This window comes from Streptomyces sp. NPDC101234 (genome assembly GCF_044767525.1).
GTDB lineage: Bacteria > Actinomycetota > Actinomycetes > Streptomycetales > Streptomycetaceae > Streptomyces > Streptomyces sasae.
Genome location: NZ_JBIWOA010000002.1, coordinates 498,714 through 704,190, shown reverse-complemented (window position 1 = coordinate 704,190; position 205,477 = coordinate 498,714). Strand labels below are relative to the sequence as shown.

At 70.3% G+C, this 205,477-nt stretch carries 174 protein-coding genes, 2 tRNA genes and 2 pseudogenes (1 of these 178 running past the window's edge); 84 read left to right on the top strand and 94 right to left on the bottom strand.

The genetic code is table 11. The annotated features are described in order from the left end of the window. Positions 1–152 precede the first annotated feature (152 nt). From ACIRR9_RS06445 to bldG, 12 genes are all read right to left on the bottom strand, one after another. The gene (locus ACIRR9_RS06445; RefSeq protein ID WP_403748150.1) at positions 153–4,472 is read right to left on the bottom strand and encodes a LamG-like jellyroll fold domain-containing protein; all 4,320 of its coding nucleotides are present in this window, start codon (positions 4,470–4,472) and stop codon (positions 153–155) included. Between the two features lie 369 nt (positions 4,473–4,841). Continuing rightward, a tRNA-Thr gene (locus ACIRR9_RS06440) sits at positions 4,842–4,915 on the bottom strand. 106 nt (positions 4,916–5,021) lie between these two features. Next, entirely contained in the window at positions 5,022–6,635 is a 1,614-nt protein-coding gene (locus tag ACIRR9_RS06435; RefSeq protein WP_403748148.1) for an alpha/beta hydrolase, read from the bottom strand. Positions 6,636–6,764: 129 nt separating this feature from the next. After that, entirely contained in the window at positions 6,765–7,970 is a 1,206-nt protein-coding gene (locus ACIRR9_RS06430; protein WP_403748145.1) for a DNA polymerase III subunit delta', read from the bottom strand. A gap of 239 nt (positions 7,971–8,209) precedes the next feature. After that, the gene (gene tmk / locus ACIRR9_RS06425) at positions 8,210–11,482 is read right to left on the bottom strand and encodes a dTMP kinase (RefSeq protein ID WP_403748143.1); all 3,273 of its coding nucleotides are present in this window, start codon (positions 11,480–11,482) and stop codon (positions 8,210–8,212) included. A 222-nt stretch (positions 11,483–11,704) separates the two neighbouring features. Beyond that, on the bottom strand, positions 11,705–14,536 hold the full coding sequence (gene topA, locus ACIRR9_RS06420) for a type I DNA topoisomerase (protein ID WP_403748140.1): 2,832 nt from the start codon (positions 14,534–14,536) through the stop codon (positions 11,705–11,707). Between the two features lie 255 nt (positions 14,537–14,791). After that, the gene (locus tag ACIRR9_RS06415) at positions 14,792–14,989 is read right to left on the bottom strand and encodes a hypothetical protein (protein WP_403252932.1); all 198 of its coding nucleotides are present in this window, start codon (positions 14,987–14,989) and stop codon (positions 14,792–14,794) included. A 226-nt stretch (positions 14,990–15,215) separates the two neighbouring features. Further along, entirely contained in the window at positions 15,216–16,745 is a 1,530-nt protein-coding gene (locus tag ACIRR9_RS06410) for a methyltransferase (protein WP_403748137.1), read from the bottom strand. Positions 16,746–17,017: 272 nt separating this feature from the next. Further along, positions 17,018–17,629 (bottom strand): small secreted protein, encoded by a 612-nt coding sequence (locus ACIRR9_RS06405; RefSeq protein ID WP_384556778.1) that lies wholly within the window; start codon positions 17,627–17,629, stop codon positions 17,018–17,020. A gap of 321 nt (positions 17,630–17,950) precedes the next feature. Continuing rightward, entirely contained in the window at positions 17,951–20,359 is a 2,409-nt protein-coding gene (locus ACIRR9_RS06400) for a sodium-translocating pyrophosphatase (protein ID WP_403748136.1), read from the bottom strand. Between the two features lie 324 nt (positions 20,360–20,683). Then, positions 20,684–21,118, bottom strand: a complete 435-nt coding sequence (locus ACIRR9_RS06395; RefSeq protein WP_403748134.1) for an ATP-binding protein — start codon at positions 21,116–21,118, stop codon at positions 20,684–20,686. Positions 21,119–21,357: 239 nt separating this feature from the next. Continuing rightward, on the bottom strand, positions 21,358–21,699 hold the full coding sequence (bldG, locus tag ACIRR9_RS06390) for an anti-sigma factor antagonist BldG (RefSeq protein WP_010986038.1): 342 nt from the start codon (positions 21,697–21,699) through the stop codon (positions 21,358–21,360). A gap of 81 nt (positions 21,700–21,780) precedes the next feature. Between bldG and ACIRR9_RS06385 the strand changes: the two genes are divergently transcribed. Further along, positions 21,781–24,243: a DEAD/DEAH box helicase gene (locus tag ACIRR9_RS06385; RefSeq protein ID WP_403748132.1), complete on the top strand. Its 2,463-nt coding sequence runs from the start codon at positions 21,781–21,783 to the stop codon at positions 24,241–24,243. Here ACIRR9_RS06385 and ACIRR9_RS06380 read toward each other — a convergent pair. From ACIRR9_RS06380 to ssd, 7 genes are all read right to left on the bottom strand, one after another. Further along, entirely contained in the window at positions 24,200–24,583 is a 384-nt protein-coding gene (locus tag ACIRR9_RS06380; RefSeq protein ID WP_403748192.1) for an Rv3654c family TadE-like protein, read from the bottom strand. The genes ACIRR9_RS06385 and ACIRR9_RS06380 overlap by 44 nt on opposite strands. Positions 24,584–24,720: 137 nt before the next feature. After that, a complete protein-coding gene (locus ACIRR9_RS06375; protein WP_403748129.1) occupies positions 24,721–25,050 on the bottom strand; it encodes a TadE family type IV pilus minor pilin in 330 nt (109 codons plus the stop codon). 28 nt (positions 25,051–25,078) lie between these two features. Next, positions 25,079–25,267, bottom strand: a complete 189-nt coding sequence (locus ACIRR9_RS06370; protein ID WP_316771153.1) for a DUF4244 domain-containing protein — start codon at positions 25,265–25,267, stop codon at positions 25,079–25,081. 59 nt (positions 25,268–25,326) lie between these two features. After that, positions 25,327–26,106, bottom strand: a complete 780-nt coding sequence (locus ACIRR9_RS06365) for a type II secretion system F family protein (protein ID WP_403748126.1) — start codon at positions 26,104–26,106, stop codon at positions 25,327–25,329. Further along, a complete protein-coding gene (locus ACIRR9_RS06360; RefSeq protein WP_403748124.1) occupies positions 26,103–26,963 on the bottom strand; it encodes a type II secretion system F family protein in 861 nt (286 codons plus the stop codon). The genes ACIRR9_RS06365 and ACIRR9_RS06360 overlap by 4 nt, the downstream gene beginning before the upstream one ends. Positions 26,964–27,029: 66 nt before the next feature. Beyond that, positions 27,030–28,211, bottom strand: a complete 1,182-nt coding sequence (locus ACIRR9_RS06355) for a TadA family conjugal transfer-associated ATPase (RefSeq protein ID WP_403748121.1) — start codon at positions 28,209–28,211, stop codon at positions 27,030–27,032. Continuing rightward, positions 28,208–29,305, bottom strand: a complete 1,098-nt coding sequence (gene ssd / locus ACIRR9_RS06350; RefSeq protein ID WP_403748119.1) for a septum site-determining protein Ssd — start codon at positions 29,303–29,305, stop codon at positions 28,208–28,210. Before ssd ends, ACIRR9_RS06355 begins: the two co-directional genes overlap by 4 nt. A 570-nt stretch (positions 29,306–29,875) precedes the next feature. On the opposite strand from ssd, the gene ACIRR9_RS06345 reads away from it, so the two are divergent. Continuing rightward, entirely contained in the window at positions 29,876–30,712 is an 837-nt protein-coding gene (locus ACIRR9_RS06345; RefSeq protein WP_316771147.1) for an HAD family hydrolase, read from the top strand. 380 nt (positions 30,713–31,092) lie between these two features. On the opposite strand, the gene ACIRR9_RS06340 is transcribed toward ACIRR9_RS06345, so the two are convergent. Next, a complete protein-coding gene (locus tag ACIRR9_RS06340) occupies positions 31,093–31,917 on the bottom strand; it encodes an oxidoreductase (RefSeq protein WP_403748116.1) in 825 nt (274 codons plus the stop codon). Positions 31,918–31,993: 76 nt separating this feature from the next. Here ACIRR9_RS06340 and ACIRR9_RS06335 point away from each other — a divergent pair, with 76 nt between their 5' ends. Continuing rightward, on the top strand, positions 31,994–32,998 hold the full coding sequence (locus tag ACIRR9_RS06335; protein WP_403748113.1) for an ATP-binding protein: 1,005 nt from the start codon (positions 31,994–31,996) through the stop codon (positions 32,996–32,998). A 26-nt stretch (positions 32,999–33,024) separates the two neighbouring features. On the opposite strand, the gene ACIRR9_RS06330 is transcribed toward ACIRR9_RS06335, so the two are convergent. Then, the gene (locus ACIRR9_RS06330; protein ID WP_403748110.1) at positions 33,025–34,287 is read right to left on the bottom strand and encodes a hypothetical protein; all 1,263 of its coding nucleotides are present in this window, start codon (positions 34,285–34,287) and stop codon (positions 33,025–33,027) included. A 340-nt stretch (positions 34,288–34,627) separates the two neighbouring features. Between ACIRR9_RS06330 and ACIRR9_RS06325 the strand changes: the two genes are divergently transcribed. The 6 genes and pseudogenes from ACIRR9_RS06325 to ACIRR9_RS06300 all read left to right on the top strand — a co-directional run bounded on the left by ACIRR9_RS06325 (position 34,628) and on the right by ACIRR9_RS06300 (position 42,618). Beyond that, complete coding sequence (locus ACIRR9_RS06325) at positions 34,628–37,039, top strand: SulP family inorganic anion transporter (protein WP_403748108.1); 2,412 nt, start codon at positions 34,628–34,630, stop codon at positions 37,037–37,039. A 201-nt stretch (positions 37,040–37,240) separates the two neighbouring features. After that, positions 37,241–39,199, top strand: a complete 1,959-nt coding sequence (gene acs, locus ACIRR9_RS06320; protein ID WP_403748107.1) for an acetate--CoA ligase — start codon at positions 37,241–37,243, stop codon at positions 39,197–39,199. A 194-nt stretch (positions 39,200–39,393) separates the two neighbouring features. Then, positions 39,394–40,857, top strand: a pseudogene (nhaA, locus tag ACIRR9_RS06315) (Na+/H+ antiporter NhaA). A gap of 51 nt (positions 40,858–40,908) precedes the next feature. After that, positions 40,909–41,394, top strand: a complete 486-nt coding sequence (locus ACIRR9_RS06310) for a phage holin family protein (protein WP_123975309.1) — start codon at positions 40,909–40,911, stop codon at positions 41,392–41,394. Next, positions 41,391–42,311, top strand: a complete 921-nt coding sequence (locus ACIRR9_RS06305; RefSeq protein WP_403748105.1) for an alpha/beta fold hydrolase — start codon at positions 41,391–41,393, stop codon at positions 42,309–42,311. Before ACIRR9_RS06310 ends, ACIRR9_RS06305 begins: the two co-directional genes overlap by 4 nt. 127 nt (positions 42,312–42,438) lie before the next feature. Next, the gene (locus ACIRR9_RS06300; protein ID WP_365338735.1) at positions 42,439–42,618 is read left to right on the top strand and encodes a hypothetical protein; all 180 of its coding nucleotides are present in this window, start codon (positions 42,439–42,441) and stop codon (positions 42,616–42,618) included. Between the two features lie 24 nt (positions 42,619–42,642). On the opposite strand, the gene ACIRR9_RS06295 is transcribed toward ACIRR9_RS06300, so the two are convergent. The 3 genes from ACIRR9_RS06295 to nth all read right to left on the bottom strand — a co-directional run bounded on the left by ACIRR9_RS06295 (position 42,643) and on the right by nth (position 45,761). After that, the gene (locus ACIRR9_RS06295; protein WP_403748103.1) at positions 42,643–43,842 is read right to left on the bottom strand and encodes a MarP family serine protease; all 1,200 of its coding nucleotides are present in this window, start codon (positions 43,840–43,842) and stop codon (positions 42,643–42,645) included. Between the two features lie 13 nt (positions 43,843–43,855). Then, entirely contained in the window at positions 43,856–44,563 is a 708-nt protein-coding gene (locus tag ACIRR9_RS06290; RefSeq protein WP_403748101.1) for an NUDIX hydrolase, read from the bottom strand. An 82-nt stretch (positions 44,564–44,645) separates the two neighbouring features. After that, a complete protein-coding gene (gene nth, locus ACIRR9_RS06285; RefSeq protein WP_403748100.1) occupies positions 44,646–45,761 on the bottom strand; it encodes an endonuclease III in 1,116 nt (371 codons plus the stop codon). Between the two features lie 215 nt (positions 45,762–45,976). Here nth and ACIRR9_RS06280 point away from each other — a divergent pair, with 215 nt between their 5' ends. Both ACIRR9_RS06280 and ACIRR9_RS06275 read left to right on the top strand, forming a co-directional pair. After that, the gene (locus ACIRR9_RS06280) at positions 45,977–46,651 is read left to right on the top strand and encodes a Crp/Fnr family transcriptional regulator (RefSeq protein ID WP_123975315.1); all 675 of its coding nucleotides are present in this window, start codon (positions 45,977–45,979) and stop codon (positions 46,649–46,651) included. Positions 46,652–46,781: 130 nt separating this feature from the next. After that, positions 46,782–47,615, top strand: coding sequence for a nucleotidyltransferase domain-containing protein (locus tag ACIRR9_RS06275; protein ID WP_403748099.1), 834 nt, complete (start codon positions 46,782–46,784; stop codon positions 47,613–47,615). 19 nt (positions 47,616–47,634) lie between these two features. Here the strand turns inward: ACIRR9_RS06275 and ACIRR9_RS06270 are convergent, their stop codons facing one another. The 4 genes from ACIRR9_RS06270 to ACIRR9_RS06255 form a co-directional block, all read right to left on the bottom strand. Then, complete coding sequence (locus ACIRR9_RS06270; RefSeq protein WP_403748097.1) at positions 47,635–48,465, bottom strand: MBL fold metallo-hydrolase; 831 nt, start codon at positions 48,463–48,465, stop codon at positions 47,635–47,637. A gap of 184 nt (positions 48,466–48,649) precedes the next feature. Continuing rightward, complete coding sequence (locus ACIRR9_RS06265; RefSeq protein WP_365338747.1) at positions 48,650–49,525, bottom strand: NUDIX hydrolase; 876 nt, start codon at positions 49,523–49,525, stop codon at positions 48,650–48,652. Between the two features lie 51 nt (positions 49,526–49,576). Continuing rightward, positions 49,577–50,041, bottom strand: coding sequence for a RidA family protein (locus tag ACIRR9_RS06260; protein WP_123975320.1), 465 nt, complete (start codon positions 50,039–50,041; stop codon positions 49,577–49,579). Beyond that, positions 50,041–50,196 carry a DUF4177 domain-containing protein gene (locus ACIRR9_RS06255; RefSeq protein ID WP_123975321.1) on the bottom strand — a complete coding sequence of 52 codons (156 nt, stop codon included), beginning with the start codon at positions 50,194–50,196 and terminating at the stop codon, positions 50,041–50,043. Before ACIRR9_RS06255 ends, ACIRR9_RS06260 begins: the two co-directional genes overlap by 1 nt. A 107-nt stretch (positions 50,197–50,303) precedes the next feature. On the opposite strand from ACIRR9_RS06255, the gene ACIRR9_RS06250 reads away from it, so the two are divergent. Both ACIRR9_RS06250 and ACIRR9_RS06245 read left to right on the top strand, forming a co-directional pair. Then, positions 50,304–51,281 (top strand): ArsA family ATPase, encoded by a 978-nt coding sequence (locus ACIRR9_RS06250; protein ID WP_403748094.1) that lies wholly within the window; start codon positions 50,304–50,306, stop codon positions 51,279–51,281. After that, positions 51,278–52,687 (top strand): ArsA family ATPase, encoded by a 1,410-nt coding sequence (locus ACIRR9_RS06245; protein WP_403748091.1) that lies wholly within the window; start codon positions 51,278–51,280, stop codon positions 52,685–52,687. Before ACIRR9_RS06250 ends, ACIRR9_RS06245 begins: the two co-directional genes overlap by 4 nt. 21 nt (positions 52,688–52,708) lie before the next feature. Here the strand turns inward: ACIRR9_RS06245 and wblA are convergent, their stop codons facing one another. Beyond that, the gene (wblA, locus tag ACIRR9_RS06240) at positions 52,709–53,047 is read right to left on the bottom strand and encodes a transcriptional regulator WblA (RefSeq protein WP_132856581.1); all 339 of its coding nucleotides are present in this window, start codon (positions 53,045–53,047) and stop codon (positions 52,709–52,711) included. 548 nt (positions 53,048–53,595) lie between these two features. Here wblA and ACIRR9_RS06235 point away from each other — a divergent pair. Then, positions 53,596–55,872: a transglycosylase domain-containing protein gene (locus ACIRR9_RS06235; protein WP_403748088.1), complete on the top strand. Its 2,277-nt coding sequence runs from the start codon at positions 53,596–53,598 to the stop codon at positions 55,870–55,872. 98 nt (positions 55,873–55,970) lie between these two features. Here ACIRR9_RS06235 and ACIRR9_RS06230 read toward each other — a convergent pair whose 3' ends face one another. Then, a complete protein-coding gene (locus tag ACIRR9_RS06230; RefSeq protein ID WP_365338755.1) occupies positions 55,971–56,438 on the bottom strand; it encodes a GatB/YqeY domain-containing protein in 468 nt (155 codons plus the stop codon). A gap of 139 nt (positions 56,439–56,577) precedes the next feature. On the opposite strand from ACIRR9_RS06230, the gene ACIRR9_RS06225 reads away from it, so the two are divergent. The 4 genes from ACIRR9_RS06225 (at position 56,578) to ACIRR9_RS06210 (ending at position 60,354) form a co-directional block, all read left to right on the top strand. Further along, entirely contained in the window at positions 56,578–57,504 is a 927-nt protein-coding gene (locus tag ACIRR9_RS06225) for a metallophosphoesterase (RefSeq protein ID WP_403748086.1), read from the top strand. A gap of 98 nt (positions 57,505–57,602) precedes the next feature. Then, complete coding sequence (locus tag ACIRR9_RS06220; RefSeq protein ID WP_403748085.1) at positions 57,603–58,361, top strand: Pr6Pr family membrane protein; 759 nt, start codon at positions 57,603–57,605, stop codon at positions 58,359–58,361. 74 nt (positions 58,362–58,435) lie between these two features. After that, positions 58,436–58,509 (top strand) — tRNA-Pro (locus ACIRR9_RS06215). 207 nt (positions 58,510–58,716) lie between these two features. Then, positions 58,717–60,354 (top strand): PE-PGRS family protein, encoded by a 1,638-nt coding sequence (locus tag ACIRR9_RS06210; protein ID WP_403748083.1) that lies wholly within the window; start codon positions 58,717–58,719, stop codon positions 60,352–60,354. Here the strand turns inward: ACIRR9_RS06210 and ACIRR9_RS06205 are convergent. Continuing rightward, complete coding sequence (locus ACIRR9_RS06205; RefSeq protein ID WP_403748081.1) at positions 60,284–61,126, bottom strand: PE-PGRS family protein; 843 nt, start codon at positions 61,124–61,126, stop codon at positions 60,284–60,286. The genes ACIRR9_RS06210 and ACIRR9_RS06205 overlap by 71 nt on opposite strands. 699 nt (positions 61,127–61,825) lie before the next feature. Here ACIRR9_RS06205 and ACIRR9_RS06200 point away from each other — a divergent pair. Both ACIRR9_RS06200 and ACIRR9_RS06195 read left to right on the top strand, forming a co-directional pair. Continuing rightward, positions 61,826–63,202: a DUF4041 domain-containing protein gene (locus tag ACIRR9_RS06200; protein ID WP_403748080.1), complete on the top strand. Its 1,377-nt coding sequence runs from the start codon at positions 61,826–61,828 to the stop codon at positions 63,200–63,202. 31 nt (positions 63,203–63,233) lie between these two features. Further along, positions 63,234–64,127 (top strand): phosphorothioated DNA-binding restriction endonuclease, encoded by an 894-nt coding sequence (locus ACIRR9_RS06195; protein WP_403748079.1) that lies wholly within the window; start codon positions 63,234–63,236, stop codon positions 64,125–64,127. Between the two features lie 118 nt (positions 64,128–64,245). Here ACIRR9_RS06195 and ACIRR9_RS06190 read toward each other — a convergent pair whose 3' ends face one another. The 3 genes from ACIRR9_RS06190 to ACIRR9_RS06180 all read right to left on the bottom strand — a co-directional run bounded on the left by ACIRR9_RS06190 (position 64,246) and on the right by ACIRR9_RS06180 (position 66,528). Next, complete coding sequence (locus ACIRR9_RS06190; RefSeq protein ID WP_403748077.1) at positions 64,246–65,763, bottom strand: LacI family DNA-binding transcriptional regulator; 1,518 nt, start codon at positions 65,761–65,763, stop codon at positions 64,246–64,248. A gap of 47 nt (positions 65,764–65,810) precedes the next feature. Beyond that, positions 65,811–66,176: a helix-turn-helix domain-containing protein gene (locus ACIRR9_RS06185; protein ID WP_390047819.1), complete on the bottom strand. Its 366-nt coding sequence runs from the start codon at positions 66,174–66,176 to the stop codon at positions 65,811–65,813. Between the two features lie 94 nt (positions 66,177–66,270). Next, positions 66,271–66,528 carry a helix-turn-helix domain-containing protein gene (locus ACIRR9_RS06180; RefSeq protein ID WP_403748075.1) on the bottom strand — a complete coding sequence of 86 codons (258 nt, stop codon included), beginning with the start codon at positions 66,526–66,528 and terminating at the stop codon, positions 66,271–66,273. Positions 66,529–67,023: 495 nt separating this feature from the next. Here ACIRR9_RS06180 and ACIRR9_RS06175 point away from each other — a divergent pair, with 495 nt between their 5' ends. The 11 genes from ACIRR9_RS06175 (at position 67,024) to ACIRR9_RS06125 (ending at position 80,086) form a co-directional block, all read left to right on the top strand. Further along, complete coding sequence (locus ACIRR9_RS06175) at positions 67,024–67,947, top strand: hypothetical protein (RefSeq protein ID WP_403748073.1); 924 nt, start codon at positions 67,024–67,026, stop codon at positions 67,945–67,947. Continuing rightward, positions 67,944–68,639: an ATP-binding protein gene (locus ACIRR9_RS06170; protein ID WP_403748190.1), complete on the top strand. Its 696-nt coding sequence runs from the start codon at positions 67,944–67,946 to the stop codon at positions 68,637–68,639. Before ACIRR9_RS06175 ends, ACIRR9_RS06170 begins: the two co-directional genes overlap by 4 nt. A gap of 90 nt (positions 68,640–68,729) precedes the next feature. Then, positions 68,730–70,067 (top strand): hypothetical protein, encoded by a 1,338-nt coding sequence (locus ACIRR9_RS06165; RefSeq protein ID WP_403748071.1) that lies wholly within the window; start codon positions 68,730–68,732, stop codon positions 70,065–70,067. Positions 70,068–70,099: 32 nt separating this feature from the next. Beyond that, positions 70,100–70,762, top strand: coding sequence for a MobC family plasmid mobilization relaxosome protein (locus tag ACIRR9_RS06160; RefSeq protein WP_403748070.1), 663 nt, complete (start codon positions 70,100–70,102; stop codon positions 70,760–70,762). Continuing rightward, positions 70,759–72,471 carry a relaxase/mobilization nuclease domain-containing protein gene (locus ACIRR9_RS06155; protein WP_403748068.1) on the top strand — a complete coding sequence of 571 codons (1,713 nt, stop codon included), beginning with the start codon at positions 70,759–70,761 and terminating at the stop codon, positions 72,469–72,471. The genes ACIRR9_RS06160 and ACIRR9_RS06155 overlap by 4 nt, the downstream gene beginning before the upstream one ends. Before the next feature lie 310 nt (positions 72,472–72,781). Then, the gene (locus ACIRR9_RS06150) at positions 72,782–74,551 is read left to right on the top strand and encodes a hypothetical protein (RefSeq protein ID WP_403748066.1); all 1,770 of its coding nucleotides are present in this window, start codon (positions 72,782–72,784) and stop codon (positions 74,549–74,551) included. 306 nt (positions 74,552–74,857) lie between these two features. Further along, the gene (gene haaT / locus ACIRR9_RS06145) at positions 74,858–77,626 is read left to right on the top strand and encodes a cyclophane-containing RiPP biosynthesis TPR protein HaaT (RefSeq protein ID WP_403748064.1); all 2,769 of its coding nucleotides are present in this window, start codon (positions 74,858–74,860) and stop codon (positions 77,624–77,626) included. 127 nt (positions 77,627–77,753) lie between these two features. Further along, entirely contained in the window at positions 77,754–77,957 is a 204-nt protein-coding gene (gene haaA / locus ACIRR9_RS06140) for a HaaA family cyclophane-containing RiPP peptide (protein WP_403748061.1), read from the top strand. A 13-nt stretch (positions 77,958–77,970) separates the two neighbouring features. Then, positions 77,971–79,131 carry an FxsB family cyclophane-forming radical SAM/SPASM peptide maturase gene (locus ACIRR9_RS06135; protein ID WP_403748058.1) on the top strand — a complete coding sequence of 387 codons (1,161 nt, stop codon included), beginning with the start codon at positions 77,971–77,973 and terminating at the stop codon, positions 79,129–79,131. Positions 79,132–79,223: 92 nt separating this feature from the next. After that, entirely contained in the window at positions 79,224–79,703 is a 480-nt protein-coding gene (gene haaN / locus ACIRR9_RS06130) for a cyclophane-containing RiPP N-acetyltransferase HaaN (protein WP_403748055.1), read from the top strand. A 212-nt stretch (positions 79,704–79,915) separates the two neighbouring features. After that, the gene (locus ACIRR9_RS06125; RefSeq protein ID WP_365800286.1) at positions 79,916–80,086 is read left to right on the top strand and encodes a hypothetical protein; all 171 of its coding nucleotides are present in this window, start codon (positions 79,916–79,918) and stop codon (positions 80,084–80,086) included. A gap of 91 nt (positions 80,087–80,177) precedes the next feature. Here ACIRR9_RS06125 and fxlM read toward each other — a convergent pair whose 3' ends face one another. From fxlM to ACIRR9_RS06095, 6 genes are all read right to left on the bottom strand, one after another. After that, on the bottom strand, positions 80,178–81,401 hold the full coding sequence (gene fxlM, locus ACIRR9_RS06120) for a methyltransferase, FxLD system (protein ID WP_403748051.1): 1,224 nt from the start codon (positions 81,399–81,401) through the stop codon (positions 80,178–80,180). 87 nt (positions 81,402–81,488) lie between these two features. Further along, positions 81,489–82,664 carry a lanthionine synthetase C family protein gene (locus ACIRR9_RS06115; RefSeq protein WP_403748048.1) on the bottom strand — a complete coding sequence of 392 codons (1,176 nt, stop codon included), beginning with the start codon at positions 82,662–82,664 and terminating at the stop codon, positions 81,489–81,491. Beyond that, positions 82,661–85,723 (bottom strand): lantibiotic dehydratase, encoded by a 3,063-nt coding sequence (locus ACIRR9_RS06110; RefSeq protein ID WP_403748046.1) that lies wholly within the window; start codon positions 85,721–85,723, stop codon positions 82,661–82,663. Before ACIRR9_RS06110 ends, ACIRR9_RS06115 begins: the two co-directional genes overlap by 4 nt. Positions 85,724–85,802: 79 nt before the next feature. Continuing rightward, positions 85,803–86,021 carry an FxLD family lanthipeptide gene (locus ACIRR9_RS06105; protein ID WP_403748044.1) on the bottom strand — a complete coding sequence of 73 codons (219 nt, stop codon included), beginning with the start codon at positions 86,019–86,021 and terminating at the stop codon, positions 85,803–85,805. Between the two features lie 196 nt (positions 86,022–86,217). Further along, positions 86,218–86,397, bottom strand: a complete 180-nt coding sequence (locus ACIRR9_RS06100) for a hypothetical protein (protein WP_362327353.1) — start codon at positions 86,395–86,397, stop codon at positions 86,218–86,220. Then, positions 86,394–86,801 carry a hypothetical protein gene (locus ACIRR9_RS06095; protein WP_403748042.1) on the bottom strand — a complete coding sequence of 136 codons (408 nt, stop codon included), beginning with the start codon at positions 86,799–86,801 and terminating at the stop codon, positions 86,394–86,396. Before ACIRR9_RS06095 ends, ACIRR9_RS06100 begins: the two co-directional genes overlap by 4 nt. Before the next feature lie 212 nt (positions 86,802–87,013). Between ACIRR9_RS06095 and ACIRR9_RS06090 the strand changes: the two genes are divergently transcribed. Then, positions 87,014–87,574 (top strand): ATP-binding protein, encoded by a 561-nt coding sequence (locus ACIRR9_RS06090; protein ID WP_403748040.1) that lies wholly within the window; start codon positions 87,014–87,016, stop codon positions 87,572–87,574. Here ACIRR9_RS06090 and ACIRR9_RS06085 read toward each other — a convergent pair. Continuing rightward, on the bottom strand, positions 87,455–88,159 hold the full coding sequence (locus ACIRR9_RS06085; protein WP_403748038.1) for a 2'-5' RNA ligase family protein: 705 nt from the start codon (positions 88,157–88,159) through the stop codon (positions 87,455–87,457). The two genes, ACIRR9_RS06090 and ACIRR9_RS06085, sit on opposite strands and share 120 nt — an antisense overlap. Positions 88,160–88,214: 55 nt before the next feature. Further along, on the bottom strand, positions 88,215–89,549 hold the full coding sequence (locus ACIRR9_RS06080; protein WP_403748035.1) for a hypothetical protein: 1,335 nt from the start codon (positions 89,547–89,549) through the stop codon (positions 88,215–88,217). A 224-nt stretch (positions 89,550–89,773) separates the two neighbouring features. Here ACIRR9_RS06080 and ACIRR9_RS06075 point away from each other — a divergent pair, with 224 nt between their 5' ends. The 8 genes from ACIRR9_RS06075 (at position 89,774) to ACIRR9_RS06040 (ending at position 99,811) form a co-directional block, all read left to right on the top strand. Continuing rightward, positions 89,774–90,655, top strand: a complete 882-nt coding sequence (locus ACIRR9_RS06075) for a helix-turn-helix domain-containing protein (protein ID WP_403748034.1) — start codon at positions 89,774–89,776, stop codon at positions 90,653–90,655. Continuing rightward, positions 90,652–90,909 carry a DUF397 domain-containing protein gene (locus ACIRR9_RS06070; protein WP_403748033.1) on the top strand — a complete coding sequence of 86 codons (258 nt, stop codon included), beginning with the start codon at positions 90,652–90,654 and terminating at the stop codon, positions 90,907–90,909. Before ACIRR9_RS06075 ends, ACIRR9_RS06070 begins: the two co-directional genes overlap by 4 nt. Positions 90,910–91,602: 693 nt before the next feature. Next, positions 91,603–92,862, top strand: coding sequence for a DNA cytosine methyltransferase (locus tag ACIRR9_RS06065; RefSeq protein WP_403748032.1), 1,260 nt, complete (start codon positions 91,603–91,605; stop codon positions 92,860–92,862). After that, positions 92,840–93,643, top strand: a complete 804-nt coding sequence (locus ACIRR9_RS06060) for a very short patch repair endonuclease (protein ID WP_403748030.1) — start codon at positions 92,840–92,842, stop codon at positions 93,641–93,643. Before ACIRR9_RS06065 ends, ACIRR9_RS06060 begins: the two co-directional genes overlap by 23 nt. Before the next feature lie 223 nt (positions 93,644–93,866). After that, the gene (locus ACIRR9_RS06055) at positions 93,867–96,215 is read left to right on the top strand and encodes an ATP-binding protein (RefSeq protein WP_403748028.1); all 2,349 of its coding nucleotides are present in this window, start codon (positions 93,867–93,869) and stop codon (positions 96,213–96,215) included. Continuing rightward, on the top strand, positions 96,212–97,885 hold the full coding sequence (locus tag ACIRR9_RS06050; protein WP_403748026.1) for a DEAD/DEAH box helicase: 1,674 nt from the start codon (positions 96,212–96,214) through the stop codon (positions 97,883–97,885). The genes ACIRR9_RS06055 and ACIRR9_RS06050 overlap by 4 nt, the downstream gene beginning before the upstream one ends. Then, a complete protein-coding gene (locus ACIRR9_RS06045; protein ID WP_403748025.1) occupies positions 97,885–98,475 on the top strand; it encodes a hypothetical protein in 591 nt (196 codons plus the stop codon). Before ACIRR9_RS06050 ends, ACIRR9_RS06045 begins: the two co-directional genes overlap by 1 nt. 220 nt (positions 98,476–98,695) lie before the next feature. After that, entirely contained in the window at positions 98,696–99,811 is a 1,116-nt protein-coding gene (locus ACIRR9_RS06040) for an RNA polymerase subunit sigma-70 (protein WP_403748023.1), read from the top strand. 24 nt (positions 99,812–99,835) lie between these two features. On the opposite strand, the gene ACIRR9_RS06035 is transcribed toward ACIRR9_RS06040, so the two are convergent. Both ACIRR9_RS06035 and ACIRR9_RS06030 read right to left on the bottom strand, forming a co-directional pair. Continuing rightward, a complete protein-coding gene (locus tag ACIRR9_RS06035) occupies positions 99,836–100,555 on the bottom strand; it encodes a hypothetical protein (protein WP_403748021.1) in 720 nt (239 codons plus the stop codon). Between the two features lie 233 nt (positions 100,556–100,788). After that, positions 100,789–100,935 (bottom strand): annotated as a pseudogene (locus ACIRR9_RS06030) (IS5/IS1182 family transposase); the annotation flags it as partial. A 190-nt stretch (positions 100,936–101,125) separates the two neighbouring features. On the opposite strand from ACIRR9_RS06030, the gene ACIRR9_RS06025 reads away from it, so the two are divergent. Together ACIRR9_RS06025 and ACIRR9_RS06020 are read left to right on the top strand one after the other, a co-directional pair. After that, the gene (locus tag ACIRR9_RS06025) at positions 101,126–103,390 is read left to right on the top strand and encodes a restriction endonuclease (protein ID WP_403748019.1); all 2,265 of its coding nucleotides are present in this window, start codon (positions 101,126–101,128) and stop codon (positions 103,388–103,390) included. 865 nt (positions 103,391–104,255) lie between these two features. Continuing rightward, positions 104,256–106,121 (top strand): hypothetical protein, encoded by a 1,866-nt coding sequence (locus tag ACIRR9_RS06020; protein WP_403748016.1) that lies wholly within the window; start codon positions 104,256–104,258, stop codon positions 106,119–106,121. 95 nt (positions 106,122–106,216) lie between these two features. Here ACIRR9_RS06020 and ACIRR9_RS06015 read toward each other — a convergent pair whose 3' ends face one another. The 5 genes from ACIRR9_RS06015 to ACIRR9_RS05995 all read right to left on the bottom strand — a co-directional run bounded on the left by ACIRR9_RS06015 (position 106,217) and on the right by ACIRR9_RS05995 (position 112,236). Continuing rightward, complete coding sequence (locus ACIRR9_RS06015) at positions 106,217–107,692, bottom strand: neuraminidase (sialidase) (protein WP_403748013.1); 1,476 nt, start codon at positions 107,690–107,692, stop codon at positions 106,217–106,219. Between the two features lie 346 nt (positions 107,693–108,038). Next, the gene (locus ACIRR9_RS06010) at positions 108,039–108,314 is read right to left on the bottom strand and encodes a hypothetical protein (RefSeq protein ID WP_403748010.1); all 276 of its coding nucleotides are present in this window, start codon (positions 108,312–108,314) and stop codon (positions 108,039–108,041) included. Between the two features lie 662 nt (positions 108,315–108,976). Then, positions 108,977–109,324, bottom strand: coding sequence for a DUF1036 domain-containing protein (locus ACIRR9_RS06005; protein WP_123975354.1), 348 nt, complete (start codon positions 109,322–109,324; stop codon positions 108,977–108,979). 551 nt (positions 109,325–109,875) lie between these two features. Beyond that, entirely contained in the window at positions 109,876–110,943 is a 1,068-nt protein-coding gene (locus ACIRR9_RS06000; protein ID WP_403748189.1) for a sensor histidine kinase, read from the bottom strand. Positions 110,944–111,492: 549 nt separating this feature from the next. Further along, on the bottom strand, positions 111,493–112,236 hold the full coding sequence (locus ACIRR9_RS05995; protein ID WP_403748188.1) for a response regulator transcription factor: 744 nt from the start codon (positions 112,234–112,236) through the stop codon (positions 111,493–111,495). A 414-nt stretch (positions 112,237–112,650) separates the two neighbouring features. On the opposite strand from ACIRR9_RS05995, the gene ACIRR9_RS05990 reads away from it, so the two are divergent. From ACIRR9_RS05990 to ACIRR9_RS05980, 3 genes are all read left to right on the top strand, one after another. Further along, entirely contained in the window at positions 112,651–113,229 is a 579-nt protein-coding gene (locus ACIRR9_RS05990) for a hypothetical protein (RefSeq protein WP_403748007.1), read from the top strand. A gap of 101 nt (positions 113,230–113,330) precedes the next feature. Next, the gene (locus ACIRR9_RS05985; RefSeq protein ID WP_403748004.1) at positions 113,331–113,459 is read left to right on the top strand and encodes a hypothetical protein; all 129 of its coding nucleotides are present in this window, start codon (positions 113,331–113,333) and stop codon (positions 113,457–113,459) included. A gap of 662 nt (positions 113,460–114,121) precedes the next feature. Further along, positions 114,122–114,781, top strand: coding sequence for a zinc ribbon domain-containing protein (locus ACIRR9_RS05980; RefSeq protein WP_365341779.1), 660 nt, complete (start codon positions 114,122–114,124; stop codon positions 114,779–114,781). Positions 114,782–114,805: 24 nt separating this feature from the next. Here the strand turns inward: ACIRR9_RS05980 and ACIRR9_RS05975 are convergent, their stop codons facing one another. After that, positions 114,806–115,858 (bottom strand): ion transporter, encoded by a 1,053-nt coding sequence (locus ACIRR9_RS05975; protein ID WP_403748002.1) that lies wholly within the window; start codon positions 115,856–115,858, stop codon positions 114,806–114,808. Positions 115,859–116,010: 152 nt separating this feature from the next. Between ACIRR9_RS05975 and ACIRR9_RS05970 the strand changes: the two genes are divergently transcribed. The 3 genes from ACIRR9_RS05970 to ACIRR9_RS05960 all read left to right on the top strand — a co-directional run bounded on the left by ACIRR9_RS05970 (position 116,011) and on the right by ACIRR9_RS05960 (position 121,899). Beyond that, positions 116,011–116,844 (top strand): class I SAM-dependent methyltransferase, encoded by an 834-nt coding sequence (locus ACIRR9_RS05970; RefSeq protein WP_403747999.1) that lies wholly within the window; start codon positions 116,011–116,013, stop codon positions 116,842–116,844. 249 nt (positions 116,845–117,093) lie between these two features. Next, positions 117,094–118,701, top strand: coding sequence for an adenosine deaminase (locus ACIRR9_RS05965; protein WP_403748186.1), 1,608 nt, complete (start codon positions 117,094–117,096; stop codon positions 118,699–118,701). A 9-nt stretch (positions 118,702–118,710) separates the two neighbouring features. Further along, a complete protein-coding gene (locus ACIRR9_RS05960; protein WP_403747997.1) occupies positions 118,711–121,899 on the top strand; it encodes an ATP-binding protein in 3,189 nt (1,062 codons plus the stop codon). Positions 121,900–121,906: 7 nt separating this feature from the next. Here ACIRR9_RS05960 and ACIRR9_RS05955 read toward each other — a convergent pair whose 3' ends face one another. Together ACIRR9_RS05955 and ACIRR9_RS05950 are read right to left on the bottom strand one after the other, a co-directional pair. Then, on the bottom strand, positions 121,907–122,701 hold the full coding sequence (locus ACIRR9_RS05955; RefSeq protein ID WP_403747994.1) for an ABC transporter permease: 795 nt from the start codon (positions 122,699–122,701) through the stop codon (positions 121,907–121,909). Continuing rightward, positions 122,698–123,699: an ATP-binding cassette domain-containing protein gene (locus ACIRR9_RS05950; protein ID WP_403747992.1), complete on the bottom strand. Its 1,002-nt coding sequence runs from the start codon at positions 123,697–123,699 to the stop codon at positions 122,698–122,700. Before ACIRR9_RS05950 ends, ACIRR9_RS05955 begins: the two co-directional genes overlap by 4 nt. Positions 123,700–123,842: 143 nt before the next feature. Between ACIRR9_RS05950 and ACIRR9_RS05945 the strand changes: the two genes are divergently transcribed. From ACIRR9_RS05945 to ACIRR9_RS05915, 7 genes are all read left to right on the top strand, one after another. Beyond that, the gene (locus ACIRR9_RS05945) at positions 123,843–124,778 is read left to right on the top strand and encodes a sulfite exporter TauE/SafE family protein (protein WP_403747990.1); all 936 of its coding nucleotides are present in this window, start codon (positions 123,843–123,845) and stop codon (positions 124,776–124,778) included. 148 nt (positions 124,779–124,926) lie between these two features. Further along, on the top strand, positions 124,927–126,291 hold the full coding sequence (locus ACIRR9_RS05940) for an alkaline phosphatase (RefSeq protein ID WP_403747988.1): 1,365 nt from the start codon (positions 124,927–124,929) through the stop codon (positions 126,289–126,291). Positions 126,292–126,659: 368 nt separating this feature from the next. Further along, complete coding sequence (locus ACIRR9_RS05935; RefSeq protein WP_403252885.1) at positions 126,660–127,115, top strand: cation:proton antiporter regulatory subunit; 456 nt, start codon at positions 126,660–126,662, stop codon at positions 127,113–127,115. 4 nt (positions 127,116–127,119) lie between these two features. Further along, entirely contained in the window at positions 127,120–128,391 is a 1,272-nt protein-coding gene (locus tag ACIRR9_RS05930) for a cation:proton antiporter (RefSeq protein WP_403747986.1), read from the top strand. 200 nt (positions 128,392–128,591) lie between these two features. Further along, on the top strand, positions 128,592–129,818 hold the full coding sequence (locus ACIRR9_RS05925; protein ID WP_403747985.1) for a GNAT family N-acetyltransferase: 1,227 nt from the start codon (positions 128,592–128,594) through the stop codon (positions 129,816–129,818). Between the two features lie 135 nt (positions 129,819–129,953). Further along, the gene (locus ACIRR9_RS05920) at positions 129,954–130,520 is read left to right on the top strand and encodes a hypothetical protein (RefSeq protein WP_403747984.1); all 567 of its coding nucleotides are present in this window, start codon (positions 129,954–129,956) and stop codon (positions 130,518–130,520) included. Positions 130,521–130,628: 108 nt separating this feature from the next. Continuing rightward, a complete protein-coding gene (locus ACIRR9_RS05915; RefSeq protein WP_403747982.1) occupies positions 130,629–130,850 on the top strand; it encodes a DUF397 domain-containing protein in 222 nt (73 codons plus the stop codon). Positions 130,851–131,693: 843 nt separating this feature from the next. On the opposite strand, the gene ACIRR9_RS05910 is transcribed toward ACIRR9_RS05915, so the two are convergent. Both ACIRR9_RS05910 and ACIRR9_RS05905 read right to left on the bottom strand, forming a co-directional pair. Then, entirely contained in the window at positions 131,694–132,407 is a 714-nt protein-coding gene (locus ACIRR9_RS05910; protein WP_403747981.1) for a TIGR03943 family putative permease subunit, read from the bottom strand. Next, positions 132,404–133,438: a permease gene (locus ACIRR9_RS05905; protein ID WP_403747979.1), complete on the bottom strand. Its 1,035-nt coding sequence runs from the start codon at positions 133,436–133,438 to the stop codon at positions 132,404–132,406. Before ACIRR9_RS05905 ends, ACIRR9_RS05910 begins: the two co-directional genes overlap by 4 nt. Before the next feature lie 171 nt (positions 133,439–133,609). On the opposite strand from ACIRR9_RS05905, the gene ACIRR9_RS05900 reads away from it, so the two are divergent. Next, positions 133,610–135,487 carry an NAD-binding protein gene (locus tag ACIRR9_RS05900; protein ID WP_403748184.1) on the top strand — a complete coding sequence of 626 codons (1,878 nt, stop codon included), beginning with the start codon at positions 133,610–133,612 and terminating at the stop codon, positions 135,485–135,487. A 296-nt stretch (positions 135,488–135,783) separates the two neighbouring features. On the opposite strand, the gene ACIRR9_RS05895 is transcribed toward ACIRR9_RS05900, so the two are convergent. Next, complete coding sequence (locus ACIRR9_RS05895) at positions 135,784–137,592, bottom strand: prolyl oligopeptidase family serine peptidase (RefSeq protein ID WP_403747977.1); 1,809 nt, start codon at positions 137,590–137,592, stop codon at positions 135,784–135,786. A gap of 146 nt (positions 137,593–137,738) precedes the next feature. Between ACIRR9_RS05895 and ACIRR9_RS05890 the strand changes: the two genes are divergently transcribed. Further along, on the top strand, positions 137,739–138,524 hold the full coding sequence (locus ACIRR9_RS05890; protein ID WP_403747975.1) for an SURF1 family protein: 786 nt from the start codon (positions 137,739–137,741) through the stop codon (positions 138,522–138,524). 129 nt (positions 138,525–138,653) lie between these two features. Here the strand turns inward: ACIRR9_RS05890 and ACIRR9_RS05885 are convergent, their stop codons facing one another. The 4 genes from ACIRR9_RS05885 to ACIRR9_RS05870 form a co-directional block, all read right to left on the bottom strand. Continuing rightward, positions 138,654–139,730, bottom strand: coding sequence for a hypothetical protein (locus ACIRR9_RS05885; RefSeq protein WP_403747973.1), 1,077 nt, complete (start codon positions 139,728–139,730; stop codon positions 138,654–138,656). A 185-nt stretch (positions 139,731–139,915) separates the two neighbouring features. Continuing rightward, positions 139,916–140,590 (bottom strand): SigE family RNA polymerase sigma factor, encoded by a 675-nt coding sequence (locus ACIRR9_RS05880; protein ID WP_403747972.1) that lies wholly within the window; start codon positions 140,588–140,590, stop codon positions 139,916–139,918. Positions 140,591–141,148: 558 nt separating this feature from the next. After that, a complete protein-coding gene (locus ACIRR9_RS05875) occupies positions 141,149–142,228 on the bottom strand; it encodes an aspartate-semialdehyde dehydrogenase (protein WP_403747970.1) in 1,080 nt (359 codons plus the stop codon). Next, entirely contained in the window at positions 142,225–143,496 is a 1,272-nt protein-coding gene (locus tag ACIRR9_RS05870) for an aspartate kinase (RefSeq protein WP_365341829.1), read from the bottom strand. The genes ACIRR9_RS05875 and ACIRR9_RS05870 overlap by 4 nt, the downstream gene beginning before the upstream one ends. A 228-nt stretch (positions 143,497–143,724) precedes the next feature. Here ACIRR9_RS05870 and ACIRR9_RS05865 point away from each other — a divergent pair, with 228 nt between their 5' ends. Together ACIRR9_RS05865 and ACIRR9_RS05860 are read left to right on the top strand one after the other, a co-directional pair. Further along, entirely contained in the window at positions 143,725–144,405 is a 681-nt protein-coding gene (locus ACIRR9_RS05865; protein WP_403747968.1) for a response regulator transcription factor, read from the top strand. Between the two features lie 25 nt (positions 144,406–144,430). Continuing rightward, positions 144,431–145,783 carry a sensor histidine kinase gene (locus ACIRR9_RS05860; protein WP_403747967.1) on the top strand — a complete coding sequence of 451 codons (1,353 nt, stop codon included), beginning with the start codon at positions 144,431–144,433 and terminating at the stop codon, positions 145,781–145,783. Here the strand turns inward: ACIRR9_RS05860 and ACIRR9_RS05855 are convergent. Together ACIRR9_RS05855 and ACIRR9_RS05850 are read right to left on the bottom strand one after the other, a co-directional pair. Further along, positions 145,749–146,261 (bottom strand): SgcJ/EcaC family oxidoreductase, encoded by a 513-nt coding sequence (locus tag ACIRR9_RS05855; RefSeq protein WP_403747966.1) that lies wholly within the window; start codon positions 146,259–146,261, stop codon positions 145,749–145,751. The two genes, ACIRR9_RS05860 and ACIRR9_RS05855, sit on opposite strands and share 35 nt — an antisense overlap. Before the next feature lie 83 nt (positions 146,262–146,344). Continuing rightward, on the bottom strand, positions 146,345–146,512 hold the full coding sequence (locus tag ACIRR9_RS05850; protein WP_365341835.1) for a hypothetical protein: 168 nt from the start codon (positions 146,510–146,512) through the stop codon (positions 146,345–146,347). Positions 146,513–146,628: 116 nt separating this feature from the next. Here ACIRR9_RS05850 and ACIRR9_RS05845 point away from each other — a divergent pair, with 116 nt between their 5' ends. Next, positions 146,629–147,351: a sulfite exporter TauE/SafE family protein gene (locus ACIRR9_RS05845; protein WP_403747964.1), complete on the top strand. Its 723-nt coding sequence runs from the start codon at positions 146,629–146,631 to the stop codon at positions 147,349–147,351. Here ACIRR9_RS05845 and ACIRR9_RS05840 read toward each other — a convergent pair whose 3' ends face one another. From ACIRR9_RS05840 to ACIRR9_RS05825, 4 genes are all read right to left on the bottom strand, one after another. Continuing rightward, positions 147,352–147,885 carry a VOC family protein gene (locus tag ACIRR9_RS05840; protein WP_403747963.1) on the bottom strand — a complete coding sequence of 178 codons (534 nt, stop codon included), beginning with the start codon at positions 147,883–147,885 and terminating at the stop codon, positions 147,352–147,354. 68 nt (positions 147,886–147,953) lie between these two features. Then, complete coding sequence (locus ACIRR9_RS05835; protein WP_403747961.1) at positions 147,954–148,619, bottom strand: DUF5063 domain-containing protein; 666 nt, start codon at positions 148,617–148,619, stop codon at positions 147,954–147,956. Next, the gene (gene recR / locus ACIRR9_RS05830) at positions 148,612–149,211 is read right to left on the bottom strand and encodes a recombination mediator RecR (protein ID WP_362574698.1); all 600 of its coding nucleotides are present in this window, start codon (positions 149,209–149,211) and stop codon (positions 148,612–148,614) included. The genes ACIRR9_RS05835 and recR overlap by 8 nt, the downstream gene beginning before the upstream one ends. Before the next feature lie 93 nt (positions 149,212–149,304). Continuing rightward, the gene (locus tag ACIRR9_RS05825; protein WP_063777090.1) at positions 149,305–149,649 is read right to left on the bottom strand and encodes a YbaB/EbfC family nucleoid-associated protein; all 345 of its coding nucleotides are present in this window, start codon (positions 149,647–149,649) and stop codon (positions 149,305–149,307) included. A 271-nt stretch (positions 149,650–149,920) separates the two neighbouring features. Between ACIRR9_RS05825 and ACIRR9_RS05820 the strand changes: the two genes are divergently transcribed. Beyond that, a complete protein-coding gene (locus ACIRR9_RS05820) occupies positions 149,921–150,673 on the top strand; it encodes an SLATT domain-containing protein (RefSeq protein WP_403747958.1) in 753 nt (250 codons plus the stop codon). Between the two features lie 184 nt (positions 150,674–150,857). Here the strand turns inward: ACIRR9_RS05820 and ACIRR9_RS05815 are convergent, their stop codons facing one another. After that, entirely contained in the window at positions 150,858–151,859 is a 1,002-nt protein-coding gene (locus ACIRR9_RS05815) for a LacI family DNA-binding transcriptional regulator (RefSeq protein ID WP_403747956.1), read from the bottom strand. 121 nt (positions 151,860–151,980) lie between these two features. Between ACIRR9_RS05815 and ACIRR9_RS05810 the strand changes: the two genes are divergently transcribed. The 4 genes from ACIRR9_RS05810 to ACIRR9_RS05795 all read left to right on the top strand — a co-directional run bounded on the left by ACIRR9_RS05810 (position 151,981) and on the right by ACIRR9_RS05795 (position 156,571). Next, positions 151,981–153,135 (top strand): Gfo/Idh/MocA family protein, encoded by a 1,155-nt coding sequence (locus ACIRR9_RS05810; protein WP_403748182.1) that lies wholly within the window; start codon positions 151,981–151,983, stop codon positions 153,133–153,135. Then, positions 153,132–154,121 (top strand): Gfo/Idh/MocA family oxidoreductase, encoded by a 990-nt coding sequence (locus tag ACIRR9_RS05805; RefSeq protein ID WP_403747953.1) that lies wholly within the window; start codon positions 153,132–153,134, stop codon positions 154,119–154,121. The genes ACIRR9_RS05810 and ACIRR9_RS05805 overlap by 4 nt, the downstream gene beginning before the upstream one ends. A gap of 1 nt (position 154,122) precedes the next feature. After that, positions 154,123–155,205: a Gfo/Idh/MocA family protein gene (locus tag ACIRR9_RS05800; protein ID WP_403747951.1), complete on the top strand. Its 1,083-nt coding sequence runs from the start codon at positions 154,123–154,125 to the stop codon at positions 155,203–155,205. Between the two features lie 208 nt (positions 155,206–155,413). After that, a complete protein-coding gene (locus ACIRR9_RS05795) occupies positions 155,414–156,571 on the top strand; it encodes an RNA-guided endonuclease InsQ/TnpB family protein (RefSeq protein WP_403747950.1) in 1,158 nt (385 codons plus the stop codon). Positions 156,572–156,676: 105 nt separating this feature from the next. On the opposite strand, the gene ACIRR9_RS05790 is transcribed toward ACIRR9_RS05795, so the two are convergent. Next, positions 156,677–158,464, bottom strand: a complete 1,788-nt coding sequence (locus ACIRR9_RS05790) for a serine/threonine-protein kinase (RefSeq protein ID WP_403747947.1) — start codon at positions 158,462–158,464, stop codon at positions 156,677–156,679. A 223-nt stretch (positions 158,465–158,687) separates the two neighbouring features. On the opposite strand from ACIRR9_RS05790, the gene ACIRR9_RS05785 reads away from it, so the two are divergent. From ACIRR9_RS05785 to ACIRR9_RS05770, 4 genes are all read left to right on the top strand, one after another. Then, a complete protein-coding gene (locus ACIRR9_RS05785; protein WP_403747945.1) occupies positions 158,688–160,043 on the top strand; it encodes an aspartate aminotransferase family protein in 1,356 nt (451 codons plus the stop codon). A 184-nt stretch (positions 160,044–160,227) separates the two neighbouring features. Further along, complete coding sequence (locus tag ACIRR9_RS05780) at positions 160,228–160,926, top strand: GntR family transcriptional regulator (RefSeq protein ID WP_403748180.1); 699 nt, start codon at positions 160,228–160,230, stop codon at positions 160,924–160,926. Further along, the gene (locus tag ACIRR9_RS05775) at positions 160,923–163,376 is read left to right on the top strand and encodes a dolichyl-phosphate beta-glucosyltransferase (RefSeq protein WP_403747943.1); all 2,454 of its coding nucleotides are present in this window, start codon (positions 160,923–160,925) and stop codon (positions 163,374–163,376) included. The genes ACIRR9_RS05780 and ACIRR9_RS05775 overlap by 4 nt, the downstream gene beginning before the upstream one ends. Positions 163,377–163,454: 78 nt before the next feature. Beyond that, positions 163,455–164,105: a hypothetical protein gene (locus ACIRR9_RS05770; protein WP_403747941.1), complete on the top strand. Its 651-nt coding sequence runs from the start codon at positions 163,455–163,457 to the stop codon at positions 164,103–164,105. Positions 164,106–164,144: 39 nt separating this feature from the next. On the opposite strand, the gene ACIRR9_RS05765 is transcribed toward ACIRR9_RS05770, so the two are convergent. The 4 genes from ACIRR9_RS05765 to ACIRR9_RS05750 form a co-directional block, all read right to left on the bottom strand. Continuing rightward, the gene (locus tag ACIRR9_RS05765) at positions 164,145–164,558 is read right to left on the bottom strand and encodes a hypothetical protein (protein WP_403747938.1); all 414 of its coding nucleotides are present in this window, start codon (positions 164,556–164,558) and stop codon (positions 164,145–164,147) included. Continuing rightward, positions 164,555–164,818, bottom strand: a complete 264-nt coding sequence (locus ACIRR9_RS05760) for a hypothetical protein (protein ID WP_384556922.1) — start codon at positions 164,816–164,818, stop codon at positions 164,555–164,557. Before ACIRR9_RS05760 ends, ACIRR9_RS05765 begins: the two co-directional genes overlap by 4 nt. Before the next feature lie 75 nt (positions 164,819–164,893). Further along, complete coding sequence (locus ACIRR9_RS05755; RefSeq protein ID WP_403747935.1) at positions 164,894–165,133, bottom strand: hypothetical protein; 240 nt, start codon at positions 165,131–165,133, stop codon at positions 164,894–164,896. A 247-nt stretch (positions 165,134–165,380) separates the two neighbouring features. Further along, positions 165,381–165,788 carry a hypothetical protein gene (locus tag ACIRR9_RS05750; RefSeq protein WP_403747933.1) on the bottom strand — a complete coding sequence of 136 codons (408 nt, stop codon included), beginning with the start codon at positions 165,786–165,788 and terminating at the stop codon, positions 165,381–165,383. A gap of 124 nt (positions 165,789–165,912) precedes the next feature. Here ACIRR9_RS05750 and ACIRR9_RS05745 point away from each other — a divergent pair, with 124 nt between their 5' ends. Both ACIRR9_RS05745 and ACIRR9_RS05740 read left to right on the top strand, forming a co-directional pair. Next, positions 165,913–166,749 carry a helix-turn-helix transcriptional regulator gene (locus tag ACIRR9_RS05745; RefSeq protein WP_403747930.1) on the top strand — a complete coding sequence of 279 codons (837 nt, stop codon included), beginning with the start codon at positions 165,913–165,915 and terminating at the stop codon, positions 166,747–166,749. Then, on the top strand, positions 166,746–166,991 hold the full coding sequence (locus ACIRR9_RS05740) for a DUF397 domain-containing protein (RefSeq protein ID WP_403747928.1): 246 nt from the start codon (positions 166,746–166,748) through the stop codon (positions 166,989–166,991). The genes ACIRR9_RS05745 and ACIRR9_RS05740 overlap by 4 nt, the downstream gene beginning before the upstream one ends. Before the next feature lie 216 nt (positions 166,992–167,207). Here the strand turns inward: ACIRR9_RS05740 and ACIRR9_RS05735 are convergent, their stop codons facing one another. Together ACIRR9_RS05735 and ACIRR9_RS05730 are read right to left on the bottom strand one after the other, a co-directional pair. Next, positions 167,208–167,600 (bottom strand): hypothetical protein, encoded by a 393-nt coding sequence (locus ACIRR9_RS05735; RefSeq protein ID WP_403747926.1) that lies wholly within the window; start codon positions 167,598–167,600, stop codon positions 167,208–167,210. Positions 167,601–167,682: 82 nt separating this feature from the next. Continuing rightward, positions 167,683–168,408 (bottom strand): SDR family oxidoreductase, encoded by a 726-nt coding sequence (locus tag ACIRR9_RS05730; protein WP_403747923.1) that lies wholly within the window; start codon positions 168,406–168,408, stop codon positions 167,683–167,685. A gap of 104 nt (positions 168,409–168,512) precedes the next feature. Here ACIRR9_RS05730 and ACIRR9_RS05725 point away from each other — a divergent pair, with 104 nt between their 5' ends. Both ACIRR9_RS05725 and ACIRR9_RS05720 read left to right on the top strand, forming a co-directional pair. Next, positions 168,513–169,370, top strand: coding sequence for a LysR family transcriptional regulator (locus ACIRR9_RS05725; protein WP_403748178.1), 858 nt, complete (start codon positions 168,513–168,515; stop codon positions 169,368–169,370). Between the two features lie 73 nt (positions 169,371–169,443). Then, entirely contained in the window at positions 169,444–170,646 is a 1,203-nt protein-coding gene (locus ACIRR9_RS05720; RefSeq protein ID WP_403747921.1) for an NAD(P)/FAD-dependent oxidoreductase, read from the top strand. A gap of 85 nt (positions 170,647–170,731) precedes the next feature. On the opposite strand, the gene ACIRR9_RS05715 is transcribed toward ACIRR9_RS05720, so the two are convergent. After that, positions 170,732–172,534 carry a bifunctional metallophosphatase/5'-nucleotidase gene (locus ACIRR9_RS05715; protein WP_403747919.1) on the bottom strand — a complete coding sequence of 601 codons (1,803 nt, stop codon included), beginning with the start codon at positions 172,532–172,534 and terminating at the stop codon, positions 170,732–170,734. A gap of 161 nt (positions 172,535–172,695) precedes the next feature. Continuing rightward, positions 172,696–173,979 (bottom strand): adenylosuccinate synthase, encoded by a 1,284-nt coding sequence (locus ACIRR9_RS05710; protein WP_403747918.1) that lies wholly within the window; start codon positions 173,977–173,979, stop codon positions 172,696–172,698. A 197-nt stretch (positions 173,980–174,176) separates the two neighbouring features. Between ACIRR9_RS05710 and ACIRR9_RS05705 the strand changes: the two genes are divergently transcribed. Further along, complete coding sequence (locus tag ACIRR9_RS05705) at positions 174,177–175,016, top strand: diacylglycerol kinase (protein WP_403747915.1); 840 nt, start codon at positions 174,177–174,179, stop codon at positions 175,014–175,016. On the opposite strand, the gene eutC is transcribed toward ACIRR9_RS05705, so the two are convergent. Both eutC and ACIRR9_RS05695 read right to left on the bottom strand, forming a co-directional pair. Then, positions 174,994–175,758 carry an ethanolamine ammonia-lyase subunit EutC gene (gene eutC, locus ACIRR9_RS05700; protein WP_403747912.1) on the bottom strand — a complete coding sequence of 255 codons (765 nt, stop codon included), beginning with the start codon at positions 175,756–175,758 and terminating at the stop codon, positions 174,994–174,996. The genes ACIRR9_RS05705 and eutC overlap by 23 nt on opposite strands. Further along, the gene (locus ACIRR9_RS05695) at positions 175,755–177,146 is read right to left on the bottom strand and encodes an ethanolamine ammonia-lyase subunit EutB (RefSeq protein WP_403747911.1); all 1,392 of its coding nucleotides are present in this window, start codon (positions 177,144–177,146) and stop codon (positions 175,755–175,757) included. Before ACIRR9_RS05695 ends, eutC begins: the two co-directional genes overlap by 4 nt. Positions 177,147–177,296: 150 nt before the next feature. Here ACIRR9_RS05695 and ACIRR9_RS05690 point away from each other — a divergent pair, with 150 nt between their 5' ends. The 3 genes from ACIRR9_RS05690 (at position 177,297) to ACIRR9_RS05680 (ending at position 182,535) form a co-directional block, all read left to right on the top strand. After that, positions 177,297–178,808, top strand: coding sequence for an APC family permease (locus ACIRR9_RS05690; RefSeq protein WP_384556950.1), 1,512 nt, complete (start codon positions 177,297–177,299; stop codon positions 178,806–178,808). A 111-nt stretch (positions 178,809–178,919) separates the two neighbouring features. Further along, positions 178,920–180,032, top strand: a complete 1,113-nt coding sequence (locus tag ACIRR9_RS05685; protein ID WP_403747908.1) for a DUF6801 domain-containing protein — start codon at positions 178,920–178,922, stop codon at positions 180,030–180,032. After that, entirely contained in the window at positions 180,025–182,535 is a 2,511-nt protein-coding gene (locus ACIRR9_RS05680) for an NACHT domain-containing protein (RefSeq protein WP_403747906.1), read from the top strand. Before ACIRR9_RS05685 ends, ACIRR9_RS05680 begins: the two co-directional genes overlap by 8 nt. Positions 182,536–182,565: 30 nt before the next feature. On the opposite strand, the gene ACIRR9_RS05675 is transcribed toward ACIRR9_RS05680, so the two are convergent. Continuing rightward, entirely contained in the window at positions 182,566–183,060 is a 495-nt protein-coding gene (locus ACIRR9_RS05675) for a GbsR/MarR family transcriptional regulator (protein WP_403747903.1), read from the bottom strand. A 74-nt stretch (positions 183,061–183,134) separates the two neighbouring features. On the opposite strand from ACIRR9_RS05675, the gene ACIRR9_RS05670 reads away from it, so the two are divergent. Next, complete coding sequence (locus ACIRR9_RS05670) at positions 183,135–184,040, top strand: ATP-binding cassette domain-containing protein (RefSeq protein ID WP_403747901.1); 906 nt, start codon at positions 183,135–183,137, stop codon at positions 184,038–184,040. Next, positions 184,037–185,602, top strand: coding sequence for an ABC transporter permease (locus tag ACIRR9_RS05665; protein WP_403747899.1), 1,566 nt, complete (start codon positions 184,037–184,039; stop codon positions 185,600–185,602). The genes ACIRR9_RS05670 and ACIRR9_RS05665 overlap by 4 nt, the downstream gene beginning before the upstream one ends. A 3-nt stretch (positions 185,603–185,605) precedes the next feature. On the opposite strand, the gene ACIRR9_RS05660 is transcribed toward ACIRR9_RS05665, so the two are convergent. Next, the gene (locus tag ACIRR9_RS05660) at positions 185,606–186,808 is read right to left on the bottom strand and encodes a cytochrome P450 (protein ID WP_403747896.1); all 1,203 of its coding nucleotides are present in this window, start codon (positions 186,806–186,808) and stop codon (positions 185,606–185,608) included. Positions 186,809–186,954: 146 nt separating this feature from the next. Between ACIRR9_RS05660 and ACIRR9_RS05655 the strand changes: the two genes are divergently transcribed. Both ACIRR9_RS05655 and ACIRR9_RS05650 read left to right on the top strand, forming a co-directional pair. After that, positions 186,955–187,695: a GntR family transcriptional regulator gene (locus tag ACIRR9_RS05655; protein ID WP_403747895.1), complete on the top strand. Its 741-nt coding sequence runs from the start codon at positions 186,955–186,957 to the stop codon at positions 187,693–187,695. Between the two features lie 3 nt (positions 187,696–187,698). Next, positions 187,699–188,937: an MFS transporter gene (locus ACIRR9_RS05650; protein ID WP_403747892.1), complete on the top strand. Its 1,239-nt coding sequence runs from the start codon at positions 187,699–187,701 to the stop codon at positions 188,935–188,937. Positions 188,938–188,983: 46 nt separating this feature from the next. Here the strand turns inward: ACIRR9_RS05650 and ACIRR9_RS05645 are convergent, their stop codons facing one another. The 11 genes from ACIRR9_RS05645 to ACIRR9_RS05595 all read right to left on the bottom strand — a co-directional run bounded on the left by ACIRR9_RS05645 (position 188,984) and on the right by ACIRR9_RS05595 (position 201,435). Then, a complete protein-coding gene (locus ACIRR9_RS05645; protein WP_403747889.1) occupies positions 188,984–189,784 on the bottom strand; it encodes an MHYT domain-containing protein in 801 nt (266 codons plus the stop codon). Between the two features lie 239 nt (positions 189,785–190,023). Then, entirely contained in the window at positions 190,024–190,689 is a 666-nt protein-coding gene (locus tag ACIRR9_RS05640) for a response regulator transcription factor (RefSeq protein WP_316770986.1), read from the bottom strand. Beyond that, a complete protein-coding gene (locus ACIRR9_RS05635; protein ID WP_403747887.1) occupies positions 190,686–192,053 on the bottom strand; it encodes a sensor histidine kinase in 1,368 nt (455 codons plus the stop codon). Before ACIRR9_RS05635 ends, ACIRR9_RS05640 begins: the two co-directional genes overlap by 4 nt. Before the next feature lie 130 nt (positions 192,054–192,183). Next, positions 192,184–192,891 (bottom strand): response regulator, encoded by a 708-nt coding sequence (locus tag ACIRR9_RS05630; RefSeq protein ID WP_403747885.1) that lies wholly within the window; start codon positions 192,889–192,891, stop codon positions 192,184–192,186. Beyond that, positions 192,872–194,335 (bottom strand): sensor histidine kinase, encoded by a 1,464-nt coding sequence (locus tag ACIRR9_RS05625; protein ID WP_403747884.1) that lies wholly within the window; start codon positions 194,333–194,335, stop codon positions 192,872–192,874. The genes ACIRR9_RS05630 and ACIRR9_RS05625 overlap by 20 nt, the downstream gene beginning before the upstream one ends. After that, entirely contained in the window at positions 194,328–195,533 is a 1,206-nt protein-coding gene (locus tag ACIRR9_RS05620; RefSeq protein WP_403748177.1) for an acyltransferase, read from the bottom strand. The genes ACIRR9_RS05625 and ACIRR9_RS05620 overlap by 8 nt, the downstream gene beginning before the upstream one ends. A 91-nt stretch (positions 195,534–195,624) precedes the next feature. Continuing rightward, positions 195,625–196,581, bottom strand: coding sequence for an alpha/beta hydrolase (locus ACIRR9_RS05615; RefSeq protein WP_403747881.1), 957 nt, complete (start codon positions 196,579–196,581; stop codon positions 195,625–195,627). A gap of 357 nt (positions 196,582–196,938) precedes the next feature. Continuing rightward, positions 196,939–197,814, bottom strand: coding sequence for an alpha/beta hydrolase (locus ACIRR9_RS05610; RefSeq protein ID WP_365341919.1), 876 nt, complete (start codon positions 197,812–197,814; stop codon positions 196,939–196,941). Between the two features lie 228 nt (positions 197,815–198,042). Then, on the bottom strand, positions 198,043–199,239 hold the full coding sequence (kynU, locus tag ACIRR9_RS05605; protein WP_403747878.1) for a kynureninase: 1,197 nt from the start codon (positions 199,237–199,239) through the stop codon (positions 198,043–198,045). Next, positions 199,232–200,077, bottom strand: a complete 846-nt coding sequence (locus tag ACIRR9_RS05600) for a tryptophan 2,3-dioxygenase family protein (RefSeq protein ID WP_403747876.1) — start codon at positions 200,075–200,077, stop codon at positions 199,232–199,234. Before ACIRR9_RS05600 ends, kynU begins: the two co-directional genes overlap by 8 nt. Positions 200,078–200,253: 176 nt before the next feature. Beyond that, on the bottom strand, positions 200,254–201,435 hold the full coding sequence (locus ACIRR9_RS05595) for a M23 family metallopeptidase (protein WP_403747874.1): 1,182 nt from the start codon (positions 201,433–201,435) through the stop codon (positions 200,254–200,256). A 91-nt stretch (positions 201,436–201,526) separates the two neighbouring features. Between ACIRR9_RS05595 and ACIRR9_RS05590 the strand changes: the two genes are divergently transcribed. Then, positions 201,527–201,946 (top strand): DUF3151 domain-containing protein, encoded by a 420-nt coding sequence (locus ACIRR9_RS05590; RefSeq protein ID WP_403747872.1) that lies wholly within the window; start codon positions 201,527–201,529, stop codon positions 201,944–201,946. 45 nt (positions 201,947–201,991) lie between these two features. On the opposite strand, the gene ACIRR9_RS05585 is transcribed toward ACIRR9_RS05590, so the two are convergent. From ACIRR9_RS05585 to ACIRR9_RS05570, 4 genes are all read right to left on the bottom strand, one after another. Next, positions 201,992–202,417: a hypothetical protein gene (locus ACIRR9_RS05585; RefSeq protein WP_403747870.1), complete on the bottom strand. Its 426-nt coding sequence runs from the start codon at positions 202,415–202,417 to the stop codon at positions 201,992–201,994. Between the two features lie 229 nt (positions 202,418–202,646). Beyond that, the gene (locus ACIRR9_RS05580) at positions 202,647–203,075 is read right to left on the bottom strand and encodes an ATP-binding protein (protein ID WP_123975417.1); all 429 of its coding nucleotides are present in this window, start codon (positions 203,073–203,075) and stop codon (positions 202,647–202,649) included. A gap of 241 nt (positions 203,076–203,316) precedes the next feature. Next, positions 203,317–204,105 (bottom strand): zf-HC2 domain-containing protein, encoded by a 789-nt coding sequence (locus ACIRR9_RS05575; protein WP_403747868.1) that lies wholly within the window; start codon positions 204,103–204,105, stop codon positions 203,317–203,319. Between the two features lie 25 nt (positions 204,106–204,130). Further along, the gene (locus ACIRR9_RS05570; protein ID WP_123975419.1) at positions 204,131–204,733 is read right to left on the bottom strand and encodes a sigma-70 family RNA polymerase sigma factor; all 603 of its coding nucleotides are present in this window, start codon (positions 204,731–204,733) and stop codon (positions 204,131–204,133) included. A gap of 184 nt (positions 204,734–204,917) precedes the next feature. Here ACIRR9_RS05570 and ACIRR9_RS05565 point away from each other — a divergent pair, with 184 nt between their 5' ends. Together ACIRR9_RS05565 and ACIRR9_RS05560 are read left to right on the top strand one after the other, a co-directional pair. After that, positions 204,918–205,382 (top strand): plastocyanin/azurin family copper-binding protein, encoded by a 465-nt coding sequence (locus ACIRR9_RS05565; protein ID WP_403747866.1) that lies wholly within the window; start codon positions 204,918–204,920, stop codon positions 205,380–205,382. Continuing rightward, on the top strand, positions 205,379–205,477 hold the 5' end (the start) of the coding sequence (locus ACIRR9_RS05560; protein WP_403747865.1) for a metallophosphoesterase family protein. The gene runs 930 nt beyond the window's last position; only the first 99 of its 1,029 coding nucleotides appear in the window; its start codon is at positions 205,379–205,381; its stop codon lies beyond the right edge, outside the window. Before ACIRR9_RS05565 ends, ACIRR9_RS05560 begins: the two co-directional genes overlap by 4 nt.

Below are 205,477 nucleotides of genomic sequence, written 5' to 3'. Positions count from 1 at the left end.
TGTTGGTGTGTTTGTGGGGGGGGGGGGGGGGGGCGTGGGGGGGGGGGGGGGGGGGGGGGGGGCCCCCCGGGGGGGGGGGGGGGGGGGGGGGGGGGGGGGGCCCCCCCCGGGGGGGGGGGGGGCGGGCCCCCCACTTCCGGTGGCTGAGCCGATCAGTCGCCGCTGGGGACGGCGGTCTCCACGCCCGGCATACCGACGGCGAGGTGATCGATCTGGGTCTCGGTCAGCGCACCCTGGAAGACCCAGACGTCGGAGAGCGAACCGGGGAAGTACCCGCCGGACGTGCTCCCGGCGGTGTCGCGGCCGAGCTGCAGGGTCTTAGCCGCCTTGTAGGTCAGCACGTCGTCGGCCCACGAGACGGTGTCGGCACAGCTCGCGTCGTCCTGCACCCCGTCGTCGTCGGCGTCGGCGCAGGCGGTCTCCTGGAGTTCGCCGTTGACGTAGAGGCGGACCTCCTTGGAGAAGCCGTCGTAGACGAGTGCCACGTGGTTCCAGTCGGTGGGGCTGTAGAACATGCCGTTGCCGATGTCGGAGACGGTGGCGGAGTCGCTGTCGGAGTCGGCGGTGGCGATCCGCCAGCGGCCCGGATCGGTGGCCGGGGTGGTGCTGGGTTCGTAGCGCACCGCGAACGCGCTCTTCTTGGTACCGGGAGCGCTCATGACGGTGACCGGACTCGTCGGAGTGGCGGCCGCCTGGACGAAGGCGCTCACGGTGAAGCTGGCGCTGGTGTCGACCGGCACCACGGTGGCCGCGGCGTAGTCGTCCGTGCCGTCGAGGGCGACGGCGCCGTCGACCCAGCCCGAGCCCGTCTGGGCGCCGTTGTAGAGCGTCATGGCGTTACCGGAGGACAAGGCGTCGGGCGAGGTCAGCGGGGTGCCGGTGGCCGTCTCGAACTTCCAGCGGCCCTTGACCAGAGCGCGCTGCTTGAACAGCTGCTGCACCTCGCCGGCGGACACCGGCCGGTCGAACAGCCGCACGTCGTCGATCTGGCCCGGGAAGAACGAGGTGGCCGCGCCCGCGAACGCACTGGCGCCGATCTGCACCGCGCCCCCGGCATACCAGGTCGAGGGCAGGGCCGTGGTGCCGGCCAGGGTCCCGTTGACGTACAGCGAGAGCTTGTCGGCCTCGGTGTCCTGCACTCCGACCAGATGCGTCCACTCGCCGCCGTAGGCGGTGGTGCCGTCGGGCTGCATGGCCCGCACCACCGTGGAGTCGGCGGTGTCGGCGCTGTGCTGGTTGAACACCCAGCGGTCGTAGGAGCTGGAGTAGTACAGCTCCGGCCCGGTCACCGTGGTGCCGATCTGCGTGGCGACGGTCGCGGCGTGGGTCGGCTTGGTCTTCGCCAGCTTCACCCAGGCCGACACGGCGAAGCTGTACGAGGTGTTGATGTGCGGGCCGGCGGTGGTGGCGTAGTCGTCGGTCCCGTCCAGGGTGAGCGCGTTGCCGTCCGCTCCGGTCGCACCAGTGGTGGCGCCGCCCTTGAGGACCGCGGGGTTCACATCGGCCCGGCCGCTCAGCGCGGTCACGCCGGCGGCGTCGTCCATGTGGAAGACCGCGCGGGCCGGACGGCCGTCGCCGATCGCGTTCGTGCTGTACAGGCTCGACACCTCGGTCCCCGACAGCGGCTTCTCGAAGGTCTTCACCTCGTCGATGGCACCCGGGAAGGGCGCCGTCGGCGTGCCGTTGAGGAAGCTGCCGCCGATCACCATGCCGCGCCGTGCGTTCCAGGCCGTGGAGTAGGCCGTGGACCCGGCGAGCGCACCGTTGACGTACAGCTTCAGCAGCTTCTCGCCGGCGGCGTAGATACCGACCAGATGCGTCCACTCGCCGGCCTTGACCCCGCCCGCGGCGGCCTGCATGGCCCGTACGGGGGTGCCGTCGGCGGTGTCGGCGCTGTACTGGTTGAACACCCAGCGGTCGTACCCCTTGGAGTAGTACAGCTCGAAGCCCGGCGCGTTGTTGCCGCGCTGGGAGGCCACCACCGCCGCGCCGGACGGCATGGCGGACAGCTTCACCCAGGCCGACACCGAGAAGCTGACGTCGGTGTTGATGGTGGCGATGTCCGTGGCGGCGTAGTCGTCGACGCCGTCGAACTGCACGGCCTTGCCGAACCTGCCCTCCACGTTCGGCGTCGGACCGTTGTACAGGGTCGCGGTCTGTTCCGGTGCGCTGCCCGCCACCTGGGTGGCGCCGGCCGTCTCGTCCATGGCCCAGCCGGCGCGTTCGCGCTGCCCCGACTTGACCCGGAACTGGTAGGTGCGGATCTCGGAGCCGTTGCCCGCGGAGTCGAAGGACCGCGCCGTGAAGGTGTTGAGGCCCGGCCTGACCGGCAGCACGGGCACGGTTTTGGCCGCTCCGCCCGAGGTGGTGACCGTGTTGGCCGAGACCGGGTCGCCGTTGAGGCCGAACCAGTACTTCGTCACGTCGGAGACGGCGCCGGTGATCACGAAGTCGCCGTACTGGCCGACTCCGTCGTACCAGGGGTCGTCGGGGTCCTCGGGGTCGGAGGCCGGGTAGATGGCCGAGGAGATGGCGGGTGCCTTGGGCACGCTCGTGTCGTACACGAAGTAACAGGCGGTCGGGTCGCCGGTGTACGACCACGGCGAGTACTGGGCCCCGTCGTAGGAGTGGACGTACCAGTTGACCGTCTTGTTCGCGGGGATGGAGGACGGCAGCGTGATCGCGAAGTCCGAGCCGGACTTCTTCGCCGTCGTCGGACCGGACTTCCAGCGGGTGACGACGCCCTTGCCGTCACCGGTGTCCCAGCTCGCCCGGAACTCCACGGAGACGGAATCGCCGTCGGGGTCGGTGACGTCGTTGGCGTAGATCTTGCCGAGCGTGCGTACCCGCGCGGCACTGGCGGGGCTCTTGCAGGAGCCGCCGTACTCCATGGTCAGCTGCGACATCTTGATCTGCGGCGGCGGGCGGTTGTACTGGACACGCAGATAGGCGTCGTCCGAGAACCGCTTCCAGGCGTAGCCGTCGGTCTCGCTCGCCGCCTTCATGCCGAAGGTCATCGTCGACCACTTCTTGTCGGCGGCCTGCTGCACCGCGGACTTCACGTCGAACTCCGCGTCCTTCGCCGCGCAGCCGGTGTACCCGTAGGCGAAGGACTCCGTCCTGAGGCGATCGATCCAGAAGGCGTCGTTGTCCTGCGAGTTCCAGGTCGTCGAGGAGGAGATGTCCTTGGTGCGCCACAGCTCCACGCTCCGGTCCGAGCAGGACGCCGACCAGGTGTTGCGGACCACGAACTCCGCCTGCAGCACGGTCCGGCCCGCGAACTTCGAGGTCGGGATCCGGTAGAAGAGCCGCTTGGTGTCGTACGGCGCGCAGTACGACCAGTTGCAGTACCCCAGGCCGGCGTCCGAGTCGCCGTTGAACTTCCACTGCGGCGACGACGCCCAGTACTTGGAGGCCATCGTCCAGGCCGAGGCCTTCGGGGAGTACCACTGGGGGTCGATGAAAACGGGGTACACCGTGCCCTTGCCCCTGAGCACGCCGGTGTCCGGCGTCAGGACCAGGGCGTTCTGCGCGGCGGGAATCTCCACGCCGACCGGGGCCACATTGCCGGACTCCGCTGCACCGGCCTCGGAGGCGGTGGGGCCGGTGGTGGCGGTGGCCACAGAGTTCCGTGCGGCGCTGGACGACGTCGTTCGGGCGGGTCCGGCGGTGGACCCGGACCGGGTCGAGGAGGCGGGCGCCTCGGTACTGGAATCCCACATCAGGGGGCGGGGAGCCTCGAAGACGGCGCTACCGGCTCCCTGGTCGACCGCCGCCAGGCCGCCGTCGGCGGTCTCCTTGACCTGCATGCCGTCGGCGTCCAGCTTCAGCCGCAGTTCGCTCAGTTCGGCGCTGGCCGCGGCCTCGGCCGACTTGATGACCAGGAGCTGGGTGAAGCTGTCCTGCTGCGCCGTCATCCGCAGATCGACACCGGGCAGTACGTCCGGATAGGTGGCGGTGTTCCCGCTCAGCTCGGGGGAGGGCAGGTCCTTCGGCCAGGAGAGCGCCAGTTCACGGCCGTTCTTCGTCATCCGCACCAGCGGCGACGAACCTCCGCCGGAGAACGTCAGACCGACGGTCGTCGCCCTGGGCGCCACCGTTCCGTTCGCGCCGCGGGTCAGCGTGGTGTCGATGTCCCGCCACGCGCCGTCCACCCGGGTCCGCACCGGCCGCAGATGCTCCCGGGCTTCCAGGTGTCCCTCCGGGGTGGCGTACACCTCGCTGCTCTCACCGCGTAACGAGACGATCTCCACCGGCTTGCCCGTACGCGCGGCCTCGGCCAGCGCCTTCGCATCCTCGCCCGTACCGTCACCGTCACCGGCGGCGGCCTTGGCGGCGCCGTCGGCCGAGATGACGGCGTTCTCGTCGGCGACCGCCATGGCGCCGTTGGCTGCGCTCGCCGCCAGCACCAAGGCCGCGGAGAGCACGACGCCGACTGTGCGCAGCCGGCGTCTCCCCCTGTGCGTATTCATATGAACTGCTCCCCCACAGAGCCCTGTTGGGCTACGACTGGCCGTCTTCGATCAGACGACCGGCCCGCAACATATGAGCACTTACAGTTCGTTAACCAGGCCCTTACGAAGGGACAAAGCGCACAAGATCTACTAATCAAGCGAAGTCAGGTCGTGAAATACTTCACGTTTGCCCCCTGAATTCGCCACGATCCAACACCGATGACCCAATTGGGGGTCGCGCCTCCGGCCCGCACACCGCCGCCGCGATGAAGGCCGCCCTCAACAAGCACCTCGGCCTCGCACCACAGGGCACCCGGGGCATGCGTACAGACCCCTCGGAACAACAAAAAGGCCAGGTCACGTGTTACGTGACCTGGCCTTTCCCGGAGCCGCTTTCGGGATTCGAACCCGAGACCTACGCATTACGAGTGCGTTGCTCTGGCCATCTGAGCTAAAGCGGCGTGTCGTCCGCACTATGGTGCGATCAGCGACGTCGGTAAGTCTACACAGTTTCCGGGGTGCTCCGTACACGCCCCGGAGCGAGTGGCTCCGGGGCGGGTGGCAGGGCTATGAGCAGCGCTTTCCGTTCGCCGGCGGGGTGCCGTGGAGGAGGTATGTGTCGATCGCCGAGTCGATGCAGGCGCTGCCTCGGCCGTACGCGGTGTGACCGTCGCCGACGTAGGTGAGGAGGCGGCCCGAGGAGAGCTGGCTCGCCAGGGACCGGGCCCAGGGGTAGGGGGTCGCCGGGTCGCGGGTGGTGCCGACCACGACGATCGGGGCGGCGCCCTTCGCCGTGATGCGGTGCGGTTCGCCCGTCGCCTTCACCGGCCAGTACCCGCAGTTCAGCGAGGCCCACGCCATGTTCGGGCCGAACACCGGGGACGCCTTCTCGAACGCGGGCAGCGCCTTCTCCACCTGCTCCGGGCTGGTGAAGGCGGGCGGCAGGTCCAGGCAGTTCACCGCGGCGTTGGCGGACATCAGGTTCGAGTAGCGCCCGTCGGGGTCGCGCTCGTAGTAGCTGTCGGAGAGGGCGAGCAGTCCCGCGCCGTCGTTCTCCGTCATCGCCGCGTGCAGCGCGTCGCGCAGCTGCTCCCACTCCGCCTGGTCGTACATCGCCGCGATCACACCGGTCGTACCGAGGGACTCGGTGAGCTTGCGGCCGTCCGCGTCACCGGTGGGGAGGGGGTGCGCGTCGAGTTTCAGGAAGAACGTCCTGAGGTTGTCGGCGATCTCCGCCGGTGGGCTGCCCTTCGCGCCGAGCGGGCAGTCGGTGCGCTTCGCGCAGTCCTTCGCGAAGGACTGGAACGCCGTCTCGAACCCGGCCGTCTGCTCCAGGTTCAGCTGACGCGCGGAGAGGGAGGGGTCCATCGCGCCGTCCAGGACCATCCGGCCCACCCGGTCCGGGAACAGGCCCGCGTAGGTCGCGCCCAGGAACGTGCCGTACGACGCCCCCACGTAGTTCAGCTTCTGGTCGCCGAGGACCGCCCTGGCGATGTCCATGTCCCGCGCCGAGTCGGCCGTGGACACATGGTGCAGCAGCTGCGCCGAGTGCGTCCCGCAGGCCTCCGCGAACTTCTTGTACGCCCCGACCAGCGCGTCCGTCTCCCTCTGGTCGTCGGGCGTCACATCGGTCTCGGTGTACGCGTCCATCTGCCGGCCGTTCAGGCACTCGACGGGCTCGCTGCGGGCGACGCCGCGCGGATCCACCGCGACCATGTCGTAGCGCGCCCGCACCTCGGCGGGGTAGCCGATGCCGGCGTACTGCTGCAGGTAGTCCACCGCCGAGCCGCCCGGGCCGCCCGGGTTGACCAGCAGCGACCCGAGCGGCTTCGCCTTGCCGGTCGCCTTCTTCCGGGCGACCGCCAGCCGGACGTCACCCGCGCCGGGATTGGCGTAGTCGAGCGGGGCCTTCATCGTCGCGCACTGGAAGCCGGGGGCACCGCAGCTGCGCCAGGTGAGCTTCTGGTCGTAGTACGGCGCCAGCGAGGACGGTGTCGAGTGGGGCAGCGCGGCCAACTGGGCGGTTTCGGCCGAGGCCGCCGCCGTCGTCGCCGACGGGCTCCCCGAGGAGCATGCGGACACGAGCAGGGCGGCGGCCGAGAGCAGGGCGGCAGCCGCCACGGTCCGGGTGCGGGTCCGGGGCCGAGTCGGGGTCCGGCGGGCGATTCGCCTGATATGCATCAATCGAGCGTAACGCCGAGAGATGATCTTTGTGCTGTGCCAGTTGACTGTGGCTCGTACGGGTGACCCCGTCAACGTGGGGCCCCGCCCATGTCCGGGCGGCGACTCAGCCCGCTCCGAGCACCGTCGTCAGCCCGCTCTGAGCGCCATCGTCATCGCCTCCACCGCCAGCAGCGGCGCCACATTGCGGTCCAGGGCCTCCCGGCACGCGGCGATCGCCTCGATCCGGCGCAGTGTGGACTCGGGCGAGCCGGCGCGGGCCAGCCGTTCCAGGGCGTCCTCGGCGTCCGCGTTGGCGATCGCCGTGCGGGAGCCGAGCTGGAGGGCGAGGACGTCGCGGTAGAAGCCGGTGAGATCGGTGAGGGCGACGTCGAGGCTGTCGCGCTGGGTCCTGGTCCGGCGGCGCTTCTGCATGTCCTCCAGGTCCTTCATCACACCCGCCGTGCCACGCGGCATCCGCCCGCCCTGGGCCGCGCCGAGCGCCACCTTCAGCTCCTCGGTCTCCTTGCCGTCCATCTCCTCGGCGAGCTGCTTGGCGTCCTCCGCGGCCGCGTCCACCAGCTCCTGGGCGGCCTTCAGACACGCGCCGACCTCGTCCAGCCGCAGCGGCAGCTTCAGCACGGCCGCGCGGCGCTCGCGGGCGGCCGGGTCGGTGGCCAGCCGGCGGGCCCGGTCGACATGCCCCTGGGTGGCCCGGGCGGCGTTCGCGGCGGCCTCGGGCTCGATGCCCTCGCGCCGTACGAGCATGTCGGCGACCGCCTCCACCGAGGGCGTGCGCAGGTTCAGGTGGCGGCAGCGGGAGCGGATCGTGGGCAGCACGTCCTCCAGCGAGGGCGCGCAGAGCAGCCAGACCGTACGGGGGGCGGGCTCCTCCACGGCCTTGAGGACGGCGTTGGCCGACTTCTCGTTCAGCCGCTCGGCGTCCTCGACGAGGATGATCTGCCAGCGGCCGGTCGCCGGGGACGTGTACGACTTGCGGACCGTGTCACGCATGTCCTTGACCAGGATCTCGGCGCCGACGGCGGCGACCGTGGTGACATCCGCGTGGGTGCCGATCAGCGCGGTGTGGCAGCCGTCGCAGAAGCCGCAGCCGGGAGCTCCGCCGAGAGCGCGGTCAGGGCTCACACACTGGAGGGCGGCGGCGAAGGCCCGCGCCGTCTGGTTGCGGCCGGCGCCGGGCGGGCCGGTGAACAGCCAGGCATGCGTCATCTTCGACGTCTCCGGCAGGGGCTGGTCGGCCGCGGCGGCGGTGACCAGGGCGTCGGCGTCCCGGGCGGCGGCGGTCAGCACCTCGCTCACCCGCTCCTGCCCGACGAGGTCGTCCCATACGGTCATGGGTCACGCCGCCCTTTCGTCTGCGTCCAACGTCCTGATCGAATCGATCCGCGCCCCGATCGACCCGTCTTCCATCGACCCGTGTACCGATCGATCCGCGTCCCGATCGACCCGCGTTCCATCGATCCGCGTTCCATTGTGCGGGCGCCCACTGACAACGCGGTCCACATCGCACGTGACGACGCGACGAGGGGCGGCACCGGCCGGAACCCCGGCCCGCACCGCCCGCGCGCACACCCTCAGCCGCGCCGCCCGCGACCCCGGCGGCCCTGCTCGTCGTCGTGCTCCTCCTCGTACGACCCCAGCAGCTCGTCCGCCAGCGACGGCAGGTCGTCCAGCGGCGTCTCCTCGGCCCAGTCGGGCCGGGGGCGCTGCCGCCGGGCCGTCGCACCCTCCGCGTCGACCTGCGGCATCTCACGCGTACGGTCCTCGGAACCGTCGGGGTTCCCGCCGGGGCGCTCGTCCCGGAAGAAGCCGCGCGGCATCCGGTCCGCCGGGGCATCGGCGGGAGCCTGGGCGTCGTCGCGCACGGGAGGCAGTACGGCGGTCTCGTCGGCCGCACCGGACGGCACCGGGGGCAGTACGGCCGTCTCGTCGGCCGCGCCCACGGGAGGCAGCACCGCGGTCTCATCGGCCGCCCCCGCCTCCGGGACCGGCGGCTGCGGCAGCTTCGCCGTCACCTCGGACTCGGACTCCCGGGCCGCGGGCGCCCGGTCCTCACGCACCGGACGCAGCACCGTCGTCTCGTCCACCGCGCGCTGCGCCGCCGAGGATCCGCCCGTGCCCGAAGCGGCCTGAGGCCTGTCGTCCGGCTTCACCACCGGCGTCGGCACGGTCACCGCCTCCGGTGTGACACCGGGCGCCGTCGGCTGCGGCGCGGACGACTCCCGGGCGGCCACGTCGGCCGCTGCCGCCGCCTCCGCCGCCGCGCGACGCGCCTGCTCGGCCTTGACCAGGGCCTCCTCGGCCTTGCGCTGCTTCTCCAGGCGCAGTTCCTCGGCCTCGGCGCGCAGCCGGGCCTCCTCCGCGGCCTGCTTGCGGCGCTGCTCCTCCTCGGCCTTGCGGCGGGCCTCGGCCTCCGCACGGGCCTTCTCCTCGGCGAGCAGCCTGGCCTGCTCCTCCTCGGCCCGCTTACGCGCTTCCTCGGCCCGCTGCCGGGCCTCCTCCGCCTGCCGTTCGGCCTCGCGGCGCTGCGCCTCCTCCAGCTCGCGGCGCTTGCGCTCCTCCTCCTCGGCGCGCAGCTTGGCGAGCTGCTCCTGGCGCTCGCGCTCCAGGCGCTCCTCCTCGGCCTTGCGCGCGGCCTCTTCCTCGGCCTTGCGGCGGGCCTCCTCCTCGGCCTTCTTCCGCGCCTCCTCGGCGGCCTTGATCTCGGCCTCGGAGAGCGGCAGCACGGTGTCGAGGCGGGCCCTGATGACGGTCGTGACCGCCTCGGGCTCCTGGCCGGCGTCCACCACCAGGTAGCGGCCGGGGTCGGCGGCGGCCAGCGTCAGGAATCCGGCCCGCACGCGCGCGTGGAACTCGGCGGGCTCCGACTCCAGCCGGTCGGGGGCCTCGGTGAACCGCTCGCGGGCGATCTCCGGCACCACGTCCAGCAGGACGGTCAGATGCGGGACCAGCCCGTCGGTGGCCCAGCGGTTGATGCGGGCGACCTCGGTCGGGGACAGGTCGCGACCCGCGCCCTGGTAGGCGACCGAGGAGTCGATGTAGCGGTCGGAGATGACGACCGCGCCGCGCTCCAGGGCGGGCCGGACGACGGTGTCGACGTGCTCCGCGCGGTCGGCGGCGTACAGCAGCGCCTCCGCGCGGTGGGACAGACCGGCCGACGAGACGTCCAGGAGGATCGAGCGCAGCCGCTTGCCGACCGGCGTGGCGCCCGGCTCGCGCGTGAGCACGACTTCGTGGCCCTTGGCGCGGATCCATTCGGCGAGGGCCTCGGCCTGGGTGGACTTGCCGGCGCCGTCGCCGCCCTCCAGGGCGATGAAGAAACCGTTGGTCGCGGGCGTCTCGGCCGGGTCGTCGCCGCCGAGCAGCGCGTCCCGCAGGTCGTGGCGGAGCGGTACGCCCGCGCGGTCGTCGACCTTGGCCAGCACCAGCGCGGCCACCGGCAGCAGCAGCGCGCCGACCAGCATCAGCGTGAACGCGGCGCCGCCGTGGGCGAACACGAACTTGCCGTTCTCCAGCCGGTGCGGCCCGATCAGCGCGGCGACCAGGGGCGCGATCAGCGCGCCGAGCGCTATGGCGACCCGGACCACCGCGTGCAGGTGCTCGGTGGTGCGCGCCCGGCGGAAGTCCTCGGTCTCCTGGTCGAGCAGGGTGTGCCCGGTGTTGGCGGCGACGCCCGCGCCGATGCCGGCCAGCGCGGCGATCAGCAGCACGCTGGTGACGTCCGGGACCAGACCGGCGGCCAGGAGCGCGACGCCGGTGAAGGCGATCGCCAGCGACAGGAGCCGGCGGCGCGAGAGCGTCGGCAGCAGCGAGGGCGCCGTACGGATGCCGACGGCGACCCCGCCGGTCAGGGCGAGCACCAGCAGGCCGTAGAGGACCGGGCCGCCGTGCAGGTCCCTGGCGTGCAGCACGGAGACGGAGACGGAGACGGAGATCGCCCCGGCGACGGCCGCGCAGGCCAGCACCAGCAGCGGGATGGCGCCGGTACGGCCCGCGTCGGCGCCGGTACCGGTCCTGGGGCGGCGCAGGCCCTCCAGCGGCGACCGCGCCCGCGGGGTGCGCGTGCCGGGCACCTCCAGGTACACCAGCACCGAGAGGGAGGCGGCGAACAGGCCCGCCGCCACGTACGACCCGAGGGCCACCTGGTGCTGGGCGAACCATGCGATGCCGGTGCCCAGCAGGTTGTTGACCAGCGACGCGACGACGAGCGCGGCGGCCGCGAGGGGGATCGCCAGGAACGTCGTCCGCAGCGACAGCCGGCGCAGCGCGTCCAGGTGGTCGGGCAGCGGTCGTACCGTCGCGCCCTCCGGAGGCGGAGCGGGCAGCAGCGCGGGGGCCGCGCTCTCCCGGCACACCGTCCACAGACGCTCGGCGACCCCGATCACGAAGACGGTCACCAGCAGCAGGGCCGGCGCGTTCTGCGGGGTCCAGTCGATCCACAGGGGCGCGATGAGCAGCAGGACGGTACGCAGACCGTCGGCGCCGACCATGGTCCAGCGGCGGTCCAGCGGCCCGTCCTGCGCGGTCAGCGTGGTGAGCGGGCCCAGCAGGACCGCGCCGAAGAGCAGGGTGGCCAGAATGCGCACCCCGAAGACGATCGCCACCGCGAACGCCACGCCCCGGTACCCGCCGCCGAACGAACCCTCGGCGACAGCCGCCTGGAGGGTCAGCACGACCAGTACCAATAGGGCCAGGGTGTCGCCCACACCACTCACCAGCTGGGCGCTCCACAAGCGCCTCAACTCGGGTCGGCGCAGCAGCGAGCGGACGGCGCGCTCGCGGGAATCCGCTACCAGCGCGTCGTCCGGGTCTGTCTGGGGGGCCGTTGGCTGCTCGGCTCGCGTCATGCTTTCAGCCTATCGGCAGCCACCGACGGCCCGGTGCGGCCGTCCACAGGTACGCACGCCCCGACACCAAGTTGATGCCGGGGCGTTTGCTTTGCGAAGCCGATGTGACCAATACGTGGACCGGTTCGACCGATGCGCGGACCGGCGCAAGCCGTCCCGGCCCGTGCGAACCGGTCCGACCGGCACCGACCGGCCCGGCCGGTGCGCGTGCCCGGGACCAGGTCAGTCCTCCGCAGCCGCCTTGGTGGCCGTCGCCTTCTTGGCGACCGTCTTCTTCGCGGTGGCCGTCTTCTTGGCGGCCGTCGTCGTCTTCTTGGCCGCGGTCTTCTTGGCCGCGGCCGTCTTCTTCGCCGGAGCGGCCTTCTTCGCGACGGCCTTCTTGGCCGTCGTCTTCTTGGCCGGCGCCTTCGCCCGCTTCTCGGCGAGCAGCTCGTAGCCGCGCTCCGGGGTGATCGTCTCGACGCTGTCGCCGGAGCGCAGGGTCGCGTTGGTCTCCCCGTCGGTGACATACGGCCCGAAGCGGCCGTCCTTGACCACGACCGGCTTCTCGCTGACCGGGTCGGTGCCCAGCTCCTTCAGCGGCGGCTTGGCGGCGGCCCGGCCGCGCTGCTTGGGCTGGGAGTAGATCTGCAGCGCTTCTTCGAGGGTGATCGTGAAGAGCTGGTCCTCGGAGGTGAGCGAACGCGAGTCCGTGCCCTTCTTCAGGTACGGCCCGTAGCGCCCGTTCTGCGCGGTGATCTCCTGGCCCTCGGCGTCGGCGCCGACGACACGCGGCAGCGACATCAGCTTGAGGGCGTCCGCCAGGGTGACCGTGTCCAGGGACATGGTCTTGAAGAGCGAAGCGGTGCGCGGCTTGACCGCGTTCTTGCCGGTCTTCGGGGTGCCCTCGGGGAGCACCTCGGTGACGTACGGGCCGTAGCGGCCGGCCCGGGCGATGATCTGGTGGCCCGACTCGGGGTCGGCGCCCAGCTCGAAGTCGCCGCTCGGCTTGGCGAGCAGTTCCTCCGCGAGTTCCACGGACAGCTCGTCGGGGGCCAGGTCCTCCGGCACGTCCGCGCGCTGGTGGCCCTCGGAGTCCTTCTCGCCGCGCTCGATGTACGGGCCGTAGCGGCCGACCCGGAGCACGATGTCGTTGCCCACCGGGAACGACGACACCTCGCGCGCGTCGATCGCGCCCAGGTCGGTCACCAGCTCCTTGAGGCCGCCGAGGTGGTCCCCGTCGCCGTTGCCCGCGTCGGCCGCGCCGCCCGTGGCAGTGCCCTCACCGAAGTAGAAGCGCTTCAGCCACGGCACGGCCTTGGCCTGACCTGCGGCGATGCGGTCGAGGTCGTCCTCCATCCGGGCGGTGAAGTCGTAGTCGACCAGTCGGCCGAAGTGCTTCTCCAGGAGGTTGACCACGGCGAAGCTCAGGAAGGAGGGCACCAGGGCCGTCCCCTTCTTGAACACATAGCCGCGGTCGAGGATCGTGCCGATGATCGACGCGTACGTCGACGGGCGGCCGATCTCGCGCTCTTCGAGCTCCTTGACCAGCGAGGCCTCGGTGTAGCGGGCCGGGGGCTTGGTGGAGTGCCCGTCGACCGTGATCTCCTCGGCGGACAGCGGGTCGCCCTCGCCGACCTGGGGCAGCCGGCGCTCGCGGTCGTCCAGCTCGGCGTTCGGGTCGTCGGCGCCCTCGACGTAGGCCTTCAGGAAGCCGTGGAAGGTGATCGTCTTGCCGGAGGCGCTGAACTCGACGTCCCGGCCGTCGGCGGCGGTGCCGGCGATCTTCACGGTGACGCTGTTGCCGGTCGCGTCCTTCATCTGGGAGGCGACGGTGCGCTTCCAGATCAGCTCGTAGAGCCTGAACTGGTCACCGGTCAGACCGGTCTCCGCCGGGGTGCGGAAACGATCACCCGAGGGGCGGATCGCCTCGTGCGCCTCCTGGGCGTTCTTGACCTTGGCGGCGTACGTACGCGGGGCCGAGGGCAGGTAGTCGGCACCGTACAGCTGCGTGACCTGGGCGCGGGCGGCCGCGATCGCGGTGTCGCTCAGCGTCGTCGAGTCCGTACGCATATAGGTGATGTAGCCGTTCTCGTACAGCTTCTGCGCGACCTGCATGGTGGCCTTCGCGCCGAAGCCGAGCTTGCGCGAGGCCTCCTGCTGGAGGGTCGTCGTACGGAACGGGGCGTACGGCGAGCGGCGGTACGGCTTGGACTCGACCGAGCGGACCGAGAACCGGGTGTTCTCCAGGGCCGCGGCCAGAGCGCGGGCGTTCGCCTCGTCGAGGTGGAGGGTGTTCGCGGTCTTGAGCTGCCCGACCGAGTCGAAGTCACGGCCCTGGGCGACGCGCCTGCCGTCGACGGCCTGCAGCCGGGCGACCAGGGACGACGGGTCGCTCGGGTCACCGGCCCGGCCGGTCCCGAAGGTGCCCGTCAGGTCCCAGTAGTCGGCGGAACGGAACGCGATGCGCTCGCGTTCCCGCTCGACCACGAGCCGGGTCGCGACCGACTGGACACGGCCGGCCGACAGGCGCGGCATGACCTTCTTCCACAGGACCGGCGAGACCTCGTAGCCGTAGAGGCGGTCGAGGATGCGGCGGGTCTCCTGGGCGTCGACGAGCTTCTGGTTGAGGTCGCGCGGGTTGGCGACGGCCTCGCGGATCGCGTCCTTGGTGATCTCGTGGAAGACCATCCGCTTGACGGGGATCTTCGGCTTGAGGACCTCCTGGAGGTGCCAGGCGATCGCCTCGCCCTCCCGGTCCTCATCGGTGGCCAGGAAGAGCTCGTCGGATTCCTTCAGCAGGTCCTTGAGCTTCTTGACCTGCGCCCTTTTGTCGGCGTTGATCACATAGATGGGCTGGAAGTCGTGTTCGACGTCCACACCGAGGCGCCGGACCTCGCCGGTGTACTGCTCGGGCACCTCCGCGGCGCCGTTGGGAAGGTCACGGATGTGCCCGACGCTCGCTTCGACGACGTATCCGGGGCCCAGATAGCCCTTGATCGTCTTCGCCTTGGCGGGCGACTCGACGATGACGAGTCGGCGGCCGCCCTGTGCGGTCTCGCTGGTCGGGGACAACTTCGCTCTTCTCTCCGGTCGACGCTGGGGCCTCCCCAGGTCTTGCTCCCGGGGTCGCGGCACGGGCACGGACGCCCGTTCACTTGGTGACGCTGCGGAGTGTGACGGTACATCCCGCCCCCGTGTCAAACGGGAAAAGCCCACAACGGCCACTCGAACGGTAACCCGACTACCGCCATTCCTGCCGCCCGGAGTCCTCGGTCACTCTCTCGGCCCTGTCCGGAGCGTGACGCTCCCATTACCGGAGCGGTCCCCTCAGAGGCGGGTCAGGCAGTAGGCCCCGAGGCCCAGCGAGACCACCGCGGCGAGGCTCGCGAGGGTCACCGACGCGGCCTGGCTCACCCCCTGGGCGACGGGTTCACCGCGCCGGACCCGGGTGCCGGTCCACACCAGCAGCACGCCTCCGAACAGGGCGAACACCGCCCCTGCGAAGATCGCCGGTCCGCTCTCCATGACCCGCGCGCCCCTTCCCTGCCGTCCACGAGTGCCCAGCGCCCGGAGAGTGACACGCACGGACGGCGGGCGGGAGGCCGCCGGACGAACGCGAAGTGAACGAGACACCCCGAGATTCTCGAACATTCGATCGACGGACCACGGGACGAACGTTCCGGCCACATTTTTCCGGCCTTTTTCTTTTTCCGGCGTGTCCCGCAGGTCCACAAGCCCCCTGGACGCCCCGTCAGCCCGCCGGCTCGAGGAACCCCTGCTCCACCAGCAGCCGGATCTGCGCAGGCGTGCGGTCACGCAGCAACACCGGGTCCTCGCCCATCAGTTGGGCGATGGCGTCGAGAATCCGCCCCGCACTCAGCGTGCCGTCGCACACCCCTGCGAACCCGGCGCCGACCGTGTCCACCTTGGTCGCACGGCGCATTCCACGGTGCTGACGCAGCACCACATGCTCCGGATCCTCGGCGCCGGGCAGTCCCACCTGCTCCTGAACCACCTCGACGGCAAGCTTGAAGTGGCCTTCGAGGAGATCCGCGTCGTCGTGCTCACGGAGGTAGTCGAGCCGGTCGAAGTGCGCCCGGATCGTGTCACCGAGCGGCTGTTCGATCGAATGCGGCCACTCCTCCACGGTGACCGAGGGCACGGCGGCCGCCGTCTTCCGCAGCGTGATCCAGCCGAACCCCACCCCCTTCACCTTGCGCGCCTCGAACTCGTCGAGCCATGCGTCGTAGCGCGCCCGGTACTCCACCGGGTCGCCGCGGTGGTCGCCGGAGTCCCTGAGCCACAACTCGGCGTACTGGTTGACGTCCTGCACCTCGCGCTGCACGATCCACGCGTCGCACCCGCGCGGCACCCATGACCTGACCCTGTCCTGCCAGTCCTCCCCTGCCACGTGCTGCCAGTTGGCGAGGAACTGCGCGAACCCGCCCTCGTTCAGCCGTTCCCCGGCCTGTTGAACGAGCGAGCGGCACAGATCGTCCCCGCTCATCCCGCCGTCCCTGTAGGTGAGTCGGGCCCCCGGCGAGATGACGAACGGCGGGTTGGACACGATCAGGTCGTACGTCTCCTCTTCCTTCACCGGCTCGAACAGCGAGCCCTCGCGCAGGTCTGCCGCCGGGGCGCCGGAGAGCGCGAGCGTGAGCGCCGTGATGTGCAGCGCGCGCGGATTGAGGTCGGTCGCCGTCACGCGTGTGGCGTGCTGGGCGGCGTGCAGCGCCTGGATCCCGGAGCCGGTGCCGAGGTCGAGGGCGGCGGCGACGGGCGTACGGACGGTGATGCCGGCGAGGGTCGTGGACGCGCCTCCGACGCCCAGGACGACGCCCTCGTGGCGCTGGCCGATGCCACCGGCGCCGCCGACCGCGCAGCCGAGGTCGGACACGATGAACCAGTCCTCGCCGTCCGGCCCGCCGTACGGCCGTACGTCCACGGTGGCCGCGACCTCGTCGCCGCCCGCGCGGGTCAGCCAGCCGCTCTCCAGGAGGTCGTCCACGGGCAGGAAGTCCGCCACGCGCGCGTGCGGCACGGGCTGCTGGAGCAGGAGCAGCCGGACGAGCGTCTCCAGCGGTGCGTCCCCGCGGGTCGCCCGGAGCGCGGGCACCGTCTCGCTGCGGGCGAGCGCCGCGTACGCGGGCGCACCGAGCAGTTCCAGGAGCCCGTCGGCGGTGAAGGAGGCCCCCAGCAGGGCGGTACGCAGCCGGGCGGCGACGTCGGGGCGGTCGGAGGCGGGCAGGATGGCGAGGCCGGAGTCAGTCACGTCCTCCATTGTGGCCCGCGGCCACCTCCGGACGCGGGCTCAGCACACCAGGCGCCATCCGGCTCGGCACACTCCCCCAGCACACGGGACCGGCACGGGCGACCCGGAACGCACACGGGACCGGCACACGGCGCCGGCACCGACCCCTACCTCAACGCGGGCCCCCAGCACGCACGGACCCCACGACACGGCCCAGCGCAGCGGTCCCGGCGCACTGTTTCGGCTTCGGCCCCGGTCTCCTGCTTCGACTCGCGGTGCTCGGCGTGCCGCCGTCAGCCCCGTCAGCCCGCGGTCGACGAGCCCGATGCCGCGGACGTCGCCGTCGTGGCGACCTTCTTGCAGCTGGCCTGATCGGCGATCGCGTCCTTGACCTCGCCCTGCTCCAGAGCCTGCAGAGCCGCGGTGCCGCTCTTGTTCTGCGTCTCCAGGTTCGCCATCTGCGAGGCGACGTCGTGCAGACCGGAGGCGAACTTCGCCTGGTCCTTGGTGTCCAGCGCGTCGACCTTCTTCTTCAGGTCGGCATAGGACGCGGAGAGGCTGTCGAGGTTCTTGACGACGTCCTGCTGGCGCTTGGCGCCGTCGTCGACCCCGGGAGGCGCGCCGGCGCCGCTGATGGCGGCGGCGAGCGCCTTGTAGCCGTCGGACATGTCCTGGAAGGCCTGGGAGTCGGTCTTCTGGATGGTCGCGGGCGAACTCGTGGTGTCCGAGGCGGTCTGCGCGATCGCCGCGTTGGCGGCCTTGATCTTCGCGTCCTGCGTCGGCACCGCGTCACACACGGTCTTGGCCCAGGCGATCAGCTTCGGGTCGGTGCCCTTGCTGCCGCTGCTGCACCCGGTCAGTGCCACTACCAGTACCGCACCGCCGGACAGTGCGGCCGCGAGCTTCTTGTTCACCGGATCGGTCCCTTCCACGGCTCTCGGCCCCCGGAATCTACACGGCAGACGGACAGCACCCCCATGACCTGCACCCGATAAGTACGTTTTTATGCAGTTTGCCCCTAGGAGAGAAGGCTCACGACGAAACGGCGCACACAGGAGGCTTACGGCATGAAACGGACGCCAGCGTGTGCATGACGAGGTGGGCACCGACGCATGTGCGACGAGGCCGCGCGGGCGCAGGGACGCGAAACGGGCGGACGGCGCGTCAACACACGCCATCCGCCCGCTCGTTGGCCGGCCCCCTCGCGAGGGCCATGGTGGCCGTCGTAAGACCGCCTACGAAACCACCGCAGGATCGGCCGACTTGGCCACGCGTTCGGAGCTGTCCTCGTCGTCGCCGACGGCGATGCCGCGCCGCTTGGAGACGTACACCGCCCCGACGATCACGATCAGTGCGAGGACCGCGATCACGATCCGGACGCCGATGCTCTTGTCATGGCCGTAGGAGAACTTGATCACCGCGGGCGCGATGAGCAGTGAGACCAGGTTCATGACCTTGAGCAGCGGGTTGATCGCGGGACCCGCGGTGTCCTTGAAGGGGTCGCCGACCGTGTCGCCGATGACCGTGGCGGCGTGGGCCTCGCTGCCCTTGCCGCCGTGGTGGCCGTCCTCGACGAGTTTCTTGGCGTTGTCCCAGGCGCCACCGGAGTTGGCCAGGAACACCGCCATCAGGGTGCCCGTCCCGATCGCACCCGCGAGGTAGGAACCGAGGGCTCCGACGCCGAGGGTGAAACCGATGAAGATGGGCGCCATCACGGCGAGCAGTCCCGGCGTGGTCAGCTCGCGCAGGGCGTCCTTGGTGCAGATGTCGACGACCTTGCCGTACTCGGGCGTCTCCGTGTAGTCCATGATCCCGGGCTTCTCGCGGAACTGCCGCCGCACCTCGTAGACCACCGCGCCCGCCGAACGCGACACGGCGTTGATGGCGAGTCCGGAGAAGAGGAAGACGACCGCCGCGCCGGCGATGAGGCCGACGAGGTTGTTGGGCTGCGAGATGTCCATGGACAGGGTCAACGGGGAGCCCGCACCGGTCAGTTTGGCGCCCACGTCCTGCACGTTCGTGGTGATGGCGTCCCGGTACGACCCGAAGAGCGCCGACGCCGCGAGGACGGCGGTGGCGATCGCGATGCCCTTGGTAATGGCCTTGGTCGTGTTGCCGACCGCGTCCAGGTTGGTGAGCACCTGCGCGCCCGCGCCCTCGACGTCGCCGGACATCTCGGCGATGCCCTGGGCGTTGTCGGAGACCGGCCCGAAGGTGTCCATGGCGACGATCACGCCGACCGTGGTGAGCAGGCCGGTGCCGGCCAGCGCGACCGCGAACAGCGCGAGCATGATGGACGTACCGCCCAGCAGGAACGCGCCGTAGACGCTCAGGCCGATCAACAGGGCGGTGTAGACGGCCGATTCGAGGCCGACCGAGATTCCGGCGAGGACCACGGTGGCCGGGCCGGTCAGCGAGGTCTTGCCGATGTCCATGACCGGACGCCGGTTGGTCTCGGTGAAGTAGCCGGTCAGCTGCTGGATGACGGCCGCCAGCAGGATGCCGATGGCCACCGCGACGAGCGCGAGGATGCGCGGGTCGCCGTCCTTGCCCCTGATGGCCGCGTCCGTGATGCCGGCGAGGTCGGAGTACTTCCCGGGCAGATAGACGAAGACCGCGATCGCAACCAGCACCAGCGAGATCACCGCGGAGATGAAGAAGCCGCGGTTGATGGCGCTCATGCCGCTGCGGTCGCTGCGGCGCGGGGCGACCGCGAAGATGCCGACCATCGCGGTGAGCACGCCGATCGCCGGCACCAGGAGCGGGAAGGCGAGACCGGAGTCGCCGAAGGCGGCCTTGCCGAGGATCAGCGCGGCGACCAGGGTCACGGCGTACGACTCGAAGAGGTCGGCCGCCATGCCCGCGCAGTCGCCGACGTTGTCGCCCACGTTGTCGGCGATGGTCGCGGCATTGCGCGGGTCGTCCTCCGGAATGCCCTGCTCGACCTTGCCGACCAGGTCGGCGCCGACGTCGGCGGCCTTGGTGAAGATGCCGCCGCCGACACGCATGAACATGGCGATGAGGGCGGCTCCGAGGCCGAAGCCTTCGAGCACCTTCGGCGCGTCGGCCGCGTAGACCAGCACCACACAGGAGGCGCCGAGCAGGCCGAGCCCCACCGTGAACATGCCGACCACGCCGCCCGTGCGGAAAGCGATCTTCATGGCTTTGTGCGCGACAGCGGTGAGATCCTTTTCCGGTTCTCCTTCCGCCGGAGTTGCTTCGCGGGCCGCCGCGGCGACCCGCACATTGCTGCGTACGGCGAGCCACATGCCGATATAGCCGGTGGTCGCCGAGAAGGCCGCGCCGATCAGGAAGAAGATCGATCGGCCGGCGCGCTGATTCCAGTCGTCCGCGGGCAGCAGCAGGAGCAGGAAGAACACCACGACGGCGAATACGCCGAGGGTGCGCAACTGCCGGGCCAGATAGGCGTTCGCGCCTTCCTGGACCGCCGCCGCGATCTTCTTCATGCTGTCGGTGCCTTCGCCCGCGGCGAGCACCTGACGCACCAGGATCCAGGCGACCACGAGCGCGGCCAGCGCCACAGCGGCGATCACCGCCACCAGGACCCGGTTGCCGTCGGTCAGGACCGCGGCCGCGAGGGTTGAGGGGTGGCCCAACTGTTGAGGGGTAGAAAGCCCCGCCATTCGTCCTCCTTGACGCTTGGGCTGAGCTCAAGATGTGGACGGATTCTAGGTACCCCGGAGTGATCTCAACAGGGGACGGTAAACGGAATTGGCCTTCTCGTGCTCTTCAGCAAATGATCGAGGTCATGCCATCGAACCCGAAAGTGGTAACGCCCTAAAAGCATTGACGATCACAACTGGAGCAATCGACGCTTGATCAAATTATCGGGCGATCTACCGGGCATTGATCGTGAATTCCTTCACGAATTCGGCGACCGGATGACATCCGACGGAAAATAACAAGAAGGGCCCTGCTCAGCAGGGCCCTGCTTGTTCAGGTGACTCTCAGGCGAGCGCGATCCCCGGCGAGGCGGTCGGCCAGGTCATGCGGATCAGCCCGCCGTTCTCACCGGCGGTGACCTCCACGTCGTCGACGAGGCCGCTGATGACCGCGAGGCCCATCTCGTCCTCCTCGGCCTCCGCGTCCACGTCCGCCGCGCCACCGGGCGCCCGGTCACCCGGAGCGGAACGGGGTGCCTCGTCGCCGACCTCGATGGAGAACTGTTTCTCCTCCTCGATCAGCGCCACCCGCACCGGCTCGATGATGCCGGCGCTCTGGTGCAGACCTACGGCGCGGGAACAGGCCTCGCCGACGGCCAGCCGGACTTCGTCCAGAACGGCCTCGTCCACTCCGGCCCTGCGTGCCACCGCCGCCGCCACCAGTCGGGCGGTGCGGACGTGCTCGGGCAGCGCGCTGAAGCGGAGTTCAACGGTGGCCATACGTCCCCCTCGGAACTACGGGCGTGCGATGGGGGGCCGGGCCGCCGAGAACCCGGACCCCCGATGAATTGCGTCCGCCATAGGGCCTGTGACCCGTGAACGGCTGTTGGCACGGGCACGCGGGCCCGAGCGGGCGGGGGCGACACGGGCGGGCGCACAGCTCTGTACGGGCTCGTGTCGGAGGCCGGCCGGAGCGGCGCGGACCGATGGCGGTCCGGGTGCCGTCGGCCGGCCCGGGGTCAGTCGGTGGCCGCCACCGCTTCCTCGACCGAGGTGTGGATCGGGAACACCTTGGTGAGGCCGGTGATGCGGAAGATCTTCAGAATGCGCTCCTGGTTGCAGACCAGGCGCAGCGAACCCTCATGGGCACGCACCCGCTTAAGGCCGCCCACCAGCACGCCGAGCCCGGTGGAGTCGAGGAAGTCCACGCCCTCCATGTCGACGACGAGGTGGAAATTCCCGTCGTTCACCAGCTCGACCAGCTGCTCGCGCAACTTGGGCGCGGTATATACGTCGATTTCGCCACCGACCTCGACGACCGTACGATCGCCGACGGTACGGGTCGACAGGGACAGGTCCACGGATCCTCCAGCACCTTGCTATCGAGCGGTCGCCCCTTGGGGCACTTCGGCTTGCGGCCCCTGGGACGTTCGCCAGCCGCGATGGCATTCAATCACTTACCGGCAGGCGTGCACGACGCCTTGGCCCCATTGTCCGTCACTCCAGTGACACACTCGGTCCCGATGGCCATAAATCACCGATCCGATCGACCCTCGGTTCCGACCGCGTCCGGGTTCTCTCCGGGCACGGTCCTGGACCGGCTCGCCTCCGGGCCGAGCCGGGCTTCGCGCATCACTCATACGGAGCACTTGCCCCCGCGCGCCGGTCGGCATGCCGTCTGGCCTGACCGGATTCGTGCGGAGGTCGTCGCGGCCGTACAGGAGTGCGGCATCGAGCATCCCTGGGAGCACCAGGCCCTGGCCGCCGAGCACGCCCTGGACGGCGACTCGGTGGTGGTCGCCACCGGCACCGCCTCGGGCAAGTCCCTGGCGTACCTCGTGCCCGTCCTCTCCACCCTCCTGGAAGGCTCCGAGGCCCCCAACGGCCGGGGCGCCACCGCCCTCTACCTCGCGCCCACCAAGGCCCTCGCGGCGGATCAGTGCCGATCGGTGAAGGAACTTTCACAACCGCTCGGCAACGCCGTACGCCCGGCCGTGTACGACGGCGACACGCCGTACGAGGAACGCGAGTGGGTCCGCCAGTACGCCAACTACGTGCTCACCAACCCGGACATGCTGCACCGCGGGATACTTCCCGGGCACCCGCGCTGGTCCTCCTTCCTGAAGTCGCTGAAGTACGTCGTCGTCGACGAATGCCACACCTACCGGGGCGTCTTCGGCTCGCACGTCGCCCAGGTGCTGCGCCGGCTGCGCCGCCTGTGCGCCCGCTACGGCGCGTCCCCGGTCTTCCTGCTGGCCTCCGCCACCGCCGCCGAACCGGCCGTCGCCGCCCGCCGCCTCACCGGCCTGCCGGTCGTGGAGATCGCCGACGACGCCTCCCCGCGCGGCGAGCTGGTCTTCGCCCTCTGGGAGCCGCCGCTGACCGAGCTGCACGGCGAGAAGGGCGCCCCCGTCCGCCGTACCGCCACCGCCGAGACCGCCGACCTGCTGACCGACCTCACCGTGCAGGGCGTGCGGTCGGTCGCCTTCGTGCGCTCCCGGCGCGGCGCGGAGCTGATCTCCGTCATCACCCAGGAACGGCTGGCCGAGGTCGACCGTTCCCTCTCCCGGCGTGTCGCGGCCTACCGCGGCGGCTACCTCCCCGAGGAGCGGCGCGCCCTGGAACGCGCGCTGCACTCCGGGGAACTCCTCGGGCTTGCCGCCACAACGGCCCTGGAACTGGGCGTGGACGTCTCCGGGCTCGACGCCGTACTGATCGCCGGGTACCCGGGTACGAGGGCCTCTGTGTGGCAGCAGGCGGGCCGCGCGGGCCGCTCCGGCCAGGGCGCCCTCGCCGTCCTGGTCGCGCGCGACGACCCACTGGACACCTTCCTCGTCCACCATCCCGAGGCGTTGTTCGACCAACCGGTGGAATCGACGGTCCTCGACCCCGACAACCCGTACGTCCTCGCCCCGCACCTGTGCGCGGCCGCGGCCGAGATCCCGCTCACCGACGAGGACCTCGACCTGTTCGGGCCCGCCTGCGAGGAACTGCTGCCGCAGCTGGAGGCCGCGAAGCTGCTGCGCCGTCGCACCAAGGCCTGGCACTGGACCCGCCGGGAGCGGGCCGCCGAGCTGACCGACATCCGCGGCGAGGGCGGCCGCCCGGTGCAGGTGGTCGAGGAAGGCACCGGACGTCTGCTCGGCACGGTGGACGCCGGCGCCGCGCACTCCACCGTCCACGAGGGCGCGGTCCACCTCCACCAGGGCCGCACCTACCTCGTACGCCACCTCGACCTGGAGGACTCGGTGGCCCTGGTCGAACAGGCCGAGCCGCCGTACTCCACGGTCGCCCGCGACACGACCGCGATCTCCGTGCTGGAGACCGACGTCGAGATCCCCTGGGGTGACGGCCGCCTCTGCTACGGCTCCGTCGAAGTCACCAACCAGGTGGTCTCCTTCCTCCGCCGCCGGCTCATCACCGGCGAGGTCCTGGGCGAGACGAAACTCGACCTCCCTCCCCGTACGCTGCGCACCCGCGCGGTGTGGTGGACGGTCACCGAGGACCAGCTCGACGAGGCCCGGATCAACCCGGAGATCCTCGGCGGCGCCCTGCACGCCGCCGAGCACGCCTCCATCGGCCTGCTCCCGCTCTTCGCGACCTGCGACCGCTGGGACATCGGCGGCGTGTCGATCCCGCTGCACCCCGACACGCTGCTCCCGACGGTCTTCGTCTACGACGGCCACCCGGGCGGCGCGGGCTTCGCGGAACGCGCGTTCCACACGGCCCGCACCTGGCTCTCGGCCACACGTGACGCCATCGCCGCGTGTGAGTGCGACGCGGGGTGCCCTTCCTGCATCCAGTCGCCCAAGTGCGGGAACGGCAACGATCCTTTGCACAAGCGGGGAGCGGTGCGGCTGCTCACGGTCCTGCTGAAGGGGGCACCGGAGCAGGTGGTTGCGTGAGTGCGGCTGCGTGGGGGCCGGTCACGCAGGTCCCCACGCCCCTACGGGGCGCGCTGCAGGCGTCGCCCGTGGAATCGGTCGCCGGGCCCGCTCTGGCCCTGACCTCCGCCGCGAACGGTCCCGCTCCCGACGCCGCCGTCACGTCCGAGACGTCACCCACGACCACGCACCGCGTGAGCCGGGTGCCCTGCGCCCGCGCCACGCCGTCGGCCCTGGCGCAGGCCGCCGTAGCCCCCTCGGCCCAATGGTCCGCCGCCGCGAGCGCGGCCATGTCGGCACCACCGGCGGCACGGTGCCGCGTGACCACGGCCTGCCCCAGACCGAGCACGATGCCGAACACAACACACAGAGCGGCGATCGCACCGACGCTCCACACGGTGGCAGAGCCTCGATCAAGCGCCCCGTAGGGGCGCGGGGAACTGCGCGACCAGCCCCCACCGGCCCGCAGCCACCCGACCACCGCCCCAAACCGGCCCTTCACGGCGCCGCCCCCGTCGGTCCCTCCGCCAACGCCACCGCCGACTCCCGCACCTCGAACGGCAGCGCATGCAGCACCGGCGGCCTCGCCACCACCGTCACCCGAACCTGATCACCCTCCCTGCCGATCGTGACCGTCGCCCCGTCCGGCGCCGCCTCCTTCGTCACCGCGACCACCGCGTCCTCGGCGTCCTGCCGCGCAGCGGCCCGCGCCCCGGTGCGGGCGGCATCCACGCACTGGATCTGGGCGGCCACCACCAGCAGCCCCCACACCAGCGCCATCGTGAACGCCACCAGCACCGGCAGCACCACGGCCGCCTCCGCCGTCACGAACCCGCGGTCCGCGGCACGCCCCCGCTCACATCCGCGCACTGAGCGCTCGTTTCACGATGTCCTGGAGTTCCGCACTGACCTCACCGCTCGTCACGACGGCGTAGAGAACCGCCGCGAACCCGACGGCGGCGATGATCCCCATCGCGTACTCGGACGTGACCATGCCCTCGTCCCGGCGAAGCACATTCCGCATCCTCTGGATCTTCTGGTACATCTCGACTCCTTCGACTCTCCTGAAATCACTTCCTGTTGTCGGCCCTGCTGTCGCCGCTCTCATCCACCACCCCCTCGCATCACCCCGCCCGCCAGCCCGATCACCACGGGCAGCACCCCGACCGCGATGAACGCGGGCAGAAAGCACAGCCCCACCGGCGCGGAGATCAGCACCGCCGCCCGGCGCGCCCGCGCGGTCGCGCTCCGGGCCCACTCCGCGCGGGCGTCCGAGGCGAGCCGGGCGACCGGGGCGGCCGCCGGCAGCCCGGACTCGTCCGCGCGCTCCAGCAGCCGGGCCAGGGCGTCCGCACCCGGCAGTGCCGCCAACCGCCGCCAGGCGTCCGCGGGTTCGCCGCCCAGCCGTACCTCCGCCGCGCCCCGCGCCAGCCCTTCCCCGACGGGTCCGCCGAGGGCCTCGCCGACGGCCTGGGCGGCGACCACCGGACCGGCCCCGGCGGCGATGCAGGCGGCCAGGAGGTCCGAGGCCAGGGGGAGTTGGCGAGCGGCCTCGGCCGTCTCCGCCTCAGTCGCCCGCTCCCCGTCCCCGTCCCGGCGCCGCCACCGCCACAGCCCCGCGGCGGCGCCCAGCCCCAGCAACGCGCCGACGACCCCGCCGACCAGCACCCAGCCGCCGCACACCACACCGACGACCGGCAACCACCTGCGGACGGCGCCTGTGACGTCGGAGTGCTTCTCCGTCCGCTCCAGGGCCAGCAGTTCGGCGACCCTGTGCCTGGCCCAGCGCCTGCGCCGGGCCGACTCCAGTCGCCACACCGCCCAGCCCAGGGCCGACAGCACCGCGACCGTCACCCCCAGCCTGTGGACAGCCTCCGCGCTCATGCCGCCTCAGCTCCCCGTACGATCCGGGCCGCCCACCACATCCCGGCGCCCTCGAACATCGCGCCGACGGCCAGGCAGCCCAGCCCGGCCCCGGTGTGCAGCAGTACGCGCAGCGGATCGGCGCCCATGGCGGAACCGAGCAGAAGGCCGAGGGCGGGCAGGGCGGCGAGCATCACGGCGGTGGCGCGGGCGCCCGACAACTGGGCGCGCAGGTCGGCACGTTGGTCCCGCTCGTTGCGCAGGGCCGCGTCCAGGCGGTCGAGGCCGGCGGCAAGTCCCGCGCCCTGGTCGACGGCCACCCGCCAGCAGGCCGCGAGACCCAGCAGACCGTCGGCGCCCGGCCGGCGCGCCGCCACCGCGAGCGCGCCGGGCACATCCCCGCCGAACCGCGCGGCCGCGACCACGGCCGCCTGCGCCTCGCCGAGCCCGCCGGAGTCCCTTGCGGCCCGCAGCAGCGCCTCACCGGGCTGCCGTCCCACGCGCACCTCGCCGGCGAGCGCTCCGCACAGCGCGATCACCGCGTCGGCCTGCGCCTCCCGGACCCGCCGCGCCTGACGTGCCAGCCGTACCCGGCGCAGGACCGGCACCCCGGCCGCTCCCGCGAGGACCGGAATCACCGAGGCGGCAAGGAGAGCCAGCGCGACACCGACGGCCAACGCCCACCACTCATCCCGCCACCGGCCGCACAGCCGCCGGAGTTCCCCGACCGTCCGCTCCCAGGAGGGCGGCCCGTTGGCCACCACCCCGCCACCGGTGAGCAGCAGCCGTGTCCGCCGCACCTCGCGCTGCCGCTCGGCCAGGAGCCACGCCATGACCCCACCGCACACCACGACCGCGCCGAACGTCGTCTCACCCATCACCCACGCCCTTTCCACTCATGCAACTCAGGCCACTTCGGTTCGGAGCACTCGACCGCCTCGGACTCACGGATCGCCGCCATCACTGCGCAGCAGTTCCCGCAGCCGCTCCCACCCGCGCTCCCGTGCGAACGCCTCCGCGCCCCAGCGCAGCGCCGGTACCGTCCGCACCAGCCCCGAGGGATCCCGCTCCAGCACATGCACCTCGGCGATCCGCCGACGGCCCGCGCGGTCCCGCACGAGGTGCAGCACCACCGACAGCGCGGCCGCCAACTGGCTGTGCAGGGCGGCCCGGTCCAGACCGGCGGCCGTGCCGAGGGCCTCCAGGCGGGCCGGTACGTCCGCGGCCGCGTTGGCATGCACCGTGCCGCACCCGCCCTCGTGTCCGGTGTTCAGCGCGGCCAGCAGGTGCACCACCTCGGGCCCGCGCACCTCGCCGACGACGAGCCGGTCGGGCCGCATCCGCAGCGCCTGCCGGACCAGGTCCTCCAGGGTGACCAGACCGGCACCCTCCTGGTTGGCGGGTCTGGTCTCCAGCCGTACGACATGCGGATGTTCGGGCCGGAGCTCGGCGGAGTCCTCGGCGAGCACGATCCGCTCCCCCGCTCCGACCAGGCCGAGCAAGGCGCTCAGCAGGGTCGTCTTGCCGGTACCGGTGCCGCCGCTGACGAGGAAGGAGAGCCGGGCCGCCATGAGCGCGCGCAGGATCCGGTCGCCGCCCGGTGGCACGGTCCCGGCCGCCACCAGTTCGCCGAGCGTGAAGGCCCGGGGGCGCACGACCCGCAGCGACAGGCAGGTGCAGCCGATCGCCACCGGGGGCAGCACCGCGTGCAGCCGGGTGCCGTCGGGCAGCCGGGCGTCCGCCCAGGGCCGTGCGTCGTCCAGGCGCCGCCCGGCCACCGCGGCCAGCCGCTGTGCGAGGCGTCGTACGGCCGCCGCGTCCGGGAAGGCGACCGGGGTCAGTTCCAGGCCGCCGCCGCGGTCCACCCAGACCCGGTCCGGGGCCGACACCAGGACGTCGGTGACCGTGGGGTCGGCGAGCAGGGGTTCCAGCGGGCCGCTGCCGACGAGTTCGGAGCGCAGTTGCTCGGCCGCGCCGAGGACCTCGGCGTCGCCGAGCACGCGCCCCTGTTCGCGCAGCGCCTGTGCCACGCGTGCGGGGGTCGGTTCGGCGCCGCTCTCGGCGAGCCAGCGCCGTACGCCGTCGAGGAGAGCCGGGCCGTCCGCGCCCGCGGTGCCGGGTTTCATACGCCACCCGCCTCGACCAGCGTCCGCTCCCAGAAGTCCTTGCAGAAGCGGGCCAGTGGTCCGCGGGCGGCGGAACCGGGTGGTTTGCGGTGGGGGCGGGACAGGCCCGGTTCGACGGGGACTTCGCCGGCCAGCGGCAGTCCGAGCAGCCGGGCCACCTCGTGGTCGTCCAGCCCGGGCGCGTACGGCCCGCGTACCGCCGCCCGCAGATCGCGCACGACCATGCCGACGGTGGCCGCCACCCGGCCGGCGGCCGCGACCGCGCGGAGTTCGGCGGGGACCACCAGGACGCAGAGGTCGAGCTGCGCAAGGACCTCCCTGACCTCGTCGTCCAGCCGGCGGGGCAGGTCGACGACGACGGTGCCGCCGCGCCGTCGGGCGGCCGCCAGCACCGCGCGGACGGCGGGCGGCGGGATCGCCACGCTGTCGCCGCGATCCCAGCTGAGGATCCGCAGCGAGTGCAGTTCGGGCAGCGACTCCTCCAGGGCGCCGCTGCCGAGCCGGCCGCGCGAGGCGGCGAAGGCGGGCCAGCGCAGACCCTCGGCCGTCTCGCCGCCGAGGAGTACATCGAGTCCGCCGCCCAGCGGATCCGCGTCCACGAGCAGGGTGCGCAGTCCCTCCCGCGCGGAGGTGACGGCGAGCGCGCAGGCCAGCGTGGAGGCACCGGCCCCGCCCCGGCCGCCGATCACCCCGACGGTGAGGGCCGGGCGGCCGACCCCCTCGACGACGTCGGCGATCCGGTCCACCAGCCACTGCTCGCCGTCGGGCAGCATCAGGACGTGATCGGCGCCGATCTCCACGGCCCGTTTCCACACATCGGGGTCGTCCTGGTCGAGGCCGACCAGGACCACTCCCCGGCGGCGCACGGCCCCGCGCAGCCGCCGCGCGGCGTCGTCGCCGACCAGGACGAGCGGGGCGGACTCCCAGCCGCCGCCGCGTTCGGGTACGCCGTGATGGACCTCGGGTTTGGCGCCGGCCGCGGCGCACAGACGCAACAGGTCGTCGAGGAGTTCGGCGTCCTCGGTGACGATCATCGGACGTCCGGGCCGTCCCGAGGCGGCGTACGGCGGTTCGTGGGTGACAGTTCCGGCCACGTGAGCTTCCCCCTTGGCTGCGTTCTTGCGCGCGGCCACTGCGGCCACGCGATTCCCAAACGTGTGAAGAACCGGCAAGCGGCCTCCATATGCACGGCCGACAGAAACCGGCCAATGGCGCCCGGCAATCGGAACCGGCCATGAACTCGCCGCTGCCGGAGCGCGCTGGAATCACGGTGCAGCGAACCGGGAAATCGTGTGGATCTTGGTCCAAAACTGTGGACAACTCGGCGGTTGTGAATATCGCTGTCACCCATACCGGTGAGGCCCGTCCTGCGCCCTGCGCGACTTCCACAGAGCAGCGCCACGACTACCCAGGGTGACGGATCATGGGCATAGAAGAAGGGCGACCGCGGCCGCCCGATCAAGGCCGTATGGCCCGCGAGAGAGACGAAAAACCCACCCGGACATGCGACGACCCCCACCGGGGGGGAGAGTGGGGGTCGTCTCCACGGCCGACTCGGGGGGGGAGGAGCCGGACCGGGTTAGCACGGTCGCGAACGATCCGTGACTTCCATGGTGTACCCGAGAGACCTCTCAGGCAAACCCACACGCCCCACCTTACGCCGAATGGTGGGCGCCTATGCTCGGGTCGTGGAAAACCACTCCTTGCCCCGCACAGCGGCCTTCTTTGACCTGGACAAGACGGTCATTGCGAAGTCGAGCACGCTCACGTTCAGCAAGTCGTTCTACCAAGGCGGTCTGATCAACCGCAGGGCGGCGCTGCGCTCCGCGTACTCCCAGTTCGTCTTCATGGTCGGCGGTATGGACCATGACCAGATGGAGCGCACCCGCGCATACCTGTCCGGTCTCGTCCGTGGCTGGAATGTCCAGCAGGTCAAGGAGATCGTCGCCGAGACCCTGCACGACCTGATCGACCCGATCATCTACGACGAGGCCGCCTCCCTCATCGAGGAGCACCACCGGGCCGGCCGGGACGTCGTCATCGTGTCCACCTCGGGCGCCGAGGTGGTCGAGCCGATCGGCGAACTCCTGGGCGCCGACCGGGTGGTGGCCACCCGCATGGTCGTCGGCGACGACGGCTGCTACACCGGCGAGGTCGAGTACTACGCGTACGGCCCGACGAAGGCGGAGGCCATCCGCGAACTGGCCGCCTCCGAGGGGTACGACCTCGACCGCTGCTACGCCTACAGCGACTCGGCGACCGACGTGCCGATGCTCCAGGCAGTCGGGCATCCGCACGCCGTGAACCCGGACCGCGCGCTGCGCCGCGAGGCACTCGCGCGCGGCTGGCCGATTCTGGACTTCCACCGTCCGGTACGGCTCAAGCAGCGGATCTCCGCACCGCCGCGCCCCGCCCTGGTCGCCGCTGCCGCCATAGGGGCGGCGGCCGCCACCGCGGGCCTGGTCTGGTACGCGAGCCGGCGCCGGAGCACGGTCGCCTGACCCAGCCCTCTCCCCCTTTTTTCACCCGTTCGGCCCATCCGCATCCCTTTAGTACGTCTTTGAACCTAAAAGTAAAGAACTGTAGGCAGGGCTTCCGCTTGCTCCAGGCTTGCAGTACAAAGGGGTTAGCGGCCCGCGAGACCAAAGGACATCCGAGAGGATCACCTTTAAAACGCATTTGGCCCCACGGACCCCGCATGAACACCGAGCACCCACGCGACGTCGACCCGTCGATTACGGGCCAGCCGCACCAGGTGACGGGCAAAGCACCGACCTGATGGGCGACATATCGAGGACGCTTGGTAACCCGGTGAACATGCCAGCGGCGGTACGAGGACTCGTACCGCCGCAACCCTTTTCGGCCGCCTACCGGGACACCTTCACGCCGCTCCGCGCTGCAGCGCCTCGCACACCGCCGTCGACTCGCGCACACCCAGCTCGACCGCGCGCCCGCAGTGCGCGATCCAGGCCGCCATGCCCTCCGGAGTGCCGGAGACATAGCCGTCCAGGGCCGCCAGATAGGAGGCGCGGCCCAGTTCGGCGTGGCCGACCTCGGCCGGGCAGATCGCCTTGGGGTCGAGACCGCTGCCGATCAGCACGATCCGCTCGGCCGTGCGGGCGACCAGCCCGTTGTACGACGTGAAGGGCCGCAGCGCGAGCAGTTCGCCGTGCACCACGGCGGCCGTCACCAGCGCGGGCGCCTGCGTCCCCGCGATGATCATCTCGGAGAGCCCGTCCAGGCGCCCGGACACCTCGTCGGCGTCCGGCAGCGGCAGCTCCACCAGCGGCTCGTCGGCCGCTTCCCCGGCCCGGCGCGGCCGGCCGACCTCGTCACCGCCCGTCGCGGCCGCCACCAGGTGCAGCCGGGCCAGCACCCGCAACGGCGACTGCCGCCAGATGGACAGCAGTTGGCCCGCCTCGGCGGTCAGCCGCAGGGCCGCGCCCACCACGCGCGCGTCGTCGTCGACACCGAAGTCGGAGCGCCGCCGCACCTCCTCCAGCGCCCAGTCGGCACCGGACAGTGCGGCACTGCCCCGGGCACCGCGCAGCGCGGCCTCGGAGGTGACGGCGTGGCTGCGGCGGCGCATGACCCGGTGCCCGTAGACCCGGTCCACGGCCTTGCGCACGGACTCCACGGACTCGGCCACACCGGGCAGCGAGCCCAGCACCGCGAGCGGATCGGCGCTCGCACCTGTCGTACTCATGAGTACGACAGTACGCACCCCTCCCTTCCGCTCCACGAAGGAGTGGTCTTCTTCACTCCACTCGACACATACAGCTATGTGCCGACTACCGTTCGTGAACATGAAAATTGCTTTCGTCGGGAAGGGCGGCAGCGGCAAGACCACGCTCTCCTCCCTGTTCATCCGCCACCTGGCGGCCGCCGGCGCGCCGGTCGTCGCCGTCGACGCCGACATCAACCAGCACCTGGGTCCCGCGCTCGGCCTCGACGACGCGGAGTCGGCGGCACTGCCCGCGATGGGTGAGCGGCTCTCCCTGATCAAGGACTACCTGCGCGGCAACAACCCGCGCATCACCTCCGCCGCAACGATGATCAAGACCACCCCGCCCGGCGAAGGCTCACGGCTGGTCCGGGTGCGGGAGCCCAACCCGGTGTACGACGCGTGTGCGCGGCCGGTGGAACTCGACGGCGGCGCCGTCCGTTTGATGGTCACCGGGCCCTTCACGGACGCCGACCTGGGGGTCTCCTGCTACCACTCCAAGACGGGTGCGGTGGAGCTGTTCCTGAACCACCTCGCCGACGGCCCCGACGAGTACGTCGTGGTCGACATGACCGCGGGTTCGGACTCCTTCGCCTCCGGCATGTTCACCCGCTTCGACATCACGTTCCTCGTCGCCGAGCCGACCCGGAAGGGGGTCTCCGTCTATCGCCAGTACAAGGAGTACGCCCGGGACTTCGGCGTCGTGCTGAAGGTCGTCGGCAACAAGGTGCAGGGACAGGACGACATCGACTTCCTCCGCGCGGAGGTCGGGGGCGACCTGCTGGTCACGGTCGGGCACTCGGACTGGGTGCGCGCCATGGAGAAGGGCCGTCCGCCCCGGTTCGAGCTCCTGGAGGACGCCAACTCCCGCGCCCTGCACACCCTCAAGGTGGCCGCCGACGCGACGCACGAGCTGCGGGACTGGGAGCGCTACACCCGGCAGATGGTCCACTTCCATCTCAAGAACGCCCTCTCCTGGGGCAATGAGCGCACCGGGACCGACCTGGCGGCACAGATCGACCCCGGCTTCGTGCTCGGCGAGGGACTGGCGGCACCCGCCTGACGGTGCCGCCGGCCCCCGTCCGTCGCCTACTGCCTGACCGCCGGCGCCCCGGGCACCCCCTTCGGCGCCGGGGCGGGACGGCCGGACAGGAAGGACGCCCAGCCCTGCCGCGGGGCCTCGCCCACGTTCAGGGTGCGCAGGCTCGCCAGGACCTGCGGATCCTGGGCGTCCAGCCAGTCGGCGAGCTGACGGAAGGAGACACAGCGCACCTCGGGCTTGTTGCACACGTTCTCGACGACCGAGTCGATGGCGCGCATGTAGGTGCCGCCGTTCCAGGACTCGAAGTGGTTGCCGATGACGAGCGGCGCCCGGTTGCCGTTGTAGGCCCGGTTGAAGCCCTGGAGCAGCCCGTCACGCATCTGGTCGCCCCAGTAGTCGTACTTGTCGGGGTCGCCCTGGGTCGAGGTGCCGGACTGGTTGACCATGAAGTTGTAGTCCATGGTCAGCTGCTCGAAGGTGTGGCCGGGGAAGGGGACGAGCTGCATCGACAGATCCCACAGCCCCTCCTTCTTCTTGGGCCAGACCTGGTCGTTGACACCACTGGTGTCATAGCGGAAGCCCAACTCCCGGGCCGCCTGCGTGAAGTTCTTCTGCCCCTCCAGGCAGGGGGTGCGGGCGCCGATGAGCTCCTTGTCGTAGTCGAAGGGCAGCGGTGCGGCGTCCTTCATGCCCGTGTTGGTCTTCCAGGTCTTCACGAACTGCTTGGCCTGGGCGATCTCGCTCTTCCACTCCGGCACCGACCACTCGCCGACCCCACCGTCGGGGCCGCAGAAGTGCCCGTTGAAGTGGGTGCCGATCTCGTTGCCCTCCAGCCAGGCCAGCCGGAGCTGCTTGACCGTGTCGGCGATGCCCTGTTCGTCGTTGAAGCCGATCTCGGAGCGGCCGGGTGAGTGCTGCGGAGGCCGGTAGAGGTCCCTCTTCTCCTCGGGCAGCATGTAGACGCCGCTGAGGAAGTACGTCATGGTCGCGTTGTTCTCCCTGGCGACCTTGCGGAAGTGCGAGAACAGCTTCTGGCTGTCCTCACCCGAGCCGTCCCACGAGAACACCACGAACTGCGGGGGCTTCTCACCGGGCTTGAGTCGCTCGGGCACGGGCAGATGCGGCTGGGCCCCGGTGTACGCGGTGGAGCCGTCGCCGATCAGACGGACCACGCTCTGGGGCGCCGGTGCTCCCTTCTGCGGCCCGGATGCCCCTTCCTTGGAGTTGGTGCCGGTCGCGCAGCTGGCGAGCGACGCGGCACAGGCCGCGGCGGCCACGGCGCCGACGGCGATCCTCTGGGTGGCGGCCAATTCCGCCCACCTTCTTCCTTCTCTCGGCGAACGCCGGTGACGGCGTTTTATGGCGATGTGCCGGGTATGTGCCGACAGCGCCGCCAAGGTCGCATAGGACCGAGAGAGGGATTAATACGACAAGCCGATGAACTGCTCACTTCACCCAACGAGGCGAATCGATGCCCCATTTGCGCAGATAATCCATGCCTGACCTTTACTCTGCATTACGATTCGTTTACTGAGTGTTGATCCATCCCGCCACTGCACGCCGTGACCCACGGCCGCGTCCGAGCCCCCGCCCCCCGGGCGAGGGGACCCCCAGATCCGCGACCGCGCTGCCCCGGAGGAGACGGGAAACATGTCATCAGCCTGCGTACCCACCCACCCCGAGCCACTGAGCCCCGCCCGAGCCGGGGCCCCGACCCCCCGCAGCACCACCCGTGCCGACCGGCCGCCGCACCCGGCCACACCCCCGCGCCACGGCTTTCCCCCCGACGGCGCCGACCTCTCCGCGTCCGTCGCGGTGTTCCTGATCGCCCTGCCGCTGTCCCTCGGCATCGCCCTCGCCACCGGCGCCCCGCTCCAGGCCGGCCTCGTCGCGGCGGCCGTCGGCGGTCTGGTCGCCGGGCGGCTCGGCGGCTGCCCGCTCCAGGTCAGCGGCCCGGCCGCCGGGCTCACCGTGGTCACCGCCGACCTGATCCACCGCTACGGCTGGCGGGCCACCTGCGGCATCACCGTCCTGGCCGGACTCGCCCAACTGGGCCTGGGCTGCCTGCGCGTGGCCCGCACCGCACTCGCCGTCAGCCCCGCCGTGGTGCACGGCATGCTCGCCGGGATCGGCATCACCATCGCCGTCGCCCAGCTGCACATCGTCCTCGGCGGCAGTCCACAGAGCTCGGTCCTCGCCAACATCCGTGCGCTGCCGGCTCAGTTGGCGCACCTGCACCCGGCCGCCGTGTCGATGAGCGCACTCACCCTGGCCCTGCTCCTCGGCTGGCCCCGGATCCCCGGCAGACCGGGCGAGCTGCTGCGCAGGGTCCCGGCCGCCCTGGTCGCCGTCGCCGGTGCCACCGCGACCGCCTCGCTCACCGGGCTCGCCCTGCCCCGGGTCGACCTGCCGTCCTGGAGCAGCCATGCCCTGGCGGGACTGCCGGAGGGGCCGGTGCTCGGCATCGCCGCCGCCGTGCTCACCACCACCCTGGTGTGCAGCGTGCAGTCACTCCTCGGCGCGGTCGCCGTGGACAAGCTGGTGGCCGGCCGCCCCGGCCCCCAGTCCCGGATCTGCCGCTCCGATCTGGACCGGGAGCTGCTCGGTCAGGGCGCGGCCAACATCGTCTCCGGCGCGCTCGGCGGGCTGCCGGTCGCGGGGGTGGCGGTGCGGAGTTCGGCGAATGTGCGATCCGGTGCCGTCAGCCGGAACTCCACGATGCTGCACGGCGTTCTCGTAGTAGTCGCCGCGCTGCTGATGGTCCCGGTCCTGGATCTCATCCCGCTCGCCTCGCTCGCCGCCCTGGTGATGGCCGTCGGCATCCAGATGGTGTCCCTGCACCACATCCGCACGGTGACCCGCCACCGTGAAGTGCTGGTGTACGCCGTCACCACACTCGGGGTGGTTCTCCTCGGCGTCCTGGAGGGCGTGGTCCTCGGGGTCGCCGTGGCCGTCGGTCTGGCTCTGCACCGCCTCACCCGTACCCGCATCACCCATGAAGAGAAGGGAGGAGTCCATCACGTACATGTGACAGGACAGCTGACGTTCCTCGCGGTGCCCCGGCTCAGTAGAGCCCTGCATCTCGTACCCCAAGGCGCCGACGCCGTGGTGGAGCTGGACGGTTCGTTCATGGACCATGCGGCGTACGAGTCACTGCAGGACTGGCGGAAGGCCCACACCGCGCAGGGCGGCTCCGCCGAACTGACCGGCTGCCGCATGGGCGTCCGCTCGGCGGAGTACGGCCACCGCCCGGAGCACGACCGCGGGCCCGAGTACGGCCACCGGGCCGAGCCCGGGAGCCGCGCCGTGCACCGCCGTGGCCCGGAGCCCGGTATGGGCCGCGGTCCCGGACCCCGGCTCGGCGGATCGGCCGATGCCGGTCATGAACTCGCCCGTGGGATCAGCGCGTTCCAGCGTGACACCGCGCCCCTGGTGCGGGAGGAGCTGGCCCGGCTGGCGCGCGAGGGGCAGCGGCCGTCGCAGCTCTTCCTGACCTGCGCCGACTCCCGACTCGTCACCTCGATGATCACCTCCAGTGGTCCGGGTGACCTGTTCGTGGTCCGCAACGTCGGCAACCTGGTCCCCCTTCCGGGTGAGGAGAGCGGCGACGACTCGGTGGCGGCCGCGATCGAGTACGCGGTGGACGTACTGAAGGTGCGGTCCATCACGGTCTGCGGGCACTCCGGGTGCGGGGCGATGCAGGCCCTGCTGACCGCCGGGTCCGGGGCCGGCACGACCCCGCTCGGACGGTGGCTGCGGCACGGGCGGCCGAGCCTGGCGCGGCTGGCCGACGACGGCCGTCCCTGGGTCCGGCTGGCCGGGCGGGCACCGGCGGACAAGGGGGAACAGCTCTGTCTGACCAATGTGGTCCAGCAGTTGGAGCATCTGCGGGCGCACGACTCGGTGGCGCGTGCGCTGACGGCGGGCGAGCTGGAGCTGCACGGGATGTACTTCCACGTGGGCGAGGCGCAGGCGTATCTGCTGGGCCGGTCCGAAGGCGACGAAGAGGGGGAGGTGTTCGAGGGGGTGCCGGGCGCGGAGGAGTTGCACAGCCCGGCCTGAGGAAGGGACGGCGAGGCCCGTCGGCGCGGGGTCGGTGAGGGCCTGTCGGCGTCGTCCGGGCGCTCTGCGGCGAGGGCCCGTTGTGCCATGCCACACTCAACAGGTCTAAACCACTTTCCGACGGCCCTTGTCACCGGACCCCTGGGTCTGATGAGCTGTGTGGTCTGGGACACAACGGACACCCTTCGAAAGGGAGATGTCGTGAGCAACGAAAGCCTGGCCAACCTCTTGAGGGAGGAGCGACGCTTCGCGCCGCCCGCTGACCTGGCCGAGAACGCCAATGTCACGGCCGAGGCGTACGAACAGGCCAAGGCTGACAGGCTCGGCTTCTGGGCCGCGCAGGCCCGTCGGCTGGCCTGGGCCAAGGAGCCGACGGAGACGCTGGACTGGTCCAACCCGCCGTTCGCGAAGTGGTTCAAGGACGGCGAGCTCAACGTCGCGTACAACTGCGTGGACCGGCATGTGGAGGCCGGGAACGGCGACCGGGTCGCCATCCACTTCGAGGGCGAGCCCGGCGACAGCCGCGCGATCACCTACGCCGAGCTGAAGGACGAGGTCTCCAGGGCGGCGAACGCCCTGCTGGAGCTCGGAGTTCAGAAGGGCGACCGGGTCGCCGTCTACATGCCGATGATCCCGGAGACGGCGATCGCGATGCTCGCCTGCGCCCGGATCGGCGCCGCGCACTCGGTGGTCTTCGGCGGCTTCTCGGCGGACGCGCTCGCCACCCGTATCGCGGACGCGGACGCCAAGGTCGTCATCACCTCCGACGGCGGCTACCGGCGCGGCAAGCCGTCCGCGCTCAAGCCGGCCGTGGACGAGGCGATCGGCAAGGTGGACAACGTCGAGCATGTGCTGGTCGTGCAGCGCACCGGGCAGGAAGTGGCCTGGGACGACACGCGGGACGTGTGGTGGCACGAGATCGTCGGGCGGCAGTCGGCCGAACACACCCCGGAGGCCTTCGACGCCGAGCACCCGCTGTTCATCCTCTACACGTCCGGGACGACGGGTAAGCCGAAGGGCATCCTGCACACCTCGGGCGGCTACCTCACCCAGGCGTCGTACACGCACTGGGCGGTGTTCGACCTCAAGCCGGAGACGGACGTGTACTGGTGCACGGCCGACGTCGGCTGGGTGACCGGCCACTCGTACATCGTGTACGGGCCGCTGGCCAACGGCGCGACGCAGGTCATGTACGAGGGCACCCCGGACACCCCGCACCAGGGCCGGTTCTGGGAGATCGTGCAGAAGTACGGGGTGACGATCCTGTACACGGCGCCGACGGCGATCCGCACGTTCATGAAGTGGGGCGACGACATCCCCGCGAAGTTCGACCTCAGCAGCCTGCGGGTGCTGGGTTCGGTGGGCGAACCCATCAACCCCGAGGCCTGGATCTGGTACCGCAAGCACATCGGGGCCGACCGGACGCCGATCGTGGACACCTGGTGGCAGACCGAGACCGGCGCGATGATGATCTCGCCGCTGCCGGGCGTCACCGCGACCAAGCCCGGTTCCGCGCAGACCCCGCTGCCCGGCATCTCGGCCACGGTCGTCGACGACGAGGCGAACGAGGTGCCCGACGGCGGTGGCGGCTACCTGGTCCTGACCGAGCCGTGGCCGTCGATGCTGCGCACCATCTGGGGCGACGACCAGCGGTTCCTGGACACGTACTGGTCGCGGTTCGCGGGCAAGTACTTCGCCGGTGACGGTGCGAAGAAGGACGACGACGGCGACATCTGGCTGCTCGGCCGGGTGGACGACGTCATGCTCGTCTCCGGGCACAACATCTCGACGACCGAGGTGGAGTCGGCGCTGGTGTCCCACCCGTCGGTCGCCGAGGCGGCCGTGGTCGGAGCGGCGGACGAGACGACGGGGCAGGCGATCGTCGCCTTCGTGATCCTGCGCGGTACGGCCAACGCGGAGGACGAGGGGCTGGTCAACGACCTGCGCAACCATGTCGGCGCCACCCTCGGCCCGATCGCCAAGCCCAAGCGGGTCCTGCCGGTGGCGGAGCTGCCGAAGACCCGCTCCGGCAAGATCATGCGCCGGCTGCTCCGCGATGTCGCCGAGAACCGCCAGCTCGGTGATGTGACGACGCTGACGGACTCGACGGTCATGGACCTCATCCAGGCGAAGCTGCCGGCGGCGCCCAGCGAGGACTGACCCAGGACGCATGGTCCCGAGAGGGCGCCCGGAGCCGAACGCGCCGGGCGCCCTTTTTGCACCTACCGTGAGACACATCTGACAACCCCCGGCACACCTTAGGTAAACTAAGCAAAGTATCGTGATCCTCAAGGTGTGCCGGGAAGTCTGGTCGGCAAGTAGTTCCGTCCTGCCCACCGACCGGAGGTCTCCCCGTGTCCGCGCTCCGCACCGCCCCCGCCCGCAAGGTCCTCGGCCGGCTCTCGCTGCCCGAGCGGGCCTTCGTCGCGGACGCGCTGCGGACCGAGACCGTCGGCGGTGTGCTGCTGCTGATCGCCGCGATAACCGCACTGATCTGGGCGAACATACCGGCGCTGCACCACAGCTACGAGACCGTCAGCCACTTCCGCTTCGGCCCCGAGGCCCTCGGCCTGAACCTCTCCGTCGCCCACTGGGCCGCCGACGGCCTGCTGGCGGTCTTCTTCTTCGTCGCCGGCATCGAGCTCAAGCGCGAGCTGGTGGCCGGCGATCTGAAAGACCCCAGGACGGCCGTCCTGCCGGTCGTCGCCGCCCTGTGCGGGATGGCCGTACCGGCGCTCGTCTACACCCTCACCAACCTCACCGGCGGCGGCTCCACCCATGGCTGGGCGGTGCCCACCGCCACCGACATCGCCTTCGCGCTGGCCGTGCTGGCCGTCATCGGCACCTCGCTGCCCAGCGCCCTGCGCGCCTTCCTGCTCACCCTCGCGGTCGTCGACGACCTGTTCGCGATCCTGATCATCGCCGTCTTCTTCACCGAGCGGATCGACTTCGCCGCGCTCGGCGGCGCGGTCCTCGGCCTCGCCGTCTTCTGGCTGCTGCTGCGCAAGGGCGTGCGCGGCTGGTACGTGTACATCCCGCTCGCGGTGGTCGTCTGGGCGCTGATGTACAACAGCGGCGTGCACGCGACCATCGCCGGTGTCGCCATGGGCCTGATGCTGCGCTGCACCACCCGAACGGGTGAGGAGCACTCCCCCGGCGAGCACGTCGAGCATCTGGTGCGTCCGCTGTCGGCGGGGCTGGCCGTACCCCTGTTCGCGCTGTTCAGCGCCGGCGTGAAGGTGTCCGGAGGGGCGCTCGGGGACGTGTTCAGCAGGCCGGAGACGCTCGGGGTCGTCCTCGGGCTGGTCGTCGGAAAGACGGTCGGGATATTCGGCGGGACCTGGCTGACCGCCCGCTTCACCCGGGCCTCCCTCAGCGAGGACCTTGCCTGGGCCGACCTCTTCGCGGTCGCCTCGCTCGCCGGCATCGGCTTCACCGTGTCGCTGCTCATCGGTGAACTGGCCTTCGCGGGCGACGCCGTACTCACCGACGAGGTCAAGGCCGCCGTACTGACCGGATCGCTGATCGCGGCCGTGTGCGCCACCGTGCTGCTGAAGATGCGCAACACCCGCTACCGCAGACTGGTCGAGGCCGAGGAACGGGACGACGACCTCGACGGCATCCCGGACGTCTACGAGCAGGACGACCCGGCATACCACCTGCGGATGGCGGAGATCTACGACCGCAAAGCCGCCGAGCACCGCCGGATGGCCGCCGAGAAGGCCGCACGGTAGGGGCCCGGCGGGCGAACCCGTAGGCATGACTCGCTTGCCGAAGTACCGGGCGGGGCAGGCGAGCAGGGCGACCGTCCGGCATGATCTGACGAGACGGTACAAAAGACGATGACAAGTACGCAGAGGGAGACCGCGATGAGCGCACCCGACGGCAGCCCGGTCGGTGCCGAACGCAGCATCGGCCAGCTGTTCGCCTCGGCCACGGCCGAGATGTCGGCGCTGGTGCACGACGAGATCGCGCTGGCCAAGGCCCAGCTGAAGCAGGACGTCAAGCGGGGCGCGACGAGCGGCGGCGCGTTCTCGGCGGCCGGTGTGCTGCTGCTGTTCTCCCTGCCGATGCTCAACTTCGCGCTGGCGTACGGCATCCGGACCTGGAGCCACTGGAATCTGGCGATCTGCTTCCTGCTCTCCTTCGCGGCGAACGTCCTGGTGGCCGTCGTCCTCGTGCTGATCGGCGTGGTCTTCGCGAAGAAGGCCAAGAAGGGCCAGGGCCCGCAGAAGGTGGCCGCGTCGATGAAGGAGACGGCGGGCGTGCTGCAGAACGCCAAGCCGCATCCCCGTCCGGAGCTCCCCCGGGACGAGGTGCCGGCCATCGAGGCTGTGGGACGCTCGACCTCATGACGGATCCCGCTCCCTCGGCCGTACGGCCGGAGGGCCCCTGGACGCACCGGGACGTCGCCGCCAACGGCGCGCGCTTCCACATCGCCGAGCTCGGCGACGGACCCCTGGTCATGCTGGTGCACGGCTTCCCGCAGTTCTGGTGGGCCTGGCGGCACCAGCTGGTCGCGCTCGCCGACGCGGGCTTCCGGGCCGTCGCCATGGACCTGCGGGGCGTCGGCGGCAGCGACCGCACCCCGCGCGGCTACGACCCGGCCAACCTCGCGCTCGACATCACCGGTGTGATCCGCTCCCTGGGCGAGCCGGACGCCGCGCTGGTCGGCCACGACCTGGGCGGCTACCTGGCGTGGACGGCGGCCGCGATGCGCCCCAAGCTGGTACGACGGCTCGCGGTCGTGTCCATGCCGCACCCGCGGCGCTGGCGCTCGGCGATGCTCCGGGACCGCCGGCAGTCCGCCGCCGCCTCCTACATCTGGGGCTTCCAGCGGCCCTGGATCCCCGAGCGGCAGCTCACCGCCGACGACGGCGCCCTGGTGGGCCGGCTGATCCGGGACTGGTCCGGGCCGCGGCTGCCGGAGGACGAGGCGGTGGAGACCTACCAGCGGGCGATGTGCATCCCGTCCACGGCGCACTGCTCGATCGAGCCGTACCGTTGGCTGGTGCGCTCGCTGGCACGTCCTGACGGCATCCAGTTCAACCGGCGGATGAAGCGTCCCGTGCGCGTCCCCACGCTGCATCTGCACGGTTCCCTGGACCCGGTGACCCGCACCCGCAGCACGGCCGGCTCCGGCGAGTACGTCGAAGCGCCGTACCGCTGGCGGCTGTTCGACGGGCTCGGGCATTTTCCCCACGAGGAGGATCCCGTGGCCTTCTCCACCGAGCTGATCAACTGGCTGAAAGACCCCGAACCCGATCGGTGACCGCGCCGATGCGCCCGGTATTCGAACTCGCACATCTGTCCTACGAACAGCCACATGCCCGGCGCATAGGCCGATTGAGGGGCGCGGGGGAGGTTATCGACCTTGGGGCAGGGGCAGACGTCGGGGTATGGGCTGGACGCACGACTACAGTGACGCACCCCGCAACCGCCGTACGACAGGCGGTCTGAACTCCCACCGAGGAGGCGCCCCGCAGCTGCCGGGCACGGATCTCAGGGTGGGGATTCCGCGCATCCTGCGGCGCCGGGCCCGCTGGGTCTCGGTACGTCTGCGCCACACCCGCGGCTGACCCCCTCACGGGGCCCCGAGGCCTCTAGAGGGCGCAGCTGTCGGTGCCCACCTGCTGGTTCGCGGTACGGCCCCGGGCGATGTCGGCCTGGATCTCGTCGGCCGTGAGGGCGTACCCGGTGTCGGCGTCGTCCAGTGACTTCGCGAAGACGACCCCGTACACCCTGCCCTGCGGTGTGAGCAGCGGGCCGCCGGAGTTGCCCTGGCGGACGGTCGCGTACAGCGAGTAGACGTCACGGCGGACGGTGCCGCGGTGGTAGATGTCCGGGCCGTTGGCCGTGATACGGCCGCGCACCCGGGCGGCACGGACGTCGTACGACCCGTTCTCCGGGAACCCGGCGACGATCGCGCTGTCGCTGGTCGCGGCGTCCTTGGCCGAGAACTTCAGGGCCTTGGCCGGCAGGTTCGGCACGTCCAGTACGGCGATGTCGCGCTGCCAGTCGTAGAGGACGACCTTCGCGTCGTACTTGCGGCCCTCGCCGCCGATCTGGACGGTGGGCTCGTCGACGCCGCCGACCACGTGCGCGTTGGTCATGACGCGGCGGTCGGCGAAGACGAAACCGGTGCCCTCCAGGATCTTGCCGCAGCTCTGGGCGGTGCCCGTCACCTTCACGATGGACTGCTTCGCGGTGGTGGCGACCGCGCTGTTCACGAGGGCGGGGTCGGGCGGCTCGACGTCGGTGATCGGCTCGTTGGCGAAGGGGCTGAAGACCTGCGGGAAGCCGTTCTGCGCGAGGACCGAGGAGAAGTCCGCGAACCAGGTGTCGGCCTGGTTGGGCAGCGCTCTGGACACCCCGAGCAGCACCTTGGAGTTGCGGACCTCCTTGCCGAGCGTCGGCAGGGTGGTGCCCGCGAGGGCGGAGCCGATCAGCCAGGCGACCAGCAGCATCGCCACGACGTTGACGAGCGCGCCGCCGGTGGCGTCCAGGGCACGGGCCGGGGACCAGGTGATGTACCGGCGGAGCTTGTTGCCCAGGTGCGTGGTCAGGGCCTGGCCGACGGAGGCGCAGACGATGACGACGACCACGGCGACCACCGCGGCGGTCGTGCTCACCTCCGCGTTGTCGGTCACCGCGTCCCAGATGACGGGCAGGGTGTAGACGGCGACGAGTCCGCCGCCCAGGAAGCCGATCACCGACAGGATGCCGACGACGAATCCCTGGCGGTAGCCGACGATCGCGAACCACACGGCGGCGACCAGCAACAGGATGTCCAGCACATTCACGAACGACACCCTGTCATGACCGCCAGTCGAGCGGGACCAGCTTCTCGCGGTCCCAGGAGCGCTCCCATCCCGCGTAGTGCAGCAAGCGGTCGATCACCCCGGCCGTGAACCCCCACACCAAGGCCGATTCGACCAGGAATGCCGGACCTCGGTGGCCGCTGGGGTGCACGGTGGTGGCCCGGTTGGCCGGATTCGTGAGATCCGCCACGGGGACCGTGAAGACCCTCGCCGTCTCGTTCGGATCGACCACCCCCACCGGGCTCGGCTCGCGCCACCAGCCCAGCACCGGTGTGACCACGAACTTGCTCACCGGGATGTACAGCTTGGGCAGCACCCCGAACAGCTGGACCCCGGCCGGATCCAGCCCGGTCTCCTCCTCGGCCTCGCGCAGAGCGGCCCGCAGCGGCCCGTCGGCCTTCGGGTCGCCGTCCTCGGGGTCGAGGGCGCCACCGGGAAAGGAGGGCTGCCCGGCGTGCGAGCGCAGCGAACCGGCCCGCTCCATCAGCAGCAGCTCGGGACCGGTCTCGCCCTCCCCGAAGAGGATCAGCACGGCCGACTGCCGTCCCGCGCCGTTCTCCGGCGGCAGGAACCGGCTCAGCTGGAGCGGCTGGACCGTCTCGGCGGCCCGCACCACCGGGTCCAGCCAGTCCGGCAGGCCCTCCTTGCTGAGCACGGCGCTCGCGCGCGGCTCTCCGGTGTGCGCGTTGCCGGTGTGTGTCATGGCATCCCCCGTCGTCGTGCCCGGTCCAACGCCCGAAGCCCTCCTGTTCGTTCCGTCACCAGACCCCCACAAGACCCCTGGGTCACGTCCCTGACGCGGCGCCCAGCGGCGGAGCCGGCTTCCCGCCCGCGTCCAGATAGGCCTGCGGAGGGTTGAGCCGCTGCCCCGGGAAGCCGCCCTTCTCGTACTTGAGGAGCTTCTTCGCCTTCTCCGGATCGGTCTCGCCCTCGCCGTAGGCCGGGCAGAGCGGCGCGATGGGACAGACACCGCAGGCGGGCTTGCGGGCGTGGCACATCCGGCGGCCGTGCCAGATGACGTGGTGCGAGAGGTCGGTCCAGTCGCTCTTGGGGAACAGTGCGCCGACGGCCGCCTCGATCTTGTCGGGATCGGTCTCCCCGGTCCACTGCCAGCGGCGGACCAGACGCTGGAAGTGCGTGTCCACGGTGATGCCGGGGTGCCCGAAGGCGTTGCCCAGCACCACGAACGCGGTCTTGCGGCCGACGCCGGGCAGCTTGACGAGGTCCTCCAGCCGGCCCGGGACCTCGCCGCCGAACTGCTCCACCAGGCCCTTGGAGAGACCTATCACCGACTTGGTCTTGGCCCGGAAGAACCCGCAGGGCCGCAGGATCTCCTCGACCTCCTCCGGGTTGGCTGCGGCCAGGTCCTCCGGGGTGGGGTACTTGGCGAAGAGCGTCGGGGTGGTCTGGTTGACGCGCAGGTCGGTGGTCTGGGCGGACAGCACCGTGGCGACCAGGAGCTGGAAGGAGTTCACGAAGTCCAGCTCGGGGTGGGCGTACGGATACACCTCGCCGAGCTCTCGGTTGATCCGGCGGGCACGGCGGACGAGGGCGGTCTGCGACTCGGGCTTCCGGGCAGCGGCCTTCGCGGGGGCGGCGGCCTTCGGCGGCGCGGCCTTCTTCGCGGCAGTGGCGGCCTTCTCGGGCGCCGCTTTGCTCACCGGCGCCTTCTTGGCCGCCACCGGCTTGGCCGCGGCCTTCTTCACGGCGGCCTTCTTCACCGCCGCCTTCTTGGCCGTCGCAGCCGGGGTCTTCACAGCGGCAACCTTCTTCACTACTTCTGCCGCTTTTGTCGCCTTCTTCCGTTCACTCGGGCCAGTATCGGACCCTTGTTCGCCCACGGCGGAATCACGACGTACAACCACCCGCGCAGCCCCCTTGGCCTGTGCTCTCACCGGCATTTGGACACCCAGCCACCCTAAAGCCCGGCACCGACATCCGCCCCGGACCCGGAAGATCAGCCCCCGATTGGACCCCTGCCGCTTACCTCGGGACACCTGTGCGGCATCCTTGTGACAGATCACACTGTTTGGACCGTCCAGCAAAATGGGGAGCACGGTCCCCTGGTACCAAGGGGGAGCAAGATCCCCTGAGCAGGTCGACAAGGAGAGAACTCGTGGACGACCCTCTGCGGCGCAACCCGCTCTTCGCGGCTCTCGACGACGAGCAGGCCGCGGAGCTTCGCGCCTCCATGAGCGAGGTGACCCTGGCGCGCGGCGACTCCCTCTTCCACGAGGGCGACCCGGGCGACCGGCTCTACGTGGTCACCGAGGGCAAGGTCAAGCTGCACCGCACCTCCCCCGACGGGCGCGAGAACATGCTCGCCGTCGTCGGCCCCGGCGAGCTGATCGGCGAGCTGTCGCTGTTCGACCCGGGCCCGCGGACGGCGACCGCCACCGCACTGACCGAAGTCAAGCTGCTCGGCCTCGGCCACGGTGACCTGCAGCCCTGGCTGAACGCGCGCCCGGAGGTGGCCGGCGCCCTGCTGCGCGCCGTCGCCCGCCGGCTGCGCAAGACCAACGACCAGATGTCCGACCTGGTCTTCTCCGACGTGCCGGGCCGTGTCGCGCGCGCCCTGCTGGACCTCTCCCGCCGCTTCGGCGTGCAGTCCGAGGAGGGCATCCACGTCGTCCACGACCTCACGCAGGAGGAGCTGGCCCAGCTGGTCGGCGCGTCCCGCGAGACCGTGAACAAGGCGCTGGCGGACTTCGCGCAGCGCGGCTGGCTCCGTCTGGAGGCGCGGGCCGTGATCCTGCTGGACGTCGAGCGGCTGGCCAAGCGCTCGCGCTGACGCCGAACCCCGACCGCATGACATCAGGGTTCCGTCTCCTGCGAGACGGAACCCTGAGTCGTGATCGCCCCCTGAGGCGTGATCGGCCCATCGGCCCCTGAGCCGTGATCGAAGTTGGCACAGTTGCCCCATGGCTGAATCGGCTGCACCTTCCCGAGGTCTCGACCCCCTGGGCTTCATCGCGCGCGAGGGCTCCCTCGCGCGCGTGCCGCACGTTTTCCGTCCCGTGGTCGCCGCTGCCCGTGACCGAGTTCTGGACGTCTTCGGGGCCCGGCTGGACAGCGCCTACCTCTACGGGTCCGTCCCGCGCGGCACCGCGCGCGTGGGCCGCAGCGACCTGGATCTGGTGATCGTCCTCCGTGAGGAGCCGGCCGACGCCGACCGGGAGGCGGCACGCGCCCTCGGCGCGGGCGTCGACAAGGAGTTCCCGGAGATCGACGGGGTCGGAGCCCTGCTCTACTCACGCGCGCGGGTGCTCAGCGAGCTGGAGCGGTACGACATCGGCTGGTTCGTGGCCTGCCTGTGCACCCCGCTGCTCGGCGAGGACCTCGCCGAGTTCCTGCCCCGCTACCGCCCCGACTCCCTGCTCGCCCGGGAGACGAACGGCGACCTGGCCGAGCTCCTGCCGCGCCTGCGCAAGCGGATCGCTGCCGCCGAAGACAGCGAGGAGGCCCTGCGGCCCCTGGTGCGCTCCATGTCACGGCACCTGGTGCGCACCGGCTTCACGCTGGTCATGCCCCGCTGGAACGGCTGGACCAGCGATCTGCGGGAGATGGCCGAGGCGTTCGCCGGCTACTACCCGGAGCGGGCCGGACAGCTGCGCCGCGCGGCCGAGTCCGGGTACGAGCCCGTCGGCGACCTCGCCGTACTGCGGTCGTACGTCGACGACCTCGGGCCCTGGCTCGCGGACGAGTACGCGCGCGTGCACGGCACGAAGGCGCCCAGGCCCGAGGGCTGGAACTAGCGCCGCAGGGGTGGACCCCCTAGATCAGCCCGTGGTCGCTCAGATAGTCCAGTTGGGCCCGGACCGACAGTTCCGCCGCCGGCCACAGGGAGCGGTCCACGTCGGCGTAGACGTGGGCGACGACCTCGGCGGGGGCGCGATGGCCGTTCTCGACGGCCGTCTCGACCTGGGCGAGCCGGTGGGCGCGATGGGCCAGGTAGAACTCGACGGCGCCCTGAGCGTCCTCCAGGACGGGTCCGTGGCCCGGCAGGACCGTGTGCACGCCGTCGTCGACCGTCAGCGAGCGCAGCCGTCGTAGCGAGTCCAGGTAGTCGCCCAGGCGGCCGTCCGGGTGCGCCACGACCGTCGTACCGCGCCCCAGGATGGTGTCGCCGGTCAGGACCGCGCGGTCGGCCGGGAGGTGGAAGCAGAGCGAGTCGGCGGTGTGGCCGGGGGTCGGTACGACGCGCAGTTCCAGGCCACCGGTCGTGATCACGTCACCGGCCGCCAGGCCCTCGTCGCCCAGACGCAGTGCCGGGTCGAGGGCACGCACGCGCGTGCCGGTCAGTTCCGCGAACCGGACGGCGCCCTCGGCGTGGTCCGGGTGGCCGTGGGTGAGGAGGGTGAGCGCGACGCGCCGGCCGGCCTTCTCCGCCGTGTCGATGACCGCACGGAGGTGGTCGTCGTCCAGCGGCCCCGGATCGATCACCACGGCCAGGTCGGAGTCGGGCTCGGCGACTACCCAGGTGTTGGTGCCGTCCAGGGTCATCACGGAGGCGTTGGGCGCCAGCACGTTGACGGTCCGCGCGGTGGCGGGCCCGGAGAGGACTCCGCCGCGGGGCTGGCCGGGCAGGGCTGCGGCCTCGGTCATGCGAGGGCTCCTTCCGGCAGCGCCGTCGGTGCGCCGAGCCGTCGGTCCGAGGCCGGTACAGCGCTGCCCCGGCCGGAGGCCGGCACAGCGCCCCGCGGCCCGCGCACCGGTGGTGCGAAGTGCGCGCGGGGAACCGGAACTCCGCCGGGGAGCCCGTCGGGCAGGGCGGCTGCGTCCGTCATGGTCAGGCTCCACCGGTCGGGAGGTCGGTCGGTATGTGCTTGGTGAACTCGTCGTGGCCGGGCCAGGTCAGGACGATCTCGCCGTCCGCCAGGCGGGCACGTGCCAGCACCGGCGTCATGTCCCGCGCGGGCGCCGCCGCCAGCGTCTCGGCGGCCGAGGCGTACGGCAGGAGCTGGCGCAGGGTCGCGATGGTGGGCGGCATCATCAGCAGCTCGCCCTTGTCGTAGCCGGCGGCGGCCTGTGCCGGGCGGATCCACACCGTGCGGTCGGCCTCCGTGGAGGCGTTGCGGGTGCGCTGGCCGGCGGGGAGGGCGGCGACGAAGAACCAGGTGTCGTAGCGGCGGGTCTCGAACTCCGGGGTGATCCAGCGCGTCCAGGCGCCGAGGAGGTCCGAGCGCAGGACCAGGCCACGCCGGTCCAGGAACTCCGCGAAGGACAGGTCACGGGCGACCAGGGCGGCACGGTCGGCCTCCCAGTCGTCCCCGGTGGTGTCCCCGACCACGGCGTCGGCGGCCGGGCCCGCGAGGAGCACGCCGGCCTCCTCGTAGGTCTCGCGCACGGCCGCGCAGACGATCGCCTGGGCGCCCGCCTCGTCGACGCCGAGCCGCTCGGCCCACCACGCGCGCGTGGGGCCCGCCCAGCGCACCTGGTGGTCGTCGTCGCGCGGGTCGACACCGCCGCCCGGATACGCGTACGCGCCTCCGGCGAAGGCCATGGAGGCGCGTCTGCGCAGCATGTGGACGACGGGACCGTCCGGGGTGTCCTTCAGGAGCAGCACGGTGGCCGCGCGCTTCGGGGACACCGGCACGAGGGTGCCCTCCGCGTGCGCGCGGATCCGGTCCGGCCACTCGGGGGGATACCACTGTCCATCGGCCATTACCGGAGGCTATCCCGTGGGGAGCGAATGTTCGAGAGGGGCTTCGGCGGGCTACGGCAGCAGCTCGACCTGGACCTCGACCTCGACCGGCGCGTCCAGCGGCAGCACCGCGACGCCCACCGCGCTGCGCGCGTGCACGCCCTTGTCGCCGAGGACCTCGCCGAGCAGTTCGCTGGCGCCGTTGATCACGCCGGGCTGGCCGGTGAAGTCGCTCGCGGAGGCGACGAAACCGACGACCTTCACCACGCGCGCGATGCGGTCCAGGTCACCCGTGACGGACTTCACGGCGGCCAGGGCGTTCAGCGCGCAGGTGCGGGCCAGTTCCTTGGCCTCCTCCGCGGTGACCTCGGCGCCGACCTTGCCGGTGACCGGGAGCTTGCCGTCCACCATCGGCAGCTGGCCGGAGGTGTAGACGTACGCACCGGACCGCACGGCGGGCTGGTAGGCGGCCAGCGGCGGCACGACCGCGGGCAGCGAGAGACCGAGTTCGGCCAGCTTGGCCTCGACCGCGCTCACTACGCCTTCTCCCGCTTCATGTAGGCGACGAGCTGCTCCGGGTTGGGCCCGGGCACGACCTGGACGAGCTCCCAGCCGTCCTGGCCCCAGTTGTCCAGAATCTGCTTCGTCGCATGGACGAGCAGCGGTACGGTCACGTATTCCCACTTGGTCATGCGGCCGACTTTATCCGCTGTGACGCACGGGACAGTCGTACGACCGGGAGCACGGTTATCCACAGCCTCCCGCGTGAGTGTCCGGCCGACTGGTTAGTCTCGAAGACGTGAGCAGGCTCCAGGTCGTCAGCGGCAAGGGCGGGACCGGAAAGACGACGGTCGCCGCCGCACTCGCGCTGGCCCTCGCGACCGAGGGGAAGCGGACGCTTCTCGTGGAGGTCGAGGGCCGGCAGGGCATCGCCCAGCTCTTCGAGACGGAGGCGTTGCCGTACGAGGAGCGGAAGATCGCCGTAGCACAGGGAGGCGGTGAGGTCTACGCGCTGGCCATCGATCCCGAACTGGCCCTTCTGGACTACCTCCAGATGTTCTACAAGCTCGGCGGGGCGGGCCGGGCGCTGAAGAAGCTCGGGGCGATCGACTTCGCCACCACCGTCGCCCCCGGTCTGAGGGACGTGCTCCTCACCGGCAAGGCGTGCGAGGCGGTGCGCCGCAAGGACAAGGCGGGACGGTTCATCTACGACTACGTGGTGATGGACGCGCCCCCGACCGGCCGCATCACCCGCTTCCTGAATGTGAACGACGAGGTGGCCGGGCTGGCGAAGATCGGTCCGATACACAATCAGGCGCAGGCCGTGATGCGGGTGCTGAAGTCCGAGGAGACGGCTGTGCACCTGGTCACGCTGCTGGAGGAGATGCCGGTCCAGGAGACCGCCGACGGCATCGCCGAACTGCGCACCGCGCGGCTGCCGGTGGGCCGGGTCATCGTGAACATGGTCCGGCCGGAGATGCTGGACGCGGCCGACCTGGATCTCGTACGGACGGTGCCGCGCACCGCCGTGGCGCAGTCGCTGTCGGCCGCGGGCCTGGGCGGAGCGCGCCGCGGCGGGAAGGCCGAGCAGCTGGTGAACCCGCTGCTCGCGCAGGCCGCCGAGTACGCCGAGCGGTACGCGCTGGAGCACGAGCAGCGCGCGGTCCTCGCCGAGCTGGACCTGCCGCGGCACGAACTGCCGCTGCTCGCCGAGGGGATGGACCTGGCGGGCCTGTACGAACTCGCCAATGAGCTGCGGGAACAGGGGATGTCATGACTCCGGATCCGGACCCGGCACAGGAACCGGCGCAGGACGGCACGCGGCGCCTCGCCCACGCGCCCGCGCTCGACGTCGACCCGCTGCTGGACGATCCGAAGACCAGGATCGTGGTCTGCTGCGGCTCGGGCGGGGTCGGGAAGACCACCACCGCGGCGGCGCTGGGGCTGCGGGCGGCCGAGCGCGGCCGCAAGGTGGTCGTGCTGACCATCGACCCGGCCAGGCGGCTGGCGCAGTCCATGGGCATCGACTCGCTCGACAACGTGCCGCGGAAGGTGAAGGGCACCGAGGGCGGCGGCGAACTGCACGCCATGATGCTGGACATGAAGCGCACCTTCGACGAGGTCGTCGAGGCGCACGCGGACGCCGAGCGGGCGGCCGCCATCCTGGCCAACCCCTTCTACCAGTCGCTCTCGGCGGGCTTCGCGGGCACGCAGGAGTACATGGCGATGGAGAAGCTGGGCCAGTTGCGGGCCCGGGACGAGTGGGACCTGATCATCGTCGACACCCCGCCCTCCCGTTCCGCGCTGGACTTCCTCGATGCGCCGAAGCGCCTCGGCTCCTTCCTGGACGGCAAGCTGATCCGGCTGCTCACCGCACCGGCGAAGCTGGGCGGCCGCGCGGGCATGGCCTTCCTGAACGTCGGCATGTCGATGATGACCGGCACGCTCGGCAAGCTGCTTGGCGGTCAACTGTTGAAGGACGTCCAGACGTTCGTGGCCGCGATGGACACGACGTTCGGCGGGTTCCGCACCCGCGCGGACGCGACGTACAAGCTGCTCCAGGCGCCCGGTACGGCGTTCCTCGTGGTGGCGGCTCCGGAGCGGGACGCGCTGCGGGAGGCCGCGTACTTCGTGGAGCGGCTGGCCGCTGAGGACATGCCGCTGGTGGGGCTCGTCCTCAACCGTGTCCACGGCAGCGGCGCCGACCGGCTGTCGGCCGAACGCGCGCTCGCCGCCGCGGAAAATCTCGAGACCGCGTATGCCGAGACTGTCGAGACTGCGGAAAATCTTGAAGAGCCCCGCATTGTCGATCAGGGTGGCGGGAAAGCTGGACTTCGTAACTCTCCCGACACGTACGGCAGTTCTGAATCACCCGCGCCCGCGCCGTCCGGGTCCCGGCCCGACGAATCCCCCTCGCCGAAGCCCGAGGACATGACCGACGAATCCCCCTCGTCAGACGACCCGGACCGCACCGTCGACCAGCTCACCGCAGGTCTGCTGAGGCTGCATGCCGAGCGCATGCAGCTGCTCTCCCGCGAGCAGCGCACACGTGACCGCTTCACCGCGCGCCACCCCGAGGTGGCTGTGGTGGAAGTGGCCGCACTGCCCGGCGATGTGCACGACCTCACAGGGCTGCGGGACATCGGCGACCGGCTCGCGGCCGGCCGACCGGAGCTGCCGTAGACCTGCGTGGACCTGCTCGGTCTAGCTCACCGCCGCGTAGTTCTCGTACACCTCGTCGCTGTCGAGGGGGACGATGCCGGTCCCCCGCTCGTACTCCGAGCGCGCTGTCTCCAGGAGCCTGCGCCAGGAGGTCACGGTGGGCCGCCTGCGCAGCAGTGCGCGACGCTCCCGCTCGGTCATTCCTCCCCACACGCCGAACTCGACGCGATTGTCCAGCGCATCGGCCAGGCATTCCGTGCGTACCGGACATCCGGTGCACACCGCCTTGGCCCTGTTCTGCGCTGCTCCTTGAACGAACAGTTCATCCGGATCGGTAGTGCGGCAGGCAGCCTGCGCACTCCAGTCGGTTACCCAGCCCATACCGGCGCCGTCCTCTCCCGAATCGAGGCTCCCCCACGGCGGCAGCGGCATATTCACCGCCGCCAGTTGAGGACGTTACGGAAGGTGGGCACAGCGCAACACCCCCTTCGGGCCCAATCTTGAATGGCCCGAACGGACTATGGGTAAGCGGCAGATCACCCGCGGGAGTGAGCTGACGACATGCGCGAACATCCCGGCAAACCGGGACAGGTACGGTGCGACACAACGGACGCCGGATGACACAAGAGGCGGATTCGGACACGTCGCCAACACATGGCCCGAAAAAAAGTGGGCTGGTTCCGGAACGATTCGGGGTCGCCGGACGTATTGATACGTGGCCGCACTGCTGTGACAGTTGAGAGCAGCTTAGGCCAAGGCCTGTACGCGTGTCCGGCGAATGGCAAGGTAGACCGTCCATGTCGTCGTGCCGTCAGACAGACTCGGCGGTGCCGCCCTCTGTCTCCCTCTATGTCACGATCAGGCACTCGAACATCCCGAGAGCCGCCCGCTCACCAGGAATGCTCAGTCCTACGGATTAGGCTGCCCCCATGCCAAAGAAGCGCTCGGGCGGTGGTCTGTCGGCCACGCAGCAGGCCGCCAAGTTCCTCGGTGTCAGTGTGCTCGCGGGAGCCGTCATGGCGGGCATCGCACTGCCCGCGGCCGGCGCCCTGGGCCTCGCGGCCAAGGGCTCGGTCCAGGGCTTCGACGAGATCCCGGCCAACCTGAAGAGCCCGCAGCTCAGCCAGCGGACCCGGATCCTCGACAGCCAGGGCAACCAGATCGCCCAGGTCTACTCCCGTGACCGCACGGTGGTGGACCTCAAGGACATCTCGCCGTACATGCAGAAGGCGATCGTCGCGATCGAGGACTCGCGTTACTACCAGCACGGCGCCATCGACCTGAAGGGCGTGCTGCGCGCGCTGAACAAGAACGCGCAGAGCGGCGGGGTCTCCCAGGGCGCTTCCACGCTCACCCAGCAGTTGGTGAAGAACTACTTCATCGAGGAGGCCGGCGACGACCCGACGAAGGTCGCCGAGGCCACCCAGCAGACCCTCGGCCGCAAGGTCAAGGAGCTGAAGTACGCGATCCAGCTGGAGGAGAAGCTCGGCAAGAAGAAGATCCTCGAGAACTACCTGAACATCACCTTCTTCGGCGAGCAGGCCTACGGTGTCGAGGCCGCCTCCCAGCGCTACTTCTCCCAGCACGCCAAGGACCTCAACCTCCAGCAGGCGGCCCTCCTGGCCGGCATCGTCCAGTCGCCGAGCCGCTACGACCCGGTCAACGACGAGGCCGAGGCCACCAAGCGGCGCAACGTGGTGCTGGAGCGCATGGCCCAGCTCGGCGACATCTCCCAGGCGGAGGCCGACAAGGCCAAGGAGGCACCGCTCGGGCTGAAGGTCACCCAGCCGAAGAACGGCTGCATCACCGCCACCAAGGGCGCCGGGTTCTTCTGCAAGTACGTCGAGAACGTCTTCCTCACCGACCCGGTCTTCGGCAAGACCCGTGAGGCGCGCGCCAAGCTCTGGAACCAGGGCGGTCTGACCATCCGTACGACGCTGGACCCGCAGGCCCAGGACTCGGTGCAGAGCTCGATCAAGGACCACGTCTACAAGTCCGACGCGGTCGCCGCGGCCGCCACCCTCGTGGAGCCCGGCTCCGGCAAGATCCTGGCGATGGGCCAGTCGAAGCCGTACGGCTACAACAAGAACGAGACCGAGTACAACTTCTCGGTCGACCGGGACTACGGCGGCTCCAACTACGGCTTCCCGACGGGTTCTACGTTCAAGCCGTTCGTGGCCGCGGCCGCCATCGAGGGCGGCAAGTCGGCGACGCAGGAGTACTCGTCGCCGTACAAGATGAACTACCCGAGCCCGGTCCAGGCCTGCGACGGCAAGCAGTGGGTCAACACGACGGGCGAGCAGGTCGAGAACGAGAACGAGTCCGAGGTCGGGCCGTACCAGATGAAGAAGGCGATGGCGAAGTCCATCAACACCTACTTCGTCCAGCTGATCTCCGACATCGGCCTGTGCCCGGTGGTGAAGATGACCGACGCGCTCCACGTCCACCAGGGCGACGGCTCGAAGCTCCCGCAGACCCCGGCCATCGCGCTCGGCGCGATCGGCCTCTCCCCGCTGACCATGGCGAGCGCGTACGCCACGTTCGCCGACCGCGGGATGTACTGCACGCCGGTGGCCATCGAGTCGATCACCCAGAAGGTCGGCAACGAGCAGAAGTCCCTGGCCGTGCCCAAGTCGACCTGCTCGCGTGCGATGAGCGAGAAGACCGCGGACACGATCAACACCCTGCTGCGCGGTGTGATCGACTCCGGTACCGGTCAGCAGGCCGGCCTGGACGACCGGGAGAGCGCGGGCAAGACCGGTACCACGGACTCCCGCAAGAACGCCTGGTTCGTCGGCTACACGCCGAACATGGCGGGTGCGGTCTGGGTCGGCAGCGCCAAGCAGAACATCGAGATGACCAACATCACCATCGGCGGCGTCTACCACTCCGAGGTCTTCGGCGCCGACACGCCCGGCCCGATCTGGAAGGACGCCATGACCGGCGCCCTGGAGGGCAAGCCGTCCGAGTCGTTCAACCTGATCGACATCCCGGACGAGAACGACAAGGGCAAGGGACACGGCGACGGCAACAACAACGGTGACAACACCGGTGGCCTGATCGGCGGTCTCATCGGCGACACGAGCGACGGCGGTACGACGAACGGCTCGACCAACGGCGGCTCCACCCCGACCCCGACCTTCTCCTTCCCCGACGGCTTCATCCAGGGGAACGGGAACGGCGGGAACGGCAGGGGCCGAAACTGACCTTCCGGTACCTTCCGGTACGACGGCGGGGCCGTACCTCTGAGAAAGAGGTACGGCCCCGCCGTCGTACTGCCTGCCCTGAGCTCTGTCCCGCTCCCTCAGCCCTGAAGGTGCTTCTTCACCGCGGCGGCGACGCGGCCGCCCTCGGCCAGGCCGGCCACCTTCGGGTTCACGATCTTCATCACGGCGCCCATGGCCCGCGGCCCCTCGGCACCCGCCGCCTTCGCCTCCGCGACGGCCTGGGCGACGACCGCGTCCAGCTCCTCGTCGCCGAGCTGCTTCGGCAGGTACTCGGCGAGGACCCCGCCCTCCGCCTTCTCCCGCTCGGCGCTCTCGGGACGGCCACCCTGCGCGAAGGCATCGGCGGCCTCCCGGCGCTTCTTCGCCTCCTTGGCGATCACCTTGAGCACCTCGTCGTCGGAGAGCTCGCGCTTCTGCTTGCCGGCGACCTCCTCGGTGGTGATCGCGGCGAGCGTCATCCGGAGCGTGGACGAGCGGAGCTCGTCGCGCCCCTTGATCGCGGCGTTGAGGTCGTCGTGCAGCTTCGACTTGAGCGTGGTGGTCATGAATCCGATTGTCGCAGGTACCGCAAGCCGGACGCCCGCAGTTTTCCCCACCCCCTACTCCCCGCCCTGCTCCCCCGTCCCACTCCCCTGTCGCGCCGGCCGGTCTCGGGTGCCTCTCTCCGTCTGACACGATGGTCGTATGCGCGCTCGATACGGAGTACCCCTGGGAATCGCGGCGTTCGGCGCCGCGGGTGTGTTGTACGCGGCCGGATTCGAGGCCCGTTCCTTCCGCCTGCGCCGAGTGACGGTCCCGGTCCTCCCGCCGGGCGTGCGCCCGCTGCGCGTGCTCCAGGTCTCCGACATCCACATGGTGAGCGGCCAGCGCAAGAAGCAGCGCTGGCTGCGGTCGCTGGCGGGCCTGCGCCCGGACTTCGTGATCAACACGGGCGACAACCTGTCCGACCCCGAGGGCGTCCCCGAGGTGCTGGACGCGCTGGGCCCCCTGATGGAGTTCCCGGGCGCGTACGTCTTCGGCTCCAACGACTACTACGGCCCCCGGCCCCGCAACCCCGCCCGCTACCTGCTGGAGAAGACGAGCGGCAAGCACGGCCTGAACGGCAACCCGCCGGCCGTCGGCGTGATCCACAACCCGTGGGAGGACCTGCGGGACGGCTTCGACGGGGCGGGCTGGCTGAACCTGACGAACACGAGGAGTGTCCTGAAGGTCGAGGGCGTCTCCGTGGAGCTGACGGGACTGGACGACCCGCACATCAAGCGCGACCGCTATCCGCAGGTGGCGGGCGGCCCGTCCGGTACGGCGGACTTCTCGATGGGCGTCGTCCATGCGCCGTACCTGCGCGTACTGGACTCCTTCACGGCGGACGCCTACCCCCTGATCCTGGCCGGCCACACCCACGGCGGTCAGCTGTGCATCCCCTTCTACGGCGCCCTGGTCACCAACTGCGACCTGGACACGGACCGGGTGAAGGGCCTGTCCACGCACACCACGGAAGGCCGCACCTCCTACCTCCATGTCTCGGCGGGCTGCGGCACCAACCGCTACACCCCGGTCCGTTTCGCGTGCCCGCCGGAGGCAACACTGCTGACGCTGGTGGGCCGGGAGTAACCCCGGCAGCTCGGGTAACCCGGGTAACCGGGTAACCGGGTAACCCACCCGGAGTACGACGACATGCCGGAATTGCCCTCTCTTTCTATGTTGAGGGCATGACGGCTCCGATACCCAGGGACATCCCGGACCTCCCCGCGGTCCCGGGCACGCCCATCCTGCTGCACGCACCCGTTCCGGCGACGGCGGTGGTGGCCCCCGTCCGCCGCCCCGCGATCGCGGTGTTCCGCCTGGTGACGGCCGTACTCGCGGCGGCGGGCGTCGCCCTGGAGCTGCTGCTGGGCAGCCCGGGCCGGATCCTGAGCTACTTCGGAGTACAGGCGGCGATCATCCTGGCCCTGGTCAGCCTCGCCTCGGCCCGCCGGGCCTGGCGGGCGGGCCGCCCCGTGCCCTCGTCCCTGACGGGCGCCGCGACGCTCTACGTGCTGATCTCGGCCCTGGTCTACCACCTGCTCCTGGGCCACACGACCCCACCGTTCCTGATGACGGGCCCGACGCACCCCCCGGTGACCTGGCACCCGCAATGGCTGGCCCTGCAGCTCCTCTACGTGGCGGCACCGGCGGCAGCACTCATCGACTGGCTCTTCCTCACACCCCCCGGCCGCCTGCACCTCCGCCAGACAGCGGGCTGGATGCTCTACCCCCTCGCCTACCTGGCCTTCTCCCTCACCCGGGCGGAACTCCTCCTCCCCGGCACCCCGGCCCGCTACCTCTACCCCTTCCTGGACGCCGACCAGCACAGCTACCGCGGCACCCTCGCCAACGCCCTCCTCCTGGGCCTCTCCTTCTATGCCCTGGCGGTCCTCATGGTCGCCCTGGACCACACCCGCCCGAACGCCGTCGGCCGCCACCCCTAAACCGGATTTCGTCTCCGGCCACCAGTGGGCTAAAGTAAACGACGTCGCCGCGACAAGCAGAACAGCAGCGACATCGGGGTGTAGCGCAGCTTGGCAGCGCGCTTCGTTCGGGACGAAGAGGTCGTGGGTTCAAATCCCGCCACCCCGACAGCCGAAACAGCAGGTCAGGTCCGGTACTGAGAGATCAGTGCCGGGCCTGATTTGCGTTGCGGGCCCATTCTGGGAGCCATTTGGGAGCCGACTTCGGGGAGCGGCTCCCGGCGAGAGGTGTTCCGCCTCCCAGTGCACCGTGCGCTCCGCAAGAGTCATCCCCACGGCTTGTGCCGAGGAGACAGCAAACGGTACGACGATCGACATGCACCGATGGTCTCCATTAAATGACCGGCAGCTCGCACTCCTCACCCGCATCGGGGGTGGAGCCGACCCCGTGACGTCGGACAGCCCCGAGTTCGCTCTCACCGCCCGCGCGCTCAAGGAGCGGCGCCTGATCACCATGCCCAAGCAGGACGGGAAATGGCAGGCGGAGATCACTGACGCGGGACGCTTCTACCTGGAACACGGCCATCACCCGGACCGGCCGGAACCAGTTCAGCGCAAGCAGCGGTCAACAGGTTCCGACCAGCGGACACGACCGGCCCCGCCGCCACAGAAGCAAGTCACAGCCTCAACCACGACGAAGCCGACACCGCAGCGCGCCGCCAAGCCGCCACGGCCGTCGCCGGCGGAAATCGGAGCCGCCTTGATCGCGGAGGTGCAGCAGGCTGGGCGGTTCCTCCGGATCCCGAACCCCAGCGACGAGGAGCGAGCCCGCTACCGAAGGGCGTTCGACGCGGCCCGGCAGTGTGCCCCCGAGGGATACAGCCTGAAGTACAGCGGGCGGGCGAAGGGGGACTTCTTCCTCGGCCTGCTCCGGGTGACCGGCGAGGACGAGACCGAGTGGAACCGTATCCGGCTGGCGCGCAGCCGTGTGATCACCGATGTCGAGGACGTGATCGCCGCAGTCAGCGCGGATCACAGCGCTTTCGAGATCTCGGAGGAGGTCCTCCCCCGAGTGCTCTCGCTGCTCCGGCTCCTCGCCGAGGAAGCCCTCGCACGCCACGGCGAAATCGCGGTGTCGAAGAAGCGCAGGCAGCCGAGGCCGCTGCTCACCGTCCACGGCAGGACGTACGAGGTCAGCTTCCGCGAACGGCAGAAGCCTGTCCGGTACGTCCCCAAGCAGCCGGGCCGCCGTACGTACGACTGGCAACGTGTCACCCCAGCCCAGAAGTTCGAGCCCTCCGGTGAGCTGGAGCTGCTGGTCAGCCAGCAATCGGGCTACAGCTACGGCTGGAAGAAGGAGTGGGCCGACACCGCCAAGAAGCCGCTGGAGGACCAGATCGGTTCAGTCCTGCGGGCGCTGAAGGCCCGTGCGGAGGAACAGGAACGGGCTCGGCTGGAACGTGAGGCGGAGCAACAGCGGCTGCGAGAGGAGCGGGAGCGTCAGGAGGCCGAGCGTCGGCGGCTGGAAGCGGAGCGAGAGGAGCGCAAGCAGCGGGAGTGGGAGGCCGCCGTCAGCGTGGCTTCGATCAAGGCGGTTCACGCGGTACGGGCCGAGCGCTTCAGCACGGCCTTTGAGCAGTGGCAGGCCGCAGGGGAGCTCCGGATGTTCTGTGCCGCTCTGGATGAAGCCGCCGCGGCGTCGGAAGGCGCTCTCGAAGCCGAGAGGCTGCGAGAGTGGTCGGTTTGGGGGAAGGCGGAGGCCGACCGGCTCGACCCCACCCTTAGCGGCAAGGGCTTGGCTTCTCTCAACTTCCATGCGGAGCCGACGGGAGATCAACTGCGGCCGTTCCTCGACGGCTGGCACCCACACCGGCCGGAGAAGGAGACGAAGCCCCCTGCTCAGCCGGCACCACCTAAGGCGGAGCCAGATCCGTGGCGCGGTCTCATCGACGCACGTCAGGATCAAGGCTGGAGATATGGACACCCAGGTCGCGCTCAATGGTGGAGGCGATGACGCCGTGGCCGCGGTCGCGTAGGGCCTTGACCGCCTTCTCGACCAACTCCCCGAGCCGGATGACCTCGGCGCGCAGCGCAACCAACTCGTCGTAGCGGTCAGCCTTGTCCTGGCCGCACCACGCTCGGACGGTTCGAAGGACTGCCGCCTCCGCATCCAACTTGCGCTCGTCACGCCGGCTGTAGGAGTACCAGGAGGGCCGCGAACGCTCCTGCTCGATGTCCTGCTGCTTGCGGTCCACCTCCGGAAGGATCTCGTCGGCGAGGCGTCCGGCCACATGGCGGGCGATGCGCTCGGTGACGGGCCACCCGGCCAGGCACATTCCGCGGTGGCTCTCGAACACCATGATGTCGCCGCGTAGTTCGTCGGCGTCCATGCCGATGAGCGGTGCAGTCTCGTCGAGGCTGCCCAGCTCCAGAACGCCTGCGTCCGCCACCGTTCGGCGCAGTCGCAACCTGTTCTTCGGGCGAACGAATCCGAGGATCATGCGGGCGGCCTCGAATTCCGTGCTACCTCGGACATGGCGTGAGGACTCCACCAGCGCCAACTCCGCCGCGTCGTCCGCGCGGAACGCATCGGCATCCGACCACGGTGCTACGAGAGAGCCGGAACTGACCCACTCCTGCAGGCCAGCGGCATCGCCTTCGAGGAACCGCACGTGGATCCAGCCAGACCTGCCAGGGCCGCCGACGCGAACGACCTCCACCTCGCGAACCGCGCCGCCCAGCTCCTTCGGCCTCGCGCGGTAGGCCCAGTGCTCGCCAATCTCCATGTGCCTATTGAGCCAGGTCTGTTGGACCCATCACTGGGCGTTTGCCATAACTACCGGCACCGGCTCCTCATCACCAGGTTGACGCCACCCTGCGAGGCATCGCGCGAGATGTCTTCGCCCCGGCAGCAACTGCAAGGAGACACAGCAGCACGTCCGGCCATCCGCGCTGTCTCTCGTAGCGTTTCTCACCGGACGACGCTCCCTCCTGGCTCGTCGGCCAGTTCGCCCGGGCGGGACTTCGTCACGTGCCACCTGGAAGTCGTGTCCCTCCCCCCGAAAAGATCCTCACGCATAGTCACAGGATGGTCACGAGGTGGAATATGCGGGTGATCAAGGGGCCGATCGCCCGGAAAATGTCACTCTACGTTTGCCGGGAATATCCGGCACCCTGTGTGCTGGGGAGCCTCAGGGGCGAGGGGGTGGGGAATGACTACTTACCGTTTCAATCCGCCGCCGGGTTGGCCTGTGCCACCCGCGGGATGGACGCCGCCGCCGGACTGGCGGCCCGACCCCACGTGGCCTCCGATGCCGGCGGGATGGGAGCTGTGGGTTCCTGAGGCCGACTCCACCACCGGCGCCCTCGCTGTGGGCCCTGCCACGGGAGCCTCTGCGGTGCCGACCATGGCCGCTCCCGGGAGCACGGCCGCGGTGCCAGCTCCTCGGAAGGGAGGGCTGTTCGGGCGCCGGCGTTCGGATGCGGTGTCCGAGGCCGAGGAACTGCGGGCGTGGATCACAAGGACGCAGGGACTGGATGCCGCGCAGGTCGCCGGTCTTGTGCGACAGGTCGAGGCGGAGGCCGCCGCGCTGCGTGAGCGGACGTCCGCCGAAGCCGCCGAGGAAGCCGAGGGGATCCTCAAAGACGCCCGCGAGACGGCGAAGGAGATTCTCTCCGAGGCGCGCCGGACGGCGAAGGAGACCGAGCGGGTCCGCAAGGAGGCCGACCGGCACCGCAAGGACGTCTTCGACGCCGAGCGGCGGCTTGCCGAACTGCAGGGCCGGATCGTCAACGCCGACGAGACCGCCATGCTGCAGGAGGCCGGAATCTATGCCTACCGGCACGCGCTGCACGACGCGATCGCGTACCGCAGCAGACTCGACACACTGCAGAACGAGATCAAGGCGCTCGCCCGTGCGGGCCGCGCCGTCCAGGCGGCCACGGACTGGACGGTCAACGGCTCCAAACGCGAGGGCCAGAAGATGGTCCGCGACTTCTCCAAGCTCATGCTGCGCGCCTACAACGCCGAAGCCGACTACGCCGTGCGTTCCATGCGGCCGCACCGGCTGAGCTCCCTCGTCGACCGGCTCTACAAGAGCCGCGAGACGATCGCCCGGCTCGGTGCCACCATGCACATCCGAATCACCGACGAGTACCACAACGCGCGCGTACGGGAGTTGGAACTCACCGCCGACTTCCTGCAGAAGAAGGAAGAGGAGAAGGAGGCCCAGCGCGAGGCACGCGCCCGGGAGCGTGAGGAGGCCGCCGTGCAGCGGGAACTCGACCGGCAGCGCGAGAAGCTGAACAAGGAACTCGGTCACTACCAGTCGGCACTCGACCGCCTGCGCGAGCGCGGTGACGAGGCGGGCGTGGTGGAGATGGAGGCCAAACTGGCCGAGATCGAGAACGCTCTGCAGGACGTCGAATCCCGCGCGGCGAACATCCGCGCCGGCTACGTGTACGTCATCTCGAACATCGGCGCCTTCGGCGATCGCATGGTGAAGATCGGCATGACGCGTCGGCTCGAACCTCTGGAGCGTGTCTACGAGTTGAGCGGCGCGGCTGTGCCCTTCCGCTTCGACGTGCACGCGCTGATCTTCAGCAAGGACGCGGTCGGCCTGGAGACGGAACTCCACCGCCAGTTCGCCTCGAAGCGGGTCAACCAGGTCAACAGTCGCAAGGAGTTCTTCTACGCCACCCCGGCGGAGGTACGCGACGCTCTGCAACGGTTCGCCGGACAGCACCTGATCGAGTTCACCGAGGAACCCCAGGCGCTGGAATGGCGGGCCGGCAGGCGCACGGGCGGCGAAGCCGGTGCGCCCGCCGCAGGCGCAGGAGGAGTTGCCACCCGGACAGCATGATGTGCGGCCAAGCATCACTACGATCACGGTCATGGACTGGCTGGAGCGGGCCGCGAACCTGAGGCAGTGGAGTCGGGACGGGGTGCGGGCGCCGCACAAGCCGTTGCTGCTGCTGTACGCGCTGGGCCGGTTTCAGGCTGATGCCGAGGACGAGCTGCGCTACACCGCGGTGGAGGCCGACCTGAAGCAACTGCTGGCGGAGTACGGCCCGACGCGTGGGACCACGCCCGCCTATCCCTTCCACCACCTGGTCAGCGACGAGGTGTGGGAGGTACGGACCGATCGCGGCGCCGGCAGCCCTGGCACGGGGGTACGGGAGCTGCGGGCCAGTGGGGCCACGGGGCGGCTGGCCCCGGACCTGCGGCTGGCGCTGCGGCGGGAACCGTCGCTGCTGGGCCGTATGGCAAGGGTGCTGCTGGACCTGCACTTCCCGCCGTCGTTGCACCAGGACCTGTGCGAGACGGTGGGCCTGGAACTGGAGCTCGCGGAGACAACCGCGCTGGCAACGCCCGAGAGGCGGCAGCGGGACCGACGGATGCGGGAGATGGTTCTGACTGCTTACGAGTACCAGTGCGCCTTCTGCGGCTACGACGGCATGATCGGCGCGACGCCCGTCGGGCTGGAGGCCGCGCATGTGCGCTGGTGGGCGTTCGACGGCCCGGACGAGGTCGACAACGGGCTGTGCCTGTGCTCGCTGCACCACAAGCTCTTCGACAAGGGCGTGCTCGGCATAGGCGACGGCCACCGCATCCTGGTCTCGCAGAGCTTCGTCGGCCGCAGCCCCGCCGCCCGCGAGCACGTCACAGCACTCGCAGGCCGTCCGCTCATAGGCCCTCAACCTGGCACCCCACCCATCGCGGCAGCCCACCGCTCCTGGCACACGAGCCAGGTCTTCCACGGCAGCCCACGCCCGACCACCGCCTGACCCGGTGTCCAATGCCGGATACCAAGGGACTGGGCGCACCAAGCATCGCTGATCGCTCCCCATGCTGCTTTCAGCGCTCGCATGTGTCCCCCGCTCCGTCGCCTCGGGCAACACTCCGCTATTTCACCGCTTCACGGCGCACTCGCAACAGCGCGTCGAGGACGCTCACCGGCGAACTAGGGCTCATTGCCAAGCGGGCATCGAGCGCTGCCTCCCACTGCTCGGTCAGCCCGAGCTTGAGGCGCTTACGCATGCCAGGGGTGACATGGGCGTAGCGTGCCGAGACCGAGCCGTCGATGTGGCCCATGCGCTCGTCCATAAGGACCTTCTCTGTGCCTAGGTCCTCCATCACGGTCCGGTGGGTGTGGCGGAGGCCGTGGGGTGTGAGGCCCTTGGCGATCGGGATCCAGCAGGCGTCGGCCCGGTCGCTGGCGCCGCGTCCTCGGGCCGGGACGCCGGGCCACGGCTCGCCGAGCAGCGGTACGGGGCGGGCCTCTTGCGGTGCCTTCTTCGGGTACGAGCCGGAGACCGCCGGGGTGAACAGCCACGTCGCGAATCCGTTGCGGCGCCAGTGGGCGGCATGCTGCGACACCGGGCCGCCGCGCACGAAGCCCAGGTCCGCGATGGCCTGCTCCACCCTCACCCGCTTGGCTTCGGTGACTCGGTCGGGGTGGTTGAGGACGTTGGACACCGTGCCCGTAGAGACTTCGGCACGGCGCGCGACGTCGACGAGCTTCGCGCCTTGGTGGCCGCCCGTGCGAGCCGCGCCCTGCCCCCGGAAGACGTAGGTCTTGCCGTGGCACGGGCAGGGAATCGGCTTCGTGCGGGCGACGTGGTTGGCGACCAGGGCCGACAGCCAGTCCATCGCGTCGATGGTGCGGTAGCTGTCGTCCTTGGGCGGGCAGCGCACCAGCTCGCCGGTGTCGAGTTCGTACAGCTGCCACTCGACACGGACGACACCGGGGCGGGCGAACTCGGTCTCCAGGCCGACGATTTCGCCCCAACGCATGCCGGTGTACCCCTTGAGGACGACGGCGACGAACTCGTCGTCGCGGCCGGAGAGCAGGGCAGCCCGTTCGGCGGTCAGCAGGATGCCGAGCGGGTCGGTGACGACCTTCTCCGGACCGCGGTCTCGGGAGCGGCCAGCGCGCTTGCCGCGTCCGCGCCGTCGGGTGGCCGGGTTGGACGTGATCAGGCCCTCGTCGATCGCGTCCTCGAAGATCAGGTGGAGCGTCGAGCGCCAGGTCTTGACGCTGGAGGCCGCATAGAGGGCCTTCTCCTTCTTCTCCCACAGATCGACGTCCGTGCGCAGGATGCCGGCGAGCGCCTTGTCCTCGAAGTCGGGGAGCAGGTGCTCCTCGATGTGACGCTTGTAGTTCTGCATGGTCGAGGCGGCCAGGTCCTGGGCCTCGTACCAGCGGTTGGCGTACTCGCCGAAGGTCTCCTGGCCGAGTGCCGGGTCGCGCCAGTCGCCGCGGCGGTACTTGTTCTCGGCCTCGCTCGCGGCGCGCTGGGCCTCGCCCTTGGTGGCGAAGCGGATCGCCTTGCCGTTCTCGTCGACGACCGTGAGGTGCTTGCCGGGCGCCGTCTTGTACCGGCCGCGCCAGTAGTTCCCGCGCTTCTCCGCGAAGCCCAACTTCCGTTTCCTCCTGCGCTCTTGGCTTGTGGTTGGGCGCGGGCGCGCTACGCGACGGTCTCGTACTGGGTACGACGAGGCGGTCGGGCCCGCAGACGCCCTGTCGGCGGAGCGGTAGTCGGCCCAGGAGGCTGGGCGGCCCGGGTTCGTGGAGTGGGAGGACTTGTGACTGTCGGACCCGCCGGCGCATTGCTCACGGATCGCTTCGGGCGCTCTTCGTGGAGGCGGACGATCCCGGCGAGGTGTTCGGCGGTGAAGCGGTAAGCGCGGCCGACTCGGGTGTGCGGGATGAGGCCGCGTCGGGCGCGGTCCTTGACCCACCAGGCGGAACAGCCAAGGGCTTCGGCGATCTCTTCGGGGCGGTAGAGACGCAGCAAGGGGGCTTCGGGCTCTGTGCTGAGGCGGTGGCGCACGAGGCCGGGCGATATCGCGGTGGGGTGCAAGAAGGGCGGGTCCTCTCTCGGTTGGGGGGGGGGAGTCTCGGTCAGCGGTTCTGGACGGGGCTCATCACGTGGCGATGGGCCCCTGCAGCAACGTGAGGGGCGGGACTCGGAGGGCTTCGGCGATTGCGACCAGGTCGTCGACGTCGCATCGACGCTGAGCACGTTCGATGCGGGACAGCATGGTGTTGGACGTCGGGTGACCGAGCAGGGTCATGCGGTCGGCCAACTGGCGCTGCGACAAACCGCGTTCAGTGCGGAGGATTTCGATGGTGCGGGCCGTCCGCATTCCTGCGGATCCGATTTCCAATGAGCGTGCGGGCATGGCTCCATTTGTAGCGTCCATTCGCCGGTTTGGTTAACCGGCGATCGTGGTCTATGTTCTGCTCGCGCGGTTCCTCGGACGAAGCGGATCCCCGGGTTGAGAGGGGTCGGAAACCGGCACATCGTTCGCCCCTCTGACGTGGGGTGTTGTGTTGTAGCTTCCCCGTCGGTGGAAGGTCAACGGCTTCTCGATGTGATGCTTCTGGCTCGGCAGCCGGGGCAACTATTTCGGCAACCGCGAATCGTGCCCTACCCTTTTCGGGCTGCCTGCTTTTTGGGCAGCCTTTCTGCCGTGAGAGATTGCGCTGGATAGGGCTGGACTTGCACGGCTTGGGTGTGGCTATGTTGACGACGCCCCCGGAAAGCGAGAGCGGCCATCAGCGTGCCCCTCGCTGCCGAAACCGGACAACTCCCCTGCCCCTGAAGCCCGTATCGCCACGATCGACGGTGAGCCGTGGGTGCCCGCCCACCTGCAACCGAGTGAGGAACCGACCTCTTGGCCCGAATCCGCACCATCAAGCCCGAAGCCTTCGTCTCCGAGTCCCTGGCCGGCGTCTCCCTGACCGCCGAACGCACCTTCTTCGGCCTGCTCACCCAGGCCGACGACCAGGGCCGCCACCGCGACCACGCCGCGATCATCGCCGGGCAGCTGTGGGTCCTGCGTCCGAACCACGGGCCCGAAGACGTCGAGAAGGACCTAGCCCAGCTCGCCGATGCCGAACTGATCTGCCGCTACAAGGGCCCAGGCGACAAGAACTACCTGCACGTCGTCACCTGGCACGAGCACCAGAAGATCAACCGGCCCAGCAAGAGCCGCCTTCCCGCCTGCCCCCGACACGACACCCAGGCCGGAGTCACGCCGAGCGCTGCCGACGTCGACATCACGGAGCCCTCACTGCCGCCTCACGGAGCCCTAGGTGAGGGCGCACGGAAGACGCGCGAACCTGCAGTGAATCCGGACGCCGATGACGAAATAGCAGGTCAGGTGGGCTTCACGGAGTCCTCCATGAGGGCTCACGGAGGACTCCCGGAGCCGTCCGTGAAGCCTCACCGTCCGGATCTAGGACCTAGGATCATGGATCTAGGAAGTACCCCTTCGGGGGGCGCAAGCGCCCCCGCGCCCGACACCGTCTCAGCTAAGCAGCTCCTTGCCGAGTACGTCGCCGCGTGCAAACACCGCCCGCCGGACGCCTTCCTGAACCATCTGGGCGGGCAGCTGCGCAAGCTGCTCGACGAGGGCATCGCCCCCACCCACCTCCGGGCCGCCCTCGAACGCCATCGGGCCAAGGGCCTGTCCCCGAGCGTCCTGCCCAGCCTCGTCCACGAGGTCATGAACGCCGCCTCCCCTGCCACGTCCGCCGCCCACAGGGCTTGGACGAACCCCACCGACATCGTCGCCGCCTACGGAGATGACCTCTGACCGCCACCCTCACCCGCGCACCCCAGCGCGTCGGCCCGCTCGCCGACCGGCTCAACGGCATCCTGACCAACCGCGGAATCGACCCCGCAGCTGCCGCCGAGGAGCCAGAGCACGAACCGGTCACCGCCCTGGAGCTGGCGGATGCCCGTATCCCGGCCCGCTACCGCCGTGCTCTGGCCGACCACTCACAGATCACCGCCTGGGCCGACCAGATCGCCGGGGCAGGACGCCCTGGCCCTGGCGGACCGGGTATCGCCGAGGGCCCGTCACTGCTGATCGCCGGCCCCACGGGTACGGGCAAGACCTACCAGGCGTACGGCGCTGTCCGGGCCCTCCTGAGCCGAGGCGTCCGCCTGCGCTGGGAGGCCACCACCTCCGCCGACCTGCACGCACGGCTCCGCCCTCGCGCAGGCCACGACGGCGAACGGGATCTGCAGACGCTCGCCCGCTGCCCGCTGCTGCTCCTGGACGACCTCGGCGCGGCCAAGACCAGCGAGTGGACCGAGGAGCTCACCTACCGGCTCATCAACCACCGGTACGAGCACATGCTCCCCACCCTCATCACCACCAACCTCCCCACCGCCGAACTGCGCACCGCGCTCGGCGACCGCGTCGCCTCCCGCCTCGCCGAGATGACCGAACGCGTCATCCTCACCGGCCCCGACCGACGCCGCACCGCGCCAGCCGTCTGACCGGCCGGCGCTCCCTCCCGCACCGTCTCGCATCGCCCGCCCGCGCTTCCGCCTGCCCTCGAACGCGAGGGCCCCTTGGAGAGCCTCTGCATGACACCTGGCACCACCACGCTCATCAACGCCAACGCCAACGCCAACGGCACATCCGTCCTGCCGCACTGGATCACCGCTCCTGCGGCCATCGCGGTGCTGCTACTCGTCGCCGCCTTGTCTGCTGCACGGCTCCTGCGTCGGCGCCGACGAAAGCAGGACGCCGGACGGCGCCGTAACACCGCCGCGATCCCAATCGCCGCCGTCGCCGCGATCGGCTGCACCGCCTACAGCGCTGACACCAGCTGGCGGTTCGCCGCCGACTACCTCGACATGGGCAGCACCATCGAGCGCGCCGCGATGTTCGCCGCCGCCGAGCTCGCCCTGTTCGCCACCGCCCTGCTGGCCCGGCAGAACCTCAACGGCCCGAAGCAGGCACCCGGCCTGCCCGGCACCCTCACCTGGGTGATCACCGCCGTGCAGATCCTGCCCGCCTACGCCGAATCCGGGCCCGTGGGCGGAACTGTGCGGGCCTTCGTCGGCCCGGTCATGGCGGCCATGCTCTGGCACCTGGCCATGGGCATCGAGCTGCGTCACCGCAGCCCGCACGCCGACTCCCGCAGCCTGGCCGCCGTCCTCGCCCGACAGGCACGCGAACGGCTCCTCGCCCGGCTCTCGATCGCAGACCGGGACGCGGACGCCGCCCGGATCATCCGCGAGCGCGCCCTCGACCAGGCCGTCACCCTGATTCTCCGCGCAGAGGCCATGACGCCCTCGAAACGCACCAAGTGGCGAGGCCGGCGACTCACCCGCCGCCTGCACCAGGCCCTGGAGCAGGCTGACGTCGACCGCGACGAACTCCAAGACGAGCTGCTGCTGCGCAAGCTCGCCACCCGCCAACAGGCCACTGCCCTGGCCTCCAAGCCACTGCCCGCGCGCTGGCCCGATACCACCGCGCGCACGAGGGGCGGCTCCTCGACGGCCCGCCCGCGGGCCACGGCAGAAGAACGGGCAGAGACTCCGGGCCGCCCGCCCACCAAGGTCGCGGGCGATGACACCGCCGACCGGGCAGCCCGCCCCCAGCACGAGCGCCCGCAACAGCCCGCCCGCACCACCGTCAGCCCGGAACCAGACCCGGGCGAGGGGCCACCGGGCGACGCTCCAGGCACGGCCTCGCGGGCGGAGTCGAATGGCCCGGGCTCCAAACCGCGCGCGACACGGGCCCTCCTCAATAAATACGCCCAGGACCTCTACCGCAAGCACGGACGTCTCTCCCGTGACCTACTGGAGGAAGCCGTGCGCAAGGACGGCTACAGCGTGGCCAGCGACACCGCCGGAAAGGTGGTCCGCACCGTCAAGGCCGAGCTGCCGACCGCGCCCGCCAGCCACCCGCGCTGAGACGCCACCCAATATCCGAGGAAGACCGCTCAATGCACGACTCGTACCTCGAACTACACGACACCCAAAGGGAGATCACCACGCCCACGTCGACGGCAGCAAGCAATGGCGATGGACCGTCCAAGGGCCGGTCCATCGCAGACTCCTCCGCCCCGGGGGTGGCGGAGGAGAGGCTCCGGCGCGAGGGCGCGCCGGAGCAGGAGGGGGTGGGCGAAGACGCTGTCGCCGAACAGCAGCCAGTCGTCGTACGCGCTGCCGACGAAGCCGTGCTCCACCGTGTCGCCCGTCGCCGAGAACGTGATGACGAGCGCCGCAAAAAGCGCGTCGACGTGCGCTACAGCGTTGACGAGAAGTCCAAGATCCTTGCCAAGGCCAAGGCGTTGGGCATCACCGGCGCGCACCTCGTCGGCGCGGTCGTCATGGCCTTCGTCAACGGCGAGGCACACCTGCCCGACCAGCGCACGGTCTACGACGACGCGATCGATGAGTTCGCCGCCCTGCGCACCCAGATCGCCCGGATCGGCACCAACGTCAACCAGATCGCCCGCCGCCTCAACTCCGACGGCGATCCACACCCTGTGGACGGCGCCGTCCTGGAACGAGCCGAACGCCTCCTGGCCGCCGCCCAGGACGCGGTGAAGGCCGTGGACGAGGCAGCTTTCCGGGCCGCCGGGCAGAAGGCAGGCCGGGCGTGATCGCGAACATCGTCAAACCGGGCAACAAGACCCGGGGCGTGCTGATCTACCTCTTCGGGCCGGGCACGGCGACCGTGCACACCGACCAGCACATCGTCGCCTCATGGGACGGCTTCGCCCCAGACCCCGGCCCCGAAGACAGCCCCGGTCACAAGGAGCGGATGGACCAGCTCGTCAAAGCCCTCGACCTGCGGGTCAAGCAGGCCGGCGACCAGGCCCCCGAGGGGCACGTGTGGCACTGCTCGCTCCGCGCCGCACCCGAGGACCGCACCCTGTCCGACGCCGAGTGGGCCACCATCGCCCGCCGCGTCCTGCACGCCACCGGCATCGCCCCAGACGGTGATCCGGACGGCTGCCGCTGGATCGCCGTGCGCCACGCGGATGACCACATCCACATCGTCGCCACCAAGATGCGCGGGGACCTGCGCCCGCCGCGCAACTGGAACGACTACCACCGCGCCATGACAGAACTCAGCCAGATCGAGACCGACTTCGGCCTCCACCAGGTCAATCGCGACCGTGACACCTGGCCCGCCGCCAAGCGCCCCACTCGGGCGGAGACGGAGAAGGCCGCCCGCAGCGGACGCGACCGGCCCGTGCGCGAGCAGCTGCGCCTCATGGTGCGCACCGCGCTCTCCCACGCTCACAGCGTGGAGGAGTTCCTCAACCTGCTCGCCGACGCGGGCTTGCAGGTCGAAACCCGCACCCTGCCCTCCGGCGACCTCAAGGGCTACAAGGTAGCCCTCGCTGACGACACCAACACCGACTTCGAGCCCATCTGGTACTCCGGCTCCAGTCTCGCCACCGACCTGTCCCTACCCAAGATCCAAGAACGCCTCGCCGCCACCGAACCCGCCGTCCCAAAGCCAGCAGGCCGGCCCCGGCCGAACCCATGGCACCAGGCCACCGCCAGCATCGACCGCATCCCTCACCGCCTCGCGCAGGACGACCCGGCGGCAGCCCGGGCACACTTGGTGGCGTTCGGCGAGATCCTCTACGCCCTGCCCGCCCTCGCCCCCGCTCACCTCCGCGCCGAGTTGCGCCAAGCGGCCTACGCGTTCGAGTACGCGGTCAACACCCGTGCCCGCGTGGACGACCGGCATGCCCGCGCGCTGCGCGGCGCCCTGAAGACCATGCGCTCCCACCCCGCCGACGACAGTCTCGTGGCCATGCTCGTGGACGCCGCGATCCTCGTGGTCATCGCCGTGCGCCGCAGGAGCGCTCTGCAGCAGCACGACCAGCAGGTGGCCGCAGCCCAGCAGACCCTGCTCCATCTCCAGGCCGCGTACGGGCAGGCCGCACCGGTCCCGCTGTCGCGGCTCGCCGAACGACCGCCGTCGGCCGACGTCACGCGCCGATACGCCGAGCACTTGCGCAAGGCCGTGCCCGCCTGCGCCGAGCAGGTCCTCGGCGAGAGCGCCTGGGACGCACTGGCGGCGGTGCTCGCGGACGCCGAGCGCGCGGGCCACGACCCAACCACCCTGCTCCAGCAAGCAGCCGGGCAACGCCCGCTGAACGATGCCCGCTCCCCGGCGGAAGTCCTCACCTGGCGCATCCAGCGCCTCGGTGAACGCCACGCACCCAGCCCCCGCGCCCGTGCCGCACAAACACGCAGCACCACTGCTAGCGCCCGCTCCACCCCGAGGGCCGCTGAGCAGACCCCTTCGGCGGTCACACTGACAACGCCTCATCCGCAACGGTCACGATGACCACCCGGTCACGACCAGCGGCTTCCCCAGGGACAGAGGTCGTCAGCTGCGGCGCCGAACCACGGCGCTTTCAGGCACGATACGACGGGGCTCTGGAACCAGCGAGGCGAGCGCTTGAAGGATTTCGGCTATTGATAGCCCTGCTTGGAGTGACCTACAAGCGCCGCCGCGTGCACCCCTGCCTGGCACCAGCCTGTGCGGAATCAGCCCGGTGGATTCGGGCTTAGCCGCTGGGTGTTGAGCCGTAGACTTCGGCAGTCAACGCCGACGAGGTCCGGCCGTTGCGCGCGCTTGCGGGGGAGGAGATCACATGCAGGACCCTTCGGATTCGATGGAGATCGCCGAGCCTGAGGAGAACGGCCGGAGCAATGCCGCCGCCTCACCTGTTGTGGACGGTCCGACGTCCAACTCGGACATCGACTCGACGACGGCGTCGACGGTCCTGGTGGAGGTGCTCCCAGGGGTGGCTGTCGTCGCCGGCGAGGTCCCGCCGGAGCTGAAGCCCGACCTGATCGACTTCGGAATCGTGCCAGCTGTCGACCGCAAGCAGATCTCAGCGATCCTCGCCTCGATCGGGAACGCGGCGACCGTGGTCGGCAATCTCGGAAACGCGTTCGCCAGCGTGCAGGGGCTCTACAGGATCGACAACGCGGCACAGGCTCTGCTGAACAGCGGCGCGACGCTCGCCGTCAAGGACGGCGGGAACCTCGGAGCGGTGATGGTTCCTGGCCGCATCCTGCGTCAGGCTCGCTTCTACTCCGTGAATGCGGTGAGCAAGGCGCAGACCGCGGCCTCGATCGGGCCTGCGCTGGCCATGGTCGGCCTTCAGATGATGCTGAGTGAGGTCTCGGGCCTCGTCAGGACCAACCTCGGGGTGACAAGTCAGGTCCTCACCAGCATCCGCAAGGATCAGTGGGCCGAACTGACTGGGCTCGTCGCCGCCATCGATCGCGCGGTCGACCAAGCACGAGAGATCGAATCGGTCCCGACGTCCTTGTGGGAGGACGTCGCGGGCAGCGGAGCACTGTTGCAGAAGCAGCTTGAGCTCTACCAGGGGAACGTCCGCGACCACGTCAGGCAGATCGATCGGGCCGACACACGCAGCCACCGTGAGTATCTGCAGACGAACGCCGAGGCGATCGCCTTCGACGCCTACGCACTCCTGTCCTCCCTCAAGGCATGGACCGGGTATCACGCGCTCCGCGCCGCGAGGGCGAGAGCCGCTGGACGCGAAGACGCCGCCGAGGCGCAGTACGCCGAGGTCATCGCCCGCGACACCCGAGCGGAGTTCGACTCCGTTCTCGCTGAGACAACAAGCCTCGTCGAAGCGTTGACGCGGGAGCTGCGGATCACCGCCGAGCTCTCCGGACCCGACGCATGGCCGCTGCTGGGGAAGCGGAAGGACGGAAAGGCAGCCCGCGAAATCTCCGCCCATCTTCTAGAGGCGGTCGAGCCGCTTGCCGATGCTCTCCGTCCACCAGCCCCTCCGCTTGAGGCTCCGGACGTCGTCTGCGCACCCAAATCGCTGGGTATCGAGCCGTACCTTCGCATCCTGCGATGGCTCCTTCAGGACGGTGAGACCCTACGTGCCCTCGGCTTCTCCGACCAGCTCGATGCCCTTGATCCAATTTCTGCGATTCTCGGCGGAGCGAAGGGGATGTTGGCGGCAGCGATGGACAAGGTTGCAGAAAAAACACTGGTAGCCGTCACGGATCGCCGCATCATCACGGCCAAGACGAACGCATTCCTTGAGCAAGGCGCGGTCCTTCAAGGCGTCCCGATCGACCAAGTGCGATACATCCGAGCGGCGACCTCACAGGACAAGAGCGCACGCTGGACGATCGACCTCATCACGCGTGACGAGAACATCCAGTGGCTCTTCCACTCTGACATCGACAAGGCTCAAGTGGACGCACTCGCCGCCGTGCTTGCCGAGTCGATGACGATCCCGGATGTTGAACGCGAGGAGCTTCAACGGCGGCGCTACGTCCCCATCGAGGCGGGCGAGAAGAGCGAGAATGCTGGCACGAGGTCCACGAAACCGACTAGATCCGAGGCCACGACCCGCGATGCCGAGTAGGTCCCAAGCCGATTGACCAGTTCGCAGCCGGGGCCGATAGCGAAGCGGCCACTGCGTGATCATCAGGAGTTGCGTGAACTTCTGAAGATGGTGCGGTGGACGTGGGCCAGTGTGCCGTGTGGAAGCCGGCGCACCCCGTGGCTCAGACGCGCCCTTGACCAAGGTCTACGAGGACTGTTCCGTTAGGAAAGTTGGGGCGTCGGACTCGGGGGTTGCCTTCGTGACCAGGTCGGTTGGCGGTATGTGGTGTCTCATCAGCGGCACCACGGGGGAATCGGCCGCTCCCCCGGCCGCTGGGGCCTCCGTATGAGACTCCGGCGCGGGATCGCGATCGCCGTCGTCGCCGGAGGCGGCGCTGTGACCACGCTGTTGGTCGGCCTCGTCACGAACGCCGTGTCCAACCAGTCGCGGTGGCCCGGCTGGCTGGGGTGGTTACAGGAGCACGCATGGCTCTCGTTCGCCGTGTTGGGTGTGACGATGGCAGGGATGACGGCCCTGCTCGCCGGGCTTTCCGAGTCGCGGCCTCCCGCGCCGTCGGTGAGGCCGGAGGATGGAGCGGGGCCGCCGGAGGCCGCTCAAGTGCTGCGTTCCTTACCGCGCGACACCGCCGCGTTCACCGACCGGACCGCGGAGCTGGAGCAGCTCGTGGGCTCAGTGCGGACCTCACAGGAGCAGGGCGAGGGGCTGCCCGTTCACGTGATCGACGGGATGCCGGGCGTCGGAAAGACCACTTTCGCCGTGCACGCCGGCCACCTGCTCTCCGAGCGGTTCCCCGACGGACAGCTCTTCGTAAACCTCAACGGGTACACGCCGGGGCGCACTCCGGTGCAGGCCGGCGAGGCGCTTGCCTCGCTTCTCGCGGCTGCTGGCGTGCCGACGCAGCAGATACCTGTCGGGGACGACGTCGGAGCGGTCACGGAGGCCCGGGCCGCCATGTGGCGGAGCAGACTCGCGGACAAGAAGGCGCTGCTGATTCTGGACAACGCGGCCAGCTACCGGCAGCTGGAGCCGCTGCTGCCCGGTGGGGGCGGGTGCCTGGTGTTGGTGACCAGCCGCAAAAGACTGGTGGCGAACGAGGAGGTGGTCATGTCGGTGGACGCGCTGCCGCCGGATCACGCGGTCGATCTCTTCGTGCGGCTCAGTGGGCGACCGGCCGATGCCCTGGACCGTGATGTGGTGGACGAGTTGGTCCGGCTGTGCGGGTGTCTGCCGCTGGGGGTGTCTCTGCTCGCGGCACGGTTGCGGCACCATCCGTCCTGGATCGCCGAGGACCTGCGCGGGCGGCTGGTGGCGGCGCGGGACCGGTTGGGGGAGCTGCGGGCCGGGGAGCGCGCCGTCACTGCGACGTTCGATCTTTCCTACCGGGATCTCGCGCCGGAGCAGCAGCGCTTCTTCCTGCGGCTCGGCTTCTTCCCCGGCACGGATCTCGACGTGCACGTCGGGGCGGCTCTGGGTGAGGTCTCGGTCGTGGTGGCCCGCCAGTACCTTGAGGCGCTCTACGACGACCACCTGATCGACGAGCAACCGGGGAGTCGCTACCGGCTGCACGATCTCCTGCGTGACTACGCTCGCAGTCTCGCCGCCGAGGGGGACAGCATGGACCACGTACAGGCCGTCCAGCGTGTATGTACGTACTACCTGGCCGCTCTCGCCGTCGCGAACGGGCACATCGTGCGCAGCGGCGCCACCGTGCCACCGGCGCCGGACGACGCCTCGCGGGTACAAACTCCGGTCCTGGAATCGCGGGCGGACGCCCTGAGCTGGCTGGAGACCGAGCGGGCCAACATCCTCGCCGCCGTCCGGCGGGCGAACGGCTTCTCCCTGTACGACCTCGTGGTCCGGCTCGCCGCGGCCATGGCACCCTTCCTGCGCCAGGCCGGTCCCTGGGACCAGGCCGTCGGGCTCCACCGGACCGCCGCCGAAGCCGCCAACCACACCGGCGACCAGCGGGCCCGGGGCGACGCTCTCGCCGAACTCGGTGTCGTGCGCCGCTTCATGGCCGCCTATCCGCAGGCGATCGAAGCCCTAAGCGACGCCGTGACGGCGTACGAAGCGGTCGACGAACGGCGGGGCAAGGCAGACGCTCTCAACCAGCTCGGCATCGTCTGGTATCTGACCGCCGACAACGAGGACGCAGCCCGTGCCCAAGCCGAGTCCCTCGCCCTCTACCGTGAGCTGGGCTACCGACTCGGACAAGCGAACGCGCTTGCCGATCTCGGCATGACACACCGGCAGCTGAGCCGGTTCGACGCCTCGCTGGAGGCACAGAGCGAGGCCCTGGCGATCTACCGGGAACTCGGTGACCGGTACGGGGAAGCGAACTCCCTGCGCGACCTGGGCGTCGTGCACTGCCTCATGGGCGCATACGACGTGGCCGAGCGGCATCACCAGGAAGCGTTCGACATCTACCTCGAGCTCGACGACCGTACTCACCAGGCTTACGCACTGAACGAGCTGGGCGTCGTCCGACGGCTGACCGGAGACATCGAGGGAACTCGGACGGCACACAGCCAGGCCCTGACGCACTTCACCGAGCTCGGTGAACGGTTCGGCCGCGCGAACAGCATCCGCCACCTTGGCGTCGTGGACCGCGTCTCCGGGGACGCGGCAGAGGCGATCCGGCTGTTGGAGGAGGCCCTGGAGACCTACCGCGAACTCGGCAGCCGCGGGGGTGAGGCCGCCTCGCTGAGTGAGCTGGGCGTGGCACGCGGCATCGTCGGTGGGCTCGACGGAGCGATTGAGGCGTTCCAGGATGGACTGCGGATCTTGCGGAGCCTGGGCGACCGGTGCGGCGAGGCGGAGGTGCTGAACCACTGGGGGATGCTGCTGCTCACCTCGGGTGAACCGGCAGCCGGTCGTCGGCACTTCGATCAGGCCCTCACGCTCGCGCGGGACATCCGCTACCCGCTGGAGGAGGCACGGGCGTTGGAGGGCATCGGCCGCTGCGACTGGACGGTTGACGGGCCTGGTCACGGCGTGGGCTCACTGCGAGCCGCCGTGACCGTGTACCGGCGGCTGGGGGTGAGCGTGGCGGTGGACGACATCGAACGGTTACTGGTGTCGCGGTCCGGTTGACGCCAACCATGTGGCCGAATTTCCGGTGCTGGATGGGTGGTTGAGGATGCTACGTTTCCGGCTGATCTGTCGCTTCAGCCCGATCGCACCGTGCCGCCTCCCGCACGTATCTCACGAGGAGCGTTGGATGCCGTCACCCACGTCCGTCACCGAGCCACACGCCATCACGCCCGTCAGCCCGGACTCCGCGGAGCCGACGCCTGCCGGAGCCGCCGTCCTGGACCGCGTGGCCGCACGCGTACGGCAGCGGCTGGAGGCCGAGGAGAGCGCGACGGGTCGGTTCGGTGACGGTACTCACGCGGCCTCCCTCATCTGGCCCTGGCCGTTGTGAGCACGTCCGCTCAATGACAGAACCCGAAGGCCCCGTTCCTTTCCGGACGTTCATCCTCAAGGTCGCCAACCGCTGCAACATCGACTGCGACTACTGCTTCGTCTTCAACTCCAAGGACCAGGTGGCGCGGCGCCTCCCCGCCCGGATGGACCTCGCTGTGGCCCGGGCTGCGGCCCGGCAGATCGGTGAGCACGCCTCCACGCACGGACTTCGGACCATCCACGTCGTCTTGCATGGCGGGGAGCCGCTTCTCGCCGGCGTCCGGCACATGGCCGAGCTGTTGGAGGCCGTCCGGGACGAGGCGCCGACCGAGACCCGGGTTCTCTTCGAGCTCCAGACCAACGGGACGCTTCTGTCCAGTGCCTGGCTGGACCTCTTCGAGCGGTACGAGGTCGCGGTGGGCGTCAGCCTCGACGGACCGCCGCGTGCGAACGACCGGCACCGGCTGACTCACGCCGGACGGTCGAGCGCCGCCTCCGCCGTGCACGGCATCGAACTCCTGCGGTCGCGGCCGCACCTTTTCGCGGGGCTGCTCGCCGTCGTGGACCTGGCTAACGACCCTGTGGAGGTCCACGACTACCTGGCGGCGTTCGAACCGCCCGTGATCGACTTCGGCCTGCCGCACGCGACCCACGACGACCCACCGCACCGCGCCGACCCCAGCGTGCCCGAGTACGGGAGGTGGATGAGCAGGGTGTACGACGCCTGGCTCGCCCGGCCGGAGTACGGGCACAGTGTCCGGATGCTGGAGGACATCGTGGCCCTCAGCTCTGGCGTGCGCGGCTCGGTGGAGACGCTCGGTCTGGCCGCGCCGACGAGCGTCGTGATCGAGTCCGATGGCTCCATCGAGGCGGTGGACACCCTGCGGTCGGTCGAGGAAGGTGCCTCCTGGCTCGGGCTCGACGTCCTGCGCCACTCCTTCGACGAAGCTCTGTCGCATCCAAAGCTGTTGCACCGGCAGCACGGCAAGGATGCGCTCGCCGAACAGTGCCGCGCCTGCCCACTCGTGGAGGTGTGCGGCGGTGGCTACCTCCCGCACCGCTTCAGCGAAGCCCGGGGCTACCGGAACCCGTCTGTCTACTGCGCGGACCTGGAGTACCTCATCCGACACGTGCAGGGCTCCCTGTGGCAGCACGGCTGGAACCCGTATGCGCGGGCCGCCGGGTCGCCGTAGGCGCGTGTGCCGTACCGCCGGGAGGGGATCACGCGTTGGAACGAGCGAATACAGCAGATACCGAAGCAATCGAGAATGGACAGGAGGCGCCGATGACCGTGACGATCCGCCCCGCGGAGAAGCGGGACGTGCCAGCCGTGGCCGAGCTGATCGAGGAGGTCGAGCGGTTCTACGGAGCGACCGACACAGATATCCAGCCGATCGAGGAGCGCCGCCTCCAGGTGGAAGAAGCCCTCTTCGGCGCGCCACCGCTGGCGTCCACCCTTCTCGTCGAGGACGAGACCGGGGACATCGTGGGTCTCGCCGCCTACTCCTTCCTCTGGCCGGCCGCCGGCTCCACGCACTCCCTGTTCCTGAAGGAGCTCTACGTCCGCGACACCCTGCGTCGGCAGGGCATCGGTGCTCGCCTCATGGACGAACTCCGCGCCTTGGCCGCCGCGCGCCCAGGATGCAGCCGGGTGGAATGGATGGCTGACCGCGACAACCCAGGCGCACGGGCCTTCTACGAGTCGCGCGGGTTCACCGAGTCCGACGGGAAGATCGTCTACCGGATCGACTCCGGCGCCGCGTGAGGGTGAGTGGGACTGTGAAAGTGGAGCGCTGCGAGGAGTGCGGCAGCCAGATCATCATCGGGCTTGGGTGCGATTGCCCGCCGGGCTCGTCCGCTTCGGCGGCCCCTCGTTCGGTGAAGACGTCCGTGAAGAGGGAGTGGCGTGCTCATCCGGATGACACGATCCTGATTTCCCCAGGGCAGTGCGCGCACCTGCCCGGCTGGTGCGACCACATGACCGAGGACGACGTACGGCCCCCGCGGTGGGGGTGGATCCCGAATCCTCCGCACGGGCTCTGGGAACGGTTGGGCAGCGCCTACCCGGCGACTGCCACCGCGGGCAATCCGAAGCGGATGGCCGTGCGGCGGTGCACCACCTGTGAGGCGAACCTCGCCCAGGGCTGACCACCGTCGTCCAGCACCACTCTGCTCCCGCTTCGTTGGGCGCGGCCGTACTTGCCGACAGCCGCGCCCGCCTGCGTCAGGATCAGCAGGGTCAGTAGGCGATGACGAGCCGCACGGACGGCCGGTCGATCACGGCTCCGTCGGCGAGGTCGCTGTCCGGCGTGTCCGCAGGGTAGGCGGTGATCGCGGGTTCGACGGTCCTGGCCGGGCTCCAGGCACGGATCTGCGCACAGATCCGCTCGGCGAGCTCGGCGCCGGCCGGGCCGTAGCCGACGGCTCCCAGCCGGAACCGGGGTTCGGTGGCCTGAGGCTCGGCGGTGCGCTCCAGAGTGAGGTAGGCGATGGAGTCGGCCTCGACGAGGGCTGGGCTCAGGGCGGGTGAGGCGGGGCGGTGGAGGCCGGCTTCCAGTGCCGCCGGCTTCGCAGTGATGCGGCAGGTCGCTCGTTCGGTGGCGCTCAGGCGCAGCCAGACGCCGTCGAAGGACTCGACGGAGCCGACCGTCGCGTCCGTCCAGACGACCGACTTCGGTCGGGTGAGGGCATCGCGCAGCAGCTCTGGGGCGATGGGCTGGTCCTCGTCCCAGTAGAGCCTGACGAGCCGGTCATCGTCGATGTAGTCGTTCCTCTCGCCGTCCTGGCCGATGACCGGGAGGAAGCCGCACATCCTGACGGAGTCGGACCGCATCCGGTCCTTCTCCCGTCGGAACGCCACGGACCTGGACAGCCCGCGCCATCGCAGCGGAACCACGAGGCGTCCGCCGACGGCGAGCTGGTCCCACCATGCTCCGGGGAGGTCCCACATGCCGACCGCCGCGATCATTCGGTCGTAGGGGCCGAACTCCGGGGCGCCGAGGGCGCCGTCCCTCGCGACCACGCGAACGTCGGCGTATCCGTTCGCGTCCAGCATCCGGCGGGCGTAGGCGGTCACGTCGGGGGCGATGTCGCACGTGGTGACCTGACCGGACTTTCCGGTGAGGTGCTTGAGCAGGGCAGCGTTGTAGCCGGTGCCGGCCCCGATCTCGAAGACGTGGTCGCCTTCGCGGACGGCGAGCTGGACCAGCATGAAGTGCACGACGTCGGGCTGGGAGGCGCAGCTCAGCGGGAGTGCGTCCTCGTCCGGGTTCTCTTTGATGGTCACGCTCTTGTTGGCGTACGCCTCCTGGAGGGGTGCGTCGGGGAGGAAGGCGTGGCGGGGTACGGTCCGCATGGCGGTTTCGACGCGTGCGTCGCGAGGGCCGGAGACGTCCTGCTGCAGGATGGCGTCGACCAGGCGGTTGCGCAGGTCCTCGGGGGAGGCGCCGGTGGTGGTGTTCATCGCGTCCTTCCGGAAGGTGCCCGGCCGTGCGTACGGCAGGGGCAGATCGTACTCAGGTGATCTGGTGCGGGGTGCGACTCACGCGCGTCATCCCGCCAGGAGCAGGCAGCGGTCCCAGGGGGCGGTGGCCGCCGTGTTGACGGGGCCGGTGAGACGGACCAGATGAATGCCCGACGTACCGTCCATCAGGCCGACGCCGTCCTGCAGTCCGCTGTGGTCCAGGTGCTCGTCGAGCCGGGCCCGCAGACGGGGCAGATGGGCCGCGAGTTCGTCATCGACGGCGTCGGCGGCGGCACGGGAGGCGGTCTGTACGAGGCCGGCCCACCCGTGGCAGAGGGATGCGTCGGTGAGCTGGGCAAGCTGCTGGTCGTCGGCCAGGCATCCGGCAAGGGCCTGTTCGGCCCGGCGTTGCCGGTCGCGGTCGCCGAGGGCGATGCCGGCGAGTTGTTGGGCGCGGGCGATGCCCGGGGTGCCGTAGCACCAGGACGGACGTCCTGGTACCGAGTGCTGGAGAGCGCCGCGTCGGTGTTCGGCTCGGGTGACCAGGCCCGGCCACCAGGCGCGCGAGCCCGTACCGTCGCGCCATTGGTCGAGCCAGCCGCATATCCGGATGATGGCTCGTTTCTGTCCGGGCACCGTGTGGCCGTGGCGCACGGCGGTGGCCAGCAGCGCGAGGGGTCCGCTGATGCCGTGGGCCAGACCGAGGTTGCCGTGTCCGCCGGGCCATCGCGGCGACGGGCGCAGGTCGGGGCTCTCGCTGGTCCACCAGCCGGGCAGGAGCTGGGACTCGATGGTGATCGGTTCGGTCAGCCGCACCAGGTAGGCGAGGGTGTCCCGTAGTTCTGTCCGGTGACCGCGGTGCAGGTGGTAGACCCCCAGGCCGGTCAGTCCGCTGATGAGGTCGTACTCGCCCAGGCTGGGCGGCGCGCCGCCGTCGATGCGGGCGTTCGCCCGCTTGAGGCGGTCGCGGGTGACGTCGGCGAGGTGTGCGTCCAGGGTCGCCAGGGCGCGGGTGGCGGTGTCCGTGTGCGTGAAGCTGAGGGCGTACGCGACGGCTGGCGCGCCCTCGTACAGGCCGCATGCCTCCGGGGCGGCGTGTATCGGGCCCTTGACCATGGCGGCGGCCCACGGCCGGAGCGCGCCCGTGTCGTCTTCGCCGGTGTGGGCCCTGACGGCGTGCAGCAGGGCGGCTCCCGCCGCGCCGGAGTACAGCGACTGGCCCCAGCCGGGCCTGGTGGGTGTGGGCGACGCGTCGTGGTTCATGAGTGGCTCTCCCCCGGCCGTGCGGTCCACGCGAGAGCGGACTGACGGGCCAGGCGCCGGCAGATCCGCTCGTCCTCCCGGTCCAGGCCGCGCAGTCGGTTGTGGTGCATGTGCAGCAGGGACTCCAGAACCGAGTCGAGGTCCATGTCCTTGGCGAGGTGCTCGCGATACAGCGTCAGGGCCACGGCGCGGCGGTGCCACGCGTGTGCGAGCGCTTCGCCCCAGCCGCGGGCGCGGGGCGTGGGGTGGCGAACGAGTTCGACGGTCTGGTCTCTGACGCCTCGCTCGACTCGGGCCGGAGGAGCGGGACGGTTGGCCAGCCAACGCATGCCCTCGTCCGGACCGAGCAGACCGCAGGCGATGTCCGCCATGCCAGCCGCGGCCAGCGCGCGTCCGTCGACGCCGTCGACGCCGTCGGCTCCCAGGCCCCGCAGGAGGGCGAGGGAGTAGGCCGAGTCGGCCGTGAACACCGCCTCCGCCCCGCGCAGGGCGGCGCCAGGGCCGTAGCGGCCGACCTCCGGGGTGTATGTGTCGAACACGAGCCTGCTGCTGAGCCCTTCGTGACGCAGTCCGGCGGCCCATCGGGCGACGAGCTCGGTGTGGGCGGAGTACTGCCCGGGGCTTCGGGTGCGGATGCGCAGGCGCAGGTGGTCGGGGTCGTGCGGGGTGCGATAGCGGACGAACCACCACTCGGGTGCACCCTGGAGCTGGGCCATGAGCCGCACGAGGTGGGTGGCGATCAGCTCCTCGAACTGGTCGGGGTGGGTGTAGATCTTGGCGTTCAGCCAGGGTGCCCACACCGATCCCGGTACGGGCCCGAGGGTGCTGTTGGTGAGCACGGGGAGGGGGCCGGAGAGCGGGTCAGGGGCCGGCGGGCTGGTGCTGGTCATCGGCAGGGCGATCTCGTGGACGTGGCCGTCGATCCAGCCGTAGCTCTCCTCGGGTGACGCCTCGGTGAGTACGGCCTGGCCTTCTCGGGCCAGGTGGGCGCGCAGGACGGCGACGTGGGCGGGCACGTCGAGCCGCAGTCGCCGTGTGCGGTCGTCCTCCCTCAGCTCGACGGCATCGTGGCAGTGCCACCGCTTCCGCCAGCGGCCGAGGGCGTCCACCCAGTCCCGGGTGTCCGTACCTCGGCCTGGAAGGGCGTCAACGGTCAGATTCCAGCGGCTGGGTGCAAGGTTCACGCGCCCGTAGCGGACGCGTGGCAGGAACGGTAGCCGTGTGCCGTGTGGACCCCAGTCGAAGCCGGTCCAGGCGGGGCCGAAGGCGCGGGTCAGGTGCGCCAGGAACCGGGCCAGGGGCGGGGGTTGCTTGTCCAGGGCCATGGCGTGGAAGACCTGCGGGTCAACGACGCGACGGCGGGAGATGCTCACCAGGTAGAGGCGGGTGTGCGTGGCAGTGACCGCGAGGTCATCGACGTCGATGAGCGTCGGCACGGTGTCGCCGGGGCCGCGGTGTTCGCCCAGTGGGATCACGTGCGGGAGATAGGCCGGGATGCGGGCGACGTTCTCGGTGTGCGGGTACAGCGGCGGGAAGGAGAGTTGCGCGGTCAGCGCGTTCTCGACGCTCGCGGGGACCTGGCGGTAGATCTTGTCGAGTCCCGAGCCGGTGGCGACCGGTGTGAACCGGGACGTGAGCGTTCCTGCGGCGCGGGCCGGCGTCACGGTGAGCGTGAAGTCCCCGCGCTCCAGCGCCGGCAGACTGTCGGCGTGCAGGCGCGCGCACATCTCCACGTGGGGCGGCGCCTCGCGCGTGACCATCGTCTCGTCGGCCAGGCGGTCGATCACGTCGTCGGTGAGGACGATCTCCCTGCCGCCGTCGGCCAGTGCCTGCCAGGCCAGGGCCAGCAGCCGCTCGTCCCGCTCGGAGACTGCCGGTGGCGGCGGGGTCATGCGGCTGCCGGGGTACTCGGCCGGGTAGCCGAGCCCGGCCGCCGGGTCGACGACCTCCTTGACCGGCACCAGCGTGCCGGTGCCGTACCGCTCCCAGAACGCGACCTGGTACTCCTTCCACACTCCCTGGCCCGCCGGTCGGCGCGTCAGCCGCAGCAGCGCATCGGCGGCCCGCTCCATCTCGCGCGCGACGCTCTCGGGGATCCGTACGTCGGCGTCCAGCCGCAGGTCGATGGCGAGAGGGCTTCGGCCCGCGCCGGAGAGCCGACGCAAGAGCGGCGTCAGCGCCTCCCGTTGGGGCGCTTGGTGGTTCGCGGGAAGCCGGTTGTGCTCGTGCACGGCGCGTCGCACCGCTTCCAATTCGTGCAGGACCCACGCGGCCTCGGGCACCGTGCCCGCGTCCACGCTGTGCAGCTGCTCGATCAGGCGGGACAGCGGATCGGTGTCGGTCATCGGCGGGCGCAGGCTGGTGATCAGGAACTTCTCGCGTACCAGCGTGCCGAGCAGTGTGGTGATGTGGCGTGGCTCGGTTCGGGGAAAGGCGGAGGCCAACTGCTCGGCGAGGGCGGCGAAGCGGACCGGCTCGCGCGCGAGGTCCTCGATCCAGCGGACCGCGCTGGTGCGCCGGACAGTGGCCCCCATCGGTCCGCCGTGCGGGACGTGCAGGCGTCCGCCTCGGCGTGCCGCCAGGTTGTTCAGGACCACGTCCAGGCGTTCCAGCAGGTCGGGGCACGCCTCCAGACGCACGACGACGTCGTCCAGCCACTCGGTGTCCACCCGCGCCACAGCCCGGTGAGCGTCTCCCCATCTCGCGTACGGTGTGGAACCCACGCCGACCGGCGCCACCCCGGCGAAGAGGCCGAACGGGGTCGGCCGCCCGGTGGCTCGCAGCGCGTAGCGGACGGTGGCCAGGGCGGCACGCCGGGCCTGCTTGGGACGTGCCGGGTGCCCCGCGCGGATCGCGTCGACCCGCGCGGCGAGATCGCCGCTCGTCTGCCGGACGGCTTCGGCGAACCCCTCGTCGGCCCACACCTCCTTCAGCCATCTGCGGCAGGCATCCGTGTCGGCCGGATCGGGCCACCATCCCGGCAGGCTCGTCAGCGGCATCGCGGCGGCCCGGAGCAGGGCCGTGCCCGTGTGCTGGTAGAGCTTTCCGTCACTTCCCATTTCCAATGCCTCCGCCATAGTTCTGTGACCGGGCGGGGCCGGGGGCGAAAGTGCCCCCGGCCCCGCGTACGAGCCGCTGTCAGACGGCGCTCGCGCAGGACGAGGCGCAGGACGGCTTGCAGCCGTCACCGGTGTCGCACGCCCTGGGAAGCAGGTCGGCGTCGACCTCCGTGATGATGGTGAGGTCGATGTCGAAGGGGTCGGCGGGTACGTCGAGGGCACCTGCCACGACGGACACCTCGGCGCCAGCCGTTACCGGCTGTGGCGCGCTGATCGGGCTGAGTGTGATTGCGGTCATCGCACTTCCTCTCGTGTCGGAAGGGTTCGAACGGGTCGTCGTACTGCTGGCCGGCCGGTGTGCGGCTCGCCGCGCCGCACACCGGCCGGGTTCCTGCATTCGCACCTTGCGGTGCGGTCCCTCTCCGGCTGATCGGATTCCGTGGGGGACGGGGATTCGGAGCATCCGGAGAGGGAGTCGAGGACGCGGGCCGTAGCTAACGGATCTGGCCTGCGTAGAGCGTGGTCAACGCTGTGCCGGTCACCAGGACGGGCAGGAACAGCACTTGGAAGGCGCCGAAGCCGAACCGGCCGACATACCTCGCCGGGTGCCGCAGCACCAATCCGATCTGGCTGAGCAGTTGCCGCAGAGGCCGTAGCCGCATGGTGGTCATCACGCCGCCGTCCTCCGTAAGAGCGTCGGGTCGGCGGCGTCGACGACCGCCCACGGCGTCGTGATCAACGCCCCGGTCCGGGCCTGCCAGGCTGCGAGATTCGTCCTGTCCTCCTCCAGATGCCCCAGCATCACGAGCAGGGGGGTGACGATCCCGGCCGCCCTCCCCTGCTCGACCGCGGCCAGGGCGTTGTGCCAGCCCTCGCACAGGGCGCGGCTCTCGAAGGGTGCCGCTCGGTCGACGTGCGTCTCGGCCACCTCACAGCCGGCATCGGCGACGTACCGCCGTGTGCTGGCCAGGCTGTGGTCGGCGATCTCACCGAGCGACGCGGGCAGACAGGCGTACAGCACCAGACGCGTGCCCGGGGGCACCTCGTGCGGTGCGGTCTGCCTCGCGCTGCCGCTCATTCCGAGTTACCTCCAGCCGGTTGTGGTCGAGACGCCAAGGGCCGGCGCCTCGAAGAAGAGCCTCGCTGGGGGCAGCCGACGGCGGTACGCCGTCAGGACGCCGTTCGTCCGCCGTCCGGCGGCGCACGAAGAGACGGAGCTGCGGCGTACCGTCGCGGCTCACGGATGGCGAGGCTGATCGGTCCAGTGCCCAACCGGAAACGAGAGCGGCGATGAACGCAGTAGACGAAGAGCGCCTCTGCAGGCAGACACCGGTAAGGCGTCATTGGGTGAAGCTGGCCGACTGCGCCGAGCCTTCGGGCCTCGCGCGGCGACACGTACACGAGTCCCTCAAGGGACGTGCCTCACCGGAACGCGTGGACGACGCCGCTCTAATCGCCTCGGAATTGGTGGGCAACGCGGTCAGACACACCGCCGGCGGACCGGACTGCATGTGCGTCGAGGTCTACCGGGACGTAGCGGTTCTGCGAGTCCACGACGCGGGACGGGACGTCTCCAAGGTCCAGGCGCGACCAGCGCAGGCGTCGCTGGGTGAGCTGACGGGAAGTGGTCTCGGACTGCTGCTCGTCGGGGCGCTGGCCTCCGAATGGTCGGTCCGGCCGACCGCGATCGGCAAGGAAGTAGTCGTGATCTTCCCCCTGCAGGCCCGTGGGCTACCCGAGCGAGACGCTCTTTCGTACATCCCAGCGGTACGTCCGCCCCTCGCGGCGGAGCTCCACCAACTGAACGGCGGACACGGAGAGCTCGACAGCGGGGAGAGCACGAAGACCTGAGACCACCTCCACGACGGGGGCGGCGGGACGCCGACGGTTGTTGTAGGCGAGGCTCAAGTGCGGTCGGAATGCGGACGTCGGCTTCTTCGGGGCGAGACCGGCGCTGCTTCCGGCCTTGGCCAGCGCGTGGTGCAGCCGAAGCAGGGGTTCCCACGGGCCGAGGGACAGGCGGACGGCACCGCGGGAGCCGGCCAGCGGCATGGCGCATACGGAGAACGCGGGGGGCAGCAGCGCCTCGACGTCCCGCGCCAGGCTGTCCAGCTGACCGGGGGCGACAGCGTCCGGCCTGCCTACGCGGGCGAGGGTGATGTGCAGTCCGTCCGTCGGCACCGGGTCAAGGCCGAGGGGGGCCAGCTCCTCCTGACAGTGTCCGGCGAGGGTCGCGAGCCGCTGGTCGTCCGGGAAGGTCAGCATCCAGTAGTACGCCCGGCTGCCGTCCGACCAGCCAGGACGTGCCCAGTGGTCGGTCATCTCGTCGAGTGCGCTGAACGCCGCCCAGTCGTGGGCCGCGGTGACCGCCGGATCATGCGTGTCGGCGGGAGGCTCGGTGGGGAACGCGGCGGGATCGGCGCTGAGCAGGGGCACCCGTCGAACTCCTTCGGCTTCACACCGCCCCGGCGTACGACGACACCAACGGCGCCTACGACGCGGATGACGCCATGGCCAGGACGGCTGGCTGCGAGCTCCAAGCCCGGAACTCCTCGCCATAATCGCGCACCGCCTGGTGATCACGCCACGGCCCGGCCTGCTCGCGCAGGTCACGGGAGCGTTGGTAGACGGAGCTGATCGGGGTGTCTCCGCACAGCCGTAGGGCCTCACCGCCGAGCGCCATCGCGTGGTCGATGTCGGGCGTGCGCTGCTGCAGCAGCGCGGTGGCGACGTCGAGGCGTACGAGCGAACGGCTCCAGGAGGAGGTCGAGTGCTCCACCAGATCGTCGATGTGCTCGGCGTCACGCAGTACCTGGGCCGTGTTGCGCAGGGCCACGTGTGACGTGACGGCGTTGGCCAGCGTCCGGGCCCGTCCGTACGGCTCGAAAGAGATGCAGGAGGTCAGCCCGACGGGCACCTCGTGGAGGTCGGAGAGGCGGAGTGCCTGTCCGATGGCCTGCTCGACGGCACGCCGGTCGCCGGTCTTGCCGAGGGCTCGGGCTCGGCCGTTGGCGAGCAGGCGGATGGACTGGGCGTGGCGTGGCGCGCGCTCGACGGCAGCGGCGGCGCAAGCGTCGGCCTCGTCGTATCGGCCGGCGTAATAGAGGCCGAAGGAGAGGGTTCCGCGCGCCCAGAGCTCTGTGTCCAGGTCGCCGATCTCACGGCTGAGATCGCGGGCTTCGGTGCAGTACGCCTCCGAGAGCGCGAAGTCGCCCGTGTTCACCGCCATGTAGCCGAGCAGGCCGGAGGCGCGAGCGGCGAGGTGGAAGAGCTCGCGGCGTGTGCCTGGGGGCTGGCGACCGTCGAGGAGGGTGTGAGCGAGCTGCCGCACCTGGCGAGCCTGGGGGCGCAGGGCGTACGGCCCGCCCTGCTCGTACCGGCCGGCAATGCCCTCCAGGGAGGAATCCAGGAACGCGAGCGTCGCGTCGTCGGTGTTGCTGGCCGTGAGCTGCCGGGTCCGGGCGACGATGTCCAGGGGGTTCTCGTCGTCCTCTCGTGGCGAAAGGGGACTCGGCGCTTGCTGGCGTGCGGGCGGCTCCTCGGAGCGGCCGGACTCGGAGTCGTACACCGCGGAGAACAGCTCGGACACCGATCTGCCCAGCATGTGCTCCAGCACCCGGCAGGCGTCAGGACGGGGCAGAGTCAGTAGCTCCCCGCCGTACCAGCGGTCGAACTGGCGCGGAGAGACCTGCAGGGACGCCAGGCGAGGGTCTCGGTCGAGCTCCGCCAGCCGGACGGCCGCCCGCTCGTACTGGGCGGCGAAAGCCTCGTGCGTCGTCAGGTGCCGTTGCTGGAGCAACTGCCGGAGCAGCGTTGTCCGTGGCATGGCCCACCCTCCTGGTACGGCGTGCGGGACCGACATGAAGGCGCGCGCCGGTGACGGGGTCGTGGCGAGGCATCGCCGATCGGTCTGCTGCGGCGCGCATCCGTACGAACGCGCGTCGTGACCCATGACAGCATGCCGAGGCAACTGCCAACTAGGCAATATGTCTTGAGAAGTTGACCCGTACGGGCTTGTCGAGGCGGCGCCGGTACGGAGAGACTTCCGGCATGGCCTTGAAGAGGAGCCTGGTCCCGCAGTCGGTCTACCGGCGACAACTCGCGGCACGGCTGAAGGAAATGCGTGATGCGACCGGGCTCACCCTCACCGAGGTCGCCGGCCAACTGGAGGTCAACCAGGGGTCACTGAGCCGGATCGAGAACGGCGAACGCGGTACGACGCCGGTCCTCGTCCGCGCTCTGCTGGACCTGTACGGCATCGAGGACGAAGGCCGGCGCGCCGACGTGCTCGACCTCGTGCGAGCGGACAAGGAGCAGCAGAAGCCCTGGTGGCGGAAGTACTCGACGGTACTCACCCCGACCCGCTACGACGGGTACCTCGCGCTGGAGGCCGGCGCGACGCACCTCGCCAGCTACCAGCCGATGCTCGTGCCAGGGCTGCTCCAGACCGAGGACTACGCCCGTGCCGTGATCTCCCAGATGAGGAAGGACCTGTCCCCGCCGCAGGTCGAGTCCCTGGTCAAGGTCCGAATGGAGCGGCAGAACAGCCGCTTGGGTGGTGAGGCCCCGGCCAGGCTCTGGGCGGTCCTCGACGAAGCCGTGCTGCGCAGGACGGTCGGCTCTGTAGAAGTGATGCGCGACCAGCTGCGGAAACTGGTGGAGGCGAGCGAGCAGTCGAACGTCACCGTGCAGCTGCTGCCCTTCTCGCTCGGCGCGCATCCCGGGCTGTACGGCCCGTTCGTCATCCTGACCTTCCCGCACCCGACGCCGGACCTGGTGTGGCTGGAGAACCCCAAGAACTCCGTGTATCTGGAGTCCCCGGAGGACGTGGACAACTACACGGCAATCTTCGATCAGTTGAGGGACAGCGCCCTCGACCCGTCGGAGACTCGCACCCACATCGCACGCATCAGCAAGGAGCTCGAAGAGTGAGCACGTCCAGCATGGCCGCCCGGCACCACGTCACGACAGCGTCACACGGCGTCGATCTCGCGCACGCGCGGTGGCGGAAGAGCTCGTACAGCGGGGGTGCGAACGACTGCGTGGAAGTCGCGGAACTGGGCGAGCGCGCCGCAGTGCGCGACTCCAAGGACGTCAGCCGTGGGCCATTGCTCTTCCCGAAGGCGACGATGCGCGCGCTGATTGGCGGAATCGCCAGCGGGACATTCGGAGGGTGTCAGGGCTGAGCAGAGAGCTGGGGCGTGAGGAGAGAGTCGTTACGGTCGTCGTTGTGCGCACAGGCATCTCGGGGCTCACAACCGCCGCGGCGCTGCGAGCGGCTGGGTGTGGCAAGACCTCCGCCCCATAGCGAGATGTGATCCCTCACGCCACACAGTCGATTCCGTTCTGACCTCACGCGAGAATGGGAGAGAGCCGCCGTGTCAAGGACGTCACTGATCAAGGGGCCTGCGAGGCTTGGCGGCCGATGCATTGCACATCACCTGCTCACAAACACGATCGTGACGCGACGCCTGCGCCACGCGAAACACGCTCAAGCCGAACAAGAGCCTCCTGAAGCATGACGTGCGCGGCCCTCAAGCGTTTCTTCCGTAGATCCCTCCTGTCCGAGAATTCGCCAAACCTATCCCGGTCGGATAAAGCGGTCGATCGTCGGTAACGCCACGCTCCCGAGCCTCTCGGCTCGACACGTGACACCGCGGGGCGCACCTCAGGAATGACCCCATCGCCTCTACCCGGGTGGCCAGTTGAGGACTTCGGCTGGCCTTCCTTCAACGGATGCCGTAATCTCAAGCTCCGCGGGAAGCTTTTGCATACAAGATCGACGGGGAGTCGGTATGGGGCGCACATCGGTGGAACTGTTCGCTGGAGGGGGCGGACTCGTGCAAGCCGCAGCGAGAGCCGGCTTCCGCCCTCTGCTCATGAACGAGTTCGCAACCCGCGCCTGCGAGTCGCTAGAGGCGAACGTGCTTCCGACCAAGGGCAGCCCCTACGCGGTCAAGCGATACCAGGTGGGCGACATCCTGCCCATCCCGGGCGAGGGTGATCCCATCCCTCTGGCCGCTGGCGAGATCCAAAAGCTCGATCTGGAGTACCTCAAGGGCCAGGAAGTCGATCTTCTCGCTGGTGGCCCTCCCTGCCAGCCGTTCAGCCTGGGCGGCAACTCGAAGGGCGACGAAGACAAACGCGACATGTTCCCCGAGATGTTTCGCGCGATCCGCCTGGTCCGACCCAAGGCCGTTATCTGCGAAAATGTCCTGGGGCTCCTTCGCGAATCATTTCGCCCATACTTCGAATACATCAAACGAGAGCTTCAACTCCCGTTCGTGGAACGAAAAGACGGAACCACCTGGCAGCAACACGATGCTGCACTGAAGAAGCAACTAAAGAGTGGAAAAACCCCCGCCTCCGAACGTTATGAAGTAATCGTAACTCGGGTGAATGCAGCCAATTACGGCGTACCTCAGATTCGAGAGCGCGTCATAATTGTGGCCTTCCGGTCGGATCTGAACATCAACATCCCCGCGTTCAAAAAGACTATAGCCCCCCGCTATTCCGAGACCGCTCTCATTAGCTCCTTCCAGGATGGAAGCTATTGGGATCGCCATCCGACCGTTCCCCAGCATGTCAAAAAACGCGTGATGGAACGCATCGATCCTCCCCTTCCTTTCGACGAGGAGGAGAATACTGTCGAAGCGTTCCTGCCGTGGCGAACCTTGAGAGATGCCCTCCAGGGAATCAGGGAAGGGGAAGGTCCACTCCCTTACGTGCCGCTTAGCAAGCTGGACCGCAAGACGGTACACGGAGGTTTCGAAGATCACATCGGCTGGCCAGACGGGCAGATCTACGCAGGCCACACTCCAAACGACCTGGATCGACCAGCGAAGACCGTGAAGGCTGGCGTACACGGAGTCGCCGGCGGCGAATTGGTAATGTACCTCGATCGCCGTAAGCGTGTTTCAAAAGAACTTGGCAGCTACCGCCGACTGCACAGGTACATGACCGTGCGCGAGGTTGCCCGAGTCATGACCTTCCCCGACGAATGGGTCCTGAAGGGACCTCGTGGCGAGAAGATGCGTCAATTGGGGAACGCCGTACCTGTCATGTTGGGTGAGGTCTTCACCAAAGCGGTTTCTGACGCATTGGACCTGGCTGAGAATGGTCATGGACACGGAGTGTAAAGCCCAGCAGAGCCGCTGGAAGAACCGTCTCCCTCAAGATCGCGCTTGGAAGCCGAGTGGGGAGATCCCTCCTCACGTCGAGCAAGATCGCGCAGCAGGAGGTAGGCAGCAGCGCTATGTCGCTCTGTCCAATGGGCAGAGCGCACGAGCTTCGGTTCGTTTGACAGTTCGGGCTAACAACCGTCGAATTCGTGCAACTCTGCGTTGGTCCGCTCAGGGCAAGACAAAAGAGCAATATATCGGTGAGGTAGATCACGCCACACGAGCCAATAATTTGGCGGAAGCCTGGCGCATGGCTAGCGATGCTGGCTACCTCATTGAGCCGAAGAGAGACGATTCCCCACTTCCCGAGAGCTCCTGGGCCACATCGGAAGCGACTCGCGCTGTGATGCAGGCCAACCGCAGCAAAGACACCAAGCCCGAGCTGCGCTTGAGGTCACTTCTCCATCGCCGCGGGCTGCGCTACCGAGTAAACGGGCGTCCTCTGCCAAGCCTCCGACGCACCGCGGACGTCCTCTTTCCCAAGGAGCGAGTCGCGATCTTCATTGACGGGTGCTTCTGGCATGGGTGTCCGGAACATCACAGACCATCAACGAAGAACTCCGCCTTCTGGCAAGACAAGATCGCCGGCAATCAGCTGCGTGATGCTGACACCAACGCGACTCTTCGCGCGCACGGTTGGGCCGTCGTCCGCGTATGGGAACACGAAGATCCTGCAGAGGCGTGCGAGCGCGTCGCTCGCGTCGTGATCGAGCGACGCGTGTCAGGCCACTCCCCGTGAGGGACCGCTCCTCCTGGCGCCCCACAGCTGCCGTCCCCCTGACCTCGCGCGATAGACCGCTCCCACACAGGGATTCAAGAACGTCAAGTGCACTGTCGGTGAGGTCCCGTACCATCTCCTCCAATCGCGTGATGTGGGGGGCGCGGTGCGGCTATCGAGCTGCTTGCAACCGAGGGCCGCCCCAGCTGCGTCACGTGGACCAAGCAGTGAGGAGAGACGAGACTTGAGGATCACTCCGTCCGCGCGAGTCCTGCGCATGCTGGGGGAGATTGAGTTCGACGAGTGGCAGTGCATCGCCGAGCTCACCGACAACGCCTTTGACGACTTCTCCGAGATCCTTCGTGCCGATCAGCCTTGGGCTGGCGGTTACAAAGTGAGTGTCTCGTTGCCGAGCAGCTCCATACGATCCTCCGACGCGCAAGTCGTTGTTTCGGACAACGGCCGCGGGATGAGCTACGAGACGCTGGAACGGTCCGTGCGTGCCGGCTGGTCCAGTAACAACCAGTTCGACAAGCTCGGTCTGTTTGGCATGGGATTCAACGTGGCGACCGCCCGACTGGGCCGCCGAACTCGTGTCCTGACGACACGTCAAGGTGATACCCAGTGGATCGGCGTGGAGATCGATCTCGACCGAATCGGTGATGACTTCGAAGCTGAGGACATCACCCTCCCCAAGAACGATCCCAACGAGCACGGCACTCGTGTCGAGATCAGCCGCCTCAACGATCGGCGTGCCGACTGGCTCCGCCGGAACGCCACTAACCTTCGGAACACACTGGGGCGCACCTACTCCTGGATCCTTGACAACAGGCCGTTCGAACTCTGGGTCCAGGGGGTGAAGGTCCAGCCTCGCCGGCATTGCCGTTGGGGCGAAAACCGCTACGTCACATACGGAAGCGGAGCGAACGCCGAGAGGATCCCGGCGTACATTGCCATCGACGAGAAACTGGCGGACGCTGAGGCATGCCTCGATTGCGGGCACTGGCAGACTCCCGGTAAGGGGATTTGCGAGCAGTGCGAAGGAAACCGACTGTCCAGGCGCGAACGTCGCATTCACGGCTGGCTCGGCGTACAGCGCCATTTGGATAAGCGAGAGTTCGGAGTTGATTTCCTCCGGAACGGCCGCAAAATCCTGCAGTGGGACAAGCAGCTCTTCACTTGGCATAACCCTGACGCTCCATTTGGAGCGGAAGAGCCGGAATATCCAATCGAGCTCGCCAACCAGGGTGGTCGACTCATCGGAGAAATTCACCTTGACCACGTGCCGGTGACCTACCAGAAAGATGCCTTCGAATACAGCGATCGCAGCTGGCGCTCGGCTGTAGAACTCCTTCGCGGAGCAGGGCCACTACAACCCAAGCGAGCGAAGCAACTAGAATACCCAGAAAACAATAGCCCTTTGGGGCTATTGTTTAAAGGATACCGTCGAAATCAAGTAGGAATCCGTTGCCTGATCCCCGGGGACGGGTCAAAGCCAATACATGCGGAAACAAGGCGATGGGCCGCGCTGTTCCATTCTGGTGATTCCGACTATCAGTCGGACCAGCGCTGGTGGGAGGCCATCCTCTATCACGAGGAGCGCAACAAGCAGGGGAAGCATGAACAGATCAAGCACAGCTCCCCCGAGCAAGCCGATGAGCAGATTGTCCTCGATGCGCTTGGCGTCCCTTCTGTGGCGGAAGCGCCAGCCGAGCAAGAACCCGAGATTGAATCATCGGAGGCACGTTCCCGAACAGAGCCAACCCCCAAAGAAACAACCCAAGAGCGTATCGCGAGGTACATGCGGTCATCCAGCGTTCTTCCTGAACTCACGCGTGAGTTTGGACAGTCACGGCTGGGGTTCCTCGCCATCGAAGCACGACGCATGACGTCAGATGAACTGTTGGACGATGATGGACGTCCTACACCCGTACTGCTTGTACAGGGTGCGGGAAGTACAGCGACTGCGTTCATTGACCTCAAACAAGAGATCTTCGAGATCTACGGTGCCGACCCTGCAGATCTGGTGCTATCGGAACTGGCATCCCTGCTCAAGGTTCGAGCCGACAGCACGTTGAGCCCCTCGCAAATCATCGCCATCTTGCGGGCGCATTCCTTGCCGGACAGCGCGTTGAGTCTCGAATCGGTACGGGCTGACTCGCGCGAGCTATTGAATGAAATCCGAAGCCGCATGGCAGGTGCAATTGATCAGGGCGATCCCACCGTGGCCTATCAGCACCTCGACACGGACGAGTACACGGCGACCGAAAGCGAGATGATCGCGAGAGGGCTCATCACCAGGACTAGCGAACTAGGAAGAGACGGAGAGTTCCTTCTCTACGTCCCGCCACTATTCCTTCCTAAACTCCTTGAGTCGGAACCTAGGTTGTTCATGGACGGCAAGGTATTTCGTGGCCCCTATGAATCGGTCTCCTCACCATCAGCCCGCCGCCTAAGCCTTGCCCGGGTAACGGGATATCTCTCAGACGTAGCCATGCTGGTCAGCCTGAACGGTGGTCTCGGTACGAACCAGCTGAAGCGAACCCGCATCAGCGTCCAACTCCTGAGCGACGAGGTGACGGTAGAGGAATGAGCAACAAAGGATTCCTGTCCGTAGACGCACTACTCGCCGGCGGCCCATACGGTCTCCCGCACGCCCTTGAACGAACTCTCTGGCACCTGGGATTCAATGACGTGCGGGTCGTCGATGGCAGTGGCGACGAAGGGGCTGATCTCCTGGCCGTACGCGACCGGGAGCAGTGGGTATTTCAGTGCAAATGGAAGAGTCGGGGGATGGTCGATCGGAGTGGCATCGACGACGCCGAGCGAGCGCGCACCCGGTACCGCGCAGACAGGACTGTCCTTGTCACAAATACGGGGCTGAACCGAACAGCGGAGGCACGCAGGCTGGCCCTGGCGAGTGTGGGCGTCAACATCACTGTATGGAATGGGCCGACATTGATCAGCATCTGGGACCGCATGCCCAGATTCATGCCCAGCCAGTACAAGCCACGCGACTACCAACGCACAGCGGTTGAAGAAATCGAGAAGGGGCTTTCGAGCACTGGCCGGGCCCTGCTCGTTCTGGCCACCGGCCTCGGCAAGACGGTTGTCGGGGGGGAGGTTATTCGTGGGTTCCTGACGAGTCGGCCAGCCGCCAAGGTCCTGGTCGTCGCGCACATGAAAGATCTGGTGGAACAACTGGAGCGAGCCTTGTGGCGGCACTTGAGCAAGGACACGCCTACTCGGCTACTCACGGGCGACACGAGACCGGATGCGTACGACGGGGTTCTAGTCGGGACGGTTGAGTCGGTCCTTGGAGCAGTGCAAACGGGATACAAGCCGGACCTTGTCATGATTGACGAGACGCACCACGTAGGTGAGAGCGGAAGGTTTGCACAGCTGCTGGATCTGTGTGGTGATGCGCTGACGTTCGGCGTGACGGCCACCCCCTGGCGCGGGGACAAGTTCGACATTACAGACCGCTTCGGGCCGGCGAGCTTCACGATGAGCATCGCTGAGGGCATGGCCGCCGGCTACCTCTCAGCCGTCGACTACCGCCTCTTCGTGGACAACATCGATTGGGTTGTCGTCAAGGAAGCGAGTGAACACGGCTACTCCATCAAGGAGTTGAACAGGTCCCTCTTCCTGCCTCAGCGAGATGAAGAGATCATCGATCGCTTCCGTGAGGCTTGGCGGACTACACCTGACCCACGCGCCATCCTCTTCTGTCAAACGATCGAGCACGCGGAGCGCATGGCGTCGCTACTGGCTGCCTCGGATGCTGCTTGGCGGAACGCGTCCTTCCTTCACAGTGGGATTCCCCGCCAACGCCGTCAGATCCTCCTCAACGAGTTCAGATTGGGGAGAGTACCCATCATCACGTGCGTGGATGTCTTCAACGAAGGTGTGGACGTACCCGATGTGAACCTCATCGGCTTCCTGCGTGTAACCCACAGCCGCCGCATCTTCGTTCAGCAACTTGGCCGCGGACTTCGCCTGAGCCCCGGAAAACGAGCGTTGAAGGTGCTCGACTTCGTGACTGACATCCGGCGAGTAGCTGCGACCTTGAACCTTCGACGGGCGCTTGAAGCTGAAGAGACAGAGAGCCTCCGGCTTCGGTCATCCCAGGGCTCTCGGATTGAGTTCAACGATGAAACCGTCGGGACCCTACTTGACCATTGGGTGAAAGACGCAGCGAGCCTAGAGACGGCTGCTGACGAAGTGAAGCTGCAGTTTCCACCTCGAGGGGGGATTCACTGATGACCAATGACGTCCCTAAAGAGATTAGAGAAAGTGTCAGCCGGAAGGTTTATGCACAAGCGCATGCAATGGACTGGACACGGTTGCCCGCCAACGAGCGTTCCGTTTTCTATGATCAGTGGGTCGATGATCCTGACATCGGCGGCAAGCTGATCCAGTACAGGGGAACCCCCTCTCGAGTGAGGCATTGGCTCAAAGACGGGCCGATGAAAGAATATGCCAGAGCAATGTATGGCGTCGGCGCATATTCATCATATGTGCCCGACCCGTCGGCAGGCGTAAATGCATTGATCGAGAAGGCTCTTGGAATTAACTGGGCACCTATCCCTGGAACTCAGAGGACTAAACCCCTTCGGGTCACCGTGACAAGTGGTGAAGAAGAGAGAAATTTCGCTTGGGTTGATGACGCAAAGCAACTCAAGCATCTGGTGTGGGCTGCTCTCCGGGCCGAGGCCAACGGTGATCCAAATTCCTGGGTTCTCTGTCTTGTCGAGATGTTCGAGGCACCAATCCCCGCAGAAGAGAAGGCTGAACACATTCGAATCGGTGACCGTGCAGGTCTCCTCGTCAAGCACGTGAATCTGGGGTGAGAGAACGGTGCCCGAGGATGACGACTGGGCTCATGAGGTTTGGTCTCTGCTTAGTGAGCGTGAGCGTGACGTTCTCGCGCGTCGACACAGTGGGCAATCGCTCGCCACTATCGGCGCGGTACATCGAGTAACCAGGGAGCGAGCACGTCAGATCCTCCTGAAAGCCGATCAAGAGTGCGCACAGCTCGCCGACATGTTCGGAGGGTCGTGGCGAGACCGTGTGCATGCCAGGCTGGATAATCGCCCAGCTGTCGCGGATAGCGAACTAGTTGAGGAGATCAGCAATTTCGATGGCGGAGCACTACGCAGTTCCTTGCTTCGCGCCATGGGATTGACGCACCCGAGCACTTGGGCTGGTGAACTCACTGACCTATGGACGATCAAGAAAGACGCACTGAGTGAAATCCTCCAGAAGCTCCTACTCCAGGCCCCCTATCACCCTGATGAACTCGAAGAAATCACAAGGACGCTCGGCGTTCCGGAACATACTCCGCTCGATCTAATCCTTGCTCATCCACGCAGCCCCTTGGCCAAGGCGCCCGATGGTTCCTGGCTGCGCCGTAACGCTCGCCACCGCGATGCGGCATACCTATGGCTATCCAAGCAAGGCGAGCCTCGCAGGGCCGACGAGATCCGCGAGGCAATCCAAGCTAAGAGCGATGCCGCCGTGCGTGAGGGACTTCGGCGCGACGAGCGATTCATTTTGCTTCGCGCTGAGCGCGTCTGGGCCTTGACGGAATGGCCACTCCCTCAAGGAAGTCATCACACAAACGCCTTGGACGCTGTACTTGAAGTGATTACTGAATGTGGCCCCATCACGCGCAAGGCCCTATTCGCAGAAGTCACGCAGCGCTACCCAGTCACACCTGCACGCCTATCACAGTGCTTGATTAGCAAAGAAATTGGTCGCACGCCAGAAGGTTTGATTGATCTCTCTGAGCGCGGTGCAACCCCAATGGAAGAAAAGGAACCTCGACGGCCGGACACCATGGCTGTTGACCCTTCCGGGAAGGTGGTCGGGGCCAGGCTTTCCGTCGATAAAGAGCTTCTCCGCGGGAGTGGCCTCATCGTGCATTCCTGGCTCACTTGGTACTTGGGTCTACGTCTCGCTCCGATGTCTAGAACTTTCACCTTCGATGATGGCGCGGGCGAACTGAGGGTGAGCCGTAACACAAGCGCGGCGCAACTATCCAGTATTAGGCAGCGGGTATTGTCATTGGGGATGGGATTTGGCTGCCATTTCGTAGTCCTCCTCCGCCTTGACGCTTCATCTGTCTCAATTCGCCATATCTGCGAGGAATGGGCCTGCCCATCGAAGCCTAGCCACGGCGGGTAATCTCGCTATGGCATACCGTCTGAGCTAGACGTCCTCTTCGTAACCGATCTTAGAAAGATCGAGCCATCTCTCGAAATGGACACCCTTCTCGAATTCCTCAATAATCATCCTGGAAAGGCGATTGGACTCAACGATGGACGGCGCCTCTATGGCGATGAACTCCGACCTTTCAGGGTCTACATGGAATGCGCAATCGTTTACGCTCAAGAGCGGCTTCAGCCATTTGGTACGCTGTTCGTCCAATGCGGCAAATACAACGGGCTGATGCGACCACGGATTCTGCACGAAGTGGCCGCGGCAGCTTGCGGCAGGAACTCCGCCTATCGCCGAAATTGCGTGCGTGAGGCCAGATACTCCCAATTCCAGCCCATCCAGAGGAGAAATGTACTCATCCGGATCCTCGGGAAGCTCCGAGAGGTAATCGATCAGTTGACGATACAGGTTACCTTCAAGCGAGTCGCCCACTTCGCCAGATTCCAGAAGCCTCGCAACTCGCTCAAACAATTGAAGAGAATCAGCTATGACATCGGTAACGCCGATATACTTCTCCTCAGTGGCAATAATATCGAACGCGGCCCTCGAGGAGACACCCAGAATCATCCAAACGTCCCGGAAAAATCCGATTCCTTCGTCGCTGGGTATGTCACCTTCGGATGGCATCCAGAATGTCGCCGAACGGGGTATTTCAGATGAATTGCCCGAATTGCCCCGCAGGATCATCCCGTCTCCCCGTTCGACCGTCATCACAACAAGGCTCAATGCTGCCTGTACCGGTCTCTTCTGGCAAGGATGGGTCACCCATCGGGATGATGGATTTAGCCATGGGCTACTTCGATATTCAGAACGAACTCTCCGCCGTTAGAGACCTGATATGCCCTTGAAGTCAGCAAGGGTTGAACAAAGGGCTCTCGCGCCTCATAATGTAATACGCCTGCCTGCATACTTTTGGCATCCGCTCCCGAAGTCAACGGGCTCCTTCAGTACGACGGCTCCAGCTTGGGGGCGGCCACGGCGACTGACGTCATACGACTCGGGCTGCGCCTGGACCTGCGGAAGATGCGCCAAGACCTCAGTCGTGCGACGACGCGCTTGGTTGGTGCCCATGCTGCGGACAGCGTGTGGTTACCGCTGGCCTGCCCCGTTCCGGAAGCTCGCCTGCCGTTGGAGGAACTTCGACGCCTTCTCGACGGCTGACCGCTTCCTCAGCCGCGGTCGTGGAGAGGATCTGGAGGAAGAACCCGCCCCTTTGCCCGTCGTCGGGACCGCTGCGGGGAGAATCGAGGTCGGTAGCGGCATCGACGGGGCGTACACGGCATGGACTCTTTCGAGTTGGGACGGCTGACGGATCACGACTTTGAGGTGGTCTGCCGCGATCTCTTCAGTGAGATCCTCGGCATCCCGCTGGAGATCTTCCCGCGCGGTCGGGACCGTGGCATCGACCTGCGGCACACCGACTCAGCCGGGACAACCGTCGTGCAGTGCAAGCACTGGCCACGCGCGGCCCAGAAGACGCTGATCGGGCGCCTGATCAAGGATGAGTTGCCCAAGGTCCGGGCTCTGGCACCCAGCCGTTACATCGTCGCCACGACGGTCGGCCTGACCGTCGACGGCAAGGAAGAGCTCCACAGCGCCTTCGGCCCGTACGTATGCGGCACCGGCGACCTGTACGGCATGGACGAGATCGTCGCCGAGCTGCTGCGTCGCCCGGGCCTGGTCCGACGCCATTTCCGGCTCTGGCTGAGCAGCACCGCCGTTCTCCAGACCGTGCTGAACCAAAACCAATACCTGCGCTCGTTGTGGCTTCGGAAGCGACTGCCGAGCGTCGCCGACACCTTCGTCCCGCACGAAGGCTTCGAACGAGCCCAGGAGCTTCTGGACACCCAGCGGGTCTGCGTCATCGCAGGCATCCCCGGGGTGGGCAAGACGACGGTGGCGCTGATGCTCGCGGCTTGGCTGATGGGCAACGGCTACGAGGTCCACGAGATCACCCAGGACGTCGACGAAATCGGCACCCTGTGGCGCGACGGCACTCGACAGGTGTTCCTCTACGACGACTTCCTGGGGCGTACGACCCTGGACGCGCCGTTGAACAAGAGCGAAGACAATCGTCTGTTGTCTGTGATTCGGGAGATCCAGGCGACGCCTGGCAAGGCACTGGTGATGACGACCCGCGACTACCTGCTGGAGCACGCCCGTCTCCGGCACGACCGGCTGGCGGAGCCAGAAGTGTCGGACGCGGTAAGCGTGATCCGGCTGACCGACCTGCATCGGCGTATCCGGGGCCAGATCCTCTACAACCACGTCCACCACTCCTCCCTCCCACCGGACGACAAGCGCCGGTTCGCCGATCCGGAGGTGTGGCGTCCGGTGGTCCGACACAAGAACTTCAATCCGCGTCTGGTCGAGGAGACCCTTCGGCTGTCCGTGCGCCGGGGCCAGGACGTCGCCGCAGCGATGCTGGAAAACCTGGACGACCCGCGCCGTGCATGGGAACGCATCGTCGAGAACGAGCTGACGGACGAGGCCGTCCACCTGCTCGAGGTGCTGTTCACCTTCGGATCCGTCGGCCTGGATGACCTGGAGAGGTCCTGGCGCTCGTACCGCAAGGAGATGGACCGGGCGGCGGACGGCAGAACGTTCCGCAGGGCGCTGCAACTGTCGGACGGCACGTTGGTCTCAGTCGAACAGGGGCAGGTGGCGTTCCACAACCCGTCGATCGAGGACTACGTCCGCTTCCACCTTGACGCCGGCCGAGCCCGCTTCCCAGAACTGCTCAAGGCGCTCATCCACGAGAGACAGGCGCACCGGATCATCGCCTCGGCCCGTATGGCCGACGGGACGGGCATCCTGGCCCGGCTGCGGGAGCACGAGCCGACTGTGGCCGCCCGCGTCCAAGCGATGGGGGACGACGTGAAGGCCCGGCTGTCGTATGAGGACGAGAGCCAGCCGACCCGTCTGGAGTGGGTGCTGGAGACGGCCGAGTTGCTGGACTCCGCGACGCTGGCGGCATACGTGATGCGGGAGGCGCTCCCCCCTTTCATCCAGTATGAACACTTCTCCCATCTGGAGAGCCTGGCCCGCTCATTCGATGCCAGCCCGTTGGTGCCGAACCCGTACGCCGTACGTTTTCGGGAAGAGGCGACCGACGCCATGCACAGCGAACTGCTGGAGAGCGTCGAGACCGGCGATTGGTACTGGTCCATCGCGCTGTACAACCAGCTGCGCCGGACACCGGCCAGGGCGTCCCGCGAAGAGGCGGCCGAGGGGCTGGTCCGAATCGCCTTGGAGGAGTTGCGCCGACTCGCCGCAGAACCCGAGCGCGAGCCACGTATCGCCTACCTGGAAAGGTTGGAGGTGCTCGTGGACTTCCTCCTGAAGCAGGGAGCCGAGGGCGAGCTGCCCGATGAGTTCGCCGTCGTGTCCGGCAGAGCCGAGCGCGTGTTCGCGCTCCGGGAAGCAGAGCGGGACGAGTGGCTCCAGAAGAACCAGATCCAGTGGGATCCGTCCGCACGTTCGGACGCCGCTCGCGATCACGTGCTGGTCACCGAACTGATGCGCAAGCTCGGCGACACACGCTGACCGCTGGGAGCCATCTGGGAGCCGACCCGCTCCCCAAGCCTCTTCCAGACCACCCGAGACCGCCCCACCCCAACGCCCTGATCAGGCAAAACAGCAAACCAGCCGATGATGATCACGCCCGAACCTCATTCGGGACGAAGAGGTCGTGGGTTCAAATCCCGCCACCCCGACGCTGGTCAGAGGCCAGGGAGTATCAATACTCCCTGGCCTTTGTCGTGCCTGGGGGGCCTAACGAATTGGATCAGGCTCCCGCGGTGATCTCTTCCGAGGCGGCCGCCTGCTCCCCTCTCCGATCTTCGGCGAAGATCACGTCCATGGCTTCGGCCCCCTGAGTGATCACGGGCCGGAGCTGCTTCCGGCAGCAGGGACACGAAGCTGTGCCGGAGCTCCCGAGGCGTCCGCTCCTGCTTCGGCAGAGTGATGGTCCGCCGGCTCTTCCGGGTCTTCGTCTCGTCGTGCTTGCGCGCCGAGCGCCACACCGCGACGTGGGCGGGATGCCGTCCTTCGTCTCCGGGGAAACGTGATCCCGGGTGACGGGCGTGCCCCCTCCGCGCGGACACCGCTCGGCAGCCAGACCACGAGACAGCGCGGTGTCGCTGATCGATCGCCGTGTTGCAGGCCGAGCGGGCCTCGTCGTACGCGTCCTGACACCGGCGGACCGTTCTGAGCCCGATTCTCAACAACCCTGCGGACAGGGGCAGGTGGGATCCTCGCCGGTTCCACAAACCCGTTGCTCCCGTATCGGAGGCAGGCACTAGAGTTCGATCCGTTGCGTGATGTTCACAGCAACCGTACAGAGAGCGCGGCCGGCCTCCGGACATCCGGGGCAGCGTGGCTGCGCCATTCCCGTGGGGGGAATTCAGCAGTGAGAACACGCTCTTTGGTGTCGGCGGCCGTGTCCGCCGCACTGGGCGCCGCACTCCTCGCCGCGCCGACGCTGGCGTACGCGGACGGCGGCCCCGGGCCGGACCCGGCGGCCACCGCGACCACGAACCCGACGACCGATCCCACGCCGTCGGACACGCCCACCAGCACCCCGTCCGACACTCCTTCGGACACCCCGCTCCCGTCCGGCACGCCCATCGGCGAACCGTCGGACACCCCGACCTCCGCCGATCCGACTCCGTCCGACCCGGCCTCCGGCGACCCGACGCCCGACCCGAGCAGCCACGCGCCTGCCGACGGCACCGGCGCCCCGGTGTTCGGCAACGTCGGCTCCGACCCTTCCGACGCCGGCTTCCTGACGGTCGCCGTTTCCTCCGGTTCGGCGGTCACCGAGGTGTCCGCCGACCTGACAGAGTTGCACGGAACGGCCCCGGCAACCGTCGCGGTCACCGGCTTCACGCTTGTCTCCGGCACACCGCAGGACGGCGTCTGGCGCTCGCCGCGCATGTCACAACTGCCGTCCTACGGCAGCTACGACGTGACGGTCAGTGCCCAGGACAGTGACGGCGACAACACCACGTCGGCGCACGCCACCACCGTGGACGTCGAGCCGAAGCCGGTCTTCGCCGACCGCAGCATCGGCCCCGACGTGCTCGACGTGGAGCACACGCACGTCACGCTCAACGGCCGCATCTCGCTCTTCGACCCGATCACCGGCGACACCTCGCCGCTGGCCGGCCAGGCGCTGAGCGTGGCGGCCGCGTACACCGGCTACAGCGCCGTCACCGCCGCCGACGGCAGCTACGCGATCGACGTGGCACCGAAGTTGAACGGCGACAACGCCACGTCCGTGCCGGTCTCCCTCTCCTTCTGGATCGCCAACCCCGACGGCACGAACACCTATGTGCTCGTCGACAGCAAGACCCTGCCGGTCGTGGTCAGCCCGAGCCGGATCCGGCTGGATCACTCCAGCGTCCAGATCAAGTTCGGCGCCAAGGCGTCCTCGTCCGGTGTCGTGGAGTACCTGTACGACGGCACCTGGCGCCCTGCCCAGGGCGTCGCGCTCGACATGGGTTACTACACAAAGACGACCAGCGGTACCGGCGGGCGCTTCACGCTCACCGACCCGTACATACCGTACGACGACGCCACGTTCACGGTCGAGACCAGCCTCGACAGCTACCTGGCCGACCCGTATCTGACGGCCTCGCACGCGCAGTTCAAGGTCGACGTCATCAACAAGACGAGCATCTGCTTCTGTTCGAGCTGGATCGACGAATACTCCGACCTGCACATCCAGGGCAGCATGACCGCCAGCAACGGCAAGGTGCCGCCGAACCACAAGCTGTACGTCCAGCAGTCGGCCGACGGCAAGACCGGCTGGAAGTCGCTCGGCTGGTTCACCACGAAGTCCGACGGCACCTTCGACCTCGACGGGTACGTGGCCGTGCCGAAGGGCTACTGGCGGCTGTACTCGGCGGGCTCGTCGGACTACCAGCCCGGCTACTCCAACTCCGTGCACTTCAACCGCACCGCCACCCGGATCACCGGTTTCAACGCCGGGCCCGAGCCGGTGCGCAAGGGCCACACCGTGACCACCGCCGGCACCTTGCAGCGGCTGAGCGGCACGAAGTGGGTGGCGTTCGGCAAGCAGCGCGTCTACATCCTCTTCCAGGCCAAGGGCAAGAAGTCCTGGACACAGTTGGGCTCCGTGAAGGCCGACTCGCACGGCCGCTTCACCGCCCGCTTCACCGCGAAGCAGGACGGCACCTGGGTCGGGGTCTACCTCGCGTCCGGCTCCTACGTGGACGCCGAGAGCTACCACGACTACGTGGACGTGCGCTGAACAGCCTCTGGTGACGACCACCACGAAGGGCGCCCCGGGAACCTCCGGGGCGCCCTTCCCCTTTACGGCCGCGCGGCTACGCGGCACAGCACAGGTCAGGGGGTGCGGAGACCGGTGGTGTACACGTCCGTGCGGTTCTGTGGTGCGCCGGAGTTGGTCTCGGTGAGCACCGGCCGTACTCCCTTGCCGTCTGCCGCCAGGCCTTGGTAGTCGCCGAGGAAGTAGCCCCCGGAGTACGGCGCCTGCAGCCAGTCGAAGATCCGCGAGATCCGTCGTTCGGTCCGGAGCTTCGGGTTTCCGTGCTGCAGCGTGGCCAGTTGGTAGGCGGTGGGCAGGGTGGTGGTGTTGCCGGGCTTGAGGAAGCGCAGGTCGTAGTAGGTGAGGGCGACCGTGCCCCGCTCGGCGACCGCGATCGACGGTGAGAAGGCCGGAACGCCCTTGGGGCTGATCAGCTCCGGGGTCCCCCAGGTGCGTCCGCCGTCGGTGGACCGCACAAGCTGGACGGCGTCGAACTTTCCACCGGAGAAGTCCGAGCCCTCGTAGGCCATGTACAGCGTGCCCGACTCGGGGTCCACGGCCGGGCTCGGCAGAGTGGTCCCGTCGCGCAGCAGTTTGGTGGGGTCGTTCGGGTCGACCTCCGGTACGGAGGTGTCCCGGGCCACGGTGACCGGGGCGCTCCAGGTCTCGCCGGCGTCGGTCGAGGTGACCATCTCGAAGCGGGCTTCGACGACGGAGCTCAGGTCGTCGGACTGGGTGATCCGGTCGAAGAAGTCGTACAGGGTGCCGGTGCGCCGGTCGACGACGATCACATGGCCGATGGTCTGGGTGTTGGGCACGGCGCTGGTGTCGACGAACGGCCGGGCCTTGCTCCAGGTGCGGCCGCCGTCGCGGGTGAGGGAGATGTAGCCGGGACCGTCGAGGGAGCTGGGGCCGGGCGGGTCGTTGTCGAGGCGGTCCCAGACCTGGTAGGCGGTGCCCTTGCGGATCGGGTCGGCGGTGAGCGAGGGCTTGTCGTTGAAGAACGGCTGCTCGTCGATGTGCGTGGTGGTGAGGTTCCGCCAGGTACGGCCGCCGTCGCGGGAGGTGGCTGCGAGGATGGCGGTGCGCGTGCTCTTCGTGAAGTCGACGCCCTCCCCGCCGGCGTAGACCGTGGCGTCGGGTCCGGTGCTCACCCAGGGGTCGGTGGCCCGTTCGTAGTCCGCGCCGCCGGGGGCGCACAGGCTGAACGGCAGCGTGCTCTGGTGGAAGGTGCGGCCGTCCGTGGTCCAGCCGGCCGCCAGGCCACGGGCGCCGCCGTCGCTCCAGCGGTCCTGCTGGAACACGGTGACCACGCGCCCCGGGTCGCGCGGATCGACGGACAGGTACGGTTCGACCTCGGTGCCCGGGTAGACGACGCTGTCGGGGGACCGCGCTCCGATGGTGCACTTCGCGTACGGGTCGCCGTGGGACACCTTGACCAGCGGTGGTGTGCCGTCGGGGTGCTGTTCCGCTGCGGCGGGTGTCGTGCCGGTGACCGTGCCGAGCAGAAGCGCGGCGGTGGTGACGGCGGTCAGCGGCAGGACTACGCGCATGCGGGATCTCCTCCGGGCCTGTCGGCCGGTGCCGGGGTACGGGACCGCCGTCATCGGGGCGGCCCGGGGCACGGAGGCGTACCGGATCGCGGGGGTGGGGCGACTCCGCTTGGTCCTATTCGGCGTTGCGGCCGGTGCCCTTGATGGGCCGAACGACGGAGTCGATCCCCCGGGGTCATCCCCAGGGGCGTCGAGGAGCACGGCGGAACCGACGGGCGGGGGCACCGTGCCGGTCGGCTTGCCGGCGGAACTGCTCGTTCTTCTGAGCCTGTTCAAGACCCGGCGAGTGTCAACGGCGCTCGTGATCCATCAGGTGATCGCCAGCGTGGCTGTCGCGCGCGGTCCTCTAGCGCGGTTCGTGGGCCGCCGCCCGGCAGGCAGCGGTCGCGGCGCCGCCCGCCACTCCGGCCCCGGTCAGCCCGGTCACACAAGTCTGCAGGTCTCCGACCACGCCACGGCCGCAGGCCGCTGTGACGGAGCCGGAAGCGGTGGCACCGGCCAGTTCGGCCATCTTTGTGCAGGCGGGGATGTCCGCCCGGGCCGCGGGAGCGGCGAGGACCGCTCCACCGAGGGTGAGGGTCAGGCCGGTGAGGGCACCGGCGATACGGGTCGACGTGCGCATGGGACGCACCTGCCTTCCGGGTCGGTCGCGCGGTCCTGGTCCCAGTGGGCCGGGCCCACGCGGTAAGGCCGCCTGGCGACGCTCGGTGAGTGGTGCCCCGGCCGAAGGAGAGGGCCCCGGACCGGATGAGACGCGCTCGGACCTCCACTCGCGGGCCCCTCACTCCAGCGTCGCATCCTCTGTCCCGCCCGTCCTGGGCACCCGCCTACGGGCAACCGGCTTCGGTCGCCCCGGCCGGCGTCAGAGGGGTTACGGCGCCCGCCTGCCACGACTCGCGCGTCTGCTCACCGTCACCCATTCTGAGTAACAGGCCGTCCCTGGCACAGCCCGGTCGTCCCGAAGCACCGCACCAGGGACACGCGAGAGGAGAACGCCATGCGCACACGACGACTGCTTGGGCTCGCCCTCGCCACTGCAACTCTCGTCGGCATGAGTGCCGTCGGCACCGCCACGGCTCAGGCGGCGACGCACCCTTCCATATCGTCCGATGAGTGCACGGCCCAGGGCGGAACGGTCAGCGGGGGCGGCGCCTACCTACCCCCCTCGTGCAAGTTCCCCGACGGGCACTCGGAACGCATCACCTGAGCGCGCCGGACCGACCTTCCGGGCCCGCAGGACCTGAACCGCCCGCCCACCTGGGGCGGGCGGGGCGGGTCCGGCTGCTACGGGTTGAAGTTGAACGTGAAGTCCGGGGCGGTCACGGTGAACTCCAGCATGAGGATCGTCCGTGAGTTCGAGTCCGAGACGTTCGAACACCACTCGAAGGCGGTGTGCGGGACCGTCTCCTGGAATTTGTCCCGCCACTCGGTGCCGTTGCCCGCGAAGGCGTAGCAGTACCAGATCGGGTTGACGGCCTGTGCGTCACCGCCGTAGACGACGGCGGTCTCACCGGGGCCGATCTTCCACCAGCCCTGCTTCCGCCAGTTGCTGCTGGCCGAGCAGTTCGGCAGGTACTGCTCGACCATCGTCCAGATTTCGCGCTCGTAGTTGTTCTTGAACCTCAGCGGCACGGCCGCGCCTCCTACTCCCCGCTCGGCTGCCTGCGGGCAGCCGGGCTTCCGTCGGACCGGGTCAGAGCGTTGTGCGGGAGCGAGTTGTCCGTCCCGCCGGGGCGAGCACCGGATCGGCCGGCTGTGATGGCACGTTCCAGTGCCTCCTCGTCCGCATCGGTTGTCGGATCGACCGCCTTGGCAGCCTCCTGGGACATGGGACCTCCTGTCTTCGTCGGTCAGATGCGGAGGAGGCGTTCCCGGGGGCAGGTGCGGCGTATCGCAGCGGGTGGGGAGGTGCCCCGTACGGCGCCTCGGCACCAGGCCCGATCGGGCTAAAAGCCCGCGGCCGCGCGCCCGTCCGTCCCGAACGGGCCCTGTGCCGGGCGGCGTTCGTGGCCGACGCGGCACGGGTACGGCGTCTGCCGGCCTACGACACCCTGCCGGCCGGCCTCTGTCTGGAGGAGGACGACCGGGCGTCACTGGTCCAGGCGGCGGGACTGTGACGCGCGGAGCAGCGCGGGCAGGTCGCCGGCCCGGTTGTGACCCGGCGCAGCCGCGCAGCCACGCAGTCAGCTGGACAGAGCTGTGCGGTCGCCCCCGAGGGCGCGTGCATGCGAAGTCGCAGGAGAAGTCTCAGGAGAAGTCGCAGGAACAGTCAGAGGGGAAGTCGGAGCAGCAGCCGGAGGGGGCTCGGCCGGCAGGCGGATTCGGAACAGGGCGCCCCGGCCGGGGGCCGTCTCCAGTTCCACGCGGCCTCCATGGGCGGTCACCAGGGCTGAGGCGATGGCCAGTCCCAGGCCGGCGCCGCCGCCTTCCTGGCGGCTGCGGGAGGTATCGACCCGGTAGAAACGTTCGAACACCCGCGCCGCTTGCGTCGGTGCCAGTCCCGGGCCGGAGTCGGCGATCTCGATCACGCAGCTGCCGTCGGCGGTGGTGCCGACCCCGATCCGTACCGGGGTCCCGGGCGGAGTGTGCGCGACGGCGTTGCCGATGAGGTTGGCGACCACCTGGCGCAGCCGGGCCTCGTCGCCGGGTATCAGGGCGGGGCCGGGCGGGGTGCCCGCGCCGCCGGGTCCGGTGAGGGAGACCGGGCGGGTCGGGTCGAGAGCGGTGACGTCGTGGAAGGCGTCGACCGCCAGGGTGCGCAGGTCCATCGGGGCGAGCTGGAGCGGACGTTGCTCGTCCATGCTGGCGAGCAGCAGCAGGTCCTCCACCAGGCCGGCCATCCGCACCGCCTCGCTCTCGATGCGGTCCATCGTGCGTTTGATGTCCGCCTCGTCCGGCAGTGCGCCCATCCGGTACAGCTCGGCGAAGCCGCGGATACTGACCAACGGGGTACGCAGTTCATGGCTGGCGTCGGCGATGAAGCGACGCATGCGTTCCTCGGACTCGGCGCGGGCCGAGAAGGCGGTCTCGATCTGCGCCAGCATGCTGTTGAGGGCGCTGGCCAGACGCCCTGCCTCGGTACCCGGGGACGACTCGGGCATCCGGTGGGAGAGCGGTTGACCGGCCGCGATCTCGGCGGCGGTGGTCTCGATCCGGCGCAGCGGCCGCAGCCCGGCCCGTACGGCGAACCAGCCGGCCAGGGCCAGCAGCGCCACCACGAACCCGCCGATCAGCACGAACGAATCGCGCATCTGGGCGATCGTGGAGTCGGCCTCGTCCAGCGACGCCGCCACCAGAACAGGGGTGGAGGAAGAGGCGGAGACAGAGGCTGGGATGTGCAGGACCAGTACGCGCCACCTGCCCTCGCCTCGGTCTGCGGGCACGGTGAACGTCGTACCGGTGCGCGCTTGCAGTCGGGCGGCGTCCAGGACCGGCCATCGCGGCAGCGGAGCGTTCTCGGCCACGGCCGCCCCGAACTGCTCGGAGACCGACCCGTCGGCAGCGGGGAGAGCGACCACGTACTGGCTCCGCATGAGCCCGCCCGGGCGGCCGGTGGCGGTGGGGTCGTCGGCGGCGGCCAGCCTGTGGGTCACCGTCTTCCCGTACTGCCGGAGCTTGTGGTCGACCCGCTGCACCAACTGCCGCTGCACCGAGCCCAGTACGACCATGTCGCTGGCGGTCAGGCCGAGGACGACCAGGGCCACCGCCAGCAGTACCAGCCGGGAGCGCAGTGACAGGACGGAGGGGCGCGGTACGGCCGGTCGGCGGGCCGGGCCGGTGGCGCTCGCGGGCACCGGGGATCAGCCCTGGGGGTGGCGCAGCACGTAGCCGATGCCGCGCACGGTGTGGATGAGCTTGGGCGTGCCCTCGGCTTCGGAGTCCAGCTTGCGGCGCAGGTAGGAGATGTAGGACTCGACGATGCTGAGATCGCCGCCGAAGTCGTAGTTCCAGACGTGGCGGAGGATCTCCGGCTTGGACACGACCCTGCCGACGTTGGTCATCAGGTATTCGAGGAGCTTGAACTCCGTGGGGGACAAGGAGACCCGTCGGCCGCCCCGTAACACTTCGTGGCCCACCGGGTCGAGTACCAGGTCGGCCACCGCCAGGCTCGCGTCGGCCGCCAGCGGACCGGTGCGGCGCAGGATGGCGCGGATCCTGGCGATCAGCTCCTCCAGGCTGAACGGCTTGGTGACGTAGTCGTCGCCGCCCGCGGTGAGGCCGCTGACCTTGTCCTCCACCCTGTCCCTGGCGGTGAGGAAGAGCACGGGGAGCCGATCGCGCTCCGCTGCGCCGGAACCGCCCTGGAGACCGGACTCCTCACGCATCCGTCGCACCACCGTGAAGCCGTCCATGTCGGGCAGCATGATGTCGAGCACGACCAGGTCGGGACGTTCCCGGGCGACCGCGGCCATCGCCTCGGCACCGGTGGCGGCCGAGACGACCGTGAACCCGGCGAAGCGCAGGGACGCCGAGAGCAGCTCCCGGATGTTGGGCTCGTCGTCGACGACCAGCAGGCTGGCCTCGGGCATGTCCGTGGCGGTCATGACGTCCGCGGTGTTCACGAGTTCAGCGCCGGGCTGTTGAGCCATGGCCGGTTCTCCCTGTCCATCCCTGCGGATCGATACGGATCGATACGAGTCGGTACGTGTATAGGCCGGGATTCACTCAGGGAGCGAAACGGGGAACGAAACCGGGGGCGAAACCGGGGGGCGAAAGCTGAGAGTTTCCTGGGAGCCTCTTCGGCACCACCGGCTTCGGCGTCCCGATTCAAAGCCGTAAAACCTGTCAATTCCGCCGATCCGGCCGTCATTTCGGCGTCGCGCCTTTCAGGGAACTCGCAGCCAACACCCAGGGAACCCCCACCTGATGGGCCGAGTCGCGGTCCGGTGCCCCTCGTATCCATTGCCGTGAAAAGCCGTGCCGCCGGTCGCACTCACCGCATCGAGGGGAACCAGTCCATGAACCCGCTCACCGCCCGGCCGTTCGCTCCGCGGACGGCGCTCCGGGCCGCCGCCTCAGCCGCCGCCCTCGCCGCCGGCGTACTGCTGCTCACCGCCTGCGGATCGATGTCGAGCGCGGCAAGCTCCCCGTCCGGGGCCACCGCTTCCACCTCCCCGTCGACGCGGATGCAGCAGCAGGCCGCGTACCGCCAGTGTCTGTCCCAGCACGGCTTCACGGCGAAACCGCACGCCGGCGCGAGTACCGGCGCCGCCCCCGACAGCGCCTCCTCCGACAGTGCCTCCCCTTCGGGTGATCCCGCCCGTGAACAGGCACAGAAGGCGTGTGCGGGTCTGCGTCCCAAGGGCGGCCATGACGGCCGGAAGGGTCTCGACGGCGCGGCGAAGAAGGCCCTCGCCGCTTGTCTGCAGCAACACGGTGTGACCGTTCCCTCCGCCTCCCCGGGTGCCGGTCACGGCGGCCTGCACGGGCTCGACACCGCCGACCCCAAGACCGCCGAGGCGCTCAAGGCGTGCCGGGCGGCCCTGCCGAAGCACGGCTCCGGTTCGCCCTCGGCCACCGCCAGCCCCTCCGCCTGACCGGACCGCCCCGGTCAAAAGCGGGCCAAGAGTTTCCACAACAAATGGAAATGGGGGCGAGGAAATCCCTCCCCCGACCACATCGAGAAAGGTCGACTTCCATGTCATTCAGCAAGATCATGCTGGGCAAGAAGGCTAAGAAGAAGGTCAAGGAGCACGACAAGAAGCACCACAAGCACGGCCACCACAAGCACCACCACAAGCACGGTGCCAAGAAGCACGAGAAGTAGTCGCACAGGCCCACAGGTCGACGCCGGCGTGCGTCCATCGCACCCCAGGTGCGTGGACGCACGCCGGACCTTTCCGGCTCGGAGGGGTGAGGGAAACGGAGCGCCGGCAGTACATGCACACGCCAGGGGACACGCCTGCGGCCGGGCAGGTCCGGCACGCGCGGATGTCGCCCGCCGCGGCATTCCGCGCCTTCTGGCCGCTGGCGCGGACGAACCGTTCCGCCGTGACGGCGTCTGTTCTCCTGCTCGTCGTCTCCGCCGGGTGTGATACCGCGGCCATCGGCATCGTCTCTTACCTCACCGACGACGTGCTGGCCACCGGCGACCTGGCGCGCTTCTGGCGGCCCGCCGAACTGTGGCTCGCGCTGGCCGGGTTGGGCGCCCTGGCGTCGTTCGGCGGCGGCTGCCTCGCGAGTTGGGCCGGCGAGGCTCCCTGCACACCCTCACGCCGCGGGCCACGGCCCGTGTCTTCGCCCACGCCGAGACGCCTCGACCGTAGCCGCGGGGCACCGAATCGGACGGGGTTGCCAGGTCATCCGCCCACAGCGGGAGTTGCCGTCGTGCGGGCATGGCCTGAATATGGCGGCCTTGGCCAGAACCAGTACCGTTTCCCCAGCGTCGTACGGCTTGTGTGCCGACGGCCTGAACTGTGGGGGGACCACATGAGCGGCGAGATCTACTTCAGCAACAACTACCGGGACCAGTGCGTGCGTGACGGGACCGGTGCGGGCTTCCAGTTCGAGTTCTCCTGCTCGCGCTGCTACGACACCTGGCGCTCGCCGTTCGAGCCGTACGCCGGGGAGCGGGCCGCCACCTGGCTGCGGAAGGGGGTCGACGTGGCCTGGGGGCTGCTCGGCCGTACCGGTACCGGGCTGACGTCGGCGGCCGAGGGGCTGGCGGGGGCCGGCTACGGACGCGCCCGCGACCAGGCGTTCGAGCGGGCGATCGGCAACGCCCAGGGGCACTTCAACCGCTGCGCCCGCTGCACGGACTACGTGTGCGGCCGCTGCTGGAACGCCGCCCAGGGCCTGTGCCTGCGCTGCGCGCCCGACACGGCGGCGGAGGCGATGGCGGCCCAGCAACGCGGCCTCAACGACATGGCCTCGCAACGGGCTTACGCCGCGGGGCAGCAGGCCGGGCAGGGGTACGACCCCAACACGCCCCGGCAACTGGTCTGCCCGCACTGCCGTACCGAGACCCACGGCGCCGCCTTCTGCCCCGGCTGCGGCTACCAACTGGCCCAGTCCGACCGGTGTTCCTCCTGTTCCGCCGCCGTGCCGGACGGGGCGGCCTTCTGCCCGGGGTGCGGTACGCGCAGGTAGCGTCCACCGGCGGCGGCCGCCGGGCTACCGGGCCTCCCCGGCGGGCGCGGCCGGTGCGTCCGCCGTCCGGGCGGCCAGGCGCGTCGGGGTCGGCGTCGACCGGATCAGATCGCGTTCGAGGGCGTCGAGGGCCTGGCGGGCGGCGGTGATGCGGGCGAGGAGGAGCGGGTGGTCGTCGGGCGGTCCGACGGCCGGGCGGGGCACTTCGCCCGCACCCGCACCCGCGCCCGACTCCGCACCCGCACCCGCACCCGCACCCGCACCCGACTCCACACCCGCTCCGAGCTGCGCTCCCGTCTCCGCCGCCTTCTCCATCTCCCGTGCCTCGTCGAGGGATGTGATGACCACGCCTATCAGGACGTTGACCAGAACGAAGGAGGCGATCAGGACGTACGAGGCGTAGTAGACGAGGCTCCAGCGGGAGAGCTCCAGGCCCGTGTGGACCGCGTCGCCGATGCCGTCCAGGGTCATCAGGAGGAACAGGGTGAGGACGGCGCGGCCGATGGAGCCGTAGTGCCCGGGGTCGTGGTGGCCGAAGAAGACCCAGCCCACCATCGCGTACACGTACAGCAGCAGCGCGCCGACCAGCAGGAAGCTCAGTGTGCCGGGCAGGCTGCGGGCGACCGCGACCAGCACGATCCGCAGTTGCGGCAGGAAGCGCGCCGTCCGCAGGACCCTGGCCAGGCGCAGCAGTCGCAGCACGGTGGTGTTCTCGCGGACGACCGGCAGGAACGCACAGAGGACCACGGCGAGGTCGAACAGGTTCCAGGGGTCCTTGAAGAAGTCGCGCGGGCGCTCGGCGTGGGCGCCCAGGCGCAGCAGGATCTCGGCGGTGAACGCGGCCAGACAGGCGTGCTCGGCCAGCCGTAACCAGCCGTGCCACTCCGCGACGACGCCGGAGTAGGTCTCCACGCCCAGCAGCGCGGCGTTCAGGAGGATCACGGCGAAGACGGTCAGGGCGAACCAGCGCGCCTCCGTGACGTCTCGGCACCAGCGGGCCAGGTCCGGGGCCGGAGCCCGGGGCGGCCCCGGGGGCCGGAACTCGACGGTGCTCGTCTGGTCGTACTGCTCCGGCATCGTGGCGCCCTGGCTCCTTCTCGCACCGGCGGAAACTTCTACAGCACTGTAGATCAACCGGGAGGGCAAGGACCTCACTCCTGCCGGTGTGACGGCACCCGCCCGCATCCGGGTATGAGGACCGGCAGACACCCCGTGGACAAGGAGATCGAGTGGACCGCATCCGCGACGACGTCCCGCCCGCCGTACGTGACGTCTACGGCCCCCAGGACCTCAGCTCCGCACCGGCGTTCGCGGGCGGGTTCATCAACTTCGGGCACTGGGACGGGATCCCGCTCGACCGCCCCTTGACCGTCGAGGACCGGGTGCGGAGCCAGCGCAATCTCTACCGCCGTGTGCTGGGCACTCTCGACGGTGCGGGCGCCCGCGCCGTCGAGGCCGGCTGCGGGCTGGGGCTCGGTGCCGCCCTCGCGCTGGAGGAGTTCGGTTTCGCCTCCGTGACCGGCCTGGACGTCCATCCCGAGCAGCTGGAGCGGGCCCGCCGGGCCAACGCCGGCCTGCTCGCCCGCGCACCGCGGCGGCTGGACTTCGCGCACGGGGCGGCGGAGCGGATGCCGTTCGAGGGCGGCCGGTTCGACCGGCTGTACTCGGTGGAGGCCGCCCAGCACTTCCGCGACCTGGCCGCGTTCGCCCGCGAGGCCGCACGGGTGCTGCGCCCTGGCGGGCGGCTGGCCGTCTCCAGCTTCTTCCTGCCGGCCGGCGCGGAGGACGCGGGCGGGGAACTGGCCGCGCGGCTGGAGAGCTTCGCGTCCGGCCTGGACGTCGCCCACCCGCTCGTGACCCTGCTGGGCGCCCTGGACTCCGCCGGGCTGGCGGACGTACGAGCCGAATCGGTCGGCGACCAGGTCTGGCCGGGCCTGGACCGTTTCCTCTCCGGCATCGACCTGCCCGTGCAGTGGCCGCGCAACTTCCTGCCGGCCTACCGCGACGGCCTGCTGGACTACTACGTCGTCACGGCGGAGCGTCCGCCGACGCCGCGCGCCTGACCTGCACAGGGGGCGTGACGGTCGCTCCCCCGCGGGCGTCGGCCGCCGCTGCGCCCGCTCGGGTGGCGCGGGCGTGCGTGCCGCGTGGCTGTCCCGGCGTGGCCGAGCCGCCTTGATGATCATCGGTGGGTGACGATCCACGACGGCACTCGCAACGGGAAACCCGCGCACCGCACGGCACCCACCGCCGGACCCGCGCACCGCAGACCGGTCGCCCGCGGGCCGGCCGCTCTGTCCCTGTTCTGTCTCCTGGCACCCCTGACGTCCCTGACATTCCTGCCGGCCGCACCGGCCGTCGCCGCACCGGCCGTCGCCGCACCGGCCGTTGCCGCCCCCGCGCACTCCGAAGGCGCCCCGCCGCCCGGGCCGTTGACCGCCGCCGAAGCGCGCACGGCCGCATACCTGGACTCGGTCCGGAGCGATCCCCGGTCGCTGCGCCGCTTCTTCCTGCGGCTGCCCAAGGGCGGTGACCTGCACAACCATCTCTTCGGCGCGGTCAGGACCGAGTATCTGATCGAGCTCGCCGGCGAGGACGGGCTGTGTGTCGACACGGCGACGCTGACTGCCGTCGTACCGCCCTGCGGTCCCGGTACCCGTCCGGCCGCCGACGCCCGTACCGACCTCGGCTTCCGCGAGGCGATCCTCCGCGCCTGGTCGATGTACGGCTTCCCGCCGGACCAGAGCGGACATGACCATTTCTTCGCCACGTTCGACAAGTTCGGTCTGGTCCCCGCACTGAACCAGGGCAGGGTGCTCGCCGAGGTCGCCGACTCGGTCGCCGCACAGCACCAGTTCTATCTGGAGACCATGGTCAACCCGGCCTCGGACGGCGCCGAGCGACTGGGGGACGAGGTCGGCTGGAACCCCGATCTGGCAGCGCTCCACGCCGAGCTCGTCGCCGGCGGCAGGCTGGACCGGCTGGTGGCCGACGCGCGCCAGGAGACGGACGGCGTCGACGCCGGGTTCCGGAGCGCCGCCCGCTGTGACACCGGCCGTCCCCGGCCCGGCTGCCGGCTGACCGTGCGCCGGATCTACCAGGCCTTCCGCGGCGAATCCCCCCAACGCGTCTTCACCGAACTGGCCCTGGGCATGCGGCTCGCCGAGCGTGACCCGCGGTTCGTCGCCGTCAACCTCGTCCAGCCCGAGGACGGGGAGAGCGCGCTCGAGAACTACAGCCTGCAGATGCGGATGGTGCGGTACCTGCGCACGGTCTACCCGCGCGCCCATATCACCCTGCACGCTGGCGAGTTGCGGCCGGGGCTGGTCAAGCCCGAGGACCTGAGGTTCCATACCGGGGAGGCGGTGGACGTGGCCGGCGCCGAACGCATCGGCCATGGTGTCGACCTCGTCCACGAGGACGACTGGCCGCGGACGGCCACCACGATGGCCGACCGGCAGATCGCCGTCGAGGTCCCCTTCACCAGCAACGCCCAGATCCTCGGCGTCCGCGGCGCCGAGCACCCCTTCGACACCTACCGTGCCTTCGGCGTGCCCGTCGTCCTCGCCACCGACGACCCGGGGGTGTCCCGCACCGGCATCAGCCACGAGTACCAGTACGCCGCCGAGACCTACGGGCTGTCGTACCCGGAGCTGAAGGACCTGGCCCGCGCCTCCCTGCAGTACGCCTTCCTGCCCGGCCGGAGTCTGTGGCGGGGCAACCCGACCCGCGAGGGCTACCGGTCCGTGGCCGTCTGCGCCGGACAGCTCCCGGGCGCCGGGCACCCGCCGGGCGCGGAGTGCCGCCGGCTGATCGCGACGAGCCCGAAGGCCGCCGTCCAGTGGCGCCAGGAGGCCGCCTTCGTGACCTTCGAGAGTGCCTTCGAAAGTGCCTTCGCCCAGGGACGGCACCCCCACTAATCTGCACGCGTGACCACCGAGTTGACGCTGCTGCCCCGAGTCGCCTGCCGTGGACGGGAGATCACCGCGCCCCGGTTGCGCGGGCTGCTTGCCCTGCTCGCGGAGGATCTGCACGCCGGCTGCAGTACGGGCAGGCTGGTGGAGGGGCTGTGGACGGAGGAACTGCCCGAGCGGCCCGGCAAGGCGGTGCAGATCCTGGTCTCGCGGCTCAGGTCGCAGCTGGGCGCCGAGCTGATCGTGAGTACGCCGACGGGATACCGGCTGGCCCTGGACGAGACACAGGTCGACAGTTCCGCACTGCTGCTGCACGAGGCGGCGAGCGCCGAGCGGGCGCGGGCGGGGGATCACGACGGCGCCCTGGCACAGGCCGAGGCGGGGCTGGCGCTGTGGGACGGGAGCGTGGGCGCCGGGACGGGCGAGGAGCTGCACGACCCCGTGGTGGCGCTGCGCGCCGACCGGGCCCGGGCGTTCCGTGCGCTGGTCCGTGCGCGGGCGCTCGCGCTCGCCCGGGTCGGGCGCCGGGAGGAGGCCGCCGCGCCCCTGGCGGAACTGGGCCGGGAGCTGCCGCGGGACGAGGAGGTGCTCGCCGAACTGCTGCGCTGCGAGGCCGCCACCGCGGGCCGGGCCGCGGCGCTGAACCGGTACGACGCCTACCGCCGCCGGCTGCGTGACGAGCTGGGCACCGACCCCGGGTCCCAGCTGAAGGCCGTGTACCAGGAGTTGCTGCGCGCGGAGGTGCCGCCCGCCCGCCACGGTGTGCCGCACGAGCCCAACCCGCTGCTGGGACGGGACGCCGACATCGCCGCCGTGGCCGGGCTGCTGCGCGGCGCCCGGGTGGTCACCGTCATGGGCCCGGGCGGCCTGGGCAAGACCCGGCTCTCGCACGCGGTGAGCCGGGCGGCCGAGCAGCCCGTGGTGCACTTCGTGACCCTGGCCGGTGTCATCGCCGACGAGGACGTGACCGACGAGGTGGCCTCGGCCGTCGGCGGCGGGGACGGCCGGCAGCTCCCGGTCGGCAAGGACGCGGTGAGCGGGATCGTCGCGGCTCTGGGCCCGGGTTCTGCGCTGCTGGTCCTCGACAACTGCGAGCATGTGGTCGCCGGCGCGTCCGCTCTCGTACAGGCGCTGGTGTCGCGGTCGAAGGAGCTGCGCGTCCTGGCCACCAGCCGGGCTCCGCTGGGGCTGACCTCGGAGGCCGTGTACGCGCTGCCGGAGCTGTCCCTGGCGACCTCCGTCGAGCTCTTCGGGCAGCGGGCGCGGGCGGCCAGGCCCGGCGTGGACCTGCCGGCCGGACAGGTGGCCGAGATCTGCCGGCACCTGGACGGGCTGCCGCTGGCCGTGGAGCTGGCCGCGGCCCGGGTGCGGGTGCTGTCGGTGGCGGACATCGCGCACCGGCTCCGGGACCGTTTCGCGCTGCTGCGCGGCGGTGCCCGGGACGCTCCCGAGCGGCATCGCACGCTGCGGGCCGTGGTCGAGTGGAGCTGGAACCTGCTGGAACCCGAGGGGCGGGCGGCGCTGCGCGCGTTGTCGGTGTTCCCCGGCGGCTTCGACGCGGACGCGGCGGAGTACGTGCTCGGGGGGAGCGGGAGTGGGAGCGAGAGCGGGCCCGGGGGCGAGGACGGGACCGGGGGTGCGCTGGATCTGCTGGAGCAGTTGGCCGCCCAGTCCCTGATCAAGGTGGGGGAGAGCCCTTCCGGGGTGCGTTTCCACATGCTGGAGACGCTGCGGGAGTTCGGCGCCGCGCGGCGGGCGGAGGCGGGTGAGGAGGAGGCGGTGACGGGCCGGTTCCTCTCCTGGGCCCGGGACTTCGGCCGGGTGCACCATGACGCGATGTACGGCGCCGACGCGCTGGCCTCCTTCGAGCGGGTCCGTGTCGAGCAGGACAACCTCGTGCTGGCGCTGCGGCACGCCCTGGCCGGTGCAGACGGGCCGGCCGTCGCCGCTGTCACCGCCGTGCTGGCCTCGCTGTGGTCCATCGGCAACAGCTACACCCGGTTCGTCGCCCTCGCCGCCGAGACCGGCGGGCCGCTGTCGCACTTCCGTCCGGGGCCGGAGCACCCCGCGGACGTGGAGGCGGCCCGCAGCGCGGCGGCGCTGTGCGCGGCCGGCCTCTTCATGGGCTACGGCCCGCACGCCGTACGCCAGCTGGTCACGCTGCGCCGTCTGCCGGCCGCCCCGCCGGACACCGTGCCGCGGGCCCTGGCCGTCGTGCTGGGTGCCGTCCCGGACATCCACCCGCCGCGGTACGCGGAGCTGCAGGAGCTGTGCGACGCCGACGAGCCGCTGCTGGCGGGCATCGCCGCGGGCGTCGCCAGCTACCTGTGGGAGGCGTCGTACGAGACGGAGCGGGCGCTGGAGTACGCGCGCCGGATGCTCGCGGCGGTGGCACCGCTCGGCAATCCGATCATGGCGCTGCTCGCGCACGGGCGGATCAGCGAGTTGTGTCTCAAGACGGAGCGCGGCGCGGAGGCGTACGACCATCTGCGGGCCGCGGAGGCGCTCGGGGACATCGGTGCCTGGTCGGACGCGATCGGCATCCGCTACGGGCTGGTGTCCGCCTGTCTGCAGCGCGGGGACGTCGACGAGGCGGAGTACTGGCTGGGTCTGGCGGCCCCGGACCGGCAGCCGGAGTCCGCCCAGGCCTTCACCCCCGAACTGCTGCAGGCCCGGGCTGAGATCGCCCTGGCCCGGGGGCTGACCGAGGTCGGCCTCGGCCTGTGGCGGCAGGCGGCGACCGGGATACGGGAGTACAGCCTGCTCCAGGCCGGCGATCCCTTCCTGGACTCGTGGTCGCTCCAGATACAGGCGGCCGCGCTCGCCGCGCACGCGCAGCACGGCCGGCTGGAGCCGGTGGCCCAGCTGGCCGAGCAGCTGCGGGAGCGGCTGCTCGGGATGCTGTCGGGCGCCCCCGGTGCCGGGGATCTGCCGGAACAGCCGGTGTACGGCTCGGTGTTGCTGGCGCTCGGCTTCACCGGGCTGGCCCGGGGCGACACGGCGGCGGTACGGCTGCTGGCGCTGGCGGAGCGGATGCCGGTGATGCGGGACCTCCCCACCGTGTCCTCGGCGCGGTCCCGGCAGGCGGCCGAGAACGCCGACAGGGCGGCTTACGCCGAGGCGATGTCGGCGTACGCCACCCTGGGGCAGGAGGAGCTGCGGGCCGCGGCTCTGCGTGAACTCACCGCCGCGGCTCGGGGTTGACGCGAGGTCACTGGCGCGGCTCACGGTTGAACTGCGCCTTGGACCAGAGGTAGCCCAGCACGCTCAGCGCCAGGCACCAGCCGACCGCCAGCGCCGCGTTCTTCGTACCGATCCCGCTGCCCAGCAGCAGACCGCGCAGGGTCTCGATGGCCGGCGAGAAGGGCTGGTACTCGGCGAACCAGCGGAACCCGCCCGGCATCGCGTTCACCGGCACGAACGCGCTGGACAGCAGCGGCAGCATGGTCAGCGGCATGCCGAGGTTGCTGGCGCCCTCGGCGTTCGGGCTGGCCAGGCCGATGCCGACCGCGATCCAGGCCAGGGCGAGGCTGACCAGGGCCATCAGGCCGGCCGCCGCGAGCCACTCCAGCGGTGTGGCGTTCGGCCGGAAGCCCATGGCCACCCCGATGCCCAGGATCAGCGTCAGGGCCAGCATGGTCTGGATCACGGTGCCGATCACATGGCCGGTGAGCACGGAGGCGCGGGAGATGGCCATGGTGCGGAACCGGGCGATGATGCCCTCGGTCATGTCGGTGGCCACGGACACGGCGAGGCCGAGCGAGGTCATGCCCACGGTCATCAGGAGGATGCCGGGGACGATGTAGGCGATGTACTCGGAGCGGTCCGCGTGGCCGCCGGCCATGCCCGCGCTCATCACGTTGCCGAAGACGTAGACGAAGAGCAGGAGCAGCATCACCGGGGTGAGCAGCAGGTTGAGGGTGAGGGAGGGGTAGCGGCGGGCGTGCAGGAGGCTGCGCCGCAGCATGGTGAGGTTGTCGCGGAGGGCGGTGGCGGGGGCGCTCATCGGGCGGTCTCCTTGTCGGTGGCGGTGGCGGTGGCCGAGGAGGGGGCGGGGGCGGGGGCCGGGTCGGACGTACCGGTCAGGGCGAAGAACACGTCGTCCAGGTCCGGGGTGTGCACGGACAGCTCGTCCGCCTCGATGTCGGCGGCGTCGAGCCAGTCGAGGATGGCGCGCAGCTCGCGCTGGCTGCCGCCGCTGGGGATCTGCAGGGTGAGGGACTCGTCGTCCCGGGACGCCTCGCGCAGCGCGGTCGCGGCCCGTTCGTACGACGCCGGGTCGGAGAACCGCAGCCGGACGTGGCCGCCGGGGACGAGCCGCTTGAGCTCCTCGGCGGTGCCCTCGGCGACGATCCTGCCGCCGTTCAGCACCGCGATCCGGTCGGCGAGTTCGTCGGCCTCCTCCAGGTACTGGGTGGTGAGGAAGACGGTGACGCCGTCGGTGACGAGCTCGCGGATGATCTGCCACATGGTGTGGCGGGCGCGTGGGTCGAGGCCGGTGGTGGGCTCGTCGAGGAAGATGATCCGCGGGCTGCCGACCAGGGTCATCGCGATGTCGAGGCGGCGCTTCATGCCGCCGGAGTAGGTGGAGGCGGGCTTCTTCGCGGCCTCGGTGAGGTCGAACCGCTCCAGCAGTTCGGCGGCGACCTGCCGTCCCTCGCTCCTGGGGAGGTGGTGCAGGTCGGCCATCAGGAGCATGTTCTCCTCGCCGGTGATCAGTCCGTCCACGGCGGAGAACTGTCCGGTGACCCCGATCCCGGCCCGTACCGCCTGGGCCTCGGCGGTGAGGTCGTGCCCGGCGACCCGGGCCTGGCCGCCGTCCGCGGAGATCAGGGTGGAGAGGATCTTCACGGCGGTGGTCTTGCCGGCGCCGTTCGGGCCGAGGAGCGAGTAGATCGTGCCGGCCGGCACCCGGATGTCGATGCCGTCGAGGACGGTCTTGTCGCCGTAGGACTTGCGCAACCCGGTGGCTGCGATGGCGGGTTCGTGGTCTGTCGTCGTCATGCCGCAGAGCTTGCGACCGCGGCGGTTCAGAACGGCTTCAGCCCGGTTTCAGCCGCTGATACCGGCCGTCGCACCGCTGGAACAGCAGCGGGACCCCCCTTTTCCATACTTTTCCCATAGGAATAGTGGTTAAGGTGCCCGCCATGGATTCCACCGGCCCGATCGTCATCGCGGGAGCCCTGGTCGGCTTCGCCGTAGGACTCACCGGCATGGGCGGCGGCGCCCTCATGACCCCGATCATGGTCATGGTGTTCGGGGTGAACCCCACGGCGGCCATCGGCAGCGACCTGGCCGCGTCCGTGTTCATGAAGCCCCTCGGCGCGCTGGTGCACCAGCGCGCGGACACCGTCCGCTGGGACATCGTGCGCTGGCTGCTGCCCACCGCCGTCCCGGCCGCCTTCGGCGGGGTCTTCCTGCTCCGCGCCCTCGGCGACGGCGCCGAACTGCAGCAACGCGTCAAGTACGTCGTCGGTACGGCGCTGATGCTGGCCGTCGCCGGCATGCTCGCCCGCCTCTGGCTCGACCGCCGCCGCGCCGGCACCGGCACCGGCACCGAGGACGCCCATGTCCCCGTGCGGCCCGTGGCGACGCTGCTCATCGGGCTGGTGGGTGGCGTGATCGTCGGGATGACCTCGGTCGGCTCGGGCTCCCTGATCATCGTGATGCTGATGCTGGCCCACCCGCGTCTCAAGGCCAACCACCTGGTCGGTACGGACCTGGTGCAGGCCATCCCCATGGTGGCCGCCGCGGCCCTGGGCCACCTGCTCGTCGGCGACGCCGACCTGGGACTGGCCGCGACGCTCCTGATCGGCGCCATCCCCGGTGTCCTGGGCGGCTCCCTGATCTCCAGCCGGGTCGCCGGGCCCGCGGTGCGCTGGGCCCTGGTCGTGCTGCTCACCGGGTCGGGCCTGGCGATGCTGAAGGCGTCGTCCACCGTCGTCCTGCTCGCCTGCCTCGGCATGGCGCTGCTCGGCACGTTCGCGTCCCTGCGCGACCGCCGCACGGCTCGACTCCAGCCCGAGCCCCAGCCCAAGCCCGTTTCCGAGCCCGAGGCGGCGGGCGTCACCGGCGGCTCGTAGCCCCTCCCCCTCACACCCCCCACCCGCACACATTACGTTTCCGATACTCCGACGGTACTGATCATTTACCTTGCCTTTGCGTAAGCCTGGTGATCTGACCGGCGTCGGTCATCGCATCCGCACACCGGACGCACAAGGAGACGTATCCATGTTCAGACCCACCCGCCGTCACCTCACGGTCGCCACCGCACTGGTCGCCGCGACCACGGCCGCCGTGACGGTCACCACCGCCGCCGGCGCCTTCGACAGCGCCCAGCAGGCGAAGAACGCGGTCCAGGGCGGGAAGGCGAAGAACGTCATCCTGCTCATCGGCGACGGCATGGGCGACTCGGAGATCACCCTCGCCCGCGACTACACGGTCGGCGCCGACGGCCGTCTGAACATGGACAAGTTCCCGCTCACCGGCGCCTACACCACGTACGCGGTGCACGCCGACGGCACCCCGGACTACGTCACCGACTCCGCCGCCAGCGGCACCGGCTGGGCGACCGGCGTGAAGACCGTCAACGGCCGTATCTCCAAGACGCCCGGCACCGACAAGGCCGTGAAGACGATCCTGGAGCTGGCGCAGAAGAACGGCTACGCCACCGGCAGCGTGACGACGTCCGAGCTCACCGACGCCACCCCGGCCGTGCTCGCCTCGCACGTCACCGACCGTTCCTGCCAGGGCCCGGCCGACATGGCCAAGTGCACGAAGGACACCGTCGCGGCCGGCGGCCCCGGCTCGATCGCCGAGCAGTCCGTCAACCACAAGGTCGACGTCCTCATCGGCGGCGGCAAGCAGCGTTTCGACCAGACGGTCACCGACGGCACGTACAAGGGCCTGACCGTCACCCAGCAGGCGCAGAAGCTGGGCTACCAGGTCGTCACCGACAGTGCGGGCCTGAAGGCCGCGAAGGCCGGCAAGCCGGTGCTCGGCCTGCTCGCCTCCGGCAACGTGCCGGTGGAGTGGACCGGCAAGGCCGCGGCCGTCGGCGGCACCGACCCGCAGCGCTGTGTCACCTCCAACCCGAACCGCCCCTCCACCACCCCGAGCCTCGCGGACTCCGCCACCAAGGCGATCCAGCTCCTGGAGGCCAAGCAGCAGGCCAAGCACTCCAAGCAGGGCTTCTTCCTGCAGATCGAGGGCGCCTCGATCGACAAGCAGGACCACGCGGCCGACCCGTGCGGCCAGATCGGCGAGACCGCCGCGTTCGACAAGGCCGTCAAGGTCGCCCGCGCCTACGCGGCCAAGCACCCCGACACCCTGGTCGTCACCACCGCCGACCACGGCCACACCAGCCAGATCGTCCCGCTGGAGGCCACCCCGCCCGGCCTGTCCTCGACCTTGGTCACCGACGAGGGTCAGCAGCTGAAGGTCAACTACTCGACCAACACCCCGGGGCAGTCGCAGGAGCACACCGGCACCCAGGTCCGTATCGCCGCGCAGGGTCCGCTGGCGTACCGGGTCCTCGGCGTCACCAACCAGACCGACCTGTTCACCACGATCCGCGAGGCCCTGCGCCTGCGCTGACCGGCCGCACGGGCCGGGGGAGGCCGGCCGCCACCACCCTCCCCCGGCAACCGCCCCCACATCACGACCCTCCTCTGCCACCCCCCGATCTCTCCACCGCGCCCGATCCCCTCACTGCGACCGATCCCCTCACCCCACGGCGCCCGATCTCCTCACCACGGCGGATCCCCTCACTGCGACCGATCCCCCGGCCGCGCCCGGCCTCCCCACCGCGCCCGGCCTCCTCGGCGTCGTTCTCCACAGCCGCTCTCAGCTCCGTCGGCGCGGCCCGGTAAAGTGTCTCTAAAGGAATCGCAAAGGATCAGTCGGACGAGGCAGACGAGACGCGGGAGGAAGCCTTGGGTGCGCCACGCCTGAGCAGGACGCCATTGCCGGGAATCGGGGTCCGCTACGACCTCACCACCCGGGAGCAGGGCAGGCTGTCCGTGGTCGCGCACCGGGACGGCTCCCGGATCCTGAGCGCCTACCGCCAGGAGGACCCCGACGCCTGCGCCCTGTCGGTACGGCTGTCCTCGGGAGAGACCGCGGCGCTCATCGACGCGCTGATGCCGACGCACCACAGCCCGAACCTGCTCTCCACCACTGACCTGGGGCTGGTGGCCGAGCGGATCGAGCTCACCGCCACGTCGTACTGGAACGGCCGGCTCCTCGGTGAGACGCGGATGCGTACCGAGACGGGCGTCTCCATCGTGGCCGTGCTGCGCCGCGCCGAGGCGGTCCCCTCCCCCACGCCCGACTTCCGGCTGGCCGGCGGAGACACGCTCATCGTCATCGGCACCCGCGAGGGCGTCGACGCGGCCGCCGCGATACTCGGGCGGGAGTGAGCGCGTGCACGACTCCTCCGTGTTCCTCATCGAGTTCGGGGCGATCATCCTCGGCCTGGGCCTGCTCGGCCGGCTCGCCGGACGCTTCCAGTTCTCGCCGATACCCCTCTATCTGCTGGCCGGGCTCGCGTTCGGCGAGGGCGGGCTCTATCCCCTCGGCACCAGCGAGGAGTTCGTGGCGATCGGCGCCGAGATCGGTGTCATCCTGCTGCTCCTCATGCTGGGCCTGGAGTACACCGCCAGCGATCTCGTCTCCAACCTCAAGACCCAGTACCGGGCGGGCCTGGTCGACGCCGCGCTCAACGCGCTGCCCGGCGCCGCGATGGCGTTGCTGCTGGGCTGGGGACCGGTGGCGGCCGTGGTGCTGGCCGGCGTCACCTGGATCTCCTCCTCCGGGGTGATCGCCAAGGTCCTCGGCGACCTGGGACGGCTCGGCAACCGGGAGACCCCGGTGATCCTGAGCATCCTGGTGCTGGAGGACCTCTCCATGGCGGTCTACCTGCCGATCATCACCGCGCTGCTGGCCGGCGTCGGCCTGGCCGCGGGCAGCCTGACCCTCGCGATCGCGCTCGGAGTCGCCGGGCTGGTCCTGCTGATCGCCGTCCGCTACGGCAGGCACATCTCCCGGTTCGTCTCCAGCGACGACTCCGAGAAGCTGCTGCTGGTGGTCCTGGGCCTGACCCTGCTCGTCGCGGGCATCGCCCAGAAGCTCCAGGTCTCCGCCGCGGTGGGCGCGTTCCTCGTCGGCATCGCGCTCTCCGGCGAGGTGGCGGAGGGCGCCCACCACCTCCTCGCGCCCCTCCGCGATCTGTTCGCCGCCGTGTTCTTCGTCTTCTTCGGCCTGCACACCGACCCGGCGAGCATCCCGCCGGTGCTGGTGCCCGCGCTCGCGCTGGCGGTCGTCACCGCGCTTACGAAGATCGCGACCGGGTACTGGGCCGCGAAACGCGCCGGCATCTCGGCGAAGGGCCGCTGGCGGGCGGGCGGCACGCTGGTGGCGCGCGGCGAGTTCTCCATCGTCATCGCCGGCCTCGCCGTCACCGCCGGCATCGAACCCTCCCTGGGCCCCCTGGCCACGGCCTACGTCCTGATCCTCGTCATCCTCGGCCCCCTCACGGCCCGCTACACGGAACCGGTGGCCCGCCGCCTGACCCGCCGGTCATGGGACACGAAGCCCCTCCTGGCCGACGGTGGCACGATCCCGCTTCCGGCTCAGGCCCCGGAGACGGAGCTGAACGCGACGGCGGACGACCAGGACGCGGTCGGCAGGGCGTAGCCGGAGCGGGAGCCGGAGCCGGACCCGGTGCCGGAGCCGGAGCCAGACCCGGTGCCGGAGCCGGACCCGGTGCCGGACCCGGTGCCGGAGCCGGAGCCGGACCGGCCGTAATTCGATTGACCCCGGTCACGGGTCGGCGCTGCACTGTGCCGGGGCACCACACCTCGTGGTGGCGGGACTGCAGGGAGGCAGCGCCGACGATGGAGATACGTTCCACGACCGACCAGGACCGTCAGGTCTTCGTCGACACGCTCCATGCAGCGTTCGGACTCTTCCCGGAGACCCCGGCCGAGGACGGCGGCGGGGTCTGGTGGTCGGCGTTCGAAATGGACCGCGGTCTGCTCGCCGTGGCGGAGGACGGACGGCCCGTCGGCACCGCCGGTGCGTACTCCTTCGAGCTCACCCTGCCCGGTGGGATCCCCGTCCCCGTCCCCGGGGTGACCGCCGTCGGCGTCCTGCCCTCGCACCGGCGCCGGGGCGTGGCCCGCGCGATGATGCGGCATCAGCTGACTGAGCTGCGGGCCCGAGGGGAGATCCTCTCCGTGCTGCTGGCCTCCGAAGCCCTGATCTACCGCAGGTTCGGCTACGGACCGGCGACCTACACACGACGGCTGACGGTGCCCCGCCACCGGGCCGCCCCCGCCCTCCCGCGGGCACACGGCACGGCCGGCGCCGACGCATCGGCGGCCGGCACGGTCGAGGTACTTCGGCGCGCCGAGTGCGCGGAGATCCTGGAAGAGGTCTACGACCGCTATCGCCGCGCACAGCCCGGCGCGCTGTCCCGGCCGCACCGCTGGTGGGCCCTGCGCGCGGGGCAGCCCCCGATCTCCCCGGCGCCGCGCTACATCGCCGTCCACCGGGACGCCGACGGCGTCCCGGACGGGTATGCCAGCTACTCGCTCGAGTCCGGAACCCTGACGGTCGACGAGACCATCGCCACCGACGCCGCCGCCTACACGGCCCTGGCCCGGTTCCTGCTTGAACACGACCTGGTCTCCCAGGTCGTGTTCAAGCACGTCGCACCCGACCACCCGCTGCGCTGGCAGCTCGCGGACTACCGCGCCGCCGAGGTGAGCGGCGACATGGACTGGCTCTGGGTACGGCTGCTGGACGTCCCGCGTGCGCTGACCGCGCGCGGCTGGTTCACGGACGGCGAGCTCGTCCTCGACGTCGACGACCCGTTCCTCGGCGAGCACGACCGCTACCTGCTGACCGTCCGGGACGGCAAGGCCGACTGCGTCCCGACGGACCGGGCCCCCGACCTCTCCCTGGACATCAGCGACCTGGGCTCGGTCTACCTCGGCGGCACCGCCCCGAGCACGCTCGTACGTGCCGGACACATCACGGCCCACCACCCGGACGCGGCCACCCGCGCCGACAACCTGTTCCGAGCCGAACGCTCGCCGCACTGCCTGCACTGGTTCTGAATCAGAGCGGTGGTGACCTGGCGGCGGGCCCAGATGGCGTTGCTGTCCGCGCTGTGGCACGGCCTCCACCACGGTGTGGGCCGGGCGTGACGCAGAAGGAGTCCGCGCCGGGGAGGCGCCCTACCATCACCTCCCATGTTCACCATGATCCTGACAGTCGGGCTCGCATTCGTCGGCTACTTGGCGACGTACGTCAACGGCCTGCGTCTCACCCAACGGCAAGCCCGACTGGACCGGGTCAACGCGCAGTTGAACAACTTCTACGGCCCTCTGTTCGCGCTGATGGAGTCCAACAGCCGGGTCTACGACACCTTCTCGGTGAGGTACGCCCGGGAGGACGGCAGGGACCCGTTCGACCACGACATACCGCCGAGCGAGGAGGAACTCGCCCGGTGGCGCACCTGGGCCACGAGCGTGTTCATCCCCAACATCCGGGCGATGCGGGACGTGGTGGTCACCAGGGCGGACCTGCTCATCGAGGAGGAGATGCCCGAGGCACTGCTACAGCTCTGCGCGCATGTCTCCGGTTACGAGATAACCGCCGCGCGCTGGGCGCAGGGCGACTTCACGGAGCATCTGTCGGTCGTGGGGTTCCCCGGACGCGGGCTGCGGGAGTACACCCGCGACCGGTTCACGCAGTTGAAGAGTGAGCAGGCCAGGCTGTTGGGAAACACCGACCGTCGGACGCGACGTGCGCGGTAGCCCTCGTCGTCGCCGAACAAGCCTGGCATCACTGGCGACAATCCGTACGGCCGCGGGACTGACCCAGGTCGCTCGACATGATCCGATCCGTGATGGAGGACAGTCACCGTGGAGCGAAGGTCCCGTCCCGATCTGAACGGCGCCGCCTGGCGCAGGAGCAGCTACAGCAATCAGGAGGGCGGCAACTGCGTGGGGGTGGCCGACGGGTTCCCCGGCGCCGTCCCCGTCCGTGACAGCAAGGCCCCCGACGGTCCCGCACTGATCTTCGAGGCGGGCTCCTGGGCGGCGTTCATGGGCGAGTTGAAGGCCGGTCGGCGCCACCGCGTCTGAGCCCGCCGGGCACCGGTCACGGCCCGGCTTCCCGGCCCGCCGGATCCTTGCCCGCGAGGGCCCGGCGGGCCGCTGGCCTCCTCAAAGAACCGGGGAAGAGAACTACCCGCCCACCCGCCCTCCCCGCCGCGCAGCCTCGCGTCACCCGTCCGAGTGACCGGCTTGCAGGCGCGGGATCCGGGCCGTTACGTTCACCGCGACAACCGCAAACAGATACGGCCCCCGGCCGGGACGGCAATCCCGAACGAGGGCCTCACCGCTCAGGAAGACAGACTTCCCGATGGCTGACCCGCAGTCTAACGCGCCCTCGCGCGCCGACGCCGGAGCTCCGACCTCCGGCGTGATCCACGTACGCACCCGGCTGACGGCCGACTTCACTGTGATCTCCAACGCCCCTGCTTCCTGACCCGCCCGGCCGCCATCCTCGCCTTCCGCCTGCGCGAGACCCCATTGCCCGTCCCGCCTCCACTCCCCATGGCCGCCCGCCCAACCGTCCTCCCCCTCCAGAACTGCGACGGCTGCGAACGAGCGTTCCGCGCACCGGAACCCGGCCGTTGCCGGGACTGCCGATCCGGAAACCATCTCCGTGCCGCAGTCTGAAGCCCTGGCAGGGTGTGTGGTTCACCCGCAGGTGGGAGGCTTGCTGTGCGACGATGCGAAATCCGTCATCAGGAGGAGGTGGGGCATGGTCGACAGGTTCACGGACGGGCTGCTGACGCCCACGGAAACGGCCTCCTACCTTCAGATTCCGCAGTCGACGCTCATCTCGTGGCTAAGAAAGGCGGCCCAGCGGCATACCCGGTGCGACACGATCCCATTGAGCGCACGTGGCCCTGAGAGCCGTCAGTTGTTCCAGCTCTCGTCGTAAGGGTCGGACGGCACCGGGATCGGTTTGGCCTGGGTGACGTTCAGGTAGGGGATCGGGCCGTTGTTCACCGGGTCGTGGGTGACGCGGGCGGTGTACGTGCCCGTCACCTGGAGCCAGGCGTCCGGCTGGAGGACCGGGGGGATCTTGCCCGTGAGGGCCACCTTCACCGGCTGGGCGTCCGCCGCGCAGCAGTTGAGGGCCATGCGGACCAGATACGGGCTGCCCTTGGCGTCCAGGGCCACGAAGCCGGCGATGCTGACGCTGTGGCCGTGGAACGAGCGGCCGTGGTCGTACACCGCGCGGCCCGCGTAGTCGACCAGGTTGAGGGGGATCGGGTCGCCCTTCGGCAACTTCATGTAGCCGTACGGCTGTTGCAGGGCCGTGCCGGCGCGCACCGCGCTGTAGGAGCCGAGCGCGGGCGGGGCGACGAGGATCAGGGCCAGGAGGGGGAGGACCAGGAGCCAGGAGATGCGGGGCTCGGGGTGAGCGTGGTCGGACGTGGCGCGGTTGCGGGCGCGCCACTCGTACCAGGCCGTCGCCAGCGCCGAGACGATCAGGACCGCGCCCGCCGCGAGGATCAGCGGCTGCAGGCCGGCCTTCACATAGCGCAGGTAGAGGTTGGTCGTACCCGCGTGCAGCAGGGCCGCCCCCACCAGGAACATCACCGCCGCCTGGGCCTGCCGGTTCACAGCAGCACCGCCCCGGTCAGGAGCGCGCCCGCGATCGCGGCGACGAAGGTGGCCGGGGCGAAGCGCAGGGCGAAACCGCGGCCGAAGGTGCCCGCCTGCATCGCGAAGAGTTTGAGGTCGATCATCGGGCCCACGATCAGGAACGCCAGCTTGGCGGTGAGGGAGAACTGCGTCAGCGACGCCGCCACGAACGCGTCCGCCTCCGAGCAGATGGACAGCAGCACGGCCAGGATCGACAGGGCCAGGATCGCGACCACCGGGTTGGCCGCCGCGGTGCGCAGCCATTCCGCCGGGGCCACCGCCTTCAGGGTCGCCGCCGCCATCGCGCCCAGGACCAGGAAGCCGCCCGCGTGCACGGTGTCGTGGCGGACCGAGGACCAGAACGCCTCCATCTTGGTCTCGCCCTCGTGGTGCGCGTGCGCCGGCTGGCGCAGCCAGTCGGTGCGGCCGAGGCGCTGCCACAGCCAGCCCATCGCGCACGCCACGAGCAGGCTGCCGGCGAACCGGGCCAGCACCATCTCGGGGTTGCGCGGGAACGCCACCGCGGTCGCCGTCAGCACGATCGGGTTGATCGCGGGGGCGGAGAGCAGGAAGGCGATGGCCGCGGCCGGGGTGACGCCCCGGCGGACCAGGGCGCCGGCCACCGGGACCGACGCGCACTCGCAGCCCGGGAGCACCACACCGGCCAGGCCCGCGACCGGGACCGCGAGGGCCGGGCGGGCGGGCAGGGCGCGGGCGAAGAAGGCCGGGGGGACGAAGACCGCGATCGCCGCGGAGAGCAGCACGCCGAGGACGAGGAAGGGCAGCGCCTGGACGACCACGGCCACGAAGACCGTCATCCAGCTCTGCATCACCGGCGTCGACAGCGCGCCGCGCACCGGCCCCTGGAAGACCACGACCAGGAGCAGCAACAGGGTCAGGGCCAGCGGAGAGTTGAGATGCCAGCCCTCCTGGTCGGGGCGGTTGCCACGGCCGGGGCGCTCCTCGTGCGGGGCCGGCCCGGGCGGGGCGGCTTTCTCGGTGACGGCCACGGGACGGATACCTCCGGCACTTCGGTCAGATCCGGGATTATGCTCCCTTCCCTTCCGTACGGGCGGTCAGGGGTCGCTGTTCACTCCGTTGCTGGAACCATGCGTCCTGTTGAGGCACTCTTTTCCCTCGTGGGGAGCGTTCCGAATCAGGGTGGTGGCGGCCGGGCGCCGATGGTGGTGTGCGGGGACGACGGACTCGCGCACCGGCTGGCGGCCGAGTTGCGCGGTGTCTACGGCGAGCAGGTCACCCTTGTCGTGCCGCCGAACGTGCGAATCGCCCGGCCTCCGGTCGTCGGGCGGGCCCGGGCCGCGTCGGCCGCACTGCTCGACCGGGTGGTCAGCGCTGCCGTCGGACGGGCCAACGGCAGCAGTGGGAACGGCGGTGCCGCCGTCGCCGGTGAAGGGCCCCGCGGCGAGCGGGTGCTGGAGGCCGAGGAGGCCACCGAGGCCGTGCTCGCCGAGGCGGGCGTGGAACGGGCCGCCGCGCTCGCCCTCGTCTACGACGACGACGAGACCAACATCCGTGCCGCCCTCACCGCCCGCCGGCTGAACCCACGACTGCGGCTCGTACTGCGGCTCTACAACCGGCGGCTGGGGCAGCACATCGAGGAACTCCTCGACCAGGCCGCCGCGTTGGCGATCGGGGACCCGGACGGCGGGGCGAGTGACGCCTCCACCATCGTGCTGTCCGACGCCGACACGGCCGCGCCCGCGCTCGCCGCCACCGCGCTCGCCGGGACCGGCAAGGTCGTCCAGACGGACGGGCTGGTGCTGCGGGCCGTGGAACGCCCGCCGGGTGCCGTGCCGCGGCAGGACGCCGGCCGGGGACTGTGCACGCTCGCGCTGCTCTCCACGAACCCGAGCGGTCCCGACCTGGTCGAGGGCGTCATGGAGCAGCGGCCGCAACTGCTCCCCGACGACGAGGAGGTGCGGGCCGCGGGCGAGCGGGGCGTGCTGGTGCTGGAGCAGGTGTCGTCCGCGGCGGACGCGGCTTCGCCGGCGGGCCGCGCGGCCGGGGTGGGGGGCGGGGTCGTACCGGCGCTCTCCTCGCTGTTCTCGCGGCGGCTGCGGTGGTCGCTGGCCGGGCTGGTGGGGTGTGTGGTCGCGCTCGCGGTCGCGTTGTCCGTGGTCACGGGGATGCATCCGGTACGGGCCTTCTACTACACGCTCCTCGACATGTTCGCCATCGACAATCCCGCGATCGGGCAGTCGCTCGGGCGGCAGATCCTCCAGCTGCTGTCCGGGTTGATGGGACTGCTGTTGCTGCCGGTGCTGCTGGCTGCCGTGCTGGAGGCGCTCGGGACCTTCCGGACGGGGTCCGCGCTGCGGAAGCCGCCGCGGGGGCTCAGCGGGCATGTCGTGCTGCTCGGGCTGGGGAAGATCGGTACGCGCGTGCTGACGCGGCTGCGTGAGCTGCACGTCCCTGTCGTGTGCGTCGAGTCCGACCCCGACGCCCGGGGGCTGGCGGTGGCGCGGCGGCTGCGGGTGCCGGTGGTGTTCGGGGACGTGACCCAGGAGGGTGTCCTGGAGGCCGCCAAGATCCATCGGGCGCAGGCGCTGCTCGCGGTGACCAGCGCGGACACGACGAATCTGGAGGCCGTGCTGTACGCGCGGGCCGTGCGGCCGGATCTGAAGGCCGTGCTGCGGCTGTACGACGACGACTTCGCGACGGCCGTGTACCGGACGCTGCGGGCCGCGCATCCGCGGGCGATCACCCGGAGCCGGAGTGTGTCGTATCTGGCGGCGCCGTCCTTCGCGGGGGCGATGCTGGGGCGGCAGATCCTCGGGGCGATTCCGGTGGGGCGGAAGGTGTTGCTGGTGGCCGCGCTGGATGTGGCCGGGCATCCACAGTTGGAGGGGCGGAGTGTGGAGGGGGCGTTTCGGGCGGGGGCGTGGCGGGTGCTGGCGATCGAGGGCCGGCAGGGGGTTGCCGCGGGGGAGTATGTGCTGCGGGGTGGGGATCGGGTGGTGGTCGCCGCGACTCGGAGGGGACTGGCGGAGTTGTCGGGCCGGGTGCCGCCCACCCACCCACCCGACTCGCTGAGTTGAGAGGCGGGGGTGGGTGGGTTGCGGATCGTGGAGTGCGTGCGGGTGGGTGGGGGCTGGTCGCGCAGTTCCCCGCGCCCCTTACGGGGCGCTTCAGTCCCGTGCGCCCAGAGCTTCGCCCCGCACCCGCGCCCAGAGCTTCGCCGCACGTCCGGCGCCAAGGCTTCGCCGCACGCTCGGCGCCAAGGCTTCGCCGCACGCTCGGCGCCCAGAGCTTCGCCGCACGTCCGGCGGCCAGAGGCTTTGCCGCGTGCCTGGAAGCGAGGTGCCGGGCCTCGGCTCCGTTCGGAGGGCTTGCCTCAGTCCGTCGGTACTGTCGCCGTAGGCGCGAGGTGGCGCTCCGCGAACTCCATCTCCAGGCGGAGTTGTTTGATGCGTTCGTCCACCACCAGGGAGCCGTGGCCCGCGTCGTAGCGGTAGACCTCGTGCGGGGCCGAGCGGGCTGCCAGGCGGTTGACGTAGTTGTCGATCTGGCGGATGGGGCAGCGCGGGTCGTTGAGGCCGGCCGAGATGTAGACGGGGGCCTTGACGTCGTCGACGTAGGTCAGGGGCGACGAGGCCGCGAAGCGGTCGGGGACCTCTTCCGGTGTGCCGCCCAGCAGCGTGCGGTCCATCGCCTTCAGGGACTCCATCTCGTCGTGGTACGCCGTGACGTAGTCGGCGACCGGGACGACCGCGATGCCCACCGCCCAGGACGCGGGCTGGGTGCCCAGGCCGAGGAGTGTGAGGTAGCCGCCCCAGGATCCGCCGGTCAGGATCAGCCGGTCGGGGTCGGCGAGGCCGGACTCGACCGCCCAGTCCCGGACCGCCGCCAGGTCCTCCAGCTCGATCAGGCCCACCCGGTGCTTCAGCGCGTCCGTCCAGGCCCGGCCGTAGCCCGTGGAGCCCCGGTAGTTGATGCGGACCACCGCGTAGCCGTGGTCGACCCAGGCCGCCGGGCCCGCCGCGAAGCTGTCGCTGTCGTGCCAGGTCGGGCCGCCGTGCAGGTCGAAGACGGTGGGGAGGGGGCCGGTGGCACCGGCCGGCTTCTGGATCAGGGCGTGGATGCGGCCGCCCGGGCCCTCCACCCACGCGTCCGAGACCGGGACCGACGGCGGGCACCTCATCCCGGGCGGGTCGAGGACGATCTCGCCCGTCGTCGAGCGGACCACCGGCGGCTCGGCCGCGGACGACCAGAGGTATTCGACGGTCCCGTCCGGGCGGGCCGTGGCCCCGGAGACGGTGCCCGGCGGGGTCGGAACGGGCTCCAGCTCGCGCGTGGCCAGGTCGTAGCGGAAGAGTTCGCTGCGCGCCTCGAAACTGTGCACGATCAGCAGCGCGCCGCCGTCCGGGAACCACTCCGCGCTCACGTCACCCGGCAGGTCGAGGGCCAGGTCGGTCTGCCCGCCGGTGGCGACGTCCCAGACCAGCGGCTCCCAGCGGCCCCGCCGCTGGTGGCCGATGAGCAGCCGCGGGTCGCCCTCGACCGGGGCGAAGCCCAGCACCTCCAGGCCCAGCTCCTCGGTGCCGCCCTTCGTGTCGTCCAGCTCCGCCAGCGTCGTGCCGTCCGGACGGACCACGCGGAGCGCCGAGTGCATCGCGTCACCGTGCTCGGTGTGCTCCAGCGCGATCAGCGAGCCGTCGTGGGAGAGGTCGCCGACGCCCGCGGACTCGGGGTGCCGGTAGATCTCCAGCGGCTCCTCCCCCGCCCTGACCAGATAGATCGTCGTGCCCTCGTCGTCCGTGGAGCGGCCCACGACCGCCGTACGGCCGTCCCGGCCCAGCGCCAGGCCCGAGGGGTAGGACGGCTCCAGGCCCGGCGCCGCCTCCTCGTCCGCGCCGCCCGCGAAGGGCTGGCGGCGCCAGACGCCGAACTCGTCACCGTCCTTGTCGTCGAACCACCAGATCCACGCGCCGTCCGGGGAGAGCAGCCCGTCCGTCGTGCCGTTCGGCCGGTTCGTCGCCTGGCGCTGCTCCCCGCTCGCGCGGTCCCAGGCGTACAGCTCGTACGTCCCCGTCGCGTTCGACACGAACAGGGAACGGTCGGGGGCGTCCTCCGCCCAGTCCGGCAGGGAGACCCGAGGGGCGCGGAAGCGCTTCTCCCAGTCCGGCATGTCGCTCTCACTCATGGCCGCAGTCATGGCCCCATAGTGCCTGCACCCGCCCACAATGTGCTCAGGAGTACCCGCAGCCTGTGGATAACTTTGCGCGCGGTCGGGCGACGCGCGCCCACCCCACCCCCAACCCCCCGCAAAGCGCCCCGTACCGTGGAAGCGTGTACCGCTTCCTGCTGACACCCCGCTGGTGGGGCATCAACGTTTTCGTGCTGCTCGCCATCCCGTTCTGCATCTTCATGGGGTCCTGGCAGCTGAGCCGTTTCGAGGCGCGGGTACAGGCCCACCACAGCGCCGACGAACAGGTGGAGACGGCCAAGAAGGAAGCGGCCCGGCCGCTGGCCGACCTGCTCCCCGTCGACCAGGCGACCTCGGGCAAGCGGGCCACCGTCAGCGGGCGGTACGGCAAGCAGCTGCTGGTGCCGGACCGTCAGCTCGGCGACAAGAACGGCTTCTACGTCCTGACCCTGCTGCGCACCGACTCCGGCCAGGCCCTGCCCGTCGTGCGCGGCTGGCTGCCCGGCAGGGCCGACGCGGCCAAGGCGCCCGCCGCGCCCACCGGCGAGGTCACCGTCACCGGCGCGCTGCAGGCCTCCGAGACGCCGGGGGACAACGGCGTCGGCGCCCAGAGCGGGCTGCCGTCGGGACAGACGGCGGCGATCAGCGCGGCCACGCTGGTGAACCTGGTGCCGTACAAGGTGTACGACGCCTGGATCACCCTGGACAAGGCCGACTCGGGGATGACGGCCGTGCCGGCGACCGCGCCGGACAACTCGGGGCTCGATCTGAAGGCGTTCCAGAACCTCGGCTACACCGGTGAGTGGTTCGTGTTCGCGGGGTTCGTGGTGTTCATGTGGTTCCGGCTGCTGCGCCGCGAGGTGGAGTTCGCGCGGGACGCGGCACTGGGGATCGTGCCGGAGGAAGAGCCCGTCGTCATCAGGGCCTGAGTGTCATCGACGTCAGGGCCTGAGTGTGTGTCATCGACGTCACGGCCTGAACCTCACCGGCGTCAGGGCCTGAGCGTCGTCGGCGTCAGGCTCTGAACGTCAGTCATCGGTATCAGGGTCCGAGCGCCGTCAGACGGACGGCGCCAGCACCCCGGTCCAGTACACCGTGCCGGCGCAGGCGTTCGTCACCGTCGCGGAGCCGGTCGGCGACCCGGCCTCGGGCGTGTACGAGACCGCGATGCTGCCGTCGGCCGTGCTGTCCTCGGTGAGGAGCTGGGTGGAGGTGCCGTCGGACCCGGCCGTGGTCGTACCGGTGCTGGTGCTCGCCGAGGGGCTCGGGGAGGCCGTGGTGCCGCCGGTGTCGGTGGAGCCGCTGCCGCCGCCGGTGGTCGGGCAGGTCGCCGACGGGACGAAGGCGAACTTCTCCTGGTAGGCCGCGCCGGGTGCCAGGACCAGCCCGGTGAGCTCGGTCGTCGGGTCGGGCAGCCCGGCCGCCGCGTCGCCGGAGGTGTGCCGGGCGGTGCTGATCTTGGTGGTGTCGGCCGCGCCCTGCGCGAGGAAGCCGATACTGCCGGGGCCGCCGACGGTACAGCTCGTCTTCGAGACGTTCACGACGTGGAAGGTGCCGTAGACGACGCCCGTCGAGTCGGCGGCGGCGACGGTGGAGGTCGGGGTGGAGAGCTGGTCCGAGGTGCAGACCGGGGCCGCGGTGTCGGCGCTGGCCGTGGGGACCACCTTGGTGCCGGTGGCACCCGAGCTGCTCGCGGTCTTGCCGCCGCTCTTGGGGCCGCCCGGGCTCTGGCCGGTGGCCTGGCCGTTGGAGCCGCCCGCGGTGCTGGCGCCGCCGTCCGGGTTCTTGCCGCCGGTGGCGCCGCCCTGGGCCTGGGAGGCCTCACCGGCGATGGAGGTGTTGGGGTCGATGCCGCCGGACTGCGAGACATGCACGAGGGCGGGGATCGCGGTGCCGATGAACAGGGCCGCGGCCGCCATGCCGACCGTGGCCTGGCGCTTGCGGGCCCGGCGGGCGGGCACCGCGCGGCGCAGATGGTCGAGGGAGCCGTCGCGCGGTGTGAGGTCGTCGACCGCGGAGTGCAGCAGCCGGCGCAGCGCCAGCTCGTCCGCCGCGAGCCCGTCGGGGCCGGGGCGGGGTCCGTCAAAGCCCTGTCCGAGCTCCTCGGGGCCCTTGTCGTCGGGGCCGTGGTTCACAGTTCCGTTCCCAGCGTGCGATTGCGTGTGCTCTTGCTCGTGGCTTCGCGCCGGCTCCCCCGAACCGCGCCGCCCGTGATTCCGTGCCGGTTCCCCCGAACCGTCGGACTCGTCCTCCCCCATCGGCTCATGCCAAGCGTAGGGCTCGTGGCGATCATGTGAGTCGCCTCCCTCGGGGCTGTCGGTCATGCCGTCGACTCCATCGCCACCCGCAGGGCCGCGATGCCGCGCGAGCCGTACGCCTTCACCGAGCCCAGCGAGATACCGAGCGTCTCGGCGACCTGGGCCTCGGTCATGTCGGCGAAGTAGCGCAGCACGAGGACCTCGCGCTGGCGGCGCTGCAGGCCCTTCATCGCCTTGATCAGGTCGCGCCGCTCCAGCTGGTCGTAGGCGCCCTCCTCGGCGCTCGCCATGTCGGGCATCGGCTTGGAGAGGAGCTTGAGGCCGAGGATGCGGCGGCGCAGCGCGGAGCGGGAGAGGTTGACGACCGTCTGGCGCAGATAGGCCAGGGTCTTCTCCGGGTCACGGACGCGTTTGCGGGCGGAGTGGACACGGATGAACGCCTCTTGGACGACGTCCTCGCAGGAGGCCGTGTCGTCGAGGAGGAGGGCGGCGAGGCCGAGGAGCGAGCGGTAGTGCGCCCGGTAGGTCTCCGTGAGGTGGTCGACGCTGGTACCGGCCGCCGCCGTGTCCTCGGCGCCGTCGCGCTGGCTGGGTATGCGGGTGGGCCGCGCTGCGGGCATGGGCGCGATCACCGGCATGCCGCCGGGCGCACCGGGCCCGCGGGGGCGCAGGCCGGCACGGGGCGGCCGTAGAGCCGTCGCGCCGAGGGGCGCACTGAGTTCGAGTACCTCTGCCACGCCAGTTGGACACGCTGACCCCCGGCGGGGTTGTACGTGCCGGGCATCACTTTTGCTTCGGGCGTGCCGGGCGGGTCCGCTTCAGGTGTTCCGGGCAGGCTCACGTCAGGCGTGCCGGGCGGGTCCGCGTCGGCTGTACCGGGTATGCCGGGATGGCCGGCCGGCCCGGTCGTCACCGTTCTTCGCGCGTCCGGCAGCACATCAGACGGTGCCTCAAATGCCGTCATGCGTCCCGCTCTTCCCCTATATCCCATTATGAACAGGCGTCCCCACGCCCCGATCACGGCGTCCCCACGCCAGGATCATGCGTCCTCACGGCCCGGAGACCCGAAGATCCGAGGGCCGGCCGCGTAAGTGCCCCGTAAGAGGGCGACCGCAAAGACGCTCCCCGCCGCCCGCGTGGTTGCGGAGGACGGGGAGGAAAATCTTCGAACGCCGAGGGGTCGGGATTCAAGAGGTCCGGACCATGCTCATGGCCACATTTCTTACAGGGATCCTACCGGTGGGCACGCTCCCACCCCGCCCTCACCCGGGACGTTTCCCGTGGTCACCGACTGTTCACGCAATCTCCGCCGTACCTGAACGGCCGGTCAGTTCCGCGGCCACCAGCTCGGCGATCTGCGCGGTGTTCAGGGCCGCGCCTTTGCGAAGGTTGTCCCCGCACACGAACAGTTCGAGCGCGGTCGGGTCGTCGAGGGACCGTCTTACCCGCCCGACCCAGGTCGGATCGGTGCCGACCACGTCGGCGGGCGTCGGGAACTCCCCGGCGGCCGGATTGTCGAAGAGGACGACACCCGGGGCCGTGTCCAGGATCTCCCGGGCCTTCTCGACGGTGACCTCGCCCTGGAACCGGGCGTGCACGGTCAGGGAGTGCGTGGTGACCACCGGGACGCGGACACACGTCACCGCGACCGGCAGCTTCGGCAGTCCGAGGATCTTGCGGGACTCGTCCCGCACCTTCATCTCCTCCGAGGACCAGCCGTCCTCCCGCAGCGACCCGGCCCACGGTACGACGTTGAGCGCGACCGGCTCCGGGAACGGCCCGGTGAGGTCCCCGACCGCCCGCCGTACGTCACCGGGCTTGGTGCCCAGCTCCGTACCGGCGACCAGGGACAGCTGGGCCCGCAGCGTCTCCACGCCGGCCCGTCCGGCCCCGCTCACCGCCTGGTACGACGACACCACCAGCTCGCGCAGCCCGAACTCGGCGTGCAGCGCGCCGAGGGCGACGATCATCGACAGGGTGGTGCAGTTGGGGTTGGCGACGATCCCGCGCGGCCGGATGTGGGAGCAGTGCGGATTGACCTCGGGGACCACCAGGGGCACCTGGGGGTCCATCCGGAAGGCCCCGGAGTTGTCCACCACGACGACACCCCTGGCCGCGGCGATCGGCGCCCAGCGCGCGGACACCTCGTCGGGAACGTCGAACATCGCGACGTCGATCCCGTCGAAGGCCTCCTCCGAGAGCGCGACGACCTCGACCTCCTCACCGCGCACGGCCAGCTTGCGGCCGGCCGAGCGCGGGGAGGCGATCAGGCGGATCTCGCCCCAGACGTCCGCCCGCTGGGACAGGATCTGGAGCATGACCGAGCCGACGGCCCCGGTCGCACCCACGACCGCGAGCGCCGGCTTGCCGGTCATCGGCCGGTGCCTCCGTAGACGACTGCCTCGTCGGAGTCGGAGTCGAGCCCGAAGGCGGTGTGCACGGCGCGCACGGCCTCCGGCACGTCGTCGGCGCGGGTGACGACCGAGATACGGATCTCGGAGGTCGAGATCAGCTCGATGTTCACACCGGCGTCGGACAGCGCCTCGAAGAACGAGGCGGTGACACCCGGGTTGGTCTTCATGCCCGCGCCGACCAGCGAGATCTTGCCGATCTGGTCGTCGTAGCGGAGCGAGTCGAAGCCGATGCCCGCCCGGTTCCGCTCCAGCGCGTCGATGGCCTTGCGGCCCTCGGTCTTCGGCAGCGTGAAGGAGATGTCCGTCAGGCCGGTGGCCGCGGCGGACACGTTCTGCACGACCATGTCGATGTTGATCTCGGCATCGGCGATGGTCCGGAAGATGGCGGCGGCCTCACCGGGCTTGTCGGGCACACCGACGACCGTGATCTTGGCCTCGGAGGTGTCGTGCGCGACACCGGAGATGATGGCCTGCTCCACCTTCTTGTCCCCAATCGGCTTGCTGCTGACCCACGTGCCCTGCAGTCCGCTGAAGCTGGACCGGACGTGGATCGGGATGTTGTAGCGGCGGGCGTACTCCACACAGCGGTGGAGCAGCACCTTGGAACCGGAGGCGGCGAGCTCCAGCATGTCCTCGAAGGAGATCCAGTCGATCTTCCGCGCCTTCTTCACCACGCGCGGGTCGGCGGTGAACACACCGTCGACGTCGGTGTAGATCTCGCAGACCTCGGCGTCGAGGGCGGCGGCGAGCGCCACGGCGGTCGTGTCGGAACCGCCGCGCCCCAGCGTGGTGATGTCCTTCTTGTCCGCGCTGACGCCCTGGAACCCGGCGACGATGGCGATGTTGCCCTCGTCCAGCGCCACCCGGATCCGCCCCGGTGTGACGTCGATGATCCGGGCTTTGTTGTGGACCGAGTCGGTGATGACGCCTGCCTGGCTGCCGGTGAACGACTGGGCCTCGTGGCCCAGGTTTTTGATCGCCATGGCCAGCAGTGCCATGGAGATACGCTCTCCGGCGGTCAGCAGCATGTCGAACTCACGCCCGGCAGGCATCGGGGATACCTGCTCGGCGAGATCGATCAGCTCGTCCGTCGTGTCGCCCATCGCGGAAACGACGACAACCACCTGGTTGCCGTTCTTCTTCGCTTCCACGATCCGCTTGGCGACGCGCTTGATGCCCTCGGCATCAGCAACGGAGGAGCCTCCGTACTTCTGCACGACAAGGCCCACGTGCGCTCCTCGCTCGGTTCGTTTATGTCGGCTCAGTCTAACGAGCGTCCGAATTCCACCAGCCTGCTCCCGCATGGTGAGACGTCGTGGCGGGGGTGTCCGGCCGCTCGCTTCCGGAACGGAACCTGCCCAGCGCACGGCACACCACGCGGAAAGTGCCCTGGCTCACAGTGGCGGCCGCGAGCCGGGGCCACTGTGAATTAAGTTTCAAGAATTAAGGTACGGGGCGTGCGCGTACTTCTGGTGGAAGACGACGAGCCGGTGGCCGAGTCCCTCCGGCGCGGCCTGAAGCGGTACGGCTTCGAGGTCGAGTGGGTCACCACGGGCGCCGCCGCGCTCGCCCACCCGGGCCCCTACGACCTCGTACTCCTCGACCTCGGCCTGCCCGACACCGACGGCCTGGACGTCTGCAAGGCGCTCCGGCAGCGGGGCGATCTGCCGATCATCGTGATCAGCGCGCGCAGCGACGAGACGGACCGGGTGGTCGGCCTGGAGCTGGGCGCGGACGACTACGTCTCCAAGCCGTTCGGGGTCCGCGAGGTGATCGCCCGGATAAGGGCGGTGATGCGCCGCGCCCAGCCCCGCACGTCGGCGGACACCGGCCCCGACCGCTACGGACCGCGCCTGACCGTGGACCGCAAGGCGGCCCGCGTCCATCTGGACGGCGCGGAGGTCGCCCTGGCCCCCAAGGAGTACGACCTGCTGGCCTTCCTCACCGAGGAGCCGGGCGCGCTGATGTCGCGCGAGCAGATCATGGAGGCCGTCTGGGACGCCAACTGGTTCGGCCCGACCAAGACCCTGGACGTGCATGTGGCGGCCCTCCGCCGCAAACTCGCCGGCGCGATCACCATCGAGGCCGTGCGGGGTGTCGGCTTCCGCCTGGAGGTGGCGGCCGGGGACCCCGTATGAACCGCCGGGCGGCCGGTGAGGCCTCGTGAACCGCCAGCTCATCCGGAGCTACATCCTGCTGGTCGCGGTCGCCATCCTGCTCTTCACCGTCCCGGTCGCGTTCACCCTCACCAAGCAGCTGCGCGACGACACGGAACTCTCCGTCCTGCGCGAGGCCAAGACCATGGCGCTGCTGCTGGGCGGCGCCGACGGCGTCTCGTGCGAGGCCCTGACCGAGGTGGCGAAGGCGTACGACCGCGAGAGCCCCGGCACGGTCCAGGTGACCCCCACCGGCAGCTGCGCCCCCGACCTGCCGAAGCCGGTCGCCGACCGGGCGCTGGACCGGGCCGTGACACACAACGAGGCGGCCACCGACTGGGGTTCGGACTTCATCTGGGGCAAGCACCTCACCGTCACCGTCCCCGCCCAGGGGGACGCGGCCGTACGGATCGTCTACTCGACGTCGGACATGACGACCCGGCTGTGGCAGATCTGGGGCTTCCGGGCCGGCCTCGCCGTACTGGTCCTCGCGGCGGCCGCGGCGATCGGCGCGGTCGCCGCCCGCCGGATCACCCGCCCGCTGCGTGAACTCAACTCCATGGCGAGCAAGTTCAGCGACGGCGACCTCACGGCCCGCTCCCCCGTGACCGGCCCGGCGGAGACCCAGACCCTGGCCCGCACCCTCAACCAGGGCGCGGAACGCCTGGACACACTGGTCGCCTCGCAGCGCATCTTCGTCGCGGACGCCTCGCATCAACTACGCACCCCGCTGACCGCGTTGCGCCTGTCCCTGGACAACATCGCGGACGGGGTCGACGACGAGTTCGTCCGCGAGGACGTGGAACAGGCGACGGCGGAAGTGGTCCGGATGAGCCGTCTGGTCAACGGCCTGCTGGTGCTGGCGCGCGCGGAGGCGAAGGTGACGGCGCCCGAGCCGCTGCAGCTGCTGGACATCGTCGAGGAACGCCTCACCGTGTGGAGACCGGCCGCCGACGAGCGCGGAGTCCACATCGCGCTCAGGGGAATTGCCGACGGCCGGCCGTCTGTGCTGGCCGGAACCGGTCATCTGGACCAGGTGCTGGACAACGTCCTGTCGAACGCCCTGGAGGTGTCACCGGACGGCGCCACGATCACGGTCGGCGTCGAGGCGACGGCCGACGAGGTGACACTCTCCGTCCGGGACGAGGGTCCGGGCATGACGGACGCGGAGAAGTCCCGCGCGTTCGACCGCTTCTGGCGCGGTCAGGGCCTGACCGGCCGCTCGGGCTCCGGCCTGGGTCTGTCCGTCGTACGCCAGTTGGTGACGGACGACGGCGGCACGGTCACCCTGCGGGACGCGCCGGGGGGCGGACTGTGCGTGCTGATCACCCTTCGGGCATCACCGAGGAGTGGTGGTTGACGATCAGCCATGTGCCGCCGCGCTTCTCGTACTCGTAGGTGTAGCGGGCCTCGACGACCCGCTTGGCGCCGGTCTTCGGGGCGGTGAGCGTGAAGGCGTAGATGCCGGTGTCGATGGCCGAGTTGCCGTCGAGCACATTGATGATCGTCCGCTTCTTCTCGCCCACCGGCTTGTTCTGCAGGAAGTGCTCGAAGTAGTCGACGATCTGGGCGTGGTCGGTCCGGATCTTGTTGCTGACGGTCGGCAGCAGGACGGCGTCCTTCGCGTAGAGGTCGGCGACCTTCTCCGGGTCGCCGGTCCGCAGGGCCGCGTTCCACTTGTCGAAGAGGCCGGCGATCTGCTTCTTGCTCGGCCGGTGCTCGTGCCCGCCGCTGCCGCCTGCCTGGCTGACCCCCACGCTCACCGTGGCGGCGGTGACGAGGGCGGTGGCGGTGACGACGGCGGCGCGTATACGGGTCTTACGGGTCGTTCGGTTCATGACCCAAGACTCTCTTTCCGCTGGTTAACGCCCGTGCAGCCGACGTACAACGGACGTGCAGGGCCGATCCAATTCGCGTTCGCTCAGCTCCGCAGCAGACTGACGCCGGCGCCGAGCGACACGACCCCCATCCCGACGGCGGTCATCACCCCCTGCGCGCCGTCGACGACGAAGGGGGCGACGGCGGCGACGGCGAGGTTGAAGAGGAAGAGGAACCAGAGGACGGGACGGGAGGAGAGCAGGGCCTTCATGGGAGGAGTCCTCGCTGTGTGATGGGCTGGCTGACCTGGCGAGATCAACGATTCCGTCTCCCGGAGCCCGAAACGAGGGAGCGCGCTCCCGATCCGTTGGTGTAGCCAGTTACACCATGACGACGACCTTGATCCCGCTCTCCGGCATAGTGCTGCTGGGCGCGAGCGTGCAGTGGCTGACCGGAATGGGCTTCGCGCTGGTCGCCGTACCGGCGCTGATCCTGCTGCTCGGCCCGGCGCAGGGAGTCGCCCTGGCGAACTGCGCGGCGGGTGCGATCAGCGTGGTGGGGCTGGCGGGCGGCTGGCGCCGGGTCCGCCCCGCGGCGATGGTCCCGCTGTGCGCGGCGGCGGCCTGCACGGTCCCCGCGGGCACCTGGCTCACCCGTCAACTCCCGCCGCCGTGGCTGTTGCTGACGATGGGCGCCCTGGTGACGGTGGCGGTCCTGCTCGTGATGCGGGGCGCCCGGCTCCCCGCCCTGCACGGCCGGGCCGGCGCGCTGACGGCGGGCGCGGTGGGCGGCTTCATGAACTCGGCGGCGGGCGTGGGCGGCCCCCCGGTCTCCCTCTACGCCCTCAACGCGGGCTGGACGGTACGGGAGTTCGTCCCCAACGCGCAGTTCTACGGTGTCGTCGTCAACGCGTTCTCGGTGACGGCGAACGGGGTGCCGGGGCTGAGCGCGGCGGAGTGGACGGCGGTGGGTGCGGCGATGCTGGCGGGCGGCCTGATCGGAAGAACGGTGGGCGACCGCCTCCCCGAACACCACGCCCGCCGCCTGGTCCTCCTGCTGGCCCTGACGGGCGGGGTCACGGCGGTGGCGAAAGGGATCTGGACGCTGTGATCAGCCGGCACCCCGCACCGGCGCACTGCTGCGCCCCCGACTGCGACCGCTGAGCTCGGCGTCGAAGGTCTCCTGGGCGACGCGCATGACCTCGGCGTACGCCGGCTCCCGCAGCCGTTTCCACATCTCCTCCTCGGAGACGTCCTCGACATGCGCGACCACCCACCAGATGTTGCCGAAGGGGTCCTTGACGCGCCCGCCGCGTTGTCCGAAGGCGTGGTCGGCGAGGGAGGTGACGACCCGGCCACCGGCCTCGACGGCACGCGCGAACGTGTCGTCCGCGTCGGCGACGAACACCCGCAGCAGGCTGGGCATGACGGGCCAGTCCGCGCTCCGGTCGAAGGCCAGGACGACGGTGTCACCGATCCGGATCTCGGCGTGCCCGATCGCACCGGCCTCGGTGGGGACCCGCCCCAGCTCCTCACCCCCGAACGCCTGGGTGACGAAGTCCAGGAACGCCCCGGTGTCGTCGGTGACGACCCAGGGCGCGACCGTGGTGTATCCCTCGGGTGTGGTGCCGGGCTGCGCGGGCATGGCGGTCCCCTCAGTGGTGCCGGAATGGTCACCGACGACCCTAGGGACCGCTCAGGACGGAGGCTGTCCTACTTGGACGAGGAGCGGACTCCCAGCGCCCCGCCGATCTCCTGCTGCATGACCTGGCCCGCCTCGAACTCCAGCGTCTCGTCGCCGACCGTCGCCTGGTCCGTGTCCAGGCCGTCCAGTTCCTCCAGGGGCTGGTTGAGGCGGACGTGGATCAGGATGGACTGGAGGGCGCGGAGCACGGCGGACGCGGTCGAGCCCCAGTTGGAGAAGTAGGAGAACTGCCACCACCACAGCGCTTCCGTGGTGCGGCCCGCGCGGTAGTGGGCCATGCCGTGGCGGAGGTCGGTGATGATGTCGGCCAAGTCGTCCGAGAGACGGGCCGGTACGGGCGCCTTGCGGGGCTCGTACGGGTCGAAGACCTCGGAGTAGACGTCGATGGGCTCCAGGAGGCGCGCGAAGTTCTCGCGGAGCTGGTCGACGTCCGGCTCCGGGCCCAGGTCCGGCTCGTAACGCTCGTCGGGGACGATGTCCTCGTGCGCGCCGAGGCGGCCGCCGGCCAGCAGGAGCTGGGAGACCTCCAGGAGGAGGAAGGGGACCGCCGAGTCCGGCTCGTCGCCCTTCGCGACCTCCGTGACGGCCACCAGGAAGCTCTCCACCTGGTCCGCGATCTGGACCACGAAGTCGTCCGGGTTCTGTGCAGTCGCGTGCAGCGTGGCGTCAGACATCTAGGAGTCGTCTCCCCTCGAAGGCGCGGCCGAGGGTGACCTCGTCCGCGTATTCCAGGTCGCCGCCCACCGGGAGGCCGCTGGCCAGGCGGGTGACCTTCAGGCCCATGGGTTTGATCATGCGGGCGAGGTACGTGGCCGTCGCCTCGCCTTCGAGATTGGGGTCCGTGGCCAGGATGAGTTCGGTGACCGCACCGTCGGCCAGGCGGGCGAGCAGTTCCCTGATGCGCAGGTCGTCGGGGCCGACGCCCTCGATCGGGCTGATCGCGCCGCCCAGGACGTGGTAGCGGCCCCGGAACTCCCGGGTGCGCTCGACGGCGACGACGTCCTTCGGCTCCTCCACCACGCAGATGACCGTCGGGTCGCGGCGGGCGTCGCGGCAGATGTTGCACAGCTCCTCCTGTGCCACGTTGCCGCAGGTCGCGCAGAAGCGGACCTTCGCCTTCACCTCCAGGAGGGCCTGCGCGAGACGCCGTACGTCCGTGGGCTCCGCCTGGAGGATGTGGAAGGCGATCCGCTGCGCGCTCTTCGGACCGACGCCGGGCAACCGCCCCAGCTCGTCGATGAGGTCCTGAACCACGCCTTCGTACAACGGACTGCCCTTCCTGGAGTCTTTCGGTACGTACCGTAGTTGGCTGCCGCCTGTCCTAGGAAGGCGGTACGGGTGTCACGTGGGCGACGAACATCAGAACGGCAGACCGGGGATGCCGCTGCCGCCGCCCAGGCCCTGTGCCAGCGGGCCCAGCTTCTGCTGCTGGAGCGTCTGAGCGTTCTCGTTGGCCGCCTGGACGGCCGCGACGATCAGGTCGGCGAGGGTCTCGGTGTCCTCCGGGTCCACCGCCTTCGGGTCGATCTTGAGCGCGCGCAGCTCGCCGGAGCCGGTCACGGTGGCCCGCACCAGGCCGCCACCCGCCTGCCCGTCGACCTCCGTGTTCGCCAGTTCCTCCTGGGCCCGTGCCAGGTCCTGCTGCATCTTCTGGGCCTGCTGGAGCAGCTGCTGCATGTTGGGCTGGCCACCACCGGGGATCACGATCAGCTCCTGGATACGGGTCCGGATTTTCTCTGCTGTGCATGAGCCTACGTGGTCGACGCAGCCATCGCCCCGCCACTCTTTCGAGTGAGAATCCCGGCGGGCCTATACCTGATCAAGCACCACTTCTGGGCGGAAAAGCGGCCAAAGCAAAGCCTTCGCCACCCATTGAGAGGTAGGAAGGGTGCCCGTCGTCAACATCCATTGTCGCGTCCAATGCCATGTTCGAGGTCACGGAACGTGACCGGTTGTGATCAGTAGGGAGTGCCGGGTGGCTCAGCCGGAGATGCAGCCCGAGGGACCGCCTCAGGACGGGCGGGGCGAGGGTGCGGCCGGACTGCGGCCGGGTGATCTGACCGGGCGGGTGTTCCCGCACGGGGACTGGGGCGAGCCGGCCGAGCGGCTCGACGAGCTCTACCGGTGGGTGGAGCGCGGGGCTCTGGAGACGGCCGCGTGGTATCTGACGGACCGGGTGTGGAAACGGCGGGGGGCGCGGGTGCTGCGGTCCGGGGCGGCCGTGGGGGCGACGCTCGGGGCGGCACTGCCGCTCCTCGATGTCACCGGGGCGATCGGCGGGGTCGCGCCCTGGGGGTATCTCGCGCTGCTGATGGCGGTGGCGTGCATCGGCATCGACCGGTTCTTCGGCGTGACCTCCGGCTGGATAAGGGACATGGCCACGGCCCAGGCCGTGCAGCGGCGGCTCCAGGTGCTCCAGTTCGACTGGGCGGCGGAGAGTGTCCGTGAGGTACTGGGACCGGCGGAGGGGACGGCGAGCGAGGCGGCCGAGCGGTGCCTGGGGGTGCTGCGGCGGTTCTCGGAGGACGTGACCGAGCTGGTCCGTACGGAGACGGCGGACTGGATGGTGGAGTTCCGGACGGGGTCGGCGCCGCTGGGCATCCAGGCGGCGGTGGCGGCGGGGCCGCGGGGGGATGCGGGCCACTGGAACGGACGGTTTCCCCTGCCGCCGGGTCCCAACGGGGCTCGGCCGAACATGCCTCGCCAACGGCCACCGGAGCCGCGGTGAAGTAAGGGGGCGTGCGTCATCGGTCGGCTGCCGGTGCCTCGTGGTTGCTCGCGCAGTTCCCCGCGCCCCTAAAAGGGGCGCTGCAGCTGACGCGCCCCAAAGGGGCGCGGGGAACTGCGCGGCCAGCCACGACGGCGCGGCACACGACCCACGACACTCCCCCCGACGGCGGCTCCCGCCGCGTTCAGCGGCTCGGTGGCCCCGTCGTCCCCCGCACCTCAAGGAACGGCGTCACCAAGTCCACCGCGGCCGCCCTCCCCGGCTCCGCGATCCTCTCCAGGAGGCGCTGCGCGGCCCTGCGGCCCACCTCCTCGCTCGCGTTGTCCACCGTCGTGAGCCACAGGTGCCGCAGCCGGGAGAGGTACGTGTTGTCGTAGCCGACCAGGGACAGGTCCCGGGGGACGGTCAGTCCCGTCTCCTCCGCCGCCGAGAGCGCGCCCACGCAGGTCATGTCGTTGGCGGCGAAGACCGCCGTCGGGCGGTGCGCGCGGCTCAGCAGGCGGACCGTGGCCCGGTAGCCGCCCTCCTCCGTGAGGTCGCCCTGTTCCACCACCGCCGAGTCGGCCAGCCCGTGCGCCCGCATCGCCGCCTCGAAGCTGCGCCGGCGCAGCTCGCCGACCGCGCCCTGCCCGGCGATGTGCGCGATGTCCCGGTGACCGAGCCCGATGAGGTGCTCGGTGGCGAGGCGGGCGCCGATCTCGTCGTCGTTCGCGACGATGTCCACGGTGGACAGCACCGGCTCCCGGGTGCTGGCCACGACCGTCGGCACCCGGTCGGCGGCCCTGCGCAGCACTCCCGGATCCGGCAGCGTGCCGACCGCGATCAGGCCGTCCACGTGCAGTTCGGTGAAGGTGTGGGCGAGCTCCTCGCCGAGGTGCCGGTTCAGGTGCCCGTCGGCGAGCAGCATCCGCAGCCCGGCGTCGTACAGGGTCCGGTTCAGGCCGTCGAGGAGCTCCACGAACCAGGGGTTGCGCATGTCGTTCAGGAGGACGCCGACCGTGCGGGTGCGCCGCTCGCTGAGGCTGCGCGCGGCCGCGTTGGGCCGGTAGCCGAGCTCCTCGACCGCGGCCAGGACCGCCCGGCGCTTGTCCTCGCGGACGCCGTCCGCACCGCGCAGCACCAGGGAGACCAGCGACTTCGACACACCTGCGCGCGCGGCGACGTCACGGATGGTCGGGGCACTCATGCCATGGACCGTTCCACACCTACCCGACCCTTGTAAAGACGGCCGAATGTCTTGACATCAGCGGAAGCGCCCCCGCATCGTGGGCGGGCAGTCTCTGGAACGGTCCAAAGAAGGGCAGCCCATCGTGAGCACGCTCGGCGTCGCCGTCGTCGGATTCGGCTGGATGGGACGGGTGCACACCCAGGCCTACCAGCGGATCCCCCACCACTTCCCGCAGCTGTCCGTACGGCCCGAGCTGGTGGCCGTCGCGGAGGAGGTGCCGGGCCGGGCCGAGGAGGCCGCCGCGCAGTTCGGGTTCGCCTCGACCACCCGGGACTGGCGTGAGGTCGCCAAGGACCCCCGGGTGCAGGCCGTCAGCATCACCGCGCCGAACTTCCTGCACCGTGAGATCGGCGTCGCGATGGCGGAGGCCGGCAAGCACATCTGGATCGAGAAGCCGGTCGGGCTGACGGCGGAGGACGCCCGCGCCGTCGCGGACGCCGTGGCCGCGGCCGGGGTGCGCAGCACCGTCGGCTTCAACTACCGCAACGCGCCCGCCGTCGCCTACGCCCGCGAACTGATCGCCTCCGGCGAGCTCGGCACGATCACCCACGTCCGCGTCCGGCTCTTCAGCGACTACGCGGCCCACCCGGACGGCGCCCTGACCTGGCGGTACGAGCGGGCCCGCGGCGGCGGAGGCGTCCTCGGCGACCTGGCCTCGCACGGTGTCGACCTGGCCCGTTTCCTGCTCGGCGACATCGCCTCCCTCGCCGCCGACACCGCCGTCTTCATCCCCGAGCGGGCCCGGCCCACCGGCGCCACCGCCGGCCACACCCTGGCCACCGGCGGCGAACTCGGCCCCGTCGAGAACGAGGACTACGTCAACTGCCTGCTCCGCTTCGCCTCCGGCGCCCGCGGTGTGCTGGAGGCCTCCCGGGTCTCGGTCGGCGAGCAGAACAACTACGGCTTCGAGGTGCACGGCACCAAGGGCGCCGTCTTCTGGGACTACCGGCGGATGGGCGAACTCGGCGTCAGCCGCGGCACCTCCTACCAGGACCAGCCCGTCAGCACGGTCTACGTCGGCCCCGGCCACGGCGAGTACGGCGCCTTCCAGCCCGGCTCGGCCAACGCCATGGGCTACGACGACCTCAAGGTCATCGAGGCCCACAACTTCCTGCGCTCCATCGCCGAGGGCACCGCGTACGGCGCGACCCTGGAGGACGCCGTGCACAGCGCGACCGCCCTCGACGCGATGAGCCGCTCCGCCGAGCAGAGGACGTGGGTGAGCCTGGGATGAGCGGCGTCCGGATCGGAGTCGTCGGCGCCGGGAACATGGGCGCAGACCATGTGAACACCCTGCACCGCTGGGTCTCCGGCGCCGAGGTCGTCCTCGTCGCCGACCTCGACAAGGGGCGGGCCACCGAGGTGGCGGCGGCCGTGCCGGGCGCGCGGGCCACCGACGACCCCTACGCGCTGATCGCCGACCCCGAGGTCGACGCGGTCGTCATCGCCTCCCACGACAGCACCCACGCGGACCTCGCGATCTCCGCCGCCCGGGCGGGCAGACCGGTCATGTGCGAGAAGCCGCTCGCGCCGACCGCCGCGGAGTGCGTACGGGTCCTCCGGGAGGAGCGGGCGGACCTCGTCTCCCTCGGTTTCATGCGCCGGTTCGACCCCGGGTACGTCGACCTCAGGGCCGCGATCGCCGCCGGTACGGCCGGTGTGCCGCTCCTCGTGCACTGCAGAAGCCGGGGCGTGTCCTCCGCGCCCGGCGCCACCGACGAGTTCAGCGTCACCGGCTCCGCCATCCACGAGTTCGACACCGTGCCCTGGCTGCTGGACTCCCCGATCGTGGAGGTGAGTTGGCATGCGGCCCGCCCCACCTCCACCGTGACCGGGCTGCGCGACCCCCAGCTGATGCTGCTGCGCACGGCCGACGGCGCGCTGACCACGGTGGAGACGTTCCTCAACGCCGGGTACGGCTACGACATCCGCTGCGAGGTCGTCGGCGAGCACGGAACCCTCGCACTGACCGACCCGGCCCGGCTGGTGTCCGACACCGCCCGCACCCGGGCCACCGGCTACCCGGCCGACTGGCGGCCGCGGTTCGCCGACGCCTACCGCCTGGAGCTGCAGGCATGGATCGACGCCGTCGCCGAGGGGCGGCCCGCGCCGCTGGCCACCGCGTACGACGGGCTGGTGGCCTCCGCGGTCGCCGAGGCGGTCATCGCGTCCATGCACGCCGACGGCCGCACGGTCGCCGTCCAGGTCCCGGAGGTCTGAGGTGCCCACGCCCCCCGCGTTCCCCACCGCGCTGCCCGCCCCGCGCACCCCGGACCCGATGTCGGCGCCCGTCCTGCGCTGGGGCGTGCTCGGCACGGGCTGGATCGCCGAGCGTTTCGTGAGCTCGGTCCAGAACCACACCCGCCAGCGCTTCACCGCCGTCGCCTCCCGGGACGCGGGCCGCGCCAAGGAGTTCGCCGACCGGCACGGCATCCCGGGTTCGTACGGCTCGTACGAGGAGCTGGTCGCGGCGGCGGACGTCGACGTCGTCTATGTGGCGACCGAACACACCGCCCATCTCGCCTGCGCACGGCTGGCGTTGGAGGCGGGCAAGCACACCCTCGTGGAGAAGCCGCTGGCCCTGGACGCGGCCCAGGCGACGGAGCTGGCCCAACTCGCCTCCGCCCGCGGCCTGTTCTGCGCCGAGGCGCTCTGGACCTTCTTCCTCCCCCGCTTCGACGTGGTCCGCCAGATCCTCGACTCCGGGGTCCTGGGCGACCTCCACACCGTCCTGGCCGACCACGGCGAGCACTTCGCCCCCGGCCACCGCATCCTGCGCGCCGACCTGGCCGGCGGCCCGCTCCTCGACCTCGGCACCTACCCCGTCTCCCTGGCCACCTGGGTCCTCGGCGAGCCCGCCGAGGTCCTCGCCACCGGCCAGCCGCACCCGGCCGGCGTGAACGGCCAGATCTCCGCGGTACTCCGCGCCCCCGCCGGCAACCAGGCCGTCGTCCACACCACGCTCTTCAGCGACACCCCGACCACCGCGACCATCGCCGGCGGCCACGCCACCCTCACCCTGCCGGGCCCCTTCTACCAGCCCGGCGACATCCACCTCACCCCGTCCGGCGGCGGCACGACACTCACCTACTCGGAGCCGCACACCGCCCACGAGGGACTGCACTTCGAGGCGGCGGAGGTGGCGAGATGCGTGACGGAGGGCAGCCGGGAGACTCGGCTACGCCCGCTGGAGGCGTCGATCACCACACTCCGGGCGATGGATGCCATCCGCACGGCCTGCGGCATCGAGTTCCCCGACCAGCCAGACGCTTACGCGCAGAGTGTCATCCCCACCGGCCTGTAACAGGAGGCATGACTGCGTGCGGATCGCGTCCTGACGGACAAAGCATGTCATCTTGCCCTCCTATGCACGCAGTCGACGGACGGCACGAAGAGAACCAAGGCGACCCAGCCTCCCGGGGCACGGACAGTCGTTCGAACCGTCACCGGTTGAGGTACGGACGTACGAGAACCGTGCGCGCGTATGGACAGGGGTGTCTACGGTCGATGTCGTGAAGCTGGTGGTGCGGGTGAAACTGCTGCCGTCGCCCGAGCAGGCGGCGGCGTTGGAGACGACCATGCGCGCCTGCAACCGGGCCGCCGACTACGTGTCGACGGTCGCCTTCGAACGGGGGGTGAAGGACCGCAACGGGTTGCAGAGACTGCTGTACGGGGACGTGAAGGCCACGTTCGGGCTGTCGGCTCAGCCCACGGTACGGGTGATCAAGAAGGTCGTGGACGCCTACGGCACGCTGGCCGCGCAAGCCAGGGCCGGGCTGCTGGGCAACACCACTTCCCGGCGCTACCGCAAGGCCATGGGCACTCCGGTCGCCTTCCGGCCGGAGGCGGCGCAGCCGTTCGACGACCGATGTCTATCCTGGCAGACCGATACTCGCACAGTGTCGATCTGGACGGTGGACGGCCGGATGCGTGGCGTCCGCTATACCGGTGCCGCCGATCAGCTGAAGCTACTGGCCGAATACCGCAAGGGCGAGTCCGATCTCGTGCAGCGGGCCGGAAAATGGTTTCTGTTCGCCACCTGCGAGGTGCCCGAACCGGAGGCGTCCGAGCCGGTCGACTTCATCGGTGTGGACCGCGGCATCGTCAACCTCGCCACCACCTCCGACGGCATGAACTATCAGGGCCGGGGCCTGGCCCGCTACCGCAACTGGTGTGCCCGCAAGCGTGCCGAGCTGCAGAAGAGACAGACCCGCTCAGCCACCCGCCGCCTGGCCCACCGCGCCAAGAAGGAACACCGCCATGCCACCCACGTAAACCACAAGATCAGCAAGGAGATCGTGTCCGTCGCGCAACGCACCGGTCGCGGAATCGCCGTCGAGAAACTCGGCGGAATCAGCGAGCGGGTACGGCTTCGACGCGACCAGCGGGGCACGCTCTCCTCCTGGCCCTTCCACCAGCTCGGGCAGCACCTCGCCTACAAAGCCGGAAAGGCCGGGGTAGCTTTCCTGGAGGTGGACGCGGCCTACACCTCGCAACGCTGTCCAGGCTGCGGGCACACCGCTAAGGCCAACCGGCCGACTCGGGACCGTTTCTGTTGTCGTCGGTGCGGCCTCGCTGGGCCCGCCGATGTCGTCGCCGGGGTCAACGTGCGCGACCGCGCACGCTCGGCGTGGGCATTCGTCACCATGCCCGTCCCTGCCCCGGCCTGAGCACATCAGACCAGGGCAGGGAGATGCGACCCGTGACCGCCCTGTCGTAGGGGGCAGTCGGGAGCGCGACGAGGTGTGAACGATCGAGCGAACAAGCTCGGCCGTTCACGGCCGAGAAGGTGACTGCTTGCTGTAGGTCAGGCTCTCGCTGCCGTCCTTCGTCGCCCGCTTCAGCTTGCCGCTCGACAGCAGGGTCACCTCGGTTGCCTCTCCGGCGGTGCAGGCCGAACGGGGTTTGCCGGTCGTGACCTTGGACGGACCGATCGCCAACGGGCCTGCTGAGCCCGGTTTCCCGGTGAGCTTCGCCGTGAACTCGCAGTGGTAGCCGGGGCCGTCGGCGACGAGGGTGAGCACCGAGTCGCCCACCGCGCCCTGGCGGATGGTCAGTTCGCGGGTGTTGTGGCCGGTGGAGTTGTCGATCGCGGTGGTCCAGGTGCCGAGGAAGCCGGCCGGGACGGTACCGGCGGGGGTGGCCGACGCGGAGTCCGACCGAGTGGGCGAAGTCTCCTCGGAGGTGGCGGGGGCGGATGCCGACGGGGAGCGGGACACGTTGCCGTTCGCGTTGTCGTCGCTGCCGCCGCCGTTGTTCATGAGCGCGTACACCGAACCGCCCGCGGCCAGCAGCACGACCAGGGCGACGGTGACGAGGAGGGCCGTGGAACGTCCGGTACGGCTCGAATCGTCGGCGGGGGCGGGGTCGTAGGGCGGGGGCGGCGGGGCGTAGACCGGGGTCGGGTCCGGGGCGGCGGCGGTGGTGTAGGGGTTGTACGGCTGCGGCTGCGGGTGCTGGTGAGGCTGGTTCGGGTAGCCGTAGGCGGGGTGGGCGGGGGCGTGTTCGGGGGACGGGGTGTCGAACGTCGGCTGCGGATGGACCGTGGTCGGCCGCACCCCCGCGGTGGCGGCCGCGGATTCGGCACCGCCCCGCGTCCCGGAGTCGGCCGTCCCTGAGCCCTCGGTCAGGACCCCGTACACCGTCGGGTCCTCCACCTCCAGCAACTCCACGGCGTGGCGCCCCAGTTGGGCCAGCAGTTCGCCGGGCAGCCAGGGCTCCCTGGCCCGGCCCTCCCAGACCGTGGTGCCCGCTCCGGTCCGCGCCAGGATCGCGCTCAGTGACGGACGGGCCTCCGGGTCCTTGCGCAGGCAGTCGCGGACCACGTCGGCGATGCCTGCGGGGATCGAGGACAGGTCCGGCTCCTCCTGCGCTATGCGGAAGAGCATGGCGTGTTCGCCGCCCTCGGTGGAGCCGAAGGGCAGCCGGCCGGTGGCCGCGTAGGCGAGGACCGAGCCGAGGCAGAAGACGTCGCTGGCCGGGGTGACCCGGTCGCCGCGCACCTGCTCGGGGGCCATGAAGCCGGGCGAGCCGATGAGCGAGCCGGTCTGGGTGATCCCCTCGCCGGGCAGGGTCTCCAGCGCCCGCGCGATACCGAAGTCGATGACCCGGGGGCCCTCTATCGTGAGCATCACGTTGGACGGCTTGAGGTCGCGGTGGACGATCCCGGCCGCATGGATGTTGGTGAGGGCGTGTGCCAGCCCGGCGGCGAGGATGCGCACCGACCGCTCGGGCAGCGGGCCGTGGTCGTGCTCGACGACCCGCTGGAGGCTCGGCCCGGCGACATAGCCGGTGGCCACCCAGGGCACGGCGGCCTCGGTGTCGGCGTCGAGGACGGGGGCGGTCCAGAACCCGCCGACCCGCTGGGCGTTGCGCACCTCCTGCCGGAAGCGCTCCCGGAACTCCTCGCGCGCGGCCAGCTCCGCCCGCACGAGCTTCACGGCGACGGTGCGGCCGCGCTCCGAACGGGCGAGATAGACGTGCCCCATCCCGCCCGCGCCCAGCCGCGCCAGCAGCCGGTACTTCCCGATGTGCTGCGGATCCCCCGGCCCCAGCTTCTCCATGGCAGATCCGCTCCTCGCTCACACTTGTGATCGAGCCGAGAATAATGCGGCCGTTCCGGGAGACGGGTAGCGCCATGTCTACGGTTACGTAACAGGCACACGAGTCCTGAACAATTGACCGGACAATCGGACAAGCGGTTCGACAGACTGTCGCGTCCGCCGCCCGACCAGGGAACAAGTCGCCGATACCGCGCCCGTGCCGACCGCTCCTACGCTCCCCGCCATGACCCCTCAGCCCAGCCCCGAGGCCGGTGCCGCCGTCAAGGCCGCCGACCGTGCGCATGTGTTCCACTCCTGGTCCGCGCAGGACCTCATCGACCCGCTCGCCGTGGCCGGCGCCGAGGGGTCGTACTTCTGGGACTACGAAGGCCGCCGGTACCTGGACTTCACCAGCGGGCTCGTCTTCACCAACATCGGGTACCAGCACCCGAAGGTCGTCGCCGCCATCCAGGAGCAGGCCGCGAGGATGACGACCTTCGCGCCCGCCTTCGCCGTCGAGGCCCGTTCGGAGGCGGCGCGGCTGATCGCCGAGCGGACCCCCGGCGACCTGGACAAGATCTTCTTCACCAACGGCGGCGCGGACGCGATCGAGCACGCCGTGCGCATGGCCCGGCTGCACACGGGCCGCCCGAAGGTGCTGTCCGCCTACCGCTCGTACCACGGCGGCACCCAGCAGGCCGTCAACATCACCGGCGACCCGCGCCGCTGGCCCTCCGACAGCGGCGCCGCCGGGGTCGTGCACTTCTGGGCGCCCTTCCTCTACCGCTCCCGTTTCTACGCGGAGACGGAGGAGCAGGAGACCGCGCGGGCGCTGGAGCACCTGGAGACCACGATCGCGTTCGAGGGGCCGGGGACGATCGCCGCGATCATCCTGGAGACCGTTCCCGGCACCGCCGGGATCATGGTGCCGCCGGCCGGGTATCTGGCCGGTGTCCGTGAGATCTGCGACACGTACGGGATCGTGTTCGTCCTCGACGAGGTCATGGCCGGGTTCGGGCGGACCGGTGAGTGGTTCGCCGCCGACCTGTTCGGGGTCGTACCGGACCTGATGACCTTCGCCAAGGGCGTGAACAGCGGTTATGTGCCGCTCGGCGGTGTCGCCATCAACTCGGAGATCGCCGAGACCTTCGCCAGGCGGGCCTACCCGGGCGGGCTGACGTACTCCGGGCACCCGCTGGCCTGTGCCGCCGCGGTCGCCACCATCGGCGTGATGGCGCAGGAGGGGGTCGTCGAGAACGCGAAGCGGCTCGGTGCCGAGGTGGTCGGGCCCGCCCTCGCGGCGCTCGCCGAGCGGCACCCGAGCGTCGGCGAGGTCCGTGGTGTCGGCATGTTCTGGGCGCTCGAACTGGTCAAGGACCGGGCGACGCGGGAACCGCTCGTGCCGTACAACGCCGCCGGGGAGGCGAACGCGCCGATGGCCGCCTTCGCCGCCGCCGCCAAGAAGAACGGCCTGTGGCCGTTCGTGAACATGAACCGGACCCATGTGGTGCCGCCCTGCAACGTCTCCGAGGCCGAACTGAAGGAAGGCCTCGCCGCACTGGACGCCGCACTGAGCGTGGCCGACGAGTACACGGTCTGAGACGGACCAGAGCCGGACGGACACGGTCCGTAATCCGCCATACGGTACGGCCTAATCGGCCGCGCGGGTACGGGAAAGACAACTGAAGGATTACGGGAGCAACCCGAACGCGTAAGGTGGCGTGCTCGTAGATGTACATGTAAGCGAGCACGTCACCCGTATGCGTGAGGAGATGCACCCGACGATGCCCGGCAACGGCGCTGTGACCCGCAGTACCCTGCGCCAGCAGATCGCGGACGCGCTCCGTGACGAGGTGCTCGCCGGGCGGCTCCAGCCGGGCCGGGAGTTCACGGTCAAGGAGATCGCCGAGCAGTACGGGGTCTCCGCCACGCCGGTCCGCGAGGCCCTGGTCGACCTGTCGGCGCAGGGCATCCTCGACGCCGACCAGCATCGCGGCTTCCGGGTCCCGGAGTACTCCTTCGCCGACTACCGGAACATGATCGAGGCCCGCAGCCTGGTCACGAACGGCATGTTCCAGGCCCTCGTCGACGGCCACCCCCCCGCCTTCAAGGACCCCCAGGAGCCGCGCGTCGCCGCCGCCCTGGCGGGGGTCCGCCGGCGCGGCGAGGAGGCGCAGCGCGCCGCGACCGCCGGTGACCTGACGATCCTCATCGGCTACGACCTCCGCTTCTGGCGTGAGCTGTCCGCCCTGTTCGGCAACCCCTACCTCAGCGACTTCCTGCACCGGCTGCGTGTGCAGTCCTGGGTGTGCGCGGTGCAGCACCTACGGCGGCTGCCCGATCTACGCGGGTATCTGTGGTCCCGGCACACGGAGTTGGTCGACGCGCTGTCCCGCCGGGACGCGGAGGCCGCCCGTGGGATCGTCGCCGCGTACAACACGCACTCCCTCGCCCTGATCGAGCGACTGGCGGAGAACGGATGACCGCGCCCACGGAACGGGCCGACCCGGAGAGGGCCGACACGGAGCGGGTCGACCTCTCCGTCGTCATACCCGCGTACAACGAGGAGGAACGGCTCGGTCCGACGCTCGACGCCGTCACCCGCTACCTCGCCGACAACGAGAGCCGCTTCGGCTCGTGGGAAGTGATCGTCTCCGACGACGGTTCGACGGACGGGACGCGCGAGGTCGCCGCCTTACGGCACCCGCGCGTCCGCCTGGTCACGGCCGACCGCAACCGGGGCAAGGGCAACGCCCTGCGTCTCGGTGTCGCCGCGAGCAGCGGCGGCCGGGTGCTGGTCACAGACGCCGACCTCGCCGCCCCGATCGAGGAGCTGGAGCGCCTCGACAAGGCGCTCAGCGAGGGCAGCGCGGCGGCGATCGGCTCGCGCGCGGTGCCGGGCGCGGAGATAGCCGACCACCAGAGCCGGCTGCGCGAGCTGCTCGGCCGGGCCGGGAACCTCCTCATACGCGCGACGGCCGTGCCCGGCATCCGGGACACCCAGTGCGGTTTCAAGCTGTTCGACGGCGACCAGGCCCGTGCGGCCTTCGCCGACTCCCGTCTGGACGGCTGGGGCATCGACGTCGAGGTCCTCCAGCACCTGCACCGGAACGGCCTCCCGATCGCCGAGGTCCCGGTCCGCTGGAGCCACCGGCCCGGTTCCAAGGTCGGCCCGCTGGCGTACCCGAAGGTCCTCGCCGACCTCGCCCGCCTCCGGCTGCGCCGGCTGCGCCCGGCCGACCTCCTGGCCGCCGTCCTCTTCCTCGCCCTCTCCATAACCCTCTACTCGGGCCGCTTCTTCGACCCGGACCACCGCTATCTCGTCGACTCCCTCCAGGACCAGAACCAGTGGGAGTGGTTCTTCGCGGTGACCGCGGACAGCGTCGCGCACCTGCGCAACCCGCTCTTCTCCGACCTCCAGGGCTTCCCCGACGGCGTCAACCTGATGGCCAACACGGTCATGCTGGGCGTCTCCGTCCCGTTCGCCCCGCTGACCCTGCTCGCCGGCCCCGCGGTCTCGCTCAGCGTCTGCATGGCGCTCGGCCTCGCCGCGACCGCCGTCGCCTGGTACTGGCTGATCGTGAAGCGGGTGGTACGGCACCGGGGCGCCGCCTTCGTCGGCGCGGCCCTCGCGGCCTTCGCGCCGCCGATGGTCAGCCACGCCAACGCGCACCCCAACTTCGTGATCCTGTTCATGATCCCGCTGATCATCGACCGCGCCCTGCGGCTGGCCACCGGCACCCGGGTGCGGCGGGACGGGATCGTGCTCGGGCTGATGGCGGCGTACCAGGTGTTCCTGGGCGAGGAGCCGTTCCTGCTGGCGGCGCTGGGCATGACGTTGTTCGCCGTCGCGTACGCGGCCGTACGGCCACAGGTGGCGAAGGAGGCCTGGCGTCCGCTCGGCAAGGGGCTGCTGATCGCCGGGGCGGTCTGCCTCCCGCTGGTCGCCCTCCCCCTCTACTGGCAGTTCAAGGGCCCGCAGAGCTACCACAGCGTCCTGCACGGAGACAACGCCGGAAACAGCCCCCTGTCCCTGCTCGCCTTCGCCGAACGCTCGCTGCTCTTCGGGAACGCGGGGCGTGCCAACGAGCTCGCCCTCAACCCCACCGAGCAGAACGCGTTCTACGGCTGGCCGCTGATCCTGGTGGCCTTCGGGATCGTCGTACGACTGTGGGAACGGCCGCTGGTCAAGGCGCTGGCGTTCACCTCGGTGACGGCGGCGGTGCTGTCGATGGGCCCGAAGATCAGGATCCCGCTGACGGAGGCGGTGTATCCGGGCCCCTGGGCGCTGGTGCGGAAGCTGCCCCTCTTCGAGTCGGTGATCGAGGGCCGGGTGGCGATGGTCTGCGCACCGGTGCTGGGCATCCTGCTGGCCGTCTTCCTGGAGAAGGTGCTGGCCACACAGCGGATCGGCACCGTGTACTTCGGTCTGCTCGCGGTCGCGCTCGCCCTGCTCCCGATCCTCCCGGCGCCGCTGAAGGCGCAGCAGCGGGAGGCGGTCCCGGACTTCATCACGAGCGGGATGTGGAAGTCGTACGTCGGCAAGGGCGAGTCCCTGGTCCCCCTCCCGCTCCCCGATCCCGGCTACGCCGAGGCGCTGCACTGGCAGACCACCGCGGATCTCGGCTTCAAGCTCCCCGGCGGATACTTCAACGGCCCCTACGGCGACAACCGCATAGGCATCTACGGCGCCGCCCCCCGCTACACCTCGGACATGCTGCGGGACGTCCGCTACACCGGGAAGGTGCCGGTGATCGGCAAGAACTGGCGGGCGCAGGCCAAGCAGGACTTCGCGTACTGGAAGGCGGGCGTCCTGGTGGTCGCCCCGCAGCCCAACGATGACAAACTGCGAGAGGCGGTCGACGCCCTGACCGGAAAATCCGGTAAGTGGACGGGCGGGGTCTGGGTATGGGACCTGCACGGGGGGAGCTGACCGGCGCCGCACCGATTACTCTTCCCTGACCACCTGGCTGAGCACTTACTGTGAACTCGCTGATACGAGGAGCCTTCTTTGGCCTGTGACCTCTGGCTGGTACCGCTGGTCGACGTGTTGTGCCACACCCCCGACAACCCCTTCGCCGAGGAACTCGCGCAATACAACAAGGTGCTGGCCGAGGCTGGGCTGCCGCCGGTGCCGGTGTACCAGTACATGCCGGGCCTGTCCGGCGAGGTCGCACCCGTGGCCGGCTTCGACTACGACGCGCTGCACTTCCTGCGCCGCGCGTATCTCCTCCAGGTCTGCGGCCTCCCGGTGTCTCCCGTGGACGCCCTCGGCGGCGACTACGAGCAGCTGTTGGAGATGTTCGAGTCCACGGCCCAGCAGTCGCACCTCGTCTGGCACTACGACCACGCGGGCGCCTACGTCCCGGTCGACTTCCCGAACCCGCTCTCCAGCGACGAACTCCTCGCGAGCGGCGGCCCGCTGGGCTCCTCGCAGAGCCTGCTGCGCGAGCTGGAGTACGTCGCCCCGTCGATCGGCATCGACCCGGCGAACCCCCCGGCTCCGCCGCAGCCCCCCGCCGCCCCCACCGACCTGGAGGAACCGGCGATCCCGGCCCCCTACGACCCCAGCCCCTTCGCCCGCGAACGGCACGTGTGGCTGGGCCTGCACGCGGCGGCGACACGGAGCCTGGCACAGGGGTCGATGATCGTGTTCAGCTGACGGGCGGGGCGCCCGGGTTGGACGCCCCGGCCGGGCGGATCACCTCTGCTGCGGCAGCCTGATGGTACGGACCAGAGCCATGTCGGCGTAGAGGTCGGGGTCGACGGTCACGACATGACGACCGTCCGGCCAGTCGAGCGTCGGCCGTGACAGATGGACCGCGTGGCCGAGCCGCCACTCCACGCCGTCACGCAGCAGCGCACCGACGGTGGAGGCACCGGCGAAGTCCAGCTCGACGATCTCGACGGCCGGAAGCGCGCCGACATGCTCCGCGAGCCCCTTGCGCATGCCGTCGGCGGCGGCCAGGCAGAGCGCCGGGACATAGACGTGCCGGGTCGGCCCGTGCTCCGTGTTCGACACGAACTGTGAGGCCAGCGAGTTCCCCGACCCCAACGCCAGCAGGGCGGACTCGTCGAAGACGACACCGGTGGAACCGGTCCTCATCGCGCTCACAGACTGTCCACCGGCCGTCCGGCCTCAAGGTCCTGCCAGATCTTCTCCACCCGGTCGTGGTCCTCGTCGGTGAAGGTCGCCCCGAAGTGCGTCTCGCAGTACGCCTTCGTCTCCTCGTACCGCTTGCGCAGCTCCTCCTGCGTGGGCGTGGCCCCCGCCAGCTCGGCGATCAGGTCACGCATGGTCATCCCGCGCTCCCGGGCGAGCACCATGAGGCGGTCACGGACAGCGGGGTCGACCTTGACGGTGGTGTCAGCCATGACGCAAGTATACCTCCGGTATACCGTGTCGGGCCGTTCGAGCAAGGCAGTCATTTCATTCCTTTCGCTTTGGAGCTAGGCCGCCACGAGGCGAACTTTTTGCATTTCACCCGCCGGTGCCGCCGATTCGTACGGCCTGTCGAATACCTCGCAGACCGTCGAGTACTGCCGGGTCACCGGGTCCCGGCTCACCACGCGCCGCAGATACCGCCGTTCCTCCAGCTCACGCAGGGAGGCGACGACCGACATGCACCCTTCCCTGCGCCGCTCGGCGATGATCCGTTCCGTGATCCAGCAGCCGTTCGGAAGGCTCAAGAGGTACGCCAGTACGCCTACCGCTCCCCAGGACAGACGTCGGTCCCTGGAAAGGGATTTGGCGAGGGCTGCGAAGGCGCGCAGCGGCGCCGTACGATGAACGCGCATCCGGAGTTGCTCTCTCCCGGTGTCGAGCCCCCGGGTGTTGGCGCACCGCGGGGGCAATCTGTTGATCGTGACTTTAGGGCCACGCAAAGCGCCGCGCGCAAGCCGGAATCCCTTTTTCCTGGCCGCTTGTTGACACATTTCACCCCGGCGAGTGAAGCGCGGTCCGCAGCAGTCGCGTGTGTACGAAACGGCCGGGAGCGGTCGGCCGGTACCGCCACGACAGCGGCCACGTCATGTCGTCCAGCGCGGGGATCGGAATGTACGACACGCACGCCGGAACGGCGGTCAGTCTGGTCACCTCCGCAGGCCAGGGCAGGTGATCCGTACTCCCGGCCGGGACGAGGAAGTACACACACCGCCGCCCACTGGCGACCTCGATGACGGGCCCCGGGTCACCCCCGGTCATCTCCGCGAGCCGATCGGCGAGCCGCCGCCCCCAGTCGCCGTCGTCCACCCGCACGGCGTCGAACTGCACTCCGGCTTTGCGGAGTTGGACGCCGGAGGCCGGCAGCCAGCCGAGGTTTAACTGGTCGCTTTGCGTGTTCATGGGACCAGTTTCGGCAGGCGGGGCTAGCTTTTCCATAACCCTGAGTCGACCACCGAATACGGTCGGAAATCGGGGTGCGCGGGTTGTGACCGGTTGAGTTCGGTTGAGTTCGGAGGTGACCGCAATGGCGCGGGCCGAGAACAAAGAGGAAGCGGGCGGTACGGCACAGATGGTGGCCGCCCTGGCAAAGGCACTGCGTGAGCAACAGGAACTGACACAGGAGGAGTTGGGCAAGCGGACCGGGTACACGGCATCCGCGATCAGCGCGATGGAGACATGCGCGCAGCCCGCCAGCGACAAGATGCTGGTGGCGTTGGAGGAGGCCATCGGCAACGGGATGGGCGTCTTCGAGAAGGCCCGCAAGTGGATCCTGCTGGAGAAGTACCCCGCCCGGTTCCGGGGCTTCTCGGAGCTGGAAGCCGGCGCGGTCACGATCTCGTCGTACGGGACGCACGTGGTCGACGGCCTGTTCCAAACCCAGGACTACGCGCGGGCGCTGATTGGGGGCGGCTTCCCGCCGGTCTCCGAGCAGAAGCGCGAAGAGCTGGTCGAGGCGCGGCTGGCCCGCCGGGCGCTGTTCAAGCGGGAACCGGTGCCGATGATCGAGCTGATCCTCGAAGAGAGCGTGCTGCGGCGGCCGTTCGGGTCCTGGGAAGTACTTCGCGGACAATTGCTCTCGCTCGTCGAGGACGCGGGGCGGGACAATGTGTGTCTGCAAGTCCTCCCGATGGAGCGGGGGTTGCGGGGCACGTACGCCGGTGATCGCGGCCCCATGAAGATGGTGGTGACCGCGGAGCACGAACACGTCGTCTATATGGAGATCGAGGACCAGGGGATCCTAGTCAGCGAACCGGAAGAGGTGTCCCAACTCGCCCACCGCTATGCGAAGATCCGCGCACAGGCCCTGAGTCCCGACGACTCGGTCGGCCTCATCGAACGGTTGGCAGGAGAGAAGCGATGACCCGCACCGGAACCCTGCGATGGTTCAAGTCCAGCTACAGCGACAGCGGAGGCGGCGACTGCGTCGAGACCGCCTACACCTGGCGCAAGTCCTCCTACAGCGACGACGGCGGCGGGAACTGCCTCGAAATATCCCCCTGCCCCCACACCATCCACATCCGCGACTCCAAGACGGCCCCCGGCGGCCCCCACCTCACCGTCTCCCCCACCGCCTGGGCCGCCTTCCTGAAGTCGGCAGGGTGAGCGCCGGCGCTTCCGTGGACGCCGCGATCCTGACGGTGATCGACGCCGTCGAGCGACGCGCCTCGGCTCGGGGCGGCAGCCACCCGGCTGGACTACGCTGCAGCGCCCCGTAAGGGGCGCTGGGGGTACCCCCGGCCGAAGGCTGGGGGAGGAACTGCGCGACCAGCCCACACCGACCCGCGGCCGACCGACGACGCGGCACTCCCAGCGGAGCGCTCAGCCGAAGACGGTGAACAGGGCGAGCGCCGGTCCGGTCGCGTAGACGAGCACGCCCAGGGCCAGGGCGGTCCACGGCCGTCGGGCCAGTACCGCCCCGAGCACGACCGTGACCACCGCGGCGGCCAGCGCGACCCACGGCCCGAACATCGCCACGAGCATCCACCCGCCGGAGTCGTCGCAGAACCGCGCTGTCCCGGCCGAGGTGCCACAGCTGTCACCGGCGAAGAGCATGCCGAAGGACAACAGCCCGTCGATCGCGACCGCGGCCGCGAGCAGCAGCCCGGCCACCACCGCGAAGACCACCCTGTGGGGCCGCCCCGGTGAGGGAGACGGCGGCGGAAACCCGGGCCCGTACGTCGGCGGGTACGGGGGCGGCGACGGAAAGCTCATGCCCCCCATCTCACCCCCGCCCGCCTGTCCCTGCCTGAGTACGGCTACTCAACCGGGATGAGCACGGACGGCTCACTCGGCCTTACCAGGGCACCACCCCGTCCTCGTCGAAGAAGCCGCCGGTCGGGCCGTCGTCGGGGAGGGTCGCGAGGCGGATCGCGACGGTCGCGCCCTGTTCGGGGGTGCGGTGGCCCCGGAAGCCGTTGAGGTCGGTCGCGCAGTAGCCGGGGCAGGCCGCGTTGATCAGGATGTTCGTGTCCTGGAGCTCCTTGGCGTACTGGACGGTGACGGCGTTCAGGAACGTCTTCGACGGTGAGTAGGCGACGGCGATCGGGCCGACCTCGGCGCCTGGGGTGGTCTGGAGGGTGAGGGAGCCGACGCTGCTGGAGACGTTGACGATCCGCGGGGACGGCGACCGGCGCAGCAGCGGCAGCATCGCGTTGGTGACGCGGATGACGCCGATGACGTTGGTCTCGACGGCCGTCCGGACCGTCGCGACGTCGACGGTGGTGGGCAGTTGCGATGCGCTGCCGGTGACGCCGGCGTTGTTGACAAGGACGTCGAGGCGGCCGGCGCGGTCCTCGATCAGCCGGGCCGCGGCCGTCACGCTCGCGTCGTCGGTGACGTCGAGGGGTACGCCGAACGCGTCGACGCCGTCCGCCCGCAGCTTCGCCACGGCGGCCTCCCGGCGCTCCGCGTCCCGGGCGCCGACGCCGACGCTCCAGCCGAGGGCGCCGAGACCGGCCGCGATCTCGTATCCGATGCCCTTGTTCGCGCCGGTCACCAGCACGGTCCTGTGTTCGCTCATGTCTCCGATCCTGTCCGGGGCGGGGCCGGGTCGGCCAACACCGATCGGGTGGGGATCGATACCTCACGGGTATCGATTCCGGTCGGGTCGGTAGCATGAGCGACGTGGAGACGCGGGAGTTGCGGTACTTCGTGGCCGTCGCCGAGGAGCTGCACTTCGGGAGGGCGGCACAGCGGCTCGGGATGGCGCAGCCGCCGCTGTCGCGGGCGATCAGCCTGCTCGAACGGCGGCTCGGGGCGACGCTGCTGGAGCGCACCAGCCGGGCGGTCACCCTGACCGAGGCCGGTTCGGTGCTGCTGCGGGAGGCCCGGGCGGCGCTGGACGCGGTGGAGGCCGCCGAGCGTCGTACCCGCCGCGCCGCACTCACCCAGACCGGCCAACCCGGCGTGGTCCTCGCCACGAAGGCCGGCGCGTCCGGCGAACTGCTGGCGAAGATGCTCGACGCCTACGCCGCCGAACCCGACGCGGTCGCCGTCGATCTGCTGCTGTGCGGGATCGGCGAGCAGGAACGCATGCTGCGCGACGGCCGGGCCGACGTGGCGCTGCTGCACCTGCCGTTCGACAGCACGGCCGGCTTCGACACCGAGGAACTGGTCACGGAGAGCCAGGTCGTGGTGCTGCCCGCCGGGCATCCCCTCACCACCCGCGCCCAGGTGCGGACGGCCGAGGTCAGAGCGCTGCCCGACCTGCCGCTGCCGCGCTGGCCCGGCCCCGACGGCAGCTACCCGGACGGGCCCGGTCCGCAGGCCCGGGACCATGCGCAGCTGCACCAGCTGATCGCGCTCGGCCGCGCCTGCTGGATCGCGCCGGAGTCCTGCCGGTCCCAACTGCGCGAGGGCCTCGTCGCCGTACCGGTGCCGGACGCACCGCCGGTCACGACCGTGATCGCCTGGCCGCCGCACAGCCGCTCCCGTGCCGTCGCCGGTCTGGTCCGGGCTGCCGTACGTCACCGTACGTCCTGAATATCCCTAAGATCCTGGCCGGACGGACACATACGGACGGACACGGACGGACGGGCGATGGGAGACAGCGTTCATGACTGCGGCTGATGTCTTGGTGGTCGGCGCCGGTGTGGTGGGGGCCTCCGTGGCGTACCACCTCACCCGGCTGGGCCACGACCGGGTGACCGTCGTCGATGCCCGGGAGCGTGGCGTGCTGCCCGGCTCGACCGGTCTGGCCCCCGGTCTCGTCGGACAGCTGAGCGCCACCCCTGAACTCGCCGTCCTGGCCAAGGACAGCGTCGCCACCTACCGCGGCCTCCCGCAGACCCCGCCGGTGTTCTGGCAGGTCGGCTGTCTGGAGGTCGCCACCGGTCCCGGCCGGCTGGAACAGGCGCACCGCGATGTCGAACACGGCCGCACCCTCGGCATCGAGGCCCGGGTGGTCGACGCGGCGGAAGCCGTGGCGCTGGCCCCCGCCCTCGTCGACGCCGAACGGGCGCTGGGCGGGCTGCACATCCCCTCCGACGGTGCCGCCGACCCCGTCGCCCTCACGCACGCCCTGGTGGCCGCGGCGGAACGGGGCGGGGCGGTCTTCCGCTGGAACACGCCCGTGCGCGGGCTGGAGAGCGAGCGGGGGCGGGTGGTCGGGGTCCGGGCGGGCGATGAACTCGTCAAGGCCGGTGCGGTCGTGCTGGCCGCGGGGATCTGGGGGCCGGTGCTGGCGGCGGAAGCCGGCGTCCGGCTGCCCCTGGTGGCCGTTCAGCACCCGTATGTGTTCACCGCCGAGGTGGACGGTCTGGACGAGACCCCCATCGACACCCCGATCGTGCGCTATCCCGAGCACGCGGTCTACTCCCGCCGCCACGGCCGCCGTTACGGCCTCGGCACCTACGCGCACGCCCCGCTCCCGCTGACCCCCACGCCCGCGCCGGCGTCGGCGGAAACCCCGTTCCGGGAGAGCGACTTCGGGACGGGTCTCCGGGAAGCGACCGCGCTCGTACCGGCGTTCCGGAACACACCCCTGGACGGCCGGGTCAACGGCGCGTTCGCCCTCACCCCCGACGAACTCCCCTTCGTCGGCCGGGCCGCCGCGACGCCCGGCCTGTGGTTCGCGGAGGCGTCCTGGGTGACCCACGCCGGAGGTGTCGGCCGGCAGCTCGCGAGCCTGCTCCTGGAGACCGGGGAGCCGCTGGTCGACCCGGAGCGCCTGGCCCCCGACCGCTTCGCCGACTGGACCGACGCCAGGATCCGCGAGACCTCGCTGGCCCACTACCGGGGCATCTACGACATGCACTGACCGTGCACCGGGGTACGGCCGAGGGGGGCCGGACCGGAGCGGTGCTCCGGTCCGGCCCCCCTCTGCTTTTCCTGCCTCTGCTTCCCTAGAAGACCGGCGTCCCGTCCTGGGTGAGCTTCCAGTTGACGGCCGCGAAGTCGGCCGGGTTCAGGGTGCCCTTGGCCAGCAGGTAGTCGATCATCAGCTGGCGGATCTCGTTGGTGGAGCTGTAGGCGATCTCGGCGGACGCGATGTGCGGGTAGCCGGAACCGCCGTTGGCACGGTAGTTGTTGACGGCGACAACGAAGACCTGGTCGTCGGCGACCGCGGTGCCGTTGTAGCTGAGGTTCTTGATCCGGGACCCCTCGGCCTGCGCGATGTCGATCTCGTAGGAGACACCGGCGGCGGTGTCGTACATGTAGTCCCAGAAGCTGTTGGCGTTGGTGAGGGTCGAGGTGTCGACCTTCGTGCCGCTCGGCACCTGGTGGTAGTACTTCGCCGCGTACTCCAGGTAGTCCTTGAGCTGGGCGCCCGTCAGCTTCTTGCCGTACAGGGTGTTGTCGTAGATGTAGAGGCCGGCGACGTCCTTGATGGTGACGTTGCCCGCCGGGATGTCGGCGGTGCGGCTGAAGGGCGCGGCGACCGAGATCAGCGGCAGGGCCGCGTCGGCCGTGCTCAGGCCCGCCTTCACCGACTGCATCTGGACCTCCTGGATGAAGTCCATGATCGGCACGTCCTTCCAGCAGGACTCCGCCGCCGAGAGGTCCTCGGTGCAGGTGCCGACGGCCGTGTTGACGTACTTCACGACGAGTTCGTGGTCGGCTTCGAGGAGCTTCTTGATCTCGGGGTCCTCGTCGACCGTGTTCGGGTTGAGGGTCTGGGCGGTCTTGCTGGTCACCTTCCAGCGGCCGTGCTCCAGCTCGACCTCGAAGTCGAAGACGCTGAGCCGGTAGCCCCAGCAGTACGGCTCGGAGAGCAGGACCTCCTCGCCGGTGTCCGCGTTCTTCACGGTGTACGACGACACCTCGACGTGGGTGTGGCCGACCAGGATCGCGTCGATGCCGGGGACCTGCTCGGCGACGAGGTTGGAGGCGTTCTCGACGTAGGGGAGTTCGTCGCCGTAGGAGGAGGAGCCGTCGAGGCCGGAGTGGTCGGTGAGGAAAACGACGTCGCAGCCGAGGGCGCGGAGTCTCGGCACGTACTTCTTCGCCTGCTCGACCAGGCCGGGGAAGACCATCTTCCCGCTGACGTTGTCCTTGTCCCACAGGGCGATACCGGGGTTGGTGAGGCCGAGGATGCCGACCTTGATGTCCGGGGCGCCGGGGACGCGGATCCGCTTCACGGTGTAGGGCTGGAAGGCGGGCCGCAGGGTCTTCGCGTCCAGCGCGTTCGCGCCCAGCAGCGGGAAGTGACACTGCTGCTCGAACTTGCGCAGGGTGTCTATGCCGTAGTTGAACTCGTGGTTGCCGAGGGCCGCGGCGTCGTAGCGCATGTGGTTCATGGCGACGGCCATCGGGTGCCTGACGGTGTCGCTGATGGGGTCGACGCGGGCGAAGTAGTAGGCCAGCGAGGTGCCCTGGATGATGTCACCGGCGTCGACGAGCAGGACGTGGTCCTCGCCCTTGGCCGCACGCTGCTGCTTGATGAGGGTGGCGACCCGGGCGACGCCTACGGAGTTGCCCTTGCTGTCGCTGTAGGCCGCGTCCTTGTAGTAGTCCCAGTCGAAGACGTGGCTGTGCAGGTCGGTGGTGCCCAGGATCGAGAAGGTCCAGGTGCGGGGCTTGCACTCGGGCTTCTGCGGGGCGGCCTCGGCGGTGCCGGTGCCGAGCGTGCCGGCCACGGCGACCGCCGCTCCGGTCACGGCCGACTTCTGCACGAACTCACGGCGGTTCATGGGATTGACGGGCATTCAGTGCTCCTGGAAGGGCATGGACGTCGGATGGGGCGGGCGCGGCGGCGGACTACCCGCGTAGATGCTGGCCTCCACCCGTTACCGGCGATACCTCCGGCAGCCCAAGGGCCGGTCAAGGATTCCCAAGACCGGCCCAAAACGAGCTGTGAACTCATGCTCTACAGGAACGAGTTGATTTCGATCGTCTCGTCCCGGCCCGGTCCCACGCCGATCGCGGAGATCGGGGCGCCGGACATCTCCTCCAGCGCCTTGACGTAGTTCTGGGCGTTCTTGGGGAGGTCCGAGAAGGACTTGGCCTTGGTGATGTCCTCGGACCAGCCGGGCAGGGTCTCGTAGACCGGCTTCGCGTGGTGGAAGTCGGTCTGGGAGTAGGGGAGCTCCTCGACCCGCTTGCCGTCGATCTCGTACGCCACGCAGACCGGGATCTGCTCCCAGCCGGTGAGGACGTCGAGCTTGGTGAGGAAGAAGTCGGTCAGGCCGTTCACGCGGGTCGCGTAGCGGGCGATGACCGCGTCGAACCAGCCGCAGCGGCGGTCACGGCCGGTCGTCACACCCCGCTCGCCGCCGATCCGGCGCAGCGCGTCGCCGTCCGCGTCGAAGAGCTCGGTCGGGAACGGGCCCGCGCCGACGCGGGTCGTGTACGCCTTGAGGATGCCGATGACCCGGCTGATCTTCGTCGGACCGACACCGGAGCCGGTGCAGGCACCGCCGGCGGTCGGGTTCGACGAGGTCACGAAGGGGTACGTGCCGTGGTCGATGTCGAGGAGCGTGCCCTGGCCGCCCTCGAAGAGCACGACCTTGTCGTCCTCCAGGGCCTGGTTGAGGACGAGGACCGTGTCGGCGACGTACGGAGCGAGCTTCTCCGCGTAGCCCAGCAGTTCCTCGACCACCTGGTCCACGGCGATCGCACGGCGGTTGTACAGCTTGGTGAGGAGCTGGTTCTTGACGTCGAGGGCCGCCTCGACCTTCTGGGTCAGGATCGACTCGTCGTAGAGGTCCTGAACCCGGATGCCCACCCGGTTGATCTTGTCCGCGTAGGTCGGGCCGATACCGCGCCCGGTCGTACCGATCTTCCGCTTCCCGAGGAAGCGCTCCGTCACCTTGTCGACGGTCACGTGGTACGGCGTGATGATGTGCGCGTTACCGCTGAGCATGAGCTTGGACGTGTCGACGCCACGCTCGTTCAGACCGCTCAGCTCGGAGAGCAGGACCGACGGGTCGACGACGACGCCGTTGCCGATGACCGGGACACATGTGGGCGAGAGGATTCCGGAAGGGAGGAGGTGGAGCGCATACTTCTGGTCGCCCACGACGACCGTGTGGCCGGCGTTGTTGCCGCCCTGGTAACGCACCACATAGTCGACGGAGCCGCCTAGCAGGTCCGTCGCCTTTCCCTTGCCTTCGTCACCCCACTGAGCACCGAGCAGCACAAGTGCGGGCACGCGCGTACACCCCTTCCGGGCGGGGCATGTCCAAGGTCAGGGGCGTACGCGTAAGGTTCGTCGCCGCGTACCACCGCGACCGTCTTTGGTCGCACAACCGTCGGACCGGATGCCCCGGAATAGACGAAGCCCCTGGCGCAATAGCGCAAGGGGCTCTTGCACAGTGATGCTACCCGAGGAAGCGAGGCAGGACCGAGGTGGCGACTTTCGCGACGTCCGATCAGCTGCTGGTGATCATCGATCCGGCGGCACGGCAGACGGACGGTGAATCCGTCCGGATCGCGAAAGACGTGCTCAGCGCGGGTGCGGCCGCGAAGGTGTGCATGCCGGACGGCCCCGAGGAATTCGCCCGGGTACTGGCCCGTCGGGGCTCGCGGCGCCCGGTGGTGGTGGGCGACGACTGCGCTCTGGTGCGTGCGGTGACCCTGTTGCACCGGCAGCGGGAGCTGGCCGGATGTGCGCTGTCGGTGGTCCCGGTGGGCGGTGCGCTGAGCGTCGCGCACGCGCTGGGGGTGCCCACGGGTGCGGTGGCGGCGGCCCGGACGGTCCTGGACGGCGTGGAACGGCGCCTGGACCTGCTGGTCGACGACAGCGACGGGGTGGTGCTGGGCGCGCTGCGGATCCCGCCGGTGGCGGCCGCGGCGTCGGTCGAGGAGTCGGTGGCGGCACGAGGGTGGCTCCGGCCCTACCAGCACCTCGTCCGCTCCCTGTCCACCCGCCCGGCCCCGACCGTGCCCCGCCCCGGCCCCGCGCGGCTGCGCGTCGAGGTCGACGGGGAGACGGTGGTGGACCTGGACCAGCCGGTGGAGGCGGTGTCGGTGACGCCGGGCGGCCGCGGTGGGGTGGCGGAGGTGGAGGTACGGCCGCTGTCGGTGGGCGCGGAGGCGACGCCGGTACGGGCCGCCGGGCGGACGGTGACGGTACTGGGCGCGGACTTCCGCTACCGGGCGGACGGCGGGGTCGCGGGCCCGGTACGACGCCGGACCTGGCGGGTGGTGGAGGGTGCTTGGGGGCTTACGGTGCCGGGGGCTCCATAGCGGGGGCGTGGAAGCCGGACTCGTCCTTCAGCTCCACCCCCGTCCGCCCCAGCTCCCGCCCCCGCCTCATCAGCCCCGCCAGCTTCGCCGCCGCCGTCTCGTACGTCAGGCCCAGTGGTGGCCGGATGTTGCTCAGGCAGTTGCGGTCGGCATCCGTCGTCACCCCCGGTACCGGTCGGTGGGTCAGGTACGCGCCCAGGGAGTCCGCCGCCGACATGCCGGGGCGTTCGCCGATGAGGACGACCACCGTCGTCGTGCCCATCGCCGACGCGATGTCGTCGCCGAGGGCCACCCGGGCCTGTTCGGCGAGGATCACCGGGGCGATCCGCCAGTCCGGCAGGCGGGCCGTCGTCGCCCGGACCAGCGCCGCCGCGTGCTCGTGCACCGCCCGGCTGGACAGCCCGTCGGCGACCACGAACACCACGTCCCAGTCGCCGGCCGGGAGGTGCGCGCGGTCCACGGGGTCGAGGCGGCGGCCCAGGTCGGGGCGCTGGAGGTAGGTCAGCCGGTCACCGGCCGCGCTGCGGACCCGTACCGTCGGCATGCCCTGCAGCCCGGCCGTCACGGTGTCCGGGGCGAACGGCGAGTGCACCGCGTCCCGGGCCGCCGCGTGGGCGGCCTGGAGGCCGAGGCGGTGGTGGGTGGGGAGGGCGGAGCCGGCGCGGCCGAGGCCGATCCTGGCCTGGGTGTGGCGGCGGAGCAGCGGCCACAGTTCGTCGTTCCTGACAGCCGTCTCGGTCATGCGGCCAGTTCCCTTCCGATGGCGGTCAGCGGGTGGCCGGTGCCGGTGTCGCGGAGGCCCCCGCGTTCGTCCAGCAGGCCGATGCCGGCGAGCCAGGCCTCGAACTCCGGGGCCGGGCGCAGGCCGAGCACCTCGCGCAGGTAGAGCGCGTCGTGGTACGAGGCGGACTGGTAGTTGAGCATGATGTCGTCGCCGCCCGGGGTGCAGATGACGAAGGATGCGCCGGCCACGCCGAGCATGGTGAGCATCGTGGCGATGTCGTCGTCGTCCGCGTCGGCGTGGTTGGTGTAGCAGATGTCCAGTCCCATGGGCAGGCCGAGGAGCTTGCCGCAGAAGTGGTCCTCCAGGGCGGCGCGCAGGATCTGGCGGCCGTCGTAGAGGTACTCCGGGCCGATGAAGCCGACGACGGTGTTGACGAGGAGCGGGTCGTAGCGGCGGGCCACCGCGTAGGCGCGGGCCTCCACGGTCTGCTGGTCGACGCCGTGGTGCGCGTCGGCCGACAGGGCGCTGCCCTGGCCGGTCTCGAAGTACATGACGTTGTCGCCGACCGTGCCCCGGCCGAGCGCCCGGGCCGCCTCGTACGCCTCGTCGAGGAGGGCGAGCGTCACACCGAAGGAGGCGTTCGCGGCCTGGGTGCCGGCGATCGACTGGAAGACCAGGTCGACCGGGGCGCCGCGCTCCATCAGGTCCAGGCTCGTCGTGACATGGCACAGCACGCAGGACTGGGTGGGGATGGCGTAGCGGCTGATCACGCCGTCCAGGAGGTCCAGCAGGTCGCGGACGGCGCGGGGGCTGTCGGTCGCCGGGTTGATGCCGATCACCGCGTCGCCCGAGCCGAGGAGGAGGCCGTCGAGGAGGGCGGCGGCGACACCGGCCGGGTCGTCGGTGGGGTGGTTGGGCTGGAGGCGGGTGGCGAGCCGGCCCGGGAGGCCGATCGTGGAGCGGAAGGCGGTGACGACCCGGACCTTGCGGGCGACGGCCACCAGGTCGGCGTTGCCCATCAGCTTGGACGCCGCCGCCGCCATCTCGGGGGTGAGCCCGGGGGCGAGGGCGGCGAGCGCGGTCGCGTCCGCCGCCTCCGAGAGCAGCCACTCGCGGAACTCGCCGACCGTCAGCCCGGCGACCGGCGCGAACGCGACGGGGTCGTGGGTGTCCACGATCAGCCGGGTCACGTCGTCGTCCTCGTACGGGATCACCGGCTCGGCCAGGAACCGGGCGAGCGGCACCTCGGCCAGCGCCCAGCGGGCCGCGACCCGCTCCTGGGCGGACGCGGCGGCGAGGCCGGCCAGCCGGTCGCCGGAGCGTTCCGGGCTCGCGGCGGCCAGCAGCCGGGCGAGCGAGCCGAACCGGTAGCGGTGGCCGCCGAGGGTGGCGGTGTACGTGCTCATGGCGGCGACCGTACGAGGGGCGTGTTGCCGCCAGATTTCTAAAGGTCTGGTTGACAAACATTTAACGCACCGAGGCCCTTGGTCGACTCATTCGGACTACAGAGTTCCCGTCCAGTACCGCACCGGATCAGCAGGAGAGGGGCCATCCCGATGGCAGTGGACGAGGGAGTCGCCCCGGCGACGAACACCAGTGAGGACAACGCCGTTCACCGGCTCAAGCCCAACGCCATCGGCCTGCTGGGCGTGGTCTTCATGGCCGTCGCGACGGCCGCGCCGATCACCGCGATGACGGGCAACGTGCCCTTCATGGTCTCGTCGGGCAACGGCATCGGCGCCCCGGCCAGCTACCTGGTCGCAATGGTCGTACTGGCAATCTTTTCCGTCGGCTTCACCTCGATGGCGAAGCACATCACCTCCACCGGCGCCTTCTACGGCTTCATCTCCTACGGTCTCGGCCGCACCGTCGGCCTCGCCTCCGGGCTCCTCGCGACCTTCGCGTACGTCGTCTTCGAGCCGGCCCTGATCGGCATCTTCTCGGTCTTCGCCAACACCACGCTCAAGGACCAGACCGGCCTCGACATCCCGTGGTGGGCCTTCGCGATCCTGATGCTCGCCATCAACGCGACCGGCACCTGGTTCGGGGTCTCGGTCGCCGAGAAGCTCCTCGTCGTGCTCCTCGGCACCGAGGTCACCGTCCTCGCGGCGATGGCCATCTCGGTCGCCCTGCACGGCGGCGGCCCGCACGGCTTCACCTTCGGGCCGGTCAACCCGGTCAACGCCTTCAAGGGCACGTCCGCCGGTCTCGGACTCTTCTTCGCCTTCTGGTCGTGGGTCGGCTTCGAGTCGACGGCGATGTACGGCGAGGAGTCCCGTGACCCGAAGAAGATCATCCCCAAGGCGACGATGATCTCGGTCCTCGGCGTCGGCGTCTTCTACGTCTTCGTCTCCTGGATGGCCATCATCGGCAACGGCGAGACGGAGGCCGTGAAGGCGGCCTCCTCCGCGAACCCGCTCGCCCTCTTCTTCAACCCGACCGAGCACTACGTCGGCCACTGGGCGGTCGTCGTCATGCAGTGGCTGATGATCACCGGCTCGCTGGCCTGCGGTATGGCCTTCCACAACTGCGCCGCCCGCTACATGTACGCGCTGGGCCGCGAGGGCGTCCTCCCGAAGCTCCAGAACACGATCGGCCGTACGCACGCCGAGCACGGCTCCCCGCACATCGCAGGCCTGGTGCAGACCGTCGTCTCCGCCGTCCTGATCGCCGCGTTCTGGATCGCGGGCAAGGACCCGTACAACGCCCTCTACGTCCTGCTCGCCATCCTCGGCACGATGGCGATCCTGGTCGTGCAGGCGGTCTGCTCCTTCGCGGTCCTCGCCTACTTCCGCAAGAACCACCCCGAGAGCCGGCACTGGTTCAAGACCTTCACCGCCCCGCTGATCGGCGGTGTCGCGATGCTCGCCGTGGTCGTCCTGCTGGTGTCCAACATGGGCGTCGCGGCGGGCGCGGAGTCCGGGTCGCTGCTGCTGAAGGCAACCCCCTGGCTGGTGGCCCTGGTCGCGGCGACGGGCATCGGCTACGCGCAGTACCTCAAGCACCGCTCGCCGGAGCGGTACGCACTGCTGGGACGGACCGTGCTGGAGGAGACCAAGGAACGGTAGGGCTGCGACAGCAGGGGCGCCTGGGACGCCAGGGGCGGCCGGTCATGGAAGTGCGGTGAATCTTCCTCCGCATCTCCGGCCGCCTCCGGCGTGGGTCCTTAAGGTGCGCCCATGTCGGATGAACTGCCAACAGGGCTCACCGGCCCCGCAGTTGGCTTACGCAGGATCGCCGGCCGACATCGGGCGGCCACACTTGTCGTCGCGCTTGCCGCCGGCTTCGGCGGTGTCGGGGCCGTCATCGTGGCGGGTGCCGGGAGCGCGGGCGCGGCTTCCGCGACGGTCCGGTTCGCCTGTACGTTCACGAACATCGGCGAGGCACCGATGACCGCGTCGATCGTGTGGAACGCCTCGGACACCTACACCGTCGGCCGTCCCACCCCGCGCGTGCCGATCGAGGCCACGACCACGGTCGACCCCCAGATCCCGCAGTGGCTCCGCGCCATCGGGGCGACCAGCGTCCAGGGCTCGGCCGAGGCGGCCACCGTCGTCTCCGCGCCCGACGGGGACACCGACAGGACGCTGCCACTGGACATCCCGGTGACCCAGCTCCCGTCGTCCGGCCCGCTGAAGCTGAAGGCGAGCGGGGCCATGCCGCCGCTGCGCTTCACGCGGGCGGGCACGGCGAAGGTCTCCGTCGGCGACGTGACCCTGCACCTCACCGCGCGGATGGCGGACGGCAGCCCGACCCCGTTCGGCACGGTGAACGGGTCCTGCGCGGTGGCCGCCGGGCAGAGCGGCACGGTGACGACGCTGCGGATCAGGCAGGAGGCTTCGCAACAGCCGACACCGACCGGGACGGGGGCGGGATCGGGGTCGGGATCGGGGACGGGGTCGGGGTCGGGATCGAGGGCTGGTGCCGGATCTGGTTCTGGCTCTGGGGCGGGTTCTGGTTCCGGGTCGGGTTCCGGTTCCGGTTCCGGGGCGGGTGCAGCGGCCGGGGATGCCGGAGCCGGATCGAGCGGGGGTTCCTCCCGCAGCCCCGGCCCGAGCGGCTCGGTCACGGCGAGCGGTACGCCGAAGGAGTCGAAGGAGTCGAAGCCGGCCGTACCCCGCGGCGCCCCGACGGTGGGCGCCCCCGAGGCCACCTCCGACCTCCGCACCTCCGCCCGGGACCGCACCGCCCTACCGGTCTCGCTGCGGGCGGCGCTCGGGGTGCTGGCCGTGGCCGGGGTCGCGTTCGGGAGCACGATGTGGTTCAGACGGCACCGGGGCGAGGATGGCTGAAGACCCTGAAGAGGGGGAGAAGCGGCCCACGGACGGCAGGCAGGCGCCCCCCGGCATGCACGCCGAACAGCACGGCGACGGAACGATGGTGGTCGCCGGAGTCATCCGCGAGCTGAAGCTCAGCCTTCCCCCGAAGGGGCCGCTGGACGAACTCGTCGCAACGACCCGTCGACTGGTCGGGCTGGCCGACGGACTGGTCGTCAGGACACACGCACTGGCCGGCCGGACCCGCGAACTGACCGCGGCGGTGGCCGAGTTCACCCAGGCGATCGATCGGTTGACCTGGGAGATCGACGAGTTCGTCCTGGTGCCCGACGATCTGGCGAGGGTGGCCGACAAGTTGGCGGGTGCGCTCCACGGCCGCTGGCAGGCCGAGGGAAAGCAGCGCGGGATCCAGGACGCCGACCCGCTGCCCGTGCGCTGGCATTCCGTGCACGCGGACCAGCTGGAACTGGACCACCCGGAACGCATCTGGGGGGATCAGGCGGAGGACGACCTCAGCGGGCGGCTGGACGAGATCGCCGAGGTCCACCGCCGGCTGCCGTACCGCCGTCTCGTGGTGCTGGGGCCGGGCGGTTCGGGAAAGAGCGTGCTGGGCGTGCGGTTCGTGCTGCGGCGGCTGGAGCACCGGCGCCCCGGCAAACCCGTCGCGGAGATCTTCGGCCTCGGCTCCTGGAACCTGGCCGAGGACTCGCTGGAGGACTGGCTGAGCCGCCAGTTGCGACGCGACCAGCCGTGGCTGGCCGAGGTCACCGCAGACGGCCGGACGACCCTGGCCGAGGAGCTGGTGAACTGGCGGCTGATCCTGCCCGTCCTGGACGGATTCGACGAGATTCCCGAGCCCCTGCGCGCCAGAGCCCGGGAGTTGCTCTCCGAGAGCTCGCTGCCGTACGTCCTGACCAGTCGCCGCGAGGAGTACCGGACGGCCGTGGCGGACAGCAGAGGGCTGCATCGCGCGGCCGTGGTGGAACTGGCCGAGCTGTCCCCGGACGACGCGGTGGAGTATCTGCGGTTGCGCAGCTCCCGGCACGCCGCGCCCGGCTGGAACCGGGTGCAGACCGAGATGGAGAGCAACCCCGACGGCCCGCTGGGCCGCGCGCTGTCCACCCCCCTGATGGTCGACCTGGCCGCGATCGTCCACGGCGAGCGGGGCACCAGCGGGGCCGGCAAGGCGGCACGCGGACCGGCGGAACTGCTGGACGACGAGCGCTTCGGCACCCGCGAGGCGATCGAGGACGACCTGCTGGGCGGTTTTCTGCACGCCGTCTACCGGGACCGGCCCGCCGAACACCGTGAACGCGTCCAGGAGTGGTACGGCTACCTCGCCCACCACCTCGGCGACTCGTCCGACCTCAAGTGGTGGGAGCTGGGCGGCAGAACGGTGAGCCGTCCGGTGCGCATGGTCGTGGTCGGCACCGTGGCCGGGCTCGCCTTCGGGCTGCTGGACACACTCGCGGTCTGGTCGCTGATGCCGTTCGTGACGCCCAGACCCCCGTACTGGTTCGCGGCCGCGCTGCTGCGCGGAGCCTGTATCGCGCTGCTGTCGGGCACGGCGTTCGGGCTGATGTACGCGGTCACGGACGGGAGCGCAGCGGTCGAACCGTCGGGGGTGAGCATGCGGTTCCTCGGCGGCACGAGGCCGACCCGCCGTATGTTCACCCGTCGGCTGGCGGTCGGGACCGGCGGCGGATTCGGGTTCGGATTCGTCACCTGGCTCGTGGCCGGGCTCGCACAAGGGTTTCTGACGGGAACGGCCCTGGTGCCGACCCTCCTGCTCGGGCTGTGGAACGGGCTGGCGGGCGGGCTGCTGTCCGGGCTGGTCCTCGGGTTCGCCTACGGCGGCGGAGGCGGCGGACCCGCCGTCAGACGCCTGCGGCTCAAGGGCGTGATCAGGCACTTCAGGAGGGTGCTCGGGCCACGGCTGGCGATCGGGTACGCGGGTGCGTTCATGTGCGCGTTCGTGTTCTGGATCGGGGGCCCGCTCGTGACCGCCCTGGCGGTGGGAGGCGGCCCGGGGCTCAAGACCGTGCTGGCGTCCGCGTTCGTCAGCGGCCTGGAGTACGCGCCCGTGTTCGGGCTCGCGTACGCCCTGGCGGCGGCACTCGCCGCACCGGTCCGCCTCGACGCCACGAGCGCCCCCACCCGCCTCCTGAGGACCGACCGCACGGCGGTGATGCAGCAGGCCCTCGTGAACACGGTGGTCTTCGGAGTGGTGGGATGGCTGTTCTACGGGAGGGTCGGCGACGTTCCGGACTGGCTGTTCTACACGGTGGAGGGCGGGCTGGGAACCGGGATCGCGTACGGGCTCGCGCTGACCGCCTGGGGCCGTTGGGTGGCCCTGTCCCGCATCTGGCTGCCGTTGACCGGCCGGCTGCCCCGGGATGTCAACGGTTTCCTGAAGGACGCCCACCGCAGAGGCGTCCTGCGTCACTCGGGTGCCGTGTACCAGTTCCGCCATGCCCGGCTCAAGGAACACCTGGCGCGGACGTACGAGGAGGAATGACGAAGGGGACGACCGAGGGGATGACGGGGGTCAGTCCGTGCCGAAGAGCTCCTCCCGGCGCACCCGCCACCGCTCCATCATCTGCGCGATCTCCCCGTCCACGAACTCGAAGAACGCCAGCGTCTCGGCCATCCGCCGCCCCGCCGGGGTCTGCGGGCCGAGGCTGTTCACGCCCTCGCGCAGGGCGTGCTCCCACCGCTTGATCACGGCTTCCCGGTTGGTGAGGGCCTCGTACCACTGGTTGCTGTGCACCCGGTACCGCTCCCGCCGCGACCCCGGCTCACGCTCCCGCGCCACCATGTGCTGCTGCGCCAGATAACGCACCCCGCCGGACACCGCCGCCGGGCTGACCTGGAGCTGCTCCCCCAGTTCCACCGAGGTCAGGGTTCCCGAGTCGGAGGAGAGCAGGGCCGCGAAGATACGTGCCGGCATGCGCTGCATCCCGGCCTCGACGAGCTGCGCCGCGAAGCTCTCCACGAACTGGGAGACCGCCTCGTGGTCCCGCCCCACCGCATCCGTAGTCATGGTCACCAGCCTAGCGACGGTTTCTACACTTCCTTAACTTCACAAGTTTCTGAAAGAAGCGTACGTTCTGAACCATGACGAAGGCAATCACGGTCGCCGGGCTCCACAAGTCCTTCGGCCGCACCCACGCCCTGGACGGTCTCGACCTGACCGTCGAGGCCGGCGAGGTGCACGGCTTCCTCGGCCCCAACGGAGCCGGCAAGTCCACCACCATCCGGGTCCTGCTCGGTCTGCTGCGCGCCGACTCGGGCGCCGCGCAGATCCTGGGCCGCGACCCCTGGACGGACGCCGTGGAGGTGCACCGCAGGATCGCCTACGTCCCCGGGGACGTGACCCTCTGGCGCAATCTCTCGGGCGGCGAGGTCATCGACCTGTACGGCCGGCTGCGCGGGGGGCTGGACGCCCGCCGCCGGACCGATCTCATCGACCGCTTCGAGCTGGACCCGACGAAAAAGGGCCGCACGTATTCGAAGGGCAACCGGCAGAAGGTCGCCCTGGTCGCCGCGTTCGCCTCCGACGTGGACCTGCTGATCCTCGACGAACCGACCTCGGGCCTCGACCCCCTCATGGAGGAGGTCTTCCAGCGCTGTGTGGAGGAGGAGCGCGACCGCGGCCGTACCGTCCTGCTCTCCTCCCACATCCTGAGCGAGGTCGAGGAGCTCTGCGACCGCGTCAGCATCATCCGGGGCGGCCGTACCGTCGAGAGCGGCTCGCTCGCCGACCTGCGGCACCTCACCCGCACCAGCGTGACCGCCGAACTCGCCGGTCCGCCCAACGGGTTGGCGCACCTGCCCGGCGTCCACGACCTCGACGTCCAGGGCCACCGCGTCCGCCTCCAGGTCGACAGCGACCAACTCACCGCGGTGCTCCGCTCGTTGAGCGAGACGGGGGTGCGTTCCCTGACCTCCACGCCCCCGACCCTGGAGGAGCTCTTCCTGCGCCACTACCAGGACGAGACCGAGCAGGTGGCGGCGCGATGACCACCCTCACGGGCACCGGCACCCTGTTGCGCTTCGCGCTCCGCCGCGACCGCGTGACGACCCCGGTCTGGATCGCGGTGAACGCGCTGATGGTCCTCTCCATGCCGAACACCCTGAAGAGCCTCTACGGCACCGAGGCCGAACGCACCGATCTGGTCCGGCAGTTGGAGACGAACGCCTCCTTCCGCGCGCTGATCGGCCCGATCCACGACACCTCGCTCGGCGGTCTCACCGCCTGGCGGGTGGGGGTGTACGCCGGTCTCCTCGCGGCCGTGACCGGCCTGCTCGTCGTCGTACGGCACACCCGCGACGAGGAGGAGACCGGCCGCGCGGAGCTGCTGGCGTCCGGCGCGGTGGGCCGCCGGGCGTCGCTGACCGCGGCCCTGTTGGCGGCGGGGGTCGCCAACGCGGTCCTCGCGCTGCTGATCACGGCGGGGCTCGCGAACCAGGGAGCGGCCGGCGCACTGGCCCTCGGTGTCGGCGTCGGTGCCGTCGGCATGGTCTTCGCGACGATGGCGGCGATCGTGGCACAGCTGACGGAGAGCGCGCGGCTGGCGCGGGGTCTGACGTCGGCGGTCCTGGGCGCGGCCTTCGTGCTGCGGGCGGCTGGGGACTCGGCGACGAGCGACGGTTCGTCGGTGTGGACCTGGCTCTCCCCGCTGGGCTGGCTGGAGAACCTGCGTCCCTTCGCCGCCGAACGCTGGTGGGTGCTGCTGCTGTCCACGGCGACGGTGCTGGTGCAGGCCGCGGTGGCCTACGTCCTGGCCGGGCGCCGGGACCTGGGCATGAGCTTCTTCCCGGCCCGTCCCGGCCCGGCCGCCGGTCGCCTCGGCTCCGCCGCCGCCCTCGCCTGGCGGCTGCAGCGGGGCGGTGTGCTCGGCTGGTCGCTCGGTTTCTTCCTGGCCGGTGTGGTCTACGGCGGCCTGACGGAGGGCGCGGCCGGCCTGGTCGGCGACAACGAGAACGCCCGCGAGATCTTCGAGCGGATGGGCGGCCGGGGCGGGCTCACCGACGCGTTCCTCGCCTCGATGGTCGGCATGCTGGGCCTGGTCGCCGCGCTGTATGTCGTGGCGTCGGTCCTCCGGCTGCACGGCGAGGAGACCTCGGGCCGCGCCGAACCCCTCCTCGCAGGCCCGGTGGGCCGGCTGCGCTGGGCGGCCGGCCATCTGACGATCGCCTTCGGCGGCTCGGCCCTGATCATGCTGCTGGCCGCGGCGGGCTTCGCGGTCGGCTACGGCAAGGAGGCGGGCCCGATCCTGGCCGCCTGCCTGGTCCAGCTCCCGGCGGTGTGGGTGATCGGCGGGTCGGCGGTGGTCTTGTACGGCCTCGCCCCCCGCCTGGCCCCGGCGGCCTGGGGTGTCGCGGTGGCGGTCCTCCTGATCGGCTGGGTGGGTCCGGCCCTGAACGCCCCGCAACTCGTCCTCGACCTCTCCCCCTTCGGCCATCTGCCGAAGCTGCCGGGCGGGAAGATGGCGTGGCCCCCGGTACTGACCCTGCTGGCACTGGCCACGGTACTGACGGCCTCGGGGCTGGCGGGGCTACGGCGGCGGGATGTGGCCTGACCGTCACAGTGCCACGCGCAGTCCCTCCAACCCGCGGATCACGAAGTTCGGCTTGCGCTCCGGTTCTGTCGCCAGGCTCAGTGTCGGGGCCCGGTCCAGCAGGGCCGTCATGGAGGCGGCCAGTTCGATACGGGCGAGCGGGGCGCCGATGCAGTAGTGGATGCCGGCGCTGAAGGAGATGTGCGGGTTGTCGCCGCGGGTGAGGTCGAGGTGTCCGGGATCGCGGAAGACGGCCGGGTCGTGGTTGGCCGAGCCGAAGAGCATGGCGATCTCGGCACCGCGCGGGATCGTCGTCCCGTCGATCTCGACCTCGTCCAGCACCCAGCGTTCGAAGAGCTGGAGTGGGGTGTCGTAGCGCATCAGCTCCTCGATCGCGGTGGGGACCAGGGAGTGGTCGGCGCGCAGGGCGGCGAGCTGGGCGGGGTTGCGGAAGAGCGCGTACCAGCCGTTGACCGTGGCGTTGACGGTCGCCTCGTGGCCGGCGTTGAGGAGCAGGACGGCGGTGGAGATCATCTCCTGCTCGGTGAGCCGGTCGCCCTCGTCGTGCGCCTCGATGAGCCCGGAGATCAGGTCGTCGCCCGGCTCGGCGCGCCGCTCGGCGATCAGCTGCAGCAGGTACTCGGAGAACTCGACGCTCGCGCGTACCGCCCGCGCGGCCGTCTCCTCGGACGGGTTCAGCTCGTACATCCCGCAGATGTCCGCCGACCAGGGGCGCAGCGGGGCCCGGTCCGCCTCCGGGATGCCCAGCATCTCGGCGATGACGGCGACGGGGAGGGGTTCTGCGACATCCTTGAGGAGATCCCCGCCGCCCGCTTCGACCAGGCCGTCCACCAGCTCACCGGCGAGTTTCGCCACGTACGGCTTGAGCCGCTCGACCGTGCGCGGGGTGAACGCCTTGGACACCAGGCGGCGGATGCGGGTGTGGTCCGGGGGTTCGAGGTCGAGCATGCCGTGGTCGTTGAGCGTGTGGAACGGCTCGTGCTCCGGCGGGGGCGCGGTCCGCCCGAAGTCCTCGTGCGTGAACCTGTGCTGGTACGTCCGCCCCAGCCGCCGGTCCCGCAGCAGCGCCGAGACGTCGGCGTGGTGCGGGACGAGCCACTGGTTCGTGGGCTCGAAGTACTGCACCCGGCCCCTGGCTCGGAGCTCGGCGTAGGCGGGGTACGGGTCGGCGAGGAAGTCCGGGTCCCAGGGGTCGAAGGCTGCCATGGACGGACGTTAGACCGCCGGTCCCCCTTCTGACCAGGGGTGACCGCCCTACGGAACGTATTGCTGCTGCATCAGCTTTCCGTGGGCGCAGTAACTTGCCGACTCCGTCCGAAGCGAGAGAGCAGCGAGAGAGCGGAGCGCCGCGCATGTCCCGAGAGGCCCCCTATCTGACCGTGGCCGGGGTGCTGCGTGCGCGGATCGGCGCGGGCGAGTGGCGGGTCGGGGGGCGGCTGCCGTCCCGGGCCCGGCTCGCCGAGGAGTACGGCGTCGGCCGCAACGTCGTACAGCGGGCCGTGGACCTGCTGGTCGCCGAAGGGCTGCTCGAAGGGCGGGCGGGCTCGGGGACGTATGTCCGGGTCCCGCGCGAGCGGCTGCGGATGGTCCGCTCCCGGCGCCGCGAAGGCTCGCTCGCCGCCCTGACCGAGCGGGGCCGGGCGGGTGCCTGGGACGCCCACAGCGAGGTACGGGTCCCGGCTCCGCAGGACATCGCCGAACGGCTCGCCGTCTCCCCCGGCGACCTCTGCGTCCGCACGCACTACGAGTTCCTCGCCGGCGGTCAGCCGGTGCAGCTCTCCGAGTCCTGGGAGCCGTTGGCCCTCACCGGCGGCACCCCGATCGTGCTGCCCGAACGCGGGCCGCTCGCCGGAAAGGGGGTCGTCGCGCGCATGCGGTCCATCGGCGTGCACGTCGGGACGGTGGTCGAACTGCCCCGCCCGGCCCGCGCCACGCGGGCACAGGCGAACCTGCTGGGTATCCCGGTCGGGGACCTCGTGCTCCGGATCGAGCGGACCATTCACGACACCGGCGGGCGTCCCGTCGAGACCGCCGACATCGTCGTCCCGGACGTCCGCCGGGAGGTCGTCTACGAGTTCGCGGTGGAGGGATAGCGGATGGGCCGCCCTCCCCTGCGTTCCGGCCTTTTGCGCGACCCGGACTTCGGCCGTCTCTTCGTCGCCACGGCACTCGGCCAGCTCGGCGACCGCATCATCTTCCTGGCCCTGCCGCTGGCCGCGATCGTGTCCCTCGACGCCGACGCGTTCCAGGTCGGTGTGCTGACCGCGCTGACCACGGCCGGCTCGCTCCTGGTGGGGCTGCCGGCGGGCGCCTGGGTGGACCGCCTGCGGAAGCGGCCGGTGATGATCGCCGCCGACCTCGCGAGGGCACTGCTCCTGGTGACGGTGCCGGTGGCCTGGTGGGCGGGTCTGCTCACCCTGCGATGGCTCTACGCCGTGGCCCTGGCGCACGGCGTGCTGACCGTCTTCTTCGATGTCGCCTACGTCAGTTATCTGCCGCACCTGGTGGGCCGCGGCCGTCTGGTCGAGGGCAACGCGAGGCTCTCGGCGATCCGCTCGGTCACGAGTATCGGCGGCCCGGCGCTGGCCGGACCGCTGGTGGGCGGGGTCGGCGCGCCCGCCACCCTCCTGGCCGGTTCGCTGGGGATGGCCCTGTCGGCTCTGCTCGCCATCAGCATCCGCGGACGGGAGGAGAGGCCGGAGCCGGGCGGACACCGCCGACTGGGCCGGGACATCGCGGAAGGCCTGCGATTCGCCCTCGGGCATCCCGCCCTGCGCGCGATGATGCTGGCCGACGCGGTGTTCAACCTCTCCCTCGTCATGTACCAGACCATGCTGCTGGTCCACCTGGAACGGGCGCTGGGGCTTTCGCCCTTCGGGATCGGCCTCGTCCTGTCGGGGATGGGGTGCGGTGCGCTGCTGGGGGCACTGCTGGCTGTCAGGGTCTCCGCGTGGCTCGGGCAGGGGCCGGTCATCTGGCTGGCCCCACTGGTCACTTGCCCGCTGACCGCGCTGATGCCGTTGGCGCGGCCGGGCTGGACCATGGTCGTGGCCGCGATCGGCCTCGCGGCGCTCTCCCTGGGCGGGGTGGTCCGGGTGGTCGCGCAGTCGAGCCTTCAGCAGGCCCTCACCCCGGACCGGCTCCTCGGCCGGACGAACGCGACGGCCCGCTTCGTCTCCTGGGGAGGCATCCCGCTCGGCGGACTCCTCGGCGGCGCCTCGGGCTCGGCGTTCGGTGCGGCGGCCACGCTGTGGATCGGCGCGGCCGGAATGACACTGAGCGTCCTTCCGAACGCCCTGTCAGCGCTGCGCGGTGGCCTTGAGGCGATCGACTAGAAGCATCGCCGTCGCCGCCACCGGAGCAGCACCGGGCGCACGGGCCTCACGACGTGTAGTGCCGGCTCCCCACGGGCTCCGGGTGCTGGTTCGTGGAGTTCCAGTCCGGCTGGCCGCCCACGACCTCGGGGTCGAACATGACGATCGCGCCCGCCACGATCAGGGCCGCGACCGGGCCGGCCAGCATGACCAGCAGGAAGGCGAGCAGGCTCGTCGAGGACTGGCCGCCCGTCTGCATCTGGGTCACGTGGACGCTCACCGCGGCCATGCCGGTGTAGTGCATGGCCGAGACGGCCGCGCCCATCACCAGGCCGGCCCCGATGGTCGCCCACACCGTGCTGATCGACACCGCCGCCCAGAGCGCGGCGGTCGCGGCGACCACGGCGATCACCACGGAGAGGACGACGACCGTGGTGTCGTAGTGCACGGCGCCGGCGGTGTTCACCGCGGCCATGCCGAGGTAGTGCATCGCCGCCACCCCTATACCGGTGATGACGCCCGCGGTGCCGAGGGTGAGCGGGCCCGAACCCCGGTAGCCGACCAGGAAGACGCCGACGGCGACCACCGCGATGCAGACGAAGAGGCTCAGCACCGTCTGTCCGGCGTCGTAGCTCACCAGAGCGCCGTCCACGCTGAAGCCGATCATCGCGATGAAGTGCATGGTCCAGATGCCGCAGCCCAGGGAGATCGCCCCCAGCGCGAGCCAGCCCAGTTTCTTCTCACCGCGCCCACGGCCGATCGAACGGGTCGTGCAGCGCAGGGCCAGCACGGAGCCCAGAAACGCCATCAGATAGGCGGCTATCGGGGTGATCATGCCGTAGTGGAACTCGGACACCTCAGCGGTCATCGCGGCAACTTTCTTCACGCGAAACAGGGATAAAAACGGCTCCCGCCTGGGGAAGCGGGAGCGTGGGGACGGGGGTGATCAAAAAGCGAAGAAGCTGAACGAAAGGGGAGTTGCCGGACAGCTGAAACGAGCCATCTGGCTGATTCCTTCACCATTCAAACACGACTTGAGCGCACTGTGTCCACACCTGTACCGCTCGCGATCGAATCGCAACAACGACTGTGCTCTGGGCATGTGCGCTACCCCGGCGTCACCAGCCGTGCCTCGTAGGCGAACACCGCCGCCTGGGTGCGGTCCCGGAGGCCGAGCTTCACCAGGATCCGGCTGACATGGGTCTTGATCGTCGACTCGGCCACCACCAGGCGCTCGGCCATCTCCGCGTTGGAGAGGCCGTGAGCGATGAGGATCAGGACCTCCGTCTCGCGGTCGGTGAGGTCGCCATAGGCCGCGTGGGCCGTGGACATCAGGCGCGGTGTGTCGGAGAGCTTCGAGAACTCCGTGATCAGGCGCTTGGTGACCGACGGGGCCAGCAGGGCCTCACCCGAGGCCACCACCCGTACGCCGTCCGCCAGTTGGCGGGCCGAGGCATCCTTGAGGAGGAAGCCGGAGGCCCCCGCGCGCAGGGCCTGGTAGACGTACTCGTCAAGGTCGAAGGTGGTGAGGACCAGGACCTTCGCCGTGCTGTCGGCGGCCACGATCTCCCGGGTCGCCTCGATGCCGTTCAGCTCGGGCATACGGATGTCCATCAGGACCACGTCGGGGGTCAGTTCACGGACGCGGTCCACCGCCTCACGGCCGTTGACCGCCTCGCCGACGACCTCGATGCCCGGCATCGCGTTCAGCAGCACCGAGAAGCCCTCGCGCACCATCATCTGGTCGTCCGCGATCAGTACACGGATGGTCATGCGTCACCTTCGGCCGCGGTGACGGCCGGCAGGAACACCGTCACCTCATAGCCCCCCTCGGCCGTCGGAGCCGCCGTCATCTCGCCGTTCAGCATCGAGACCCGCTCCCGCATGCCCGTGATGCCGTGACCGGCGCCGGGGGACGGCTTGAGCAGCGCGGTCCTGGGCGGCGGACCGTTGACTATGCGCAGGCCCAGGCCGCCGATGACATAGCCGATCTCGACTCTGGCGCTCGCGCCCGGCGCATGGCGCAGGGTGTTGCTCAGCGCCTCCTGGACGATGCGGTACGCCGACAGCTCCACGCCCTGCGGGAGTTCACGGACCGCGCCGGTCATCCCCTTGTCGACGGTCAGGCCCGCCTCCCGCACATTGGCGAGCAGGGCGTCCAGGTCGGCGAGGGTGGGCTGCGGGGCGTCCGGGGCCTCGTAGTCCTCGGCCCGGACCACACCCAGGACACGGCGCAGCTCGGTGAGCGCCGCCACCGCGTTCTCGCGGATCGTGACGAACGCCTTCTCCAGCTCCGGCGGCGGGTTCTCGACCCGGTAGGGGGCCGCCTCCGCCTGGATGGCGACCACCGACATGTGGTGGGCCACCACGTCGTGCAGTTCACGGGCGATCGTCGTGCGCTCCTCCAGCAGGGTGCGCCGGGAACGCTCGTGCGCGGTCACCGTCTGCTGGGCGGTCACCTCCTGCCGGGCCTCGCTGCGGATGTGCCGGACGGTCACGCCGAGCAGGGACAGCGCCGAGAGGAAGAGCAGCTCCATGGTGTCGGAGCCGAAGTAGTGGCCGCCGCGGAAGACCGTCTCCGCCGCGACGCCGTACACCGCCGTCAGCACCCACATCCACGCCGCCGTGCGCGGCCTGGTGCGTATCGCCACGACGGTGAGCACGATCAGGTGGCAGGCCAAGCTGCCCGGCAGCCAGGGCCACTCGGTGTCCCACTCGCTCCCCAGGGCGGCCGCGACCGGGGTCGCCACCATCGACAGCCAGAACGCGCCGACGGGCCGCACCATGGTCAGCAGGACCGGGACCAGGGCGAGCAGGCCGAGCACCAGGTTCATCGCGGCGCCGTTGAAGCTGTCCGAGGCGATGAGCATCGCGACGAGGCCGGCCGCGCCGATCAGGGCGTGCGGTCCCCAGGCCGCGTACTCCCGCAGCGGGCCGGGGAGCCGGCGGGCGAACCGGCCGTCGGTGCTCGCCCGGGGCAGCGGACGGTAGGCGAAGGCGTCGTGGAACAGCTCCTGCCGCAGGCCGCGCAGGGCGTCCATCGCCGCCCGGAACTCCGGACTGCGCGGCTTGTACGGCTCGAACGCGCCGTCCGGTGGCTCCGGTGGCATCGACTGCGTGTGGGTCGTCTCGGTCACGTACACGACCGTAGGCGGAGGGCCGGGTCACCGTCGTCACCTGTGAGAAGGGTCCTTGGACATCCCTCTCAGGTACTACGGGGACGAGGGGACGAGCGGACGAGGGGACGAGGGGACGAGCGGAAGGCCGTCAGTAACCGGAGGGCCGTACCAGCCCCGACTCGTACGCGAACACCGCCGCCTGGGTGCGGTCCCGGAGGCCCAGCTTCACCAGGATGCGGCCCACATGGGTCTTCACGGTCTGCTCGGCGACCACCAGCCGCTCGGCGATCTCCGCGTTCGACAGACCCTGCGCGATCAGCGCGAGGACCTCCGTCTCCCGCTCGGTCAGCTCGCCGACGCGCGTCTTCAGCGGAGCCCGCACCCTGCCGCCGTCCAGCTGGGAGAACTGGGCGATCAGCCGCCGGGTGATACCGGGCGCCAGCAGTGCGTCGCCGGCCGCCACCACTCGGACCGCCTCGGCGAGCTTGTCCGCGGACGCGTCCTTGAGCAGGAACCCGGACGCGCCGGCCCGCAACGCCTCGTACACGTACTCGTCCAGGTCGAAGGTGGTGAGCACCAGCACCTTGATGTCCGGGTGCTCGCCGACGATGCGGCGGGTGGCCTCGATGCCGCCGAGCTCGGGCATGCGGATGTCCATGAGGACGACGTCCGGGGTGAGTTCGGCGACCTGGACCACCGCGTCCAGCCCGTCCACCGCCTGACCGACCACCTCGATGCCCGGCTGGGCGTTCAGCAGCACGGTGAAGCCCTGCCGGACCATCTGCTGGTCGTCGGCGATGACCACGCGGACGGGGCTGCCGCCGCTCCTGCTGTTGTCACTGCTGATGCTCGTCATGCGAGGCGTCCTTCGGGTCGATCACGTCGGTGGCGTCAGGGGCCTCGGTCGCGTCGGCGGCATCGGGGCCGGAGCTGGTGCGGGCGGTGGGGGCGGTGGCCCGGAGGGTGTTCAGGCCGGTGGCCGGGACGGTCACGGGGAGGCGTGCGAAGACCCGGTAGCCGCCGTCCGGCCCGGACTCCGCCGTCAGCGCGCCGCCGAGCATCGCCGCACGCTCCCGCATGCCGAGCAGACCGTGTCCGGCACCCGGCGACGCCGGAGCGGGCCGGGTCGGCCGCGAGTTCCTGACGGACACCAGCAGCCCGTAGGGGACGTACTCGATCGCGACATGGGCGGTGGCACCCGGCGCGTGCCGCAGGACGTTGCTCAGCGCCTCCTGGACGATCCGGTACGCCGACAGCTCCACACCGGAGGGCAGTTGGCGGCGGTCCCCGTCGATCCGGGTGGTCACGGTCAGACCGGCCGCCCGGGTGTTCTCGACCAGCGCGTCCAGCCGGTCCAGGGTCGGCTGCGGGCTGTGCGGGCCGGCACCGGCGTCCTCGGGCGCGTCCGCGTCGGGGCTCTCCGAGCGCAGCACGCCCAGCACTCTGCGCAGTTCGGTGAGCGCCTCCAGTGCGTTCTGCCGGATGCCGTCCAGGTTCTCCTTGAGCTCGTCCGGCGGGTTATCCACAAGGTGTGGAGCGACCTGGGCCTGAATGGAGATGACCGACATGTGGTGGGCGACCACGTCGTGCAGCTCGCGGGCGATCCGGCTGCGCTCCTCGAGGAGGGTGCGCCGGGCCCGCTCCTCCTCGGTGAGCGAGGCCTGACGGCCGAGTTCCACCCGCGCCTCGCGGCGGCCGCGCAGCGCGCTGCCGAGCGCCACGACGATCGCGGACAGGACGACGGTGACCACCGAGGTGGACTCGTGCAGCGGCGCACCCCACACGCCGTCGAGCAGCCAGGTGACCAGCCCGGTCAGGGCCAGTGCCTCGACCGCCACCCGGGCGCGGACCCGTAGTGTGAGCAGCAGCAGGACCAACAGGTGCGCGATGATCCCGGCCGCGGTCCAGGGCCAGGTGAACACGACCTCCGGTGTCATGCCCAGCCGGCCGTGCAGAGCGATGGCGCCCACCAGCATGGCCGTCATCGACAGCCACCAGGCCGGGATGGGCCGCCACATCGCGAGGACCACGGCGCCGCCCGGTGCGAACCCGAGCAGCGAGGCGAGACCGGCACCCAGATGCCCGTTGTGCTGGAGCTGTGCGATGCCGCCGACGGTGATGCCGAACGCCGCCAGGCACAGCACACCGTGCGGCAGCCGGCGCAGCCGGAGGGAGGCGGGCAGCGGGTCGGGACGGGCGGTCCACAGGTCGTCGCGGAGTATCTGCAGCAAGCGCGGCGCGCGGTCGGACCACTCCGCCCGCCGGGTCCCCGTCTCCGTCACATCGATCAGCCTAGACATGGCGGGCTCCCGTCGGTGTCGTCCGATCGGACGAGCGGTGCGTTCTGACGATGCGTGAGCGGCCGGCGCGGGACCGGGTGTGCGTGCGCGTACGAGCACGGGTGCGGGAGCCGGAGCGGCGTGGGGTGCCGGGGTGCTCGTAGGTGTGGAACGCCGCCCAGCAGACGGCGAGGGTCAGGGCGAAGGCCGGGAGCCAGAGCAGGCGGGCCGCGGCCCAGCCGAGGTGGTCGGGGGAGGTGTGGAGGCCGGGTAGGCGGCCGAGCAGGAGGCCGGTGGCCGTGGTCGCCATCAGGGCCGTCTGGTGCCAGAGGAAGATCGTCATGGCGGAGAGGTTCACGAAGGCCACCGCCGCCCAGGCCATGGGCCGTCGCATGGTGCGGCGCAGCCGCTCACGCAGCAGCAGGGCCAGGCCGCACTGCGCGAGGCCGAAGGTGACGGCGGCCAGGGTGGGCGGGTTGAGGTTGGAGACGGACGCGCCCGGGACGCCGACCATCGAGGCCGGGTAGCCCGCGCAGGCTATGAGCCCGGCCGTCGCCGCCGTACCGCCCGTGAACAGGACCCAGCCGGCGCGTGGGCCGTCCAGTTCGCCACGGGTCCAGGCGGCGCCCAGGGTGTACGGCACCAGCCAGCCCGCCGCCAGGTTCACCCAGCCGATGGCGGGCGGGGCGCCGAAGCCGAAACGGAGAAGGTCCACGTGGAGGACGACGGCCAGCGGCCACAGGGGGTTGAGCCGGGTGACAAGAGGGGTCGCCGCCGTCAGCGCCGCGAAGACCAGCAGGAACCAGAGGGGGGACAGGGCGAGTTTGACGAGGGTGTGGACGGTGGTGACGTCGGTGCCGGAGAGCAGCAGGGCGGTGGTCGCGATCGTCCAGAGGGTGAGGAGTGCGGCCACCGGTTTGAAGAGACGGGACAGACGGGCCGTCAGCCAGCGGCGGTAGGGGATGCCCTTGGCCCGGGCCGCGGTGTAACCGCGGGTTGCCACATGGCCGCCGACCAGGAAGAACACGGCGAGGGTCTGGAACACCCAGGAGATCGGGGCCAGCCGGGGCAGATGCTGGAGGGGGCTGTCGGTGTGCAGCCTGCCGCCGTCCGCCACCAGCGCCGTGACCAGCCAGTGGCCGAGGACCACGCCGAGGACGGCGAACGCGCGGAGGGCGTCCACGGCACGGTCGCGGTCGGGCGGGGTGGCGGTGTCCATACGGTGGGCGAGACGCCGGGTGCGGGCGGGGAGGTGACGTACGGGGTCGGAGAGGTGTCGTACGCGGTCGGAGAGGCGGAGCGGAGGAGGCTTACGCACGGCTGACCTCCGTCGTCTCGCCGAGGACGATCCGGGCGAGGTTGGCCAGGGAGACCGAGCCCGGGGTGAAGTAGTCGCTGTGGCCGCCGGGACCTGCCGCGAAGACGCGGGCGCCGAAGCGCGGGGACACCGGGTCGGGGCCGAAGCCGACGGTCGTGCCGAAGAGATCCGCCTCGATGTGCGGGACCTCGGCTATCCAGTCGCCGGCTCCTCGGGCCGCCCAGACGCGGGCGGATGTGTGCAGGGCGGCGGCCGAGGCGGCGCCGGTGCCGGGGCTGCCGACCAGGGCGATGTCGGTGACGCCGAGGCCGGTGAGGGCGGGAGCGGTGCCGGCGCAGACGACCGTGCCGTAGGAATGGCAGAGGAGGGAGATCGCCGCCGGCTCGGGGGCGGTGAGGGTGCGGAGTTCGCGGATCAACTCCCGCAGGTGTGGGGCCGCTTGGTCGGCACGGCCCTGGGTGAGGACCGTGGTGCTGATCGTCGCCGGGGTCTTGTAGCCGAGCCAGGCGACGACGGCGGTCGGTGTGTGTGGCCGGTCGTGGGTGAGGCGTCGGTACAGGGCCTCGGCCGCGGCGTGGAAGCGAGCGTAGGTGTCGAGGGTGGTGTCCGAGCCGGGGACGAGGACGGCTACACGGGTGGCTTGCGCCAGGTCGCCCAGAACCTCGGTGGCCTGGCCGGTGCCGCGGGCGTCGAAGTGGAGCAGGTGACGGGCGGGGGACGCGAGGGTGCGGTCGGCGGCGGCACGGGAGACATCGCCGTGGGCGGCCGCCATACGGGCGGCCTCGGCGGCGTTCTCGCGGTTGGCCCGGTAGGCGGTGGCGAGGGTGGCCGCGGTGAGCGCGGCGGGGAGACGGGCCGGGGGCGGGGCGGGGATCTGGGGCCGGGTGGCCGCGGAGAGGGGGAGGACCACGGCGGCGGTGAGGAGGGCGGCGAGGGTGGTGCGGCCCAACCGCCGAGTGCGGCGCAGCCGCTCGGCGCCGCGGCTCAGGGGCGGGGATGTGCTTGGCGGGGATGTACTGGGCGGAGATGTGCTTGGCGGAGATGTGCCTTCCGCTGCTTCGAGCGCGGGGTGCGTGCCGGTCCGGGCGTCATCCGCCCCCCGAGCAACCCTCTCCCGCTCCCCCGTCGCACCCGCCATGGCGGCCCTCCCCGTTCAGTTCGCCCGGTCGTCGGGCTTGTCTGATCGGGAAAATTACGGAGCGGGCCGTGTCGTTCGCGTCCCGCCAGGGGACTCACCTGGGAGGTAGCTCTCAGGTACTACGGGTATGCCGGGTAGGGAGGCTCAGGGGCGCTCAGGGGCGGGTCCTCACCACGCCAGTTGCGCGATCTCCTCCGCCGCCACCGCGCACGCGTCCGCCGCCGGGTCGATCAGGGGGAAGTGGCCGACCTCCTCCAGCAGGGTCAGGCCCACCACCTCGCCCGCCTTGGCCGCCGCGTCCGCGTAGGCCTCGGCGACCGCCTGCGGGACGACCTCGTCCGCGCGGCCCTGGACCAAGGTGGTCGCGATGCCCGTGGGGAGCAGCAGCGCGGGGTCCGCGTAACGCTGGCGTTCGGTGAACTTGGCTTCTCCGCCGAGGAGTTGGAGCGCCGCGTTGCCGCAGACGTCCAGCTTCTCCGCCATCGCGAAGTCCGCGATCGGGGCCAGCGCCACGACACCGCGCAACTGCGCCGGGGCCGGGGTGCGCCACACGGCGTCGGCGGGCAGGACATGCCGTGCCGCCGCCCACAGGGCCAGGTGGCCGCCCGCCGAGTGGCCGGTGAGGACCATGCGGCGGAGATCCGCCTGGGGCAGTGCCTCGCGGGCCAGACCCGGCAGCGCGTCCAGCGCGGCCGCCACGTCGTCGAAGGTGTCCGGCCAACGGCCCGCCACCGGCGCCGTACCGCCCTGCGCGGGCAGCGTCGCGCCGCGCCGGTACTCCACGTTGGCCACCGCGAAGCCGCGCCGGGCCAGGTAGTCGGCGAAGGGGGTGATGTGACCGCGGTCGTACGGTGCGCGCCACGCGCCGCCGTGCAGGACCACCACGAGCGGAGCCGACGGCTCCTCGATGCGCGGGGCGTAGAAGTCGATCACCTGGTCGGGGTGGTCGCCGTAGGCCGCCGTGGCGTCGGGCGCGACATGCGGGTGCGAGAAGGCCGACTCCTCCTCGGCGGCGGCCCGTGCTGCTGCGGCGTCGTCCGACATGCTCCAACCTCTCAACGGCGATGGGGGTCCCTCCCAGGCTTTCGGCACTGGGGGAAACTTTGGCGGACCAGGTGGGGAACACGGCCGTTGGCCGGGACGGTATCAGGCCGGTGACGTGCGGGGACACGCGGATGTCACGCACGGTGAGGATTAAACGGTTCTGTACCGTCCCGGCCCCCACACTGGGATCACTATGTCGTCATGTCGCCCGCCGTTTCCGTCGGTTGACTAGGCGACAGACGCTCCCGCCACCTCCCCCAGCACCCGCGCCGCCCGCTCCACGTCCGCGAAACCGACGTAGAGCGGAGTGAAGCCGAAGCGGAGGACGTCGGGGTGCCGGAAGTCCCCGACCACGCCCCGCTCGATCAGCCGTTTCATCACGTCTCCGGCGTCGGGGCAGCGCAGCGCGATCTGGCTGCCGCGCTCCTCGTGCGCCACCGGGGTCACCGACCGGACGCGGCCCTCGGGGAGGTACGCCTCGACGCACTCCAGGAAGAAGTCGGTCAGGGCAAGGGACTTGGCGCGTACGGCCGCCACCGGCACCCCGTCCCAGACCTCCAGCGCCGCCTCCAGGGCCAGCATGGAGAGGATGTCCGGGGTGCCGACGCGACCGCGCACCGAACCTTCGGCCGGTTCGTACGCCGAGCGCATCCCGAAGGGCTCGGCGTGCGAGTTCCAGCCGGGGAGCGGGGAGTCGAAGCGGTCCTGCAGCTCGCGGCGGACGTACAGGTACGCGGGCGAACCCGGGCCGCCGTTCAGGTACTTGTACGTGCAACCGATCGCCAGATCGACCCCGTGCTCGTCCAGGCCCACCGGCAGCGCGCCCGCGCTGTGGCACAGGTCCCAGACGGACACGGCCCCGGCCGCGTGGATCGCGGCGGTGAGGGAGGGGAGATCGTGCAGCCGCCCGGTGCGGTAGTCGACGTGGTTGAGCAGGACGGCCGCGGTGCGGTCGCCGAGCGCGTCGGGCACCTCGGCCGGGGTCAGGGGCCGCAGCACGCAGCCCGTCAGCCGGGCCGCGGACTCGGCGATGTACCCGTCCGTGGGGAAGGTCGTCGCGTCGACGAGGATCTCGTCCCGGCCCTCCCCCGCGAGCCGCACCGCGCCCACAAGTGCCTTGAACACGTTGACACTTGTGGAGTCGCCGACCACGATCTGGCCGGCCGCCGCGCCGACCAGCGGGGCGATCCGGTCGCCGATCCGCTCGGGCGCCGTCCACCAGCCGCTCTCGTCCCAGGACCGGATCCGCAGCTCGCCCCACTGCCGGCGGACGACGTCCTCGACATGGCCGGGGACGTTCGCCGGCAGGGCGCCCAGCGAATTGCCGTCCAGGTAGACGACCTCGTCGAGGACGAAGCGGGACCGGAGCCCGGCCAGGTCGTCCGACGCGTCCAGCTTCTCTGCCCTCAGGGCCAGTTCAGACATGGGACCTCGCCGTCCACAGCTCCGGGAACACGTTCTTGCGGGCGCGCTTCTCCAGCCAGGCGACCCCGGCCGAGCCGCCGGTGCCGGGCTTGGATCCCATGGCGCGGCGGGTGGCGACCAGGTGGTCGTTGCGCCAGCGCCAGACCAGTTCGGCGACGTCGGTCAGCGCCTCGCCGAGCCGGGCGAGCTCGGCGTCCTCGGGGCCGGAGTAGACGGCGGTCCAGGCGGCCTCGACGGCGTCGAAAGGCTCGTACCGCAGCGATATGTCGCGCTGCAGCACCGCGTCCGGGATCGCGTACCCGCGCCGCGCCAGCACCCGCACCACCTCGTCGTACAGACTCGGCTCCTGCAGCGCCTTCTCCAGTTCCGCGTGGACGCGGGGCGCGCCGCGGTGCGGTACGAGCATGGACGCGGACTTCTCGCCGAGCAGGAACTCCATCCGGCGGTACATCGCCGACTGGAAGCCGGAGCCCTCGCCGAGGGCGGAGCGGTAGGAGTTGAACTGGGCGGGGGTGAGCTGGCCGAGCGGCTTCCAGGAGGCGTTCAGGGCCTCCAGTTCACGGGTGGAGCGCTTCAGCGCGGCGATCGCGACGGGGATGTCGTCGCTGCGCAGGGCCGCGGCCGCGGTCTCCCACTCGTGGACGATGACGGTGAACCACAGCTCCATCACCTGGGTCGTGACCAGGAAGACCATCTCTCCGGGATCGTCGGAGAGGGTGTGCTGGAGGTGGGTGAGCACGTCCGCCTTGACGTAGTCCTCGTACGGCGTGGTGCCGGCGAAATCGAGATGCGGGGTCTCGGGCTCCGAAGCCGCTGAGGGCTGGGCCTGGTGGGACATCGCTGTCTCCTGTTTTGTACTCCGGGTAGCGGTCCGCCCCTGCCGATGCCGACACGGGGGCCCCGGTCCCCACCAGCATCTTCCGCAACGTAACCGGACACGGCAAGGCCCGCCTGTCGGGAACCCCCGTCCGGCCCCGGACCCGGCCTCGGACCCGGCCTCGGATCCGCCCCTGCTCAGGCGCGGATCGTCCGTCCCCGGTGCAGTCGGCCGGGCACGCCGGTGAACTGCAGGTCCAGGCCGGTTCCGTCGCGTTCGGCGTGGATGTGCAGATGGGGTTCGGTGCTGTTGCCGGTGTTGCCGACCTCGCCGAGGAGCTGCCCGGCCCGGACCGTGTCGCCCTCGGACACCGTCACCGAACCGGGGCGCAGATGGGCCATCTTGACGATCTCCCGGCCGGTGTCGAGGAAGACGTGGTTGCCGTACGGCGGCTGGTAGCGGATCTCCCCCGGCCGCTGGTCCGGAACGGTGCCGGCGGCGGAGATCACCCGGCCGTCGCAGGGGGAGCGGACCGGGCGCCCGTAGGCGGCGTACGCGGCCGGTTCGCGGCCGGGCCGGGTACGGGTGCCGTACGGGCCGAGTGCGACCAGGTCGAGGGCGCCGCGCTGTGCCGCCATCCGGGTGTGGTGGTTCACCGCCGGGCCGCCGCCCTGTACGACGTACCAGGCGCCCTCCAGTGGGAAGAGCAGCGGCCGGGACAGCGGGGCCCGCCAGCGGTGCAGCCGGGCGGTGACGACCAGGGAACCGGCCGCCGCGAGCAGTACGGCGCCGACGGTGAGGCCGAGCACGCCGTGGCCGGCCGGCAGTCCCGGCAGCCGCCATGCCGAGGCGAGGGCGGCGACGGCACCCGCCTCGACCGTGCGCCGCAGCGGGCGGGGTTGCATCGCCGGTGCGCCGCAGCCCTCCACGACCACGTAGAAGGCGGCGAGGGTCGCCATGTCGGCGAGCCAGGTGGTGCGGTCGTCGGCCGTCCACACGGTCAGGACGTTCCAGAGGACGACCAGGCCCAGGTAGACCGTCCAGGTGAGGGCGGCGGGCAGCCGGGGACGGCGGCGGGGCGGTGTGTAGCGGGCGCCTTCGATGCGCAGCGCGGTGAGTTCGCCGTCGGGGGCCACCTGGGCCCAGGCCCGCACCCGGCCCGTGCTGCCGGACACGATCAGCCCGTCCGGGCTGTCGGTGACGGTGGCGAACTCGCCGATACGGGCGGCCGTGGCATGCACGATCCGCTCCAGTGTCGCCACCCCGACCGCTTCCGTCACCCGTGGGGCGAGCCGGGGCCACTGGTCCGGGCCCGCGGTGAGGAACCGCGCCAGGGCGTCGGCCTCCGGAGGCTGTTGGGCGGGTCTCGGATCTCGCACGTCTGCTCCCCCCTTGCCGTCACGTGAGGGACGGCGTTCTGGAAGACGACGGGACGCGTGGTCGGGTTCTGTGCGGTGGCAGACTGGCGCCATGACGACGCACAAGAACCTGCTCGGTGGTCCGGAGCCGACCTATCTGCCGGAGAACGAAGAGGCGTACCGCCTGCTGGACGACGAGTCCCTGGCTCCCGTCGAGGTCGCGGCGAGGTTCCCGACCTTCTCGCCGGCCTGGGCACTGCTCGCCGAGGAGGCGTTCGGGCGCGGCGCGGTCGTCGAGTCGTACGCCTACGCCCGTACCGGCTACCACCGCGGTCTGGACGCCCTGCGCCGGGCCGGCTGGAAGGGGCACGGCCCGATCCCCTGGGAGCACCGGGCCAACCAGGGCTTCCTGCGCTGCCTCGCCGCGCTCGCCCGCGCCGCCGGCGAGATCGGCGAGAAGGACGAGAACGAGCGCTGCTGGCAGTTCCTGAAGGACAGCAGTGCGGAGGCGTACACCGAGCTGCACGGCTAGCAGGGGCCGGTCCCGCTCTACAGGTCCCGGCTTCGGATCCCGGCTTCAGGTTCCGGGGCGCCCGGCGGCCGTCCAGGCGGCGTACTCCTGGCGGACGTAGCGCCGGGGTCCGGGGGTCGGTGTGACCGCGTCGGGGTGGACCGGGCCGGCCACCAGGCCGGGATGGCGGCGGTCGTGCCGGACGAGCTGTTCGGCGGTTTCCGCGGCGGCCGCGGCCGGGCCGGGGTCGCCGTCCTGGGCCATCCGGTCCATGAGGGCCGCCCGGCGCAGCAGCCAGGCCCGTTCGGCGGCCGTCGGGTCGGGCGGGGGGCCGGTGGCGGGCACGGCCTGGCGGCCGTCGCGTTCGGCGCCGAGGGCGAGCAGTCCGTGCATCTCGCGGCGCAGGTCGGGCGCGTTCGTGTAGGCCTCGTACGCGGACGGGGCGCCGCTGTCCGGGTGGCTGTCCGGGTGGCTGTTCGGGGTCGCGTCCACGGTCACCACTCCGCCGGTGCGCAGGGGCCGGCGCCGCAGCGGTGACACGGCGCCGTGTCGTGTCCGGGGGCGCCGGGACCGAGGGCCGATCGATGCGCCGCGGACCGCTCGGGAACGCGGGCCCGTCCGGGGCAGCCGTCGACGGGACACGGCTTGTGGGTCGCGAGGGCCCCGTCGCGGGGTCGTCCGGTGACCCGGTACCGCGGCTCGCCCGGGACGCCCTGGCCGGTCATGCCGAGCACCTAAGGCAGGCGCGGACTTCGCGGCCGCCGCGGGTCTGGCGGACCTCGGTCGACTGGGCGAGGTACTGGACGATGCCGGTGCCGCGGCCGTGTTCGTCGGGAGCCATGTCGCGGTGGCGGCGCTCCACGGTCATGCCGGAGTCGATGACCACGATGTGCAGAGTGCCGTGGTCGAGGACGAGCGAGAGGGTCATGTGCTCGCGGCCGTAGCGGGCCGCGTTGGCGGCGAGTTCGTCGACGATGAGGACGGCGGAGTCCCGCTCGCTCGCGGGCACGCTCCAGGTCTCCAGCAGGTCGGCCGCGAAGTGACGGGCGGCGGAGACATGCGCCTCCTGCGCGGGCAGGGTGAGCAGTGCCTGGTGGCGGCAGGGCCGGCCGGGCAGTGGACTCGGGCGGGGCGAATCGGTCACGAACATGGTCTTCTGGCTCTTCCGTGGAGGTGCGGAGACCGGAATGAGGGAGACCGCCGACGATGTCGGGACGGTCGGTGCACCGGTCCTGCAAGGGCGCGCTCACTCAGTTACACGGACGGCGCATGCCGAACGGTTCGAGCCGTTCGCACCTTTTGTTCAGATTCTCGAAGCTCGCGTCCCGGCGGCCCTCGGCGCACTCGCGCATCAAGTCCGGTGAAAGCCGGGCGGGTTGGCGGTCAACGCCTCACGCCCGGATGGTGACCAGCTTCTGGCCGTCGCCCGCGAGGATCTCGAAGTGCTCGATGTCCCCGGGGGACATGGCGACCGCTCCCGGGACCGTGGTGCCGGGAGGGTACTCGCCCGCCCGCCAGGTGGCGCCGTCCGCCCTGGTGCCGCCGGACCCGATCGCCTGCAGCCGGCAGGTGATTCCGGCGGGTGCACCCTTGGCGTGGACCTGAAGGACGCTGCCCCAGGCGGACGGGTAGACCTTCACCGAGGCGGTGACGCCGGTGGCGGGATCGCTTCCGGAGAACGTGCGCCAGGCGGTCGGCGCGGTCGCCCCGGGCGGCGTCGCCTCACTGCTCACGGAACCGACCGCGGCCAGCCAGGTGCCGCCGACCGCCGCCGCGACGAACGTCAGGGAGGCGCCGGCACCGGCCAGTTGCAGACGCCAGGTCCTGCGCCGCCGGGCCGCGGCCTGCTGCAGCATCCTCTCCAGCACACCCGCCTGTGCCGGCGGCGCCGCCGCCGGCACCACGGGCCGTGCGGGCGTGGGGCCCTGCGTGCTCTCGGCCGCCTGAGCCACCAGCCGGTCGGCCAGCTCCCCGTCGGCGGTCGGCACCGGCAGGCCCGCGACTTCGGCCGCGGTCACCGTCGCCAGCAGCGCGGGCAGTCCCGCCAGCCGGACGTGTTCGGCCCGGCACTCGTCGCACTCCACGAGGTGGACGCGCATCTCTTCCATCTCCGCCGCGGGCAGTGTGCCCAGGACGTATCCGCCCAGCGCCAGCCGGAGGGCTTCGTGCTCCGTGCTCACGGTCGCCACCTCCCGCACACCACGGTCATGGCTCGATCCCCCGCTCCTGGAGCGCCAGCCGCAGGGCGTGCAGGGCGTAGTACGTCCGTGACTTCACGGTGCCCAGCGGGATGCCCAGCACCTGTGCGGCCTCCGCCATGGTCCGTCCCCGGTAGTAGGTCTCCAGCAGCACCGCGCGGTGATCCGGGGACAGCGCCCGGACGGCGTCGGCGACCGCCCAGCTCTGCAGCGCCTGCTCGATCTCGTCCTCGCCCGGTGTCTGCTCGGCGGCCCGCTCCAGCGCTTCGCCACCGGCCTCGGCCGGCCTGGCCTGCCGGGCCCGGTGGGCGTCGATGACCAGATGCCGGGCGACCGTGCACAGCCATGCCCGGGCCGGGCCGCGTGCGGGCTCGAACGCGGCGGGGTGCTGCCACGCCCGCAGCAGCGTCTCCTGCACCACATCCTCCGCCCATTGCCGGTCTCCCGATGTCAGTCGCAGCACGTAGTGGAACAGGGGCCCTGCGTGCTCCGCGTACAGAGTGCGCAGCAGTTCCTCATCCGCGGTCGAAAGGGTTCCTCTACCAGAGACACGGCGCGCGGAGCGATCCGGATCGGCCCTTGGATCACGTTTTCGGAAACTCCGGGGCATAAGTCGATGATCGCGCATATGCACTTCTTTGTCCTGTAACGCACGGCACGGTACAGGTGACACTCCGCGTCGCCGCGAGGAAATCTCACAAAAGCGTATATATGCCGAACCGTATGCCCCTCGCCGTCCGTGAAGCCGGGCAGGAACCGCAGATCTCCCTCACGGCAAAGGACGAACGGACGCCATGCACCCGAACTTCCACACCCCAGGCCGACGCTCACGTACCGCGGCCGGGCTGGCCCTCGCCACCCTCGCCACCGCCGGCACGCTGGGGCTCCTCAGCTCATGCGGCCCGTCGCACTCCTCGCCCGGCGGCGCCGGTGCCTCGCCGATGCCCGGCATGAGCATGCCCGCGAGTCATCCGGCCACGGGAGCGCAGGCCGCGCCGGTGGCCGGGGACGCCGTAGCGATCAAGAACTTCGCGTTCGCCCCGGCCACGCTGAAGGTGACGGCGGGTACGACGGTGACCTGGACCAACCAGGACACCGACGCCCACACCGTCACCAGCGACGGATCGGGCGGTCCGCTGAAGTCCGCCGCGCTGGCCACCGGCGCCACCTACAGCTACACGTTCACCAAGCCCGGCACCTACGCCTACCTCTGCACCATCCATCCGTTCATGACCGCCACCGTGGAGGTGACCCGATGACCGGCTACGACGGCTACGACGGCTACGACGGCAGTCACGACGGAGCGCCGGCCGGTGAGTCCGGCCGACCCGATGAGCCTGCTGCGGAACACAGC

Excerpts from the sequence above, each read along its gene's own strand:
- ACIRR9_RS06225 (WP_403748086.1), top strand. The coding sequence starts at position 56,578 with ATGCGCGCTCGATACGGAGTACCCCTGGGAATCGCGGCGTTCGGCGCC.
- ACIRR9_RS05995 (WP_403748188.1), bottom strand. The coding sequence starts at position 112,236 with ATGACCGCCACGGACATGCCCGAGGCCAGCCTGCTGGTCGTCGACGAC.
- ACIRR9_RS06305 (WP_403748105.1), top strand. The coding sequence starts at position 41,391 with ATGACGGATCCCGCTCCCTCGGCCGTACGGCCGGAGGGCCCCTGGACG.
- haaT (WP_403748064.1), top strand. The coding sequence starts at position 74,858 with ATGAGACTCCGGCGCGGGATCGCGATCGCCGTCGTCGCCGGAGGCGGC.
- ACIRR9_RS05740 (WP_403747928.1), top strand. The coding sequence starts at position 166,746 with ATGACCCGCACCGGAACCCTGCGATGGTTCAAGTCCAGCTACAGCGAC.
- ACIRR9_RS06000 (WP_403748189.1), bottom strand. The coding sequence starts at position 110,943 with ATGCGCGATTCGTTCGTGCTGATCGGCGGGTTCGTGGTGGCGCTGCTG.
- ACIRR9_RS06365 (WP_403748126.1), bottom strand. The coding sequence starts at position 26,106 with ATGAGCGCGGAGGCTGTCCACAGGCTGGGGGTGACGGTCGCGGTGCTG.
- ACIRR9_RS06210 (WP_403748083.1), top strand. The coding sequence starts at position 58,717 with ATGCACCGATGGTCTCCATTAAATGACCGGCAGCTCGCACTCCTCACC.
- ACIRR9_RS06050 (WP_403748026.1), top strand. The coding sequence starts at position 96,212 with ATGAGCAACAAAGGATTCCTGTCCGTAGACGCACTACTCGCCGGCGGC.
- ACIRR9_RS06095 (WP_403748042.1), bottom strand. The coding sequence starts at position 86,801 with ATGAGCGGCAGCGCGAGGCAGACCGCACCGCACGAGGTGCCCCCGGGC.
- ACIRR9_RS05580 (WP_123975417.1), bottom strand. The coding sequence starts at position 203,075 with ATGTTCGTGACCGATTCGCCCCGCCCGAGTCCACTGCCCGGCCGGCCC.
- ACIRR9_RS06355 (WP_403748121.1), bottom strand. The coding sequence starts at position 28,211 with ATGAAACCCGGCACCGCGGGCGCGGACGGCCCGGCTCTCCTCGACGGC.
- ACIRR9_RS05775 (WP_403747943.1), top strand. The coding sequence starts at position 160,923 with ATGACCGCGCCCACGGAACGGGCCGACCCGGAGAGGGCCGACACGGAG.
- ACIRR9_RS06275 (WP_403748099.1), top strand. The coding sequence starts at position 46,782 with ATGGCTGAATCGGCTGCACCTTCCCGAGGTCTCGACCCCCTGGGCTTC.
- ACIRR9_RS05815 (WP_403747956.1), bottom strand. The coding sequence starts at position 151,859 with ATGAGTGCCCCGACCATCCGTGACGTCGCCGCGCGCGCAGGTGTGTCG.
- ACIRR9_RS06345 (WP_316771147.1), top strand. The coding sequence starts at position 29,876 with ATGGTGGGCGCCTATGCTCGGGTCGTGGAAAACCACTCCTTGCCCCGC.
- ACIRR9_RS06010 (WP_403748010.1), bottom strand. The coding sequence starts at position 108,314 with ATGCGCACGTCGACCCGTATCGCCGGTGCCCTCACCGGCCTGACCCTC.
- ACIRR9_RS05895 (WP_403747977.1), bottom strand. The coding sequence starts at position 137,592 with ATGAGTGAGAGCGACATGCCGGACTGGGAGAAGCGCTTCCGCGCCCCT.
- ACIRR9_RS05680 (WP_403747906.1), top strand. The coding sequence starts at position 180,025 with ATGGCTGAAGACCCTGAAGAGGGGGAGAAGCGGCCCACGGACGGCAGG.
- ACIRR9_RS06400 (WP_403748136.1), bottom strand. The coding sequence starts at position 20,359 with ATGGCGGGGCTTTCTACCCCTCAACAGTTGGGCCACCCCTCAACCCTC.
- ACIRR9_RS06150 (WP_403748066.1), top strand. The coding sequence starts at position 72,782 with ATGCAGGACCCTTCGGATTCGATGGAGATCGCCGAGCCTGAGGAGAAC.
- ACIRR9_RS05850 (WP_365341835.1), bottom strand. The coding sequence starts at position 146,512 with ATGAAGGCCCTGCTCTCCTCCCGTCCCGTCCTCTGGTTCCTCTTCCTC.
- ACIRR9_RS06335 (WP_403748113.1), top strand. The coding sequence starts at position 31,994 with ATGTGCCGACTACCGTTCGTGAACATGAAAATTGCTTTCGTCGGGAAG.
- ACIRR9_RS05685 (WP_403747908.1), top strand. The coding sequence starts at position 178,920 with ATGTCGGATGAACTGCCAACAGGGCTCACCGGCCCCGCAGTTGGCTTA.
- ACIRR9_RS06035 (WP_403748021.1), bottom strand. The coding sequence starts at position 100,555 with ATGACGGTCGAACGGGGAGACGGGATGATCCTGCGGGGCAATTCGGGC.
- ACIRR9_RS06180 (WP_403748075.1), bottom strand. The coding sequence starts at position 66,528 with ATGCCCGCACGCTCATTGGAAATCGGATCCGCAGGAATGCGGACGGCC.
- ACIRR9_RS05945 (WP_403747990.1), top strand. The coding sequence starts at position 123,843 with ATGGATTCCACCGGCCCGATCGTCATCGCGGGAGCCCTGGTCGGCTTC.
- ACIRR9_RS05925 (WP_403747985.1), top strand. The coding sequence starts at position 128,592 with ATGGAGATACGTTCCACGACCGACCAGGACCGTCAGGTCTTCGTCGAC.
- haaA (WP_403748061.1), top strand. The coding sequence starts at position 77,754 with ATGCCGTCACCCACGTCCGTCACCGAGCCACACGCCATCACGCCCGTC.
- ACIRR9_RS05640 (WP_316770986.1), bottom strand. The coding sequence starts at position 190,689 with ATGACCATCCGTGTACTGATCGCGGACGACCAGATGATGGTGCGCGAG.
- ACIRR9_RS06310 (WP_123975309.1), top strand. The coding sequence starts at position 40,909 with ATGAGCGCACCCGACGGCAGCCCGGTCGGTGCCGAACGCAGCATCGGC.
- ACIRR9_RS05785 (WP_403747945.1), top strand. The coding sequence starts at position 158,688 with ATGACCCCTCAGCCCAGCCCCGAGGCCGGTGCCGCCGTCAAGGCCGCC.
- ACIRR9_RS06065 (WP_403748032.1), top strand. The coding sequence starts at position 91,603 with ATGAACGAGTTCGCAACCCGCGCCTGCGAGTCGCTAGAGGCGAACGTG.
- ACIRR9_RS05950 (WP_403747992.1), bottom strand. The coding sequence starts at position 123,699 with ATGACGACGACAGACCACGAACCCGCCATCGCAGCCACCGGGTTGCGC.
- ACIRR9_RS05900 (WP_403748184.1), top strand. The coding sequence starts at position 133,610 with ATGGTGGTGTGCGGGGACGACGGACTCGCGCACCGGCTGGCGGCCGAG.
- wblA (WP_132856581.1), bottom strand. The coding sequence starts at position 53,047 with ATGGGCTGGGTAACCGACTGGAGTGCGCAGGCTGCCTGCCGCACTACC.
- ACIRR9_RS06025 (WP_403748019.1), top strand. The coding sequence starts at position 101,126 with ATGGACTCTTTCGAGTTGGGACGGCTGACGGATCACGACTTTGAGGTG.
- ACIRR9_RS06435 (WP_403748148.1), bottom strand. The coding sequence starts at position 6,635 with ATGCATATCAGGCGAATCGCCCGCCGGACCCCGACTCGGCCCCGGACC.
- ACIRR9_RS05985 (WP_403748004.1), top strand. The coding sequence starts at position 113,331 with ATGTCATTCAGCAAGATCATGCTGGGCAAGAAGGCTAAGAAGAAGGTC.
- ACIRR9_RS05730 (WP_403747923.1), bottom strand. The coding sequence starts at position 168,408 with ATGAGCGAACACAGGACCGTGCTGGTGACCGGCGCGAACAAGGGCATC.
- ACIRR9_RS05920 (WP_403747984.1), top strand. The coding sequence starts at position 129,954 with ATGTTCACCATGATCCTGACAGTCGGGCTCGCATTCGTCGGCTACTTG.
- ACIRR9_RS06445 (WP_403748150.1), bottom strand. The coding sequence starts at position 4,472 with ATGAATACGCACAGGGGGAGACGCCGGCTGCGCACAGTCGGCGTCGTG.
- ACIRR9_RS05590 (WP_403747872.1), top strand. The coding sequence starts at position 201,527 with ATGACGACGCACAAGAACCTGCTCGGTGGTCCGGAGCCGACCTATCTG.
- ACIRR9_RS06290 (WP_403748101.1), bottom strand. The coding sequence starts at position 44,563 with ATGACACACACCGGCAACGCGCACACCGGAGAGCCGCGCGCGAGCGCC.
- ACIRR9_RS05975 (WP_403748002.1), bottom strand. The coding sequence starts at position 115,858 with ATGCCGGAGCAGTACGACCAGACGAGCACCGTCGAGTTCCGGCCCCCG.
- ACIRR9_RS05610 (WP_365341919.1), bottom strand. The coding sequence starts at position 197,814 with ATGTCGGACGACGCCGCAGCAGCACGGGCCGCCGCCGAGGAGGAGTCG.
- ACIRR9_RS05645 (WP_403747889.1), bottom strand. The coding sequence starts at position 189,784 with ATGACCGCTGAGGTGTCCGAGTTCCACTACGGCATGATCACCCCGATA.
- ACIRR9_RS06165 (WP_403748071.1), top strand. The coding sequence starts at position 68,730 with ATGACACCTGGCACCACCACGCTCATCAACGCCAACGCCAACGCCAAC.
- ACIRR9_RS05855 (WP_403747966.1), bottom strand. The coding sequence starts at position 146,261 with ATGAACCGAACGACCCGTAAGACCCGTATACGCGCCGCCGTCGTCACC.
- ACIRR9_RS06360 (WP_403748124.1), bottom strand. The coding sequence starts at position 26,963 with ATGGGTGAGACGACGTTCGGCGCGGTCGTGGTGTGCGGTGGGGTCATG.
- ACIRR9_RS05650 (WP_403747892.1), top strand. The coding sequence starts at position 187,699 with ATGGGCCGCCCTCCCCTGCGTTCCGGCCTTTTGCGCGACCCGGACTTC.
- tmk (WP_403748143.1), bottom strand. The coding sequence starts at position 11,482 with ATGACGCGAGCCGAGCAGCCAACGGCCCCCCAGACAGACCCGGACGAC.
- ACIRR9_RS05715 (WP_403747919.1), bottom strand. The coding sequence starts at position 172,534 with ATGCCCGTCAATCCCATGAACCGCCGTGAGTTCGTGCAGAAGTCGGCC.
- ACIRR9_RS05805 (WP_403747953.1), top strand. The coding sequence starts at position 153,132 with ATGAGCGGCGTCCGGATCGGAGTCGTCGGCGCCGGGAACATGGGCGCA.
- ACIRR9_RS05760 (WP_384556922.1), bottom strand. The coding sequence starts at position 164,818 with ATGGCTGACACCACCGTCAAGGTCGACCCCGCTGTCCGTGACCGCCTC.
- ACIRR9_RS05875 (WP_403747970.1), bottom strand. The coding sequence starts at position 142,228 with ATGACCGGCAAGCCGGCGCTCGCGGTCGTGGGTGCGACCGGGGCCGTC.
- haaN (WP_403748055.1), top strand. The coding sequence starts at position 79,224 with ATGACCGTGACGATCCGCCCCGCGGAGAAGCGGGACGTGCCAGCCGTG.
- ACIRR9_RS06235 (WP_403748088.1), top strand. The coding sequence starts at position 53,596 with ATGCCAAAGAAGCGCTCGGGCGGTGGTCTGTCGGCCACGCAGCAGGCC.
- nth (WP_403748100.1), bottom strand. The coding sequence starts at position 45,761 with ATGCCGGTGAGAGCACAGGCCAAGGGGGCTGCGCGGGTGGTTGTACGT.
- ACIRR9_RS06110 (WP_403748046.1), bottom strand. The coding sequence starts at position 85,723 with ATGGGAAGTGACGGAAAGCTCTACCAGCACACGGGCACGGCCCTGCTC.
- ACIRR9_RS05600 (WP_403747876.1), bottom strand. The coding sequence starts at position 200,077 with ATGTCCCACCAGGCCCAGCCCTCAGCGGCTTCGGAGCCCGAGACCCCG.
- ACIRR9_RS05675 (WP_403747903.1), bottom strand. The coding sequence starts at position 183,060 with ATGACTACGGATGCGGTGGGGCGGGACCACGAGGCGGTCTCCCAGTTC.
- ACIRR9_RS05630 (WP_403747885.1), bottom strand. The coding sequence starts at position 192,891 with ATGACGAGCATCAGCAGTGACAACAGCAGGAGCGGCGGCAGCCCCGTC.
- ACIRR9_RS05720 (WP_403747921.1), top strand. The coding sequence starts at position 169,444 with ATGACTGCGGCTGATGTCTTGGTGGTCGGCGCCGGTGTGGTGGGGGCC.
- ACIRR9_RS06270 (WP_403748097.1), bottom strand. The coding sequence starts at position 48,465 with ATGACCGAGGCCGCAGCCCTGCCCGGCCAGCCCCGCGGCGGAGTCCTC.
- ACIRR9_RS05980 (WP_365341779.1), top strand. The coding sequence starts at position 114,122 with ATGAGCGGCGAGATCTACTTCAGCAACAACTACCGGGACCAGTGCGTG.
- ACIRR9_RS06090 (WP_403748040.1), top strand. The coding sequence starts at position 87,014 with ATGAACGCAGTAGACGAAGAGCGCCTCTGCAGGCAGACACCGGTAAGG.
- ACIRR9_RS06430 (WP_403748145.1), bottom strand. The coding sequence starts at position 7,970 with ATGACCGTATGGGACGACCTCGTCGGGCAGGAGCGGGTGAGCGAGGTG.
- ACIRR9_RS06245 (WP_403748091.1), top strand. The coding sequence starts at position 51,278 with ATGACTCCGGATCCGGACCCGGCACAGGAACCGGCGCAGGACGGCACG.
- ACIRR9_RS06045 (WP_403748025.1), top strand. The coding sequence starts at position 97,885 with ATGACCAATGACGTCCCTAAAGAGATTAGAGAAAGTGTCAGCCGGAAG.
- fxlM (WP_403748051.1), bottom strand. The coding sequence starts at position 81,401 with ATGAACACCACCACCGGCGCCTCCCCCGAGGACCTGCGCAACCGCCTG.
- ACIRR9_RS05990 (WP_403748007.1), top strand. The coding sequence starts at position 112,651 with ATGAACCCGCTCACCGCCCGGCCGTTCGCTCCGCGGACGGCGCTCCGG.
- ACIRR9_RS05840 (WP_403747963.1), bottom strand. The coding sequence starts at position 147,885 with ATGCCCGCGCAGCCCGGCACCACACCCGAGGGATACACCACGGTCGCG.
- ACIRR9_RS05940 (WP_403747988.1), top strand. The coding sequence starts at position 124,927 with ATGTTCAGACCCACCCGCCGTCACCTCACGGTCGCCACCGCACTGGTC.
- ACIRR9_RS06105 (WP_403748044.1), bottom strand. The coding sequence starts at position 86,021 with ATGACCGCAATCACACTCAGCCCGATCAGCGCGCCACAGCCGGTAACG.
- ACIRR9_RS05655 (WP_403747895.1), top strand. The coding sequence starts at position 186,955 with ATGTCCCGAGAGGCCCCCTATCTGACCGTGGCCGGGGTGCTGCGTGCG.
- ACIRR9_RS06220 (WP_403748085.1), top strand. The coding sequence starts at position 57,603 with ATGACGGCTCCGATACCCAGGGACATCCCGGACCTCCCCGCGGTCCCG.
- ACIRR9_RS05670 (WP_403747901.1), top strand. The coding sequence starts at position 183,135 with ATGACGAAGGCAATCACGGTCGCCGGGCTCCACAAGTCCTTCGGCCGC.
- ACIRR9_RS05745 (WP_403747930.1), top strand. The coding sequence starts at position 165,913 with ATGGCGCGGGCCGAGAACAAAGAGGAAGCGGGCGGTACGGCACAGATG.
- ACIRR9_RS06410 (WP_403748137.1), bottom strand. The coding sequence starts at position 16,745 with ATGGAGGACGTGACTGACTCCGGCCTCGCCATCCTGCCCGCCTCCGAC.
- ACIRR9_RS05665 (WP_403747899.1), top strand. The coding sequence starts at position 184,037 with ATGACCACCCTCACGGGCACCGGCACCCTGTTGCGCTTCGCGCTCCGC.
- ACIRR9_RS06300 (WP_365338735.1), top strand. The coding sequence starts at position 42,439 with ATGGGCTGGACGCACGACTACAGTGACGCACCCCGCAACCGCCGTACG.
- ACIRR9_RS06015 (WP_403748013.1), bottom strand. The coding sequence starts at position 107,692 with ATGCGCGTAGTCCTGCCGCTGACCGCCGTCACCACCGCCGCGCTTCTG.
- ACIRR9_RS06205 (WP_403748081.1), bottom strand. The coding sequence starts at position 61,126 with ATGGAGATTGGCGAGCACTGGGCCTACCGCGCGAGGCCGAAGGAGCTG.
- ACIRR9_RS05845 (WP_403747964.1), top strand. The coding sequence starts at position 146,629 with ATGACGACGACCTTGATCCCGCTCTCCGGCATAGTGCTGCTGGGCGCG.
- ACIRR9_RS06415 (WP_403252932.1), bottom strand. The coding sequence starts at position 14,989 with ATGGAGAGCGGACCGGCGATCTTCGCAGGGGCGGTGTTCGCCCTGTTC.
- kynU (WP_403747878.1), bottom strand. The coding sequence starts at position 199,239 with ATGTCTGAACTGGCCCTGAGGGCAGAGAAGCTGGACGCGTCGGACGAC.
- ACIRR9_RS05695 (WP_403747911.1), bottom strand. The coding sequence starts at position 177,146 with ATGAGCACGTACACCGCCACCCTCGGCGGCCACCGCTACCGGTTCGGC.
- ACIRR9_RS05790 (WP_403747947.1), bottom strand. The coding sequence starts at position 158,464 with ATGGAGAAGCTGGGGCCGGGGGATCCGCAGCACATCGGGAAGTACCGG.
- ACIRR9_RS05660 (WP_403747896.1), bottom strand. The coding sequence starts at position 186,808 with ATGGCAGCCTTCGACCCCTGGGACCCGGACTTCCTCGCCGACCCGTAC.
- ACIRR9_RS06385 (WP_403748132.1), top strand. The coding sequence starts at position 21,781 with ATGGCATTCAATCACTTACCGGCAGGCGTGCACGACGCCTTGGCCCCA.
- ACIRR9_RS06075 (WP_403748034.1), top strand. The coding sequence starts at position 89,774 with ATGGCCTTGAAGAGGAGCCTGGTCCCGCAGTCGGTCTACCGGCGACAA.
- ACIRR9_RS05620 (WP_403748177.1), bottom strand. The coding sequence starts at position 195,533 with ATGGACACCGCCACCCCGCCCGACCGCGACCGTGCCGTGGACGCCCTC.
- ACIRR9_RS06340 (WP_403748116.1), bottom strand. The coding sequence starts at position 31,917 with ATGAGTACGACAGGTGCGAGCGCCGATCCGCTCGCGGTGCTGGGCTCG.
- ACIRR9_RS05690 (WP_384556950.1), top strand. The coding sequence starts at position 177,297 with ATGGCAGTGGACGAGGGAGTCGCCCCGGCGACGAACACCAGTGAGGAC.
- ACIRR9_RS06230 (WP_365338755.1), bottom strand. The coding sequence starts at position 56,438 with ATGACCACCACGCTCAAGTCGAAGCTGCACGACGACCTCAACGCCGCG.
- eutC (WP_403747912.1), bottom strand. The coding sequence starts at position 175,758 with ATGACCGAGACGGCTGTCAGGAACGACGAACTGTGGCCGCTGCTCCGC.
- ACIRR9_RS06125 (WP_365800286.1), top strand. The coding sequence starts at position 79,916 with ATGACCGAGGACGACGTACGGCCCCCGCGGTGGGGGTGGATCCCGAAT.
- ACIRR9_RS05625 (WP_403747884.1), bottom strand. The coding sequence starts at position 194,335 with ATGTCTAGGCTGATCGATGTGACGGAGACGGGGACCCGGCGGGCGGAG.
- ACIRR9_RS05570 (WP_123975419.1), bottom strand. The coding sequence starts at position 204,733 with ATGCCCCGGAGTTTCCGAAAACGTGATCCAAGGGCCGATCCGGATCGC.
- ACIRR9_RS05750 (WP_403747933.1), bottom strand. The coding sequence starts at position 165,788 with ATGAACACGCAAAGCGACCAGTTAAACCTCGGCTGGCTGCCGGCCTCC.
- ACIRR9_RS06265 (WP_365338747.1), bottom strand. The coding sequence starts at position 49,525 with ATGGCCGATGGACAGTGGTATCCCCCCGAGTGGCCGGACCGGATCCGC.
- ACIRR9_RS05565 (WP_403747866.1), top strand. The coding sequence starts at position 204,918 with ATGCACCCGAACTTCCACACCCCAGGCCGACGCTCACGTACCGCGGCC.
- ACIRR9_RS06370 (WP_316771153.1), bottom strand. The coding sequence starts at position 25,267 with ATGTACCAGAAGATCCAGAGGATGCGGAATGTGCTTCGCCGGGACGAG.
- ACIRR9_RS06255 (WP_123975321.1), bottom strand. The coding sequence starts at position 50,196 with ATGACCAAGTGGGAATACGTGACCGTACCGCTGCTCGTCCATGCGACG.
- ACIRR9_RS06080 (WP_403748035.1), bottom strand. The coding sequence starts at position 89,549 with ATGCCACGGACAACGCTGCTCCGGCAGTTGCTCCAGCAACGGCACCTG.
- ACIRR9_RS06325 (WP_403748108.1), top strand. The coding sequence starts at position 34,628 with ATGTCATCAGCCTGCGTACCCACCCACCCCGAGCCACTGAGCCCCGCC.
- ACIRR9_RS05735 (WP_403747926.1), bottom strand. The coding sequence starts at position 167,600 with ATGAGCTTTCCGTCGCCGCCCCCGTACCCGCCGACGTACGGGCCCGGG.
- ACIRR9_RS06395 (WP_403748134.1), bottom strand. The coding sequence starts at position 21,118 with ATGGCCACCGTTGAACTCCGCTTCAGCGCGCTGCCCGAGCACGTCCGC.
- ACIRR9_RS05955 (WP_403747994.1), bottom strand. The coding sequence starts at position 122,701 with ATGAGCGCCCCCGCCACCGCCCTCCGCGACAACCTCACCATGCTGCGG.
- ACIRR9_RS06135 (WP_403748058.1), top strand. The coding sequence starts at position 77,971 with ATGACAGAACCCGAAGGCCCCGTTCCTTTCCGGACGTTCATCCTCAAG.
- ACIRR9_RS05835 (WP_403747961.1), bottom strand. The coding sequence starts at position 148,619 with ATGTCTGACGCCACGCTGCACGCGACTGCACAGAACCCGGACGACTTC.
- ACIRR9_RS05780 (WP_403748180.1), top strand. The coding sequence starts at position 160,228 with ATGCCCGGCAACGGCGCTGTGACCCGCAGTACCCTGCGCCAGCAGATC.
- ACIRR9_RS06060 (WP_403748030.1), top strand. The coding sequence starts at position 92,840 with ATGGTCATGGACACGGAGTGTAAAGCCCAGCAGAGCCGCTGGAAGAAC.
- ACIRR9_RS06195 (WP_403748079.1), top strand. The coding sequence starts at position 63,234 with ATGGACTGGCTGGAGCGGGCCGCGAACCTGAGGCAGTGGAGTCGGGAC.
- ACIRR9_RS06115 (WP_403748048.1), bottom strand. The coding sequence starts at position 82,664 with ATGAACCACGACGCGTCGCCCACACCCACCAGGCCCGGCTGGGGCCAG.
- ACIRR9_RS06160 (WP_403748070.1), top strand. The coding sequence starts at position 70,100 with ATGCACGACTCGTACCTCGAACTACACGACACCCAAAGGGAGATCACC.